This window comes from Thauera sedimentorum (assembly GCF_014489115.1).
Lineage (GTDB): Bacteria > Pseudomonadota > Gammaproteobacteria > Burkholderiales > Rhodocyclaceae > Pseudothauera > Pseudothauera sedimentorum.
The window spans coordinates 1,383,248-1,601,128 of record NZ_JACTAH010000002.1 but is presented as its reverse complement, the minus strand read 5'-3'; the positions used below and the strand labels follow the sequence as shown (position 1 = coordinate 1,601,128).

Annotated in this window: 202 protein-coding genes and 1 tRNA gene (1 of these 203 running past the window's edge); 87 read left to right on the top strand and 116 right to left on the bottom strand. The window is 68.5% G+C overall.

The annotated features are described in order from the left end of the window. Positions 1-270: hypothetical protein (locus tag IAI53_RS18490; protein WP_222948330.1), on the top strand; the 270-nt coding region annotated here is incomplete at its 5' end. Here IAI53_RS18490 and IAI53_RS17325 read toward each other — a convergent pair. After that, complete coding sequence (locus IAI53_RS17325) at positions 248-1,648, bottom strand: glycoside hydrolase family 18 protein (RefSeq protein WP_187719384.1); 1,401 nt, start codon at positions 1,646-1,648, stop codon at positions 248-250. The genes IAI53_RS18490 and IAI53_RS17325 overlap by 23 nt on opposite strands. Positions 1,649-1,804: 156 nt before the next feature. On the opposite strand from IAI53_RS17325, the gene IAI53_RS17320 reads away from it, so the two are divergent. Both IAI53_RS17320 and IAI53_RS17315 read left to right on the top strand, forming a co-directional pair. Continuing rightward, positions 1,805-2,599 carry a thymidylate synthase gene (locus IAI53_RS17320; protein ID WP_187719383.1) on the top strand — a complete coding sequence of 265 codons (795 nt, stop codon included), beginning with the start codon at positions 1,805-1,807 and terminating at the stop codon, positions 2,597-2,599. Beyond that, a complete protein-coding gene (locus IAI53_RS17315) occupies positions 2,596-3,099 on the top strand; it encodes a dihydrofolate reductase (RefSeq protein ID WP_187719382.1) in 504 nt (167 codons plus the stop codon). Before IAI53_RS17320 ends, IAI53_RS17315 begins: the two co-directional genes overlap by 4 nt. A gap of 57 nt (positions 3,100-3,156) precedes the next feature. On the opposite strand, the gene IAI53_RS17310 is transcribed toward IAI53_RS17315, so the two are convergent. The 3 genes from IAI53_RS17310 to apbC form a co-directional block, all read right to left on the bottom strand. Then, positions 3,157-5,409, bottom strand: a complete 2,253-nt coding sequence (locus tag IAI53_RS17310) for an arginine/lysine/ornithine decarboxylase (RefSeq protein ID WP_187719381.1) — start codon at positions 5,407-5,409, stop codon at positions 3,157-3,159. A gap of 150 nt (positions 5,410-5,559) precedes the next feature. Next, positions 5,560-6,126 (bottom strand): dCTP deaminase, encoded by a 567-nt coding sequence (dcd, locus tag IAI53_RS17305; protein ID WP_187719380.1) that lies wholly within the window; start codon positions 6,124-6,126, stop codon positions 5,560-5,562. Positions 6,127-6,259: 133 nt separating this feature from the next. After that, positions 6,260-7,351 (bottom strand): iron-sulfur cluster carrier protein ApbC, encoded by a 1,092-nt coding sequence (gene apbC, locus IAI53_RS17300; RefSeq protein ID WP_187719379.1) that lies wholly within the window; start codon positions 7,349-7,351, stop codon positions 6,260-6,262. A gap of 166 nt (positions 7,352-7,517) precedes the next feature. Between apbC and IAI53_RS17295 the strand changes: the two genes are divergently transcribed. From IAI53_RS17295 to IAI53_RS17245, 11 genes are all read left to right on the top strand, one after another. Continuing rightward, the gene (locus IAI53_RS17295) at positions 7,518-8,075 is read left to right on the top strand and encodes an OmpA family protein (protein ID WP_187719378.1); all 558 of its coding nucleotides are present in this window, start codon (positions 7,518-7,520) and stop codon (positions 8,073-8,075) included. A gap of 124 nt (positions 8,076-8,199) precedes the next feature. Continuing rightward, entirely contained in the window at positions 8,200-10,371 is a 2,172-nt protein-coding gene (gene metG, locus IAI53_RS17290) for a methionine--tRNA ligase (protein WP_187719377.1), read from the top strand. Between the two features lie 125 nt (positions 10,372-10,496). After that, complete coding sequence (locus tag IAI53_RS17285) at positions 10,497-12,188, top strand: SulP family inorganic anion transporter (protein ID WP_187719376.1); 1,692 nt, start codon at positions 10,497-10,499, stop codon at positions 12,186-12,188. Continuing rightward, complete coding sequence (locus tag IAI53_RS17280) at positions 12,181-12,480, top strand: acylphosphatase (RefSeq protein WP_187719375.1); 300 nt, start codon at positions 12,181-12,183, stop codon at positions 12,478-12,480. Before IAI53_RS17285 ends, IAI53_RS17280 begins: the two co-directional genes overlap by 8 nt. 96 nt (positions 12,481-12,576) lie before the next feature. After that, positions 12,577-13,002 (top strand): GtrA family protein, encoded by a 426-nt coding sequence (locus IAI53_RS17275; protein WP_187719374.1) that lies wholly within the window; start codon positions 12,577-12,579, stop codon positions 13,000-13,002. Beyond that, a complete protein-coding gene (locus IAI53_RS17270; RefSeq protein ID WP_187719373.1) occupies positions 12,971-13,996 on the top strand; it encodes a glycosyltransferase family 2 protein in 1,026 nt (341 codons plus the stop codon). Before IAI53_RS17275 ends, IAI53_RS17270 begins: the two co-directional genes overlap by 32 nt. Next, positions 13,989-15,497, top strand: coding sequence for an ArnT family glycosyltransferase (locus tag IAI53_RS17265; RefSeq protein ID WP_187719372.1), 1,509 nt, complete (start codon positions 13,989-13,991; stop codon positions 15,495-15,497). Before IAI53_RS17270 ends, IAI53_RS17265 begins: the two co-directional genes overlap by 8 nt. Before the next feature lie 51 nt (positions 15,498-15,548). Next, complete coding sequence (locus IAI53_RS17260) at positions 15,549-16,220, top strand: response regulator transcription factor (protein ID WP_187719371.1); 672 nt, start codon at positions 15,549-15,551, stop codon at positions 16,218-16,220. 95 nt (positions 16,221-16,315) lie between these two features. Continuing rightward, positions 16,316-17,008, top strand: coding sequence for a class I SAM-dependent methyltransferase (locus IAI53_RS17255; protein ID WP_187719370.1), 693 nt, complete (start codon positions 16,316-16,318; stop codon positions 17,006-17,008). Continuing rightward, complete coding sequence (locus IAI53_RS17250) at positions 16,989-17,687, top strand: lipopolysaccharide kinase InaA family protein (RefSeq protein ID WP_187719369.1); 699 nt, start codon at positions 16,989-16,991, stop codon at positions 17,685-17,687. Before IAI53_RS17255 ends, IAI53_RS17250 begins: the two co-directional genes overlap by 20 nt. An 18-nt stretch (positions 17,688-17,705) precedes the next feature. After that, positions 17,706-18,989, top strand: a complete 1,284-nt coding sequence (locus IAI53_RS17245; protein ID WP_187719368.1) for a HAMP domain-containing sensor histidine kinase — start codon at positions 17,706-17,708, stop codon at positions 18,987-18,989. Here the strand turns inward: IAI53_RS17245 and dnaE are convergent. From dnaE to IAI53_RS17215, 6 genes are all read right to left on the bottom strand, one after another. Next, positions 18,980-22,489, bottom strand: coding sequence for a DNA polymerase III subunit alpha (dnaE, locus tag IAI53_RS17240; RefSeq protein WP_187719367.1), 3,510 nt, complete (start codon positions 22,487-22,489; stop codon positions 18,980-18,982). The genes IAI53_RS17245 and dnaE overlap by 10 nt on opposite strands. Positions 22,490-22,532: 43 nt before the next feature. Then, a complete protein-coding gene (locus IAI53_RS17235) occupies positions 22,533-24,509 on the bottom strand; it encodes a two-component regulator propeller domain-containing protein (protein ID WP_187719366.1) in 1,977 nt (658 codons plus the stop codon). Positions 24,510-24,558: 49 nt separating this feature from the next. Continuing rightward, positions 24,559-26,034 carry a mechanosensitive ion channel gene (locus IAI53_RS17230; protein WP_187719365.1) on the bottom strand — a complete coding sequence of 492 codons (1,476 nt, stop codon included), beginning with the start codon at positions 26,032-26,034 and terminating at the stop codon, positions 24,559-24,561. A gap of 200 nt (positions 26,035-26,234) precedes the next feature. Beyond that, entirely contained in the window at positions 26,235-27,209 is a 975-nt protein-coding gene (locus tag IAI53_RS17225) for a quinone oxidoreductase family protein (RefSeq protein ID WP_187719364.1), read from the bottom strand. Between the two features lie 38 nt (positions 27,210-27,247). Continuing rightward, positions 27,248-28,468, bottom strand: coding sequence for a phospholipase A (locus IAI53_RS17220; protein WP_187719363.1), 1,221 nt, complete (start codon positions 28,466-28,468; stop codon positions 27,248-27,250). A gap of 100 nt (positions 28,469-28,568) precedes the next feature. After that, positions 28,569-30,866, bottom strand: coding sequence for an NADP-dependent malic enzyme (locus IAI53_RS17215; RefSeq protein ID WP_187719362.1), 2,298 nt, complete (start codon positions 30,864-30,866; stop codon positions 28,569-28,571). A 450-nt stretch (positions 30,867-31,316) separates the two neighbouring features. On the opposite strand from IAI53_RS17215, the gene IAI53_RS17210 reads away from it, so the two are divergent. From IAI53_RS17210 to IAI53_RS17130, 17 genes are all read left to right on the top strand, one after another. Further along, positions 31,317-32,246 (top strand): type IV pilus biogenesis protein PilM, encoded by a 930-nt coding sequence (locus IAI53_RS17210; RefSeq protein ID WP_187719361.1) that lies wholly within the window; start codon positions 31,317-31,319, stop codon positions 32,244-32,246. Beyond that, the gene (locus IAI53_RS17205; RefSeq protein ID WP_187719360.1) at positions 32,243-32,896 is read left to right on the top strand and encodes a hypothetical protein; all 654 of its coding nucleotides are present in this window, start codon (positions 32,243-32,245) and stop codon (positions 32,894-32,896) included. Before IAI53_RS17210 ends, IAI53_RS17205 begins: the two co-directional genes overlap by 4 nt. After that, positions 32,893-33,585, top strand: a complete 693-nt coding sequence (locus tag IAI53_RS17200) for a type II secretion system protein M (RefSeq protein ID WP_187719359.1) — start codon at positions 32,893-32,895, stop codon at positions 33,583-33,585. Before IAI53_RS17205 ends, IAI53_RS17200 begins: the two co-directional genes overlap by 4 nt. Further along, complete coding sequence (locus tag IAI53_RS17195; protein ID WP_187719358.1) at positions 33,578-33,955, top strand: MSHA biogenesis protein MshK; 378 nt, start codon at positions 33,578-33,580, stop codon at positions 33,953-33,955. The genes IAI53_RS17200 and IAI53_RS17195 overlap by 8 nt, the downstream gene beginning before the upstream one ends. Beyond that, positions 33,952-35,670 (top strand): pilus (MSHA type) biogenesis protein MshL, encoded by a 1,719-nt coding sequence (mshL, locus tag IAI53_RS17190; protein WP_187719357.1) that lies wholly within the window; start codon positions 33,952-33,954, stop codon positions 35,668-35,670. The genes IAI53_RS17195 and mshL overlap by 4 nt, the downstream gene beginning before the upstream one ends. Before the next feature lie 5 nt (positions 35,671-35,675). Then, positions 35,676-36,563: an ExeA family protein gene (locus IAI53_RS17185; protein WP_187719356.1), complete on the top strand. Its 888-nt coding sequence runs from the start codon at positions 35,676-35,678 to the stop codon at positions 36,561-36,563. Beyond that, positions 36,560-37,942, top strand: coding sequence for an SH3 domain-containing protein (locus IAI53_RS17180; RefSeq protein ID WP_187719355.1), 1,383 nt, complete (start codon positions 36,560-36,562; stop codon positions 37,940-37,942). The genes IAI53_RS17185 and IAI53_RS17180 overlap by 4 nt, the downstream gene beginning before the upstream one ends. A gap of 1 nt (position 37,943) precedes the next feature. Then, positions 37,944-39,710 carry a GspE/PulE family protein gene (locus IAI53_RS17175; protein WP_187719354.1) on the top strand — a complete coding sequence of 589 codons (1,767 nt, stop codon included), beginning with the start codon at positions 37,944-37,946 and terminating at the stop codon, positions 39,708-39,710. Between the two features lie 38 nt (positions 39,711-39,748). Continuing rightward, positions 39,749-40,972, top strand: a complete 1,224-nt coding sequence (locus IAI53_RS17170; RefSeq protein WP_187719353.1) for a type II secretion system F family protein — start codon at positions 39,749-39,751, stop codon at positions 40,970-40,972. A 101-nt stretch (positions 40,973-41,073) separates the two neighbouring features. After that, positions 41,074-41,562 carry a prepilin-type N-terminal cleavage/methylation domain-containing protein gene (locus IAI53_RS18710; RefSeq protein ID WP_187719352.1) on the top strand — a complete coding sequence of 163 codons (489 nt, stop codon included), beginning with the start codon at positions 41,074-41,076 and terminating at the stop codon, positions 41,560-41,562. Between the two features lie 32 nt (positions 41,563-41,594). After that, positions 41,595-41,987 (top strand): prepilin-type N-terminal cleavage/methylation domain-containing protein, encoded by a 393-nt coding sequence (locus IAI53_RS17160; protein WP_187719351.1) that lies wholly within the window; start codon positions 41,595-41,597, stop codon positions 41,985-41,987. Next, positions 41,905-42,558 carry a type II secretion system protein gene (locus IAI53_RS17155; protein ID WP_349771941.1) on the top strand — a complete coding sequence of 218 codons (654 nt, stop codon included), beginning with the start codon at positions 41,905-41,907 and terminating at the stop codon, positions 42,556-42,558. Before IAI53_RS17160 ends, IAI53_RS17155 begins: the two co-directional genes overlap by 83 nt. Further along, a complete protein-coding gene (locus IAI53_RS17150; RefSeq protein ID WP_187719349.1) occupies positions 42,548-42,988 on the top strand; it encodes a type IV pilus modification PilV family protein in 441 nt (146 codons plus the stop codon). The genes IAI53_RS17155 and IAI53_RS17150 overlap by 11 nt, the downstream gene beginning before the upstream one ends. 13 nt (positions 42,989-43,001) lie before the next feature. Continuing rightward, positions 43,002-43,826, top strand: coding sequence for a prepilin-type N-terminal cleavage/methylation domain-containing protein (locus IAI53_RS17145; protein WP_187719348.1), 825 nt, complete (start codon positions 43,002-43,004; stop codon positions 43,824-43,826). Further along, positions 43,823-44,203 (top strand): hypothetical protein, encoded by a 381-nt coding sequence (locus IAI53_RS17140; RefSeq protein ID WP_187719347.1) that lies wholly within the window; start codon positions 43,823-43,825, stop codon positions 44,201-44,203. The genes IAI53_RS17145 and IAI53_RS17140 overlap by 4 nt, the downstream gene beginning before the upstream one ends. Then, positions 44,200-48,585 (top strand): DUF6701 domain-containing protein, encoded by a 4,386-nt coding sequence (locus IAI53_RS17135; protein WP_187719346.1) that lies wholly within the window; start codon positions 44,200-44,202, stop codon positions 48,583-48,585. The genes IAI53_RS17140 and IAI53_RS17135 overlap by 4 nt, the downstream gene beginning before the upstream one ends. A 93-nt stretch (positions 48,586-48,678) precedes the next feature. Beyond that, entirely contained in the window at positions 48,679-49,458 is a 780-nt protein-coding gene (locus IAI53_RS17130) for a ParA family protein (RefSeq protein ID WP_187719345.1), read from the top strand. 84 nt (positions 49,459-49,542) lie between these two features. On the opposite strand, the gene IAI53_RS17125 is transcribed toward IAI53_RS17130, so the two are convergent. Beyond that, the gene (locus IAI53_RS17125; protein WP_187719344.1) at positions 49,543-51,768 is read right to left on the bottom strand and encodes a UvrD-helicase domain-containing protein; all 2,226 of its coding nucleotides are present in this window, start codon (positions 51,766-51,768) and stop codon (positions 49,543-49,545) included. A 305-nt stretch (positions 51,769-52,073) separates the two neighbouring features. On the opposite strand from IAI53_RS17125, the gene IAI53_RS17120 reads away from it, so the two are divergent. From IAI53_RS17120 to IAI53_RS17080, 9 genes are all read left to right on the top strand, one after another. Next, positions 52,074-52,400 carry a hypothetical protein gene (locus tag IAI53_RS17120; protein WP_187719343.1) on the top strand — a complete coding sequence of 109 codons (327 nt, stop codon included), beginning with the start codon at positions 52,074-52,076 and terminating at the stop codon, positions 52,398-52,400. 211 nt (positions 52,401-52,611) lie between these two features. After that, the gene (gene leuS / locus IAI53_RS17115) at positions 52,612-55,233 is read left to right on the top strand and encodes a leucine--tRNA ligase (RefSeq protein ID WP_187719342.1); all 2,622 of its coding nucleotides are present in this window, start codon (positions 52,612-52,614) and stop codon (positions 55,231-55,233) included. A gap of 10 nt (positions 55,234-55,243) precedes the next feature. Beyond that, entirely contained in the window at positions 55,244-55,750 is a 507-nt protein-coding gene (locus IAI53_RS17110; protein WP_187719341.1) for an LPS-assembly lipoprotein LptE, read from the top strand. Then, positions 55,747-56,754, top strand: coding sequence for a DNA polymerase III subunit delta (holA, locus tag IAI53_RS17105; protein WP_187719340.1), 1,008 nt, complete (start codon positions 55,747-55,749; stop codon positions 56,752-56,754). Before IAI53_RS17110 ends, holA begins: the two co-directional genes overlap by 4 nt. 91 nt (positions 56,755-56,845) lie before the next feature. Further along, positions 56,846-58,123 (top strand): glutamate-5-semialdehyde dehydrogenase, encoded by a 1,278-nt coding sequence (locus tag IAI53_RS17100; protein WP_187719339.1) that lies wholly within the window; start codon positions 56,846-56,848, stop codon positions 58,121-58,123. Positions 58,124-58,255: 132 nt separating this feature from the next. Beyond that, entirely contained in the window at positions 58,256-58,837 is a 582-nt protein-coding gene (locus IAI53_RS17095) for a chalcone isomerase family protein (RefSeq protein WP_187719338.1), read from the top strand. 19 nt (positions 58,838-58,856) lie between these two features. Continuing rightward, complete coding sequence (gene xerD / locus IAI53_RS17090) at positions 58,857-59,795, top strand: site-specific tyrosine recombinase XerD (protein WP_187719337.1); 939 nt, start codon at positions 58,857-58,859, stop codon at positions 59,793-59,795. Between the two features lie 99 nt (positions 59,796-59,894). Then, positions 59,895-60,383 (top strand): Cys-tRNA(Pro) deacylase, encoded by a 489-nt coding sequence (gene ybaK / locus IAI53_RS17085; RefSeq protein ID WP_187719336.1) that lies wholly within the window; start codon positions 59,895-59,897, stop codon positions 60,381-60,383. A gap of 137 nt (positions 60,384-60,520) precedes the next feature. Next, entirely contained in the window at positions 60,521-60,889 is a 369-nt protein-coding gene (locus tag IAI53_RS17080) for an H-NS histone family protein (RefSeq protein WP_187719335.1), read from the top strand. Between the two features lie 86 nt (positions 60,890-60,975). Here IAI53_RS17080 and IAI53_RS17075 read toward each other — a convergent pair whose 3' ends face one another. Continuing rightward, positions 60,976-61,353, bottom strand: a complete 378-nt coding sequence (locus tag IAI53_RS17075; RefSeq protein ID WP_187719334.1) for a dihydroneopterin aldolase — start codon at positions 61,351-61,353, stop codon at positions 60,976-60,978. 88 nt (positions 61,354-61,441) lie between these two features. On the opposite strand from IAI53_RS17075, the gene plsY reads away from it, so the two are divergent. After that, positions 61,442-62,044: a glycerol-3-phosphate 1-O-acyltransferase PlsY gene (gene plsY / locus IAI53_RS17070; RefSeq protein ID WP_187719333.1), complete on the top strand. Its 603-nt coding sequence runs from the start codon at positions 61,442-61,444 to the stop codon at positions 62,042-62,044. A gap of 11 nt (positions 62,045-62,055) precedes the next feature. On the opposite strand, the gene tsaD is transcribed toward plsY, so the two are convergent. Continuing rightward, positions 62,056-63,078, bottom strand: coding sequence for a tRNA (adenosine(37)-N6)-threonylcarbamoyltransferase complex transferase subunit TsaD (tsaD, locus tag IAI53_RS17065; RefSeq protein ID WP_187719332.1), 1,023 nt, complete (start codon positions 63,076-63,078; stop codon positions 62,056-62,058). 146 nt (positions 63,079-63,224) lie between these two features. On the opposite strand from tsaD, the gene IAI53_RS17060 reads away from it, so the two are divergent. After that, the gene (locus IAI53_RS17060) at positions 63,225-64,262 is read left to right on the top strand and encodes an HD domain-containing phosphohydrolase (protein WP_187719331.1); all 1,038 of its coding nucleotides are present in this window, start codon (positions 63,225-63,227) and stop codon (positions 64,260-64,262) included. A gap of 21 nt (positions 64,263-64,283) precedes the next feature. Here the strand turns inward: IAI53_RS17060 and gloA are convergent, their stop codons facing one another. The 5 genes from gloA to ffh are packed head-to-tail and all read right to left on the bottom strand — an operon-like array spanning position 64,284 to position 68,367. Then, positions 64,284-64,667: a lactoylglutathione lyase gene (gloA, locus tag IAI53_RS17055; RefSeq protein ID WP_187719330.1), complete on the bottom strand. Its 384-nt coding sequence runs from the start codon at positions 64,665-64,667 to the stop codon at positions 64,284-64,286. 5 nt (positions 64,668-64,672) lie between these two features. Beyond that, complete coding sequence (locus IAI53_RS17050; RefSeq protein WP_432813929.1) at positions 64,673-65,479, bottom strand: M48 family metallopeptidase; 807 nt, start codon at positions 65,477-65,479, stop codon at positions 64,673-64,675. Beyond that, on the bottom strand, positions 65,461-66,210 hold the full coding sequence (locus tag IAI53_RS17045) for a competence/damage-inducible protein A (RefSeq protein ID WP_187719329.1): 750 nt from the start codon (positions 66,208-66,210) through the stop codon (positions 65,461-65,463). The genes IAI53_RS17050 and IAI53_RS17045 overlap by 19 nt, the downstream gene beginning before the upstream one ends. Then, complete coding sequence (locus tag IAI53_RS17040; RefSeq protein ID WP_187719328.1) at positions 66,210-66,983, bottom strand: EI24 domain-containing protein; 774 nt, start codon at positions 66,981-66,983, stop codon at positions 66,210-66,212. The genes IAI53_RS17045 and IAI53_RS17040 overlap by 1 nt, the downstream gene beginning before the upstream one ends. Positions 66,984-67,005: 22 nt before the next feature. Beyond that, positions 67,006-68,367, bottom strand: coding sequence for a signal recognition particle protein (gene ffh / locus IAI53_RS17035; protein ID WP_187719327.1), 1,362 nt, complete (start codon positions 68,365-68,367; stop codon positions 67,006-67,008). Between the two features lie 41 nt (positions 68,368-68,408). Between ffh and IAI53_RS17030 the strand changes: the two genes are divergently transcribed. The 11 genes from IAI53_RS17030 to IAI53_RS16980 all read left to right on the top strand — a co-directional run bounded on the left by IAI53_RS17030 (position 68,409) and on the right by IAI53_RS16980 (position 80,053). After that, positions 68,409-69,239: a cytochrome C assembly family protein gene (locus IAI53_RS17030; RefSeq protein WP_187719326.1), complete on the top strand. Its 831-nt coding sequence runs from the start codon at positions 68,409-68,411 to the stop codon at positions 69,237-69,239. Between the two features lie 78 nt (positions 69,240-69,317). Then, positions 69,318-70,622 carry an HlyC/CorC family transporter gene (locus IAI53_RS17025; RefSeq protein WP_187719325.1) on the top strand — a complete coding sequence of 435 codons (1,305 nt, stop codon included), beginning with the start codon at positions 69,318-69,320 and terminating at the stop codon, positions 70,620-70,622. 69 nt (positions 70,623-70,691) lie between these two features. Beyond that, positions 70,692-72,410: a type IV-A pilus assembly ATPase PilB gene (gene pilB / locus IAI53_RS17020; protein ID WP_187719324.1), complete on the top strand. Its 1,719-nt coding sequence runs from the start codon at positions 70,692-70,694 to the stop codon at positions 72,408-72,410. A gap of 12 nt (positions 72,411-72,422) precedes the next feature. Continuing rightward, complete coding sequence (locus IAI53_RS17015; RefSeq protein ID WP_187719323.1) at positions 72,423-73,658, top strand: type II secretion system F family protein; 1,236 nt, start codon at positions 72,423-72,425, stop codon at positions 73,656-73,658. A gap of 53 nt (positions 73,659-73,711) precedes the next feature. Continuing rightward, entirely contained in the window at positions 73,712-74,563 is an 852-nt protein-coding gene (locus tag IAI53_RS17010; protein ID WP_187719322.1) for a prepilin peptidase, read from the top strand. 127 nt (positions 74,564-74,690) lie between these two features. Continuing rightward, on the top strand, positions 74,691-74,954 hold the full coding sequence (locus IAI53_RS17005; protein WP_187719321.1) for an FmdB family zinc ribbon protein: 264 nt from the start codon (positions 74,691-74,693) through the stop codon (positions 74,952-74,954). A gap of 12 nt (positions 74,955-74,966) precedes the next feature. Next, on the top strand, positions 74,967-75,593 hold the full coding sequence (locus IAI53_RS17000) for a DUF502 domain-containing protein (protein WP_187719320.1): 627 nt from the start codon (positions 74,967-74,969) through the stop codon (positions 75,591-75,593). A gap of 62 nt (positions 75,594-75,655) precedes the next feature. After that, the gene (gene aspS / locus IAI53_RS16995) at positions 75,656-77,455 is read left to right on the top strand and encodes an aspartate--tRNA ligase (RefSeq protein ID WP_187719319.1); all 1,800 of its coding nucleotides are present in this window, start codon (positions 75,656-75,658) and stop codon (positions 77,453-77,455) included. A gap of 145 nt (positions 77,456-77,600) precedes the next feature. Further along, a complete protein-coding gene (locus IAI53_RS16990; RefSeq protein ID WP_187719318.1) occupies positions 77,601-79,250 on the top strand; it encodes a tetratricopeptide repeat-containing response regulator in 1,650 nt (549 codons plus the stop codon). Between the two features lie 12 nt (positions 79,251-79,262). Continuing rightward, the gene (locus IAI53_RS16985; protein ID WP_187719317.1) at positions 79,263-79,619 is read left to right on the top strand and encodes a guanyl-specific ribonuclease; all 357 of its coding nucleotides are present in this window, start codon (positions 79,263-79,265) and stop codon (positions 79,617-79,619) included. Beyond that, positions 79,616-80,053, top strand: coding sequence for a barstar family protein (locus tag IAI53_RS16980; RefSeq protein WP_187719316.1), 438 nt, complete (start codon positions 79,616-79,618; stop codon positions 80,051-80,053). Before IAI53_RS16985 ends, IAI53_RS16980 begins: the two co-directional genes overlap by 4 nt. On the opposite strand, the gene IAI53_RS16975 is transcribed toward IAI53_RS16980, so the two are convergent. Then, on the bottom strand, positions 79,998-80,243 hold the full coding sequence (locus tag IAI53_RS16975; protein ID WP_187719315.1) for a cysteine-rich CWC family protein: 246 nt from the start codon (positions 80,241-80,243) through the stop codon (positions 79,998-80,000). The two genes, IAI53_RS16980 and IAI53_RS16975, sit on opposite strands and share 56 nt — an antisense overlap. Before the next feature lie 132 nt (positions 80,244-80,375). Here IAI53_RS16975 and IAI53_RS16970 point away from each other — a divergent pair, with 132 nt between their 5' ends. The 3 genes from IAI53_RS16970 to IAI53_RS16960 all read left to right on the top strand — a co-directional run bounded on the left by IAI53_RS16970 (position 80,376) and on the right by IAI53_RS16960 (position 84,033). Further along, positions 80,376-80,792: an Hsp20/alpha crystallin family protein gene (locus IAI53_RS16970; RefSeq protein WP_187719314.1), complete on the top strand. Its 417-nt coding sequence runs from the start codon at positions 80,376-80,378 to the stop codon at positions 80,790-80,792. Between the two features lie 117 nt (positions 80,793-80,909). After that, positions 80,910-81,818, top strand: coding sequence for an acetylglutamate kinase (gene argB / locus IAI53_RS16965; protein ID WP_187719313.1), 909 nt, complete (start codon positions 80,910-80,912; stop codon positions 81,816-81,818). Between the two features lie 22 nt (positions 81,819-81,840). Next, complete coding sequence (locus IAI53_RS16960; protein ID WP_187719312.1) at positions 81,841-84,033, top strand: VanZ family protein; 2,193 nt, start codon at positions 81,841-81,843, stop codon at positions 84,031-84,033. On the opposite strand, the gene IAI53_RS16955 is transcribed toward IAI53_RS16960, so the two are convergent. From IAI53_RS16955 to IAI53_RS16940, 4 genes are read right to left on the bottom strand one after another with little or no spacing between them, the layout of a single operon-like run. Further along, on the bottom strand, positions 84,034-84,705 hold the full coding sequence (locus tag IAI53_RS16955; RefSeq protein WP_187719311.1) for a tetratricopeptide repeat protein: 672 nt from the start codon (positions 84,703-84,705) through the stop codon (positions 84,034-84,036). After that, positions 84,702-85,604, bottom strand: a complete 903-nt coding sequence (locus IAI53_RS16950) for a hydrolase 1, exosortase A system-associated (RefSeq protein WP_187719310.1) — start codon at positions 85,602-85,604, stop codon at positions 84,702-84,704. The genes IAI53_RS16955 and IAI53_RS16950 overlap by 4 nt, the downstream gene beginning before the upstream one ends. Then, a complete protein-coding gene (locus IAI53_RS16945) occupies positions 85,601-86,425 on the bottom strand; it encodes a hydrolase 2, exosortase A system-associated (protein WP_349771940.1) in 825 nt (274 codons plus the stop codon). Before IAI53_RS16945 ends, IAI53_RS16950 begins: the two co-directional genes overlap by 4 nt. Next, a complete protein-coding gene (locus tag IAI53_RS16940; RefSeq protein WP_187719309.1) occupies positions 86,422-86,679 on the bottom strand; it encodes an acyl carrier protein in 258 nt (85 codons plus the stop codon). Before IAI53_RS16940 ends, IAI53_RS16945 begins: the two co-directional genes overlap by 4 nt. A 255-nt stretch (positions 86,680-86,934) precedes the next feature. Between IAI53_RS16940 and IAI53_RS16935 the strand changes: the two genes are divergently transcribed. The 11 genes from IAI53_RS16935 to IAI53_RS16885 all read left to right on the top strand — a co-directional run bounded on the left by IAI53_RS16935 (position 86,935) and on the right by IAI53_RS16885 (position 102,428). After that, entirely contained in the window at positions 86,935-88,107 is a 1,173-nt protein-coding gene (locus IAI53_RS16935; protein ID WP_187719308.1) for a DegT/DnrJ/EryC1/StrS family aminotransferase, read from the top strand. After that, the gene (locus IAI53_RS16930; protein WP_187719307.1) at positions 88,104-90,317 is read left to right on the top strand and encodes a GNAT family N-acetyltransferase; all 2,214 of its coding nucleotides are present in this window, start codon (positions 88,104-88,106) and stop codon (positions 90,315-90,317) included. The genes IAI53_RS16935 and IAI53_RS16930 overlap by 4 nt, the downstream gene beginning before the upstream one ends. Before the next feature lie 44 nt (positions 90,318-90,361). Beyond that, positions 90,362-91,948: an acyl-CoA ligase (AMP-forming), exosortase A system-associated gene (locus IAI53_RS16925; RefSeq protein ID WP_187719306.1), complete on the top strand. Its 1,587-nt coding sequence runs from the start codon at positions 90,362-90,364 to the stop codon at positions 91,946-91,948. 16 nt (positions 91,949-91,964) lie between these two features. After that, positions 91,965-93,203: a pyridoxal-dependent decarboxylase, exosortase A system-associated gene (locus IAI53_RS16920; RefSeq protein ID WP_187719305.1), complete on the top strand. Its 1,239-nt coding sequence runs from the start codon at positions 91,965-91,967 to the stop codon at positions 93,201-93,203. A gap of 190 nt (positions 93,204-93,393) precedes the next feature. Beyond that, complete coding sequence (locus tag IAI53_RS16915; protein WP_187719304.1) at positions 93,394-95,199, top strand: asparagine synthetase B family protein; 1,806 nt, start codon at positions 93,394-93,396, stop codon at positions 95,197-95,199. Further along, positions 95,196-96,659, top strand: coding sequence for a lipopolysaccharide biosynthesis protein (locus IAI53_RS16910; RefSeq protein WP_187719303.1), 1,464 nt, complete (start codon positions 95,196-95,198; stop codon positions 96,657-96,659). The genes IAI53_RS16915 and IAI53_RS16910 overlap by 4 nt, the downstream gene beginning before the upstream one ends. A 130-nt stretch (positions 96,660-96,789) precedes the next feature. Continuing rightward, complete coding sequence (locus IAI53_RS16905; protein WP_187719302.1) at positions 96,790-98,007, top strand: glycosyltransferase family 2 protein; 1,218 nt, start codon at positions 96,790-96,792, stop codon at positions 98,005-98,007. 26 nt (positions 98,008-98,033) lie between these two features. Next, positions 98,034-98,630 carry a methyltransferase domain-containing protein gene (locus IAI53_RS16900; protein WP_187719301.1) on the top strand — a complete coding sequence of 199 codons (597 nt, stop codon included), beginning with the start codon at positions 98,034-98,036 and terminating at the stop codon, positions 98,628-98,630. A gap of 72 nt (positions 98,631-98,702) precedes the next feature. Then, on the top strand, positions 98,703-100,247 hold the full coding sequence (locus tag IAI53_RS16895; protein WP_187719300.1) for a lipopolysaccharide biosynthesis protein: 1,545 nt from the start codon (positions 98,703-98,705) through the stop codon (positions 100,245-100,247). A 55-nt stretch (positions 100,248-100,302) separates the two neighbouring features. Next, the gene (locus IAI53_RS16890) at positions 100,303-101,247 is read left to right on the top strand and encodes a polysaccharide pyruvyl transferase (RefSeq protein ID WP_187719299.1); all 945 of its coding nucleotides are present in this window, start codon (positions 100,303-100,305) and stop codon (positions 101,245-101,247) included. Further along, complete coding sequence (locus IAI53_RS16885) at positions 101,244-102,428, top strand: glycosyltransferase family 4 protein (RefSeq protein ID WP_187719298.1); 1,185 nt, start codon at positions 101,244-101,246, stop codon at positions 102,426-102,428. Before IAI53_RS16890 ends, IAI53_RS16885 begins: the two co-directional genes overlap by 4 nt. A gap of 196 nt (positions 102,429-102,624) precedes the next feature. Here IAI53_RS16885 and IAI53_RS16880 read toward each other — a convergent pair whose 3' ends face one another. The 20 genes from IAI53_RS16880 to IAI53_RS16785 form a co-directional block, all read right to left on the bottom strand. Next, positions 102,625-103,587, bottom strand: coding sequence for a glycosyltransferase family 2 protein (locus IAI53_RS16880; RefSeq protein WP_187719297.1), 963 nt, complete (start codon positions 103,585-103,587; stop codon positions 102,625-102,627). Further along, positions 103,584-104,552 (bottom strand): glycosyltransferase family 2 protein, encoded by a 969-nt coding sequence (locus tag IAI53_RS16875; protein ID WP_187719296.1) that lies wholly within the window; start codon positions 104,550-104,552, stop codon positions 103,584-103,586. Before IAI53_RS16875 ends, IAI53_RS16880 begins: the two co-directional genes overlap by 4 nt. A gap of 4 nt (positions 104,553-104,556) precedes the next feature. Then, the gene (locus IAI53_RS16870) at positions 104,557-105,519 is read right to left on the bottom strand and encodes a polysaccharide deacetylase family protein (protein WP_187719295.1); all 963 of its coding nucleotides are present in this window, start codon (positions 105,517-105,519) and stop codon (positions 104,557-104,559) included. Next, complete coding sequence (locus tag IAI53_RS16865) at positions 105,516-106,859, bottom strand: putative O-glycosylation ligase, exosortase A system-associated (RefSeq protein ID WP_187719294.1); 1,344 nt, start codon at positions 106,857-106,859, stop codon at positions 105,516-105,518. Before IAI53_RS16865 ends, IAI53_RS16870 begins: the two co-directional genes overlap by 4 nt. A 4-nt stretch (positions 106,860-106,863) precedes the next feature. Then, a complete protein-coding gene (locus IAI53_RS16860) occupies positions 106,864-108,252 on the bottom strand; it encodes a phenylacetate--CoA ligase family protein (RefSeq protein WP_187719293.1) in 1,389 nt (462 codons plus the stop codon). Positions 108,253-108,281: 29 nt separating this feature from the next. Continuing rightward, entirely contained in the window at positions 108,282-109,373 is a 1,092-nt protein-coding gene (locus tag IAI53_RS16855; RefSeq protein WP_187719292.1) for a glycosyltransferase family 4 protein, read from the bottom strand. Between the two features lie 236 nt (positions 109,374-109,609). Continuing rightward, entirely contained in the window at positions 109,610-110,815 is a 1,206-nt protein-coding gene (locus tag IAI53_RS16850) for a TIGR04063 family PEP-CTERM/XrtA system glycosyltransferase (protein WP_187719291.1), read from the bottom strand. A gap of 15 nt (positions 110,816-110,830) precedes the next feature. Continuing rightward, positions 110,831-111,781, bottom strand: coding sequence for a hypothetical protein (locus IAI53_RS16845; protein WP_187719290.1), 951 nt, complete (start codon positions 111,779-111,781; stop codon positions 110,831-110,833). Beyond that, the gene (locus tag IAI53_RS16840) at positions 111,774-113,714 is read right to left on the bottom strand and encodes an XrtA/PEP-CTERM system amidotransferase (protein WP_187719289.1); all 1,941 of its coding nucleotides are present in this window, start codon (positions 113,712-113,714) and stop codon (positions 111,774-111,776) included. Before IAI53_RS16840 ends, IAI53_RS16845 begins: the two co-directional genes overlap by 8 nt. 6 nt (positions 113,715-113,720) lie before the next feature. Beyond that, positions 113,721-114,887, bottom strand: a complete 1,167-nt coding sequence (locus IAI53_RS16835; RefSeq protein WP_187719288.1) for a TIGR03088 family PEP-CTERM/XrtA system glycosyltransferase — start codon at positions 114,885-114,887, stop codon at positions 113,721-113,723. Next, positions 114,884-116,467 (bottom strand): exosortase A, encoded by a 1,584-nt coding sequence (xrtA, locus tag IAI53_RS16830; protein ID WP_349771939.1) that lies wholly within the window; start codon positions 116,465-116,467, stop codon positions 114,884-114,886. Before xrtA ends, IAI53_RS16835 begins: the two co-directional genes overlap by 4 nt. Next, positions 116,464-117,714, bottom strand: coding sequence for a TIGR03087 family PEP-CTERM/XrtA system glycosyltransferase (locus tag IAI53_RS16825; protein ID WP_187719287.1), 1,251 nt, complete (start codon positions 117,712-117,714; stop codon positions 116,464-116,466). Before IAI53_RS16825 ends, xrtA begins: the two co-directional genes overlap by 4 nt. Before the next feature lie 317 nt (positions 117,715-118,031). Beyond that, positions 118,032-119,072 carry a FemAB family XrtA/PEP-CTERM system-associated protein gene (locus IAI53_RS16820; RefSeq protein WP_187719286.1) on the bottom strand — a complete coding sequence of 347 codons (1,041 nt, stop codon included), beginning with the start codon at positions 119,070-119,072 and terminating at the stop codon, positions 118,032-118,034. Between the two features lie 13 nt (positions 119,073-119,085). After that, entirely contained in the window at positions 119,086-119,925 is an 840-nt protein-coding gene (locus IAI53_RS16815; protein WP_187719484.1) for an XrtA system polysaccharide deacetylase, read from the bottom strand. A gap of 3 nt (positions 119,926-119,928) precedes the next feature. Further along, entirely contained in the window at positions 119,929-121,080 is a 1,152-nt protein-coding gene (gene wecB / locus IAI53_RS16810; protein WP_187719285.1) for a non-hydrolyzing UDP-N-acetylglucosamine 2-epimerase, read from the bottom strand. Further along, positions 121,070-122,161: an XrtA/PEP-CTERM system-associated ATPase gene (locus tag IAI53_RS16805; RefSeq protein ID WP_187719284.1), complete on the bottom strand. Its 1,092-nt coding sequence runs from the start codon at positions 122,159-122,161 to the stop codon at positions 121,070-121,072. The genes wecB and IAI53_RS16805 overlap by 11 nt, the downstream gene beginning before the upstream one ends. Before the next feature lie 90 nt (positions 122,162-122,251). Further along, complete coding sequence (locus tag IAI53_RS16800; protein ID WP_187719283.1) at positions 122,252-123,739, bottom strand: TIGR03016 family PEP-CTERM system-associated outer membrane protein; 1,488 nt, start codon at positions 123,737-123,739, stop codon at positions 122,252-122,254. 40 nt (positions 123,740-123,779) lie between these two features. Next, positions 123,780-124,733, bottom strand: coding sequence for an XrtA-associated tyrosine autokinase (locus tag IAI53_RS16795; protein WP_187719282.1), 954 nt, complete (start codon positions 124,731-124,733; stop codon positions 123,780-123,782). A gap of 12 nt (positions 124,734-124,745) precedes the next feature. Then, positions 124,746-126,293 (bottom strand): XrtA system polysaccharide chain length determinant, encoded by a 1,548-nt coding sequence (locus IAI53_RS16790; protein ID WP_187719281.1) that lies wholly within the window; start codon positions 126,291-126,293, stop codon positions 124,746-124,748. 52 nt (positions 126,294-126,345) lie between these two features. Further along, a complete protein-coding gene (locus tag IAI53_RS16785) occupies positions 126,346-126,975 on the bottom strand; it encodes an XrtA/PEP-CTERM system exopolysaccharide export protein (protein ID WP_187719280.1) in 630 nt (209 codons plus the stop codon). 173 nt (positions 126,976-127,148) lie between these two features. Here IAI53_RS16785 and IAI53_RS16780 point away from each other — a divergent pair, with 173 nt between their 5' ends. Further along, positions 127,149-127,910 carry an N-acyl amino acid synthase FeeM domain-containing protein gene (locus tag IAI53_RS16780; RefSeq protein WP_187719279.1) on the top strand — a complete coding sequence of 254 codons (762 nt, stop codon included), beginning with the start codon at positions 127,149-127,151 and terminating at the stop codon, positions 127,908-127,910. A 13-nt stretch (positions 127,911-127,923) separates the two neighbouring features. Here the strand turns inward: IAI53_RS16780 and IAI53_RS16775 are convergent, their stop codons facing one another. Beyond that, positions 127,924-129,231 carry a DUF1302 family protein gene (locus tag IAI53_RS16775; protein WP_225433337.1) on the bottom strand — a complete coding sequence of 436 codons (1,308 nt, stop codon included), beginning with the start codon at positions 129,229-129,231 and terminating at the stop codon, positions 127,924-127,926. Between the two features lie 15 nt (positions 129,232-129,246). Further along, positions 129,247-129,993 carry an ABC transporter ATP-binding protein gene (locus IAI53_RS16770; RefSeq protein ID WP_187719278.1) on the bottom strand — a complete coding sequence of 249 codons (747 nt, stop codon included), beginning with the start codon at positions 129,991-129,993 and terminating at the stop codon, positions 129,247-129,249. Between the two features lie 60 nt (positions 129,994-130,053). Between IAI53_RS16770 and IAI53_RS16765 the strand changes: the two genes are divergently transcribed. Continuing rightward, a complete protein-coding gene (locus tag IAI53_RS16765) occupies positions 130,054-130,818 on the top strand; it encodes an outer membrane lipoprotein-sorting protein (protein ID WP_187719277.1) in 765 nt (254 codons plus the stop codon). A 132-nt stretch (positions 130,819-130,950) separates the two neighbouring features. Here IAI53_RS16765 and IAI53_RS16760 read toward each other — a convergent pair whose 3' ends face one another. The 10 genes from IAI53_RS16760 to folE2 are packed head-to-tail and all read right to left on the bottom strand — an operon-like array spanning position 130,951 to position 139,794. Continuing rightward, positions 130,951-131,958, bottom strand: a complete 1,008-nt coding sequence (locus IAI53_RS16760; RefSeq protein WP_187719276.1) for an NAD-dependent epimerase — start codon at positions 131,956-131,958, stop codon at positions 130,951-130,953. Positions 131,959-132,016: 58 nt separating this feature from the next. Next, the gene (locus tag IAI53_RS16755; protein ID WP_222948329.1) at positions 132,017-132,475 is read right to left on the bottom strand and encodes a nuclear transport factor 2 family protein; all 459 of its coding nucleotides are present in this window, start codon (positions 132,473-132,475) and stop codon (positions 132,017-132,019) included. After that, positions 132,472-133,272 (bottom strand): SDR family NAD(P)-dependent oxidoreductase, encoded by an 801-nt coding sequence (locus tag IAI53_RS16750; protein WP_187719275.1) that lies wholly within the window; start codon positions 133,270-133,272, stop codon positions 132,472-132,474. The genes IAI53_RS16755 and IAI53_RS16750 overlap by 4 nt, the downstream gene beginning before the upstream one ends. After that, complete coding sequence (locus IAI53_RS16745) at positions 133,269-133,802, bottom strand: DUF3833 domain-containing protein (RefSeq protein ID WP_187719274.1); 534 nt, start codon at positions 133,800-133,802, stop codon at positions 133,269-133,271. The genes IAI53_RS16750 and IAI53_RS16745 overlap by 4 nt, the downstream gene beginning before the upstream one ends. Then, on the bottom strand, positions 133,799-135,085 hold the full coding sequence (locus tag IAI53_RS16740) for an MFS transporter (protein ID WP_349771938.1): 1,287 nt from the start codon (positions 135,083-135,085) through the stop codon (positions 133,799-133,801). The genes IAI53_RS16745 and IAI53_RS16740 overlap by 4 nt, the downstream gene beginning before the upstream one ends. Continuing rightward, complete coding sequence (locus IAI53_RS16735) at positions 135,082-135,618, bottom strand: chalcone isomerase family protein (protein ID WP_187719273.1); 537 nt, start codon at positions 135,616-135,618, stop codon at positions 135,082-135,084. The genes IAI53_RS16740 and IAI53_RS16735 overlap by 4 nt, the downstream gene beginning before the upstream one ends. Beyond that, positions 135,618-136,862, bottom strand: a complete 1,245-nt coding sequence (locus IAI53_RS16730) for an SAM-dependent methyltransferase (RefSeq protein ID WP_187719272.1) — start codon at positions 136,860-136,862, stop codon at positions 135,618-135,620. The genes IAI53_RS16735 and IAI53_RS16730 overlap by 1 nt, the downstream gene beginning before the upstream one ends. Further along, a complete protein-coding gene (locus IAI53_RS16725) occupies positions 136,859-137,647 on the bottom strand; it encodes a DUF1365 domain-containing protein (RefSeq protein ID WP_222948328.1) in 789 nt (262 codons plus the stop codon). The genes IAI53_RS16730 and IAI53_RS16725 overlap by 4 nt, the downstream gene beginning before the upstream one ends. Further along, positions 137,644-138,975 (bottom strand): NAD(P)/FAD-dependent oxidoreductase, encoded by a 1,332-nt coding sequence (locus tag IAI53_RS16720; RefSeq protein WP_187719271.1) that lies wholly within the window; start codon positions 138,973-138,975, stop codon positions 137,644-137,646. Before IAI53_RS16720 ends, IAI53_RS16725 begins: the two co-directional genes overlap by 4 nt. 18 nt (positions 138,976-138,993) lie before the next feature. After that, the gene (gene folE2 / locus IAI53_RS16715; protein ID WP_187719270.1) at positions 138,994-139,794 is read right to left on the bottom strand and encodes a GTP cyclohydrolase FolE2; all 801 of its coding nucleotides are present in this window, start codon (positions 139,792-139,794) and stop codon (positions 138,994-138,996) included. A gap of 252 nt (positions 139,795-140,046) precedes the next feature. On the opposite strand from folE2, the gene IAI53_RS16710 reads away from it, so the two are divergent. The 3 genes from IAI53_RS16710 (at position 140,047) to rfaE2 (ending at position 143,447) form a co-directional block, all read left to right on the top strand. After that, on the top strand, positions 140,047-140,979 hold the full coding sequence (locus IAI53_RS16710; RefSeq protein ID WP_187719269.1) for a MerR family transcriptional regulator: 933 nt from the start codon (positions 140,047-140,049) through the stop codon (positions 140,977-140,979). 226 nt (positions 140,980-141,205) lie between these two features. Next, entirely contained in the window at positions 141,206-142,912 is a 1,707-nt protein-coding gene (locus IAI53_RS16705) for a Na/Pi cotransporter family protein (RefSeq protein ID WP_187719268.1), read from the top strand. A 46-nt stretch (positions 142,913-142,958) separates the two neighbouring features. Further along, a complete protein-coding gene (gene rfaE2 / locus IAI53_RS16700) occupies positions 142,959-143,447 on the top strand; it encodes a D-glycero-beta-D-manno-heptose 1-phosphate adenylyltransferase (RefSeq protein ID WP_187719267.1) in 489 nt (162 codons plus the stop codon). On the opposite strand, the gene IAI53_RS16695 is transcribed toward rfaE2, so the two are convergent. Genes IAI53_RS16695 through IAI53_RS16680 form a run of 4 tightly spaced genes read right to left on the bottom strand, consistent with a single transcriptional unit; the run spans position 143,409 to position 149,789 of the window. Beyond that, positions 143,409-146,147 (bottom strand): PAS domain S-box protein, encoded by a 2,739-nt coding sequence (locus IAI53_RS16695; RefSeq protein WP_187719266.1) that lies wholly within the window; start codon positions 146,145-146,147, stop codon positions 143,409-143,411. The two genes, rfaE2 and IAI53_RS16695, sit on opposite strands and share 39 nt — an antisense overlap. After that, positions 146,144-147,283, bottom strand: coding sequence for an ABC transporter substrate-binding protein (locus IAI53_RS16690; RefSeq protein WP_187719265.1), 1,140 nt, complete (start codon positions 147,281-147,283; stop codon positions 146,144-146,146). Before IAI53_RS16690 ends, IAI53_RS16695 begins: the two co-directional genes overlap by 4 nt. Beyond that, positions 147,261-149,477: an EAL domain-containing response regulator gene (locus IAI53_RS16685; protein WP_187719264.1), complete on the bottom strand. Its 2,217-nt coding sequence runs from the start codon at positions 149,475-149,477 to the stop codon at positions 147,261-147,263. Before IAI53_RS16685 ends, IAI53_RS16690 begins: the two co-directional genes overlap by 23 nt. 42 nt (positions 149,478-149,519) lie before the next feature. After that, entirely contained in the window at positions 149,520-149,789 is a 270-nt protein-coding gene (locus IAI53_RS16680; protein ID WP_187719263.1) for a hypothetical protein, read from the bottom strand. Between the two features lie 153 nt (positions 149,790-149,942). On the opposite strand from IAI53_RS16680, the gene recQ reads away from it, so the two are divergent. Then, on the top strand, positions 149,943-151,769 hold the full coding sequence (recQ, locus tag IAI53_RS16675; protein ID WP_187719262.1) for a DNA helicase RecQ: 1,827 nt from the start codon (positions 149,943-149,945) through the stop codon (positions 151,767-151,769). 96 nt (positions 151,770-151,865) lie between these two features. Here the strand turns inward: recQ and IAI53_RS16670 are convergent, their stop codons facing one another. The 18 genes from IAI53_RS16670 to IAI53_RS16585 all read right to left on the bottom strand — a co-directional run bounded on the left by IAI53_RS16670 (position 151,866) and on the right by IAI53_RS16585 (position 172,608). Next, entirely contained in the window at positions 151,866-152,210 is a 345-nt protein-coding gene (locus tag IAI53_RS16670; RefSeq protein ID WP_187719261.1) for an FKBP-type peptidyl-prolyl cis-trans isomerase, read from the bottom strand. A gap of 95 nt (positions 152,211-152,305) precedes the next feature. Then, on the bottom strand, positions 152,306-152,866 hold the full coding sequence (gene msrA / locus IAI53_RS16665; RefSeq protein WP_187719260.1) for a peptide-methionine (S)-S-oxide reductase MsrA: 561 nt from the start codon (positions 152,864-152,866) through the stop codon (positions 152,306-152,308). Positions 152,867-152,938: 72 nt separating this feature from the next. Next, entirely contained in the window at positions 152,939-156,862 is a 3,924-nt protein-coding gene (locus IAI53_RS16660) for a translocation/assembly module TamB domain-containing protein (RefSeq protein WP_187719259.1), read from the bottom strand. Between the two features lie 6 nt (positions 156,863-156,868). Beyond that, entirely contained in the window at positions 156,869-157,657 is a 789-nt protein-coding gene (gene trpC / locus IAI53_RS16655) for an indole-3-glycerol phosphate synthase TrpC (RefSeq protein ID WP_187719258.1), read from the bottom strand. After that, the gene (gene trpD / locus IAI53_RS16650) at positions 157,654-158,694 is read right to left on the bottom strand and encodes an anthranilate phosphoribosyltransferase (RefSeq protein WP_187719257.1); all 1,041 of its coding nucleotides are present in this window, start codon (positions 158,692-158,694) and stop codon (positions 157,654-157,656) included. Before trpD ends, trpC begins: the two co-directional genes overlap by 4 nt. Further along, positions 158,691-159,272 carry an aminodeoxychorismate/anthranilate synthase component II gene (locus tag IAI53_RS16645; protein WP_187719256.1) on the bottom strand — a complete coding sequence of 194 codons (582 nt, stop codon included), beginning with the start codon at positions 159,270-159,272 and terminating at the stop codon, positions 158,691-158,693. The genes trpD and IAI53_RS16645 overlap by 4 nt, the downstream gene beginning before the upstream one ends. A gap of 16 nt (positions 159,273-159,288) precedes the next feature. Continuing rightward, a complete protein-coding gene (locus IAI53_RS16640) occupies positions 159,289-160,113 on the bottom strand; it encodes a beta-keto acid cleavage family enzyme (RefSeq protein ID WP_187719255.1) in 825 nt (274 codons plus the stop codon). Beyond that, positions 160,110-161,474: an aspartate aminotransferase family protein gene (locus IAI53_RS16635; RefSeq protein WP_187719254.1), complete on the bottom strand. Its 1,365-nt coding sequence runs from the start codon at positions 161,472-161,474 to the stop codon at positions 160,110-160,112. Before IAI53_RS16635 ends, IAI53_RS16640 begins: the two co-directional genes overlap by 4 nt. Before the next feature lie 47 nt (positions 161,475-161,521). Further along, positions 161,522-162,997 (bottom strand): anthranilate synthase component I, encoded by a 1,476-nt coding sequence (gene trpE / locus IAI53_RS16630; protein WP_187719253.1) that lies wholly within the window; start codon positions 162,995-162,997, stop codon positions 161,522-161,524. 246 nt (positions 162,998-163,243) lie between these two features. Continuing rightward, entirely contained in the window at positions 163,244-163,921 is a 678-nt protein-coding gene (locus IAI53_RS16625; protein WP_187719252.1) for a phosphoglycolate phosphatase, read from the bottom strand. Then, positions 163,918-164,613, bottom strand: a complete 696-nt coding sequence (gene rpe / locus IAI53_RS16620) for a ribulose-phosphate 3-epimerase (RefSeq protein ID WP_187719251.1) — start codon at positions 164,611-164,613, stop codon at positions 163,918-163,920. The genes IAI53_RS16625 and rpe overlap by 4 nt, the downstream gene beginning before the upstream one ends. Positions 164,614-164,685: 72 nt before the next feature. Then, positions 164,686-167,037: a GspE/PulE family protein gene (locus IAI53_RS16615; RefSeq protein ID WP_432813928.1), complete on the bottom strand. Its 2,352-nt coding sequence runs from the start codon at positions 167,035-167,037 to the stop codon at positions 164,686-164,688. 83 nt (positions 167,038-167,120) lie between these two features. Further along, entirely contained in the window at positions 167,121-167,888 is a 768-nt protein-coding gene (locus IAI53_RS16610) for a 3',5'-cyclic-nucleotide phosphodiesterase (protein ID WP_187719249.1), read from the bottom strand. Between the two features lie 130 nt (positions 167,889-168,018). Further along, positions 168,019-168,738: an FHA domain-containing protein gene (locus IAI53_RS16605; protein WP_187719248.1), complete on the bottom strand. Its 720-nt coding sequence runs from the start codon at positions 168,736-168,738 to the stop codon at positions 168,019-168,021. 26 nt (positions 168,739-168,764) lie between these two features. Next, positions 168,765-169,538 (bottom strand): Stp1/IreP family PP2C-type Ser/Thr phosphatase, encoded by a 774-nt coding sequence (locus IAI53_RS16600; RefSeq protein ID WP_187719247.1) that lies wholly within the window; start codon positions 169,536-169,538, stop codon positions 168,765-168,767. A 179-nt stretch (positions 169,539-169,717) separates the two neighbouring features. Beyond that, positions 169,718-170,611 (bottom strand): succinate--CoA ligase subunit alpha, encoded by an 894-nt coding sequence (sucD, locus tag IAI53_RS16595; protein ID WP_187719246.1) that lies wholly within the window; start codon positions 170,609-170,611, stop codon positions 169,718-169,720. Between the two features lie 12 nt (positions 170,612-170,623). Then, complete coding sequence (sucC, locus tag IAI53_RS16590; RefSeq protein ID WP_107493120.1) at positions 170,624-171,784, bottom strand: ADP-forming succinate--CoA ligase subunit beta; 1,161 nt, start codon at positions 171,782-171,784, stop codon at positions 170,624-170,626. 269 nt (positions 171,785-172,053) lie between these two features. Further along, a complete protein-coding gene (locus IAI53_RS16585; RefSeq protein WP_187719245.1) occupies positions 172,054-172,608 on the bottom strand; it encodes a DUF2889 domain-containing protein in 555 nt (184 codons plus the stop codon). Between the two features lie 213 nt (positions 172,609-172,821). Here IAI53_RS16585 and IAI53_RS16580 point away from each other — a divergent pair, with 213 nt between their 5' ends. Further along, positions 172,822-174,717: a type IV pilus assembly protein FimV gene (locus tag IAI53_RS16580; RefSeq protein ID WP_187719244.1), complete on the top strand. Its 1,896-nt coding sequence runs from the start codon at positions 172,822-172,824 to the stop codon at positions 174,715-174,717. Between the two features lie 30 nt (positions 174,718-174,747). Here the strand turns inward: IAI53_RS16580 and IAI53_RS16575 are convergent, their stop codons facing one another. Further along, entirely contained in the window at positions 174,748-175,494 is a 747-nt protein-coding gene (locus IAI53_RS16575; protein WP_187719243.1) for a Nif3-like dinuclear metal center hexameric protein, read from the bottom strand. 70 nt (positions 175,495-175,564) lie between these two features. On the opposite strand from IAI53_RS16575, the gene IAI53_RS16570 reads away from it, so the two are divergent. Then, a complete protein-coding gene (locus IAI53_RS16570; RefSeq protein ID WP_187719242.1) occupies positions 175,565-176,737 on the top strand; it encodes a Do family serine endopeptidase in 1,173 nt (390 codons plus the stop codon). 235 nt (positions 176,738-176,972) lie between these two features. On the opposite strand, the gene tatC is transcribed toward IAI53_RS16570, so the two are convergent. From tatC to hisB, 10 genes are all read right to left on the bottom strand, one after another. Then, a complete protein-coding gene (gene tatC, locus IAI53_RS16565; RefSeq protein WP_187719241.1) occupies positions 176,973-177,782 on the bottom strand; it encodes a twin-arginine translocase subunit TatC in 810 nt (269 codons plus the stop codon). Further along, complete coding sequence (gene tatB, locus IAI53_RS16560) at positions 177,779-178,282, bottom strand: Sec-independent protein translocase protein TatB (protein ID WP_187719240.1); 504 nt, start codon at positions 178,280-178,282, stop codon at positions 177,779-177,781. The genes tatC and tatB overlap by 4 nt, the downstream gene beginning before the upstream one ends. 100 nt (positions 178,283-178,382) lie before the next feature. Then, positions 178,383-178,619: a Sec-independent protein translocase subunit TatA gene (gene tatA / locus IAI53_RS16555; protein ID WP_187719239.1), complete on the bottom strand. Its 237-nt coding sequence runs from the start codon at positions 178,617-178,619 to the stop codon at positions 178,383-178,385. Between the two features lie 10 nt (positions 178,620-178,629). Next, on the bottom strand, positions 178,630-178,977 hold the full coding sequence (locus tag IAI53_RS16550) for a histidine triad nucleotide-binding protein (RefSeq protein ID WP_187719238.1): 348 nt from the start codon (positions 178,975-178,977) through the stop codon (positions 178,630-178,632). Between the two features lie 10 nt (positions 178,978-178,987). Continuing rightward, the gene (locus IAI53_RS16545) at positions 178,988-179,314 is read right to left on the bottom strand and encodes a phosphoribosyl-ATP diphosphatase (RefSeq protein WP_187719237.1); all 327 of its coding nucleotides are present in this window, start codon (positions 179,312-179,314) and stop codon (positions 178,988-178,990) included. After that, positions 179,311-179,709, bottom strand: a complete 399-nt coding sequence (gene hisI / locus IAI53_RS16540) for a phosphoribosyl-AMP cyclohydrolase (RefSeq protein WP_187719236.1) — start codon at positions 179,707-179,709, stop codon at positions 179,311-179,313. Before hisI ends, IAI53_RS16545 begins: the two co-directional genes overlap by 4 nt. Next, the gene (gene hisF, locus IAI53_RS16535) at positions 179,706-180,464 is read right to left on the bottom strand and encodes an imidazole glycerol phosphate synthase subunit HisF (RefSeq protein WP_187719235.1); all 759 of its coding nucleotides are present in this window, start codon (positions 180,462-180,464) and stop codon (positions 179,706-179,708) included. Before hisF ends, hisI begins: the two co-directional genes overlap by 4 nt. Continuing rightward, positions 180,464-181,213: a 1-(5-phosphoribosyl)-5-[(5-phosphoribosylamino)methylideneamino]imidazole-4-carboxamide isomerase gene (hisA, locus tag IAI53_RS16530; protein ID WP_187719234.1), complete on the bottom strand. Its 750-nt coding sequence runs from the start codon at positions 181,211-181,213 to the stop codon at positions 180,464-180,466. Before hisA ends, hisF begins: the two co-directional genes overlap by 1 nt. A 60-nt stretch (positions 181,214-181,273) precedes the next feature. Next, complete coding sequence (hisH, locus tag IAI53_RS16525; protein WP_187719233.1) at positions 181,274-181,912, bottom strand: imidazole glycerol phosphate synthase subunit HisH; 639 nt, start codon at positions 181,910-181,912, stop codon at positions 181,274-181,276. Between the two features lie 37 nt (positions 181,913-181,949). Next, positions 181,950-182,537 (bottom strand): imidazoleglycerol-phosphate dehydratase HisB, encoded by a 588-nt coding sequence (gene hisB / locus IAI53_RS16520; protein WP_187719232.1) that lies wholly within the window; start codon positions 182,535-182,537, stop codon positions 181,950-181,952. A gap of 108 nt (positions 182,538-182,645) precedes the next feature. On the opposite strand from hisB, the gene hisC reads away from it, so the two are divergent. Further along, entirely contained in the window at positions 182,646-183,716 is a 1,071-nt protein-coding gene (hisC, locus tag IAI53_RS16515; protein WP_187719231.1) for a histidinol-phosphate transaminase, read from the top strand. 88 nt (positions 183,717-183,804) lie between these two features. On the opposite strand, the gene hisD is transcribed toward hisC, so the two are convergent. After that, positions 183,805-185,112 carry a histidinol dehydrogenase gene (hisD, locus tag IAI53_RS16510; RefSeq protein ID WP_187719230.1) on the bottom strand — a complete coding sequence of 436 codons (1,308 nt, stop codon included), beginning with the start codon at positions 185,110-185,112 and terminating at the stop codon, positions 183,805-183,807. Then, positions 185,109-185,750 carry an ATP phosphoribosyltransferase gene (gene hisG, locus IAI53_RS16505; RefSeq protein ID WP_187719229.1) on the bottom strand — a complete coding sequence of 214 codons (642 nt, stop codon included), beginning with the start codon at positions 185,748-185,750 and terminating at the stop codon, positions 185,109-185,111. The genes hisD and hisG overlap by 4 nt, the downstream gene beginning before the upstream one ends. Before the next feature lie 154 nt (positions 185,751-185,904). Here hisG and rnk point away from each other — a divergent pair, with 154 nt between their 5' ends. Next, positions 185,905-186,297, top strand: coding sequence for a nucleoside diphosphate kinase regulator (gene rnk / locus IAI53_RS16500; protein ID WP_187719228.1), 393 nt, complete (start codon positions 185,905-185,907; stop codon positions 186,295-186,297). A 6-nt stretch (positions 186,298-186,303) separates the two neighbouring features. Here the strand turns inward: rnk and IAI53_RS16495 are convergent, their stop codons facing one another. From IAI53_RS16495 to IAI53_RS16445, 11 genes are read right to left on the bottom strand one after another with little or no spacing between them, the layout of a single operon-like run. Continuing rightward, on the bottom strand, positions 186,304-187,554 hold the full coding sequence (locus IAI53_RS16495; RefSeq protein ID WP_187719227.1) for a TIGR03862 family flavoprotein: 1,251 nt from the start codon (positions 187,552-187,554) through the stop codon (positions 186,304-186,306). Between the two features lie 8 nt (positions 187,555-187,562). Then, the gene (murA, locus tag IAI53_RS16490; protein ID WP_187719226.1) at positions 187,563-188,819 is read right to left on the bottom strand and encodes a UDP-N-acetylglucosamine 1-carboxyvinyltransferase; all 1,257 of its coding nucleotides are present in this window, start codon (positions 188,817-188,819) and stop codon (positions 187,563-187,565) included. Beyond that, on the bottom strand, positions 188,819-189,076 hold the full coding sequence (locus IAI53_RS16485; RefSeq protein WP_187719225.1) for a BolA family protein: 258 nt from the start codon (positions 189,074-189,076) through the stop codon (positions 188,819-188,821). Before IAI53_RS16485 ends, murA begins: the two co-directional genes overlap by 1 nt. A gap of 19 nt (positions 189,077-189,095) precedes the next feature. Further along, positions 189,096-189,866: an ABC transporter permease gene (locus IAI53_RS16480; RefSeq protein ID WP_187719224.1), complete on the bottom strand. Its 771-nt coding sequence runs from the start codon at positions 189,864-189,866 to the stop codon at positions 189,096-189,098. Continuing rightward, positions 189,859-190,755: an ABC transporter ATP-binding protein gene (locus IAI53_RS16475; protein WP_187719223.1), complete on the bottom strand. Its 897-nt coding sequence runs from the start codon at positions 190,753-190,755 to the stop codon at positions 189,859-189,861. Before IAI53_RS16475 ends, IAI53_RS16480 begins: the two co-directional genes overlap by 8 nt. 12 nt (positions 190,756-190,767) lie before the next feature. Further along, positions 190,768-191,052 carry an STAS domain-containing protein gene (locus tag IAI53_RS16470; protein ID WP_187719222.1) on the bottom strand — a complete coding sequence of 95 codons (285 nt, stop codon included), beginning with the start codon at positions 191,050-191,052 and terminating at the stop codon, positions 190,768-190,770. Continuing rightward, on the bottom strand, positions 191,052-191,669 hold the full coding sequence (locus IAI53_RS16465) for an MlaC/ttg2D family ABC transporter substrate-binding protein (RefSeq protein ID WP_187719221.1): 618 nt from the start codon (positions 191,667-191,669) through the stop codon (positions 191,052-191,054). Before IAI53_RS16465 ends, IAI53_RS16470 begins: the two co-directional genes overlap by 1 nt. Before the next feature lie 7 nt (positions 191,670-191,676). Beyond that, a complete protein-coding gene (locus IAI53_RS16460) occupies positions 191,677-192,528 on the bottom strand; it encodes an MlaA family lipoprotein (protein WP_187719220.1) in 852 nt (283 codons plus the stop codon). 27 nt (positions 192,529-192,555) lie between these two features. After that, complete coding sequence (gene mlaD, locus IAI53_RS16455) at positions 192,556-193,023, bottom strand: outer membrane lipid asymmetry maintenance protein MlaD (protein WP_187719219.1); 468 nt, start codon at positions 193,021-193,023, stop codon at positions 192,556-192,558. Next, positions 193,020-193,814, bottom strand: coding sequence for a lipid asymmetry maintenance ABC transporter permease subunit MlaE (mlaE, locus tag IAI53_RS16450; protein ID WP_187719218.1), 795 nt, complete (start codon positions 193,812-193,814; stop codon positions 193,020-193,022). The genes mlaD and mlaE overlap by 4 nt, the downstream gene beginning before the upstream one ends. Beyond that, the gene (locus IAI53_RS16445) at positions 193,811-194,629 is read right to left on the bottom strand and encodes an ABC transporter ATP-binding protein (RefSeq protein ID WP_187719217.1); all 819 of its coding nucleotides are present in this window, start codon (positions 194,627-194,629) and stop codon (positions 193,811-193,813) included. Before IAI53_RS16445 ends, mlaE begins: the two co-directional genes overlap by 4 nt. 205 nt (positions 194,630-194,834) lie before the next feature. On the opposite strand from IAI53_RS16445, the gene IAI53_RS16440 reads away from it, so the two are divergent. From IAI53_RS16440 to IAI53_RS16415, 6 genes are all read left to right on the top strand, one after another. Next, positions 194,835-195,830: a KpsF/GutQ family sugar-phosphate isomerase gene (locus IAI53_RS16440; RefSeq protein WP_187719216.1), complete on the top strand. Its 996-nt coding sequence runs from the start codon at positions 194,835-194,837 to the stop codon at positions 195,828-195,830. Beyond that, positions 195,830-196,351, top strand: coding sequence for a KdsC family phosphatase (locus IAI53_RS16435; protein ID WP_187719215.1), 522 nt, complete (start codon positions 195,830-195,832; stop codon positions 196,349-196,351). Before IAI53_RS16440 ends, IAI53_RS16435 begins: the two co-directional genes overlap by 1 nt. 3 nt (positions 196,352-196,354) lie before the next feature. Then, positions 196,355-196,936 (top strand): LPS export ABC transporter periplasmic protein LptC, encoded by a 582-nt coding sequence (gene lptC / locus IAI53_RS16430; protein ID WP_187719214.1) that lies wholly within the window; start codon positions 196,355-196,357, stop codon positions 196,934-196,936. Continuing rightward, positions 196,933-197,484: a lipopolysaccharide transport periplasmic protein LptA gene (gene lptA / locus IAI53_RS16425; protein ID WP_187719213.1), complete on the top strand. Its 552-nt coding sequence runs from the start codon at positions 196,933-196,935 to the stop codon at positions 197,482-197,484. The genes lptC and lptA overlap by 4 nt, the downstream gene beginning before the upstream one ends. 51 nt (positions 197,485-197,535) lie before the next feature. Beyond that, positions 197,536-198,312 (top strand): enoyl-CoA hydratase, encoded by a 777-nt coding sequence (locus tag IAI53_RS16420; protein ID WP_187719212.1) that lies wholly within the window; start codon positions 197,536-197,538, stop codon positions 198,310-198,312. Between the two features lie 335 nt (positions 198,313-198,647). After that, entirely contained in the window at positions 198,648-199,208 is a 561-nt protein-coding gene (locus IAI53_RS16415; RefSeq protein ID WP_187719211.1) for a phasin family protein, read from the top strand. Between the two features lie 70 nt (positions 199,209-199,278). Here the strand turns inward: IAI53_RS16415 and IAI53_RS16410 are convergent, their stop codons facing one another. From IAI53_RS16410 to miaB, 9 genes are all read right to left on the bottom strand, one after another. Further along, the gene (locus tag IAI53_RS16410) at positions 199,279-200,082 is read right to left on the bottom strand and encodes a lysophospholipid acyltransferase family protein (RefSeq protein WP_187719210.1); all 804 of its coding nucleotides are present in this window, start codon (positions 200,080-200,082) and stop codon (positions 199,279-199,281) included. Positions 200,083-200,130: 48 nt separating this feature from the next. Then, on the bottom strand, positions 200,131-200,664 hold the full coding sequence (gene gmhB, locus IAI53_RS16405) for a D-glycero-beta-D-manno-heptose 1,7-bisphosphate 7-phosphatase (protein WP_187719209.1): 534 nt from the start codon (positions 200,662-200,664) through the stop codon (positions 200,131-200,133). Positions 200,665-200,674: 10 nt separating this feature from the next. Beyond that, a complete protein-coding gene (gene glyS / locus IAI53_RS16400; protein ID WP_187719208.1) occupies positions 200,675-202,774 on the bottom strand; it encodes a glycine--tRNA ligase subunit beta in 2,100 nt (699 codons plus the stop codon). Further along, the gene (gene glyQ / locus IAI53_RS16395) at positions 202,774-203,685 is read right to left on the bottom strand and encodes a glycine--tRNA ligase subunit alpha (protein WP_187719207.1); all 912 of its coding nucleotides are present in this window, start codon (positions 203,683-203,685) and stop codon (positions 202,774-202,776) included. The genes glyS and glyQ overlap by 1 nt, the downstream gene beginning before the upstream one ends. A 46-nt stretch (positions 203,686-203,731) precedes the next feature. Further along, positions 203,732-205,222 (bottom strand): apolipoprotein N-acyltransferase, encoded by a 1,491-nt coding sequence (lnt, locus tag IAI53_RS16390; protein WP_187719206.1) that lies wholly within the window; start codon positions 205,220-205,222, stop codon positions 203,732-203,734. Beyond that, positions 205,222-206,067, bottom strand: coding sequence for a CorC family transporter (locus IAI53_RS16385; protein WP_187719205.1), 846 nt, complete (start codon positions 206,065-206,067; stop codon positions 205,222-205,224). The genes lnt and IAI53_RS16385 overlap by 1 nt, the downstream gene beginning before the upstream one ends. Before the next feature lie 96 nt (positions 206,068-206,163). Then, the gene (gene ybeY / locus IAI53_RS16380) at positions 206,164-206,916 is read right to left on the bottom strand and encodes an rRNA maturation RNase YbeY (protein ID WP_187719204.1); all 753 of its coding nucleotides are present in this window, start codon (positions 206,914-206,916) and stop codon (positions 206,164-206,166) included. After that, complete coding sequence (locus IAI53_RS16375; protein WP_187719203.1) at positions 206,876-207,916, bottom strand: PhoH family protein; 1,041 nt, start codon at positions 207,914-207,916, stop codon at positions 206,876-206,878. The genes ybeY and IAI53_RS16375 overlap by 41 nt, the downstream gene beginning before the upstream one ends. Beyond that, entirely contained in the window at positions 207,917-209,269 is a 1,353-nt protein-coding gene (gene miaB, locus IAI53_RS16370) for a tRNA (N6-isopentenyl adenosine(37)-C2)-methylthiotransferase MiaB (RefSeq protein ID WP_187719202.1), read from the bottom strand. 56 nt (positions 209,270-209,325) lie between these two features. Between miaB and IAI53_RS16365 the strand changes: the two genes are divergently transcribed. The 3 genes from IAI53_RS16365 (at position 209,326) to IAI53_RS16355 (ending at position 210,640) form a co-directional block, all read left to right on the top strand. Beyond that, positions 209,326-209,402: transfer RNA gene (locus IAI53_RS16365), tRNA-Met, on the top strand. A 160-nt stretch (positions 209,403-209,562) separates the two neighbouring features. Then, positions 209,563-210,141, top strand: coding sequence for a DJ-1/PfpI family protein (locus IAI53_RS16360; RefSeq protein WP_187719201.1), 579 nt, complete (start codon positions 209,563-209,565; stop codon positions 210,139-210,141). A 94-nt stretch (positions 210,142-210,235) separates the two neighbouring features. Next, positions 210,236-210,640 (top strand): ribbon-helix-helix domain-containing protein, encoded by a 405-nt coding sequence (locus tag IAI53_RS16355; RefSeq protein WP_187719200.1) that lies wholly within the window; start codon positions 210,236-210,238, stop codon positions 210,638-210,640. A gap of 81 nt (positions 210,641-210,721) precedes the next feature. Here the strand turns inward: IAI53_RS16355 and IAI53_RS16350 are convergent, their stop codons facing one another. From IAI53_RS16350 to ftsY, 6 genes are all read right to left on the bottom strand, one after another. Then, positions 210,722-212,593, bottom strand: coding sequence for an ABC transporter ATP-binding protein (locus tag IAI53_RS16350; protein ID WP_349771937.1), 1,872 nt, complete (start codon positions 212,591-212,593; stop codon positions 210,722-210,724). A 110-nt stretch (positions 212,594-212,703) separates the two neighbouring features. Next, complete coding sequence (gene ahpF, locus IAI53_RS16345) at positions 212,704-214,263, bottom strand: alkyl hydroperoxide reductase subunit F (protein ID WP_187719199.1); 1,560 nt, start codon at positions 214,261-214,263, stop codon at positions 212,704-212,706. Between the two features lie 127 nt (positions 214,264-214,390). After that, a complete protein-coding gene (ahpC, locus tag IAI53_RS16340; RefSeq protein ID WP_187719198.1) occupies positions 214,391-214,954 on the bottom strand; it encodes an alkyl hydroperoxide reductase subunit C in 564 nt (187 codons plus the stop codon). Between the two features lie 173 nt (positions 214,955-215,127). Beyond that, positions 215,128-216,024: a permease-like cell division protein FtsX gene (gene ftsX / locus IAI53_RS16335; RefSeq protein WP_187719197.1), complete on the bottom strand. Its 897-nt coding sequence runs from the start codon at positions 216,022-216,024 to the stop codon at positions 215,128-215,130. Then, a complete protein-coding gene (locus tag IAI53_RS16330; RefSeq protein WP_187719196.1) occupies positions 216,021-216,683 on the bottom strand; it encodes a cell division ATP-binding protein FtsE in 663 nt (220 codons plus the stop codon). Before IAI53_RS16330 ends, ftsX begins: the two co-directional genes overlap by 4 nt. Then, a complete protein-coding gene (ftsY, locus tag IAI53_RS16325) occupies positions 216,680-217,717 on the bottom strand; it encodes a signal recognition particle-docking protein FtsY (protein ID WP_187719195.1) in 1,038 nt (345 codons plus the stop codon). The genes IAI53_RS16330 and ftsY overlap by 4 nt, the downstream gene beginning before the upstream one ends. Positions 217,718-217,858: 141 nt before the next feature. Here ftsY and IAI53_RS16320 point away from each other — a divergent pair, with 141 nt between their 5' ends. Then, on the top strand, positions 217,859-217,881 hold the beginning of the coding sequence (locus tag IAI53_RS16320) for a M16 family metallopeptidase (RefSeq protein WP_225433336.1). It continues 1,354 nt past the right edge of the window; only the first 23 of its 1,377 coding nucleotides appear in the window; the start codon lies at positions 217,859-217,861; its stop codon lies beyond the right edge, outside the window.

The window sequence follows — 217,881 nt, the reverse complement described above, 5'->3', positions numbered from 1 at the left end:
AAACCGCTGAAGAACCGCTTAAACACTGACTTTCGCAGCACCCCGGCTCAACACCGGTGCGCCGTGCAGCGCGAAAGAGGTGCGCATTATAGACACCATGAAAAGACTGTCAACGCCCTGAACGAAGAATTTCAACAAGCGACCGATAACACCGCACCGCACCGTACCGAAAGAGCCAGCGAATCAAGGACAAAGGGCGCCGACCTCGCGGACGGCGCCCTTTTCCCATCACTTCAATGCGCGCAAATCAAAGAACCTGATAGACCCTGAGCTCGAAATCACTACCTGATGCACTCGCCTCGAGCGGCTTGAGCTTGTGGATGGAGCCCTGACGATTGATGAACAACGCGCCCGCGCCCGAGAGCGCCCCCGGTGCGGTGAGGATGCGCACGGCCTCGCCCTTGAGCAGCGGGTCGCACAGCAGGACTTCGGACGCGGCGCGCCCGTCGTCGGCAGAGACCAGTTCCGGGCTCTGCGAGATCGTTTCGACGCCGACGAATGGGCCGCTTCCGGTCTGGCGCTTGCGCCGCACGAGGCCGAGATGCCATGCGTCACCCTCCTGTGCCCGCAGACCGACGAGGTCTCCCGTACCGATGCTCGCGTGATCGCCCTGCGGGACGAGGGCGCCTATCCCGCCCCGGCTCGCGTCCTGCATCTGCCAGGCGCCGCCGTCGGAGTCCTGCTGGCCCGCGAGGAGCGCACGGACGGGCTCGAAGCCGCGCACCGCACGCAGTTGTCCGGTAAGCAGGTGACGACGATAGCGCCTTGCAGGCGGGGCGTCTGACCATTGACGCAAGAGAACCTGAAGCGCCACCGAGAGATGGGCGGCGTCGACACCGCCGCCCCCCAGACCCGCCGGCACCACGCCGTGCGACACCTGACCGGACAGGCCGGCAAGGATGGCGTAGGCCCCTTCGGTCAGCAGCGCGAGCGCGCCCTCGGACGGCTGCTCCCCGCGCACGAATCGGCGCGGAGGCACACCAGCCCCCGGGAGAAAGACATACCGGCCCGCCGCCTCTGCGCTCGGCGCAAGCGCCAGATAGGGAACGGCGAGGCCGATCAGGCTATCGACCGCCTCGAGCGCAGCGGGCGGCAACTGGTCGAGCCCTGCACTGAAGTATGCGAAGGTACGCAGGCACTCGAGGGCGGGGGCGCCCGCACCTTCGCTACGAAGCCAAACCGCGCCGACCCTGCGCCACAGGTCAGGGTGCTCGGGTCCGCAGGACTGCAGTTCCCAGCGCAGCCGCTGAGCCGCGGCCCCTGCCAGTCGTACATCGACTTCGGCCCGCAGTTCGGCGGGCAACCCGTCCAGGTCGCTCAATGCACCATAGGTCTCCAGCAAGGCACCGAAGACCCTGCAGGCCTCGTCCGCGAACCTGGGCCAGCCGGCCAGGCCGTGCGCGGGCAGGCGCTCGGTATCGATCATGACGCTCGCTATGCCATTGCGGGCGTCATCTTCAAGCTGGGCGATCAGCGCCAGGCGCGCTGCCGCCGGCAGGCGGTCGGGAGAGCGCAATCCATCCAGGGAGGCGGTCGTCGCCTGAAGGCCGGCGATCGCATGACTCACACCCGGTACGGAGCCGGTGGCGCGCAGCGCCGGTTGAACACCCTCGGTTCCGCCGCCTGCGCTAAGGCCCGATGACAGCATGCACTTCTCCATCCGCAGAAGATTGGCGCGACAGCGCCGTGCACGGCGACCCTGGCGGATTCGCTGACGCGGCAGATACCGTCACGCTGTCGATGCGGCAGATTAGCACAGGCAGTCCGAGCTAGAATCGGTGCTTCTCCGCACAGGACACGATTCATGCGCCAGTACCTCGAACTCATGCAGCATGTGCTGCAGCACGGTCACCGCAAGACCGACCGCACCGGCACCGGCACGCTGTCGGTGTTCGGCTGGCAGATGCGCTTCAACCTGGCCGACGGCTTCCCCTTGCTGACCACCAAGAAACTGCACACCCGCTCCATCATCCACGAACTGCTGTGGTTCCTGCAGGGCGACACCAACATTCGCTACCTCAAGGACAACGGGGTGTCGATCTGGGACGACTGGGCGGACGAGAACGGTGATCTCGGCCCGGTGTATGGCAAGCAGTGGCGCCGCTGGGAAACCGCGGACGGACGCACCGTGGACCAGATCGCACAGCTGGTGGATGGTCTCAAGAACAACCCCGATTCGCGCCGCCACCTGGTGTCGGCCTGGAACCCCGGGGAGGTGAACAACATGGCGCTGCCGCCCTGCCACGCGTTGTTCCAGTTCTACGTGGCCGACGGCCGGCTGTCCTGCCAGCTCTACCAGCGCAGCGCGGACATCTTCCTCGGCGTGCCGTTCAACATCGCCTCCTATGCATTGTTGACGATGATGATGGCGCAGGTGTGCGGCTACGAGCCGGGCGACTTCGTGTGGACCGGCGGCGACTGCCATCTGTATTCGAACCACCTGGAGCAGGCCCGCCTGCAGCTCGGCCGCGAACCGCGCCCGCTGCCGACCATGCGGCTGAACCCGGCGGTCCAGGACATCTTCGCCTTCCGCTTCGAGGACTTCACCCTGGAAGGCTACGATCCGCACCCGCACATCAAGGCCGAGGTGGCGGTATGAGCCACCGGCCGGAAGTTATCCTGATCGCGGCAGTCGCCCGCAACGGCGTCATCGGGCGCGAGAACGCCCTGCCCTGGCGGCTGAAGGCCGACCTCGCGCACTTCAAGGCCGCCACCCTCGGCCATCCCATCCTGATGGGGCGCAAGACCTGGGAGTCGCTCGGACGCCCGCTGCCGGGGCGCCGCAATCTCGTGGTGAGCCGCGACCCCGCCTGGCAGGCAGCCGGTGCGGAAGCCTTCACCAGCCCGGCTGCCGCGCTGGCGGCGGCAGATGGTGCCGAGAAGCTGTTCATCATCGGAGGCGCGGAACTCTACCGCCAGATGATCGAGGACGCCGACACGATCATGCTCACCGAGGTGTGGGCGGACGTGGACGGGGACGCCCGTTTCCCGGACTACGATCGCAAACGCTTCGAAGAGGTGGCCCGCGAGCCCCACCAGGCCGACGCGGACAACGAGTTCGATTTCGACTTCGTCACCTATCGCCGTCTGCGTCCCTGAATGGCAAGAGGCCGCCCACAGGCGGCCTCTCCGTTCCAGCACAGGCAAGCACCCTGCTCAGTCCTGGCGCACGCAATCCACGTAGTACTTCACCGCACCGTCGCGTTCCTCGCGCACCAGGCCGTGGATGTCGGTCTCGAAGCCCGGGAACGCGGCGTTGAAATCGCGCGCGAACTGCAGGTAGCGGCAGATGGTCGCGTTGAAGCGCTCGCCCGGGATCAAGAGCGGGATGCCCGGCGGATAGGGGGTGACCAGCATCGCGGTGACCCGCCCTTCCAGTTCGTCGATCGCCACACGCTCGATCTCGCGATGCGCCATCTTGGCGAAGGCGTCGGTCGGCTTCATCGCCGGCACCATGTCCGACAGGTACATCTCGGTGGTCAGGCGCGCCACGTCGTGCGCCTTGTAGAAGCTGTGGATCTGCGCGCACAGGTCCTTCAGGCCGACCTTCTCGTAGCGCGGATGCTTGGCGATGAACTCCGGCATCACGCGCCACAGCGGCTGGTTGCGGTCGTAGTCGTCCTTGAACTGCTGCAGCTCGGTGACCAGCGTGTTCCAGCGGCCCTTGGTGATGCCGATGGTGAACATGATGAAGAAGGAGTACAGCCCGGTCTTCTCGACGATGATGCCGTGCTCGGCAAGATAACGGGTGAGGATGCCCGCCGGAATGCCCCACTCGGCAAAGTCGCCATCCACGTCCAGGCCCGGGGTGATCACCGTGGCCTTGATCGGATCGAGCATGTTGAAGCCTTCGGCGAGATCGCCGAAGCCGTGCCAGCGTTCGCCGGCCTTGAGCATCCAGTCCTCGCGCGTGCCCATGCCTTCCTCGGCGAGGTACTCCGGCCCCCAGACCTTGAACCACCAGTCGTCCGAACCGAAGTCGGCGTCGACCTTGCGCATCGCGCGGCGGAATTCGACCGCCTCGGCGAGCGACTCCTCGACCAGCGCGGGGCCGCCCGGCGGCTCCATCATCGCCGCGGCGACGTCGCACGAGGCGATGATCGCGTACTGCGGGCTGGTGGAGGTGTGCATCAGGTAGGCTTCGTTGAAGATGTCGCGGTCCAGCTTGCGGGTCTCGGAGTCCTGCACGAGGATCTGCGAGGCCTGGCTGAGGCCGGCCAGCAGCTTGTGGGTGGACTGGGTGGAGAACACCATGGACTCGCGGCAACGCGGACGGTCCGCGCCGATGGCGTGGTAGTCGCCGTAGAAGTCGTGGAAGGCCGCGTGCGGCAGCCAGGCCTCGTCGAAATGCAGGGTGTCGATCTGGCCGTCGAGCAGGTCCTTGATCGCCTCGACGTTGTACAGCACGCCGTCGTAGGTGGACTGGGTGATGGTCAGGATGCGCGGCTTCTTGCCGCTGGCGCCGTTGGCGAACGGGTTGGCCTCGATCTTCTTGCGGATGTTCTCCATCGAGAACTCGGCCAGCGGGATCGGCCCGATGATGCCGTAGTGGTTGCGCGTGGGCGTCAGGAACACCGGCACCGCCCCGGTCATGATGATGGAGTGGAGGATGGACTTGTGGCAGTTGCGGTCCACCACCACGATGTCGCCCGGCGCCACGGTGGTGTGCCAGACCATCTTGTTGGAGGTCGAGGTGCCGTTGGTGACGAAGTACAGGTGGTCGCAGTTGAAGATGCGCGCGGCGTTGCGCTCGGAGGCCGCCACCGGGCCGGTATGGTCGAGCAGCTGACCGAGCTCTTCAACCGCGTTGCACACGTCGGCGCGCAGCATGTTCTCGCCGAAGAACTGGTGGAACATCTGCCCCACCGGGCTCTTCAGGAAGGCCACCCCGCCCGAGTGCCCCGGGCAGTGCCAGGAGTAGGAGCCGTCGGCGGCGTAATGGGTGAGCGCGCGGAAGAAGGGCGGCGCCAGCGAATCGAGGTAGTTCTTGGCCTCGCGCACCACGTAGCGCGCGATGAACTCCGGGGTGTCCTCGAACATGTGGATGAAGCCGTGCATCTCGCGCAGCACGTCGTTCGGAATGTGGCGGCTGGTGCGCGTCTCGCCGTACAGGAAGATCGGGATGTCGGCGTTGCGGAAACGGATTTCCTCGACGAAGGCGCGCAGGCCTGCGATGGCCTTGTCGGCGGCTTCGGACGAGGAGAACTCCTCGTCGTCGATCGACAGGATGAAGGCCGAACCACGACTCTGCTGCTGCGCGAACGAGGTCAGGTCGCCATAGCTCGTCACGCCGAGCACCTCGATGCCTTCCTCCTCGATGGCCTTGGCCAGCGCACGGATGCCCAGGCCCGAAGCGTTCTCGGAACGGAAGTCCTCATCGATGATGATGACCGGAAAATGGAAACGCATCCCTTTCTCTCCAGCGTTCAGTCCGGCCCGGGGCCGGGAAATGGGCATGATACCCGTGTGGTGGTTGCCGCCGCGTGACGGCCGCCTGCTGCCGAAAAGCACAGAGGGCCGGCAAGCGGCCCTCGTAGAATCACCCGTTCCGTGGCTGCCTCAGATCTTGGGCAGGGTCACGCCGGTCTGGCCGAAATACTTGCCGCCACGATCCTTGTAGGAGGTCTCGCACACTTCGTCCGACTCGAAGAACAGCATCTGCGCCACGCCTTCGTTGGCGTAGATCTTGGCCGGCAGCGGTGTGGTGTTGGAGAACTCCAGGGTCACGTGGCCTTCCCACTCGGGCTCCAGCGGGGTGACATTAACGATGATGCCGCAGCGTGCGTAGGTGCTCTTGCCCAGGCACACGGTGAGCACGCTGCGCGGAATGCGGAAATACTCGACGGTGCGCGCCAGCGCGAAGGAGTTCGGCGGGATGATGCACACGTCGCCGGTGAAATCGACGAAGTTGCCCGAGTCGAAATCCTTGGGGTCGACGATGGTCGAGTTGATGTTGGTGAAGATCTTGAATTCGTTGGCGCAGCGCACGTCGTAGCCGTAGCTCGAGGTGCCGTAGGAGACGATCTTGCCGTGCTCGTTGTTGCGCACCAGCTCCGGTGCAAACGGCTCGATCATGCCGTGCTGTTCCGCCATGCGGCGGATCCACTTGTCGGACTTGATGGACATCGGGCGCGGTTCCTTGGCTGCCTGTCCGGCACCTGGGCCGGCGGTGAAAAATCCGCGTAGTGTAGGACAAGCGCCGCCGATTCGAAAGGGACAGTGCGGGGCGCCGCGCAGGCCGCGCCCCGCCGGGCTGCGCTCAGGTGTTCTGCACCACGATGCTGGGGAACTTGTGGGTCATGTCCTTGGCCTTCTCGGCCACCCGCACCGCCACCTTGCGCGCGATCTCGCGGTAGATCGCGGCGATGCGGCCGTCCGGGTCGGCGGCCACCGTGGGCGTGCCGCCGTCGGCCTCCTGGCGGATCTGCAGGTCCAGCGGCAGGGCGCCGAGGAAGGGGATGTCGTAGTCGGCGCACAGCTTCTGCCCGCCGCCAGTGCCGAAGATGTGCTCCTCGTGGCCGCACTTGGAACAGATGTGGATGCTCATATTCTCCACCACGCCGACCACCGGCACGCCGACCTTCTCGAACATCTTGATGCCCTTGCGCGCGTCGAGCAGCGCGATGTCCTGCGGCGTGGTGACGATCACCGCGCCGGTCACCGGCACCTGCTGCGACAGGGTCAGCTGGATGTCGCCGGTGCCCGGCGGCATGTCGATGACCAGGTAGTCGAGGTCCTTCCAGTTGGTGTCCTTGAGCAACTGGTTGAGCGCCTGGGTAGCCATCGGCCCGCGCCACACCATCGGCGTCTCCTGGTCCACCAGGAAGCCGATCGACATCGCCTGGATGCCGTGCGCCTCCAGCGGCTCCATGCTCTTGCCGTCCAGCGATTGCGGGCGCTCGTTGCCGATGCCCAGCATCTGCGGCTGCGACGGCCCGTAGATGTCGGCATCCAGGATGCCCACCCGCGCGCCCTCGGCGGCCAATGCCAGCGCCAGGTTCACCGAGGTGGTGCTCTTGCCCACGCCGCCCTTGCCGGAAGCCACGGCGATGATGTTCTTCACCCCGGAGAGCAACTTCACGCCATGCTGCACCGCATGCGCGACGATCTTGCAGTACACGTCCGCCTCGACCGCGGTCACGCCCGGCAACGCGGCCACCGCGTCGGTGACCAGCTTGCGGACCAGTTCGGTCTGGCTCCGCGCCGGATAGCCGAGCTCCACGCCGAAGCGGACCGTGCCGCCATCGACCGACAGGTTGCGGATACAGCGGCCGGTGACGAAGTCCTTGCCGGTATTCGGATCGAGCACCGATTTCAGTGCCTCGTTGACGTTCTCGACGCTCACGCTCATTTTGTTCTGTCCTCTGTGTCGGGGGAGCCCCGCCTGCGGCAGGCTCGCTGCGCAAAATGATACCGGAGCGCCACGGTGCACTCACCCTCTTGGTTCGCAGGGTTTTTTCTCCCCGCCGCGAAGCGGGTAAGATCGCCGCCCACCAGCCAATTGCAGCCCGCACACCATGCACAACGCCCGCCTGCTGACCTCCGCCCTCGTCTGCGCCGTCCTGCTCGCCGGCTGTGCCACGCAAGGCAGCGCCCCCGCGGGGGCGGGCAGCCGCGAAGCCGCCCAGGCGCGGCCCGCGATCGACTGGCCGGCCGTGCGCGCCGCGCTCGAAGCGGACATCGGCAAGCTGCCGGGCACCGCCGTGCAGACGCGCCCGGACGGCAGCCTGCTGGTGCGCATACCGGCGGCCGACGGCTTCGCCCCGAACCAGACCGAGCCCCGCCCGGCACTCGCCGCCACGCTGCAGAAGCTGGTCCCCGCGCTGCAGGCGCAGGCGCTGGCGGCCGTGGATGTGGTCGGCCACACCGACAGCATGGGCAGCGAACTGCACAACCTGCGCCTGTCGATCGCCCGCGCGGAAGCCGTCGTCGAGTTCCTGCGCAGCCGTGGCATCGCCCTGCTCAGGCTGTCGGCAGACGGCCGCGGCGAGAGCGAACCGATCGCCGACAACGGTACCCCGGCCGGGCAGGCGGCCAACCGCCGGGTCGAACTGATCCTGCGCCCGCTTTATTAGGCACAGGACCGGTCCCGCAGGAAACCGCCGCTCCATCGCGGCGGCTGCCGCTCCTACGCCACAATCGTCGGTGTAAGGGCGTCGGCGTTTGCTAAAATTTCGTTTTTCGCCCGGCCCCTACATCATGTCCCGCAAGATCCTCGTCACCAACGCCCTGCCCTACGCCAACGGCGACATCCACCTCGGCCACCTGGTGGGCTACATCCAGGCCGACATCTGGGTGCGATACCAGCGCATGCGCGGCAACACGGTGCACTACGTGTGCGCGGACGACACCCACGGCACGCCGGTGATGCTGCGCGCCGAGAAGGAAGGCATCACCCCCGAGCAGCTCATCGCCCGCGTGCATGGCGAGCACCTGCGCGACTTCACCGCCTTCGGCGTGGCCTTCGACCATTACCACTCCACCCACAGCCCGGAGAACCGCGCCTACGCGGAAGACATCTACGGCAAGCTGAAGTCTGCCGAACTGATCGACACCCGCGCCATCGAGCAGTACTACGACCCGGTCAAGAACATGTTCCTGCCGGACCGCTTCATCAAGGGCGAATGCCCCAAGTGCGGGGCTACCGACCAGTACGGCGACAACTGCGAGGTGTGCGGCGCGGCCTACGCCCCCACCGAGCTTAAGAACCCCTATTCCGCGGTGTCCGGCGCCAAGCCCGAGCTGCGCACCTCCGAGCACTACTTCTTCCGCCTCTCCGACGAGCGCGCGGTGGCCTTCCTGCGCGAGTGGACGCGCGGCAGCAACGCCGCCGGGCAGCGCCGCCTGCAGGCGGAAGCGGCCAACAAGATGAAGGAATGGCTGGGCGAGGAAGGCGAGAACAAGCTCTCCGACTGGGACATCTCGCGCGACGCGCCCTATTTCGGCTTCGAGATCCCCGGCGCGCCGGGCAAGTACTTCTACGTCTGGCTGGATGCGCCGATCGGCTACCTCGCCAGCTTCCGCCATCATGCCGAGAAGCGCGGCGACATCACGGTGGAGGACTACACCGACGCCGCGCGCGCCGAGGCCGCCGGTACCGAAATGGTGCACTTCATCGGCAAGGACATCCTCTACTTCCACGCCCTGTTCTGGCCGGCGATGCTGAAGTTCGCCGGCTATCGCACGCCCAGCCAGCTGTGCGTGAACGGTTTCCTGACCGTGGACGGCGCCAAGATGAGCAAGAGCCGCGGCACCTTCATCACCGCGCACTCCTACGTCGAGCAGAAGCTCAACCCCGAGTGGCTGCGCTACTACTTTGCCGCCAAATCCAACGGCACCATGGAGGACGTCGACCTCAACCTCGACGACCTGATCGCCAAGGTCAATTCCGACCTGGTCGGCAAGTACGTGAACATCGCCAGCCGCTGCGCGGGGTTCATCGCCAAGCGCTTCGACGGCAAGCTGGGCGCCAGCGACCCGCGCGCCACCGGCGAGTTCGAGACCGCCTTCGAGGCGGCGATCATCGCCCGCGCCTACGAGGAACGCGACTACGGCCGCGCGCTGCGCGAGATCATGCGTCTCGCCGACATGGCCAACCAGTACGTGAACGACCACAAGCCCTGGGAACTGGCCAAGCAGGAAGGCCAGGAGGCGCAGCTGCACACGGTGTGCAGCACCGCGCTGACCCTGTTCCGCGACCTCACCCTGTATCTCAAGCCGGTGCTGCCGGCGCTCGCCGAACAGGTTGAAGCCTTCCTCGCCATCGAGCCACTGACCTGGAACGCCGGCTGGCATCCGCTGCCCGCGGGCCACACCATCAAGGCCTACCAGCACCTGATGACCCGGGTGGAACGCAAGCAGATCGACGCGTTGCTGGAAGCCAACCGCGAATCGCTCGCCCCGGCTGCCGCGGCAGCCACCTCGAAGCCGGCGGAAACCGCCAAGGCCGCGAGCTCGCAACAGCGCCATGCGGAAAAGCAGCAGCACGCCGCGCAGACGGCCGAAACGGCGAAGGAACACATCTCCATCGACGACTTCACCAAGGTCGACCTGCGTATCGCGAAGATCGTCGATGCCCAGCATGTCGAGGGCGCCGACAAGCTGATCCGCCTGTCCCTCGACATCGGCGAGACCGACGAGGCCGGCAACCCGAAGCCGCGCCAAGTGTTCGCCGGCATCAAGTCGGCCTACGACCCGGCCGCGCTGGTCGGCCGCCTCACCGTGATGGTGGCCAACCTCGCGCCGCGCAAGATGAAGTTCGGCCTGAGCGAAGGCATGGTGCTGGCCGCCTCCGACCCGGACGGCAAGACCGGCGGCCTCTACATCCTGTCGCCGGACGTGGGCGCCGCGCCCGGCATGCGGGTCAAGTAAGCCGCCCATGCCCCTGACCATTTCCAAGCGCTGGATCGCGCATCAACGCAACGGCTTCGGACGACTCGTCGTCCGCCCCGCCGTCGTGTGCATGCGCATCCCGCTGGAAACGTTCAGGAGGCACCATGGTTTCGTTCCGCCCCAAACTGCTTGACACCCTGCCCGGCTACGACCGGGCAGGGTTTGCCGCCGACCTGTCGGCCGGCATCACCGTCGGCGTGCTCGCCCTGCCGCTGGCCATGGCCTTCGCCATCGCCTCGGGCATGAGCCCGGCCGCCGGCATCTGGACCGCCATCGTCGCCGGTCTGCTGATTTCGCTGCTCGGTGGCTCGCGGGTGCAGATCGGCGGCCCCACCGGCGCCTTCATCCCCATCATCTACGCCATCGTCGTCGACTACGGGGTGGCCAACCTGCTGGTCGCCACCATGATGTCCGGCGTGATGCTGCTGGCCATGGGCGCCTTCCGGCTCGGCAACATGATCCGCTTCATCCCGCTGTCGGTGGTGATCGGCTTCACCAACGGCATCGCGGTGGTGATCTTCATCTCGCAGATCAAGGACTTCCTTGGTCTGCAGATCGAGCAGTTGCCGGGCGAGTTCTTCGCCAAGATGCAGACGCTGGCCGCCCATCTGCACACCATCCAGCTGCCCACCGTGCTGCTTGCAGTGGCCTCGCTCGCGGTGCTGCTCGGCTGGAACCGCCTGGCCGCCACGCACTTCGCATGGATGCGCCGCCTGCCCGGCCCGCTGGCGGTGCTGATCATCGCCACCGCGCTGAATGCGCTCCTGGCCCTGCCGGTGGACACCATCGGCAGCCGCTTCGGCGGCATTCCGCAAAGCCTGCCGGACTTCGGCCTGCCGGATCTCTCGCTCGGCACCCTGGGCAAGCTGATCGCCCCGGCGCTCACCATCGCGCTGCTGGGCGCCATCGAATCGCTGCTCTCGGCGCGCGTCGCCGACAGCCAGATCGACGACCGCCACGACCCCAACCAGGAGCTGATGGCCCAGGGTGTGGCCAACATCGCCGCGCCGCTGTTCGGCGGCTTCGCCGCCACCGGCGCGATCGCCCGCACCGCAACCAACATCCGCACCGGCGGGCGCACCCCGGTGGCCGGCATGATCCACGCCGGCGTGCTGCTCGCGGTGGTGCTGGCGCTCGCGCCGCTGGCCAGCCACATCCCGCTGGCCACCCTGTCGGCCATCGTCGTGGTGGTGTCGATCAACATGGGCGAATGGCATGCCTTCGCGCCCCGGGAGCTGGCGCGCTTCTCGGTGCAGTACCGCACCATCCTGCTCGGCACCTTCCTGATCACCGTACTCTTCGACCTCACCCTGGCGGTGGAGATCGGCCTGGCGCTGGCCAGCCTGTTCTTCATCTACCGCATGTCCGACCTCACCCGCATCGAGCGCATCCCGCTGGAAGACCACTACGGCGTGCAGGCGCTGTCACGCGCCGACGGCGGTCCGCGCATCCTCGCCTACCGGATGTACGGCAGCCTGTTCTTCGGCGCCGCCAACAAGCTGGAAAACCTGCTGCTGATGCAACACGGCCACCCGGACGTGGTCATTCTCGACATGGGCAAGGTGATCAGCATCGACACCACCGGGCTGGACATCCTGCAGACCCTGCAGCGCAACCTCGACAAGCGCGGCGCGGAACTGATCCTCTGCGACCTCAACTCGCAGCCCGGCTCGCTGGTGTTCCGCTCGGGCTTCCTCGACACGCTGGGCGAGCACAACGTCGCGGCCAATCTCACCGAAGCGCTGATCCGCGCCCAGCAACTCGACGGCCACGACCCGGAGATCTCCTATGTCTGACACCTCATCCACCGCCGGCATCAGCCGCCGCCTGCTCATCGTCGGCCGCGTCCAGGGCGTGTGGTACCGCGCCAGCGCCAAGGCGGAGGCCGACCGCCTCGCCCTGCACGGCTGGGCCCGCAACCTGCGCGACGGCAGCGTCGAAGCCTTGGTGGCTGGCCCCGAGGAAGCCATCGAACGCTTCATCGACTGGGCCTACCAGGGTCCGCCCAACGCCCAGGTCGAGCGCATCGAGATCAGCGCCGCCGACGGCCCGCAGGACACCGGTTTTCACATCCTGCCCGACGTCTGAGCCCCGCTGCGGCACGGCAGCGCAGAACCCTGCCTTCACGTTTTCTTAACGCCTCGCCGACATTTCGCCGACACCGGCAGCCCTAGAGTGCGGGCCATGGCCCACACCTACGCACCCAGCGTCTTCGCCCGCGCGGCTCGCGCCGCGCGCTTCGCTGCCGCCGGTATCGCCGCCACGCTGCTCCACTGGGCCTGCATGGCCGCTTTGATCGCCGTCGGCAGCGATGCCCGGCTGGCCACCGCGCTGGGCGCGCTGGCCGGGGCCGCGCTCAACTACCCCCTGCAGCACAGGCACACCTTCTCCAGCACCCGCGCCCATGGCAGCGCGCTGCCGCGCTACCTGGCCGCCTGCGCCGTCGGCTGGCTGGCCAATCTGCTGCTCTTCGCCCTGCTGCACGGCCCGGTCGCCCTGGCTGCGCCCACCGCGCAGGCGCTCACCACGGTGGCCGTGGCCGCACTCAATTACCTGCTCTACGCGAGGATGGTCTTCCATGAACCTGCACCCGCTCAAGCGGCCGGCTGAACGCCCGCGCGCGCCCGACCTGAGCATCGTCGTTCCCTTCTACAACGAGCGCGAAGTCCTGCCCGCCTGCCTGCAGCGGCTGGAAGCGCTTGCCGCGCGGCTGGCGCTGAGCACCGAACTGGTGTTCGTCGACGACGGCAGCAGCGATGGTTCCGCGGAGCTTCTCGCCGCTGCCCGGCCGCAGCACTGCGAACTACGCCTGCTGCGCCTGAGCCGCAACTTCGGCAAGGAGGCGGCGATGAGCGCCGGCCTGGCCGCCACACGCGGGGCCGCGGTCGTCGTGCTGGACGCCGACCTGCAGGACCCGCCGGAGCTGATTCCGCAGATGCTCGAACACTGGCAGGCCGGCGCCGACGTGGTGCAGATGCAGCGCCGCAGCCGTGCCGGGGAGAGCTGGCTGAAACGCGCCAGCGCCCACGCCTTCTACCGCCTGCTGGCGCGCCTGAGCCCCAGCCCGGTGGCGGTGGATACCGGCGACTTCCGCCTGATGAGCCGGCGCGCGGTCGACGCCCTGCTGCAGTTGCCCGAGCGCAACCGTTACATGAAAGGCCTCTACGCCTGGGTCGGCCTGCCCACGGTGGTGCTGCAGTACGACCGCGCCGCGCGCCATGCGGGGCGCAGCAAGTGGGGCTGGCCAGCGCTCTTCGGCCTTGCGCTGGAAGGCATCACCTCCTTCTCGGTCGCCCCGCTGCGCCTCGCCACCCTTGCGGGCCTGTTCACCGCACTGGCCGGAGCGGCCTTCTGCGCCTGGATCGTCGTCAAGGCCTTGCTGCTGGGCGACCCGGTGGCCGGCTACCCCTCCCTGGTGGCGCTGATCGCCTTCCTCGGCGGGGTGCAGTTGCTGGGCATCGGCATCGTTGGCGAGTACGTCGGCAAGACCTACATCGAAGCCAAGCGGCGCCCGCTCTACCTGCTGCAGGACGAACGCCGCATCCTCCCGGTGGCCTGCGAGCAGACCGCCGCGCAGCCCTGGAACGCCCGTCGCCATGCCTGAGGCCGCCCTGTCCCCGGAGCGCTCGCTGCAGGCGCCTGCCGCCAGCCATGGCACACGCATCGCCGGCAGCCTGCTCTGGCTGGCAGGGCTGGTCATGGCCCTGCGCCTGCTCACCATGGCGCTCCTGCCGATGAGCGACACCACCGAGCCGCGCTACGCGGAAACCGCCCGCCTGATGGCCGAAAGCGGCGACTGGATCACCCCCTGGTTCGAACCCGGCGTGCCCTTCTGGGGCAAACCGCCGCTGTCCTTCTGGGCGCAGGCAGGCGCGATCGACCTGTTCGGCCTGCACGACTTCACGGTCCGCCTGCCGAGTTGGCTGGCCATGCTCGGCATCCTCTGGCTCAGCTGGCAACTGGCCCGTCGCCAGGGCGGGGAGCGGCTCGGGCAGCTCACCGTCCTCATCCTGGCCAGCATGGCCCTGCCCTTCGTCAGCGCCGGCGCGGTGCTCACCGACCCCTTCCTGACCCTGGGCACCACGCTCAGCCTGGTCGCCCTGGCGCTGTCGATGGAGCCCGGCGCGCCCGCCGGATGGCGCTGGGCCTTCTTCGCCGGCCTGGCCATCGGCCTGCTCGCCAAGGGGCCGCTGGCCGTGGTGCTGGTCGGTCTGCCGGTCCTCGCCTGGGGGCTGTGGCAACGCCACTGGCGGGATCTGTGGCGGGCACTGCCGTGGTGGCGGGGCAGCCTGCTCACCGCGCTCATCGTCGTGCCCTGGTATGTTGCCGCCGAACTGAAGACCCCCGGCTTCCTCGACTACTTCCTGGTGGGCGAGCACCTGCGCCGCTTCATCGATCCCGGCTGGGCCGGCGATCTCTACGGCAGCGCGCACGACGAACCGCGCGGCACCATCTGGCTCTTCCTGCTGTGGGCCAGCCTGCCCTGGGGGCCGGTCGGCGCCGTGCTGCTCGGGCGCAGCCTGCTGACGCCGTCCCGGCGCGCCGCCCTGCGCCGCAGCCTCGGCGACTCCGCCCTGCGCCTGCTGATCCCCGCAGCCTTCGCCCCGGCCCTGTTCTTCAGCCTGTCCGGCAACATCCTGTGGACCTACGTACTGCCCGGCCTGCCCTTCCTCGCCATCCTTGTCGCACGCGGCCTGCTGCCCGCGTTGGCGCATCCTCCGAAGCCGTGGACGTTGCCGGGGGCCGCAATGGCGGTGCCTCTGACGGTCACCTTGATCGGGCTGCACTTCGTGGCGCATCCGGAGCAGCTCAGGTCTGCGGCTCCGCTGGTCGATGCGCTGGAGGCGCTGCCGGACGGTGACGCTGCTTCCTTGTATTGGTTGGGCGATTTGCCGTTCTCGGCACGCTATTATTCCCGTGGAGGCGCGCGGAGCATTGCGAGCGACGAGCTGGCAGCTCTGACAGACGGAGACCATGCCATCTTCCTGGCGCTACGCGAGCGCGACCTTGAAGGCCTGCAGACGCGATATGGCCCGCGACTGGAACAACACTACCGCGACGCCCGCCACGTTCTGATACGGCTGGCACCCACGGCAAACAACTGATCCGCGCGGCCGGGTGCAGCGCCCACCGCAAGCTTTCTTCACGATCCTCCCATGCGCCTACTGGTCATCGAAGACAACCGCGACATCCTGGCCAATCTCGCCGATTATCTGAGCCTGAAGGGTTACACCGTCGATTGCGCCGCCGACGGCCTAACCGGCCTGCATCTTGCGGCAACCCAGCATTACGACCTGATCGTGCTCGACATCATGCTGCCGGGCATCGACGGCTTCACCCTCTGCGAACGCCTGCGCGAGGGCGAGCGCAAGGCCGTGCCGGTGATCATGCTCACCGCCCGCGATGCACTGGACGACCGCCTGCAGGGTTTCCGCACCGGTGCAGACGACTACCTCACCAAGCCGTTCGCCCTCCCCGAACTGGCCGCACGCATCCAGGCGGTACTCAAACGCAGCACGGGCGGTCTGCAGCACACCCTTCAGGTAGGCGATCTTTGCTACAACCTCGACACGCTCGAAGTCACACGCGCCGGGACGTCGGTACACCCCGGCCCGATCGGTCTCAGATTGCTCGCTGCGTTGATGCAGAGAAGCCCGGCCGTGGTCCGGCGCGAGGTGCTGGAGGAGGCGGTATGGGGTGACGACCCGCCTGACAGTGATGCCTTGCGCAGCCACGTTCACGCCCTGCGCCAACAGATCGACAAACCATTCGGAAGCCCCCTTCTGCACACGGTGCATGGTATCGGCTACCGCCTCGCTGAGCACTGACAGGCTCCGCCCAACGATTTCTTCACATCTGCCCGACCTTTCCTTCACCTGCACCCGAATAGCCTTGGCGGCTCTAGCACCACTCGGAACCCGCCATGCCCGCGACCGACAGCAACAACCGGATCGAACTTCCGTTCTCCGCCAAGTACGACCCGCAACATTCACAGTCGTACTTCGATAAGCATCGTGGCAGCCTGCGGAGACGCCTCACCAATCTGCGCGACCAACAACTGGCCCGCCGCGCACTGGCACTGGCCGGCCAGCCGCAACAGGTGCTGGACCTGCCCTGCGGCGCCGGCCGCTTCTGGAACACTCTGGCGGAGCACCCGGAACGCCTGATCATCGCTGCCGACAACTCCGCTGCAATGCTCGACGTCGCGGTACGCAATGCAGCCCCCCGCCTGCTGGAGCGCATCCGCCCGCTGCAGACCTCGGCCTTTGCGATCGGCCTGCCGGACCGGGCGGTCGACAGCATCTTCTGCATGCGCCTGCTGCACCACATCGGCCAGCCGGAGCACCGGCTCGCGATGCTGCGCGAATTCCATCGCGTGACCCGCGACACCGTCATCGTGTCCCTATGGGTGGATGGCAACTACATGGCCTGGCGCCGCAAACGTCAGGAAGCGCGGCGCCGGGCGCGTGGCAAGAGCGGATACCAGAATCGCTACGTGATTCCCCGCACTACCGCCGAGGCCGAGTTCGCCTTCGCGGGCTTCGAGATCGTCGCACGGCTGGATTTCCTCCCCGGACAATCAATGTGGCGCGTATATGTACTACGCCGCGCCTGAGCGTCACTACACACACGCCCACACAGCTCGCGATCGCCAGCGGGAATTTCATCCCTTCGATTATTGGTGGTCATTGCCCGGCGACTGGGTGGAAGCACCCAACCAGCGGCGCAACGGATGGAGCGGCGTGGTACGTGCCATCGTCGACGGCGAAGAGGTCTACATCAAGCGACAGTGCAACCACCTGTACCGCAGCCTCCGCCATCCGCTGGGCAGTCCGACGGCGAGTCGAGAGTGGCATTGTCTTCAACGCCTTGCCGGGTTGGGCATCCCCGCACCGAAGCCGCTCTTTCATGGCACCCGCCGCACGGCCGAAGGCATGCAGGCGGTGCTCGTCACCTCCGCGCTGAGCGGCTACCACGCGCTGGATGCCTTGCCCGCCGGCTCGGCGAGCGAACGTCGGGCGGTCGCCAGCGCCATCGGCCATGCGCTAGGTCACCTGCATCGTGCCCGCCTGCAGCACAGCTGCCTGTACGGCAAGCACGTTATGATCCGCTTCGACAGCACCGACTTGCCGCAGGTTGCCCTGCTCGATCTGGAGAAAATGCGCATGCGATTCACCCGAAGGCAGGCCGCCCGGCATGATCTGGAGCAACTTCAACGACACCAGCGCTTCCTGTCCCCCGACGACTGGCAGCTCCTGCTAGACGCACACGCGCGCGCACTCGTGGCACTCTGACTCCGTGATCCGGCCCCGATGAAGGCTTCGCTCTCCCGCCGGCTGTTCCGCACCATCCTCGTCATTGGCCTGATCAACGTGCTGGTGACGCTGGTGGCGGTGGACTATGTGTACGAGGACGTGGAGGACACCATCCTGCTTCGCGAACTGGCGCTGGAGCGCGACTTCCTCCAAGCGGCGATCACCGGGCCGCAGCCGCAGAGCTGGCAGACTGCGGTGCTCACCGCCACCTACCTGCCCGCGGGCGCCAGCCCGGACGCACTGCCCGCGCTTTTTCTCCACCGCAGCGTCCCGTTCTCAGCGGAGGTGCAAGTCGGCGAACGCACCTACCTGCTCTCCATCGAGCGCACCGCTACCCCGCCGGGCGTGCTCTACCTGGCACAGGACATCACTCTGATGGAAAGCCGCGAGACGGTGCTGCAGGTCGGCCTGGCAGCCTTCGCCATCGCGGCCCTGGCGCTGGCGCTGCTGCTCGCGCGCCTCGGCACGCGTCGTATCGTCGCGCCCCTGCAAGAGCTTACCCGACACATTGCGCGCATCCGCCCCGGTACGCCGTTCGCCCGCCTCGAGACCCACTATCGGGAGGCGGAACTCGCCGACATCGCCGACATGCTGAACCGCCTGCTCGCCGAGTTGGACGCCTACGTGCAGAGAGAGAAATCGCTGGTCAGCCTGGCCAGCCACGAACTGCGCACGCCGGTGGCGGTGATCTCGGGCGCCCTTGATGTGCTCGAGCAGCGCGACTCCCTCGGTGCGGCGGACCGCGACACCGTCGCGCGCATCCGTCGCGCGGCGGACGAGATGCGCGCCGACGTAGAAGCCCTTCTCAAGCTCGCACGCCGCGCGGACAAAGACGAACAGCTCGAGCAGGTGGACCTGGCGGCTGCCCTGAAGGGGCTGGTGGAACAACAGAACTGCGGCACCCCGGCACAGCGCTCCAGGGTGCATCTGCGGACGGCACAGCCGGGGCCGGTGGTGGCGGCCGACCCCGCACTGGTGCGGATGCTGCTGCGCAACCTGCTGCAGAACGCATTGCGCCACACCCGCGGGGCTGTACGCATCGATCTGGGCGCGCACAGCCTGAGCATTGCCGACGAAGGCGAAGGTCTGCCGGACCGGGTACGGAAGCGCCTCGCTAGCCCCGGCGACCGCCATGTGCCCGACGACGGCCTGGGGCTGTTCATCGTCCGGCTGATCTGCGAGCGCCTGGGCTGGCTGCTACAGATCCGTCGCAGCGACGCCGGCGGTACAGTGCTGGATCTGCTCTTCCTGCCGGACGCCACTCGCAGTATTCAGGAATAGAGCACTTCAACCGCCTCCGGCGGCAGCCATTCGCGCAGGCTCTCCAGCAGCGCGTCCTCCGGACGCACCCGCCAGCCCTCGCCGAACGGCAGGTCGGCCTCGGCCTCGGCGTTGCGGTAGCGCACCCGCACCGGGCAGCCGCCGTCGCGGAAAGGTGACAGCAGCCCCTGCAGGCGCTCGGCCGCGGCCACCGCGCCGCCGGCGGCCGGCACCTCGCCATTGATGCAGACCTGCAGCGCGCGGGCATGGCGCGCGCGCGCCTCGCCCAGGGTGTACAGGCGGTCGGCGATGATGCGCAGGCCGCCCTCGCCGTTGAAGTCGTCCTTGCTGACCTTGCCCTCGACCACCAGCACCTCGTCGGTGACGATCTTGCCGCGGTTGGCGTCCAGCACCTCGGAGTACACCGCCACCTCGCGCGGCTGGCTGCCGTCGTCGAGCTGGATGAAGGCCATCTTGCCGCGGCTGCCCATCTTGGTGCGCACTTCCATCACCACCCCGGCCATGCTCACCGGCTCGCGCGAGGGTTCGAGCTGCGACAGCGGGCGGCGCACGAAGCGCCGCACTTCGCTCTTGAAGGCGTTGAACGGGTGGCCGGAGAGGAAGAAACCGATCGCGGTCTTCTCTTCCTTGAGGCGGTCGCGCTCGGACCACAGGCGCACCTTGGCGAACTCGGGCGCGGCGCCGGCCGCTTCCGGGATCATGTCGAACAGCCCGCCTTGCAGCGCGTTGGCCGCGGCCTGCTCGGCCGCCTCCATCGCCAGGCCGACGGTGGCCACCAACTGCGCGCGGTCGATGCCCTGGTGGCCGGGGAGCGTGTCCATCGCCCCGGCGCGGATCAGCGCCTCGATGACCCGGCGGTTGACCATGCGGCGGTCGACGCGCTCGCAGAAATCGAACAGGTCGCGGAAGGCGCCACCCTTTTCACGTGCGCCGAGGATGGCGCGCACCGCCGGCTCGCCGCAGCCCTTTACCGCACCCAGTCCATAACGGATGGTCTTGCGGTCGACCGGCACGAAGCGGTAGTCGGATTCGTTCACGTCCGGCGGCAGCACCTTGATGCGGTTGGCCAGCGTGTCCTCGTAGAAGATCTTGATGGTGTCGGTGTTGTCCAGGTCGGACGACATCGTCGCCGCCATGAAGGCCGCACAGTGGTGGGCCTTGAGCCAGGCGGTGTGGTAGGTGACCACGGCGTAGGCCGCGGTGTGCGACTTGTTGAAGCCGTACTCCGCAAACTTGGTCATCAGGTCGAAGAGCTGTTCGGCCAGTGCCGGGTCGTAGCCCTTCTTTTGCGCGCCTTCCGCGATGGTGGCGCGGTGCTTGGCCATCTCGTCGGCTTTCTTCTTGCCCATCGCGCGCCGCAGCATGTCCGCGCCGCCCAGGGTGTAGCCGCCGATGATCTGGCTGATCTGCATCACCTGTTCCTGGTACACGATGACGCCGTAGGTCGGCTCCAGGCAGGCTTTCAGGTCCGGGTGGAAGTAGTCGATCTCCTGCTGGCCTTTCTTGCGCAGGATGAAGTCGTCCACCATGCCGGAGCCGAGCGGCCCCGGGCGGTAGAGCGCGAGCACCGCGATGATGTCTTCGAAGCGGTCGGGGGCGAGCTTCTTGAGGAGCTTCTTCATGCCGTCCGATTCGACCTGGAAGATCGCCGTGGTGTTGGCGTCCTTGAGGATCTGATAGGCGGCAGGGTCCTCGAAGCCCAGGCTCATCAGGTCGATGCGGCTCCCTTCCAGGCGCTGCACGTAATCGAGCGCGAGCTCGATAATCGTTAGGTTGCGCAGGCCGAGGAAGTCGAACTTCACCAGGCCGACCGCTTCCACGTCGTCCTTGTCGAACTGCGACACCGGCGTGGCGTCGTCGCCGTCGGCGATGTAGAGCGGGCAGAAGTCGGTGAGCTTGCCCGGCGCGATCAGCACGCCGCCGGCGTGCATGCCGACGCCGCGGGTGAGGCCTTCGAGCGGCTCGGCCAGGCCCCACAGGGTCTGGATGGCCTCGCCGTCGTTGCCGTCCTTCATCATCTCGCCGATCTGCGGCTCCATCTCGTAGGCCTTGGCGAGCGAGACCGGCTTGGCGCCTTCGATCGGGATCAGCTTGGAGAGACGGTCGCACAGGCCGTAGGGCAGGTCGAGCACGCGGCCGACGTCGCGCACCACCGCCTTGGAGGCCATGGTGCCGAAGGTGGCGATCTGGCTCACCGCCTCCTTGCCGTAGCGCTCGCGCACGTATTCGATGACGCGGTAGCGGTTGTCCTGGCAGAAGTCGATGTCGAAGTCGGGCATGGACACCCGCTCCGGGTTGAGGAAGCGCTCGAACAGCAGGGCGTACTCCAACGGATCGAGGTCGGTGATCTTCAGAGAATAGGCCACCAGCGAACCGGCGCCCGAGCCGCGCCCCGGCCCCACCGGCACGCCGTTGTTCTTGGCCCACTGGATGAAGTCCGCCACGATCAGGAAGTAGCCCGGGAAGCCCATCTGGATGATGGTGTCGGTCTCGAACTTGAGGCGTTCCTCGTAGCGCGGGCGCTGGCGCTCGCGCTCCCCGGCTTCCGGGTAGAGCTGGGCGAGACGCTCTTCCAGGCCGCGCTTGGCCTCCAGCACCAGGAAATCGTCCAGGCTCATGCCGTCCGGGGTCGGGAACAGCGGCAGGAAGTTCTTGCCCAACTGCACGGTCAGCGAGCAGCGCCGGGCGATCTCCACCGCGTTCTCCAGCGCCTCGGGCAGGTCGGCGAACAGCTCGCACATCTGCGCCTGGCTCTTGAAGTATTGCTCCTCGGTGAAGTTCTTCGGCCGCCGCTTGTCGGCCAGCACGTAGCCTTCGGCGATGCACACCCGCGCCTCGTGGGCGCGGAAGTCGTCCGGCTTCAGGAACCGCACCGGATGGGTGGCCACCACCGGCAGGCCCAGCTTGCCGGCGATCTGCACCGCCTGGCGGATGTAGCGCTCGGTGCCGGGGTGGCCGGCGCGCTGCAGCTCTATGTAGAAGGCGCCCGGGAACAGGCGCGCCCACTCCGCCGCGAGCTCCTCCGCCTGCGCGGCATTGCCGTTGGCCAGCGCCACCCCAATGTCGCCGTGCATCGCACCGGACAGGCAGATCAGCCCGCTCGCCGCGCCGCCCTCGAACCAGTCGCGGCGCAGTTCCGCGCGCCCGCGGTACTTGTTGTCCAGGAAGGCGCGGGTGAGCAGCTCGCACAGCTGGCCGTAGCCTTCGCGGTTCTTGCAGATCAGCAGCACGCGCGTGGGCTTGTCGCGCTCGGCGTCGTTGGTGATCCACGCGTCCACGCCGACGATGGGCTTGATGCCCCGCCCGCGCGCGCCCTTGTAGAACTTGACCATGCCGAACAGGTTGGCCAGGTCGGAAATCCCGAGCGCCGGCATGCCGTCATCGGCAGCGGCCTTCAGGACCTGATCGATCTGCACGATGCCGTCCACCACCGAGAACTCGGTGTGCATGCGCAGGTGGACGAAACGGGGTTCGGAGGGATTTGGAAGCTGGGCGGTCATGGGGCGGAATTCTACCCGAGCCGCCGACGCCGTCGCGCCGACGTCACTCCTTGACGCTGAGAAGCACCGACATCTCGGCGCGCTGCAGACCCGCACCATAGGTGGCAATCCACAGCCTGCCACGACCATCGGCAGCAAGTGCGTTGACGTCCGGATCGGGCAAGCCGTCCGCTCGCTCGAACTGGCGGCTGCGCGCACCATCGACGCGCAGCAGGCCTCGTCGCCATGCGCCAAGCCAGTATCCGCCATCGGCCACGACGACCGAGGTGAGATGCTCGCCCGACAGCAGGTGCTCGACCTCCCGCCCGTCGGCATCGAGCAGGAAGAGCCCGCCTCGCGTGGCCACCAGCAGGCGGCCGGCCTCGGCGCGCAGCGCGGTCACTTCGGCCGCTCCATCGGCTCCCGCCCACAACGGCCGCCAGGTCTCGCCGGTCAGCTGCCACACCTCGGCCCCCAGCGCGGCATACAGCACACCGTCCGCCGTCGCTTCGAGCGCTTGGGCGGCACCCGCCGGCAGGCCCGTCACCGGGCGCAGCTCGCCGTCGCCGTCCATCTGCCACAGACCATCGCCGCCGGCCACGAGGAGCGTGCCGCGATGCACGGCCAGCGCATGAACGCGGCGTGCGAGCGGTGCGCCGCGCGCGGCGGCCATCCGCCATTTGCCGGCGCGATAGTGCAACAATTCGCCGTACCACGAGCCGACCCAGGCCTCGTCCGCGCCGACCACCTGGAGCGCGGACAGCGCATCGACGCGACGCCCGAAACGCGCCCGGTAGCTGGCTGCGTCGAGCAGCAGTTCCGGCTCGTCGCCCTGGTAACGCGCCAGCGTGTACTTCCCCAGCGCCCACATGCGCCCGTCCGGCCCGCTGAGCACCGCCATGCCGGCCTTGTCGATGCCGGTCATCGCCTCGATCGCGTGGGCGGTGCGCACTCGCTCGATCAACTGCGCAGCCCCATTCAGGACGCGCTGGGCGGGCTCGGGCGCCAGCAGCCAGAAGGCCGCCAGCGCGACACACAGGAGCACGGGCACGCCGAGCTCGAAGGCGTAGGGCCGAAGAAAGCGTGCTCCGGCCAGCGGCGCGCGGCGCAGCGGCTTGCCGACCTGCCACGCTTCGCAGGCATAGACCGGCAGCGGATACGCCGCGTGGAAGTCGATGCCCGGTTGCGCGGCGCTCACCTGCAGCTCCCAGTAGCGCACCCGCGGGTCGGCCTGCAGACGGGTCAGAAGCTCCGGTTCATCCGGCAGATCGAAGGCGATCGCCGCCTCGCGCGCGCCGGCCGGCGGCGACAGCGTCCATTCGCGCCGGAAAAGCTCGCGGGCGCGGTGGTGGATGGTGCGGTGTTTGCCCTGCCCGCTGGCCTCGTACCACTCCTCGACGAAGCGCAGCACGAGATCCAGGCGCGCGAAGCGGTTGGGGGAGAAGCCAAGCTCGACCCGGCCACCGGGGCGGAATGGGAAGGCGCCGAAGGACAGCCGGCTGGTGCCGTACTTGAGGTACTGGACGAACCGGTAGGCAGCCACCACCGCGCCGAGCAGCCAGGCGATGTCGAAAAAACCGACCAGCGCGCGCACCACGAAGCGGCCGTCGTCGCTGAGGAAGGCCCACCAGTTCAAGGGCACCAGCAATGCACCAAACAGCACCACGCCAAGCAGCGTCTGTCCCCAGCGTGCCGCGCCGCCGTCGGTGACACCGCACGGGTCCCAGGGGTAGTCGAGCAGCCATGGGCGGTCGGCGTGGCGACTGCGCTGCATCCTGATACGGCGGGCTGCGAGCAGGCCGCGCAGGCCGTGGCCGCACAGTACCGCCCCGGCGAGCGCGAAGGCCACGCCAACGGCGCCGATCACCCACAGCGGCGCATGCGCCCGCCCGGGCAACGGCAGCACGCCGAAGCCGGCCAGTGCGAAATAGGTGCCGACAACGATGAACGGAAGCGCGACCAGCACCGCCAGCCCGCCGTAGGCGGTGCGTGCGATGCGCGTTTCGGTGGCCACGCCCCGGCGTGGCGAGTTGCCCTTCATGTTGTCCCCGGCTGCGAAGGCGGGCCGCCCAGGGCCCGCCGCCAGGGCATTATCCGTCCTTGCGCTCGTCCTTGCGCAGGCGCGCCAGCCAGTACTCCATCTGCCGTCCGGCCGCTTCGCGCCCGCCGAGGCCGAAGGACAGCGCCACCGCCACCGCCACCGCGCCCAAGGTGAGGCCGAAGGCGAGATTGACGATGTCGTCGGCGATGCCCATGGCGCGCAGGCCCATGGCGATCACCAGGCCGAGGATGGCGGCGCGCGCCACCTGGGCCAGGCCGACGCTCTTCTCGCCGCTCGCGCTGGCGATCGCGGCGTGGGCGAGGTTGGCGAGCCAGAAGCCGATTACCAGGATCACGCCGCCGAGCAGGATGTCGCCGCCGAACTGGATGAACATCGCGACGATGTCGCTCACCTGGCCGAAGCCCAGGCGGTTGGCGGCCTCCACGGTAGCGAACAGCATGGCGAAGAACAGCACCAGGCGCCCGACCAGGGCCGAGGCGCTGAGTTCGCCCTTGAAGGCATGCGCAAAGCCCAGGCGGGCCGGCAGTTGGTCGAAGCCCACGCCGGCGAGCAGCTTGCCGATCAGCCCGGCGGCGAAGCGGGCGACGAACCAGGTGACGGTCAGGATCACCGCTGCGGCCAGGATGTGCGGCACCGCGTCGAAGAACTGCTGCAGCATGCCGATGGCCGGCCCCGAGACCGCCTCGATCTGCAGGGCGTCGAGCGCGGCGATCAGGCTGGGCACGAAGACCAGGATGAACACCACGATGCCGGCCAGGCGGGACAGCCGCAGGTCCTCGCCCAGGCCCAGCGTACCGCCGAGCTTGTCCGCGCCCGCGGCCGCCAGCAGGTTGCCCACCAGCCCGCGCAGCACGCTGGCCACCACCCAGCCGACCAGGCCGATGACCGCGGCGGCGAAGATGTTGGGCACCATTGCCAGGGCCTTGTCGAGCATGTCCTGCACCGGTTCGAGCAGGCCGTGCAGGCCCAGCACGCCGAGCACCGCCGGCAGGAACAGCAGCAGCACCAGCCAGAACAGCACGTTCGCCAGATTGCGGCTCATCGGCTCCATGCCGGCCTCGGCCGACAGCTTGTCGTCCAGCGTGGTCGCGGAGAGCGCCTTCTCGGTGAGCGCGCGCAGCAGCGTTGCGGCCAGCCAGGCCACCAGGGCCAGCACGGCGCCGGCGATGAGTTGCGGCACATAGCTGGTGATGCGTTCGAGCAGGGCGGCGAAGGGCGCGGACACGTTCTCCAGGTTGAGCGTGTTGAGCACCGCGATCAGGGTGACCAGCAAGACCAGCCAGAACACCCCGAGGGTCAGTGCGCGCTCGGCGTCCATCTCCTGCCCCACGGCATCCTTCAGCCGCCGGTTCAGCCCGCTCATCGCCAGCAGGCGGCGCAGCGCCGCCCGCAGGCTGACCGCAACGAACCAGCCCACCACCAGGATCGCCAGCGCACCGAACACGGTGGGCAGGCTGCCGCCGAGGCTAGCCCCCAGCGCGCCCCACATCGTTTCCTGTTCCATTCGGAAACCTCCATCGATGAATATGTCCGCAGGACCGCAGCGTAGCGCGGCACCGCTGCCGTCGTCATACGCCAAAGGGGCATGACGACGGCAGTTCATCATTCATGATAGATCGCAGGAGGCGAAGGCAAGTGTGGCAATTCGATAAATTTGCGGTGCCGCAGCAAACCGCATGCACATGCCGCGCAAGCGCGCCCGCGTCAGGGCAGCAGGATGGTCGAGCCCGTGGTGCGCCGGGCCTCCAGGTCGCGATGGGCCTGGGCGGCATCGGCCAGCGGATAGCGCTGGTTGACCTCGATCTTCACCTTGCCGGAGATCACCGCGTCGAACAGTTCGCCGGCCATCGCCAGCAGATCTTCGCGCCGCGCGGTGTAGGTGAACAGGGTCGGGCGGGTGAGGAAGAGCGAGCCCATCTTGGCCAGCAGGCCGATGTCGAAGGGCGGCACCGGGCCGGAGGCGGCGCCGAACAGCACCATGGTGCCGAGCGGGCGCAGGCAGGAGAGCGAATCCATGAAGGTGTCCGCGCCGATCGAGTCATACACCACCGGCACGCCCGCGCCGCCGGTGATCTCGCGCACGCGCTCGGCGAATTTCTCGCGGGTGTAGACGATGGGGTGGTCGCAGCCGTGTGCGCGCGCCAGCGCGGCCTTCTCGTCCGATCCCACGGTGCCGATCACCGTGGCGCCCAGCGCCTTTGCCCACTGGCAGACGATCAGCCCCACGCCGCCGGCGGCCGCGTGGATCAGGATGGTGTCGCCGGGCTGCACCCGGTAGGTGCGGCGCAGCAGGTACTGCGCGGTGAGCCCCTGCAGCATCATCGCCGCGCCCTGCTCGAAGGACAGCGCCTCCGGCAGCTTGACCAGGCGGTCGGCCGGCATGTTGCGCAGCTGTGCGTAGGCACCCAGGGGCCCGCCGGCGTAGGCCACGCGATCGCCCGGGGCGAGATCGCTCACGCCCTCGCCCACCGCCTCGACCACGCCCGCGCCCTCGAGGCCGATGCCGGAAGGCAGGGGCACCGGGTACAGGCCGGTGCGGTGGTAGGTGTCGATGTAGTTCAGGCCGACCGCGTGGTGGCGCACCTGCGCCTCGCCGGCCGCGGGTGGCGGCACTTCGATCGATTCCCACTGCAACACTTCGGGGCCGCCGGTCTGATGGAAGCGGATGGCTTGGGGCATGTGCGTCTCCTTTGTTCTGGGCCGCAGGTGGCGGCGGCTTATCTGACGATGGAAAGGCCGATTCTAAACCGCGACCCGCGACGTTCGTCGTAGTCCAGCAGGGTCTCGCCGTAGCCCTTGAAATACTGCAGGTGCAGGAAGGCGCCCACGCCGGAGAAGATGCTGCGCCGGACCGGATAGGACAGGTCGAGCTGGACGCTTTCCTTGCCCGCGGTGCCGCGGCGCAGCAGCCCGGTCAGCATGAGGCCGTCGTCGCGCCCCGCGCGCAGGCCGAGTTCCGCATAGCCGCGGTAGCGCGCGATGTCCGGATTGTCCTCCTTGTCGAGGTAGAACCAGAACTTGGGCGCAGCGCCCAGGTAGGTGCGCCCGTCGGCCAGGTAGTAGCGTGCGTCGGCACGCAGGAACAGGGTGTCGATGCTGCGCGAATCCTCGCCGTCGCGCCCGTTCGATTCGTGCTCGTAGCCACCGGCAAAGGCCAGCGAACCGCCGCTTTCCGGGTCGCTGGCACGCCACTGGTAGAACAGCGAAGGGCGGAAGCTGCTGTCGCGGAAGGGCTTGGAGTCCGAGGACAGGTCCCACAGCGAGGTCTGGGTGAAGCCGAAGTAGAGCCCGCGGACCACCGGAAAGGCCTCGCCCACCAGGCCATGGTCGTCGAACAGGCGGTAGCGGAAACTGAACTGGAAGCGCGCGGCACGCTTGTCGTGCCCGCCGACCAGGAAATAGATGGGTTCGTGGAAACCGAGCGCAGCCGGGGCGACTGTCTCGTCCGTCCGCAGCGCTTCTCCGTCCAGGGATGAAGACAGCGCGGCGGGCCTCGCCTCGGCGGATGCAGGCTCGAGCGCCGCAACGCCTGCCGGGCGCTCGCCGCTGGCTTCGACCAGCAGCCGGGCCGCCGGCATGTCGCGCAGGGCCAGGGTTGCAACGCCCAGCAGTTCTGCCGGCCAGCGCCCCAGGTAGCGCCGCTGGGTCGCTGTCTGCGGCGCATCGCTGCCGCCTTCCGCCGCTGCAAGCTCGATGGCGATACGGGCGCCGCCGGGGGCCTCGACCTGCGCCGGTAAGCTGTCGGGCCAGTGCTGCGGTGGTGTCGACGCCACCACGACGACCTCGAAGCTTTCCCCCGGCACCACGCGCGGATCGGGCGACGCGAGCAGCCAGGACGAGGCGGCGGCCGGGCCGGTCAGCACGCACCACAGGGCAAGCGCCGCAGCCCGCCACGGTCGCCATGCGCGATGCGCCGCAGCGCCGAACCGGACGATCATCGCCAGTCCTCCCTGCCGTTGGGCACGGCCCGCCGGGCGCCGCGCGTCCTTGTCCGCCACCCGCAGCCCGAAGGCATGCGGGCGGCGCCTGTCCGCCCGCTCAGCGTGCGGAGGCCTCGCGCTGACCCTGCGCATCGACCACCGAGACGGCCGTGATGTTCACCAGCCGGCGCACCGTGGCCGAGGGCGTCAGGATATGCACCGGCAGCGCAGCACCGAGCAGCATGGGTCCGACCGAGACGCCGTCGCCGTTGGCGATCTTCATCAGGTTGAAGGAGATGTTGGCCGCGTCCAGATTGGGCATGACCAGCAGGTTGGCCTCGCCCTGCAGCGTCGATTCGGGATTGACCTTGCTGCGGATCTCGGCGCTCAGCGCGGCGTCGCCGTGCATTTCGCCGTCGCAGATCAGGTCCGGATCCGAGGCGCGCAGGATGTCGCTGGCCGCCCGCATCTTGCGGGCGGAAGCCGACGAGGAACTGCCGAAGTTGGAATGCGACAGCAGCGCCACGCGCGGCTCGATGCCGAAGCGGCGCAGCTCATCGGCGGCCATGCGGGCGATTTCCGCCACTTCCTCGGCATTCGGGCTCTCGTTCACATAGGTGTCGGTGACCGCCAGCATGCGCTTGGGCAACAGCAGGATGTTCATCGCCGCAAACTGCTTGCAGCCCGGCTTGAGACCGATCACGTCCTGCACCTGCTTGAGGTGGTAGTCGTAGGTGCCGAAGGTGCCGCACACCAGCGCATCCGCATCCCCGGTGCGCAGCAGCATGCAGCCGATCAGCGTGGTGTCGCGGCGCATCTTGGCCTTGGCGATGTCCGGCGTCACGCCGTCGCGGCTCATCAGGCGGAAGTACTCGTTCCACAGGTCGCGGTAGCGCGGATCGGACTCCGGATTGACGATGTCGAAGTCGCGCTCCGGCACCAGGTTGAGGCCGATCTTCTTGATGCGCATCTCGATCACGCCCGGACGGCCGATCAGGATGGGGCGCGCCAGGCCCTCATCGACCACCACGCGCACCGCGTGCAGCACGCGCGGGTCCTCGCCCTCGGCGTACACCACGCGCTTCTGCTCCATCGGCACGCGCTTGGCGGCCGAGAACACCGGCTTCATGAGCACGCCGGACTGGTAGACGAAGTCGCTCAGGCTGGCCACATAGGCCGCCATGTCCTCCAGCGGCTTGGTCGCCACGCCGGAGTCCATCGCCGCCTTGGCCACCGCCGGGGCGATCTTGACGATCAGGCGCGGGTCGAAGGGCTTGGGGATGATGTACTCGGGGCCGAAGGACAGCTCCGCGCCGCCGTAGGCCGAGGCGACGATGTCGCTTTGCTCGGCCTGGGCCAGCTCGGCGATCGCCTTCACGCAGGCCAGCTTCATCTCCTCGTTGATCGTGCTGGCGCCCACGTCGAGCGCGCCGCGGAAGATGAAGGGGAAGCACAGCACGTTGTTCACCTGGTTCGGGTAGTCCGAACGGCCGGTGGCGATGATGCAGTCCGGGCGAACGCGCTTGGCGTCTTCCGGCAGGATCTCGGGGTTGGGGTTGGCGAGCGCGAAGATCAGCGGCTTGTCGGCCATCTTCTGCACCATCTCGGGCTTGAGCACGCCCGCGGTGGACAGGCCGAGGAACACATCGGCGCCAACGATGGCGTCAGCCAGGGTACGCGCGTCGGTGACTTGGGCGTAGCGCGCCTTGTTGGCCTCCATCTTCTCGTCGCGGCCCTGGTAGATGACGCCCTTGGAGTCGCACACGAAGACGTTCTCGCGCTTCAGGCCCAGGCCCACCATCAGGTCCAGGCAGGCGATGGCCGCCGCGCCGGCGCCGGAGCACACCAGCTTGACCTGGCCGATGTCCTTGCCGATCAGCTTGAGGCCGTTGATCAGACCGGCCGAGGAGATGATCGCGGTGCCGTGCTGGTCGTCGTGGAAGACCGGGATCTTCATGCGCTCGCGCAGCTTCTGCTCGATGTAGAAGCACTCGGGCGCCTTGATGTCCTCCAGATTCACCCCGCCCAGGGTGGGCTCAAGCGCGGCGATGATGTCGATCAGCTTGTCGGGGTCGTTCTCCGCCAGTTCGATGTCGAACACGTCGATGTTGGCGAACTTCTTGAACAGGCAGCCCTTGCCTTCCATCACCGGCTTGGACGCCAGCGGGCCGATGTTGCCCAGGCCCAGCACCGCGGTGCCGTTGGTGATCACCGCCACCAGGTTGCCGCGGCTGGTCAGTTCGCGCGCCTCCGCAGGGTCGGCGACGATGGCGTCGCAGGCGGCGGCGACGCCGGGGGAATAGGCCAGCGCCAGATCGCGCTGGTTGGTGAGGCCCTTGGTCGGAACGACCGAAATCTTGCCCCGCGTCGGTGCACGGTGATAGTCCAGCGCCGCGGCGATGAAGTCCTGATCCATTGTTCTCCCTCTCGGAATGCTGTGGTTGTCTGCGTCAGGCGCAATGGTGGCCGCATGGCGCGGCCTCGCCTATTGCGAACATCCGCAGCGTATTCGGATTATGTGTGCGCCTCGAAACGGGCGCCCGCTGCAGACCGGGCCACTCCGGCCCGCATGACGCCGGCTTCGGGGAGTGGGCCGGAACGTGCATGACTGACGAAGTCGCAGTTTAGCTCAGCGCCGCCGACTTTGGCAGGGGCGCCCAGGAGGGGAAGATATCGTCGAAAGTGTGACATTTTTCCTCCTTCGATCAACTTTGCCCTGCGCTTTTCGCGCATCCGGCGCCCCCGCCCGGCGGCAACGACTCCCCTCCCCGGATTGGGTGGCATAATCCCTCCCGGTCGCAGGGGAAACCCTTGCGCATCACGTCGTCCGTCATAGTATTCAGGGGGAGTCCGCGGATTGTTCGGCATGCGTTTCGGTAAGCGGGGCAAAGCGTCGACCGACGGCCAGGTCGGCCTCGTCGTCTCGGACGAAAGTGTTACCGCCGTGCACATCCGCCGCGGCGACGGCGAACCGCCGCGACTGCTCGCCCGCTTCGACGGACCGAAGGACGGCGGCAGCGGGACGCTGGCGGCCTGGGTGGCGGAGCACCGCCTGCAGGGCGTGCCGGCCGCGCTCACGCTGGACCACGGCGACTACGTCATCCACCAGCTGGACAGACCCGAGGTGCCCGCCGAGGAGCTGCGCCAGGCGCTGCGCTGGCGGCTCAAGGACCTGATCGACTACTCCCCGGCCGACGCGGTGATCGACGTGTTCGAAGCCCCGCCCGCGCGCCAGAAGCGCATCGAGCCGGTGCAGGTGGTGGCCGCACGGGCCAGCCGCCTCAAGCCCATGGTCGCCACGATCAACGCCACCGGGCTGGACCTGCAGCGCATCGACATTGCCGAATTCGCGCTGCGCAACCTGCTCAGCCGGGCGCTCGGCAGCCTGGAGACCACCGCCGTCCTGCACCTGCGTCCGCAACGCGGCACGCTGCAGATCTGCCGCGACGACAAGTTCTATTTCGCCCGCGCGCTCGACCAGGGCCTCGACGCCCTGAGCTACACCGCGGGCGGCGGCACCTTCGGCGGACTCGCCGACGTGGACGACCGCATCGCCCTGGAAGCGCAGCGCACCATGGACTACTACGACAGCCACTTCGGCCACGGGCCGGTGAAGAAGCTGCTGGTCCTCGGCCGCGGCGCCGAACTGCAGCGCCTGGTCGACTACATCACCAGCGCGCTCGGCCTGGCCACCCGCCTGGTCGGCGCGGCCGACCTGGTCAGCGGCCTGGACGAGAACGACACGGTGGCCGAAGCGATGCCGCTCGCCCTCGGCGGCGCCCTGGGGGTCGCATGAACACCACCGTCCGCCAGGAGGTCAACCTCCTCGACGAGTCGCTGGTCGACCGCAAGCCGGTGTTGCCGGCCATCCAGGTGGTCCTGGCAATCGTCGCGGCGGCGGTCTGCATGGCGGCGCTCGCCGGCTGGATGACCCTGCGCCTGAACGCCCCGCGTGCCGAGCTGGCGCAGCTGGCGCAGCACACCCGCAGTCTCGAAACCAGCGTCGCCGAACTCGCCGCCCGTCTGGACGCACGCAAGCCGGACCCCGGCCTGGCGCTCGAGGCCCGTCGCCTCGAGGTGCAGCTCATGCACCTGCGCCGGCTCGCCGACAGCGCCGCAGCCGGTGGCCAGGCCACTCCGCTGACCGCCTTCGTCGAAGGCCTGGGACGCCAGCGCCCGGAAGGCCTGTGGCTGACCCGCATCCTGGTCGCCAACAGCGGGCGCGACCTGGCGCTTGTCGGCAGCGCCCTGGAGCCCGGCCTGCTGCCGACCTACATCGAGTCGCTCGGCCAGGAGACGGCCTTTGCAGGGCTGGCCTTCGGCGAGCTCAGCCTCGCCCGTGCGCCCGACGACACCCGCCGGATCGACTTCCGCGTCGCCGCCGGCTGCCTGGGTGCCCCCGCGGCATCGGCCGCCTGCGTCGGCCTGGAGGACGCCCGCCAATGAAGAAGGCCTGGACCCGGCTGCTCGCGGCCATCGACCGGCGCTCGCTGCGCGAGCGGGCCCTGCTGCTCGCCGCCGCGCTCGCGGTCATCGTGCTGCTGGCCGACGCGCTGTTCATCGAACCCGCCCGGCAGGCCTACAAGACCGACCAGGCGCGCCTGACCGAAGCCCGCAGCCGCGTGGCCGGCCTGGAGGCCAGCGCGGCGGGCCTGCAGGCCGAACTTGCCGCCGACCCGGATGCGGAAGCCAAGGCGCGCATCGCCGCCCTGCAGGGAGCGATCGCCCAGGCCGACGGCCGGCTGGCGGAGGCCGTCTCCCGTTTCATCCCGGCCGACCGCATGCACGAGGTGCTGCGCGCCCTGGTCACGCAGACCGGCGGGCTGCACCTCCAGGCGCTGCGCAGCCTGCCGCCTGCCGCCCTGGACGGCGGCCCCGCGGACGAGACCGCGGCGCAGGCCGACGCCGACACCGACGCCCCGCCCCAGCCCGCGGCGCGCGTGTGGAAACGCGGCGTGGAACTGCAACTGCGCGGCAGCTACGCGGCGCTGAACGCCTACCTGCACACGGTCGAGCAGCAGCCCTGGCTGCTCAACTGGGACCTGCTGTCGATCGACGGCACGGATTACCCCGAAGCGGCGTTCACCCTGCGCCTGCACACCCTGAGCCTGGACAAGGAGTGGATCGGTGTCTGACCTGCACATGCTTGCCCGCCTCGCCCTGCTGTTCGCCTGCTCGGGCGCGGCCACCGCAGCCAGCGGCGCAGCCGGGATTCCCGACCCACTGGCCCCTCCCGGCCAGATCGCGGCGCCGTCCGCGGCTGACGGTGCCGCACCGCTTGCGGCCGCCAGGCTGCAGGCCACGCGCGTGGGGCCGGACGACGGCTTCGCGGTGATCGACGGCACCACGGTGCGCCGTGGAGAGCGCGTCGGCGATGCGGTGGTGGTGCGCATCGAGGCCGCCTCGGTCACGCTGCGCGGCGACGACAACACCGAACGGGTCCTGCGCTTCGACGCCCCGGGAATGAGCAAACGGCCAGCGGGCCGCAACGGAACACAGCCATGAAGTCCTGCATCGCACGTCCGGCGCTCGCCGCCCTCGCCCTTGCCCTGGCCGCTTGCGCCAGCCCCCGCCCGGGACAGGGCCCCGATTCGCCCTACGCGCAACTGCGCAGCGAGATCGCCGCCCAGGCCCCGGCCGCCCAGGACGCCGCGTTGCCGCCCGAGGTGGCCGCCGCCCTGCTGCCGCCAGTGGCGATCGACATCCCCAAGGCGCCGGAGCGCCGCTTCGACATCGACGTGCGGGACGTGGATGCCCGCACCTTCTTCATGTCGCTGCTGCACGACAGCGCCGAGAACATCGTCGTCCATCCGGCGGTCGACGGCACGCTCACACTCAGCCTGCGCAATGTCAGCGTGCCCGAGGTGCTCACCGCGGTGCGCGACGTCTATGGCTACGACGTGCGCCGCAGCAGCGCCGGCTGGCAGGTGTTCCCGGCCGCCCTGCAGTCGCGCATGTTCAACGTGAACTACATCAACCTGAAGCGCGACGGCCGCACCGAGACCCGGGTCAGCTCCGGCCAGTTGCGCGGCGGCGACGACGACACCGGCAGCGGCAGCAACGGCAGCGCGGGGCGCGAGTCGTCCAATCCGGCCAGCAGCCAGATCGAGACCACCTCGAGCAGCCGCTTCTGGACCGAGCTCGAACAGTCGCTGCGCCTGATCGTCGGCGTCGAAGGCGGTGGCGAAGGCTCCGCCGGGCGTGCGGTGGTGGTCAATCCGCACACCGGCCTGGTGCTGGTACGCGGCATGCCGGCCGAACTGCGCGAAGTGGAGTTCTTCCTGCAATCGCTGCAGGACAGTGTCACCCGCCAGGTGCTGCTGGAAGCGAAGATCCTCGAAGTCGAGCTCTCCGACGGCTTTCAGACCGGCATCAACTGGGCCGGTCTGAAAGCCGGCAAGGACGGCAGCATCCTGGTGGGGCAAGGGCCTGGCTACAGCGGAACGAGCCAGCCGAGCAACAACACCTTGCTCGGCATGCTCGACGAAACTGGAGCGTTCTCGCCATTCACGCAGGGTAACGGGCTCGACGCCAATGCCTTTGGCGGAATCTTCTCCGTCGCCCTGCAACTGCGTGATTTCGGCGCCTTCATAGAGTTGCTCAAGACTCAGGGAGATGTTCAGGTGCTGTCCAGTCCGCGCATCGCCACCATGAACAACCAGAAGGCGGTGATCAAGGTGGGTTCGGACGAGTTCTTCGTTACCCGCATCTCCAGCAACAACACCACCACCGGCACCACCACCACCACCTCGCCGGAGATCGAGCTCACCCCCTTCTTCTCCGGCATCGCGCTCGACGTCACCCCGCAGATCGACGCCAGTGGTGACATCATCCTGCATGTGCGCCCGGCGGTCAGCGAAGTGGTCGACCAGACCAAGACGCTCACTGTGTTCGGCCAGCAACAGACCCTGCCTTTGGCTTTCAGCACCATGCGCGAATCCGACAGCATCGTGCGCGCGAAAAACGGCCAGATCATCGTCATCGGCGGGCTGATGCAGGACTCCCAGCGCGACGGCCAGGCCGGTCTGCCGGTGCTGGGCGACCTGCCGGTGGTCGGCCACCTGTTCCGCCATACCCAGAAGACCCGGCGCAAGACCGAACTGGTGATCCTGCTCAAGCCCATCGTGGTGGACGACAACCGCTCCTGGCAGGACGATCTCGCCGGCGCCACCGGGCGCATCGACGGCCTGCTTTCGCCGGGTGGCATCCCGCCGCGCTGAGCCCCATGTACGAGCAACACTTCGGCCTGCGCGAAGCGCCCTTCCGGCTCACTCCCGACACCGGCTACTTCTACGCCTGGCGGGCACACCAGGAAGCGCTCAACGTGTTGCGCGTGGCGCTCGGCGCGGGCGAGGGCTTCATCAAGATCACCGGCGAAGTGGGCACCGGCAAGACCCTGTTGTGCCGCAAGCTGCTGGCCGCGGGTGGCGACCGCCTGGTCACCGCCTGGCTGCCCAACGCCCAGCTCGAGCCCGACGCGCTGCGCGAGGCGCTCGCCGCCGAGCTCGGCATCTCGGCGCCGCGCGAACTCGGCCAGTACGGCCAGCTCAAGATCATTCACGACCGCCTGATCGGCATCGCCGCGCGCGGCGGCCGGGTGGTGGTGTGCCTGGACGAAGCCCAGGCCATGCCCGACCACACGCTCGAGGCCCTGCGCCTGCTGAGCAACCTGGAAACCGAGAAACACAAGCTGATGACCGTGATCCTGTTCGGCCAGCCGGAGCTCGACCAGCGCCTGGCCGGCGACGGCCTGCGCCAGCTGCGCAGCCGCATCGGCTTCTCCTACCGCCTGCAGCCCCTCGACCTGGATGGCGTGCGTAACTACGTCGCCCACCGCCTGCACGTGGCCGGCAGCCCCCGCGCCGCCACCCTGTTCCGCCCCGCCGCACTGCGTGCGCTGCATCGCGGCAGCCGCGGCATCGCCCGGCTGGTGAACGTCCTCGCGCACAAGGCCCTGCTCGCCGCCTACGGTGAAGGCGCCGCCACGGTCGATACCCGCCATGTGCGCCGCGCGGTGGCCGACACCGAGGACGCCACGCCCCTGCCCCGCTTCGGCTTCTTCCACCTCGGCGGCGCGCTCGCGGCCGTCATCCTCGCAGTGGGGCTGGCATGAGCCTGATCAACGACATGCTGCGCGACATCGACCGCCGCAGCATCGGCCACGAGCTCAAGCCGACGGCACTCGACGACACCGTCACCGTGCCGCCGCTACGCGCCCGCCGCTGGCCGCCCAGCTGGGTGCTGCTGCTCTCGGTGACGGCGGTGCTGGCCACGCTCGCCGCTTTCCTGCTGTACGGCCAGGCGGGACAGCCGGCGCGGCCGGTGCCGGAACCGGCGCAGATGGCCCAGCCCGCCGCCCGCGCCCCCGCAACGCCGGCACCCCCTGCAGCCGCGGCGGAGAGGGCGGCCACCGGCCAGGCTGCCCAGGACACACCGGCTGTCGAACCGCCGGCACCGCCAGCGCGGGTTGAGAACCTCGCTGCAGCCGCAAGCACCTTGCCGCCCGCCAGCGCCCAGCCCGCAGCCGAACCGGCCGCGCCGCAGGAAGCCCCGCCACCCGCAGCCGAGGCCCCGGCGCCTGCCCCGCAGAGCGTGGAGGTGCTGCCCGGCAAGCGCGTCAACCTGCGCAGCGGCCCCGGCACCGAACATCCCGTGCTGCATGTGCTGAGCGCACGCAGCACGCTGCAGCTGCTCGGCGAGTCGCGCGGCTACCTGCAGGTGCGCACCGTCGACGGCACCACGGGCTGGATCAGCGCGGAGTTCACCACCGCCGGCGCGCCCGCCGGTAGCTCCCCTGCGGCCGAAGCCACGCCGGCCGCAGCGACCGTCGCGACAGCCATCGCACCGGCCGAGCCCCCCGCCGAACCACAGGCCGCGCCCGCCCCCGCCGCCCGGCCGCAGATCAGCGCGCCGGCGGCGGAAAGCGCCGGCGATCATCTCAGCCAGGCCCTGCGGGCGCTGGACCGCGGGCAGACGGATCTGGCCGAGCGCGGCCTGCGACGCGCGCTCGAGCTCGACCCCGGCCACGCCCAGTCGGTCAATGTGCTTGCGGCACTGCTGCTGCGGCAGGAGCGGCGTGCCGAACTCGAAGCCCTGCTGCGCAAGCTCGTTGCCGGCGCCGCGGGCGAGCCGGCCCCGGCCGTCCTGCTGGCCCGCCTGCACGCCCAGGGCGGAGACACCGCCGGCGCCCTGCAGCTGATCGAAGCCCTGCCCGCCGAGCGCCTGTCCGCCGAGCAGCTGGCCGTGCTGGCCACCCTGCAGCAGCGCGCCGGCCGCCATGCCGACGCCGTCGCCAACTACCGGCGCGCGCTGGCCGGCGGCCAGCAGCGCGGTACCACCTGGGCCGGTCTGGCGGTATCGCTGGAAGCCCTCGCACAACCCGCCGAAGCCCGCGCCGCCTGGGAAGCCGCGCTGGCCGCAGGCCCGCTCGATGCGCCGCTCGCGCAGCATGCCCGCAAGCGGCTCGCCGCCCTCGGCGGCCACGGAGAATGAGATGAACGACGCCCCCGCCGCCGGCCGCAAACGCATCCGCCTGGGCGACCTGCTGGTCGAGAACGGCATGATCAGCCAGCAGCAGCTGGAAACCGCCCTGGCCGAACAGAAGAAAACCGGCCAGCGCCTCGGCCGCAGCCTGGTCGACCTCGGCTACATCGACGACCAGGCCCTGCTCGACTTCCTCTCCCGCCAGCTGCAGATGCCCTACGTGGATCTGCGCCAGTTCCAGTTCCGCCCGGAGCTGGTGCGTCGCCTGCCGGAGACCCTGTCGCGGCGCTTCCGCGCCATCGTGCTCGACGACAAGGGCGGCGGCTTCCTGGTCGGCCAGGCCGACCCCACCGACATCTTCGCGCAGGACGAGATCGCCCGTATCCTGCAGCGCCCGATCCAGGTCGCGGTGGTACGCGAGTCCGACCTGCTGGCCGCCTTCGACACCGTGTTCCGCCGCACCGACGAGATCAGCTCGATCGCCGAGCAGCTCGGCGAAGAGCTGGCCGACACCGACATCGACCTCGCCCGCCTCGCGCAGGGCGCCGACGTCGCCGACGCGCCGGTGGTGCGCCTGCTGCAGACCCTGTTCGAGGACGCGGTGCAGGTCGGCGCCTCGGACATCCACATCGAACCGGACGAGACCGTGCTGCGCATCCGCCAGCGCATCGACGGCGTGCTGCAGGAGCAGGTCATGAAGGAGCGCCGCATCGCCGGCGCCCTGGTCTCGCGCCTCAAGCTGATGGCCGGCCTCAACATCTCCGAGCGCCGCCTGCCGCAGGACGGCCGCTTCAACATCCGCGTGCGCGAGCGCAGCATCGACGTGCGCCTGTCCACCATGCCCACCATCCACGGCGAATCGGTGGTGATGCGCCTGCTCGACCAGTCGCAGGGCATCCTCGGCCTGGAGCGCATCGGCATGCCGGCGGACATGGTGCGGCGCTTTCGCCGCGCCATCCACAAGCCGCACGGCATGGTGCTGGTCACCGGTCCCACCGGCAGCGGCAAGACCTCCACGCTGTACTCGGCGCTGTCCGAACTCAACGAACCGGGCAAGAAGATCATCACCATCGAAGACCCGGTGGAGTACCGCCTGCCGCGCATCAACCAGGTGCAGGTCAACTTCAAGATCAACCTGACCTTTGCCGGCGTACTGCGCACCGCGCTGCGCCAGGACCCGGACGTGATCCTGATCGGCGAGATGCGCGACCAGGAAACCGCCGAGATCGGCCTGCGCGCCGCCATGACCGGCCACCTGGTGCTGTCCACCCTGCACACCAACGACGCGGTCAGCACCGCCAACCGCCTGATCGACATGGGCGCCCCCGGCTACCTGGTGGCCACTTCGCTCGACGCCGTGCTCGCCCAGCGCCTGGTGCGCCGCATCTGCCCCAACTGCGCCGAACCGCACGCGCCGGATGCCCACGAACGCGCCTGGCTGCGCAGCATGCCCGAGCTCGACCTGCCGGAAGGCAGCAACGGCTTCCGCCGCGGCGCCGGCTGCATGCAGTGCAACAACACCGGCTACAAGGGTCGCATGGGCGTGTTCGAACTGCTGGAAATCGACGACAACCTGGCCGACGCGCTGCGCCGCTCCGACGCCAGCGCCTTCCACCGCGAAGCACTCGCCAAGCCCGGCTTCCGCACCCTGGCGCAGAACGCGCTGGAGCTCGCCGCCCGCGGCCTGACCACGCTGGAAGAAGTGGTGCGCATCGGCGGCGAGATCGATCCCGACGACATCGAGCCGCTCCCCGCCGCCGCCGAAGCCACCGAGTGATCCCGCATGCCGCGACCTGACCCCACGCCCCGTCCGCGATGAACACCTACCGCTACCGCGTCCGCGATGCCGACGGCCAGTTGCGCGAGGGCCGGCTGCAAGCCGACTCCGAGCAGGCCGCCGCCGCCCAGTTGCTGGACAGCGGCGCGAGCCCGCTGGAGATCGCCGAGGAACGCAGTGGCGGCGGCGAACGCAAGTCGCTGGCCGCGCTGTTCGAGCCCAAGATCCGGCTCGACGACCTGATCCTCTTCAGCCGCCAGATGTACAGCATCACCAAGGCCGGCGTGCCCATCATCCAGGGCCTCGCCCGCCTGGCCGAATCCACCCCCAACCCGCGCTTCGCCGAGGTGCTGCGCGAGATCTCGCGCGACCTCGAGGGCGGGCGCGAGATCTCCGCCGCCTTCGCCCGCCACGCCGACATCTTCGGCACCCTGTACGTCAGCATCCTGCGGGTGGGCGAGATGACCGGCCAGATCGAGACCGCCTTCCACAGCATGTACGACTACCTGCAGCGCGACAAGGTGGTGATCGACCGCGTGAAGGCCGCGATGCGCTACCCGATGTTCGTGATCATCGCCATCGGCGTGGCCATCGGCGTGCTCACCGTGCTGGTCATTCCCACCTTCGCCGACGTGTTCGCCAGCGTGAACATGCAGCTGCCGCTGGCCACCCGCATCATCCTCGCGGTCTCCCAGTTCGCGCGCGACTACTGGCCGCTGGTGCTCGCCGCCATCGCCGCCGCGGTGGTCGCCTTCCGCCGCTGGACCGCCACCGAAACCGGGCGGCTGACCTGGGATCGCACCCTGCTGCGCATCCCCAAGCTCGGCGACGTGCTGCTGCGCGCCACGCTGGCGCGCTTCACCCGCGCCATGGGTGTGGCGATGACCGCCGGCGTGCCCATCACCCAGGCGCTGGCCGGCGTGGCCCGCGCCAGCGGCAACATGTACGTGGCCGAAAAGATCCTCTCCATGCGCAACGGTGTGGAGCGCGGCGACACCCTGCTGCGCACCGCAGCCTCCGCACGGGTGTTCACCCCGGTGGTGCTGCAGATGATCGCCGTGGGCGAGGAAACCGGCCAGCTCGATACCATGATGCTGGAGGTGGCCGACTTCTACGACCGCGAAGTCGAGTACGACATCGCCAACCTCAGCAGCATCATCGAGCCGGTACTCACCGTGGTGGTCGGCATCATGGTGCTGGTGCTCGCGCTCGGCATCTTCCTGCCGATGTGGGACCTCACCCAGCTCGCGAGCCGCCGATGAAACGGCAAACAGGTCACGACCGTGACATATTTCACGCCCGACCAGCCCGACCGGCTGGGCTATACTCGGCCAATATCAATACTGCAAAAGGGGTATTCAGCATGCCGCACCAGGCCCGCCAATCCGGCTTCACGCTCATCGAACTGGTCATCGTCATCGTCATCCTCGGCATCCTCGCCGCCGTGGCGATCCCCAAGTTCATCTCGCTGCAGCGCGAGGCGCGCATCGCGGTGGTGGATTCCTACTATTCCACCGTGCGCTCGGGCGCCAACCTGGTGTTCGCCAAGATGGCCGCCGCCGGCCTGCACACCGACAACGCCGCCTGCGTGAACCTCGCCTCCGGTGCCACCAACGCCGCCCAGAACAACGCTGTCTGCGACGTTGGCGGGGAAGGCGTCAATACCGTGTACGGTTACCCCGCCGCTGCCGAGAACAGCCTGCGTCCGCTGTTCGACGACCTGCCCAGCCGCTGGACCTTTGCCGGCGGCACCGCCCAGCTCGACGGCATCGCCACCTGCAGCGTCGCCTACGCCGCCCCGGCCGGCGCCGGCGGACGCCCGACCATCACCCGCGACACCAGCGGCTGCTGAACCCTTCCACCATCCATACCGGAGCATCCAGCATGAAACAGCAACAAGGCTTCACCCTGATCGAACTCGTGGTCGTCATCGTCATTCTCGGCATTCTGGCTGCAGTGGCGGTGCCGAAGTTCGTAGATCTGTCCGACGAGGCGGAGGCTGCCGCCCTACAAGGTGTAGTGGGAGCAATGAACTCCGCCATGAGCATCAACTACGCGGGTTGCGCCGTTAAGGGCCACACCCCTGAAGCGAACAAGTGCGTGGCAGTGGATAACTGCGACGATGTCGGCAGTGTCATGCAGGGAGGGGTGCCGTCTGGTTATACGCTTACGGCGGGCGCTATCGGCGCCAACAATGGCGATACTGCGAACTGCACGGTTACTCAGACCAGCACCACGAATACCGCAACGTTCCAGGGTATTCGCGCAGGTACTTGACCAGACGATGCGTAGCCCGGATGAATGGCGTCGCAATCCGGGCTCGGCCTCTGGACTACCAGAGCCGTGCCCCGGATTCCGCTGCGCTTCATCCGGACCAGGACTGCATCCGCCGCGGGGAGACATCCGCCTCTCCCGCGGCTTCACCCTCATCGAACTCGTCATCGTCATCCTGCTGCTTGGCATCCTCGCCGTGGTGGCGGTCCCGCGCCTGAACACCGGCGACTTCGACGAGTACGGCTACGCCGAGGAAGCCGCCGCGGCGCTGCGCTACGCGCGCCAAGTCGCGGTAGCGCGCAATGCCGCGGTGACCGCGGTGTTCGGCGGCGGCGCCTACCGCATCTGCACTGCCGCAGCCTGCCCGGCGAGCGGCGGCACCTACCTGCTCAATCCCGGCAGCGGCCGTCCCTGGGACGGTTCCGGCAGGGGGCGGGGGCAGGCGCCGGCGGGTGTCACCGTGGGCAGCGCCACGCTGTCCTTCGACGGCCTCGGCCGCCCGGGCGCCGGCGCGCTCATCGCCATCGGTTCGCGCACCATCACCGTGGAAGCGGAGACCGGCCATGTGCGCTGAACGCTCCCCTTCCCGCGGCTTCACGCTGATCGAACTCATCGTCGTCATCGTCGTATTGTCGGCCGGGCTGGTCGGCATCCTCGCCGCCTTCAACAACACCGTGTCCAGGAGCGCCGACCCGATGCTGCAGCAGCAGGCCATCGCGCTCGCCGAAGGCTACCTGGAAGAGATCATGGGCATGCGCTGTCCGGGCGCGAGCCCCGGCGGCACGGTGCGCGGCGAATGGGCTTTCGTCGCCGACTACGACGGCGTGGACGACCAGCCGCCCGTCGACGTGTCGGGGAACCCGCTCGCCGGCCTCGGCGGCTACCGCGTACAGGTGACGGTGGCCAGCGACTCCCTCGCCGGCGTGCCGGGCTGTCGCATCACCGTGGTCGCCAGCGGCGAAGGCGCGCGCAGTGAACTTGCCGGCTTCCGTGCCGAGGACTGACGGAGCCGCCGCTGTGACCCGCCACCACCCCGCACCGACCGCCACCCAGCGCGGCTTCACGCTGGTCGAGCTGGTGGTGGTGATCATCATCCTCGGTATCCTCGGCGGGCTCACCGCCGGCATCCTGCTGCAACCCTTCCGCGCCTTCGAAGACCAGGCGCGCCGCGCCGGACTGGTGGCCGAGGCCGACCTGGCGCTCACCCGCATGGTGCGCGAGCTGCGCATGGCGCTGCCCAACAGCGTGCGCATCGCCGGCGGGGGCAGCTACCTGGAATTCATCCCCACCAGCGATGGCGGCCGCTACCGCGCGCTGCCCGACCCGGCCGACCCCGCCTCCGATCCGCTGGATTTCGCCACCGCCGACAGCAGCTTCGACGTACTCGGCGGGCTCGCCGCAGGCGCGGCGGCCGGCGACCAGTTGGTGATCTACAACGCCACCGCCACAGGGCCGGCCGCCAACGCCTACATCGGCGACAACCGCGCGACCATCGCCGCTTTCGCCGGCGGAACGATGACGCTGAGCGCCGCCACGCTGTTCGCCTTTCCCTCGCTCGACGCCCAGCGCTTCGACGTGGTGCCGGCCAGCGGCCCGGTGAGCTATTTCTGCGCCGGCGGCCAGCTGCGCCGCCACACCGGCTACGGCTACGGCGCCGCGCAATCCACCGCCTTCGGCACCGCCCACGGCGCCCTGCTGGCCGAAGGCGCAACGCTGTGCCAGTTCAGCTACCAGCCCGGCGACCATGTGCGCAACGGCCTGGTCACCCTGCGCCTGGGCCTCACCGCCGACGGCGAAACCGTCAACCTGCTATACCAGGCCCAGGTGGTGAACGCCCCATGAGACGGCAGCGCGGTTTCTCCATCATCGCGGTAGTCTTCATCCTGGTCGTGCTGGCCGGCCTGGGTGCGGTGATCGTGCAACTGGGCGCCACCCAGCACCTGGGCACGCTGATGGCACAGGAGGGCCGCCAGGCCTGGTACGCCGCGCGGGCCGGACTGGAGTGGGGTCGGCACCGGGCGACGAACGGCCAGCCCTGTACCGGCACGCTCAGCTTCGCCGGTTTCGACGTCAACGTGACCTGCAGCAGCAGCCTGGTGACCGAGGGCGACGACCAACTGAACGTGTTCCGCATCGCCAGCGTGGCCACCGCAGCGAGCGCCTCGCCTGCCGGCGCGGCCACCCGGGAAGCGACCATGACCCTGTGGATCACACCATGACCGAGCGCTCCTTGAACCTGCCCGCATCCAGCCGGCGCCTCGGGCGCAGCGCCATTCGGGCACTGCTGCTGGCCTTGTGCGTCGCACTTCCGGCGCATGCCGCCAACTACGTCCTGAACGGCAACCCCGGCAACCCCGGCAACTACCCCACCTGCAACGGCGGCAGCTGGTCCGCCTCGGGCAGCACCCGGACCTGCAGCGGCAGCATCACCCTCGGCGCCGGGGACAGCATCTCGCCGAATTCGGATCTCACCCTGATCGTCCATGGCGGCATCACGCTTCAGGGCAGCAATACCCTGGGCAGCGCAGGCGACAGGCTCGATGTGCAGACCCAGTGGGGGGCGATCCAGGTCGACGGCAGCGACAACACCTTGTATGGCGACCTGCGCTCCACAGGCTGGGGCGCGATCAACCTGAACGGCACGACCCTGGACGGCACGGTCACCACCAACGGCCCGTCCAGCCTGGTCAACTCCTCGGTGAGCGGTGCGGTGAGCGCCAGCAACGGCGTCAGCACGACCAACGCCACCGTCGGCGGCAACATCACCGCGAACACCGGCAGCATCACCCTCAACGGCGGGACGGTAAGCGGCAACGTACACTCGAACTGCTGCACGGTCAGCGCCACCGGCACCGACATCACCGGCAACATCAGCAGCAACAGCAACTCGATCTCGATCTCGGGCGGGACGATCCAGGGCGACATCACCGCCAGCAGCAACACGATCACGCTCACGACCAGCACCTCGGTGGTCGGCAACGTCACCGCCGGTGGCTGGGCCGGCAGCCTGACGATCGACAACAGCAGTGGGGTCGTCGGCATCTGCATCCCTGACCATCCCCGCTGCAACGCGTCGGCCCTGCCCGCCCCGGTCGCCGCCTATGCCATGGACGAACCGGCATGGAGCGGCGCGGTAGGCGAGGTGGCCGACAGCAGCGGCAACGCCCGCCACGGCAGCGCGATCAACGGCGCCGGGACCACCGAGCCGGGCGCGATCTGCCGCGCGGGGCACTTCGACGGCAGCAGCCACGTCCAGGTGAGCAATCTCTCTTCCGTGCTGTCCGGCACCGCCAGCCTGAGCTTCTGGATCCGGACCACGCAAACCGGCAACAACACCAACTGGGCCGCCCCCGGCGTCGCAGGGGTAGAGCAAAGCGGCGGCACCAACGACATCTTCTGGGGCTGGCTGGACGCCTCCGGGCGGATCGGCATCTCGAAAGGCAACGACAACAACGCCAGGTCGACAGTGGCGATCAACAATGGCCAGTGGCGCCACGTCGTGCTCACCCGCAGCGCCTCGTCGGGCGCCTACACCATCTACATCGACGGCAGCCTGGATCGCAGCGGCACCACCGGTTCCGGGCAGGTCAACACGCCGTTTTCGAGCATAGGGCGGATCGAGAACACCAACGCCAGCGAGTCCGCCGCCCATCTGGTTGGCGATCTCGACGAAGTGCTGGTCTTCGACCGCGTCCTCGATGCGGGCCAGGTCGCCGACATCCACGCCAAGCAGGCCGCCGGCAAGAACCTCGACGGCTCGGAGCGCGAGTGTCCGCAGGCCCTCCAATGCGTCTCCGACGGTTTCGGCCGCAGCGAGCTCGGCGACGACTGGTCGGTCACCAACCGCAGCGGCAGCTTTGGCAACCCGCGCATCGTCAATGGCCGTCTGCGCCTGACCAACACCAGCGGCAATGTCGCCACCGCGGCGACCTTCCAGCGGCTCTTCCCCTCCGGGAGCAATCGGGTGACCCTCGAGTTCGACTACTACGCCTACGGCGGCAGCGGGGCCGACGGCATTGCGGTGGTGCTCTCCGATGCCTCGACCACGCCATCGCCCGGCGCCTACGGCGGCTCGCTGGGCTATGCCAACGGCCACGGCATCGACGGCTTCTCCGGCGGCTGGCTGGGCATGGGACTGGACAGCTACGGCAACTACTCGAACCCCACCGAAGGGCGCAGCGGCGGCCCCGGGCGCCGCACCAACTCCATCGCTCTGCGCGGTTCAGGCAGCGGTCCGAACGGATACGCCTATCTTTCCGGCACGACCACCCTCTCGCCCACCGTTCGCAACAACGTCGGCCACCGCTACCGCGTCACGGTGGACAGCCAGGTCGCGGGACAGTCCTGGGTGACCATCGAACGCGACAGTGGCAGCGGCTTCCAGACCCTGATCGGCCCGGTCGACGTGCTGAGCAGCGCCGGCCAGGCCGCGGTGCCGGAGAACCTGCTGCTCACCCTGACCGGTTCGACCGGCGGCAGCAACGACAATCACGAGATCGACAACCTCGAGGTCTGCGCGCTGCGCATGGAACCGCTGGAACCGCAGGTTCACCATTTCCGCATCCTGCACGACGGCGCGGGGCTGACCTGCGCGCCGGAAACGGTGACCATCCAGGCCTGCGCGAACAACGACTGCAGCACGCCCTACACCGGCAGCGTGGACCTCAGCCTGCAGCCGGCGAACAGCGGCGGGCAGTACTGGCTGGGCGGCAGCAACGCCAAGTCCTTCAGCGGCGGCAGCGCCGACTTCCAGCTACGCCGCAACAGCACCGGCACGGCCACGCTCGGCATCGCCTCCGCCACCCCCGCGGCGGCCAACGTCACCCGCTGCTTCCGCAACGGCGTGGAGGGCAACTGCAGCCTTAGCTTCGCCGCCAGCGGGCTGGTGTTCGACGTGCCGACGCTGATCGCCGGCAAGCCGGCCGACGTGGTGATCAGCGCCCGCCGGACCGACCCCGCCAACCCGGACAGCTGCGCGCCGGGGATGACCGGCACCCGCACCGTGGGCTTCCGCAGCACCTACGACGACCCTGGCAGCGGCAGCGCGCGGGTGCATGTGGACGGCAACGCGGTGAGCAACGGATCGGGCTGGACCAACCTGCCGCTCGAATTCGATGGCAACGCCGATGCGACCATTAGCGTACGCTACGACGACGCCGGCCTGATGAGCCTGTACGCCCGCTACCAGGGAACGGCGGCCAATGAGGACGCGGGCCTGACGCTGAACGGCAGCGACGGCTTCGTGGTCAAGCCGGCCGGCCTGTGCGTGGAAAGCCCGGCCCCCGCGGCGGCTTGCGCGGCGGCCGACCACACTTGCAGCGCCTTCGTCGCAGCCGGCACCGACTTCGACCTGGAGGTCCGCGCCGTGGCCTGGCAGTCGGACGCCGACGCCGACCTGTGCACCGGCAATCCGACCACGCCCAACTACCGCCAGAGCGGCCTCGCCCTCGACGCCACGCTCATCGCCCCGGCCGCAGGCAGCCCTGGCAGCGTCGGGACCGCCACGATGGCCTTGGGTGCCGCGGACGCGGGCGAACGTACGTTGGCGCAGTCGATCTCCGAGGTCGGCGTGTTCCGCTTCACCGCCACACCGCCCGCCGGGGCCTATTTCGGCGAAACCGTGGCGGGCGGCGAATCGGCGCCACTCGGCCGCTTCATCCCGGCGCGACTGGCCGTCGCCGGGAACACCCCGCTGTTCGACCACGCCTGCGCGGCCGGCGGCTTCAGCTACCTGGGCCAGCCCTTCGGTTTCCTGGTCGATCCGCAGGTCACCGTCACCGGCCTGAACGCAGCCGGCGGCGTGACCAGCAACTACGGCGGCCCCTTCTGGCGGCTGGCTTCCAGCCTTGCCGGCCGCAGCCACGAGAACGCGGCCGCCGGCACGGCCGCCACCCTGGGCGTGGACGCGGCAGGCACGGTGGGCTGGGCCGGCACCGGCGACTATGACGGCGCCGGACAGGCCACCCTCACCGGCGTACAGCTCAACTACGGCAAGCCGCTCGGCCCCGAGGCGCCCTTCGACGCCCGCGTCCATCTGGACCTCGCCGCCGCCGACCTGACCGACGGCGACGGCGCCTGCCACGACCCCGACGCCGACGGAAGCTGCGAAGGCTTCAGGCTGGCGGACATCGGCGGCACCCAGTTGCGCTGGGGCCGGCTGGCGGTCGAACGCCGCCACCAGCACCTTGAAACCGAGGGCGTGACGCTGCCGCTGCGCGCCGAGCAGTTCGACGGCAGCCGTTTCGTGCTCAATGCGGACGACAGCTGCACGGCGTTCGGGGCGGTTTCGCTGCTGCGCCTGGACAACAACCTGCAGGCCGGCCAGACCGACGGCGACATCGCCATCGGCGGCGGCAGCACCACCCTGAGCGGGACAGGCACGTTCGGCGCCGGCCTGCTCCAGCTCGGCCTGTCCGCGCCGGGCGCCGGCAATGCCGGCTTTGCGGACCTCAGCGCGCTGCTCGGCGCCGCCGGCCTGCCCTGGCTGCGCTACGACTGGAACGGCGACGGCGCGCACGACGACGACCCGCGCGGACGCGCCTCCTGGGGTCTGTATCGCGGCAACCCGGCGGTGATCCGCACCCGCGAAATCTGGCGCTGAACAAGGCCGCCGCGCATGCTGCAACGCGCAAAACGCCCGCACAGACCCCGTCCTTTATGGGCATAATCACGCCAGCCATACGGGAGGAAGACGATGCGACGCGTGGTATTCAATCAGAAGGGCGGCGTGGGCAAGTCCACCATCACCTGCAACCTGGCGGCCATCGGCGCGCACAAGGGTCTGCGCACGCTGGTGGTTGACCTCGACCCGCAGGGCAACTCGACCCAGTACCTGTTGGGCAGCGACGGCACCGAGCTCGACACCACGCTGGCGGATTTCTTCGACCAGACGCTGAACTTCAAGCTCAACCCCAAGGGCACCGAGGAGTTCATCGTCGCCTCGCCCTTCGAAGGCCTGCACGTGATGCCCTCGCATCCGCAGCTCGAGGAACTACAGGGCAAGCTGGAGTCGCGCTACAAGATCTACAAGCTGCGCGACGCACTCGACGAGCTGGCCGAAGACTACGACTGCGTGTGGATCGACACCCCGCCGGCGCTCAACTTCTACACCCGATCGGCGCTGATCGCCGCCAATGCCTGCCTGATTCCCTTCGACTGCGACGACTTCTCGCGCCGCGCACTGTATTCGCTGCTGGAGAACGTGGAGGAGATCAAGGCCGACCACAACCGCGAGCTGAACGTGGAAGGCATCGTGGTGAACCAGTTCCAGCCGCGCGCCAGCCTGCCGCGCAAGGTGGTCGATGAGTTGGTGGCCGAGGGCCTGCCGGTGCTCGACCCCTACCTGTCGGCCTCGGTGAAGATCAAGGAATCGCACGAGCAGGCGCGGCCGATGATCCACCTCGACCCGCGCCACAAGCTGTCGCAGGAATTCCTCGACCTGCACGACAAGCTGGCGCGCAAGTACGGCGCCTGACCCGTGTAGGAGCGGCCTTGGCCGCGATGCGGGCAGGGCGATAACGGACACCGCATCGCGGCCAAGGCCGCTCCTACAGCCTCGTCAGTTGCAGGGTTCCAGCTTGGCCACGCCGAGCAACAGCCACTTGATGCCGGCATCTCCGAAGTTGATCTGTACCCGCGCATCCGCGCCGCTGCCTTCGGCGGCGATGATGACGCCCTTGCCGAAGCGCGCGTGACTGACCAACTGGCCCACCTGCAGGCCGCCGGTATTCTTGCGCGGCGGCACCGGCGCGGGGGGCGCGGCAGGACGCGACGAGAAAGCGCCGCGCGGCGGCTCGTAGTAGCCGCCGAAGCCGGTCGCTGCGCTGCCGCGCGGTTTGGGCGGGGTGATCCAGCGGGTGAGCGGCTCGGGGATCTCCTCCAGGAAGCGCGAGCGCAGGTTGTAGCGCGTCTGCCCATGCAGCATGCGGCTCTGCGCGAAGGAGAGATACAGGCGCTGGCGCGCGCGGGTCACCGCCACGTACATCAACCGGCGCTCCTCCTCCAGCCCCTCGGCCTCGAGGATGGCGTTCTCGTGCGGGAAGAGGCCCTCTTCCAGACCGGAGAGGAAAACCGCGTCGAACTCCAGGCCCTTGGCCGCATGCACGGTCATCAGCTGCACCGCGTCCATGCCCTGGTCGGCCTGATGCTCGCCCGCCTCCAGCGAGGCGTGCGCGAGGAAGTCCGCCAGCAGCGCATGATCGGCGCCCAGCGCCCCGGCGTCGGCCTGCGATTCGGCGACGAAGTTGGCCGCAGCGGCGATCAACTCGTCCAGGTTCTCCAGGCGCTCGCGGCCCTCCTTCTCGGCCTTGTAGTGCGCGCGCAGGCCGGAGCTGTCGAGCACGTGGTCGACCAGCTCCGGCAAAGGCAGGCGGGCGGTGTCGCGGCGCAGGTCCTCGATGAGCCGCACGAACTGCGCGAGCACCGTGCCCGGCTTGCCGGCCAGGTGCGGCACCGTGGCATAGAGGCTGGTGTTGTACGTGCGGGCGGCCTCCTGCAGCGCCTCCAGCGAGCGCGCGCCGATGCCGCGGGTGGGGAAGTTCACCACCCGCGCGAAGGCAGTGTCGTCGTCGGCGTTGGCGATCAGGCGCAGGTAGGCGAGCGCGTGCTTGATCTCCTGGCGCTCGAAGAAGCGCAAGCCCCCATACACCCGGTAGGGGATGCCGGCGGAGAACAGCGCATGCTCCAGCACCCGCGACTGGGCGTTGGAGCGGTACAGCAGGGCGATGTCCGAGCGCAATGCGCCCTCGCGCACCAGTTGCTGCACTTCCTCGACGATCCAGCGCGCCTCGTCGCTGTCGCCGAAGGCCTCGAACACCCGGATCGGCTCGCCAGCGCCCTGCTCGGTCCACAGGTTCTTGCCCAGGCGCCCGCTGTTGTGGCGGATGATCGCGTTGGCCGCGTCCAGGATGTTGCCATGCGAGCGGTAGTTCTGCTCCAGGCGGATCACGTTGGCAACCTGGAATTCGCGCTCGAAGTCGCGCATGTTGCCCACTTCCGCGCCGCGGAAGCGGTAGATGGACTGGTCGTCGTCGCCCACGCAGAACAGGCACGCGCCCGGCGTGCCGCTGGCCGCATCGCCCGCTGCGAGCAGCTTCAGCCAGCGGTACTGCAGGCGGTTGGTGTCCTGGAACTCATCGACCAGGATGTGGCGGAAGCGGCGCTGGTAGTGGCGGCGCACCGGCTCGTTGCGCTCCAGCAACTCGTAGGTGCGCAGCAGCAACTCCGCAAAATCCACAACTGACTCGCGCTGGCACTGTGTCTCATACTCGCGGTAAAGCTCCACCCGGCGCCGGGTGTAGTCGTCCCAGGCCTCGACCGCGTCGGGCCGCAGGCCGGCTTCCTTCTGGGCGTTGATGAAGTGCTGCAGCTCGCGGGGCGGGAACTTCTCGTCGTCGACGTTGAACGTCTTCAGCAGGCGCTTGATGGCGGCGAGCTGGTCGGCCGAGTCGAGGATCTGGAACAGCTGCGGCAGGCCGGCGTCGCGGTGATGGGCGCGCAGCAGGCGGTTGCACAGGCCGTGAAAGGTGCCGATCCACATGCCGCGGGTGCTGATCGGCAGCATCGCCGACAAGCGGGCGAGCATCTCCTTGGCGGCCTTGTTGGTGAAGGTCACCGCGAGGATGCCGGCCGGGTCGCACTGCCCCGAGCTGATCAGCCAGGCGATGCGGGTGGTCAGCACGCGGGTCTTGCCCGAGCCGGCGCCGGCGAGGATCAGCGCGTGCTGCGGCGGCAGGGTGACGGCTTGGTGTTGTTCGGTGTTGAGATTGGCGAGCAGGTCGGACATCGAGGGCTTCCTTGTGTGCCGCAATTCTAACCGCCAGCTCCGCCGCAGCGCCGCCAAGGCTGCGGACGGAGGAATTGTTGCATTGCAACAACAAACCGCTTGCAGCAATCCGCCGACTGCACTATTTTGCAGTTGTGCGTAGCAGCATTTTTTGAGTTCGGAAGCACTTGTAATCGTCGTAATCGACCATAAATCAGTAACCTGAAAGAGCGCTGCAGCGCACACATGAGCAGTTCGCGCCGGTCTCGGCCCACAAGGCCCGGCAGGTGCAGGAGGCCGCCATCCGGCCCAAGGAGAATCTCGACATGAAGACACCGAAACTACTTCCCTGGTACGCACGCAAGGCAGGCGTATCCGACGAGCGCGCCGAAGTGCTGTGGCGCCGGGCCGTGCGCGAAGCCACCGCCGAGACCGGCTGGGTGGGCAACCCCGAGTACTGGGGCGCGGCAATGACCCACTTCCAGCATCTCCTCGCCGAAGAGCAGGCCACCTTCTGCGCGCCGCGCGTCACCCCGCTGGTACGCAGCCAGAACCGCATGTGGCGCCTGCCCTTGATCGCCATGGAAGACGTGTTCTCCGCCATCGCAGCCAACTGGCAGCGCAATCTGGACATCTTCCGCAAGGCGGCCTGACCGCCCTGCGACGCCGGGCAGACTGCCCGGCCCACCGTCTCCCTCCTCTCCTTCAACAGGAGTTCGGCATCCGGCGCAAGCCGGGTGCCGCTTTTTTTTGCACATCACGGCTGCCGGCCGCCAGGCCGCAGGCGGCCCGCCGCGGCTACGTGGCACCCCGCCTTCGCGCTATACTTGCGCGTTATTTTCGCGCCGAACCTCAGAGCCCCTCATGCAGGACAAATACCAGCCCGCCGCGGTCGAAGCCGCCGCCCAGCAGCACTGGGACAGCACCCAGGCCTTCCAGGTCACCGAGGACGCCAGCCGCCCCAAGTACTACTGCCTGTCGATGTTCCCCTACCCGTCGGGCAAGCTGCACATGGGCCACGTGCGCAACTACACCATCGGCGACGTGCTGGCCCGCTATCACCGCATGAAGGGCTACAACGTGCTGCAGCCCATGGGTTGGGACGCCTTCGGCATGCCGGCGGAAAACGCCGCGATCCAGAACAACGTGCCGCCGGCGCAATGGACCTACGCCAACATCGACTACATGAAGGGGCAGCTCAAGCGCCTGGGCTTCGCCATCGACTGGTCGCGCGAGCTGGCCACCTGCACCCCGGAGTACTACCGCTGGGAGCAGTGGCTGTTCACCCGCCTGTATGAGAAGGGCCTGATCTACAAGAAGCTCGGCACGGTGAACTGGGACCCGGTGGACGAGACCGTGCTCGCCAACGAGCAGGTCATCGACGGGCGCGGCTGGCGCTCCGGCGCGCTGGTGGAAAAGCGCGAGATCCCCATGTACTACATGAAGATCACCGCCTACGCCGACGAGTTGCTCGAAGCGCTGGACAGCCTCCCGGGCTGGCCAGAGCAGGTCAAGCTGATGCAGAAGAACTGGATCGGCCGCTCCGAGGGCGTGGAGGTGCACTTCCCCTACGATCTGTCCACCATTGGCGAGTCCGGCGTGCTCAAGGTGTTCACCACCCGCGCCGACACGCTGATGGGCGCCACCTACGTGGCGGTGGCCGCTGAACACCCGCTGGCCACCAAGGCCGCGGCGAACAATCCGGAACTGGCCGCCTTCATCGAAGAATGCAAGCACGGCGGCGTGGCCGAGGCCGACCTCGCCACCATGGAAAAGAAGGGCATGCCCACCGGCCTGCGCGTGGTGCATCCGCTCACCGGCGAGTACATGGCAGTGTGGGTCGCCAACTACGTGCTGATGGGCTACGGCGAGGGCGCGGTGATGGCAGTGCCGGCGCACGACGAGCGCGACTTTGCCTTCGCCACCAAGTACAAGCTGCCGATCAAGATGGTCGTGCGTTCCACGCATGACGCCTACGAGAACACCGTGGCGCCGTGGAGCGACGCCTACGCCGAACACGGCAAGCTGGTGAACTCGGGCAAGTACGACGGCCTGCACTTCCAGGACGCGGTCGACGCGATCGCCGCCGACCTCGCCGCCAAGAACCTCGGTGCCAAGCGCACCCAGTACCGCCTGCGCGACTGGGGCATCTCGCGCCAGCGCTACTGGGGCTGCCCGATCCCGATGATCCACTGCGAGTCCTGCGGCGACGTGCCTGTGCCGGACGACCAGCTGCCGGTGGTGCTGCCGGAGAACGTCGAGATCACCGGCCGCGGCTCCCCGCTCGCCAAGATGGCCTCGTTCTACGAATGCACTTGCCCCAAGTGCGGCAAGCCGGCGCGGCGCGAGACCGACACCATGGACACCTTCGTGGAGTCGTCCTGGTACTTCCTGCGCTATGCCTGCGCCGACAACGCCAGCGCGATGGTCGACAACCGGGTCAATTACTGGGCGCCGGTCGACCAGTACATCGGCGGCATCGAGCACGCCATCCTGCACCTGCTGTACTCGCGCTTCTTCACTCGCGCGATGCGCGACGAAGGCCTGGTGGATGTCTCCGAACCCTTCACCAACCTGCTCACCCAGGGCATGGTGGTGGCCGAGACCTATTACCGCGACGCCGAAGGCGGCAAGAAGCTGTGGATCAACCCGGCCGACGTCCAGATCGAACGTGACGACAAGGGCCGTATTGTCGCGGCCAAGCTCGCGGCCGACGGCCAGCCGGTGGTCATCGGCGGCACCGAGAAGATGTCCAAGTCGAAGAACAACGGCGTGGACCCGCAGGCCCTGGTGGACCAGTACGGCGCCGACACCGCGCGCCTGTTCATCATCTTCGCCTCACCGCCCGACCAGCAACTGGAATGGTCCGACTCCGGCGTCGAAGGCGCCTCGCGCTTCCTGCGCCGGGTGTGGAACTTCGGCCACGCCTTCGCCGGCGAGATGCGCGCCGCGCTGCCCGCGACCCGCGCGCTGCCCGCCGGCAAGCTGCCGGCTCAGCTTGCCGACGTGCGCCGCGAGATCCACACCCATCTCAAGCAGGCCAACTACGACTTCGGCAAGCACCAGTTCAACACCGTGGTCTCGGCGGCGATGAAGATCCTCAACGCGCTGGAGAAGGCTCCGCGTGAAGACGCACCCGCCCACGCCGAAATGGCCGAGGAAGGCCTCGCCATCCTGCTGCGCCTGCTGTCGCCGATCACCCCGCACATCTGCCACGCGCTGTGGCAGGACTGCGGCTTCGGTGCCGACATCCTCGCCGCACCCTGGCCGGAGCCGCTGGAAGCCGCCCTGCAGCAGGACGAGATCGAACTGGTCGTGCAGGTCAACGGCAAGCTGCGCGGCAGCATCAAGGTGGCCGCCGACGCGCCCAAGGGCGACATCGAGGCGGCCGCGCTGGCCTGCGAGGCCGCGCAGAAGTTCATGGAAGGCAAGCCGCCGAAGAAGGTCGTCGTAGTACCCGGCCGCCTGGTCAATATCGTGGTCTGAGGCCGAAGCGATGACACAACTTTCCCGCCGCCACCTGCTCACTGCCGCTGGCGCCCTGGCCGCCAGCCACTTGCTCGCCGGCTGCGGCTTCCGCCTGCGCGGCCCGCAGCCGCTGGCGTTCGCCACCATCTACCTGGGCACCAGCGAGAACACCGGCCTGGGCGCCCAGCTCGCCCGCCAGGTCCGCACCTCCGGCTCCACCGAGGTGGTCGGCGATCCGGCCCAGGCCGACGTGCGCCTGCAGATCCTGCGCGACACCTTCGCACGCGAGATTCTCAGCCTCACCGGCGCAGGCAAGGTGCGCGAATACCAGCTCACCCGCGAGTTTGCCTTCCAGCTGGTCGACCGTGACGGTGCGGTGCTGATCCCGCCCACCCTGCTCACCGCCCAGCGCGACTACACCTTCCAGGACGAGCGCATCCTCGCCAAGGAGCAGGAGGAGGGCCTGCTGCTCGCCGACATGCAAAACGAGATCGTGCGCCAGCTGATGCGCCGGCTGGCCGCCGTGCGCAAGTGAACCTCCGTCCGGACCAGCTCGCCGGCCAGCTTTCCCGCCCGCTTGCGCCGCTGTGGCTGCTGCACGGCAACGAGCCGCTGCTGGTCCTCGAAGCCGCCGACGCCATCCGCAGCGCCGCCCGCCAGCAGGGCTTCGACGAGCGCGAAACCCTGGTGGTCGGCCAGGGCTTCCGCTGGGAGGCGCTGGCCCTGGCCGCGGGCAATCTGTCGCTGTTCGGCGGCAACAAGCTGATCGACCTGCGCATTCCCACCGGCAAGCCCGGGCGTGACGGCGGCGACGCCCTGCAGCGCTATGCACGCGCCCTGCCCGAAGGCACGCTGACGCTGATCACCCTTCCTGAACTCGACTGGCAGACGCGCAAGACCGCCTGGTTCACCGCACTTGCCGGCGCCGGCAACACGCTGGAGTTCAACGCCCCGGAGCGCGAGCGCCTGCCCGACTGGATTGCCGGGCGGCTCGCCGCCCAGGGGCAGTCGGCCGAGCGCGATGCGCTGGTGTTCATCGCCGAGCATGTCGAAGGCAACCTGCTCGCCGCCCACCAGGAGATCCGCAAGCTCGGCCTGCTGCACGGCGAGGCGCGGCTGACACTGGACCAGGTGCAGGACGCGGTGCTGAACGTCGCCCGCTACGACATCGACAAGCTGCGCCAGGCCGCGCTGGAAGGCGACCCGGCGCGCTGCGTGCGCCTGATCGAAGGCCTCGCCGGCGAAGGCGCCGCACCGCCGCTGGTGCTGTGGGCGCTGGCCAACGAGATCCGTACGCTGGCCAGCCTCAAGGCCGGGCACGACGCCGGCCAGCCCCTGCCTGCGCTGTTCAAGGCCGAACGGGTGTTCGACGAGCGTCGCAAGCAGGCGCTCGGGCGCGCCCTGCCGAGGCTGTCCACCGGCACGCTGCGCGCCGCGCTGATGCATGCCGCGCGCATCGACCGCATGATCAAGGGCCTGGTCTCCGGCGACCTCTGGGACGAATTCCTCCAGCTCACCCTGCGCCTCGCCCGCCGCTGACACCCGTCCGGGCCGCGCCCACGCCGATGCCCACAAAGGCGGTGTTCGATGCTCTAATGCGTGTTTGATCCTTGCCACACGCATTCCGAAGATGGACGTCCAGCACTACATGCACACCCTCGGCCGCCAGGCCCGCGCCGCCTCGCGCCTGGTTGCCGCCGCCTCCACCGACGCCAAGAACGCCGCGCTCGCGGCAATGGCCGCCGAGATCCGCGCCCGCCGCGCCGAGTTGCTCGCCGCCAACGCGCGCGACCTCGAGGAGGCCCGCGCCGCCGGCCTGGAGCCCGCACTGATCGACCGCCTCACGCTCTCCGAAAAGGGCGTCGAGGCCATGGCCGCCGGCCTTGAGCAGGTCGCCGCGCTGCCCGACCCGGTGGGCGAGATCACCGACGTCAAGCGCCGCCCCTCGGGCATCCAGGTGGGCAAGATGCGCGTGCCGCTGGGGGTGATCGGCATCATCTACGAAGCGCGCCCCAACGTCACCGCGGACGCCGCGGCGCTGTGCCTGAAGTCCGGCAACGCCGCCATCCTGCGCGGCGGCAAGGAGGCGCTGCACAGCAACCAGGCGATCGCCGCCTGCGTGCGCACCGGGCTCACCGCCGCTGGCTTGCCCGAGCACGCGGTGCAGGTGGTCGACACCACCGACCGCGCCGCGGTGGGCGAGCTGATCGCCATGCCCGAATTCGTCGACGTCATCGTGCCGCGCGGCGGCAAGGGGCTGATCGAGCGTATTTCCAAGGACGCCCGGGTGCCGGTGATCAAGCACCTGGACGGCAATTGCCACGTCTATATCGACGACGAGGCCGACCCCGCCAAGGTGGTGCCGATCGTCGAGAACGCCAAGACCCAGCGCTACGGCACCTGCAACACCGCCGAGTCGCTGCTGGTGGCGCGCACCGTGGCCGACCTCTACCTGCCCGCGATCGGCCGCATGCTGGCCGGCAAGGGCGTGGAGATGCGCTGCTGCGCCGAGTCGCTCGCCCTGCTGCGCGAGGCCGGCGTCGCCGCCGAGAACCTGTGCGAAGCCGCCGAGAGCGACTGGCGCGAGGAATATCTCGCGCCGATCATCGCGGTGAAGGTGGTCGACGGCCTGGACGAGGCGATCGCCCACATCAACACCTACAGTTCCGGGCACACCGAAGCCATCGTCAGCGAAAACTACACCAGCGCGATGCGCTTCCTGCGCGAGGTGGATTCCGCCTCGGTGATGGTGAACGCCTCGACCCGCTTCGCCGACGGCTTCGAGTACGGCCTGGGCGCCGAGATCGGCATCTCCACCGACAAGATCCACGCGCGCGGCCCGGTCGGCCTGGAAGGCCTGACCAGCCAGAAGTGGATCGTGTTCGGCAACGGCGAGGTGCGCCGCTGAAGCACAGCCACCGCTTTACCGCTTTCGCCGGCCTGCCGTGAGGGGCCGGATCACCCGACAGGGCCGCACGCGGTCCTGTCGTGCTTTGCAGCATGGCAACACCACAACCAAAAAAACTTGAGGAGACAGACCATGAAGCATCTCATCCGCACAGCACTGACGACCTTGGCCCTGTGCGCAACCACGGTCCATGCCGCCGTGGAGGTCGCCGGCGTGCGCTTCGACGAGCGGGTCACCGTGGCCGCGCAGCCGGCGGAGCTCAACGGCGCCGGCCTGCGCACCCGCTTCACCTTCAAGGTGTATGCGATGGGCCTCTATCTGCCGGCGCGCAGCCAGTCCGCCGAGGCCATCCACACCACCCCCGGCGAGAAGCGCATCCGCATCGTGCTGCTGCGCGACGTAGACGCCGACACCTTCGCTGACGCGCTGGTCGACGGCTTGAAGAAGAACCACACGGCCGAACAGTTCGCAGCGCTGCAAGCGTCGGTCGATCAACTGCGCACCGCCCTGCTGGAACTGGGTGAGGCGCGCGAAGGCACGGTGGTCGAACTCGACGCCCTGGCCAACGGCAGCACCCGCCTGAGCGTGGATGGACAGCAGCGCGGTGCCGACATCGCCGCGCCGGCGTTCTACCCGGCGCTGCTGCGCATCTGGCTGGGTGAGCGCCCGGTCGACGACGACCTCAAGCGCGCCCTGCTCGGCCAGGCCGACTGAGCGAACTCCCTCGCCCCCGATGCCGCGCCCGCCCCGCAACGCCCGTCCGGTCGAACAGGCCCTGCCTGCAGCGGCCCGCGCAGCGCTCGACGAATTCTGCGATGCGCTGTGGCTAGAACACGGACTGGCACGCAACACCTTGGCGGGCTACCGCAGCGACCTCGCCCAGTTCGCGGGCTGGATGGACCGCCGGGGCGGCACGCTGGACACCGCCTCGGCCGCCGACCTCGCGGCCTATCTGGCCGAGTTCAGCCGGCGTGCCAAACCGGCCAGCCAGCGCCGCCTGCTCTCCGCCTGGCGGCGCTATTACCGCCAGCAGGTGGCGCGCGGCCGCCTGTCCGCCGACCCCACCGCGCTGCTCGACTCCCCCCTGCCCGGCCAGCGTTTCCCCAAGACCCTGTCCGAGACGCAGGTCGAAGCCCTGCTCAACGCCCCCGACATCGGCACGCCCCAGGGGCTGCGCGACCGCTGCATGCTGGAGGTGCTCTACGCCACCGGCCTGCGCGTGTCCGAACTGGTCGGCCTGCAGGCCTTCTCGGTCGGTTTGGCCGAAGGCGTGCTCAAGGTGATGGGCAAGGGCAGCAAGGAGCGCCTGGTTCCGCTGGGCGAAGAGGCCGTCGACTGGATTGCGCGCTACCTGCGGGAGGCGCGCCCTGCCCTGCTCGCCGGGAGAACCAGCGACGACCTTTTCGTCAGCCGTTTCGGCAAGGGGATGAGCCGGCAGATGTTCTGGCGCCTGATCAAGCACTATGCGGCGAATGCCGGCATCGAGCCGGCACGCATCTCGCCACATACGCTCCGTCATGCGTTCGCCACCCATCTGCTCAATCATGGCGCCGACCTGCGCGTGGTGCAGATGCTGCTCGGCCATGCCGACATTTCCACCACCCAGGTCTACACGCACGTCGCCCGCGAACGCCTCAAGGCCCTGCATGCGGTTCACCACCCGCGCGGCTGAAGCGGACGAAAACCTGCATCGGCATTCGTGGTCGCATAATCACTGCCCTGCGACCGCCGTGCGGACGCCGTAAATTCGCTGCTTCGAGGTAGATCCATCATGAGCAAGAACAATCTGCATTCGCCCGAAACACCCGCGACCCGCTTCCTGCGCCAGCACGGCGTGGCCTATTCGAGCCATCCATACGAATACGAAGAGCACGGCGGCACCAAGGTTTCGGCCCGCGAACTGAATGTGCCCGAGCATTCGGTAGTAAAGACACTGATCATGGAGGACGAAAAGGCCGCGCCCCTGGTCGTCCTGATGCACGGCGATCTCACCGTTTCAACCAAGGAACTGGCGCGCCAGGCCGGGCGCAAGCACATCGAACCCTGCAAGCCGGAAGTGGCCAACCGCCACACCGGTTTTCTCATCGGAGGCACCTCGCCTTTCGGCACCAAGCGCCGGATGCCGGTATTCATGGAGAAAACCATACTCGATCTGCCTCTCGTCTATATAAATGGCGGGCGGAGGGGTTTTCTCGTCGGGGTTCACCCGCACGATATCCTCAAGATCCTGCAACCCCAGATCGTGAGCGTCGGGCAATAATTCTGTTTTCCTCGTGGATAACTTTGTTTCTCCGGGTTTTTGCTGGCAGAATAATCCGCATCACGCGAATGCATACTTCGGCATCCATTCCGTGTCGGCGTTAGCCAATACAACCCGATTCGAATAAAGGAGAAACCATGGATCTTTCGACGCTGTCGCTGACCGAATTGCGCCGCCTGCAAGGCAAAATTGACACCGAAATCCGTCGTCGCAGCGACACCGCCCGTCGCGATCTGCTGAAGAAGATGCAGAAGATGGCGGCAGAGGAAGGCCTCTCCCTGTCCGACGTGATTGCCGGCGCGACAAACGAAAAGAAACCCGCTGCCGCCAAGCCGCGGCGCGCAGCCAAAGGCAGCGCCAAGAAAACCGGCAAGGTGCCGCCGAAATATCGCCATCCCGAGGACGCTTCCCTGAACTGGAGCGGCCGGGGCCGCAAGCCGCTGTGGGTCGAAAGCTGGATTGCGGAAGGCAAGGCGCTCGACGCATTGCTGATCAAGGCGGCCTGACGCCGGCAACCGGGGGAACAAAACGGACGGGGCGGTGAATCATCACCGCCCCGTCCGTTCATTCACAGGCACTGGCCCGCCGCGAATCAGCCAGCGGTTTCGGGCAAGGTATTGCCTTCGCGACCGCGCTGGATGAATACGCCTACGCGGCGCACGCCTTTCATCACCCCGATCTTGGCAATGCGGATCTTCACCCAGGGCGCACCGAATTCATCGAACAACAGATTGACGACGAATTCGCCCAGGGTCTCGATCAGATTGAAATGGCGCGCCGCAAGCTCGGCGCGGATGCGTTCGATCACTACCGCGTAGTCGATGGTGTCGGCAATGTCGTCATGCTCGGCGGCCGCGTCCGGAACACCGAAGGTGAGATTCAGTTCCACCATCTGCGGTGCAGCCTTTTCGCGCGGATAGATGCCCACGCTGGCCTGCACGCGCAGCTCTTCGATAAAAATGAAATCCATGGCGCTTCCCGCTTAGAATCCCGCAATTGTAGCCCCCCGGCGGTCCTTGCCGGCATTCCCCGTCCCACCCGTTCTTCGTGGAATCCAGATGAATCTGTTCCTGCTTCTCGTCGCCGCCTATCTGCTCGGCTCGGTGCCCTTCGCGATCATCTCCAGCCGGGTGTTCGGCCTGGCCGACCCGCGCAAGTACGGCTCGGGCAATCCCGGGGCGACCAACGTCCTGCGCAGCGGCAACAAGGCTGCGGCGCTGCTCACCCTGGTAGGCGACTGCCTGAAGGGCGCGGTGGCGGTGTGGGCTGCACAGGCCCTGGGATTCTCCGCCGCCGAAGCCGCCCTCGCCGGCCTGGCCGCTTTCTTCGGCCACGTCTTCTCACTGTTCCTGCGTTTCAACGGCGGCAAGGGCGTGGCCACGGCGCTGGGCGTTCTGCTCGGCATCAGCCCCTGGCTGGCGCTCGTCTGCCTGGGTGTCTGGCTGGCCACGGCGCTGATCACCCGCTACTCCTCGGCCGCCGCGCTGGCAGCGGCCGTGAGCGCGCCGCTGGCGGGTCATTTCCTGGTCGGTTCGCCGGCGGTGGTCGCCATGCTCCTGGCCATGGCCGCGGTGCTCGTCTGGCGGCATGCGGCCAATATCCGCCGCCTGCTGGCCGGTACCGAGGGCCGCATCGGCGGCAAGTCCGGCAAGGCAGGCTGAACGCCTGCCGCTCAGGCCGGCTTCTGCAGTTCCGCCAGCGGCCAGCGCGGGCGGATACGGATCTCGCCCTCGGCCGAGCCGCGGTCGCCGGCCGCCAGGCGCAACGCGCCGGCAAAGGCGATCATCGCGCCGTTGTCGGTACACAGCTCGGGCTCGGGGTAGTACACCCGCCAGCCGCGCCGCTTCGCCGCCTCGTCGAGCTGCGCACGCAAGCTGCGGTTGGCACCGACCCCACCCGCCACAACCAAGCGCTTGAGCCCGGTACGCTTCAACGCGGCGAGCGCCTTCTTGACCAGAACCTCGACGACCGCTTGCTGGAAGTCCGCTGCCAGATCGGCGGCGTCTCCCGCGCGCCAATCTGGCGCGGAAACCACGTTGAGCACCGCGGTCTTGAGCCCGCTGAAGCTGAAATCGAGATCGCCGGACTTGAGCATCGGCCGCGGCAAGCGGAAGCGCCCGGCCTTGCCCTCTTCGGCCAGGCGGGCCAGCTGCGGGCCGCCGGGATAGCCGAGGCCGAGCAGCTTGGCAGTCTTGTCGAAGGCCTCGCCGGCGGCGTCGTCGAGCGACTCGCCGAGCAGTTCGTATTCGCCCACGCCGGTCACCCGCATCAACTGGGTATGGCCCCCGGAAACCAGCAAGGCGACGAAGGGGAACGCTGGCGGATCGACCGACAGCAGCGGCGACAACAGATGGCCTTCGAGGTGGTGAACCGGCAGGGCGCGAACGCCCAGCGCCATGGCCAGCGATTCCGCCACCCCCGCACCGACCAGCAGTGCGCCGGCCAGCCCGGGGCCGGCAGTGTAGGCCACCGCATCGATCTCGTCCTGCGCACAACCCGCGGCGGCCAGCGTTTCGCGCACCAGCAGCGGCAGGCGGCGAATGTGGTCGCGCGAGGCCAGTTCGGGCACCACGCCGCCATAGGCGGCATGCAGGTCGATCTGCGAATGCACGCGATGGCCCAGCAGGCCACGCTCGGTGTCGTAGAGCGCCACCCCTGTCTCGTCGCAGGACGATTCGATTCCCAGTACTTTCATGATCCTGGCCACATCTCCGGAGGCGGCATTCTACTGCAGCGCATCACGAGCCCCGCAGCACCTTGCCCACAACGTGTCGTAGTGACACCCGAATGCAAGGTGCTTCGACATACAATCCCAGGCGGGAAAGATGCCAGGCGGGCCGCATGAAAATCGCGATCATCGACGACACACCGCTCAACCTGGTGTTGATGGAGAAGCTGATCGGCCATCACCCGGGCTGGACGCCGGTGACCTTCGGCGTTCCCGGCACCGGCCTGCAGTGGTGCCTGGCCCACGAACCCGACCTCATCATCGTCGACTACATGATGCCGGGCCTCGACGGCCTGGAGTTCATTCGCCGGGTGCGCGCCGAGCATGCCCGCGACGACGTGCCCATCCTGATGGTGACCGCCAGCGACGAGCGCAAGGTGCGCTACGACGCGCTGGAGGCCGGCGCCAACGACTTCCTGATCAAACCGATCGACGCCCACGAGTTCAACCCGCGGGTGCGCAACATGCTGATGCTGCGCGAGGCGCATCTCGCCACCCGCACGCGCGCCGAGACCCTCGCCGCGGAGGTTCGACGGGCGACCGAAGAGATCCACGCACGAGAGCGCGAGACGGTCACCCGCCTGGCGCGGGCAGCCGAATTCCGCGACCCGGAGACCGGTGCGCACATCCAGCGCATGGCGCACTACTCCGCGCTGATCGCCCGCCGCCTCCAGCTGGATGCCGACTACGCCGATGCCATCCTGCAGGCCGCGCCCATGCACGACGTGGGCAAGCTCGGCATCCCGGACTACATCCTGCTCAAGGCCGGCCGGCTGACCGCGGAGGAAATGGCCATCATGCGCCGCCACCCGGTGATCGGCCACGACATCCTCAAGGATTCGAGCTCGGCGATCATCCAGCTGGGCGCGAGCATCGCGCTCTCCCACCACGAGAAGTTCGACGGCAGCGGCTACCCTAACGGCCTCGCAGGCGCGGACATCCCGATCGAGGGGCGGATCGTGGCGGTGGCGGACGTGTTCGATGCACTGACCTCGGAGCGCCCGTACAAACCCGCCTGGTCGCTGGAGCGGGCAGTCGCCTGGCTGGAGGACGGTCGCGGACGGCACTTCGACCCGGTGTGCGTGGACGCCCTGCTGTCGAACTGGAGCGAAGTCCTGCGCATCCGCGACCGCTTCGGCGCCGAGGTCTGAGCGAGCGCCGGCGGCTGCCGCTCAGCCGCGCTGGATCAGCTCGACCTTGTAACCGTCGGGGTCCTCGACGAAGGCGATCACCGTGCTGCCGTGCTTCATCGGCCCCGCCTCGCGCACCACCTTGCCGCCGCGCGCGCGGATGTCCTCGCAGGCCTTGTAGGCATCGGGCACCGCCAGGGCAATGTGGCCGAAGGCGTTGCCCAGTTCGTAGGACTTCGTGTCCCAGTTGTGGGTCAGCTCGATGACCGCACCCTCGGTTTCGTCCTGGTAACCGACGAAGGCCAGCGTGAAGCGGCCGTCCGGGTAGTCCTGGCGGCGCAGCAGGCGCATGCCGAGCACCTCGGTATAGAAAGCGATCGAGCGATCCAGGTCGCCGACCCGGAACATGGTATGCAGCAGGCGCATGGTGTTCAGTCCTCCTGGTTGATGGGATGGTCGTCGCCGGGCGCAATCGCCGGCAGGCACGCGGCCGCGGCACGGAGTTGCCGACGGGCCTCGCGCCAGTCCGGGTAGACCGACTCGACGACGGACCAGAAGCGCGGAGAGTGGTTCATTTCCACCAGGTGAGCCACCTCGTGCGCCACCACGTAGTCGGCCAGGGCCGGCTCAAGGTGGATCAGCCGCCAGTGCAGGCGAATGCCGGACACCCGGCTGCAGCTGCCCCAGCGCGTACGGGCGCTGCTCAGGCGCACAGGCGGCACCGCCAGGTCGAGGCGATGGCAGTACTCGGCCACCCGGCCGGCGAACCAGGCCAGTGCGCGCTGGCGCAGGGCGCGCACCAGCGCCACGGCAGGCTCGGCGGCCGAGGCCGGCAGCACGAGTTCCTCGAGACCGTCGCCCCCGGCCCGCCAGCGGGCGCTCCGCCCGGAGCCGTCCAGGCGCAGCCGGCAAGTCTGCCCAAGCAGCGGAAAGCAGGCGCCCTCGACGGCCGCGAAACGATTCGGCTGCGGCCGCGCAGCGATTGCGTCGAGCTTGGCCAGCAGCCAGCGTCCATGAGTGGCGACGAAGCCTTCCGCCTCGCCGGCCGTGCAATAGAGCGGCACAGCCACCCGCACGCCGCGGGCATCGACCTGCAAGGCCAGGGTGCGGCGCGCGGAGCGCCGCAGTCGGTAGGGGATCTCCCGCCCTTCCAGAGAGATCCGCCGCTGCTCCTCGGGCGGCAGCGCGGCTGTGCGGCGACGCTGCAGCAGGCCCGCGCTCAGGCGCGCTCCTCCCACGGATGGCCGCGCCGCGAGATGTCGGCCTTGATGCGCGCCATGGCCTCGGCGACACGCGCCGCCGTCCCCTTCATGCCGAGTTCCAGGCTGCGCCGCTCCCCGGCGCCGGCCAGGGTGGGCAGGCTGAACAGCGTGGCGTCAGGGAAATCGACGGTGATCTCGCGCATCAGGTCGATCAGCTGGCCCTCGTAGGCGTCCCATACGGTGATCGACTGCTCGACGTAGTCCTCGGCGTGGTGCAGGTGGGCATAGTGGGTGTCCAGCACCCATTCGACCATGGGCCAGGCCATCTGCGGGAAGCCGGGAACGAACCAGTGCTCGCGGATGGCGAAGCCCGGAATGCGGTTGTAGGGATTGGGGATGATCGTGCTGCCGACCGGAAAGGTGCCCATCTGCAGGCGCTCCGGGGTGACTTCCGCGCCGAAGCGCGCGCGGATTTCGGCTTCCGCCTCCGGGTGCAGGGCGATCTCCACGCCGAGCGCCGCCGCAGCAGACTGGCGGGTGTGGTCGTCGGGCGTGGCACCGATACCGCCGAAGCTGAACACCACGTCGCCAGTGGCGAAGCTCTGCTGCAGGGTTTCGGTCAGGTGCGCGCGGTCGTCACCGGCATAGCGCGCCCAGGCGAGCTTGAGCCCGCGCGCGCCGAGCAGCTCGATGAGCTTGGCCAGATGCTTGTCGCTGCGCCGGCCGGAAAGGATCTCGTCACCGATGATCAGGGCACCGAAGGCCATCACTTGCTCCCGCTGGTCGGCACCGGCGACGCATCCAGGATGGACACACCGCGCTCGGCCCGCTCGCGCCGCAGGGCTTCGAGCATGTAGTGGACGAAGGCCAGGCCGCAGAACGCGGGGGCCACGATATTGACGAAGGGCACGTAGGCGAGCAGCGCGCACAGCCCGCCCAGCAGCAGCATCTGCGCCCGCAGGTCGCGCCGCAGGGCGAGCATTTCGGCAGTGTCAGCATGCAGCATCAGCGCGTCGTAGCCGAAGGCCTTCTGGTTCAGCCAGGCGGTGAGGCCAACCGAAGCGACCAGGCCGAAGCCGGGAATCAGCCAGAACGGCAGCGACACCAACAGACCGACCAGGAACAGCACCGCCGCAAGCGCGGAGTTCCACGCGCTGCCGAGATTCGAGCCGCCGCGCCGCTGCTCGAGATCGGCGTACTCGCGCAGGGCCACCTTCTCCAGCATGATCGGCAGCGCGATCACCGCCACCAGCATCGCGGCGGTCACGTAGATCATCGGCACGAAGAGCAGGAACACCACGATCTTGGCCAGCACCAGCAACACGCCGCCGGCCACCTCGGATTCGCTGACCCACGGACCAACCCAGGTCCAGCCCTGGACCCAGCTCACCACGCCGTCGACCAGCGCCCCCCAGCTGAAGATTGCCACCACCAGCCACAGCAGGGCCGCAGCCAGTCCGGGCCAGATCAGCTGCCACAGGATGCCGCGCTGCCCGAGGCTGCGCAGCGCGCGGGTGAACGAGACGAAGATCTGCTGCATGGCGCGCGTAGAGGCTGCCTGATCAGCGCATCATGCCGCCGGGCAGCATGCCCTTGAGACCGCGCATCATCTTCTGCATGCCGCCCTTGGAGAACTGCTTCATCATCTTCTGGGTCTGCTCGAACTGGTTGAGCAGGCGATTGACCTCCTGCACCGTGACCCCGGCGCCGGCGGCGATGCGGCGCTTGCGGCTGGCCTTGAGGATCTCCGGCTTGGCGCGCTCCTGCGGGGTCATCGAGTTGATGATGCCCTCGATCCGGCCGACCGCCTTCTCTTCCGCGCCGCCCTGCAGCTTGCCGGCGGCCTGGGCGAACTGCGCGGGCAGCTTGTCGAGCATCGCGCCGATGCCGCCCATGCTGCGCATCTGGCCGATCTGCTCCTTGAAATCGTTGAGGTCGAAGCCCTTGCCGGTCTTGAGCTTCTGCGCGAAGGCGCGCGCCTTGTCCTCATCCACCCCGCGGCGCGCTTCCTCCACCAGGCCGAGGATGTCGCCCATGCCGAGGATGCGGCTGGCCATGCGCTCGGGGTGGAATTCCTCCAGCCCGGAGAGCTTCTCGCCCACGCCGGCGAACTTGAGCGGCTTGCCGGTGACGTGGCGCACCGACAACGCCGCACCGCCGCGCGCGTCACCGTCGAGCTTGGTCAGCACCACGCCGGTGAGCGGCAGCGCGTCGTTGAAGGCGCGCGCGGTATTGACCGCATCCTGGCCGAGCATGGAATCGACCACGAACAAGGTCTCGACCGGCTTGACCGCGGCGTGCAGGGCCTGGATCTCGGCCATCATCGCCTCGTCGATCGCCAGCCGACCGGCGGTATCGACCAGCAGCACGTCGAAGTAGTGGCGGCGGGCGTAATCGAGCGCGGCCAGCGCGATGTCCACCGGCTTCTGGTCCGGGGTCGAGGGAAAGAACTCGATGCCGGCCTGGCCGGCCACCGTCTTCAACTGCTCGATGGCCGCCGGGCGATAGACGTCGGCCGACACCGCCAGCACCTTCTTCTTCATGCGCTCGGTGAGCAGCTTGCCGAGCTTGCCGGTGGTGGTGGTCTTGCCCGCGCCCTGAAGGCCGGCCATCAGGATCACCGCCGGCGGCTGGGCGGCGAGATCGAGCCCGGTATGGGTGCCGCCCATCAGCGCCTTCAACTCGTCGTGCACCACGCCGACCAGCGCCTGGCCGGGAGAGAGCGAGCCGATGACTTCCTGGCCGACCGCCTTTTCCTTGACCCGCGCGATGAAGTCCTTGACCACCGGCAGGGCGACGTCGGCCTCCAGCAGGGCCATGCGCACCTCGCGCATCGCTTCCTGGATGTTGTCCTCGGTCAGGCGGGCCTGGCCGCGCAGGGATTTGACGACCTTGGACAGGCGCTGGGTGAGATTGTCGAGCATGTTGTCTGGCGCTTCCGGCGTTGGAGTAAACTGCGGGCTATATGGCCAAGATTCTACTTCATCTCGTTCCCGCCTCGCTGTACGGCGCCCTGGGCCTGTACTTCTGGCGCACCTGCTGGATCGGTAGCGGCAAGAGCACCGCGCGGCAATGCATGTCGACCCGAGAGCGCCTGCTGCTGCTGGCCGCGCTGGCGGTGCACGGCGCCGCCCTGCACGCCGCGCTGTTTCCGGGCGGGCAGATGCGCTTCGGCTTCGGCGTGGCGATATCGCTGATGATCTGGCTGGCGATCTGCTTCTACTGGGTGGAAACCCTGTATGCGCGCCTCGACGGCCTGCACGCGCTGGCGATGCCCGCGGGCGTGGTCGGCGCCTTGCTGCCGGCACTGTTTCCCGGAGAGCACGTTCTGACCAATGCCGGCTCGCCGGCCTTCCGTGCGCACTTCATCATTGCCATGCTGGCCTACAGCCTGTTCACGCTGGCCGCGCTGCACGCCATGCTGATGGCGGTGGCCGAGCGCCAGCTGCACAACGCGCGCTTCACCCGCGCGCTGGCCGGCCTGCCACCGCTGCTCACCATGGAAGCGCTGCTATTCCGCCTGATCGGCATCGCCTTCGTGCTGCTCACGCTGACCCTGGTGTCCGGCATCGCGTTCTCCGAGACGCTGTTCGGGCAGGCGTTCCGCGTGGACCACAAGACGGTGTTCGCCATCATCTCCTGGCTGCTGTTCGGCACCCTGCTGGCCGGTCGCCACCTGCGCGGCTGGCGCGGCCGGGTGGCGCTGCGCTGGACGCTGGCCGGATTCGTCGCGCTCATGCTGGCCTATGTCGGCAGCCGCTTCGTCGTCGAGGTCCTGCTCACCCGGGCAAACTGAGGCATCCGCGCCGGCTTGCCTTGACAGGCGCCACGGGCGGGCGGAATACTCGGCCTTCCTCCCTACCGACGCACCCGCGTGCCCGAATATTCCCTTTCGCTGCAGCTGACTTCGCTGGTCCTGCTGCTCGTGTTCTCGGGGGCCTTCTCCATGACCGAAACGGTCATGATGGCCGCCAACCGATACAAACTCCGCTCACGTGCCGCGGCGGGCCATACCGGCGCCCGCCTGGCCCTCGACCTGCTGGGCAAGACGGACCGCCTGCTGGGCGTCATCCTGCTGTTCAACAACCTGGTGAACATCGCAGCGGCCACCCTGTCGAGCGTGATCACCATCCACCTGTTCGGTGAGGAGCGCTGGGCGCTCGGCGCCGGCACCGTTCTGCTGACCTTCTTCATCCTGGTGTTCTCGGAGATCACCCCCAAGGTCATCGGGGCGCACCATGCGGACCGGCTCGCCCCGATCGTCAGCTATCCGCTCAGCTTCCTGCTGAAGGTGTCCTACTTCGCGGTGTGGTTCGTGAACCTCTTCGTCAGCGGACTGCTGCACGTATTGCGGCTCAAGCCTGTGCAGGAGGAAGGCCACGCCAGCCTGTCGATCGAAGAACTGCGCTCCATGGTGCTGGAGTCCGGCCAGTACATTCCTGCCAAGCACCGCAGCATCCTGGTGAACCTGTTCGATCTCGAGAACATCACCGTGGAAGATGTCATGACCGCCCGCGGCGCGATCGAGAGCATCGATCTGTCGGCGCCGGAAGACGAGATCCGCCAGCATCTGGCCACCAGCTATCACACCCGCCTGCCGGTGTTCGAGGACGACTCGGAACGGGTGATCGGCATCCTGCACCTGCGCCGCCTGCTCGGCCATGTGCTCGACAGCGAGTTCGGCCGCGAGGCAATCCGCGAACTTGTGAGCAAGCCGTATTTCGTGCCGGCCGACACGTCCATCTACACGCAGTTGCAGTTCTTCCAGGAGAACCATCAGCGCATGGCCCTGGTGGTGGACGAGTACGGTGAACTGCTCGGCCTGATCACGCTGGAAGACATCATCGAGGAGCTGATCGGCAAATTCACCACCAGCGTGCCGGACAGCGGCGACCGCGTGAGCTGGGGAGAAGACGGCAGCGTGCTGGTCGACGGCAGCCAGAACCTGCGCGAGCTCAACCGCAAGCTTGGCCTCAAGCTGCCGCTCGACGGTCCCAAGACGCTGAACGGCCTTATTCTCGAGCACCTGCAGGACATCCCCGAGGGCGGCCTGTCGATCAAGATTGCCGACACACCGATCGAGGTGGTACAGACGCAGGACCGCATGGTGCGGACCGTCCGCCTGTTCCGCCCGGCCGCGCCCGGCGCCGAAGCGCCGGCGACACCCGGCGAGGCGTAGACCTGACGGGCCTTTACAAGCCGGAGATCGGCGTGCAAGATCGAATGTCAGTTAGTTAACCACGTTCTCATGGCAGCCAATCCCCAGTCCGCCCTGAGCGGCCTCGCCCGCGCCCTGGTCCAGCACGGACGGCTTTCCGAGGCCGACGCGCTGAGTTGCGCTGCCGGAACGAGCAATGGCTCAACCAACGGCTTCCTGATCGAGCTGGCCCAGCGCGGACTGATCAGTACCCGCGAAGTGGCGCGTTTTGCCGCCGAAACCTTCGGCTACCCCCTGCTCGACGTCTCCACGTTCGAGAAGTCCTATATCCCCAAGGACGCGATCGACCGCAAGCTCACATCGAAGCACCAGGTCGTCGCCCTCGGCAAACGCCAGAACCGCCTGGTCGTGGCGATCGCCGATCCGTCCAACATGCGGGTGCTCGACGAGATCCGCTTCCAGACCGGCCTGCAGGTCGACCTCGTCGTAGCCGAAGCCGACAAACTCGCCCGACTTGCCGAATCGCTGTCCGAAACTGCCGAACAGAGCCTCAAGGACCTCACCGGCGAAGAGTTCGACATGGACCTCCTCGATCAGGAGGGTCCGGCCGAGACGACAGGTGAAGATGCCGCATCCGAGGTGGACGATGCGCCCGTAGTTCGCTTCATCCAGAAGGTGCTGATCGATGCGATCAACGAGGGCGCCTCGGACATCCACTTCGAACCCTACGAGAAGTACTACCGCATCCGCGTGCGCACCGACGGCGTGCTGCGCGAAGTCGCCCAGCCGCCACTCGTCCTGAAGGAGAAGATCGCCGCGCGCATCAAGGTCATCTCGCGGCTGGACATCTCCGAGAAGCGCATCCCGCAGGACGGGCGGATGAAGCTGGTGCTGTCCAAGAACAAGGCCATCGACTTCCGCGTATCCACACTGCCGACGCTGCACGGCGAGAAGATCGTGATGCGTATCCTGGACCCGTCCTCGGCGATGCTGGGCGTGGACGCGCTGGGCTACGAGCCGGATCAGAAGCAGGCCCTGCTGGAAGCAGTCGAGCGCCCTTACGGCATGATCCTGGTAACCGGCCCCACCGGCTCGGGCAAGACGGTGTCGCTGTACACCTGTCTCAACATCCTCAACAAGGCGGGGGTCAACATCTCCACCGCCGAGGACCCGGCGGAAATCAACCTGCCCGGCATCAACCAGGTTAACGTCAACGACAAGGCCGGACTCACCTTTGCCGCAGCGCTGCGTGCCTTCCTGCGTCAGGATCCGGACGTGATCATGGTGGGCGAAATCCGCGACCTGGAGACCGCCGAGATCTCGGTCAAGGCCGCTCAGACCGGCCACCTCGTGCTGTCGACGCTGCACACCAACGATGCGCCCACCACGCTCGAGCGCCTGAAGAACATGGGCGTGGCGCCGTTCAACATCGCCTCCTCGGTGATCATGATCACCGCCCAGCGCCTCGCTCGGCGTCTGTGCACCTGCAAGCAGCCGGTCGATATTCCGATCGAGGTGCTGCTCCAGGCCGGCTACTCGGAAGGCGACCTGGACGGCAGCTGGCAGCCGATGGGGCCGGTCGGCTGCGACCGCTGCAAGGGAAGCGGCTACAAGGGGCGGGTCGGTATCTACCAGGTGATGCCGATCAGCGAAGAGATCGCGCATATCATCATGACCAATGGCAACTCGATGGATATTGCCGAGCAGGCGCAGCGCGAAGGCGTGCGCGACCTGCGTCAGTCCGGTCTGCTGAAGGTGAAGCAGGGCGTCACGTCGCTGGAAGAAGTGCTGGCAACCACAAACGAGTAGAAGGACACCTAAATGGCGACTGCAACCCAAGCCGGCCGCGCAGCGAGAGGCGGCCCCAAGGAAGTGCTCTTCAACTGGGAAGGCAAGGACAAGTCCGGCAAGATCGTGCGCGGCGAAATGCGCGCCACAGCGGAGTCCGTGGTGCAGGCCACCTTGCGTCGGCAGGGCATCATGACCACCAAGGTGAAGAAGCAGCGGATGTCGCGCGGCGGCAAGATCACCGCGAAGGACATCGCCCTGTTCACCCGTCAGCTCGCCACGATGATGAAGTCCGGCGTTCCGCTGCTCCAGGCTTTCGACATCGGCATCAAGGGCTCCGGCAACCCCGCCCTGGCCCGGCTGCTCAACGAAGTACGCAACGACATCGAGACCGGTTCTAGCATGTCGCAGGCTTTCAGCAAGCATCCCATGTACTTCGACAAGCTGTTCTGCAACCTGGTGGCTGCCGGCGAGCAGGCCGGCATTCTCGACAGTCTCCTGGACCGCATCGCCACCTACCAGGAGAAGATCCTGGCGATCAAGGCCAAGATCAAGTCCGCCCTGTTCTACCCGATGGCGGTCATGGTCGTTGCCACCTTGGTGATCGCGGTGATGATGCTGTTCGTCATCCCCGAGTTCAAGAGCGTCTTCTCCAGCTTCGGTGCCGACCTGCCGATGCCGACGCAGATCGTCATCAACATGTCCGACTTCTTCGTCGAGTACTGGTATCTCATCTTCGGGGTGCTGATCGGTGCGGTATTCGCCATCGGGTTTGCCTACAAGCGGTCAACCGCGATGCAGATCGCGCTGGATCGCATGGTACTGAAGCTCCCGGTCGTAGGCGAAGTCATCCGCAAGGCCACCGTGGCGCGCTGGGCGCGCACGCTGTCCACCATGTTCGCCGCCGGCGTGCCCCTGGTGGAAGCGCTGGACTCGGTCGGTGGCGCCTCGGGCAATTACATTTACCTGACGGCCACCAGGCAGATCCAGAACGAGGTCAGCACCGGCACCAGCCTCACCGTCGCCATGCAGAACGCCGAGGTGTTCCCGACCATGGTGGTGCAGATGGTGTCGATCGGCGAGGAGTCCGGCCAGCTCGACTCCATGCTCGCCAAGGTCGCCGACTTCTTCGAGCAGGAGGTCGATGACGCGGTCGCCGGCCTGTCGCAACTGCTCGAGCCGATCATCATGGTCTTCCTCGGCACGGTCATCGGTGGTCTCGTGATTGCCATGTACCTGCCGATCTTCAAGCTCGGTTCCGTCATCTGACCTCATCTCCTGCCGCCCGGTAAACCAACCGGGCGGCCTGCCCCCGCCTCCTCATGATCGAATTCCTGCGCGAGCCGCTCGCCTTCACGACGCTGGCCGCACTGCTCGGCCTGTTCGTCGGCAGCTTCCTCAACGTGGTGATCCACCGCCTGCCGCGCATGCTGGAGCGCGACTGGCACGCCCAGGCCGCCGAGCTGCGCGGCGAGGAGCCACCTGCGGCCGAACGCTTCAATCTCGCCACGCCGCGCTCGCGCTGCCCGCATTGCGGCCACCTGATCACCGCGCTCGAGAACATCCCGGTGATCAGCTACCTGGTCCTGCGCGGACGCTGCCGGCACTGCAGCGCGCCGATCAGCGGCCGCTATCCGGTCGTGGAACTCCTGTCGGCAGCCCTGGCCGGCTACGCTGCCTGGCACTTCGGTTTCGGCCTAGCCGCCGCGGGGGCGATCGTCTTCCTGTGGGTGATGGTGGCGCTGGCCTTCATCGACCTGGACACCCAACTCCTGCCCGACGACCTGACCCTGCCGCTGCTGTGGCTGGGCCTGGCATTCAACCTTGTCGGCACTTACACCGATCTCTCCAGCGCGGTGGTGGGCGCGATGGCCGGCTATCTCTCGCTGTGGTCGGTCTACTGGCTGTTCAAGCTCGTCACGGGCAAGGAAGGCATGGGCTACGGCGACTTCAAGCTGCTCGCAGCCATCGGCGCCTGGCTGGGCTGGCAAGTGCTGCCGCTGACCATCCTGCTCTCCTCGTTGGTCGGCGCAGTGGTCGGCATCGGCCTCATCGTCTTCGCCCGCCACGGACGCAGCGTCCCCATCCCCTTCGGCCCCTATCTTGCCGCCGCCGGCGTGCTGGCGCTGTTCTGGGGCGAGGCCATCACACGGGCCTATCTCGGCGGATTCTGATCCGGCCGAACCGCTTGAAACGCTCGCCCAGCGCCCCCACATCCGGCGCAGGGCCGCACGCCCGTGCTTTCTTTTCCCTTATGCTGCGTTGCGTTAGACTTACGCGCTTGCCTTTCCGGAGGTCGTCATGCCCATTTACGAATATCGTTGCGAGAGCTGCGGGTTCCAGAAGGAACACATGCAGAAGATGAGCGATCCGCTGCTCGACACCTGCCCGTCCTGCGGCAAGGACACCTACGTCAAGATGCTCTCGGCGGCCGGTTTCCAGCTCAAGGGCAATGGCTGGTACGCCACCGACTTCAAGGGTGGGAGCTCATCCGCCCCGGCGAAGCCCGCCGAAACGCCGGCCGCCGCCGGCTGCGGCGGCAGCTGCGCCTGTCACCCGTCCTGAACCGGCAATCACGTGAAGAAGTACTTCGTCACCGGCCTGCTGATCTGGATTCCCCTGGTCATCACCTTCATGGTGCTGGCCTGGATCGTCGGCACCCTCGACCAACTCATCGAGTGGCTGCCCAATGGACTGCAGCCGAGGGCGATACTGGGCTTCAACATCCCCGGCATCGGGCTGGTGGCCAGTGTGCTGATCGTGCTGATCACCGGGCTGGTGGCGGCCAACGTGCTCGGGCAGCGCCTGGTCGCCTACTGGGAGGCGCTGCTCGCCCGCATCCCGGTGGTGAAGTCGCTCTACTACGGCGTCAAGCAGGTCTCCGACACCCTGTTCTCCAGCAGCGGCCAGGCCTTCCGCAAGGCCCTGCTGGTGCAATACCCGCGTCAGGGCTCATGGACCATCGCCTTTCTCACCGGCAAGCCGGGGGGCGATGCGGCCCGCCATCTGCATGGCGACTATGTCAGCGTCTATGTGCCGACGACCCCCAACCCGACCTCGGGCTTCTTCCTGATGATGCCCAGGGAAGACGTCATCGAGCTCGACATGAGCGTGGACGAGGCGCTCAAGTACATCATCTCCATGGGCGTGGTGGCACCGCCGGCACGCCCGCTGGCGCCACGCGCCGCCCTGCTCAACGAATGACCGGCGCCCGACACGGCGCCCCATCCACATCTCACCAAGTCTCTAGCCGGAACACCGATACCATGCGAACCCACTACTGCGGCCAGGTAACCGCCGCCGACCTCGACCAGACCGTCACCCTCTGCGGCTGGGTGCATCGCCGCCGCGACCACGGCGGGGTGATCTTCATCGACCTGCGCGACCGTGAAGGCCTGGTGCAGGTGGTCTGCGATCCGGACCGTCCGGAGATGTTCGCCATTGCCGAATCGGTGCGCAACGAGTTCGTGCTGAAGATGAGCGGCCGCGTGCGCCGCCGCCCGGCCGGCACCGAGAACGCCAACCTGACCTCGGGCGAGATCGAGGTGCTGTGCCAGGACATCGAAGTCCTCAACGCCGCAGCCACCCCGCCCTTCCAGCTCGACGACGACAACCTGTCGGAGAACGTACGCCTCACCCACCGCGTCATCGACCTGCGCCGCCCGCAGATGCAGAAGAACCTGATGCTGCGCTACAAGGTGGCGATGGCCTTCCGCCGCTTCCTCGACGCCCAGGGTTTCATCGACGTCGAAACCCCGATGCTGACCAAGAGCACCCCGGAAGGCGCACGCGACTACCTGGTGCCCTCGCGCGTGCATCCGGGCCAGTTCTTCGCCCTGCCGCAGTCGCCGCAGCTCTTCAAGCAGCTGCTGATGGTGGCCGGCTACGACCGCTACTACCAGATCACCAAGTGCTTCCGCGACGAGGACCTGCGCGCCGACCGTCAGCCCGAGTTCACCCAGGTCGACCTGGAAACCTCCTTCATGGACGAGCAGCAGATCACCGCGCTGGTCGAAGAGATGATCCGCTTCGTGTTCCGCGAGTCGCTCGCGGTCGAACTGCCCGCCCCCTTCCCGCGCATGACCTATGCCGAGGCGATGCGCCGCTACGGCTCCGACAAGCCCGACCTGCGCGTCACCCTGGAACTGGTCGACGTCACCGATGCGGTGGCCGACGTGGCCTTCAAGGTGTTCTCCGGCCCGGCCACCAGCGGCGGGCGCGTGGCGGCGATGCGCGTGCCCGGCGGCAACAGCCTGACCCGCGGCGAGATCGACGAATTCACCAAGTTCGTCGGCATCTACGGCGCCAAGGGCCTGGCCTACATCAAGGTCAATGACGCAACCAAGCCCAACGAGGAAGGCCTGCAGTCGCCGATCGTCAAGAACCTGCACGAGAAGGCGCTCACCACCATCCTGGAGCGTACCGGCGCGCAGTCCGGCGACCTGATCTTCTTCGGCGCCGACAAGACCAAGGTGGTCAACGACGCGCTGGGCGCGCTGCGCGTCAAGCTCGGCCACGAGAAGGGCTATGTCACCGGCGAGGCCTGGTGCCCGGTGTGGGTGGTGGACTTCCCGATGTTCGAGTACGACGAGGACGACAAGCGCTGGACCGCCTGCCACCACCCCTTCACCAGCCCGAAGGACGGCCACCTGGAACTGCTCAAGAGCAATCCGGGCGAGTGCCTGGCCAAGGCCTACGACCTCGCGCTCAACGGCTGGGAAATCGGCGGCGGCTCGGTGCGTATCCACCGCGCCGACGTTCAGGCCGAGGTCTTCGAGGCGCTCAACATCGGCCCCGAGGAGCAGCAGGCCAAGTTCGGCTTCCTGCTCGACGCGCTCAAGTACGGCGCGCCGCCGCACGGCGGCCTGGCCTTCGGCCTGGACCGCATCGTCACGCTGATGACCGGCGCAGAATCGATCCGCGACGTGATCGCCTTCCCCAAGACTCAGCGCGCCCAGTGCCTGCTCACCGACGCCCCCTCCGAGGTCGACGAGAAGCAGCTGCGCGAGCTGCACGTGCGCCTGCGTCAGAAGGTGGAGACCCAGGTCGAGGTCGCCCGCGGCTGATCCTGCCCGTGGCGCTTGTGGCAAGATGGGCGAACGGGCAACCGTTCGCCCATCGTTCGTTTACGGCGGGCGCTCAAGACACCCCCGTTTTCCGCCGATATATCCGGGACCGCCACCCTCTCGCCCACCGCACAGACTCCCGACCATGGCCGATTTCGCAAGCGTTTCCGTGCTGGTCATCGATGCCAACGCCGGCATGCGCGCGCAGTTGCGCACCATGCTGGGCAGCTTCGGCATCGGCACGGTGGAGCTCGCCCCCAGTGCGGCTGCCGCCATCCGCAAGCTGCGCGAAACGCGCTTCGACATCGTGCTCTGCGAGTTCAACCTGGGCGAGGGCCAGGACGGGCAGCACCTGCTCGAAGACCTGCGCACCAACGAGATCATCCCCCTCGCCACGCTCTTCGTGATGGTCACCGGCGAGCGCAACTACGAGCGCGTGGTGAGCACCGCCGAACTCGCACCCAACGACTACGTGCTCAAGCCGCTGGCCGCCCATGCGCTGCGCCAGCGCCTGCAGCGCGCCCTCGACAAGCGGGACATCTTCATGCCCGCCTACCGTCGCATCGAGATGGGCGATCCGCTCGGGGCGGTGGAACTGCTCAAGCAGGCAGAAACCGAGCATCCGCGCCACGCCACCGACCTGCTGCGCCTGCAGGCCGAACTGCATCTGTCGATCGGCCAGGTCGATCAGGCCGAAGCCGCCTACCGTCAGGCGCTGCGGGACAAGGATCTGCCCTGGGCGCGTCTCGGCCTGGCGCGCATCAAGATGCTGCGCAAGCACTACACGGACGCCGAGGAAGTCCTCACCGGCCTGGTCGCCGAGCACGACTATTACATCGACGCTTACGACCTACTGGCCCGTTGCCGCGAACAGGCCGGCCGCCAGAGCGAGGCGCGCGATGCGCTGGTCGCGGCCACCAAGCGCTCGCCGCATCGCGTCGGCCGCCTGCGCCATCTGGGCGAGATCGCGCTGGAAGTCGGCGATCTCGAGCGTGCCGAGCAGGCTCTGGCCGAAGTGGTGCGCAAGGGCAAGGTGTCGGACTTCCGCGACCCCGAGGATCATGTCCGCCTGGTGCAGGCGCAGCTCGGCCAGGGGCGCACTGAAGAAGCACGCGCCACCATCCGCGACCTCGAGCGCAGCATGGGCGGCCAGGCCAAGACACCGATCTGCGCCGCGCTCGCCCGGGCGCTCTACCACGCCGGCACCGGCGAACCCGACAAGGCCCGCGCCGTGCTGCATGAAGCCGTGGTCACCGGGGCGGACAGCGGCGAGCTGTCGACCGGCTTGAAGCAGGAACTGGTCAAGGCCTGCTTCGACAACGACCTCGAGGCCGAAGGCAGCGAACTGGTGCTCGACATCCTGCGCAACGCGGCCGACGAGCGCACGGTGGAAACCACCCGGGCGGCGCTGCGCGCACGCGGGCGCGAACTGCTTGCCGATGAGCTGGAAGAACGCACCCGCGACGAAGTGCGCAGCCTGATCTCGCGCGGCGCCGCCAAGGCCAAGGCAGGCGACTTCGACGGCGCAGTGAGCGAGATGATGAGCGCGGTGCGCAAGATGCCCGGCAACCCGCACGTGCTGTTCAACGCTGCGCTCGCCCTGCTGCGCCATGTGGAGCACCGCGGCTGGAACGAACGCTTCGCCAGCCAGGCCGGGGCGCTGATCGCCCGCGCCCGCCGCTACGACCCGGCCAGCCCGCGGCTGGCGGCGATCTCGGGCTTCATGCACAGCCTGTTCCAGAAGTACGCCATACAGCCGCGCGACACCGCGCGCGGTACGCGCGACGCCGCCTGACTCACCATTTCGATGCGCATCACCGGTTCCTGGCTGCTCGCCCTGCTGTTCGCGCTGGCCACCGCCCTAGCCGCGTGCGCGCCGCCTGCCGGGCCGGGCGACGGTCTGCCGCCCGAGGCACACGCCACGCTGGCGCTGATCCAGTCCGGCGGCCCTTTCCCGTACCGCAAGGACGGCAGCGTGTTCCACAATCGTGAACGCCTGCTGCCCGAGCGCCCGCGCGGCTACTACCGCGAATACACCGTCCCGACGCCCGGCGCCCGCGATCGCGGTGCGCGGCGCATCGTCACCGGCGGGCAGCCGCCCGAGGTGTTCTACTACACTGCCGATCACTACCGCAGCTTTCGCCGCATCGAACCCGCAAGATGAGCCCCGACACCCTGCCGGACCTACCGCCCCTGGACACGCCCGGCGTGCACCCGCTGCCGGCCGACGGTATCGCCGGACTGGTTTCCGCGGCGGGCGCCGCCGGCATCCGCCTGCACCGCATCGACCTGGCCGCCCGCCGCGGCAAGGCCGGCCTGCTGGCAGCGCTTGCCGAAGGCCTGTCCTTTCCAGCCTGGTTCGGTCATAACTGGGACGCGCTTTCCGACTGCCTGGCGGATCTCTCGTGGCTGCCCGAAACCTGCGTGGCGGTCGTTCTCGAGCACGCCGAGCACCTAGCGGAGAGCGACCCGGACGACTACCTCACCATGCTGGAGGTCTTCGCCGAAGCAGCGGAGAGCTGGGCCGCCGAAGGGCGCCGGCTCATTCTCTTCGCCCCTCGTCCGCCCCGGCGCTGCGATTCGCCGCAGCCTGACTGAGCAGTTCCTGCAGGCAGGTCGGGCAGTAGCACCCGGCCCCGGCGTCCGCCGCGGGTACCGCGAAGCCCGCCGGCATTGACGCGCACCAGCACTCGGGCAGTCCGGCCTCCATGCCACAGGTGAAGGCCGCGCCGCAGCGCGGGCAGGTGTTCGTGCTACCCGAATCGGGCAAGCGCCCTGTCGTCGTCATTCCCGCCTCCTGCGGCCGCTTCAAGGCGGTCGATCATACAACGCCCCCCGGCCGGGTTGAATTCGCCTCGGCCACGCCTATATTCGTAGCGATGGGATCCAATGACCCCACCGTCAGCGAGGAGAATGCATCATGGCCAACATCATCAGCCGCGACCCGTTCGAGGATCTGCTGCGCGGCTTCTTCGTCCGCCCGGTCGAGTTCGGCAAGCTGTCCGCCGAGGCGCCGCAGATGCGCGTCGATCTCAAGGAGGACGATACCGCCTACCAGGTCCACGCCGAGCTGCCCGGCGTGAACAAGGACGACATCCACGTCAACATCGATGGTGCGGTGCTGTCCATCAGCGCCGAGCGCAAGCAGGAAAAGGAAGTCAAGGAAGGTGAGAAGCTGCTGCGCACCGAACGTTATTTCGGCAAGGTGTCGCGCAGCTTCCAGCTCGGGCAGGAGGTGGACGAAGCGCGCGCCACCGCCAAGTTCAAGGACGGCGTGCTGGAGCTCAGCCTGCCCAAGAAGGCTGCCGCACCGGCCCGGCGTCTGACCATCGAGTAAGCGCGGCCCGCGGTACTGCGCATCGCCCGGCCGGCCGCGCGCCGCCCGGGCGCGATTTTTTCTACCTGCATCCGCGGTAGAATCGGCGGCAGCCTTCATTCCCGACGGACACCCGCCATGACCGATTCCTGCACCCCCGACACCAGCAGCGTCACCCCCGCGCGCAAGGCCGCGATCCTCGCCGAAGCCCTGCCCTACATCAAGCGCTTCTTCGACAAGACCATCGTCATCAAGTACGGCGGCAACGCGATGACCGACCCGCACCTCAAGGACTGCTTCGCGCGCGACGTTGTCCTGCTCAAGCTGGTCGGCCTCAACCCGGTGGTGGTGCACGGCGGCGGCCCGCAGATCGAGAACCTGCTGGCCCGCGTGGGCAAGAAGGGCGAATTCATCCAGGGCATGCGGGTGACCGACGCCGAGACCATGGAAGTGGTCGAGATGGTGCTCGGCGGCCAGGTGAACAAGGAAATCGTCAATCTCATCAACCAGCACGGCGGCAAGGCGGTGGGCCTGACCGGCAAGGATGCCGGCTTCATCCGCGCCAAGAAGCTGATGATGCAGAAGAAGGATGCCCCCCAGGGCGACCTGATCGACGTCGGCCAGGTGGGCGAGATCACCGGCATCGACCCCAGCCTGATCTCCTTCCTGGACCAGGGCGACTTCATCCCGGTGATCGCGCCGATCGGCGTGGGCGAACAGGGCGAGACCTACAACATCAACGCCGACGTGGTCGCCGGCAAGCTGGCCGAGATCCTCAAGGCCGAGAAGCTGATGCTGCTGACCAACACCCCGGGCGTGCTGGACAAGGCCGGCAACCTGCTCACCGGCCTCACCCCGCGGCAGATCGACGAGCTGGTCGAGGACGGCACCCTGTCCGGCGGCATGCTGCCCAAGATCGGCTCGGCCCTGGACGCCGCCCGCAACGGCGTGAAGTCGGTGCACATCATCGACGGCCGGGTCGAACACTGCCTGCTGCTCGAGATCCTCACCGACCACGGGGTGGGGACAATGATCAAGAGCAAGTAAGCGCACCCCGGCGCCAGCGCCCATGGGTCACGCAGCCACGGCAGGCCTGAACCGCTGGCACGTCCTGCTGGGCCTGCTGATCGCCTACGGCTCGCTCTACCCCTTCGACTTCACCCTGCCGGAAGCGTGGCTGGCCGCGCTCCGGCAACTGCTGGCAGATACCCGCGTGTGGTCCAGCCGGGGCGATGTGCTCGGCAACGTACTGCTCTTCCTGCCCTGGGGGATGGCCGCATCCTGGCAGCCCGGGGCACCAGCGCGCACCCGGCTGCCCGTCCTGCTCACCGGCCTCGCCCTGGCGACCGTCCTGCAAGTCATGCAGATCGCGCTGCCGAGCCGTGATGCGGCCCTGTCGGACATCGTCTGGAACGCCGTGGGCCTGCTGCTCGGGCAGTTCGCCCTGGCGCCCTGGGCTGCACGCATGCGGGGCCGCCCCGGCAGTGCCGCAGGCGGACGGGCGCTTGCCTGGGGCATCGCCGGCCTGTGGCTGGCAGGCGAAACCCTGCCCTTCATCCCCAGCCTGGACCTCGCGCACATCAAGGCCGGACTGAAGGCCTTCGCGGCGCCGGCCTCGCCTTCGCCGGCAGTCCTGCTCGGCGCCTTCGCCGGCGTGCTGGTGCTCGGGCACCTGGCCCTGACGCAACTGGCCAGGCGCCCGGCGCTGATCGCCCTGCTGGCGACCCTGCCGGTTGTGGCCGCCGGCCGCATACTGATCATCCACAACAATCCGCACTGGCTCGAACTGGCCGCTGGCGCCGCCGCCTGGCTTGCGCTGCTGCTGTTGCGCACTCCCGGGCGCATCGCAGCGTTCGCCTTCGTCGCACTGCTGGGTGCGGTGACGCTGGCCGGCCTGGAGCCCTACACGTGGAGTTCGCGCGCCGCCGCCTTCAACTGGCTGCCCTTCGCGGCCTACCTGAACGGCAACATGCTCGGCAACCTGCGCGAACTGCTGGACACCGTCTGGCACGCTGCCGCACTGCTCTGGCTGGCCCACGCCATGAGCGCACGGCTCGCTGGCGTGGGGGGCTTCCTGATGGTCTGGGTGCTGGCGCTGGAGACCATCCAGCTATGGATCCCCGGGCGCAGCGCCGACATCACGCCGGCGCTGACCACCTTGCTCGTCGCCGCGGCGATGGCCCGCCTGACGCGCCAGGCCGGACCGCTCAAGATGGCGCTTTCTGCCGCCTCACCCGCGCAGGCGCCTGCGGTCGCCGGTGATTACATGGCCGCACCTGCGACGGGCGTTCGACCACGGGCCATGTTGGGCTGGGCGCTTGCCGCCTGGCTGGCCGGTTCCGCCCTGCTTGCCTGGCTCATCGGCCAGCCGGGCGTGCCCTACAACCTGCGCGAGCTTTTCCTGGGTGACGGCCATCCGCTTGCGGTGGCGGTGTTCATCCTCGCGGTATTCTCACTCGGCGCCGGCCCCCGGCTGGCGCTCGATCTCGCACAAGCGGCAAGCCGGCCCGCCCTGCGGCTGGCCTTGCTGTTGTCTGCCGGCGGGCTGCTCACCCTGCTGCTGCTGACGGTCAGCGTCACCGGAGAGAGCCTGGACGACATCGCGGGCAGCAACAACCGCTACTGGTGGGTGACCGAACGCGAGGTCTGGGGCGCATGGGCTGCAGAGTTCTTCCGCAACTACCTCACGCCGGAAGTGGTGGCACCCGTGGAGCGCATCGTGCGCTTCCTGGCCCTCTACCTGCCGCCGGCCGCATTCCTCGCCGTCGCGCTGGCCGCCATCGAATTGCGCCTGCCCGCAAGGCGGATCGCCGCCATGGCCGCCGTGCTGTTCCCCCTGCTGTGGCTGTGCAAGGCGGTCGCCTTCGACTGGTCGTCGACCGACAACCTCAACGAACTGATCGCGCCGGACGGGCGCTACGGTCTGGGCGGAGGCGGGTATCTGTACCTGCTGCTGGCACTCGGCGCCGCCAACGTCGCCCTGCTCGTCCGCAACTCGCCGCAGCGGTGGCCCGCACTGGTTTTCACCGCAGCAGCCGTGCCGCTGTCGTGGTGGTTGCTGAAGATGGGCTTGGCCGAGGAAATCGACAAGTACGAACTGGTGTATTCCGGACCGCAGTTCCTGCTCGGCCCCGATCGGGTCAACCTGCTCGAGGAAAGCGCGCTTCAGGGGCGCTGGGCAGCGCTCTACCTCGCACTCGTCGCCACCGGCAGCGCCGGGGTTGCCCTCGCCCGTCGCTTGCGGCCGGCGGCTGCAGGCTGATCAGTTGACGCCCGAATGCGCCTCGGGCGCGGGGTCCTTCCACTTGCCGGCGCGGCGCAGCTTGTCGCGCAGACCGGGCAGAGGGAAACCCTGGGCGTACGCGGCGTGGGCGCTTTCCAGCGCCTTGTCGTACTGCTGCAGGTCGAAGTAACCCAGGCCCAGGTTGTAGTAGGCGTTGGCGTCCATCAATCCCAGCGCCCGGGCCTCGTCGAGCTTGTCACGCGCTTCGGCCGGCTTGCCGGTCTTGGTCAGGTAGAGGCCGTGGATGATCTTCACCATCGCGTCGTCCGGGGCGTAGCGCTCGCCACGGTCGAACCAGCACTCCATGCTCCACTTCGACTCGGTGGGCCGGTTGCGCTTCTCTCGCAGGGCCAGCTTCATCATCGACATCAGCGCGCGATGATGGTTGGGAAACACGTTCAACGTATAACTAAGGTCTCCACCCGGTCCCAGCGAAGTGTTGCCCTTGATCAGGTTTTCCACGGCGGGCGTGAAGTGGGCCCGTTCGACCAAGTTCAGATTCTCCGCGGACGAGCGCCGGTAATCGAAGGGACCGTAATGGTTATTGAACGATCCGCAGGCCATCGCGCCCAGCTGGGCGTGAACCAGCGCCGGCACGGCACTGAGCAGCAGGCCGGCCAGCGCACGGCGCAGTTGTCCCGAAAACCTCATCCTTCACCTCCTCCTGCCGCGACGCCCCTGCTCGACCGGCCCGGCACAAGCCCGTCGACCCAGCTCGCGGTCAACCCGGAGACATCGTCGCACAGTGCAAGATCCGAGAATGTGTGATCTGCCTCGGCCATGCGCACGACACGGGCATTCTCCATCAGGCGCTGCCATCGCGGATCGTTGGCGACCACCTGCTCGAACTCCCGGGCCACGTAGTCCCGCCCGCTGAGCACGACCAGCAGCGGCAACCCCGCACGCACCAGGGCGTGCACCATGCGTTGCGGCAGGCCGTCCGCGGGCGCCGGCACCGACGCCCCGGGCGATGCGGAGGGCTTGCCGCGCGCCTCGCGCAGCTTGTCCAGCACGCCCGCCAGCGCGCGCCCCGGCGACACCCCGCCACGCAGCAGCTTCGCCCAGAACGCGGCGTCGAACACACGCTTCAAATAGTAGTGCCTGAGATAGGTGCGCGCTGCACCCGCGGTGGTTCGGACCCAGGGGTTGAGCAGCACCAACCCCGCCACCCGGCGGTCCTGCGGGGCATACAGGCAGGCCGCGCTGGCGCCATCGCACAGCCCCCACAGCACGACACCGGAGAGCGCCGGCACCCGGGCCACGAAGGCATCCAGCGCCTCACGGATGTCGGCGCCGGTCGCCTCGAAATCGCGCTCGTCGCCGCTCGCATCGCCCATGCCGCGCACGTCAAAGCGCATGCAGGCGATGCCCGCCGCCGCCAGCCTGCGCGCCAGACGGACGAACTGCCGGTGGCTGCCAACCCGGTACTGCGGGCCGCCCACCACCACCAGCACCCCCAGCGATGCACGGGCCTGCACCGGCTCGCTCAGGATGGCGACCATCTCGTCGCCCTCGCAATCGATGAGGAAGGCCGATTCGCGGTAGTTCATGCGCGGAAACGTTCGAGCATGTCGGCGGAGCGCTCGATCAGTTCGGGCACGGTCTCGATCTCCTGGGTCGTCCAGAAGGCACTGCCGGGCACGACGGCGCTGTCCACCGCCACCCCGTCGTTGCGCCACGTTTCCTGCAGGCGCGCGATGGCCGGCGACAGGCCGGCATCGGTCGCAGCCGAGACTTCGAGCAAGGCAAGCGGCCCGGCGCAGCCCTGCGGCAGGCGCAAGCTCGCCGCCTCCAGGCCGGCGCACAGGGCGGGCGACAGCCGATAGCCGGCCACCTCCACCGTCCGCCCGGCCGCCAGTTCGCCGCGCAGCCGGTTGAGCACGCCGCGGGCGTCCTGTTCCCCCAGCATTTCGCCGGCCGCGGCCAGGCGCAGGAACTGGGTCAGGTGCTGCTTGCCGCCGACCACCGGCTGCCACATCAGCCAGGGCGTATGGATGCCGGCGGCCGCAAGCCAGTCGGCCGCCAGCAGGGCCCCGGCGCGCAGACTCCACAGACAGGGACGCCGACCGCTGCGCTCAGCCAGCCAGTGCCATGAAACGGAGACGTCATCGAGCCAGTGCTGCCAGGAGGCGTCGCCGAACTCGCCGTCGCTGTCGCCACAGCCGAAGCCGTCGACCTGCAACACCATCCAGCCCTGGGCAGCAAAACGCCGCGCGGCCAGGGCGGCCATGCGGCGCGACTTGTTCATCTCTTCGGCAAACGGCGCGAGATACAGCAGCGCGCCGGAAACCGTCCCTTGCGGGCGGGTCAATACCGCGAGACGTCCGCCGGCGGGCGTCTCCAGGCGGAAGACCTCCCGCGCGACGGTCACGACCCGCCGGCGAGCTTGCCTTCCACGAAGCCGACCAGCGAGCCCACCGTCGCAAAGGTGGCGCCGTCGATCTCGTCGTCCTCGACGATGAAGCCGAAACGCTCTTCCAGCATGTTGATCACCCCGACCACCGCCATCGAATCGAGCTCCGGCACTGCGCCGAGCAGCGGGGTGCCCAGATCGAAGGAACCGGCGCGTCCGCCCAGGCTCAGCACCTCGTCGATGATGTTCAGGACTTCCTTCTTGATATCCAAAAACTGTCTCCGGCCGTGTCAGTTGCGAAGTGACGGATTCAACAATGCCGCCAGTATCGGGTTGCTATTATAAGGATTCATTGCGCGGCGCCATCGTGACCGAGTTAGCGCCGGCGATCAACCGCAAGGGCCAGGCCTCACCGCACTCATGAAACGCGCGCCAAGCACATGCCATCGCCTGTTTCCGGCAGCCCTGGACGGCTCGCGGAGCCGATTCCCGTGCGGCATTGTGCACTGCATCGGAGCGCCGGTCGCATGACCGCGCTGCCGCGGCGCCCCATCCTGGACTGGCCCAGCTTCGTCGGTACCCGCAGCGCCGGCATGCCTTCGGTGGCCGACCTGCCCCACAAGCGCATGACCACCAGCGGCCGGGCGGCCATCTTCCAGGCGCTCCGCCTGGCCGGACTGGCGCCGGGCACCCCGGTGCTGGTGCCCACCTACCATTGCCCGACCATGGTCGCCCCGGCGGTGCTCGCTGGCCTGCGCCCGGTCTTCTATGCCCTGGACGGCAATGGCCTGCCCGTGCTGGACACCATTCCCGCCGGGCTGGCCCGTGAGGCCGGCGCCATCCTGGTGCCCCACCTGTTCGGCATCGTCCGCTCGCTCGCGGAAGTGCGCCAATGGTGCGATCGGACCGACACCCTGCTGATCGAGGACTGCGCCCATGCCTACTACGGCATGGCCGGCGAGCGCCCGGTCGGCCACTGGGGCGACTACGCCACCGCCAGCCTGTCCAAGTTCCTGCCGGTGCCGGAAGGCGGGCTGCTGGCCTCGGCACACCGCCCCGTGCCACCGCTCGGCCTCCATGCCCAATCCCCGGTGGCGCAGCTCAAGGGCCTGTTCGACGTGCTGCATTTCGCCACCGACCACGGCTGCTTGAAGGGGCTAAGGACACTGGTAGGTACAACCGTGCGTTGGCGCCGGCATGCCTCGGCCGCAGCATCGAGCACGCTGCCGCGCTCAGTGGGCCAGACCGGCACATCCACCTCCACGGAAGCCGATATGAGCCGTCATGCCGCAGCGCCGCTCGCAGTGACCCGCGCACTGCATGGTGTGCTGCCCCGGCGACAGATCGTCGACGCGCGTCGCGCCAATTATCTCGCCCTCGCGGCAGGTCTGGACTCGGGCGCATGCGCCCGGCCGCTTTTTCCATCTCTCGGCGCGGGCGCCGCCCCCTACGCCTTTCCTTACTGGGTCAGCGACGCAGATCGGGTATACGCCGAACTGCGCGATGCGGGAGCACCCGTATTCCGCTGGGACCGCATCTGGCCAGGCACGCCCGTGATACCCGGCGACTCTGCGCCCGATTGGCATGAGCACCTGATTCAGGTTCTTTGCCATCAGGCCCTGCGACCCGACGACATCACGTGGACCATCGCAACGATCAGGCGCATCGTAAATGCGTCCGCAGACGCGTGTCACTCATGAACGCACCACAAGACGCCTCTTGCGCCCGCGCCGCTGGCTCCGAACACCCGGAACAGCTGAGCAGAAAGCCCAACGCTGGAGGAACCTGGACCCTGCTGCCCGCGACGGCGTTTCATGAGCATGCGTGCATGTGGGATCTGCTCAATGACAGCGGCCCCCGGAGCCCGTTTCTCGTTTCCTCATTCATCCACACGCTGCTCACCCATTTTGGCCAACCGGATACACGACTGGCCCTCTGCAAGTGGAGCGATCAAGTAGTAGCCATGGCGCTCCTGCGCCCGACCGGACGGCTCGGGTGGACCTGCTTTCAGCCATCACAGCTGATACTCGCCCCCATAGTGCACGCCGGAGACGCTCCAATCGACGATCTGGCCAGGCACCTGCTCGCAGCCTTGCCACCGGCTACATTGTCGTTGTCGCTCACACAGCTCGATCCGCACATCACGCCTCGCCCGTCCGAAAGCGACCGTGTCGGCACGCTGGACTATATCGAGACCTGCGAGATCTCACTCACGCCGGGTGACTTCAAGCATTACGAAGCCAATCTATCGAAGAACGCACTTGCCAATCTGCGCAAACGCGCGAACAAGGCGAAGCGCGACTACGGCGACATCTCGCTTGACGTTCTCGACTCGAGCGCCGATGTCGAACCGTTTCTCCGCGAGTACGCACGCATCGAATCGGCAGGCTGGAAAGCCGCGGGAGGAACGGCTATCCGGGAAGAGAGCGCCCAATACGACTTTTACCTCGATCTGCTCAGTCGCAGTGCGGCGCGTAATCAGGTCCGAATGTTCCGACTGCGTTTCGGCCACAGGGTCGCCGCCATGGAAGCGGTGCTGATCACTCATGAAACCGCTCTGCTGCTCAAGACCACCCATGACGAGGCATTGCGCCAATACGCCCCGGGGCAACGCCTGTTCTACGAGATTCTGCGCTGGATTACGGACAACCTCCCGACGGTACGACGAGTCGAAACCTACGGCCCCCTCAACGAGAAGCAGCGCACCTTTGCTACGGCGACGAGACGGATGTACCACCTCAACGCCTATCGTCACCGGATCGTCGCAGCGGCCCATCGGTTGCGCATTGGCTTGCGCCAGACGGGCAGCGCGAGTGACGCGTCCCGCGAGGTCTCGACTACGGCAATCTATCCACACACTGCAGCCGCCGCATTCTTTGGCAGCTCGGAGTGGTTCGCACTTCTACGCGCAACGGTCAGGCTCCCGGGCTCCTACGTAGAAGCTCGAACCCCAGTTTCGCCGGCCACCGGGCGCTCACCCTTCATCCTTCCGCTGCAACTTGTCAGCTCGGCGCTCGGCAGGCAAGACCTGACCGCCTGCGCCAATTTCTATTCCGGTCTTTACGCCCCGATCGTGGAGGAGCGCATTCCAGGCGCCCACGCCGCGAGCGCCTTGCATGACCTGCTTCGAACCATCGACTGGGACACGCTCAAGCTGGCGCCCATGGACCGAGAATCGCCGCTATTCGACATCGTGCTCGGCGCACTGGGCGACGCTGGAATACCGCATGACACGTATTTCTGCTTCGGCAACTGGTACCTCCCGGTCGTCTCGCACGATTTTTCGCAGTACCTGGCCTCCCGTCCGTCCCGTCTGCAGAACACATTGAAGCGTGCCCGGCGGCGCTTCGAGCAGGACCCTACCGCACGTTACCAAGTACTGCGCGAGCCCGGACCGGCCCTGGAGGAGGCGATAGAGAGCTTTCGCATGCTCTACCTGAAACGGGGCCGCAAGGAGGAACCGTATCCCGAATTCATCCCGGAACTATGCAGGCATACCGCAGCGAAGGGGCAACTCCGCCTTGGCTTGATCACGCTCGGAGATCTCCCGGTCGCTGCCCAGATCTGGATTGTCTGTGCCGAGACTGCTCTGATATTCAAGCTGGCCTTCGATCCTTCGCGGCGCAACATGTCGGTCGGCACGCTGCTCACCGCACGGATGCTGCAGAGCGCCATCGAGGACGACCGCGTACAAGAGATCGACTATCTGATCGGTGACGATGCATACAAGAAGGACTGGATGACGCATCGACGCGAGCGATTCGGCATCGTCGCCTTCAATCCGCGATCGGCCAATGGACTGGCCGCCGCAGCCAGGCACTACGCGGGACGGCAGATAAGGCGTCTACAAGCGCGCTTTGCCGACCGGCTGATCCAGCGCGATACTGCGCCTGCCGGACGATCTCGATGACGCTCCGGTTTTTGTCTCATCACCATGATTGAAGGGTTCCATGCGTGAGCACTAGTTCGCTGCTTCATGATCTTGTTTTCACCACCGCAAACCATGCGGGAGATGCCCCTGCGCTCACCAGCAGTGGCCCGACGCTGTCTTACGGAGCGCTCGCGGACGAGATAAAGAGCGTCGCCGCCGGCCTGCTGCGCCTCGGCATGGCCCGCGGCGAACGGGTCGCCGTCTATCTCGACAAGCGCGTGGAAACCGTCAGCGCCTGCTTCGGCGCCACCGCCGCCGGCGGGGTCTTCGTGCCGGTCAATCCGGTACTCAAGCCCGAACAGGTGGGCTACATCCTGCGCGACTGCAATGTGCGCGTGCTGGTCACCAGCCCGGAGCGCTTCGCCGCGCTGCAGGACACCCTGGCCGGCTGTCACGACCTGCGCCAGGTCGTGCTCACCGGCGACGGGGCCGCCCTGCCGGCCCCGTCCGGCCTCGGCATGCTGCGCTGGGCCGACCTGCTCGACGCGCCGCCGGCCGCCTGCCACCGCGTCATCGACACCGACATGGCGGCCATACTGTACACCTCCGGCAGCACCGGGCGCCCCAAGGGCGTGGTGCTCTCCCACCGCAACATGGTGAGCGGCGCCAAGAGCGTGGCGCAGTACCTGGAAAACCACGCCGGCGACACCCTGCTCGCCGCCCTGCCGCTGTCCTTCGACGCCGGCTTCTCCCAGCTCACCACCGCCTTCCACGCCGGCGCGCGAGTGGTGCTGCTCAACTACCTGCTGCCGCGCGACGTGCTCAAGGCGGTCGCGCGCGAGCGCGTCACCGGGCTGACCGCGGTGCCGCCGCTGTGGATACAGCTCGCCCAGCTGGAATGGCCGGCGGAGGTCACCGACCACCTGCGCTACATCGCCAACACGGGCGGACGCATGCCGCTCGACACCCTGACCCGGCTGCGCACGCTGCTGCCGCGCACCCGCCCCTACCTGATGTACGGCCTCACCGAAGCTTTCCGCGCCACCTACCTGCCGCCGGAAGAGGTCGACCGCCGGCCGGACTCCATCGGCAAGGCCATCCCCAACGCCGAGGTGCTGGTGCTGCGCGAGGACGGCAGCGAATGCGCGCCCAACGAGCCGGGCGAACTGGTGCAGCGCGGCGCGCTGGTGGCGATGGGCTACTGGAACGACGCGGAGAAGACCGCCGAACGCTTTCGCCCGCTGCCCGCCCAGGCCCCGGGGCGCCAGCACGGGCTGACGCTGCCGGAAGTCGCGGTGTTCTCGGGCGACACCGTGCGCCGCGACGAGGACGGCTACCTGTACTTCATCGGCCGGCGCGACGAGATGATCAAGACCTCGGGCTACCGGGTCAGCCCCACCGAGGTGGAGGAGATCCTCTACGCCACCCAGCTGGTCGGCGAGTGCGCCGCCTTCGGCGTGGCCCACGACACCCTCGGCCAGAGCATCGTCGCGGTGGTCACCCCGCCACCCGGCGGCACACTGGACACCGCTGCCCTGCTCGCGGAATGCCGCGCGCGCATGCCGGCCTACATGGTGCCCGCCCGCTTCGAGCTGCGCGAGGGCGCACTGCCGCGCAATCCGAACGGCAAGATCGACCGCAAGGCGCTATCTTCCGCCTTTGTCTCCTGAACCCAGCCGAGCCCCGATGTCTTCCTCCACCAAGCCCGTCCACACCCCGCTCACCCAGTTCGCCACCGCCGACGGCCAGTTGCTGGTGGGTGGCCTGCCGCTCGCCAGGCTGGCCGAGCGCGTCGGCCAGACGCCCTTCTACGCCTACGACCGCGCCCTGCTTGCCGCCCGCGCCCAGGCCTTGCGCGCCACCCTGCCGCCGGGGCTGAAGATCCACTACGCCATGAAGGCCAACCCCATGCCGGCGCTGGTGGCGCACATGGCGGGCCTGGTTGACGGCATCGACGTGGCCTCGGCCGGCGAGCTCAAGGTGGCGCTCGACGCCGGCGCCAATCCGCAGGACATCAGCTTCGCCGGCCCCGGCAAGCGCGACGCGGAGCTGCACCAGGCGGTGGCCGCCGGCATCCTGGTCAACGTCGAGTCCTTCCGCGAGATCCCGGTGCTTGCCGCCGCCGCGCAGCGGCTCGGCCTGCCGGCGCGGGTCGCGGTGCGCGTGAACCCGGACTTCGAGCTCAAGGCCTCGGGCATGAAGATGGGCGGCGGCCCCAAGCAGTTCGGCGTGGACGCCGAACAGGTCCCGGCGCTGCTGGCGGAGATCGCCGGCGCCGGACTCTCCTTCGAGGGTTTCCACCTCTTTGCCGGCTCGCAGAACCTCAAGGCCGAGGCCATCGTCGAAGCGCAGCGCAAGAGCTTCGAACTGGCGCTACGCCTGGCCGAACATGCACCGGCGCCGGTGCGCTTCCTCAATCTCGGCGGCGGCTTCGGCATCCCCTACTTCCCGGGCGAACAGGCCCTGGACCTGGCGCCGATCGCCGACAACCTCGCGCAGATCTCCGCGCAGGCCGCCGCCCAGCTGCCCCAGGCCGAGCTGGTCATCGAACTCGGCCGCTACCTGGTCGGCGAAGCCGGCATCTACGTCTGCCGGGTGGTGGACCGCAAGGTCTCGCGCGGCCAGACCTACCTGGTCACCGACGGGGGCCTGCACCACCACCTGGCCGCCTCGGGCAACTTCGGCCAGGTCATCCGCAAGAACTACCCGGTCGCCGTCGGCAACCGCATGGATGCCGCGGCCGCCGGGGAGGCCTCGGTGGTCGGCCCGCTGTGCACCCCGCTCGACGTGCTCGCCGACCGCATGAGCCTGCCCGCCGCCGAGATCGGCGACCTGGTCGTGGTGTTCCAGTCCGGCGCCTACGGCTTCACCGCCAGCCCGGAGCGCTTCCTCGGCCATCCTGCGGCGGTCGAGGTGCTGGTGTAGCGCCACCCTTGGCCAGACTTGGCGCAGGTGGATGAACAATGTCACGGCCACGGCCACGTGGGCGCAACGGCATGACATTGCTTTGCTAACCTAGGGTCTGCACCCCCGCTCAACGCCATCGGCACAGGCAAGGGGCGCACACCACAGGCCGCAAACCATCCTCCGGGTCCAGACCCGCGCCGGAGTCCGAATGTCCGCTTCGATCATCGGCCGGCTGAGCGCCGACTCCGCCAGCGAACCGCCTTCCGCCCTCGCGTCCGGGCTTCCGCTCACCCGCCTGCCCGGCGGCTGCTGGTTCAGCCACGCCCGCGGGGTCGAGCACGCCAGCGAGGGGGCTTTGAGCTGCCTGGCGCTTGGCCGGGCAGAACTGCCGCAGGCCGGCAGCGCCGGCCAGGCAAAGGCCTGGCTGGCCGCCTATCGCAAGCACGGCAGCGCCGCCGCCGACGCCGCACGCGGACGCTTCGCCGTATTCGTCGTCGACGACGCGGCGCGCAGCGTGTGGCTGGCCACCGACCGTTTCGGCACCTGGCCGCTGTGCTACGCCGCAGACGAGGACGGGTTCGCTTTCGCCGACCGCGCCGACCGGGTGCCGGGCGGCACGCGCGAACTGGCGCCGCAGGCGGTGTTCGACTACTTCTTCTTCCACGCCATTCCTGCGCCGCACACCATCTTCAGCGGGGTGCACCGCCTGCCGGCGGCACACTGGGCCCACTGGCAGGCCGGCCGGCTGGAAGTCCGCCGCTGGTGGACGCCGCGCTTCGAGGAACCGGCACGCGAGGACTTCGATGCCCGCAAGGCGGAGTTCCTCGGCCTGGTGGAGGACGCGGTGGCGCGCGAGGCGGCCGGCTGCGAGCCCGGCGCCTTCCTCTCCGGCGGCACCGACAGCTCCACGGTCTCCGGCATGCTGTGCAAGGTGCTCGGCCGCCCGGCGCGCACCTGGTCGATCGGCTTCGACGCCGAGGGCTACGACGAGATGGCCTACGCGCGCATCGCGGCCACGCGCTTCGGCGCCGAGCATCATGAACACTACGTCACCCCGGACCAGCTGCTCGACGCCATTCCGCATGTGGCGGCGCACTACGACCAGCCCTTCGGCAACTCCTCCGCCGTCCCGGCGTGGATCTGCGCCGACCAGGCGCGCGCCAGGGGCGTCACCCGCATGCTCGCCGGCGACGGCGGCGACGAACTGTTCGGCGGCAATACGCGCTACGCCAAGCAGCGCATCTTCGATCTCTACGATCACCTGCCCGCCACCCTGCGCAACATGGTGCTGGAGCCGGCCCTCGCCGGTCCGGCCGGCCGCTTGCCCCTGGCCCGCAAGGGGGCGAGCTATGTGGAGCAGGCCCGTGTGCCGCTGCCGGACCGGCTGCAGATGTACAACCTGCTGATGCGCCTGGACCCCGCTCGGGTGTTCGAGACCGACTTCCTCGCGGCGGTCGACCCGCAGGCGCCCTACGGCATCCAGCGCGACGCCTGGACGCTGAGCGAGGGCGCGGCGCCGATCAACCGCCTGCTTGCCTTCGACTGGAAGTTCACCCTGGCCGACAACGACCTGCCCAAGGTGATCGGCACCACCCGGCTTGCCGGCCTGGAGGTCGGCTTCCCGCTGCTGTCCGACGACCTGGTGGACTTCTCGCTGCGCCTGCCGCCCGCCTGGAAGCTCAAGGGCCTGACCCTGCGCTGGTTCTTCAAGGAAGCGCTGCGTGGCTTCCTGCCCGACGAGATCATTGCCAAGAAGAAGCACGGCTTCGGCCTGCCCTTCGGCGTCTGGGCCTGCGAGCACATCGCCCTGCGCGGCCTGGCCACCGACGCGCTGCACGCGCTGGCCGGGCGCGGCATCGTCCGCCCGCGCTTCATCGACGAGCTGCTCAGCTCCCATCTGCCCGCCCACCCGGGCTACTACGGCGAGATGGTGTGGATCCTGATGATGCTGGAGTTGTGGCTCCAGGCGCACACCGAGTCCGCCGCCCAGCCGGAAGAGGCAGCCGTGTCATGACCTCGGTCCGCCGCGCGCTGGCGCTGTCCATGGCCGAGCGCTACGTGCTCATCGCCCTGAGCCTGCTCAGCAACATCCTCATCGCCCGCCTGCTCACGCCCGAAGAGATCGGCATCTTCTCGGTCACCCTCGCGCTGATCGGCATCGCCCACGTACTGCGCGACTTCGGCATCGGCAACTTCCTGATCCAGGAAAAGACGCTCAACGACGATCACGTGCGTACCGCCTTCGGCTTCTCGCTGGTCATCGGCGTCGGGCTGTTCGTGCTGATCTTCACCATCGCCCCGTGGGCAGGCGTGTTCTACAAGGACCCGCGCATCGTCGACACCATCCGCATCGGCGCGCTCAACTTCCTGGTGCTGCCCTTCTGCTCCATCTCGGTCGCCCTGCTGCGCCGCGAGATGCAGTTCGGCCGCCTGGCGGTGGTCACCCTGGGCGCCGCGGCGTTCGGTTTCGCGGTCACCATCACCCTGGCGCTGCAGGGCTTCGGCGCCAACGGCCTGGCCATCGGCGGCGTGGCCGGCAACCTGGCCACCGGCCTCGGCGCCTGGCTCGCGCGCACGCCCCGCCGCATCCTCATGCCCGGCTTTCGCGAGTGGCGCAAGGTGGTCGGTTTCGGGGCGCGCACCTCGGCGGCCAACATCGTCACCACCATCTCACTGGACATCAACGACCTCGCCGTCGGCCGCATCCTCGGCTTCGCCCCGGTGGCCATGATCAGCCGCGCGCAAGGGCTGATGAACCTCTTCCACCGCGACCTGATGACCGCGATCCGCAACGTGGCCTATCCGGCCTACGCGCGCTCGCACCGCGAGGGCGGCGACCTGGAAGCCCAGCACGTGTTCACCGTGGCCACCATCACCGTGCTGGCCTGGCCCTTCTATGCCTTCGCCGCGCTCTATGCGCTCGAACTGCTGCGCCTGCTGTTCGGCCCGCAGTGGGACGAGGCCGCGCCGCTGGTGCCATGGTTCTGCCTGGCCGGGGCGGCGGCGGCCACCTGCAACCTGATCCTGCCGCTGCTCACCGCGCGCGGCCGGGTAGACCTGGCCACGCGCGCCGACCTGGTGGTCCAGCCCATCCGCGCGGCAGTGCTGGTGGTCGGCGTGCTGCTGTTCCAGAACATGCTCAGCTTCGCCGTGCTGTTTGCGCTCATCTTCATCGCCGCGGTGCCCTACCTGTATCACATCAAGGCCCAGGAACAGCCGACGGACTTCCCCGAACTGTTCGCCAAGCTGCGCAAGAGCCTGGCCGTGACCGCGGCGTGCATGGCACCGCCGGTATGCATCGCCGCGCTGGCCCCGAGTGGCGGAACGCCCGGCGCGCTGGCGGCCATGGGACTGTCCGCGGCGCTGTGCGCCGTAACCTGGGTGGCCGCGGCCATCTTCTTCCGCCACCCGATCACCGACGACCCGCTGTTCCGCCGCCTCGTCGGCACAGTGGGGCTGCGGCCGGGTACCTGAAGGCCCGGTTTCTGCATGAGCTTGCGTCGTATGCCCTCGCAGCGGACATCCACTCGTCGTCTAATGCGTAAGACCAAGCCTTTGCGTTCGCCCTGGCTTGTTGCCGACGATGGCCGTTGAGGGAGTAGGCATGCACGACGGATACCGCGCTTCACCCACGCCGCAGCCCGGTTACCGCCCCGGTGTGACCGTGGTTGTCGCTACGTACAACCGGGCCCGTTTCCTGCCCGAAGCCCTGCAAAGCCTTCTGGCGCAGTCCCTGCCGCCAGCCCGCATCGTCGTCATCGACGACGGCAGCACAGACGGCACCGTCGACGCGCTCGCCCCTTTCGTCGACCGGGTCGAGTACCTCCGCCAGGAGAACGGCGGCAAGGCGCGCGCGCTGAACCGCGTTCTGCCGACGGTGGATACCGAGTTCGTGTGGTTTTTCGACGATGACGACGCGGCACACCCGCATGCCATCGAATCGCTCATCGCACCACTGGTCGAGCACCCCTCCGCAGCCTTCAGTTTCGGCACTTTCTCCGAGGTTCGCACCGACGGGAACCTGCTATCCAGCACCCGGCATGCGGTGCCCTATCCACATGCCGATCTATCCGAACACTTCCAGCGCCTCGCGCTTTTCAGAGCGTGCAACATCATGATGTCCGGTGCATTGTTGCGCACGGCGGCCGTATGCGAAGTTGGCGGTTTCGACGAAGACATGCTGCGCGGCCAGGACTACGACATGATGATCCGCCTCGCCTCCCGATATGGACATCGATTCTGCGGCAGGGAAGTGTTCGTCGTCCGCATCCACGACGCACCTCGCGGTCCCTCACGCGAGCTTCACGCAAACGCGGAGCGCGAGCGCATCTGGGCCAAGTACAACGCTCGCATCGGCAACCGGATGATGAGAGAGCTTCCGCTTTCCGCCTTCGCGCCCGATGGTCTCGTTCCCGAATCGCCCGCGGCGCTGCGCGCTGCCCTGCTGACCCGCGCGTGGGCATTGGCGACCAAGCTAGGCACCTCCGTGTCTGTCTCCGACATCCTGAACGCCTTCAAGGCCGACAGCCGCTCACCTCTGACCGCGTCCGAACGACAAGTCCTTGTCGAGGCATTCAACCATATGTTCTTCGCGGAGCAGACCCACCGCGCCGCCATCCGCCTACTTCACCTGCTCCACGCGCCAGCCGCGCGCAACGCCCTGACCCTGCTCGGCAAGGGACTATATTGGGGAGCGCTGAACCACGCGAGCAACTGGCGTAGCAAGTACGCTTCGGGGCTGCTGGGCTGGATCCTTTGCGGCGCCGCCTATGTCGCAAGCCGCGGCGACCAGCAGCGTCCGGCATCGAGCGACGCGTACTGACCGTCAATCAACTGCCCGAGGCGCACATGAACCTGAGCCCATCGCAAACCGCATTCGCCAAGCGCATCCTGAGCACCGTCGGCTACGACTGGGGGCACTGGACGCGCACCGTGATGTACCGCGAATGCAAGGCGCTGATCCGGGAACTCGGACCCGAGCGGCTCGACGCCATGGAGATCTCGGCAGGCGACAAGTTCCAGCAGCTGCCCTTCCGCTCGTTCACCGAGATGAACTACCCGGAGTACGACATCTGCAAGGATCGACTGCCCGGCGAGTTCGACCTCATCATCGCCGACCAGGTCTGGGAACACCTGCTGTGGCCCTACCGCGCCACGCGCAACGTGCACGCCATGCTGCGACCCGGGGGCTACTTCCTGGTCACGACGCCCTTCCTGATCCGCCGCCACGAGATTCCCTACGACTGCACCCGGTGGACCGAGATGGGCATGAAGCACTTCCTGGCCGAATGCGGTTTCGACATCGAGCGCATCCGCACCTGGTCCTGGGGCAACCGCGCCTGCATCAAGGCCAATTTCAGCCGCTGGGCGCGACGCGGCTGGTTCGGTTCATTGCGCAACGAACCGGACTTCCCGGTCACCGTCTGGGCGCTCGCGCAGAACTAACCCGTCCAAGTCCGGTCACGACCCAGGCTGATCCGGCAGGTCGGCATGGGCGTCCCGACCGGGCCCGAGAACATGGCCGACAAGCCCCTTCCCCTGTCAAGACGGCACGACCAGCGTCACGCGCTCATCCGCCGCGCCTTCGTGCTGCCCTCGCGCGACCTGGGGCAACGCGTGGTCAGTGGTGCGAGTTTCACCCTGCTCGGTATCGCCGCGCGGACGCTGCTGACGATCGGCTCTATGGCCATCCTCGCGCGCCTGCTCACCCCGGCTGACTTCGGTTACATCGCGATGGCCGCCGTGGTCACCGAGTTCGCAAGCCTCCTGGCCAGCTTCGGCCTCGGCAACATCCTCATCCAGAAGCGGGTCGTGAGCCGCCTGCAGCTCGATACGGTGTTCTGGGCTGGCACCGCAACCGGGTGCGCGATCGCCGCGCTGGTCTTCCTGGTGTCGTTCGCCACCGAGCTGCTGTTCGCGGAGCCCACCGTCGGCGGCCTCCTGCGAGCGCTGAGCATCACCTTTGTATTGGCCGGCCTGACGACGGTACACGAAGCCGTGCTCGCCCGCCTGATGCAGTTCCATACCGAGTTCTACATCCGCATCGGCGCACTGGGCGTCCGCGCGCTCACCTCCATCGTCTTCGCCTGGCTCGGATTCGGGGTCTGGAGCCTGGTTGCAGGGCCAATCGCCGGCGCCCTGGCGCAGCTCGTGCTGATGTTCATCGCCGTACCCTTCCTCCCGCGCCTGCGCTTTTACGCCGCCTATCTGTTCGCAAACCTGCGGACAGGGGGCAGCTACATGGGTAACACCTTCCTCTACTATCTGATGATGAACGTCGACCTGCTGCTGATCGGCAGGCAACTCGGCGCCAGCATGCTTGGCTACTACCAGAACGCGCGCTCGCTGACCGATGAGATCCGCGGGCGGATCGCCATGCCGCTGCAGCGCGTGCTGTTCCCAGCCTTCTCGGCCATGCAGGCTGATCGGGACCGCCTGCGGCAGTCGGTCTTGAAGAGTTCACGGATACTGGCCGCCATCATCTGCCCGATCGGCTTCGGACTGTCCGCGGTAGCGGAGGAACTCGTGCCCATGCTCTACGGCGACCAGTGGCTACCCATGATCCCGGTGCTGACGATGCTCGGCATCGGTGCGGCCCTGCGCGGTTCGACCTCGATCGCCTCATCGCTCTTCAATGCACAGAACCGCGTTGCGCTATCGCTGCGCTACAACGTGGTCGGGGCGATCATCCTGATCGGCTCCGTCCTCGCCGTCGTCTCCCACGGCCTGGAGGCCGTCACCGCGGCGATCGCGCTCAACGCGATGTACTCGATCGTCGTTCTGCGGGCTAGTTTCGGCCTGATCGGGCTCGACTTCCGCGACTTGCTGCATGTGCTCGCGCGCCCCGTCTTGGCGGCGATCGCGATGTGGATATGCATTGCCGTGCTCCGCACAGCCCTGGCTCCGATGCAATTCTCGACATTCGTCGCGCTGCTGTTGCACGTTTCTACCGGTGTCGTGACCTACTCACTGGCCCTGCACCTGCTATCACGACAGTATTTGACCGACTTCACCGACTTGGTGACGCGAATTCGTGGAAGGCAGCACCGGCGCGCAGACTGAGCGACTCAAAGCCATCCGCAAACGCAGACGTCCCTCGCCACTCGGAGCAGGAAGCATGCACCTCCACTATTTCAGGGATCCGAACGGAAACTTCGGCGACGATCTGAACCCATGGCTGTGGAATCGTCTCCTTCCCGGATTTTTTGACGACGACGCCTCGGAGCTTTTCGTCGGCATCGGCACGCTGCTGAACCACCGCCTCCCCGCGGAACCACGCAAGCACGTCTTCGGCAGCGGGGTCGGCTATGGCGACCTGCCGGTGCAGGACGACCGGCTGGTTATCCATGCGGTGAGAGGACCGATGAGCGCCGCCGCGCTCGGCGTACCGGCCAGTTGCGCAATCACCGATGCCGCCGTGCTCATCAGGCTTGCCGGCACACCCGCACCAAATCCGACAGCGCGCTGCGGCCTGATCGCTACCGGACACAGCATGCTGCAGTTCGACTGGGAGTCAGTCTGCCGTGACGCAGACATCCGCTTCATCAGCTGCCATTGGAGTGTCGACCGCGTGCTTGCCGAGATGAACGCCTGCGAGATCTTGCTGTGCGAGGCCATGCACGGGGCCATCGTCGCGGATGCGCTACGGATTCCCTGGGTGCCGATTTCGCTTTACGGCCGCCTGCTCGAGTTCAAATGGCGGGATTGGCTGGCAAGCGTGAAGATGGAATACGTCCCCCAGCACATCACCCCGCTCTATAACGCAACCGACTTGCCGGTCGCCCAACGCATCAAGAACGCCGCCAAGCGCCAGCTGGCCCGCTGGGGCGCTCTGCCGGCGAAGGCAGCTCCCACCGCACCGCCGAAGCGGAGCTCACAGCGCGACTACGATCGCGCGGTAGGCGACCTCGAGCGCTGTGCCCGCCTGTCCGGATCACTGAGCGCCGAAGAGCAACTGGACGGACACATCGACCGCTATCTTCAGCTCTTTCAAGCGACACTCGGAACCCAACTCCAAGTATCTCGATCCCCGTCGCCGCATCCGAGTACCACACCACAATGAAGATCGCCCTGCTCTGCTCCGGCCTAGGCCACGTCAACCGCGGACACGAAGTCTTCGCCCGCGGCCTCTTCGACCTGTTGCGCGACCATCTCGACATCACCCTCTTCAAGGGCGGCGGCAAGCCGGCCGAGCGCGAGCGGGTGATCGACAACCTGCCGCGCCGCGCGGCCTGCCTGGAGCACATCCACGCGACCGGCTCGCCGAACTGGGCCGAGGCGATCCGCGAGCACGAGCGCTGCCGGATCGAGGCCGTCACCTTCGCCTACGCGGCGCTCAAGCCGCTGCTCGAAGGCGGGTTCGACCTCATCCACTGCCTGGAGCGCGAGGTCTGCGAGGTGATCCACCAGCACCGTCACCTGTTCCGCGTGGTGCCGCGCATCGTGTTCTCCAACGGCGGCGCGATCCCCGCGCGCGACCTGCCGCCGTGCGACGCGGTGCAGGAACATTCGGCCTGGAACCTGCAGCGCAGCGCGCGGGACAAGGCCTTCATGATTCCGCACGGGGTGGACCTCGACCGCTTCCACCCCGGAGTGAGCAGCGACCTGCGCGAACGCCTGGGCATTCCGGCCGAGGCCACGCTGGCCATCAGCGTAGGCACCATCTGCTACTGGCACAAGCGCATGGACTACGTGATCCGCGAGCTCGCACCGCTGGAGCAGGTGCATCTGCTGGTCGTCGGCCAGGAGAACGCCGACAGTGCGGCGATCAAGGCGCAGGGGCAGGCGCTGATGGGCGGACGCATCCACTTCGCCACCCTGCCGCACGACGAACTGCCCCGCGCCTACGCGGCGGCCGACCTCTTCGTGCTCGGCTCGCTGGCGGAGACCTTCGGCATCGTCTACATCGAGGCGCTGGCCATGGGGCTGCCGGTGTTCTGCACCCGCCACCCCAACCAGCGCGCCATCGTGCAGGAAGGCGTGTTCGTCGACATGTCGCAAGACGGCGCACTCACCGCCGCACTGCGCGACACACCCCCGGCGCGGCTGGCCGAACTGCGCCGTCTCGGCCCGGAGATCGCCCGGCGCGACTACGACCTGCGCGTGCTGCGACAGCGCTATCTCGACGAGTACCGGCGGATCGCCGCCACGCCGGGCCAGCTGCCCGCCTGGACCCTGCGCCGCCGCCTGGGCGCCAACCTGCGCAACCTGGCGCGGCGCGCGGGGCGCGTGCTGGACACCTGAGCACCGCAATCGCGGCCAAGTTGCCGCGGGGCAAGCGACACGCCACAACAGCGCTGTATTCCCCTCGCCGCATCGCCCACCCCCGTAGGAGCGGCCTTGGCCGCGATTGCGGCGGTGGTTTTGTCGACGGGCGGATCGCGGCCAAGGCCGCTCCTACGGGGCGCAAGAGACAGCTCGTTCGTCCGGCAAGCCGTTGTCAGCCGGGCAGCATCGCCTTCAGCCGCGCCGCCACCAGGTAGGCCATGGCCCGCCAGCGCCGCGGGTCGTGCCGCAGGGCGGTGAGGTAGGCGCGCCAGGCCACATCGGGGGAGCCCCGATGGTAGTGGCCGTAGCCGAAATCCATCGCCAGCTTGGCCAGTCGCGCCTGCACCCGCGCCGCCGGCACGCTGCTGCCGTCCGGCGCGGTGGCGCCCCATCGGTCGAACGCGGCGGAGATCACCCGGTACTCGTAATCCACCGCCTTGGGCCGGTTGGTCAGGCTGCCCGGCACCGCGCGGTAGTAGGAATAGGTGGCCGCCAGCTTGTCGATACGGCACAGGCGCGAGGTGCGCAGCCAGTAGTCGTAGTCCTCCCCGGCGACCAGCGCGGTATCGAAGAAACCGACTGCCTCGGCGATCTCGCGGCGGATCATCACCGTGGAGGTATGCACGATGCAGTCGAACAGCAGCTTGGTGTAGATCCACCCGGACAGCGCCGGAACGATCTCGCCCGGCTGCGCCGGCGCGGCCATCGCCGGCAGGCGGTAGCGGCCGTCCGCGTCCGCCTCCCAGACCAGCCAGTGGTGATAGACCAGGCCGGTGTCCGGGTGGCGCTGCAGGTAGTCCACCTGGGCGGCGAGCTTGCCGGGAAACCAGCCGTCGTCGGCGTCGAGAAAGCAGATGTAGTCGCCACGCGCCTCGCGCAGGCCGGTGTTGCGCGCCGCGGCCACGCCGGCATTGGGCTGGCTGACGATGCGCACCTCGGGCGCGGCGGCACGCACCAGCTCGACGGTACGGTCGCGCGAGCCGTCATCCACCAGCACGATGTCCAGCGGGGCATAGCCTTGCGCCTGCACGCTGCGGATCGCGTCCAGCACGAAGGCTTCGGCGTTGTAGGCGGGGATGACCACCGACACCAGCGGCGCAGTGCTCCCGGAATCCGTGGCGTTCGCCGGGCTCATGCCTGCTCCGGAGTTCTGCCGGGCCACAGCGCGAACAGCGGGAGCTTGGCCAGCGCCAGCAGGTTGGCCCGGCGCTTGCCGAAGCGCAGCGACTGCAGGTGGCGGCGTGCGGCCTCGCCCAGCTGCCGGTGCAGACGGCAACGATAGCCCCAGTTGAACAGCACGTCGGCCATGTTGTCGTGAATGCGCGCCACGTCCGCCGCGGCAAGGCCCGGATAGGCCAGCATGTGCTGGTAGGCCCGCAGCAGCATCGGTGCGTTCTCGGCGGCCTCCGGTGCGCTCTCGAAGGAGACGTTGCCGCCGTGCAGACAGTAGCGGATCTGCGCGGCCTTGAGGCAGCCGAAGGTCCGGCTGCGCGCCAGGCGCACCCAGAACTCGTAGTCCTCGGCGATGCGCAGTTCCTCGCACATCAGTTCGCGGGCGGCGTCGCGGCGCATCACCACGGTGGACAGGTTGAAGTAGCAGCCGTACTCAAGCAGATGGCTGAAGTAGTCCGCGCCGAACACCAGCAGGCCTTCGTCCTCGAAGCCGACCGGCGCCCGGGCGAGCTTGCGCTCGAAGTTGGGCCCCATGTAGTCGACCGGACGGCCTTCGCATTCGTACTGCGCGCGACCGAACAGCACGCCGAGCTGCGGATGCGCGGCGAAGGCCGCTGCAGCCGCGGCCAGGTGGCCGGGCAGGTAGGCGTCGTCCGAATCGAGCAGCGCCACCAGATCGCCCTGCGCGGCCAGCAGGCCGGTATTGCGCGCACCGGCCGGCCCCTTGCCGCGGGTGTTGCGCAGCACCCGCAGCGGACGGCCGGCGTAGTTCGCCGCCAGCCACGCCACGGTGTCGTCGGTGGAGCCGTCGTCCACCACCAGCACTTCGAGCTCCAGCCCCGGGCCGGCCTGGGCGAGCACGGAATCGACCGCCGCACCGATCAATGCGCGGCGGTTCCAGGTGGGGATGACGACCGAGATCTTCATCGGCTCACACCACCTCCGGGCGGCGCTTGCGCAGATTGCCCAGCATGCGCAGGCCGAAACGCCAGCGCGTGCGGTCCCAGGGGGTGAAGCGGGCGAGCTGGTAGAGGTCGGCGTCGGCGTCGTTCACCCCCCAGTTGGTGCTCAGCGCGGCATCGAAGCCCAGCTCGCGCACCATGTCGACATGTTCGCGGCGGTAGTCGCTGGCGGCCTTGCCGTTGGGATAGGCGAAGAGCGCGACACGCTCGCCGGTCAGTGCTTCGAGCTGCGCGCGCCCCTCGGCGATCTCGCGCCGCGCCTGCGCCGGGGCGCTGCGCGCGAGGATGGGGTGGCTCACCGTGTGCGCACCTATGCCCATGCCGGCCTCGTGCAGTGCGCGCACCTGTGCCGAACCGAGCATGAGGTCGTCCGGCAGCGGGGCGGCGCAGCGTTCGGCCAGCTGCGCCACCGCGTCGGCGCGGGCGGCGGGCTCCATGTGCTTGATCGCCGGGATCAGGTGGTCCAGCGCCGCACGGCGCTCGGCGATGCTGCCCAGCGGCAGCGGCGGCACGCCCGCGAGTCCGCTGTCCAGGCGCTCGAGGCGGGTGTTGCGGACCGCCTCGATCACCGTGTCGTTCCACATCCGCCCGCCGTCGAGGAAGCCGCTGGCGATGAAGAAGGTGGCGTGCATGCCACGGCGCTGCAGCAGCGGTACCGCGTGGAGCAGGTTGTCGGCGTAGCCGTCGTCGAAGGTGATCGCCGCGGCCCGGGCCGGCAGCGAGCGCCGGCGCAGGCGCTCCAGCGCCTCGGCGAGCGGCAGCACCTTGAACCAGTCGCCTATCCAGCCGAGCAGCGCGTCGAAGCGAGCCACGTCGGGTTCGTCCGGAAACAGCGGATCGCGTTGCGGCAGCACGCGATGGAAGATGAGGATGCTCAGGGCGCCGGAGGCTCCCGGCGGCGAGGCCAGCCGCATGGCGAGACGCAGGCTCATGAGTGCTGCCGCCTCGCCACGCTGGTCGCCGCGGCGGCGCCGGGCTGCGGGCGCTTGCGACGCAGCAGGCCGGCGTACTCGAGCAGGCTGCCCGGCGGGTCGCGCTCCCAGCCGCGGGTTTCCACCCAACGCCGGGCGAGCACCACCATGACCATCATGTTGTAGGGCAGGTCGAAGTAGGACAGGCTCAGGAAGGCGCCGCCGGCGGCGAAGCCAACCAGCCCCACCTGCACCATGGCGCCGAGATCGGCCGTCCACCGCGCCTGCGGAATCCCCTTGGCGTGCACCCGCAGCCAACCGGCGGTGCGGTAGGTGGCGATCCACATCGCCAGATAGAGGAAGAGGCCGCCGAAGCCGTGGTTGCCGAGCACCTGGAAGTAGATGCTGTGCGCGGCGATCACGTGGTCGTTGTAGTAGCCGTAGAGATCGAAGAAGTGCTGGTGCTGGTAGCTCATGCCGGCGCCGAAGAGGTGATGCTTGGCCACCTCCCAGGCGACGATCCAGCCGTTGAGCCGGCCGACCGCGGACTGATCCTGCTCGTACTCGGTGATGGTCGCCATGCGCTCCCACCACTCGACCGGCATCATCGGCAGGATGACCAGCGCCATCAGCGCGATCAATGCGGTCATCATCCCCTTCTGCTCGCTGCGCCACCAGAACATGGCCGCCATGGCGATCAGCGCCAGGAAGGCGCCGCGCGAGTGCGAGCCGGCGGCGGCGATCGCGCACATCAGCATGGTGAAGGTGAGCGCGTGGCGCGCCCACTTGTGCTGCACCTGCAGGTACAGAAAGTGCACCATCGGCACCACGATGATCAGCGCCAGGGCGAAGGCGTTGTTGTCCTCGATGAAGGAGCCGCCCGGCCCCCACACCCGGTAGTTGCCGCCATGCAGCGCGGTGAAGATGCCGCCCTTGAGCCCCAGCAGCGCCAGCGAACCCACCGTGACCCAGACGAAGGCCATGATGTGGTGGCGGTTGTTCAGCAGGATCAGCGCGACGAAGGTCATCAGGTAGATCTTCATCACCTTGTCCCACTGCGCGTAGTCGCCGGCGGGATCGACACCGAACAGCCAGGACAGGGTGATCCACACCGAGAACGCGAGGAACAGCCAGATCGGCGCACCCTTGAAGGGCGATTCGCGCTCGCGGGTGAACAGCATGCCGATCAGCGTGACCAGCGCCGCCACCATGGCCACCGGCGCGGTGGTGGCAAAGCCCCAGGCGTAGCGGTGCGGGTTCATGATGCTGATCCAGGTCCACAGCATCACGCCTATCCACGGCCGGCGCAGCGCCATCAAGGCGAACAGCGCGACCAGCGAGATGACCAGGATGTCGCGCATCGGCTCAGGCCTCCACGGCCGCGGGTGCGGCAGCGCCCGCCGTGGCGGGTACATGGCTGACGATGTAGCGGAACTTGCCCGAGCGCTCGGCGGGGATCTCGGCCACCTGCTCCACCTGCACGGTGACGCCCTCGCCCAGGCGGCGGCGGAAGCCCTGCTCGATGGCGGCCACCGCAGCGGGGTCGAAACCTTCGCCGGTGACCAGGTACACCCGGGTCAGCGCCAGCGACTCCTGCACCACCTTGAAGGCCCGCACCCCGGGCAGGTCGCGCACCACGTAGATCAGCGACAGGCCGTGCATCACGGTGCCGTCCGCGGCCACCACGAAGTCGGTGCTGCGCCCCTGGATCTCCTTGAGCAGCGGCAGGCCGCGCCCGCAGGCGCAGGGGGCGTCGTCCAGCACGCCGACGTCGCCGGTGCGGTAGCGGATGAAGGAATAGTCGCGGGTGGCCAGGTGGGTCACCACGATCTCGCCGGCCTGCCCCGGCGGCAGCACGCGGCCTTCGGCGTCGACGATCTCCACCACGATGTCCTCGGCGGTGATGTGCATGCCGCCGGCCGGGCACTGGTGGGCGATGAAGCCGGCGTCGCGCCCGCCGTAGCCGTTGGCCACCGGGCAGCCGAACAGGCGCGAGATGATCTCGCGCTGGTGGTCGTAGAGCCGCTCGGAGGTGACGAACACCACCTTCACCCCGAGGTCGTCCAGGCGCACGCCGCGGCGCTCGGCATGCAGGGCGATGTGGCTGATCGCCGAGGGATAGCCGAACAGCATGGCCGGGCGGCGCTCGCGGATGCGCGCGACGAAGGCATCCACGCGCTCGTCCGACATCTCGAAGGCGGGCAGCAGCTCGGTGCGCATCAGCGCGTCGCGCAGCCCGCGCAGGCGGTCCTGGGCGCCGAGTTCGATCGGCGAGCCCCACACCACGATCTCGCGGTCGCCGATGTCCACGTCCCACCAGCGCGTGGCGCGCCACTTGGCGGCGACGTCGTGGGTGACGCGCTCGGCGCCGATGTAGAAGATCAGCGGCTCGCCGCTGGAGCCGCCGGTATTGAAGCGCGCCAGCGCGCCGGCATCGCCGGCACGCAGGGCGTCGCTGTGCGCGCGGATCAGCGGCTTGGTCAGGAAGGGCAGCGCCTGCAGGTCCGCCACGCCGCGCAGCGCGCGCGGATCGAAGCCCTGGCGGGCGAACAGATCACGGTAGTAAGGCACGTGGGCGCCGACGTCGGCCAGCAGGCGGCGCAGGCGGTCGAGCTGCAGCGCCTCGATGCGTTCGCGCGGCCACCACTGGGACGCCTCCATGGCACGGCGCACGCGCACCGTGTCGTGGCGCTTCAGGCGCTCCTGCAGCGGAAACAGCACCCCGGCGACCAGCCGGGTGTAGAGGTCCGACATCCTTGCTCCTTGCCGCTTGCGCCCGGCACTCAGCCGACCGGGTGCAAGGCGTCGCGATAGGCCGCGGCCAATTCGCCGCGCACGGCCTCCCAACGGTAGCGCGCCACCTCCTCCAGGCCGGCACCGACCAGCCTGTCGCGCAGCGCCGGATCGTCCAGCACGCGCAGCGCCGCGTCGGCCAGCGCTTTGTCCTCTCCCGCCGGCACCAGCAGGGCGGTTCGCCCGTGCTCGACCATGTAGGGCACGCCGCCCACCCGGGTGCTGACCACCGGCACCCCGCTGGCGAGCGCTTCGAGTACCGCGTTGGGCATGTTATCCACAATGCTGGCGTTGAGCATGAGGTCTGCGTCACGATACAGCGCAGCAATCCCGTCGGGATCGAGGCGACCCGTGAAACACACCGCGGCGGCGATGCCGAGCCGGTCCGCCAACGCGCGCAGCGCCGCTTCCTGCGGTCCGCTGCCGGCCACCGACAGGCGTGCGCCGGGGTAACGCGCGCGCACCCGCGCGAAGGCCTGCAGCACCGTGTCGATGCCGTAGATCGGCTCCAGGTTGCGGGTCACCACCAGATGCGGCGCCTGCCCGCCCGCCGCACGCTCAGGGTCGGGGTGGAAACGGGCGAGGTTGACGATGTTGGGCACGATGCGCCCGGCCATGCCGTGGCGCGCGAACACCTCCAGCAGGAAGCCGGAAGGCAGCACCAGCGCCGCCGCCCGGCGCATGGTCGGGCGCACCCGCGCCGCCGCCCGGGCAAGAAAGCTGCCCGCGTCGCCACCGCGGTAATTCACCACCACCGGCACGCCGCGCAGCGCGCCGATCCACACCGCGGGCGCGGCGAACAGATGCCAGGACCAGCCCGAGTTGGCCATCACGTGCACCAGCTGCGCACGTCCGCAGGCCCGCCACAGCGCGGCGACATAGGGCAGCAGGCGGAACAGCGCGCGCAGGCCGCGCAGCCCCGCCACCCATGCGGGACGGTAGGGCGCGTTCACCTGCACCACCTCCACCTCGGCGCCCTCGCCGCGCAACAGCTCGGCGAGCTGGCGGGTCTGGTTGGCCATGCCGCCGGCCGGCGGCGGCAGCGGGCCGACCAGCGCGATGCGCAGGCCTTGCCAGTTCATCCTAGAAACCTCAGTTGGACGCGCCCGAGTGTGCGTCTGGCGGGCCGTCTGGCAAGGCGCGACGAAGCCGCATGGTCATTCCCTGCAATGAGAAGCAACGCGGCCAGGCGGCCCGCCAGGCGTGCAATCGGGTGCGTAGCGCGCTCACCGCATCGGTGAGGCTTGGTGAAGGCAGGCAACACAGTGTTCATCTGGCTTTCTGGACATCTACAAACGGTCAACTGCGGTTTCTAGGATCACGCCGGCGGACGCCCGAGCACGCCGGCATAGGCCGGCTGGTAGTTCGCGACGCTGCGCTTCCAGTTGCGCACCTGCTCGACGAACTGCCGCCCGGCGACGCGGATCGTCGGCCAGTCGGCGCGCCGTTCGAGCATCTCGCCCACCGCGGCGACCAGCGCGGGCACGTTGCCGGCGGCGAACAGCCGGCCGGTCTCGCCGTCGCGCACCAGCTCCTTGTGGCCGCCCACGTCCGAGGCAATGAAGATGCGCCCCTGGGCCATGGCCTCCAGCGGCTTGAGCGGGGTGACCAGCTCGGTCAGGCGCATCGAGTGGCGGGGATAGGCCAGCAGGTCGATCAGGTCGTAGTAGCGGCTCACCTCGGCATGCGGCACCCGGCCGGTGAACACCACCTTGTCGGCGATGCCCAGCGCCGCCGCCTGCGCCCGCAAGGCGGCATCCTGCGGCCCGCCGCCCACCAGCAGCACGCGCAGGGCGGGATGGGCGGCGAGCAGGCGGGGCATGGCCTCGAGCAGCAGGTCCAGCCCCTCGTAGGCATAGAAGGAGCCGACGAAGCCGAGCACGGTGGCGCCGTCCAGGCCGAGGCGCGTGCGCAGCACCGGGTCCGGTTCGCCGGAGAGCTGGAAGCCTTCGATATCGACCGCGTTGGGGATCACCGTGACCCGCGCGGCGTCTATTCCGCGCCCGACGATGTCGCGCCGCAGGCCTTCGCAGATGGTGAACACGTGATCGACCCGGCGCAGCGCCCAGCTTTCCAGCGCGCGGGTGGCGCGGTAGCGCAGGCTGCCTTCGCGGGTGGTGCCGTGGTCGACCGCCGCATCCTCCCAGAACGCGCGGATCTCATACACCACCGGGATACCCAGCCGGCGGCCCACGCGGATGGCCGGCACCGCGTTGAGCACCGGTGAGTGCGCGTGCAGGATGTCCGGGCGCAGCGCACGGGCGAGTTCCTCAAGGCGGGACTCCAGCGCGCGCATCAGGCGCAGTTCGTTGAGCCCGGCGGCCGCCGGCGCAGGCACCGGACAGCGGTGGAACAGCAGGCCGTCCACATCCTCCGCAGAGGCCGCGCATTCGCCCTGCTTGGGCGAGGTCAGATGATGGGTTTCCCAGCCGAGCGCGCGCTGTTCGCGCAGGATGGCCGCGGTGCGGAAGGTGTAGCCGCTGTGCAGCGGAATCGAATGATCGAGGACATGAAGGATGCGCATCGTACGCCCCGGGGTTCAGGTTCGCGGTTGCAGGGGGCGCGGCGCCGCCCCGGACGGGGGCCGGGAGGGCTGCGCGCGCAGGCGGGCGAGCGCGAACCGGCACAGCGGATCGCGTGCCAGCACGCGGGAACAGGCTGCAGGCTGGGCTTGGGCCCAGTCGCCCACCAGTTGCTCGACCGTGCCGGGCAGCTGGGCGGGCGGACGCTGCTCGACCGCCAGGAACTGGTGGATGGCGGCATTCTCCAGCCGCCCCTGGGCCTGGCGCAGCCGGCGGCGCCACATCACCGCCAGCTCGCGCGGATGCCAGCGCGGACCCGCATGCGCGACATCCCAGCTTGCGCCATCGACCACGTGGATGCGTCCGCTCTGCCACGGGTGCCGGGCGGGGTCGAGCGCGAAGCACAGCAGCGCGCCGACCACGCCATCGACACGGTAGAGGCCCAGCGGCAGGCGGATGCCGGCATCGCGCAAGCGCCCGAGGACCGCACCGCGCAGGGCGTGGAAGTTGCCGTGCAGCCCGCCATGCTGCAGCATCGCGGCGCGCAGGCCGGGCGCGGACCGCCCGGCCGTGGGCACGCCGGCCGCGGCCCAGGCGGAGTCGTCACCGGCGAGCGCAGCCTCCAGGCCTGCGAGCGCATCCGTGTGCAGCAAGGCATAGCCGTCGACGAAATGCTGGTAGCGCGCTTCGCCGCTCACCTCGTGCACGTAGCCGTTCCAGGCCGCGGCCTTGTCGGCCAGCGGCAGGCTCCAGGCGCGCACCTGGACGCCGTCGCCCGGCAAAGGCAAAGACGAAGAGTCGACGACGGCCGCGAGGGCGGCGCCGAGCGCCGGGTTGCCGTTGATCAGCAGATGGATCGTGCTCTGCCCGCCCGCATGCGCGCAGGCTGCACGCAGCGCATCGATGGCGCGCAAGGCCACTTCGGCCGGCTCGCGGCACAGGAAGAGCGCGATCTCGCGCTCAGGCATGGCACACCGCCTCCGCGCCGCGCCCGGCCGGTGCCGCCGCGCCCGCCCCGGCGTTGCGCAGGAAGGCTTCGAACATCAGCAGCGTCCACAGCGGCGCGCTGTAGTCGCGCAGGCCGGACTGGTGGGCGTCCACCAGATGGGTGAGCGTGCCGCGGTCGAAGTAGCCGGTGGCGGCCAGGGTGTCGCCGAGTACGGCCTCGCGCACCCGCTCGCGCAGGGGGCCGCGGAACCAGCGCGCCAGCGGCACCGCGAAGCCCATCTTGGGACGGTAGAGCACGTCGTCCGGCAGCATGGGCTCCAGCGCCTTCTTGAACACGAACTTACCCTCGTTGCCGCGCACCTTGAGCGAGGACGGCAGCGTGGCCAGCCATTCGACCAGCGGATGGTCCATCAGCGGTTCGCGCACTTCCAGCGAATGGGCCATGCTGGCGCGGTCGACCTTGGTGTTGATGTCGCCCACCAGATAGGTCTTGAGGTCCAGGTACTGGACCAGCGCCAGCGGATCGTCGGTGTCGGCGCGCGCCGCGTGGAGGCGGAACACCTCCAGCGCCTCGTAGCCGCCGAGCTGGGCACGCAGCGCGGGCGAGAACAGGCGGTGGCGCTGCTCGTCGCGCAGGATGGACACCGAATGGAAATAGGCCTGCACCGAGTCGCGCGCCAGGGCCTGGAAGGTGGTCTTGGCGCGCAGCACGCGCGGCGCCCAGTCGGCCTTGGGATAGAGCCGGCCGAGCAGGCCGAACAGCGGCCGCCGGCAGCCCAGCGGCATGGCGCCGCGCAGGCGCTCTTCCATGAGGTGCAGGCGGTAGCGCCGATAACCGCCGAAGCTCTCGTCGCCGCCGTCGCCCGACAGGGCCACGGTGACGTGGCGGCGGGCGAGCTGGCACACCCGCCAGGTGGGGATGGCCGAGCTGTCGGCGTAGGGCTCGTCGTAGAGCGCGGCGAGGCGGTCGATGAGCTCGAAGTCGTCGGACTCCACCGTCTCCACGCGGTGGTTGGTGCGGTAGCGCTCGGCCACCATGCGGGCGAACTCGGCTTCGTTGAAGGCCGGGTCGGCGAAGGCGATCGAGCAGGTGTTGACCGGGCCGTCGGAGAGCCCCGCCATCGCCGCCACCACCGCGCTGGAATCCACCCCGCCGGACAGGAAGGCGCCCAGCGGCACTTCCGAGATCATGCGCAGGCGCACCGATTCGCGCAGGCGCTCGACCAGCTCGGCGCAGGCGTCCTCCTGGGTGATCGGGTTGTCCAGGGTGAAGTGTACGTCCCAGTATGCGTGCGGGCGCGGCAGCGCCTCGCCGCGGCGCACGCACAGGGTCTCGCCCGGGCCGAGCTTGCGGGCGCCGGCGAAGATACAGCGCGGTTCGGCCACGTAGCCGAGGGCGAAGTACTCCTCCACCGCCAGCGGGTCGATGCGCCGGTCCAGCGCCGGGTGCTGCATCAGCACCTTCAGTTCCGAGCCGAAGGCGAGCGTGCCGTCGGGCAGTTCGGCGTAGTACAGCGGCTTCACGCCGAGGCGGTCGCGGGCGAGGAACAGCGTCTGCTGCCCGCGGTCGTAGAGCGCGAAGGCGAACATGCCGCGAAAGCGCGTCACGCAGGAGGCGCCCCAGGCCTCCCAGGCGTGCACGATCACTTCGGTGTCGCTGCGGGTGTGGAAGCGGTGGCCGAGGGCTTCGAGTTCGGGGACCAGCTCGGCGTAGTTGTAGATCTCGCCGTTGAACACCACCGCCACCGATCCGTCCTCGTTGAACAGCGGCTGCTGCCCGGTGGCCAGGTCGATGATGGACAGCCGGCGGTGGGCCAGCGCCACGCCCGGCTCGAACAGGAAGCCGCCCTCGTCCGGGCCGCGGTGGAACTGGACGTCATTCATCCGCTGCACCAGCTCGCGGGGAAAGTCCCGCTTGCCGCGCAGGTCGAACAATCCGGCAATGCCGCACATCTGCGCCTACCCCCGTGTAGCGTGGCCAGCCGCGGCCAGCAGTTCGTCGTAGAGCGCGACATAGCGCGCCACCATACCGTCCAGGCTGAAGGTCTGCTCCGCCCGCGCCCGTCCGGCCAGGCCCTGGCCGAGTGCGGCCACCGGGTCGCGCAGCCAGTCGGCGATGGCCTCGGCCATCGCCACCTCGTCGCCGGGCGGCACCAGCGTACCGGTGCGCCCGGGCTGCACCAGCTCGCCGTTGCCGCCCACGTCGGTGGCGATCACCGGCAACCCGCTGGCCATTGCCTCCAGAATGGTGTTGGAGATGCCCTCGGCGCGCGAGGGCAGGACGAAACCGTCCAGGGCGCGCATCACCTCCGGGGTGTCGCTGCGCTCGCCGGCCAGCCACACGCGCTCCGCCACGCCGGCATCGGCCAGCACGCGCTCGATCTCGCCGCGCAAGGGGCCTTCGCCGACGATCACCAGGCGCAGCGGCTCGGCCAGCGCCGGTTCGCTGCGCAACAGGTGCACGAAGGCGCGGGCGAGCAGCACCTGGTCCTTGACCGCCTGCAGGCGGCCGACCGTGCCGATCACCCTGAGTCGGGAGTCGTTGAAGGGCGAGCCGGCCAAGGGCTCGCGGCCGTGGATAGGCATGTGGAAGCGGCGGGTGTCCACCCCGTTGCAGATGCGTTCGATGCGCTGCGCGGGCACGCCGACGCGCTCGCGCAGGTAGTCGGCGAGGTGGCCGGAGAGCGCCACGTAGCGGGTGACGAAGGGCCGGTAGGCGCGCCGCACCCACTGGTAGCGGCGGCGCAGGCCCTGCGGGTCGCGCGTGTCCCAGCCATGCTCGCCGTGGATGCGTACCGGCACCCCCGCCATGCGCGCAGGCAGCTGCGCTTCCAGCGCGGCCAGGTTGCGGGTATGCACCACCGCCGGGCGCAGCGAGCGGAACAGCGCGGCGATCTGCCGGTAGAGCCGGAAGCCGTGTCCGGGCGGCTTGGCGAGGTCGATGAAGCTCACGTCCTCGCGCTGCACCCGCGCGCGGAAATCCGGGCAGCTGTCGGTGAGCGCCACGATGGCGTGGCGGTAGCGCGCCGCGGGCTGGCTGTTCACCAGGTTCACCAGGCCGTTTTCCAGCCCGCCGACGCGAAAGCCATACACCACGTGCGCGATCAGGGGCCGCGGGTCGTTCATCGCGCCACCTCCGTTGCTTGGCGCAGCATGGTCTGCAGGGCCGGCCCCGCCGCGCGGGCGAAGTCCTCCGCGCTGGCCCGCGCGCGCGCCTCGTCGTAGCCCAGCGGCACCAGCAGGGCCACATGGGCCGCGTCATCGGCGCGCCCGGCCAGGCGGTCCAGGGCCTTCAGCGCCTTGGCGCGGATGTCGCTGGTCACCACGCGCTCGTCCATCCAGTACCAGGACCAGGCCGCCAGCCTGCGGTAGCCGTCCTGGCTGCCGACTACGGCGCGGCGCACGGTGACGGGGCTGCCGTCGGCGGCCACCGGCAGTTCGTCCCGCTGCTCTTCGAGCAAGGCCCAGCCCGGGCGCTCGCCCCCCACCAGGCGGTTGCCCCACATGACCAGTTCGCGCCCGGGGTGCTGCGCCGCGTAGTAGTGCACCTGCAGGGTCACGACCTCGTCGCCGCGCCGCCAGCTACGGCGGAACTCGCCGCGCGCGCCGAGGAAATGCGGGCGGAAGCCCGGGTCGGCGCTGTCGTCCGGCGTCCACCCCGGCACCTCGGCGCGCATCGCCAGCGCGACCTCGAAGGCCGCCACCGGTGCGTCGAAACGCGCCAGCAGCACGGGCCAGGCCGCGGTGACCGCCGCCAGCGCCAGCACCGGCCACCAGCGCACGGCCGCCGTCCCCGCCGGCGCGACCGCTGCCGGTTGTGCGGGCTCGGGTTCGCCGTCCTCGCGCCAGCGCGCGCCGATGGCGAACATCAGCAGGATGACCACGCCGAAGAACAGCCAGCCGTAGACCAGATGATCGACGCCCGCAGCAACGCGGTTGTCGGTAAGGTAGCCGAGCATCACGATCAGGTAGGCGCGCACCCAGTTGGCGACGATGGGCACCACCGCCGCCACCGCGACGAAGAGCAGGCGGCGGTGCAGGCTGCGGTAGTTGAGGTAGGCGTAGAGCGTGCCGACCATCAGCGAGGCGATCAGGTAGCGGATGCCGCTGCAGGCCTCCACCACCGACCAGCGCCCGTTGGGCACGATGAAGTGCAGGCCTTCCTGGAACACCGGCACGCCGGACAGGCGCAGCGCGCCCACGGTGAAGGTGGCGGTGTGCTGCATCAGCGCCGGCATCAGGAACTCGCCGACCGGCGCGCCGAAGAACAGGAACAGCAGCGGAAAGGCCAGCACGCGCGACAGCCGCCAGCCCAGCATGCCGGCCAGGGCGCCCACCAGCATCGCCACGAAGGCCAGGTGTTCCAGCGCATTGACCGACACCATGCGGGCGAGCAGCCAGGCCAGGCCGGCGAGCGCCACCGGCAAGGCCGCCCAGGCGGTGGGCTGCGGACGCGCCAGGCGGTCGCGGCGGCGCCACACCAGCCAGGCGCAGATCGGCAGCACCACCAGGCCGTGGGCAAAGGTCTCCGAGCGCCACCAGATCGCCGCGATGCCCTGCGCGGTGGGCCAGTACCAGGCCAGCAGCCAGGCAAAGGCGCCGGCCAGCGCCAGCGCGACCGCTGCCCCGCCCTGCCCTGTCGCCTGCCCGCCCTCAGGCGCTTGCGGCACGGCTGCAGCCAGGGGCGGCGGCACGTCGCGCTTCACGCTGGCGCCCCGGCGGCGAGCGGTGCCTGCGCGGCGCGCGCGAGCGGCGTGCCGAGCAGCGCGTCGAGCACGCCAAGGTGTGCGGCCCAGCTGTAATGGCTTTCCACCGTCCGCCGCGCTGCTGCGCCGATCTCCGCGCGCAGCGCAGGATCGGCCAGCAGGCGGTCCACCGCGGCGGCGAATTCGGCGGCCGTGCCGGCGGTGACGTAGGACTGCCCCGGTTCGCCCGCCAGGCCGACCGCGGAATCCGCGGACACCACCACCGGACGGGCCATGGCCATGGCCTCGAGCACCTTGTTCTGGATGCCGCGCGCCACCCGCAGGGGCGCGACGACCACGTCGGCGTGGGCCAGGTAGGGACGCACGTCCGGCACGGTGCCGGTGACCACCACGTCCGGTCCGGCCAGCTCGCGCACGGCCGCGGCCGGGTTCATGCCCACCACGTAGAAGCGCAGCCCCGGGTGGCGGGCGCACAGGACCGGCAGCACCTCTTCGGCGAACCAGCTCACCGCGTCCACGTTGGGCCAGTAGTCCATCGCCCCGGTGAAGGTCAGCACCGGCCCGCCCGCCGACCACGGAGCCGGCTCCTCGTGGGACGGCGAGAAGAACTCGGCATTTACGCCGTTCTGCATCACCCACACCTGGCCGGCCGCCTCGGGGGCCGCGCGGCGGAAGATCTGCGCCTCGGCCTCGGTGACGAAGAGCGCGGCGGTCGCCCGCTGCGCCGCCCGGCGTTCGAAAGCGAGCAGTCGCTCGCCCTCGCGCCGGTACAGCCAGGCCATCGGCCCGCTGCGCCGGGCGGCATACTGGGTCCACTTGGCGGAATCGACGTCGCAGAAATCCACCACCACGCTGTCCAGTTCCGGGATATCCGCGTACTGCGCCATCGGCCCGGAAAACACCACCGCCTGGGCGATGCCTTCGCGTCGCACTGTGTTCTCCACCCAACGCCGCAGGCGGGCGCTGCGATAGTAGGGCAGGCTGAGCGCCTCACCGCTGAGCAGGCCGCGCAGGCTGGCCAGGCGCGCCGTCAGCGGATCGAGGCGTTCGGCGTGCACGCCGGCGCACCATTCGTCCAGGCGGGCGACGTGCTGCCGGTCCTCGGGCTGGTCGACGAAGCAGGCGAGGAAGACCCGGTAGTGCCGCGCCAGATGGCGCAGGATGTTGAAGGAGCGCACCTTGTCGCCCTTGTTCGGCGGCCACGGGATGCGGTGGGCGAGGAAGAGGATGGGCGGGCGCGTGTCCATGGCCGGGTTCATCCTAAAAACCGCAGTTGGACGCGCCCGGGTGTGCGTCGGGCGAGTTGTCTGGCAAGGCGCGACGAAGCGGCATGGTCTTCCACGGCCGGATTTGCACATCCGGCCGGCTTCGGCGGCGCGGCGCATGCGCCGCGAAACCCCGCCTCCGCCCCTGCAATGAGGAGCAACGCGGCCAGGCGACTCGCCCGGCGTGCAATCGGGCGCGTAGCGCTCTCACCTAATGGGTGAGGCTGGGCGAAGGCAGGGAACGTTGTATTCATCGGGTTTTCTGGACACCAACAAGCGGTCAACTGCGGTTTTTAGGATCATCCCAGGTTGCGCACGATGTAGGGCCCGAGCGCATTGGCCACCGGCAGCGGCAGGCGGCGCCACAGCGCGATGAAGGCCCGGTACTTGGGGTTCAGCGGATTGTTCTGCGGCACGCTGTCGCGCTTGTACAGGCGGTATTCGTAGGCCAGCGGCTGCGGCTCGAAGCCCCAGTTCTTCTTGAACGCATAGGGGCCGGTGCCGAACTTGCTGCGCCCGTAGTCGAACAGCGTGTCGCCGCGCTCGCAGGCCCGGCGCATCAGCTCCCAGTACTTGAAGTCGTTGGCGGCCAGCTCCCTCGCGGCCGCATGGTCGCCGGCGTAGTAAGGCAGCACCTCGCCGCGGAAGCGGAAACCCAGTACCGAGGACAGCGCCCGGCCCGCGCCATCGGTGACCGTGAGCACCTCGCAGTCGCGGCCGAAGGTGCCGAGCAGGCGTTCGAAGAAGCGCCGGGGCAGTGCGGGCGTGCCGTGGCGCAGCACGTTGTCGGCATAGAGGGCGAAGAAGCGCCCGGCGTCTACGTCGAACTGGCTCACCAGCCCGTTCTTGATGCCCTTGCGCACCATCGCCCGCTGCTTGCGCGGGATGGCCAGCAGGTTGGCCTCGACCTCGGGCAGGATGGGCTTGCGGAAGGTGGCGTAGACGTCCTGGCGCGGCCAATCCGGGTGGCGCGGCGCCATGTTGCGGTATTCGAGGTGCTGCACCCCGAGGCGCAGCGCGAGCGCCTCGGCCTCGGCCTCCAGGCGGGCGACCGCCTCGGCATCGTCGCCGGCGATGCCGCCATAGACGCAGAAAGGCTGCGAGACCAGCGCATGGCCGAACAGCCGGCTCCTGACCTCGGCCAGCGGCAGCACCGCGACGACCGCGCCCGCGCGCCGCGCATACAGGTAGTAGCTGCGGTGGCCGAAGACCTCCTCGATCAGCGCGCGCCAGGCCGACAGATGGAAGAAGCTCGCCTGCGGGCAGGCGTGGACGAAGGCGTCCCACTCGTGGCGCTCGTCGTCCGCCAGGGTGTGGATGGTGAGCGTGGCAGGCTGCATGGGCGCCGGCTCCTCACGCGGCATCGCGGAACACCGCGTCCGCCCGCCCCCAGCGGAAGTCGCTCAGCAGGCGCTGCAGGCGGGCTTCGGTGTGTTGCAGGTTGAGGTAGTGCCGGAAGCGGGTTCTGGCGCTGGCCTCGGTGACCCGCGGCTGCTCCGGGTCCACCTCCCAGGGATGGAAGTAGAAGATCGCCGGGCGCCCGTCCTCGCGGTTCACCCGGGCGATCTGCCAGCGCGAGACCGCGTAGGGCAGCAGGCGGAAATACCCCCCGCCGCCGGCCGGCCAGTTGCGCCCCAGCCAGCGGTTGGTGGTGACCGGGATCTCGACCAGGCCGTTGTCCAGCCGCCAGGGGAAGCGCGGCGCGTCCGGCATGCCGTAGTGGTCGTGCTGCACCGGATAGACGCTGGAGCTGTAGCGGTAACCGGCTTCGGCGATGCAGTCGTGCGCCCACAGGTTGTCGCGCCCGATGGAGAAGCTGGGCGCGCGGTAGCCGGCGACGTCCTGCCCGGTGATGTCTTCCAGCACCGCCTTCGCCAGCCGGATGTCGGCCAGGAAGGTGTCCGGCTTCTGCGCGCTGGCGCGCTCGTGGCCATAGCCGTGGCTGGCGATCTCGTGCCCGCCGACGGCGATGCGGCGGACCAGCTGGGGGTAGCGCTCGGCGATCCATCCCAGGGTGAAGAAGGTGGCGCGCGTGTCGTGCCGCTCGAGCAGTTCGAGGATGCGCTCGACGTTGGCCTCCACCCGGCAGGGCACCGTATCCCATTGCGTCCGCGGAAAGTGCGGGGCCAGCGCGGAGACCTGGAAGTAGTCCTCGACGTCTATGGTCAGCGCATTGGTGATCGGTGCGGGCATCATTCAGCGTGGTCGCTCGTGTTGGTCCAGCCAGCCGGCCAGATGGGCGGCAATCCGCCCCGCCGCGCGGCCGTCCCACAGTTCGGGTGCCCGGCCGCGCTTGCCGCCGTGGCGGAGGATGTCATCCACCCCGGCCATCAGGGCCTGGGGGTCGATGCCGACAAGGGTGTTGGTGCCCTGCTCCACGGTGATCGGCCGCTCGGTGTTCTCGCGGATGGTCAGGCAGGGCACGCCCAGAGCCGTAGTCTCTTCCTGTATGCCGCCCGAGTCAGTGAGAACCATCACGGCACGCGACATCAGGCCGAGCATCTCGAGATAGCCCTGGGGCGGCAGCACGATCATGCCGGGCGCATCGAGACGGCCGAGCAGGCCGAAGCGTTCCAGGTTGTTGCGGGTGCGCGGGTGCAGGGCCAGCACCAGCGGCAGGCGGCGGGCGATCTCGCGCAGCGCCTCGACCAACGGGCCGACCACCTCGGCGCGGTCCACATTGGACGGCCGGTGCAGGGTGACCACGCCGTAGCCGCCGGCGAGCACCTGCGGATCAAGGCCGGCGCCACGCAGCAGCGCTTCGGCAGGCACGGCACGCGGCAGGCTGGCGAACAGGCTGTCGATCATGACGTTGCCGACGAACACCGCACGCGCCGGGTCTATGCCCTCTCGCGCCAGGTTGTCGTGGGCGCTGCGCTCGGTGGTGTACAGCAGGTCGGCAAGCTGGTCGGTGAGCACGCGGTTGATCTCTTCGGGCATGCGCCGGTCGTAGCTGCGCAGTCCGGCCTCGACGTGGATCACCGGAATGTTGCGCTTGGCGGCCACCAGCGCGCAGGCCAGCGTGGAGTTCACGTCGCCGACCACCAGCACCGCGCGCGCGCCATGCTCGTCGATCACCGGCTCGAAGCGGCGCATCACCTCGGCGGTCTGCACCGCGTGGCTGGCCGAGCCGACGCCCAGGTTCACATCGGGCGCGGGCAGATCGAGGTCGGCGAACAGGCGGTCGTTCATCGCGCTGTCGTAGTGCTGCCCGGTATGCACCAGCAGGCAGCGCAGCGCCGGATCGTGAGCGGCGAAGGCGCGGATGATGGGCGCCATCTTCATGTAGTTGGGCCGGGCGCCGACCACGCACAGGATGGGCGCCTGCCCTGCGGCTTCAGTGTTCATGCTTGCGTCCCTCCGCGGGCGCGTCGCGGCGGACGGCCTGCAGCAACTGGTTGAGCACGCCCAGCGTGGCCGAGACCGACTGTTCCAGCCGGGTCAGGCGCGCCTCGATGCGCTGGATGTCAGTGCCCGCGGCCAGCGCCTCCACCTGGCGCGCCAGCTCGGCACCGACCTGCAGGCGGGCCGGGTCGAGGCTGCCGGCATCGAAGCCGAAGGCCTGCGGGTGGGTCTGGCCGTTGCCGTTGACCCGTGCGGCGCCGTCCGGCGCCGGGTTCATCTCCTGCAGCATCTCGTCGACCACTTCGCGCACGTCGGCCTCGCCGACCGTGTGCCGTTCGCCGAGAAAGGCCGCCAGCATCAGGCGGTCGCACAGGGTGTTGATCTGCCGCGGGATGCCGCCGGTGGCGGCGTAGATGGCGCGGAAGGCGTCCGGGGAGAACTGCGGGTCGCCCTGCCAGCCCACGTGCAGCAGGCGGTGTTCGATGTAGGCGCGGGTTTCGCCGGCGTCCAGCGGGCCGAGGTGGTAGGAGGCGATCACCCGCTGGCGCAGCTGCTGCATGCGCGGGCTCTGCATGATGTCGCGGAACTCGGGCTGGCCGATCAGGAAGCTCTGCAGCAGGGCATGGTCGTCCAGCTGGAAATTGGACAGCATGCGCAACTCCTCCACCGCCGCGGGCGTGAGGTTCTGCGCCTCGTCCACCACCAGCAGCGCGCGCTTGCCGGCTGCGGTGGTGGCCACCAGGAAGGTCTCCAGGGCCAGCAGCAGGTCGGCCTTGTCCAGATGGCGGGAGGGCACGCCGAAGGCGGTGGCCACCATGCGCAGCATGTCGGCCGCGTCGATCTGCGTGCTCACCAGGTTGGCGGCCACCACCTTCTCGGGGTCGAGCCGCTCGAGCAGGTTGCGCACCAGGGTGGTCTTGCCGGCGCCGATCTCGCCGGTGATGACGATGAAGCCCTCGCTCTGGTGCAGGCCGTAGTCGAGATAGGCCATCGCCCGGCGGTGGCCCCGGCTGCCGAAGAAGAAGGCGGGGTCGGGATTGAGCTGAAAGGGCTTGCCTCTGAGGCGGTAATAGGATTCGTACATCGGCGTTCCGTTGGAGGCCTGACCGGGCAGAACCCGGTCCGTCGCCAGTGGCGCGCGGCGCGGCTGCGCGCCGGCAGCCGGGCTGCCGGATCAGAAGCGCATGGCGACGTTGGCGATGATGGCGTTCTCGGTGAAGTCGTCGCTGCCCGACGACTTCTGGTAGCGATAGCTGAGGCCGGCGGTGGTCCGCGGGCCGAGCCTGGTGGTGAGTCCGAGGCTGAGCAGCGTGCGACGGATCTCGGCTGCCGAACTGCCTTCACCACGGGCGTCGGAACGGATCAATGTAGCCGTAACTGCGCTCGCACCCGAAAGCCGATGGGACAGACTCATCAGCGCACTCTTCTCTCTTATCCGCTCGTAGATCGAGAAGTCGTCCTGCAAGGTGACAAAGCCGGTTTCACCCAATCTCTCCCGGTCTGAGCGGTATAGCGAAACGCTGAGTACGTTACGAACTCCGATCAGGGAGAATCCAGCACGGAAGCGGCGATCAACGAAGTAGCTGTTAGACACCACGGTTTCGTTGAGGTCGGCACTTGTCACCCCGAGCGCTCGCAGTTCGCGCTCCAGTTGCTCGCGAATGACCGGATCGAGCTCCCCGGACAGCAGGCCCTCATAGCGTGACCTCAATCCTGGAAGATCCAAGAGGCTGTCAAAGGTCTGGAGAGACGAGGAAATGTCGCGCGACCAGCCAAGCTCCCAGGACGAACGGGCACGCCGGTGCTTGAACTGAAATTCATAGCCACGCCCAAAGATGCGTTTCTCGCTGACACCGGAAATGATAGTGCGCTCGTTGGGCCGCCAGTCGAAGCCCGCACCGGTGATGCTGCCGCTCTCACCCTTGCGCACCGCGTAGTCGTTGGACTCGTAACCGCCAACCAAGGCAAGGCGTAACTGCGTCGAAACGTTGATGTAGAGGATGCCGCGCGCTTCTTCCTGGCTGACATCGGTGGTACCGCTGCTGCCATAATCGGTGTCGGTGCGACCGTAGTTCGCCCCCCAGCCGAAGAAGCCGAAGCCCGTGGCATTGTCCGCATTGGCCAGCCACCGGCCGACCCGCTGGCTGCCCAGTTCGCCGCCGCTGTCCAGCCAGCGCGCGCGATAGGCGAGCGTGGCGGCGGTGTCGCCGAAGCGCAGCTCCAGCCTCGGCGCGATGCCGAAGGTGCGGATCTCGTCGTCGCTGTCGGTGTTCAGCGTGTCGCCACGGATGCGCCCGCCGAACAGCGAGGTATTGTCGCGCGAGATCGAAGCATCGACGTCGATGAAGAACAGGTCGTCCACCGCCTCGACCCCGCCCCGCCCCAGCAACGAGAGGAAGGTGGAATCGCCCTTGTCGCCGCTGAGGGTGACCTGGTTGCGCAGACTGGCGTCCAGCCGTCCCTGGATGCGCCCGCCATCGCGTGCGATGCTGACCCCCGGAGCGATGTCCGCAACCAGGCCGCTGCCGCCACCGCTCGAGGCGGCGTCGAGGTTGTCGGTCCAGGTCAGGCTGCCAGACACGTAGGGTTCGATGCGCACCTGCTGGGCGCTGACCGGCAGAGCGGCGCAGCTTGCCAGGGCGAGCGCCAGGCACTGCAGCATCCGCGCCGGGCGCGGAAGCGGGCTGTTCCGAAGGAGCGGTTCAGGCCGCATCCGCACGGGCCTCGTTGCCATAGCCATAGCCGTATCCGTAGCCGTAGTAGCCGCCGGGACCGCGGTCGCCGGACTTGTTGAGCACCAGCAGCTTGATCGGGCAGTTCTCGATGGCGGCAAGCGCCTGCTTGACCGTGCCGTGGGTGGTCCGGTTGGCCTCCACCACCAGCACCACCTGCCCCATGTGGGTCGCCAGTTCGCGCGCCTCGGTGGTCACCAGCAGCGGCGGCGAGTCGAACACGATCACCCTCTCCGCATAGCGTGTGGCCATCTCCTCGAGCATGCGGTTCATCGCATCCGAGGCCAGCAGTTCGGTGGCGCGCGGGTGGGGCATGCCGGCCGGCAGCAGGGAGAGCTTCTCCACATTGGTCCGCAGCAGCACGTCGCCCAGTTCGGCACGCCCGGTCAGCACGTCCATCAGCCCCTTCTCGGGCTCCAGGCCGAGACGGTTCAGGATGGCCGGACGCGAGACGTCGGCATCGACCAGCAGTACGGTATGGTCGAGCTCCATGGCGATGCTGATCGCCAGGTTGATCGCGGTGAAGGACTTGCCCTCGCCGGGCAGGGCGCTGGACACCATGATCAGGTTGCCGTTGTCGACCGCCGTCGCCCCCTTGCCCTGCAGGTTGCGCAGCAAGGGGCGCTTGATGACGCGATATTCCTCGGCAATCTGGCTGCGCGGCTGGTCCGGCGTGACCATGCCGGCCCGCGCCAGCGCCACGAGGTCGATGTCGACCTGCCGCCCGCTGTGCTTCACCGGCGCTGCGTCCGGCTGCGCAGCCGCGCTCGTCACTGGCGGTGGGGGCGCGGCCCTATCGCCGCCGGCCCCGGCGGACGGCCGGACGGCCGGAGCGGCAGCGGGCTGCGGCGCGGTTGCGGCGGGCAAGGCCCCCGCTTCCTTGAGTTTTTCCAGCCGCTCGGCAGCCTTCTCGATCAAGCTCATCTGATTCTCCGCCTAGCCCTGCAGCATGTTCAGCGCGACGGTCACCACCGCCACCGCACTTGCGTAGCCGGCCAGCCCGCCGGCAAAGGCGTAGCGGCCGCGGCGCTCACTGGTTTCGCGCTGCCGGTCGTGCAGCATGCTGACCGCGCCCAGCACCGGAACGCCGGTGACCTCGCGCAGCGTGCGCCCGTCGGCAAAGGTCGGGCGAAGCTGGCTGATCAGGAACGTCAGCGCTGCGCCGGCACCCAGAGCCGCGAGGCTGGCAAACAGCATCAGCAGGGTGCGGTTGGGCGCCGCGGGTTTGGTCGGCAGGCTGGGGGGGTCGATCACGCGAAACTCGCCGATGCCCGACTGGGCGTCCATCTCGACCGAGATGTTGGCCGACTCGCGACGCTGCACCAGGGTCTCGTAGTTGCGCTTGTGCACCTCGTAGTCGCGGTTGAGCTGGGCCATCTCCGCCTCGATCTTGGGCAACAGTTCGACCGAGGCGCGCAGGTCCGCGAGACGCCCTTCGTACTCGCTCACCCGCGCCTGCAGCGAGGCCACGCGCGCTTCGGTCTCCGACAGCACCAGCCTGAGCTGCTGGTAGACCGGATTGGCATTGAGCGAACCGAACTGGCCGCCACCGGACTGGCGGCGCAGTTCGATCTCCTTGACCTTCTGCGCCTCCAGGTCCTCGATCACGCGTCGCGTACCGATGACATCAGGATGCTCCTCGGTATAGCGCTGCAGCAGCGAGTCGAGCGTCTTGCGCATCGCGTCGATCCGCCCGTCGATCTCCGGAATGGATACGCCGGAGCCATTGGGGGTCTGCGGCAGGAGCACCGGCTCCTCGCCCTGAAGCTGTCGCTGCAGCGAATCGCGCGAATTGATCGCCTCACGCAGTTCCAGGCGCGCCTGTTCGAGTTGCGCGTGGACGCCACCCAACTGGCTCACGTAGTCCCCGCCCCCGCCCGCGCCGAGCAGGCCCATGTTGCGCAGGCGGAAATCCTTGAGGCGGTTTTCCGCGGCGGAAAGCTTCTCCTCGTAGCTGCGGATCTGCTCCTCGATAAAGCGCCGCGCCGCATCGGTATCCTGCCGCTTGCTGATCAGGCCCGATTCCACGAACAGCGACATCAGCGCCTGCACCACGCGCTGGGCGCGTTGAGGGTCGCCATCCTGGTAGGCAAGGGTGAACAGGTTGTCGCGCCCGGTCCCGCCTATGCGCAACCCATCCATGAGATCTGCGATCAATCGTTCGCGCTGGGCCGGTGTGTTCACCTCGAGGTTGAGGTCCGCCATGTTGATCAGCTTCTCGACGTTCGGCCGGGTGATCAGGGTGCGGCCGAGGATGGCGATCTGCTGGTCGAGGTTGGGCTGCACGGCAAGACCCGACATCAACGGACGCAGCACCGACTGGGTGTCGACGTAGACCCGCGCGGTGGATTCGTAACGGTCCGGCATGGTGTAGATCACCACCGCGGCCAGCGCCCCGGCCACCCAGGTCAGCGCCAGCCCCCACCAGCGGAAGCGCCACATGCCCCGCAGAATGCCGACACCCTGTCTGACGAGATCTTCCATTGCTCAGCTCACAGGCAGTTGGAACGGGAACCGCGGCACGGCCTGGTCACGGTCAGAACCAGCTCTGCGGGATGATCAGCACGTCGCCCGGGCGCATCTCCACGTTGGCCGAGACGTCGCCGTCCTCGATCAGGTCGCCGATGCGGACGCTGTACTGCTTGTTGCCCTCGGAGGTACGCAGGATGGAAGCGCGGTTGCCGTCGGCGAACTCGGTCACCCCGCCCACCGCGATCATCACGTCGAGCAGCGTCATCTTCTGCACGTAGGGCAGGATCTGCGGCTTGGCAGCCTCGCCGACCACGCGGATCTGCTCGCTGTAGGGACCGACGAAGGCGGTCACGATGACGGTGACCACCGGTTCGCGTATGTACTTGGCCAGGGCCTGCTCGATATCGCGCGCCAGCGTGGTGGCGTCCTTGCCGATGGCCGGCAGGTCCTCGACCAGGGGCGTGGTGATGCGCCCGTCGGGACGCACCGGCACGCTCATCGACAACTCGGGGTTGCGCCACACGACGATATTGACGGTGTCGCCCGGACCGATGACGTAGTTGTACTCCGAATCGGCCGCACTCACCGGCGCCGGCGGATAGCTGGATGCACAGCCTGCCAGCAACGCGCCCGCTACCACCGCCAGCCACACCCGGCGCAGCAGCGCCACGAAGTTGGATGTATTCACGCTCATGGTCCGCTCCCTTTTCGCGCAGGGCGAGATGTTGCGCCCCGCATATTATGGCCATGCTAAAGGCCGAAAACACCCCTCCCAAGGAACAAATACACAACCGGTTACAGCCCCCGGGAGATGCGCCGACTAAAGTGCAGAGCATTCGTACAATAACTTTCGTCAGGGAGGCGACAGTGAACTCGGACCATGCCCCGCTTCGGCCCGGATCAGGCTCGCTGTCTGCCTTCGCCCCCCTTCCCCTCGACGCCCGAGCGCCCGCCCGGCCTAGAACTTTCGGCCAGCATTTCAGCCTCGACTGCAACGGCTACCAGATCCGCCTGGCCGATCATTCGGACACCTTTCGCACACGCATCAGCCTGCTGATCGAGAAGCTCTACGCGTACCGAGGCCTGCACGCCACGCATGCCGACCTGCCGGTCCGCGGCGGCCAGACCACGCTGGTGGCCTGCCGCGACGAGGACCACGTGTTCGGCACCGTCACCCTCGGCCTCGATTCGCCCGACGGGCTGCTTGCGGACGCACTCTACCGGCCGCAGATCGACCAGGTGCGCAGCGCGGGCGGCAGGGTGTGCGAGGTCACCCGCCTGGCGGTCGACCCGGAATTCGGCTCCAGCCTGCTGATGGCCCAGTTCTTTCACCTGGTGTTCATCCTCGCGCGTCTGGTTCATGGCATGACCGACCTGTTCGCCGAAGTGCATCCCCGCCACAGCAGCTATTACCAGCGCATGCTGGGCTACCGCGTGGCCGGGCCGGAACGCGTCTGCCCGCGGGTGGGCGCGCCGGCGGTGCTGCTGCACATCCCGCTGGCCGAAGCCGAGCGGCTGATCCGCGAAGGCGGCAGCCAGCGCAGCCTGTATCGCAGCTTCTTCTCCATCGACGAGCAGTGGCGGCTGTTCGAGCAACTGCGCGCGCCGGTGAGCGAGACCGTGTCCTGAGCATCCGGCCGCGTCAGAACCAGCGGCGAAACTCCACATACACCCGGTCGCGGTCGTCGTAGCGGCCGAATATGCCGTCCCGACGCCCCCCGAAGACATCGGCGCCGACCACGCCGCGCCATTCGGGCGTGATCTGGTAGGAAAGCTTGGGCCGCAGCATGTAGTCGCTGCGATTCAGGCTGGACACGTAGAGCAGCTCGGCCTCCAGCTTGTCGCCGAACTTGCGGCTGACCAGGAAGGTCATGCCGCCCTCGTGGCGCTCGTTGCCCATCTGCCGGTCGTGGTCGTAGAACACCCGCGCGTAGTACTGCAGGTTGAAGCGCCACACGTCGCGCACCGGGATGTCCACCCCGATCACGTAGTCGAGGGTGTCCGATGCGTGCAGGCCGTAGCGTGCGGCCGGGTCCGCAGTCAGGAAGCTGCGCCCATGGGTATGGACCGCCTCGCCCTTGAGCACGAAGCTGCCGAGATCCTTGGACATGGTCAGGCCGGTCTGGCGGATGCGGTCGTGGCGCAGTTCCAGCGCGCCGCCCACCCGGTACAGCGTGGGCGACACGTCGCGGCTCTGGTAGTGGAAGGCGGACAGGTCCCATCCGGCGATCAGGCGCGAGACGCGCAGGCCCCAGTTGGTGTTCGACAACCCGGAGGAGGGTTTGCGGTCCTTCACCCGGGTGCCGGCCGGCAGCGCGAACGGATAGAAATCAGCGCCCGGCTCGCCGATTTCGTCGTAGCTCGGCGCCGGAATCCACAACAGCTCGAAATGCGTGTCGCTGCCGAAGTGCTCGGCCCGCACCGCCCACTGCGGCGTGCGCAGGGCCTCGAACTCGGGCAGGAAGAATTCGCGCAGGTCGCGCGCCGAGACCACGTCGGCGAAGAACAGGCCGACCATCTCGCCCCACACCACGTGCTGACGCCCGAGGCGGAACTCCCAGTCGCCCGCGCCGAAGTCGGCGTAGGCCTCGCGGATCATGAAGTCCGTGCGCTGGTCGCGCCGCACCCGGCGGTGGTAGTAGTCGTCCTCCAGCCAGTAGGCGCCATCCACGTCGGCCCGCGCGGAGAGCTTGTAGCGGCTGCGCTCGCCCAGGCGTCCGCTGAGGCCGAGCTCCAGCCGCGCGCGCAGCTTGGACCAGTGGGATTCGTCCGGCCAGGTGTAGGCCGCGCCGAAATCCGCGTAGCCCCCCAGCCGCAAGCCGCCGGCCGCGTCGGCCGGCGCGGCGGGGTCGGCATCCAGGTCGAACAGGTCGTCGAGCTCGTCGGCGGCCGCGGCCGCGGTGCTCAGGCCCAGGGCAAGCAGGAAGGGCAGCAGGCGCTTGGATCGCATGAGGGAATCGCTCCGTCAGATTTCCGGGTCTTCGCCGGCAGGGCGACGGTCCTGGACGAACCGCCACCTGTCGCCCGCGCGCATGCCCAGGGCGGTGATCTGCCCATCCTCGATGCGCACCAGACGGTCGGCCATGTTCATCACCCGCCGGTCGTGGGTGGAAAAGATGAAGGTGGTGCCGGACTTGCGGTTGATCTCCTTCATCAGCCGCAGGATGCCCTCGCCGGTCTTGCGGTCGAGGTTGGCGGTGGGCTCGTCGGCCAGCACCACCTTGGAATGGGTGGCCAGCGCGCGGGCGATCGCCACCCGCTGGCGCTGCCCGCCCGAGAGCTGGTTGGGACGGTGGGTGGCGTACTTCGACAGGCCGACCATCGCCAGGTAGTGCTGCACCCGCTCGGCGCGCTCGGCGCGCGACAGCTCGCGCAGTTGCAGCAGCGGGTATTCGACGTTCTCCTCGGCGGAGAGCACCGGCAGCAGGTTGAAGGACTGGAAGATGAAGCCGATGGTGCGCGCCCGCAGCTCGGCGAGCTGGTCCGGGGTCTGCCCGGAGACGTCGCGCCCGTCGATCAGCACGCGGCCGGAAGACGGCGTGTCGATGCACCCGATGATGTTGAGCAGGGTAGACTTGCCACTACCCGACGGGCCGGCGATCGCAAGGAACACCCCGGGCTCCACCGCCAGATTGATATCGGTGAGCGCCTGCACCTCCTGCTCGCCCAGAAGGTAGCTCTTTCCGACGTTTTCCACCTGTACGATCGCCATTTCGCCAGCCAGACTGGTGATGAGACTGCCATAAGCATAGCAGCCGGGAGGACAGTACCCATGACGAAAAGCTCACGAAACCGGCGCCACTTCCTGTCGCTGGTCGCCCTGGGGCTCGCCGCCCCGCGGCTGGCCTGGTCGGCGGAGGAATCCGGCCTTGCCCGCGAACTGGTGGCCCGCGCCGACGCGATCCGCTTTCCGCAGGAGAGCTTCCAGACCGACATCACGGTGCGCAACTTCAGCAACGGCGAGGCCGGCGACATGCGCAAGTACCGCGTGCTGTCGCGCGGCAACGAGAACACCATCGTACTCACCATGGAGCCGGCCTCCGAGCGCGGCCAGGCGTTGCTGATGCGCGGCCGCGACCTGTGGATCTTCATGCCCTCGGTGTCGCAGCCGGTACGCCTGTCGCTCGCCCAGCGGCTCACCGGCCAGGTGGCCAACGGCGACCTGGCGCGGGCCAATTTTGCCGGCGACTACACCCCCGCCCTGCTCGGCAGCGAGTCGGTCGACGGCGCCCCCTGCCACGTGCTCGACCTGGTCGCCGCCGACCGCGGCGTCACCTACGCGCGGGTGAAGTACTGGGTGCGGGAGGACAATGCCTGGCCGGTGAAGGCCGAGTTCTACGCGCTCTCCGGCCGGCTGCTGAAAACCTGCCGCTACCTGGACTTCCAGGAAATGGCCGGGCAGCTGCGCCCCACCCGGCTGGTCATGGAAGACGCGCTGAAGGCCGGCGAAACCTCGGAGATGAGCTACGAGGCCATGAACCTGCGCGACCTGCCGGAGCGCATGTTCACCCGCGAGTATTTGCGCCGCCTGGGCTGACACCCGGCAGCCGCCATTCGGCACCGCTCCGGAGAAACCGCATGTAGGAGCGGCCTTGGCCGCGATGCGGCCTGCAAGGACACGGCCGCCGCATCGCGGCCAAGGCCGCTCCTACAGCCGCGGAGGCGTGGGTCAGACCTTGTAGTACTCGCGGTACCACTGTACGAAGCGCGCCACACCCTCGGGCACCGGGGTGGCCGGCGCGAAGCCGGTCCACGCATTGAGCTCCGCGGTGTCGGCGTAGGTGGCGGGCACGTCGCCGTCCTGCAGCGGCAGGAAGTTCTTTTCCGCCTTGCGGCCGAGCGCATCCTCGATGGCCTCGATGAAGGCCATCAGCTCCACCGGGTTGTGGTTGCCGATGTTGAACACGCGGTAGGGCGCGTCGCTGCGGCCCGGGTCCGGACGGTCGGCATCGAAGCCGGGGTCGGCTTCCGCGACATGGTCCAGCGTGCGCAGCACGCCTTCGACGATGTCGTCGATGAAGGTGAAGTCGCGCCGCATGCGGCCGTGGTTGAACACGTCGATAGGGCGGCCTTCGAGCATGGCCTTGGTAAACAGGAACAGCGCCATGTCCGGGCGGCCCCAGGGGCCGTACACCGTGAAGAAGCGCAGGCCGGTGGTGGGCAGGCCGTAGAGGTGGCTGTAGGTGTGCGCCATCAGCTCGTTGGCCTTCTTGGTCGCGGCGTACAGGCTCACCGGGTGGTCTACGCTGTCGTGCTCGGAGAACGGCATCTTGGTGTTGCCGCCATACACGCTGGAGCTGCTGGCATACACCAGGTGGCCCACCTTGCCGTGGCGGCAGCCTTCCAGGATGTTCATGAAGCCGACCAGGTTGCTGTCCACGTAGGCGTGCGGGTTCTGCAGCGAATAGCGCACGCCGGCCTGTGCGGCCAGGTGGATCACGCGGTCGAAGCCCTCCTCGGCGAACAGGCGCTCCATGCCGGCGCGGTCGGCCACGTCCAGCTTGACGAAGCGGAAATTGGCGTGGGGCGTGAGCCGCGCCAAGCGCGCCTCCTTCAGCGTGGGGTCGTAGTAATCGTTGAGGTTGTCCAGGCCGACCACCTCGTCGCCGCGGGCGAGCAGGCGTTCGGAGGTGTGCATGCCGATGAAGCCGGCGGCGCCGGTGACGAGGATCTTCATGAGAGCGAACCGATGCGGATGGACTGGGCGCGGATTATCGCACGTCGCGGCGACCGGCTCATGACTGCGGTGCGGCCAGGCGGCGGCGCAGCCAGCGCATCAGCGCGCCGATCAGCGGCAGCTTGGCGTACAGCTCCTCGGCGGCATCCCAGTAGTCGCGGTGCTCCACCACCCTGCCCCGCTCGTCCAGGTGCAGATGGCTGACCCCGCGCACGACGATGCGCCGCGCCGGCGGACCGAAGGCGAAGGTCCAGCCCAGCATCGCCTGGCGGCCGTCGCGCAGGCGCGTGGTGACGCTAAATTGCGGCGCCTCGACCTGCCCGAACATGTGACGGAAGATACGTTCGATGGCCGCAAGGCCTGCGACCTCGTTGAACGGGTCCTTGAAGCGCGCATCCGGCGCATACACGGCCGCAAGCTCCGCGAGCGAGGCTGGCGTCAGCGTCTCGTAGAAGGCGACCAGGCGGTCCAGGCCCGCGTCGAGCGCCTTGTCGACCGGATCGGGCGCCATGCTCATGCGCCGGTGGCCCGGCGCACCAGGCCGAAGTAGAGCCGGTAGGGCAGCAGGCGCAGGGCCTTCAGCACCAGCGAGAAACGCCGCGGGAAGTGGATCTCGAAACGCCCCGCGGAGAAACCGCGCAGCATGGCCTCGACGGCCTGGCGCGGGGTCTGCAGCGCCGGCATGTGGAAGTCGTTCTGCGCGGTCAGCGGGGTGGCGACGAAGCCGGGGCTGACCAGGAACACCGACACGCCGCGCGGCGCGAGGTCGAGGTAGAGCGACTCGGCCAGGTTGATCAGCGCCGCCTTGGACGGCCCGTAGGCCGCGGCGCGCGGCAGCCCGCCATAGCCCGCCACGCTGCCGACGATGGCCAGCGCCGCCGGCTGACCTTGTTCGGCCTGCGCCAGCAGCGCCGGCACCAGCGCCGCTGCGCCGTCCATGACGCCGAGCAGGTTCACGGACAATGTCTCGCGCACCGTCTCGGGCGACAGCTCCCAGGCGCGCAGCGGCCGGTAGGTGCCGGCGTTGAGCACCGCCAGGTCGATGCCGCCCCAGGCGGCCAGCAGGCGGTCGCGCACCTGCGCCAGGTCGCCGCTGTGGGTCACGTCGGCCGGCTCCACCCGGACGTCCGCGGCGCCGGCACGCAGGCAATCTTCTGCCACCGCGCGCAGGCCTTCCGCATTGCGCGCGCTCAACGCCAGGCGCGCGCCACGGCCGGCGAGCTGGCGGGCGAGCTCGGCGCCGATGCCCGAGGACGCCCCCACCAGCCACACCCGCCGGCCCTGCCAGTCGGTGATCGGCGTGTTCAGGCTCATCGTTCCGGCCGTTTGTAGAAGGACAGCGTAACCTCGCCCAGGCGGAAGCCCCACTTGCTCATCACCGAACGGTTGAGCATGACGCGCTCGTCCATCAGGAACATCCAGTCGTCGAAATCGACGTGATACACCTTGCCGTCCACCGGCAGGGCCAGCACGTAACGCCAGCGCAGCGCATTGCCGGCGAGCTCGCCCACCGCCTCGCCGACCACGTCGTCGGCGCGCCCGAGGTAGCTGCCGTCGGGCTGGCGGGTGAGGGTCCACACCCGGCGCTGGGTGCTGCCGTCCGAATAGGTGAAGTGTTCGTCCAGGGTGCCGGTGTCGCCCTCCCAGCGCGCCTCGATCAGCACATGGAAGCGCTTCACCACCCGGCCCTTGCGGTCCTGGAAGATGCCATGGGCGTCCAGGGTGCCGTTGAAATACTCGCGCAGATCGAGCGTCGGCTTCTCCATTGCGTACTCTCCCACCTCCACCGTCGCGCAGCCGCTCAGGGCGGCCAGCAGCGCGAACATCGCCAGCAGTCGTCTCATCGCATTTCTCCCTCGGATTCCAGTTCACCGCGCCAGGCGAGCAGCAGGGCCAGCGCGCCGCCCTTGAGCACCACCGGCAGCAGGGCATACACCGCCGCCAGCGCGCCCAGCGCGGCGGCGTCGCGCGCGCCGGGTTCATAGCCCAGCCAGCCGAGCAGCGGCAGCGCCAGCCCGGCGGCGAGCGCCAGGTTGGCCTTGGTGACCAGGTTCCACCAGCCGAACCACGCCCCCGCGGGCGAAGCGCCGCGCCCGGCATAGCGCGCCAGCTGGTCGGCCAGCATGGCCGGCGGCAGGGCGAGGTCCGCACCGAGTGCCGCGCCGGACAACAGGCAGATCAGCGCGAAGGCGACGGTCTGCCCGCCCTCCAGGGTCCAGGCCCAGACGAACACCGCCATCGCCAGCACCATGGCCGCGCCCCAGGCGCGCCGCTTGCCGACACGCGCGGCGAGCGCCACCCACGCGGGCAGGCTGGCCGCGCCGGCGGCGAAGTAGATCACCAGGAACAGGCCGGCAGAGGACTCCGCCTGCAGCACGTCGGCGACGAAGAACAGCACGCACACCGAGGGGATCGCCGCGGCGATGCCATTGGCCGCGAACACCGTGAGCAGGCGACGGAACGGCCGGTGCGCGAGCGCGGCCGCCAGCCCGGCCCACAGCGCCTGGCGCGCAGGCTGGCGGGGTGCGCGCGGCGCGCGCAGCAGGGTCCAGCCGGCAAACAGGGCGAGCAGCAGCGGAAACAGCCAGGCCAGGCGCGCCAGGCCCGCCACTTCGTCGGCCGCCAGCATGGACGGCAGGGCCGCGGCGAGCATCACCCCGGCCAGCGCAAAGCCTTCGCGCACCGCGGTGATCCGGGTGCGCTCGTGCGTACTGGCCTGCAGCTCCGCGCCCCAGGCGTGATAGGCGATGCTGGCCGCCGACCAGGCCAGGGTGACCGCCACCAGGGCGAGCGCCAACCAGGCCAGGCCGGCGCCGGCCGGCGGGGCGAGCAAGGCCATCAGCCCCAGCGCCAGCGCCGGCAGCGCGCCGATCACCCACTGCGGCCGGCTCGCCCAGCGGTCGCTCGCCCAGCCGAGCAGCGGATCGGTGAGGCCATCGACCACGCGCACCGCGAGCAGCACCGCACCGACCGCGGCCAACGGCAGGCCGAGGCCGTCGGCATAGAGCTTGGGCACATGCACGTAGATCGGCAGCGCGGCGAAGGCCAGCGGCAGGCCGAGCGCGCCGTAGGCCAGCAGGCCGCCGCGGGTGGGCGCGTCCAGGGCCAGGGCGAGGCGGCCGCTCACGGCGCGGCCTCACCGAGCAGGCGGGCGCGCAGCGCGGGCTCGCGGGTGCGCTCGTCCAGCCAGATGGCGAAGAAGTGGCGCGCCAGTTCGGCGTCGTCGATCTCGGCGGTCAGCCGCCCCTGGTGCCAGAAAACCGCCCCGCGGCCCGGCAGGTGCAGACCGACGATGCGCTCGTCCGGCTGCACCGAGGGGAAGGCGCGCGCCAGTTCTTCCCGCCAGCGCGCCAGGCGCGTCTCGTCGCCGGCGCCGAGGCGGCGCATCTCGTCGATGCTGGTGTCGACCAGGCGCCCGGCGTCGATCGCGCGCTGGTAGCGCAGGGCGAGCGCGTGGGGGCGCTGCGGCGCGTAGCCCTCGCCGCTCACCCACAGCTCGGCGTCGTACAGGCGCAGGCCGAACCAGCGCATCGGCCCGGCGCCCAGGGGACGCATCTGCGGCGCATAGGCGAGCGTCTCCGCCGGCAGGCCTTGCGAGGCGCCGGCCGCCGGCACGAACAGCAGCGCGCAGACCAGCAGGATGCTGCGGGCGCGGCGCATCACCCGGCACTCCGCGCGTGGCGCAGCTCGACATGGCGCACGTCGATGTCGCCGCACAGGAAGCCCGCCTCGCAGTAGGACAGGTAGAAGCGCCACATGCGCACGAAGCGCTCGGAATAGCCTTGCGCGCGCACCTCGCCGATACGTGCGACGAAGGCCTCGTGCCAGTGCCGCAGGGTGCGCGCGTAATCGCCGCCGAAGGCGAAGTCGTCCGCCACCGCGAGTCCCGCGCCCGCGGCCTGGCGCTCGATGGCCTGCGGCGAGGGCAGCATGCCGCCGGGGAAGATGTACTGCTGGATGAAGTCGGTGCCGCGCCGGTAGCGCGCGAACAGCTCGTCGGCGATGGTGATGGCCTGGACCACGCAGCCCCCGCCGGGGCGCAGCAGGCCGGCGAGGCGCTCGAAATACACCGGCCAGAAGCGCTCGCCGACCGCCTCGATCATCTCGATGGAGACGATGTGGTCGTACTGGCCGCGCACGTCGCGGTAGTCGCACAGCTCGAAGTTCGCCATGGCCTGCCAGCCGCCGCGTTCGGCGCGCGCACGCGCCCATTCGAGCTGCGCCGGCGACAGGGTCAGGCCGAGCACCTTGCAGCCGAACTCGGTGGCCGCCACCTCGGCAAAGCCGCCCCAGCCGCAGCCGACCTCCAGGATGGTCTGCCCGGGGCGCGCACCCAGGCGTTGCAGCACGCGGCGGTACTTGCGGCGCTGGGCATCCTCCAGCGCTTCGTCCGGCGTGGCGAAGAGCGCGGCCGAATAGCTCATGGTCGGGTCCAGCCACAGGGCGTAGAAGTCGTTGCCCAGGTCGTAGTGCGCCTCGATGTTGCGCCGCGCGCCGCTACGGGTGTTGGCGCGCAGCAGGTGGCCGAGCCGGTGGGTGAGCAGGCGCCAGCGCCGGCCGTACACCGCCTGGCCGAGCTGCGCGCGGTTGGCGGCCAGTAGGCCGAGCAGGCCGGTGAGCTGGTCGGTGTCCCACCCGCCTTCCATCCAGGTCTCGCCCAGGCCGATGTCGCCGCGCGCCAGCACGGCGTCGAACACCGCGTGCTCACGCACCCGCCAGTGGGCCGCGAGCGGGCCATGACCGAGGCGCAGCGTGGCGCCGTCCGGCAGTTCCAGCGCCAGCGCGCCGCCATCCAGGCGGTGCAGCATCTCCAGCGCCAGGCGGGTGGCGCGCGGCTGGCGCGCGAGCAGGTGCAGATCGGGGCGCGGCAGTTCGCGCGCCAGGGTGGTGTCCAGGGCATTCATCGCGTGGTTTCCTCGAGCGGTGGCAGGGGCTTGCGGAAAAAGGCGGCGCGCTTGCGCCACAGCCGCAGCGCCTGCCAGTGGATGCGGGCGGTCACGCCCAGCGTCATCAGGGGGAACTGGGCCAGCCAGCGCGTCATGGACGTGCCCGACAGCGGCTGCGCACGTCCACCGACCCGGGTGGCCAGGCGGCATTCGCCACCGTCCCAGTAGTCGATCCGTACCGAATGCACCTCGCCCGCCGAGGCGAAGCGGAAGCGGTATTCGCCGCGCACCGGGAAGAAGGGCGAGACGTGGAAGACCTTGCGCGCGGAGAGCTCGTCGCCGAACTCGATCGGGCGCAGATCGTGGTGATGCACCAGGTAGTTGTGGCGTTCGCCGAAGGTGTTGCTGACCTCGGCCAGCACCACCCGCAGGCGGCCGTCGCGATCGTGGCAGAACCAGAAGCTGACCGGATTGAACACGTAGCCGAACAGGCGCGGCATGGTCTGCAGCACCACCTCGCCGTCGCAGGTGGCCGCCAGCCCGTGGGCGGCGAGCAGTTCGCGTATCCACGGCAGCAACGGGCTGCCGTCGCGCGCGCCATGATCGGCGGCGCGCAGGCTGAAGATGCCCGGCCGGTCCACCGCGAGCAGCGGCACCTTGAGCGCGTCCCAGCCGGACAGGGGCACGCGCAGGAAGGCCAGGCGATAGACGAAGCGGTTGCGGGCCTCGCCCGCGCGTTCATGCATCACCGCACCGAAGCACACCGCGGGGTCAAGCGACGGACGGTAGCGGGCCACGTTCATGACGCCACCTTCTCGCGCTCTTCCGCCCGCCAGGGAATGCCGGCGCCAAGTGCGCCGGCCACCGCCAGCGCGGACCTGAGGCCGTCCTCGTGGAAGCCGTAGCCGGTCCATGCGCCGGCAAACCAGGTGCGCCGCACGCCCTGGATCTCATGCAGCCGGGCCTGCGCGGCGATGGCCGCACTGTCGAACACCGGGTGGGCGTAGTCGATGGTGCGCAGCACCTTGTCCGCGGCAGGCTCGTCGAAGGGATTGAGCGAGACCACCACCGGGGTGTCCACGCCCAGCGGCTGCAGGCGGTTGAGCAGGTAGCTCACCGACACCGGCCGTTCTGCCGCCTCGCCCCGCCCGGCCAGGTAGTTCCAGGCCGACCACACCTTGGGCCGACGCGGCAGCAACGCGGGGTCGGTATGCAGCACCGCGCGGTTGTCCTGGTAGCGCACCGCACCCAGGATCGCGCGCTCCTCGGCGCTCGCGGCCTCACCGAGGATGCGCAGCGCCTGGTCGCTGTGACAGGCGAACACCACCTCGTCGTACAACTCACCGCCGCCACGCGTGTGCAGGCGTACGCCGTCGGCGCCACGTTCCACGCCCAGCACCGGGGTGGCGGTGCGCACGTCGTCGAGCTGGGCGGCTATGCGGCGCACGTACTCGCGCGCGCCACCACGCACCGTCATCCACTGCGGGCGGTCGAATATCTGCAGCAGGCCGTGGTTGTGGCAGAAGCGCGCAAAGGTGGCGAAGGGGTAGTCGAGCATGGTGCGCGTGGGGCAGGACCAGATCGCAGCCGCCATCGGCAGCAGATACCAGTGACGGAAGGCGGCGCCGTAGCGATGGCGGTCGAGGTAATCGCCCAAGGCCATGTCGGGCACCGCTTCGGTGCCGGCAGCGGCCCGGGTGGCCGCGGCGTTGAAGCGCATGATGTCCTTCAGCATGCCGAGGAAGGCCGGGCGCAGCAGGTTGCGCGGCTGCGCGAACAGGGTGCCGAGATCGGAACCCGCCCACTCCAGTTCCGGCTCCGCAAGGCTCACCGAGAAGGACATCTCGCTCTCCACCGCCTCCACCCCGAGCATGGCGAACAGCGCGCACAGCTCAGGGTAGGTTCGCCGGTTGAACACCAGGAAGCCGGTATCGACCGCCAGCCGGCGCCCTTCGACCTCGATGTCCACGGTGTTGCTGTGCCCGCCCAGGCGCCCGTCGGCCTCGTACAGGGTGACGCGCTCGCGACGCGAGAGCAGCAGCGCGCTGGCCAGGCCGGCGATGCCCGAGCCGACCACCGCGATCCGCCGGCGGCCGCCGGTGACGATTCCGTCCAGTTCGCCCATCTTCATGCTTGCCCCCACTGGTGATCAGTCGTTCGCGCCGGACACGGTGGCCCAGGCGGAATGGTTGTGGATGGACTCGAAGTTCTCGGAGGCCACCTGCCAGGCGGCGATGCGCGGCTCCGCGCGCAGGCGCAGGGCGATGTCGCGCACCAGGTCTTCGACGAACTTCGGGTTGTCATAGGCGCGCTCGGTCACCCACTTCTCGTCCGGGCGCTTGAGCAGGCCGAACAGTTCGCAGGAAGCTTCCTCCTCGGCGATGCGCACCAGCTCCTCGAAGCTCATGTCCTCGCGCAGCGTCACCTCCAGGGTGATCTTCGAGCGCTGGTTGTGCGCCCCGTAGGCGGAGATCTCCTTGGAGCACGGACACAGGCTGGTCACCGGCACCACCACCCGCAGCGTGGTCTGCGGCCGGCCGCCGGCGCATTGCTCCACGCGCAGCGCGGCGTCGATGTCGAGCAGGCTCTCCACGCCGGACACCGGAGCGCGCTTGCGGATGAACCAGGGGAAGGCGGCCTCGAGCCGTCCCGCGTCGGCATCGAGGCGGGCGAGCATCTCGGAAAACATCGCCCGCAGGCCCGACAGGTCCAGCGCGCCGCGGTCTGCTTCCATCAGTTCGACGAAGCGCGACATGTGCGTGCCCTTCTGATCGGCCGGCAGGCCCACGGTCAGCGCCAGGGTGGCGACCGTGCCCGCCGCCTCGCCGTCCGCGCGGCGCAGTACCAGCGGATAGCGCAGCCCGCGGATGCCGACCTGCTGGATCGCCAGCGCACGGTGGTCGCGGGTGGCCTGGATGTCGGGAAGGAAAATGGACTCTGGCGCGTTCATGACATCTCCGGTTATTTGTCCTGGACAATCCAGGGGCAGGTACAGGCTTTGCACTCTTTGTCCACGCCCTCGAAATGGAACCGGGCGCCGCAGGAATGCACGGGAACTGGCAGGGACTAACGGGTCGGATGCTGCGCAGATGCGGAAAACCTGGCCGCCCTCGACAGAATCCGACACTGTCCTAGACAAATCACGCTGACGAACCTAAGATAGTTTCAACGAAATCCGTTGTCAACGTTTTGTCCAGGACAAATGCCAAACTCCGCTCTTGACACAAACTCCGCCGCACAGGCCCTGGGGATCGCCGCGGTCGAACGCGACACCGGCATCGCCAAGGACACCCTGCGGGTCTGGGAACGCCGCTACGGGTTTCCCGCGCCCTTGCGCGACGCCCACGGCGAGCGCCTCTATCCGTCTGCACAGGTGGAGAAGCTGCGCCTGATGCGCCGGCTGATGGACCAGGGCAGGCGGCCATCGACCATCGTGCGGCTGAGTACCGACGAGCTGGCGACCCTGCTCGACGCCGCCGGCCCGGGCGAGGTCGATCCGCAGCGCAGCGAACGCGAGGCCGCCCTGCTGCAACTGGTGCGCCTGCATCGCAGCAACGAACTGCGCGCCGCGCTCTACCAACTCCTGCTCAAGCAGGGCCTGCAGCGCTTCGTTGCCGACACCGTGGCCCCGCTCAACGACTGCATCGGCCATGCCTGGCTGCGCGGCGAGATCGACGTGCCTGAGGAGCACCTGTACACCGAGCAGGTGCAGAACGTGCTGCGCAGCGCGATCGGCTCGCAGGCGGTGGCGGGGGGCCGGCCGCGCATCCTGCTCACCACCTTCCCGGACGAGCAGCACGCCCTCGGCCTGCTGATGGCCGAGGCCACCCTGGTGCCCGAAGGCGCCGCCTGCGTCTCCCTCGGCACCCAGACGCCGATGAGCGACATCCGCAGCGCGGCCGAAGCCGGCACCTTCGACGTGGTGGCCCTGTCCTTCAGCGCCGCCTATCCGCAGCGCCAGGCGGTGGACGGGCTGAACGCGCTGCGCGAACTGCTGCCGCCCGGCATCGCGCTGTGGGCGGGCGGGGCGGCGGTGCAGGGCAAGAACCGGCGGCTGAACGGCGTGCGGGTGATCACCGACCTGGACGACGCGCTCACCGCCCTGGCGCAGTGGCGGGCAGAACACCACAACTGAGAATGTGTGGATGAATCTACTGCGCGGGCCGATGGCGGCGTTGCGCGGTGCCCGCTTCCTCGCCTATCCATCTGATATGTCTCGGCCGCTGTGCGCCGCGCGCCTTGCCACAGCCCCGTTCGCTACGATTTCTTCACACCTTCTGAGCGGCACACCGCGCTTTTCGCTGCCCCCGTTGCGTATTACTCTTTCGGCAAGCAGGCCCGCCCGCGCGCCGCGCGCCTGAATGTCTCTTGCCGAGGAGTTGCCCCTGGACACCGTCGCGCCCTCCCTGTTCTCCATCCTCGCCGGCGCCTTCGGCGGCGTGGGCCTGTTCCTGCTCGGCATGCACCTGCTCACCGACGGCCTGAAGCTGGCGGCGGGCCGCGCGCTGGAGGAGTTGCTGCAGCGCTCCACCTCGACCCCGCTCAAGGGGCTGGCCGCCGGCATGCTGATCACCACCCTGGTCCAGTCCTCGTCGGCGGTCACGGTGGCCAGCATCGGCTTCGTCAACACCGGCCTGCTGTCGCTCGGCAACGCACTGTGGGTGATCTTCGGCTCCAACGTCGGCACCACGATGAACGCCTGGCTGGTGGCCTGGCTGGGCTTCAGCTTCAAGATCGACGCCTTCGCCCTGCCCTTCGTCGGCATCGGCGCCGCCACCATGCTCATCGCCCGCGGCCAGCGCCCGCGCTCGCTGGGCCAGGCGCTGGCCGGCTTCGGCGTGCTCTTCCTCGGCATCGACGTGCTCAAGGACACCTTCTCGTCCTTCGGCGCCGAGATGGACATCGGTCAGTACGTCGGCCAGGACCTGCTCGGTTACCTGCTGCTGGTCGGCATCGGCACCCTGATGACCGTGCTGATGCAGGCCTCGGGCGCGGTGATCGCCATCGTCATCACCGCCGCATCCGGCGGGCTGATGAGCATCGAGGCGGCCTGCGCGATGGTGATCGGCACCAACATCGGCACCACCTTCACCGCCATCCTGTCGGCGGTGGGCGCCACCTCCAACGCCCGCCGGCTGGCTGCCTCGCACGTATTCTTCAACCTGATCACCGGCGCGGTGGCGCTCGCCCTGCTGCCGCTGCTGATCGGCTTCCTCGGCGTGCTGCGCGACTGGCTCGACCAGCCGGCCAGCCCGGCGGTGACCATCGCCATGTTCCACACGGTGTTCAACGTGCTCGGCGTGCTGCTCATGGTGCCCGCCAGCGGCTGGCTGCTGCGCACGCTGTCGCGCCGCTTCACCAGCCGAGAGGAAGAACGCGCCCGCCCGCGCTACCTGGACGCCAACGCCGCGACCGTGCCGGATCTGGCCCTGCGTGCGCTGCGCATGGAGCTGGGCCGCACCCAGGCGCTGGCGGCCGCCTGCCTGCAGGCCGCCTCGACCCGGCCGGCCGGCGAGGACGCCATCCGCGAACAGCGCGAAGTGCTCGAAGCCCTGTCGCACAGCATCGCCGAGTACGCGGGCCGGCTCAACGCGGCCATCCTGCCGCCCACGCTGGTCGAGGAACTGGCCCGCAGCCTGCGCGTGCTGCAGTACCAGGAGAACGCGGTCGACGGCAGCCTGCAGGCCGCCACCCTGGCCCCGGGCCTGGCCACCGTGGCCGCTCACCTGACCGCGGCCGAATCCGCCTTCTCACAGGCGCTCGCCGCGCTCTCCGCCGCCGCAGACCCGGCCGCCCCGGCCTACGCCGAAGAGCGGGTGGAAGCCGCCCTGCACACCGCCGAGGACGCCTACGCCCGCCTCAAGGAAGCCCTGCTGGTGGCCGGCGCCCACGCCCAGCTGAGCATTCCGGACATGCAGCAACTGCTGCGCCACGCCAGCCTGCTGCGCCGCGCGGCCGAACAGACCGCCAAGGCCGCCCGCCACCTGTCGGCCCTGGATGCTGGCATCGCGCCGCCCAGGGACGAGAAGCCCGACGGGGAACCCGCCGAAGGCGCCGAGCCGGCCTGAGGCGCTGCTACAATCCCCGCCTTCCGACGCCGCCCGCTCCCCGACCATGGACTACCCCCACCCCGCCTTCGAAGACAAGATCTGTCCGCCCGAGGCGCTTGCCGAGCGCGTGGCCACGCTGCCCCGCCCGCTGGTGTTCACCAACGGCTGCTTCGACATCCTGCACCGCGGCCATGTGACCTATCTGGCGCAGGCCCGCGCGCTGGGCGCGGCCATGGTGGTGGCGCTCAACACCGACGCCTCGGTGCGCCGACTGGGCAAGGGTGAGGACCGCCCGGTGAATCCGCTGGAAGACCGCCTGGCGGTGATGGCCGCGCTGGACTGCGTGGACTTGGTCACCTGGTTCGACGAGGACACCCCGCTGGCACGCATCCTCGCCTGCCGGCCGGACGTGCTGGTCAAGGGCGGCGACTGGGCGCCCGAACGCATCGTCGGCGCCGCCGAGGTACGCGGCTGGGGCGGCAGCGTGCATTCCATCCCCTTCCGCCACGAGCGCTCAACCACCGCGCTGATCGGCCGTATCCGCAGTCTCTGAGTCCTGGTTTTCGGGTGCGCGGCGCGGAATCCGCACCCGCATGCGCGTCCCCTCGCCGGGACGGCTGTCCACCTCCACCGTGCCGCCCAGCAGGTTGCTCACCAGGCTGTGCACGATGTGCAGGCCCAGCCCGCTGCCGCCCTGCCCCAGCCGGGTGGTGAAGAAGGGATCGAAGATGCGCCGGCGGTGCTCGGCGCTGATCCCGCGGCCGTCATCGCACACCTCGATCAGCACCGCGTCCTCGCCGTCGGCCCGCCCGCGCACGGTCACCGTGCCGCTGTCTCGCCCGGCAAAACCGTGCACGATGGCGTTGTTGACCAGGTTGGTGAGCACCTGGCCGAGCGGCCCCGGATAGCTGTCGAGCAGCAGGCCGGGCTCCACGTCGGTTTCCAGCTTCCAGGGCTGGCGCTTGAAGGAGGGGCGCAGGGTCAGCGCCAGTTCGTCCACCACCTCGCCGAGGGCGAACTGGCGGCGCTGCGAGCTGGCCTGGTCCACCGCCACCTGGCGGAAACTGGCCACCAGTTCGGCGGCGCGCTGCAGATTGCGCTCGATGATGGCCGTGCCGGCCTCGGTATCGCCCAGGTACTGCTCCAGCGAGGAGCGCTTGAGCCCGCCTTCGAGCTCGCGCCTGAGCGCGCGGGTGTGGTCGGCCACGGTGTTGGCCGCCATCAGGCCGTTGCCCAGCGGGGTGGACAGCTCGTGGGCGACGCCGGCCACCAGCGCGCCGAGCGCGGCCAGCTTCTCGGCGCGCAGCAGCTCGTCCTGGGTCATGCGCAGGTGGTCCAGGGCCGCCGCCAGTTCGCTGTTGGAGCGCTCGAGCGCAGCGGTACGTTCGGCCACCCGCAGCTCCAGGGTCTCGTTGAGCTCGCGCAGGCGTTCGCCCGCCTCGCGCCGTTCGCTGATGTCGATGTCCATGCACACGAAGTAGCGTCCGCCCTCGCGCGCCGGAATGGAGAACGCGGTCATCAGGATATGCCGCGTCTCGCCGGCCCTGTTGCGCACCGGCAGCTCGACCGGGGCTTCGGTGCCGCCGTCCACGTCCAGCCGTGCCAGCATGTCGCGGAAGGCCCGCATGCGATCGGCCGGCAGCACCCCCAGCGCCTCCAGCGTACGCCCCAGCGCCTCTTCCGCCCCGTAACCGTAGAGCAGTGCCGAACCGGGGTTCCAGTACAGCACCCGCCCGGCCGCGTCGTACCACTGGATGGCCACCGTGGTCGCCGAATCCAGCGTGGCGCGCAGCCGCGCCTCGCTGCGCGCCAGCGCCTCGCCCGCCTGCCAGCGGTCGGTGATGTCGCGCCCGATGGCGCCATAACGGCGCACGCCGCCTTCGTCGTGGGCCACCACCAGGGTCCACGCCACATGATGGGTCTTGCCCGCGGCGTCGACCATCGGGCACTCGAACGCAACGCTCTCGGCGCCGGCCGACAGGCGGCCGAACAGCTCGTGCTGCCAGCGCTCGTCGTCGAAGCACAGCCAGCGCCCCATGGGCTGGCCGATCATCTCCGCCTCGCTCACGCCCAGCAACCGGCAGGCCGCCGGGTTGGCGTAGGTCACGTTCCAGCCGGCGTCCAGCCTGACCACCAGCTCGGTGGTGCTCTCCACCATCTCGCGGTAGGCCGCGCGGCTGGCCGCCAGCGCCGCCTCGCGACCCTGCACGGTCTCGCCCATGCGCTCGACCGCCACCGCCAGGTCGTTGATCTCGCTGACCCGCGCCGGGGTCCACGCCAGCCCGTAACGGCCTTCGCCGACCTCGCCCGCAAAGGCCGACAGGCGCGCGAACTGCCGGCCGAAATAGCGCGCCTGGACCGCTGCGCCGAGCAGGCCGATGCCCACCGCCGCGGCAAGCCCGCCGAGCAGGATCAGGCTGGCGGTGCGCGCCGGACGGTAGGCGCTGGCTTCGGAACGCATCACCAGCACCCGCCAGCCGAGATCCGGCACCCGCGCCACGGTGCCCAGCATCGCCTCGCCTTCGAAGCCGAAACGCACCACCTGGTCGGCAAAGCTCTGCGGCGAGCGCACGAAGTCGTGGTTGCCGAAGTCCTGCAGGCGCGCACGCAGTTCGTCGTGCGAGTCGGCCAGTGCCCGTCCGCGCCGGTCGAGCAGCAGGGTGCGCAGGTCGCCGTCGGCGGACACCGCTTTCAGGCGGCCGACGAGCGGGTCGAAGGCCAGCTCGCCGATCAGGGTGAAGGCGCCGGCCCGCCGCGCCGCGGCGACGGTGAAGCCGCCGTCCACGGTGGACAGGAAGGTGTCCGTCCAGTGGGTTTCGGTGGATTCGCGCGCGGTACGCCACAAGGGGTGGGCGGACAGGTCCAGCCCCAGCAGGTCTGCGCGCAGGCCGCGGCGTGCCGGCGGCAGGCCCACGGCAACCACCCGCCCGGAGCGGTCGACCAGATAGAGCGAGGAGAAACTGCCCGGCTGCTCGAGGAAGCCGTCGAGCAGCGCATAGACATACTGCGGCGCCAGCCCGCGCTCGGCCACCAGCGCGCGGGAGATGCCTTCCAGCGCGAAGGCGGGGCCGGCGAGGTGGGCCTGGACCTGGCCGACGATGGCGTTGCCGAGCTGGATCTGGCGCTGCTCGATCTCGCGGGTCGCCTGCGGCATCAGCCAGTAGATGACCATCGGATAGACCACCGCAAAGGTCGCGGTGGCCACCAGCAGGGAACGGAGGAAAAGCAGGCGCGCCAGGGGCTGCGGTCTCACCGGCCGCCTCCCCCACTGGCCGGCATGAAGCGGCCCTCACGCACCACGGTCAGGTGAATCGGGCGGGAGGAGTCGCCGTAGCGGTCGAAGACAATGGACCGCTGCACGCCCTCGAAGCGCCCCTGCGCCAGCAGACGGGCCTTCACGCTGGCGCCCGAGCGTCCGGCCACCGCCGCGAGCGCGACATTGGCGGCATCGTAGCCGGCCACGCTGGCAAAGCCGGGCGAGGCGCCGAAGCGTTCCTCGTAGGCGGCGCGGAAGGCGCGGAAGCGCTCGGCCTGGTCCTCGCGGTCGAAATACTGCGGGGCGAACACGCCCTCGGCCGCCGCGCCGCCGAGCTCGACGAAACGCTCGGTCGCCGCCCAGTCGGCGATCAGCAGATCGAGCTGGGCGGCGCGCTGGCGCAACAGCTGCACGATGCGCGCGGCATCCACCGCGCCGGCCACCACCACCAGGGCATCGGGCCGCGCTTCGAGCATGCGCGCCACCTGCGGCAGCAGGCTCGCTTCCTCGCCCGAGCTGAAGCGCTCCACCCGCAGCACCGCGCCGCCGCCCTCGGCGAAGGCGGCGCCGAACTGCTCGGCCCAGTCGGCGGTGTAGGCGAGATTGCCCTGGTCGATGATCAGCGCCGCGCGCCGTGCCCCGCGTTCGCCCGCCAGGAAGCCTGCCGCGGCGCGGGCGTACTCGGTGGTGGCGGAGATCACCCGGAAGAAGTGGTCGTCGCGCCCGGAGAAGCGGGAGCTGGTCACCGTGGGCGAGATCAGCGTCACCCCGGCTTCGTCGGCCAGCGGGATCACCACCTCGGCCATCGCGCTGGTCATCGGCCCGACGATCACCTCGACACCGGCATCGATCAGCTCGCGCATCGCCCGCCGCGCCGTCTCCGCGTCCTGGGCATCGTCGCGCACCAGCAGTTCGATGCGCCGTCCGGCCAGGCCGTCGGCCGCATTGGCCTGCTCGATCGCAAGCTGGGCGCCGTCCTTGCCTTCGCTGCCCAGGTCGGCCACCCGGCCGGACAGGCCGCCGACGAAGCCGATGCGCACCGGCTCGGGCGGCGCGCAGGCCAGCAGCGCCCACGCGGCGAGCAGCGGAAGCAGTGCAAGGGAGAAGCGCTCAGCGGCCCGCCGCGTCGCCATGTGCATCCAGCCAGGCATGCCATTCGGCCGCCGGCATCGGCCGGGCAAACAGGTAGCCCTGGCCGAGCTGGCACCCCATCTCGTGCAGATGCGCCTGCTGTGCCGCCTCCTCGATGCCCTCGGCGATCAGTTCGATGCCGAGGCGGCCGCCGAGGCCGCAGACCAGCGCGGCGATCTCGCTGCCGCGCGCCTCCTGCCCGAGCGCCTGCACGAAGGCACGGTCGATCTTCAGCCGGTCAACATTCATGCGCTGCAACTGGCTGAGCGAGGAGTAGCCGGTACCGAAATCGTCGATCGCCAGTTCCAGCCCCATCTCACGGATGCGGCCGAACAGCTCGACGATGCGGGCGCCCTCGCCCATGGCCACCGACTCGGTGATCTCCAGCTCGATCTGCGCCGGCGAAGCGCCGGTTTCGGCCAGCACGGCGCGCAGGCGGTCGATGAAGCGCGGATCGCGGAACTGGGTGAGCGAGACGTTGACCGCGATGCGCAGGTCGCCGCGGCCGCGCGCGGCGAGCGCCACCGCCTCGCGGCAGGCCTGGCGCATCACCCATTCGCCCAGCGCGACGATCAGCCCGGACTGCTCGGCGAGCGGGATGAAGCGGTCGGGCGGGATCATCTCGCCCTCGGCGGTGCGCCAGCGCAGCAGGGCCTCGGCCCCCACGCAGCGCCCGCTGGCCAGGTCGACCTGCGGCTGGAAGGCGAGGAACAGTTGCTCGGTGGCAAAGGCCTCGCGCAGGCGGTTGAGCAGATGTACGCGGTCGCGGATGGCGTCGCCCATCTGCGCGCTGTAGGCGGCCAGGCTGCCGCGCATGCCCTGCTTGGCGTGCTTGAGCGCCAGGAAAGCCGCCTCCAGCGCCTCGTTGCCGTCCCCCGCCACATCGGCCAGCGCCACGGTGCCGCCGGTCACCGACACGGTGATGGGTTCGCCGTCGACGGTCAGCGCCTCGTCGAACAGGTAGCGCAGGCCGTCCGCCGGCGGCGGGGCCTCGCGCCACAGCACCGCGAAGATGTCGCTGCCCACCCGCGCCACCAGCGCGTCCGGGCAGCCCCCGACCAGGCGCAGGGCCGCGGCGTTCAGCAGGCGGTCGCCGTAGCGGTGGCCGAAGGCGCCGTTGATCTCGCCGAAGTGGTCGATGTCCAGCACCGCCAACAGGCCGCGCCTGCCCGCGCCACGCGCCAGGCAGGCGTCGAGCTGCTCGACCAGATGACGCCGGTTCGGCAGGTGGAGCAGCTGGTCGTAATAGGAGTAGGCGCTCAAGCGCTCGACCAGGCCGGCGTTGTCCAGGCACATCGCCACATTGGTGCAGAACACCTCGAGCAGGCCGGGGTCCAGGCTGTTCTCGTCGGCGCACCCGGCATCCACCCATGCCGCCAGGCTGCGCCCGCCCTGCCCGCCGAAGTACAGCGCCATGCCGCGCCCCTCGCCGCTCACCGCGGCGCGTTCGCGCAAGGCACGCTCGAGCATTACGCGCACCGACGCCTCCTGCAGCGTGTCCAGCGCCCGGCCAATCGCCGGCTGGAAGCGGCCTGCGGCGGCCACCACCACCGCTCCGTCATCCCCGTCGCTGCGGGCGCACACCAGGCCCTCGGGCTGCAAACCGAGCAGGCCGGCGATCTGGGTGATCACCCCGGCGGCAAACTCGGCCAGCCCCTCGGTGCGCAACAGGGCCGCGCTGCCGTGAACGATCTTGGCCAGACCGGCGCGGCCGGCATTGATGATGTGCAGCTGCTGGTAGGTGCGTATCGCGGCGGTGAGCGCGGCGAACAGCCGGCCGCGGGAGAGTTCGGACTTGTTCTTGTAGTCGTTGATGTCGTAGTCGCGGATGGCTTCGAGCTCGGGCGCATAGCCCGGCTGGCCGGTACGCAGGATGATGCGCGCCTCGTGCAGCCCGTAGCGGTTGCGCACCTCGTCGACCAGGGCCAGGCCGGCGTCCTGGGTTTCCATCACCACGTCGAGCAGGATCACCGCGAGGTCGGTTTCGTGCGCGAAACACTCGCGCGCCTCGGCGGCGGAATAGGCGTGCAGGAACTGCAGCGGGCGCCCGACCACCTCGACGCCGGCAAGGCCGAGTTCCGTGCTGCGGTGCACGTCCTCGTCGTCGTCGACGATCAGCACCTTCCAGCCCTGCCGGACACGTGCCGGCGCATCCGCCGGCGCTTCGGCGGAAAACTCGATCAGCTCGTCACTCATCGAAGCAACCTGCGGTCACGCGGCAGCATGTGCGCTGCCAGGTCAGTCCTGAACGCCCTTGCGGCCCTGGTCCCGCTCCCACCAGCTCGTCGTCGCACTCTCGTCGAAGTCCGGGAACTCGCGGTCGTGCTCGAGCAGCAACATCATGATGGTCGAGGCGTGTTCGGGCGGAAAACCGCTCCGCCCGCCACTGCGGGTGTCGTTCATCAAGCCGTTTATCAACTTGCGGCATTCCCGGGAGCCCCATTTTTCGCCGATCTCCGCCAGATGCGGATAGGCGGCGAACAGTCTGCTGGTGTCGGTCTTCGGCATCACGTTCCTCCTCCTGCATGTGCTCGTGCAGCCGATACAACGTGAATATCGGCGCCCCCGCCGCCGCGGTCAAGTGCCGCACTCGCCATGCCGGCGACCGGCCCCGGCCGGTCCGCGCAGCGAGCCCGGCGGCGGCCAAGTAGAATAGCGCCGATGAACGCCCCCCAGCCCACTCCCCGCTCCGCCCACCACGTCCTCGAACACGTCTTCGGCTACACCGCCTTCCGCGGCGAGCAGCAAGCCATCGTCGAACACGTGGCGGCCGGCGGCGATGCGCTGGTGCTGATGCCCACCGGCGGCGGCAAGTCGCTGTGCTACCAGATCCCCGCGCTGCTGCGCGAGGGCACCGCCATCGTCGTCTCGCCGCTGATCGCGCTGATGCAGGACCAGGTCAGCGCGCTGGTCGAAGCCGGGGTGGCCGCGGCCTGCCTGAACTCCAGCCTGTCGCTGGACGAGGCGCGCGCGGTCGAGCGCGAGCTCTTCGCCGGCCGCCTGGACCTGCTCTACGTCGCCCCCGAGCGCCTGCTCACCCCGCGCTTCCTCGACACCCTGGACGAGTTGCGCGACACCCGGCGGCTGGCGCTCTTTGCCATCGACGAGGCCCACTGCGTGTCGCAATGGGGGCACGACTTCCGCCCCGAGTACCTGCAGCTCTCCATCCTGCCGGAGCGCTATCCGGCCATCCCGCGCATCGCGCTGACCGCCACCGCCGACCGCCAGACCCGCGAGGAGATCGCCCGCAACCTGCGCCTGGCCGACGCGCGCCGCTTCGTCTCCAGCTTCGACCGCCCCAACATCCGCTACCGCATGGTGGACAAGGCCGACCCGCGCCGCCAGCTGCTCGCCTTCATCCGCGAGGACCACCAGGACGAGGCGGGCATCGTGTATTGCCTGTCGCGCCGCAAGGTGGAGGAAACCGCCGCCTGGCTGGCCGAACACGGCGTTGACGCCCTGCCCTACCATGCCGGCATGCCCAGCGAGGAGCGCGCCGCCAACCAGGTGCGCTTCCTGCGCGAGGACGGCATCGTCATGGTGGCCACCATCGCCTTCGGCATGGGCATCGACAAGCCGGACGTGCGCTTCGTCGCCCACCTCGACCTGCCGCGCTCGGTGGAGGGCTATTACCAGGAGACCGGGCGTGCCGGGCGCGACGGCCTGCCGGCCGAGGCCTGGATGGCCTGGGGCGCGGCCGACGTGGTGCAGCAGCGCCGCATGATCGACGAATCCGAAGGCGGCGAGGACTTCAAGCGCCTGGCGCGCGCCCGCCTGGACGCCCTGGTCGGCCTGGTGGAGAGCACCGGCTGCCGCCGCCAGCATCTGCTGGAATACTTCGGCGAGGCGAGCGGCCCCTGCGGCAACTGCGACAACTGCCTGGAGCCGCCGCAGACCTGGGACGCCACCGACGCCGCGCGCAAGGCGCTGTCCTGCGTGTTCCGTACCGGCCAGCGCTACGGCGCCGGCCACCTGATCGACGTGCTGCGCGGCGAGCGCAGCGAGAAGGTGCTCGAACGCGGTCACGAGGCGGTGAGCACCTTCGGCATCGGCGCCGATGTGGACGACAAGACCTGGCGCACCCTCTTCCGCCAGCTGGTGGCCCGCGGCCTGCTGGCGGTGGACCACGAGCGCTACGGCGCGCTCGCACTCACCGACGAGGCGCGCCCGCTGCTGCGCGGCGAGGCCGGGTTCATGCTGCGCCTGGTGCCCGAGAAGCAGCGCCGCACCAAGCGCCGCAGCACCAGCCTGGAGATCCCGGCGGGCATCCCCACCACCCTGTTCGACCGCCTGCGCGCCTGGCGCGCGGAGACCGCCAAGGAGCGCAACGTGCCGGCCTACGTGATCTTCCACGACGCCACGCTGCGCGAAATCGCGCTCGCCCGCCCGCACAGCCTGGCCGAGCTGGCCGGCATCAGCGGCATCGGCGACCGCAAGCTGGAGGCCTACGGCGAGGCCATCATCACCGTGGTGGCAAGTACCACGTAGGAGCGGCCTTGGCCGCAATGCGGTCGCCGTTTCCCCGAAGGCCGCATCGCGGCCAAGGCCGCTCCTACATGCCGACCTGGCGTCGGCCTGTTTCGCTCAGCGCACGCCGAGCAGTTCCACCTCGAACACCAGGGTGGCATTCGGCGGGATCACGCCGCCGGCGCCGCGTGCGCCGTAGCCCAGTTCCGGCGGGATGGTCAGCTTGCGCTTGCCGCCCACCAGCATGCCCTGCACGCCCTCGTCCCAGCCACGGATCACGTAGCCGGCGCCGAGCGGGAATTCGAAGGGGTCGTTGCGATCCTTGCTGGAATCGAACTTCTTGCCGTCGGTCAGCCAGCCCGTGTAATGCACGGTGACGGTGTGGCCCTTGGCGGCGGCTTCGCCGCTGCCGACTTCCAGCTCTTCGATCACGAGGCCGCTGGCGGTGGTGGTCTGGGACATGGATGCTCCTGCTCTGCTGTCGGTGATTGGAAGGCGCGATTCTACCGGATACGGCGCCGGCGTCTCCCGCCCGCCCCGCCGCATGCTGCCGGGCTTCAGTCCTTGCGCCGGCGCACGCCGAACCGCTCGCGGAACTTGGCCACCTTGGGCGCCACCACGTACTGGCAGTAGGGCAGGTCGGAGTGCCGCGCAAAGTAGTCGTGATGCTCCGCCTCGGCAGGCCAGAACGTCCCGGCGCGTTCCACCCGGGTGACGATCGCCGAGGGGAAGACGCGCGCCTCGCCCATCTCCTCGATCACCGCCAGCGCCTCGTGCACCTGTGCTTCCGAGGTGGCGAGGATGATGGAGCGGTACTGCGGGCCGATGTCGTTGCCCTGGCGGTCCACCGTGGTCGGGTCGTGGATGGTGAAATAGATCGCCAGCAGGTCGCGAAAGCCGATCACCGCCGGGTCGTACTCGATGCGCACCACCTCGGCGTGGCCGGTGCCGCCTTCGCAGACCTGGCGATAGCTCGGCGCCTCGACGTGGCCGCCGGCATAGCCCGAAGTGACCTTGCGCACGCCCTCGACTTCGCGGAATACCGCTTCCAGGCACCAGAAGCAGCCGCCGCCGAGGATGGCGACGTCGCAGCCTGGGGTTGTCAGTCTCTCGTTCATGGCCGGTCCTCCTCTGTCGGGTATGTTATGTCTTGCGTCCGTGTGACCGCGGCACTGCCCAAGCATTCCGCCCTAGCGGAATGAAAATGTGTAATAGGCGTCGATCGCGTTGTCGGTACCGCCGCGTGCCACCAGCGACACCCGGCGGCTGAGCTGATAGGTCAGCTTGACCAGGCTCTCCGCCCCGCCCAGGCTCTGCTCGAAGGACAGGTAGAGGTCGCTGGACAGGCGCTTGCCCACGGTCAGCACCTGCCCGCCCAGCGTGCTGTCGCCCTCCACCGCGGTACCGCTGCCGACCACCCGGCTGGTGGCGCGGCGCGACGCGCCGCCGACCTCGCCCTGGCCAATGCTGAACTCGTCGAAGCCCAGGCTGCGCGAGAGCTGCTCGGTCATGCCGCCGCCCGGGCCGCCGAGCAGGGCTTGCGCGGCCGGCAGCAGCAGGCCGAGATCCGCGCCGGCCCCGGCATCCGGCGCGCGGCCCAGCACGATCCACGACAGCTTCTCCGGGTCCGGCACCGGCGGGTCGGACACCAGCCGCACCTGCGGCCGGCGCGCGCTGCCGCCGATCGCCACCCCGGCCTCCACCGCAAGCCCCTTGCGCAGCGCGACCACGTTCAGCCCCGGGTTGTCGAGCGCGCCCTGAAAGTTGATCAGCCCGCGCTCGATGCTCAGTTGCTGGCCGTAGCCGCGGAAGCTGCCGCCCGCGGTGGCGATGGTGCCGGTGGCCGACAGCGGCCGCCCTGCACTGCGGCGCAGGCGTAGTTCGCCAGTGAGCCGTGTATCGAGGCCGAGCGCCGACAGATAGAGTTGCTCGCCGAGCGACACGCGGATGTCGGCATCCACCCCCAGTCCGCCGCCGGCAGGCGCTTCGCGGCCGAGCACCACCACGTCGTCCGACAGGCTGGGCGGCGGCGTGTCGGCCAGTTCCACGTAGCCGGCATCGGCGCGCAGGTCTGCCTTGAGCGCGAGCGTGCTCCATGTCGAACGCGCCTCGCCCTCGCCCGAGAGGATGAGCCAGCGGTCGGGGCGCTGCAGCAGCGGCAGGCGCTCGGCACGGAAATCGAAACGCCCTACGCCGCTGTCGAGCGCGATCTCGCCTTGCGCACCGAGCGTGCCCGGGGTGGCGGTGAGCGCGTCCACCGGCGGGCGCGGGTCGCGCGGGCGCACGCGGTTGGGCGACACGAAGTCCAGACGGGTGAGGCGCAGGCGGTCGCGGTCGAACTCGGCCAGCAGTTCGCCGCCGGACAGGTGCAGGCCCTGGTCGACCAGGGCGAGCACGATCTCGCTGCCGCTCACCCGCCCGCTGGCCAAGGGGTCGGCCGGCGTGCCCGACACCGTGAAGTCCGCGGCGAGGCGTCCGGCGGTCTCGACGTTTTCCTGCAGCAGGCGGCCCATCCAGGCGATCGACGGCATCGCCAGATGCGCGGAACCCAGCAGGGCGCCGTCCGGCACCAGGCGCCAGCCGCCCTCCGGCGTACGTTCGGCCAGAGCAGTCAAAGAACCGGTGAGCGTGCCCAGTTCGCTGCCCCGCGCATCGACCGCCAGCGCCAGGCGGTTGTCGCGCGCGGTCAGCCAGGCTTCCAGATGCTCCAGGCCGAGGCGGGTGCGGATCTCGCCGCTCACCTGCAGGTCGCCGGCCTCGCGGAACACGCGCAGCTCGCCCTCCGCGGTATCGGCCAGGCGGACATCCCATTCGGCCCCCAGCACCAGCGGGCCGGGCCCGCGCCGCGGGCGGCCGTCCGCGCGGGTATGCAGGCCGAAGGCCAGGCCCGACAGCGACCCGCGAAACTCCGCGCGCTGAGGCGTCCACAGGGTGTGCGCCAGACGGATGCTGCCCTGCTCGCCGGCGTCGATGCGCGCCGGGGCCAGTTCCACCCGCCCCGGCCCTGCCTGCAGCGCGACCGCCTCGACCAGCCGTGCTGGGAAGCGCCCGGCGGTCTGCAACTGCATGAGCCGCCCCTGCCAATGCAGCGCGTCGCCAGCGAAGCCACCGGCCAGGCCGGCCTGCAGGCTGTCCTCGCCGGCTTGCGCGGAGAGCTCGATGCGGTGCGCGGCACGGCTACCCTCCACCACAAGCTGTCCGGCGTCCACCCACGCCGCGCCGTCCGCGGCCTCGGCGCCGCCCACGCCCGACAGCCCCAGGGCCAGCCGGAACGGTCCGTCCAGCCCGGCCTCCAGCCGCCCCTGACCGTTCGCTCCGGCCAGGCGAAGGCCGCCCGGCAGCAGCAGGTTTTCGGCGAACACCGTGAATGCGCCGGCCGGCTCGGCGAGGCTCCCGGAGAGCTCCACTTCCCCGCCCGCACGACCACCCAGCCCGAGTCCCAGCTCGGCCAGCTGCGGCGCGTCTAGCACGAGGCGCAGGCGGTCGCCCGCCTGCCCCCAGGCACCGGCGAGAAGGATGCGGTTGCCGCCGACCTCGAATCCGAGATCCACGTCATGCACGCGCTCACCGGCCAGCGCCAGCCGGCCGCCTCCGCCCAGCGCCTTGCCGGCCAGCCGGCTGTCGGCCAGGCGCAGGGTGAGCGCAGCCTGTGGCGCGTCGGACCATCTGCCTTGCGCGCCCAGGTCCATGCCCAGCACCCCCTCCGGCGCATCGGTCGAGAGGCGGCGCCAGGGCAGGCCGCGCAGCGCGGCCTGCAGCTCGAAGGCCGGCGCGGAAGGCTCGGCGCGATCGAGGCGGAGGTCCGCGTTCAGCGTCGCGCCGTCCGCGTCGAGTTCGGCATTCGCAGTTTGCAAGCTGCCCGCCGACTCGGCCTCGATGCGGCCGGAGAGCCGCAGCGCCGGCCAGCTCTCGTTCAGCAAGGCCGGGTCGATGGCGGAAAGCAACAGCGCGGCCTGCACGCGGCCCGGCAGCAGCGCCGCAGCCGCTTCGGCGCCCGGCACCTCATCTGCCTGCCAGGCCAGGGAACCACTCAGACGTCCCTCGCCCGGCAGCGCAACCGCCAGATCGTCGACCCGCGCCCCCCTCGCCTGCCAGCCCAGCGTTCCGGCGATGCGGGTGAAGGGCAGGCGCCCTTCGTCGATGCGCCCCGGTTGGGCGTTGTCGATCTGCAGCGGCCCGCCCAGCGTCCACTCCCCGCCGGATTCCGCGGAAGCCTCGCCGCGCAACTCGGCGCTGAGCCGCAAGGCCGCCCGGGGGGCACCATCGACGAAGGCCGCCGGGTCCAGCTCGCCGAGCGCCAGTTGCAGGCGGCGCAGCGGCACCGCATCGAAGGGCGCAGCCAGCGCCTCGGCGTGGCCGCTCAGCCCCTCGCCCTCGGCATCGAGCCGCAGCAGCGGAGCGAGCAGGTCGCCGGCGAGCGTGAAGCGGGCAGTGAAGGCGCGCCCCTGGATGGCCCCCTCCAGCCCGCCTTCGCCGCCCAGAGCAAAGGGCGCGTCGGCGGCCAGGGTGAGCCGCTCCACGCCTACCTTCGACTCGGGCAGGGACAGCTCCAGGTGGTCGATACGGTGCAGGCGGCCGTCGCTGTGCGCCGCAGCACGAAGCTGGCGCAGCTCGAACGGCGCCCGCCCGTCATCCGCCGCGGTCCACGGTTCGACGGCCAGCAGCTCGACCTGCAGTTTGGGCAGCGCGACCGCGAGCGGCAGACGCAAGCTATCCGGCGGTGATGCGGGGCTCGCCGCTTGCGGGTCGCCGGGTGCGGTGGCGACGCGCAGGGCGGCCATGGCGAGCCGGTCGACCTGCAGGCGGCCGGCGAGCAGCTCGCGCGGCTGCCAGTCGAGTTCAAGCCGCTCCGCGGCGACGCGCAGACCCGCGTCTTCCAGGCCGAGCGTGCCGATGGAGAGCGGGCCGATCAAGCGCCCCTCGGGCGCGCTGACCGTCAGCCGCCCGCCGCTCGCCCAGGCAGCCAGGCCCAGCGCGGCGCGCAAACCGGACTGGGTGGCCAGCAGCCACAGCAGCGCCGCGAGGAAGAACAGGAGCAGCCCGGCAAGGACCTTCGGCGCGACGCGCCGAATGCGGCGCGCGGCGGTCGGGGTGGCCGTCGGCTGCCCGGCCATGCGCCCTTAGCCGAACAGGGCGCGCAGGCCCTCGCCCGGATCGTCGGCGCGCATGAAGGCCTCGCCGACCAAGAAGGCGTTGACGCCGTTGGCGCGCATCAGCGCGACGTCGCCAGCGCGCAGGATGCCGGACTCGGTCACCACGATGCGCGACGGCGGGATGCGCGCGAGCAGGTCCAGCGTGGTCTCCAGCGAGACCTCGAAAGTGCGCAGGTTGCGGTTGTTGATGCCGAGCAGCGGGGTGCGCAGCTGCAGCGCGAGGTCGAGCTCGGCGCCGTCATGCACCTCGACCAGCACGCCCATGCCGAGCTCATGGGCGATGCGCTCCATCTCCTGCATCTCTTCCAGGCTCAGCGAGGCGGCGATCAGCAGGATGGCGTCGGCGCCCATCGCGCGGGCCTCGAACACCTGCCAGGGATCGATCAGGAAGTCCTTGCGCAGCACCGGCAACGCGCAGGCGGCACGGGCGGCCTGCAGGTAGTCCGGCGAGCCCTGGAAGAACTGGCGGTCGGTGAGCACCGACAGGCAGGCCGCGCCGGCGGCCTCGTACGAGGCGGCGATCTCGGCGGGGCGGAAGTCCTCGCGCAGCACGCCCTTGGAGGGGCTGGCCTTCTTGACCTCGGCGATCACAGCGGGACGGCCGGCGGCGATCTTGGCGCGCAGGGCGCCGACGAAATCGCGCGCCGCGGGCTGGGCGCGCGCGGCGCGTTCGACCTCGGCCTGCGGCATCGCCGCCCTGCCCGCTTCGACCTCTTCGCGCTTGACCGCGTTGATGCGATTGAGGATGTCGCTCACGAGGCACTCCCGAACTGCTGGGTGAAGCGCACGAATTCGTCCAGCTTGGCGCGCGCCGCGCCGCTGGCCACCGCCTCGCGCGCGCGCAGGATGCCGCTGCCGATGGAGTCCGCCAGATTGGCGGTGTACAAGGCCACCCCGGCGTTGAAGATGACGATCTCGCGCGCCGGACCGGGTTTGTTCTCCAGCGCGCCGATCAGCACCTGGCGCGACTCGTCGGCGTCCTCCACCCGCAGGTTGCGGGTGCCGGCCATGGCCAGATCGTAGTCCTCGGGGTGGATCTGGTACTCGCGCACTTCGCCGTCCTTGAGCTCGCCCACCATGGTGGCCGCACCCAGGCTGACCTCGTCCATGCCGTCCAGGCCGTGCACCACCAGCACATGGTTGGCGCCCAGGCGCTGCATCACGCGCGCCTGGATGCCGACCAGGTCGGAGTGGAACACGCCCATCAGGGTGTTGGGCGCGCCGGCCGGGTTGGTCAGCGGCCCCAGGATGTTGAAGATGGTGCGCACGCCCATCTCGCGGCGCACCGGGGCGACGTTCTTCATCGCGCTGTGGTGGTTGGGGGCGAACATGAAGCCCACGCCGGTCTCTTCCACGCAGGCGGCGATCTGCTCGGGCGAGAGATTCAGATTGACCCCGAGCGACTCGAGCACGTCGGCCGCGCCCGACTTGGACGACACGCTGCGCCCGCCGTGCTTGGCCACCCGCGCGCCGGCGGCGGCGGCCACGAAGATGGTGGCGGTGGAGATGTTGAAGGTGTGCGAGCCGTCGCCGCCGGTGCCGACCACGTCGAGGAAATGATCGTGCGGCGGCGCCACATGCACCTTGACCGAGAGCTCGCGCATCACCGTCGCCGCGGCGGTGATCTCGCCGATGGTCTCCTTCTTGACCCGCAGGCCGGTGAGGATGGCGGCGGTCATCAGCGGAGAGATCTCGCCGGCCATGATCTGGCGCATCAGCGAGAGCATCTCGTCGTAGAAGATCTCGCGATGGTCGATGGTGCGCTGCAGGGCCTGTTGGGCGGTGATCGTCATTGCACGGTCTCCCGGGTCTGTTCGAGGAAGTTCTTCAGCAGGTCGTGGCCGTGTTCGGTGAGGATGGACTCGGGGTGAAACTGCACGCCCTCGACCGCCAGCGTCTTGTGGCGCACGCCCATGATCTCGCCGTCCTCGGTCCACGCGGTGACCTCCAGGCACTCCGGCAGGCTGGCGCGCTCGATGGCCAGCGAGTGGTAGCGCGTGCAGGTCAGCGGATTGGGCAGGCCGCGGAACACGCCGACATCATTGTGATGCACCGGCGAGGTCTTGCCGTGCATCAGGCGCTGGGCATGGACGATCTTGCCGCCGAAGGCCGCGCCGATGCTCTGGTGGCCGAGGCACACGCCGAGGATGGGGATCTTGCCGGCGAACTCGCGGATCGCCGCCACCGAGATGCCGGCTTCGGCCGGCGAGCACGGCCCCGGGGAGATCACCAGGTGGTCGGGCTTCATCAGGCCGATCTGCTCCACGGTGATCTCGTCGTTGCGGAACACCTTGACCTTCTCGCCGAGTTCGCCGAAGTACTGCACCAGGTTGTAGGTGAAGCTGTCGTAGTTGTCGATCATCAGCAGCATGATTGCTTCCTTGCGTTCATCGCCCGCGGGCGATGCCGAATGTCTGTCGTACCGCGGCCGGGTCGGCCACGGCGAAGCCGAGTTGGCCGAGGATGCCGGCCAGGCGGCCGACCTGCTCGGCGTTGCCGGCCAGCGGCGTGCCGTCGACGGCGGTGAGGTTGTTCTCGAAACCCACCCGGCAGTGTCCGCCGGCCAGCGCGGCCTGCACCACGCAGGCCAGTTCCTCGCGCCCGAAGGCGCACACGCCCCATCGCCATCGCTCGGGCAGGAAGGGCAGGTAGCTGAGGATGTCCGCCGGGCGGCTGACGCTGTCCGCGTAACGGCCCAGCACCACCAGCACGTAGGGTTCGGCCTGCGGCAGCCAGCCGTCTTCCCACCAGCGGCGCAGCACGGCCAGTTGCTCGGGGCTGTACACGATGTACTGCGGCACCGTGCCGGCCGCCGCGGTCTCGGCGAGAAAGTCGCGCACCGCGGCCACCTGCTCCGGGCCGTCGGGCTCGAGCAGTTCCTGCAGGTTGAAGGTGATCATCTCCGGCGCCAGCGCGCGCTGCACGCGCATCATGTCGGCCGGGGCGAAGATGCCGACCCGCTCGGTGGTCGGCTGCAGCACGATGTCGCAGGCCTCGCGCACCGCGGCCATGGTCTCGCGGTAGCGCCCCGCGTCCAGGCTATGGCGGCCGTCGGCTTCGCGTACATGCAGGTGCAGGATGGACGCTCCCGCGGCGCGGCAGGCACACGCCTCGGCAACGATCTCGGCCAGGGTGAGCGGAATCGCCGCATGGTCGCCCTTCCCGCGGCGGGCGCCGTTGGGCGCGACGGTGATGGCGACCGGCGCACTCATGGCAGCGCGGCGGCGGCGATGCGGTCGCGCAGCCGGTCCACGGTGGCGTCGATCGACTTCACCAGCAGTTCCACCAGGCGGCCGATCTGCGCCTTGGTGATGACGAAGGGCGGTGCGATCAGCACGTGGTCGCCGCGCCGCCCGTCCAGCGTGCCGCCCATCGGATAGATGATCAGGCCGTTGGCGAAGGCGGTCTCGCCGAGGATGCGATGGAAGCCGAGCTCGGGCTCGAACGGCGTCTTGCTTGCGCGGTCGAGCACGAACTCGATGCCGCAGAACAGCCCGCGCCCGCGGATGTCGCCCACGTGCGGGTGGTCGTGCAGGGCTTCGCGCAGGCGGCTCATCAGCTCATCGCCCATCTTCTTGCTGCGCTCGACCAGCTTGTGCTGCTGCATGTACTTGATCACCGCCACCCCGGCCGCTGCGGCCAGCGGATGGCCCATGTAGGTATGGCCGTGCTGGAAGACGTTGCGGCGGTTGTGGAAGGTGTCGACGATGTGGTTGTGCACCAGGGTGGCGCCAATCGGCACATAACCGGCGGCCAGGCCCTTGGCCAGACAGATCATGTCCGGCACCACGCCGAACTGCTTGATCGCGAACCAGGTGCCGCAGCGGCCCAGGCCGGTCATCACCTCGTCGGCGATCAGCAGCACGTCGTAGCGGTCGCAGATCTCGCGGATGCGGCGGAAGTAGTTCTCGTGCGGCACCAGGGCGCCGGCGGTGGCGCCGACGATGGGTTCGGCGATGAAGGCGGAGACCTTCTCCGGGCCGACTTCGAGGATGGCGCGTTCGAGGTCGTCGGCGCACTCCAGCGCGCAGTGCGCCGGGTCCTTGTCGAAGGGACAGCGGTAGCAGTAACAGGGCGACACGCGCGGACGCTGGTAGAGCATGGGCTCGTACAGCGCACGGCGCCAGCGGTTGCCGCCGGCGGCCAGCGCGCCCAGGGTGTTGCCGTGATAGCTCTGCTCGCGGCCGATCACCATCCACTTTTCCGGCCGCCCCATCTGCACCCAGTAGGCGCGCGCCATCTTGATGGCGGACTCCACCGCCTCCGAACCGCCGGAAACGAAATAGGCATGGTTGAGCCCGCCCGGCGACAGGTCGGCCAGCAACTCGGCCAGTTCCTCCTGCGGGGTGTTGGTGAACTGGCTGGTATGGGCGAACTCGACGCTGTCCAGCTGCGCCTTGAGGGCCTCGACCACCTTGGGCACGCCGTGGCCGAGGGCGGAGACCACCGCGCCGCCACAGGCGTCCATGTAACGCTTGCCCTTCTTGTCGAACAGGTAGGCGCCCTCGCCGCGCGCGATCACCGGGTAGACGGTGAAGGGGTTGCGGTAGAAGACGTGCGTTTCCTCGTTCATGCCGTTCTCCGTTGCGGGGCGTGGCCGCACCCCGGCTGGGCCACTGTTCAGTCGATGCGGGTGTCGAGGCCGGCTTCGGCCATCTCGGCTGCGCGCAGCATCGCGCGCGCCTTGTTGCGGGTTTCCTGCCATTCGGATTCGGGGTCGGAGTCGGCAACGATGCCGGCACCGGCCTGCACGTGGATCTGCCCGTCCTTGACCACCGCGGTGCGGATGGCGATGGCGAGATCCATGTCGCCGTGGAAGCCGATGTAGCCGGCGGCACCGGCATAGATGCCGCGCTTGACCGGTTCGAGTTCGTCGATGATCTCCATCGCGCGCACCTTGGGCGCCCCGGACACGGTGCCCGCCGGGAAGCTGGCGCGCAGTACGGCCAGCGCGTTGAGCCCTTCCTTGAGCTTGGCTTCGACGTTGGACACGATGTGCATCACGTGCGAGTAACGCTCGATGGCGAACTGGTCGGTCACCCGCACGCTGCCGATCTCGGCCACCCGGCCGGCGTCGTTGCGCCCGAGGTCGAGCAGCTGCAGGTGCTCGGCACGCTCCTTCTCGTCGGCCAGCAGGTCGCGCTCCAGCGCCAGGTCCTCTTCCGGGGTGGCGCCGCGCTTGCGGGTGCCGGCGATCGGCCGCACGGTGACGTTGTTGTCCTCCAGGCGCACCAGGATCTCGGGCGAGGCCCCGACGACATGGAAGTCGTCGAAGTTGAAATAGAACATGTAGGGCGAGGGGTTGAGCGTGCGGATCGCCCGGTAGAGCGCCAGCGGGCTGGCGCCGAAGGGCTTGCTCATGCGCTGGGCGAGCACCACCTGCATGATGTCGCCATCGACGATGTATTGCTTGGCACGGTTCACCGCCTCCTTGAAGGCCTGCTCACCGAAGCTGGACACTTCCGGCTGCGATTCGCAGCGCGTCTCGGCGGGAATCTCCGCCGGCGCGCGCAGGCGGGCGAGCAGTTCCTTGAGGCGCTTCTGCGCGCGCTTGTAGGCGCCCGGCACCTCGGGCTCGGCGTACACCACCAGGGTGAGCTTGCCGGAGAGGTTGTCGACGATGGCGATCTCTTCCGAGAGCAGCAGCACGATGTCGGGCGTACCCAGCGGGTCATCCTTCTCGGTGCGCCCCAGGCGCGGCTCGATGTAGCGCACCGTGTCGTAGCCGAAGCAGCCCACCAGGCCGCCGGCGAAGCGCGGCAGGTGCTCGCGCGGCGGCACCTTGATGCGCTCCATGAACTCGGCGACGAAGTTGAGCGGGTCGCCGTAGTCGCGGCGCTCGACCAGGCGGTTGCCGGTGAGCAGCAGCGCGGAGCGGCCATAGACCTCGATGCGGGTCGGCGACGAGAGGCCGATGAAGGAATAGCGCCCGAAACGCTCGCCGCCCTGCACCGATTCGAGCAGGTAGGTCCACGGCTCGTTGGCCAGCTTCAGGTAGATCGACAGCGGGGTATCGAGATCGGCAAAGGTCTCGAGGGTAACCGGAATGCGGTTGTAGCCCTGTTCGGCCAGGGCGTTGAATTCTTGTTCGCGCATGGAGACTCCACGGAATACGGTGCGGTACGGACAGGCGTTGGTTGCGGGTGCGGCACCGGGTCGGCCCCGGTCACCCGCTGCGGGTGGGTGCGATTATCGGCCCGCAGGCCACCAGCGCCAGCACCGCCGGCCCTGGCAGGCGGCGTGGTCGGGAACCCTGATGCTGTCCGAAGCCCGGTCTGTGTGAGTCACGATTCGATCTGGCGGGTGTGAGGAGGATGTGCGAAACGGGCCGGAAGCCTTGTGCTACAAGGCTTGCAGACGGTCCAGCGCCTCGCGTGCGTTCGATAGTAGCCCATCGCAATCGATGCTGTCCACGGGCATACCCTCGCTGTATCCGTAGGTCACCAGCAGCACCGGCATGCCCGCGCCGCGCGCGGCCAGCGCGTCGTTGGCCGAGTCGCCGATCATCACCGTCCGCCCGGCATCCACGCCGAGCAGCCGGCAGGCGTGGAACAGCACCGCCGGGTCGGGCTTCTTGACCGGCAGGGTATCTCCGCTGACCACCGCGTCGAAGTGGCCGGCAATCCCCATGCGTTCGAGCAGCGGCAGGGTGAAGGCCTCGGCCTTGTTGGTGACCACCGCCAGGCGCCGGCCCTGTTCGCGCAAGGCCGCCAGCGTTTCGAGGACGCCGGGGTAGATGCGCGTTGCCCGGCCGTTCACCTCGGCATAGTGGCGGCGGAAGACCGGCAGCGCGGCGTCGATCTCGGCCTCGGTGGCCTGGGTATTCTCGGTGAGGCAGCGGCGCACCAGGTTGGGGATGCCCTTGCCGACGAAGCTGTGCACCTCGTCCAGCGTGCGCAGCGGGCGGCCGAGTTCGGCCAGCATGCGGTTGGCCCCTTCGGCCAGGTCGGCGATGGTGTCGAGCAGGGTGCCGTCCAGATCGAACAGCACCGCCTCGGCCGGGTAGCGCACGCCGCTCATCGGCCCGTGTCCGCCAGCTTGGCGCGCAGCGCGGCGATCACCGAGTCGTAGCGGTTCGGGTCCTCGGCGCGGCCGGCGCCGAACACCGCCGAACCGGCGACGAAGGTATCCGCCCCGGCGGCGGCGATCTCGGCGATGTTGTCCACCTTCACCCCGCCGTCGATCTCCAGCAGGATGCGTCGCCCGCTCCTGGCCTCGTAGGCGTCGATCTTGTCGCGCGCCGCGCGCAGCTTGGCGAGCGTGCCGGGGATGAATTTCTGCCCGCCGAAACCCGGGTTCACGCTCATCAGCAGCACCACGTCGAGCTGGTCCATGACGTGGTCCATCCAGGTCAGCGGGGTGGCCGGATTGAACACCAGCCCGGCCTGACAGCCGGACTCGCGGATCAGGCCCAGCGTGCGGTCGACATGCTCGGAGGCTTCCGGGTGGAAGGTGATCACGTTGGCACCGGCCTTGGCGAAGTCAGGGATGATGCGATCGACCGGCTTGACCATCAGGTGCACGTCGATCGGCGCGCTGGTGTGCGGACGGATCGCCTCGCAGACCAGCGGACCGACGGTGAGGTTGGGCACGTAGTGGTTGTCCATCACGTCGAAGTGGATCCAGTCGGCACCGGCGGCGACGACATTGCGCACTTCCTCGCCCAGGCGGGCAAAGTCGGCGGACAGCAGGCTGGGGGCGATACGGAACATGGCGGGAACACTCCAGTGGATCTTCAGCCGGGGATTCTAGCCTGAAGCTCGGTTCAGGCCGGCAAGCGGCGCTCAGCGCGCACAGACCTTGCGCACCTGGACCATGTCGAGGATGCCGGCGAGGACCTTCTCGATACCGTCCTGGCGCAGCGTACGCATGCCCTCGACCAGGGCCTCGGCGCGCAGCGCCGCGACCCTGCTGCGCTCCTGTATCAGGCGGCGGATCTCATCCGAGGCGATCATCAGCTCATGCAGCCCGACACGGCCGCGGTAGCCCTTGTTGCACTCCTGGCAGCCCACCGCACGGTACAGGGTGAAGCGTCCCTGCGCGTCGGCCCAATTGGCCTTCCACTCGGCGAGCAAGGCTGCGCGCGCGGCGGCCGGGTCGGCGCGGAAGGCGGGGACGAGGTCCATGTCCGCACAGTACTCGTCGAGCAGATGGTCGATCTCGGTCTCGTCCGGGTGGTAGGCCTGGCGACAGCTGGTGCACAGCCGGCGGGCGAGGCGCTGGGCCAGCACGCCGAGCAGCGCGTCGGCGAAGTTGAAGGGGTCCATGCCCATGTCGAGCAGGCGGACGATGGACTCCGGCGCGCTGTTGGTGTGCAGCGTGGACAGGACGAGGTGGCCGGTGAGCGAAGCCTCGATGCCGACCGAGGCAGTCTCCTCGTCGCGCATCTCGCCGACCATGATGACGTCCGGATCGGCACGCAGGAAGGCGCGCATCAGCGTGGCGAAATCCAGCCCGGCCTTGCGGTTCACCTGAACCTGGCGCAGCCCCTTCTGGGTGATCTCCACCGGGTCCTCCGCCGTCCAGATCTTGGTTTCCGGCGTGTTGATGTGGCCGAGCACCGAATGCAGCGTGGTGGTCTTGCCCGAACCGGTCGGCCCGCAGACGAAGAAGATGCCGTGCGGACTGGCGATCACCTCGCGCAGGCGCGCCAGGTTGCGCGCCGACAGGCCGAGCCGGTCGAGCGGAATCGGTTCGCTGTTGCCGAGGATGCGCATCACCACGTCTTCGATGCCGCCCGCGGTGGGTAGTGTCGCCACCCGCAGCTCGATGTCGAGCGGGGCGTACTTGCGGAACTTGATCTTGCCGTCCTGCGGACGGCGGCGCTCGGAGATGTCCAGGTCGCACATGATCTTGATGCGCGTGACCAGCGGATTGCGGTAGCTCGCCGGCACCTCGATGTAGGGCAGCAGCACGCCGTCGCGGCGGAAGCGCACCAGGGTCTTCTCCTTGCCCGGCCGCGGCTCGATGTGGATGTCGGAAGCCCCCTGGCGGTGGGCATCGATGATGATCTTGTTGACCAGCTTGACCAGCTCGTTGTCGGCAGCCGCATTGACGTCGTCGTGAACCGAGCTCTCGTACTCCTCCTCGGACAGGTCGGACAGCAGGTCGTCCACCGAGCCCATGTCGAGCGAAGGTTCGAAGAACTGGTTGACCGTGCGTTCGAACTCATCGCGCGTGGTGACCCGGAATGCCAGCCGCGCGCGCGGGAACACGTTATGGACGACGCGCGAGGAGCGGACCTGCTCCGGGTCGACGGTCATCACCACGACGCCCTCGGTGGTTTCCTCCAAAGGCAGCCAGTGGCTCTGCTGGACGTATTCGCGCTTGATGTTGCGCAACAGGTCCATCGGCTTGACGCGGTCGGCGCGGAAGGGCTCGTAAGGCACGCCGTAGAAGCGGGCCGCCGCCTCACCCAGCTCCGCATGCGAGAGACCGAGCGCATCGATCAGCACCCGCTCGGTGCTGGCGCCCTGCTCACGCGCGAGCCGGGTGGATTCGCCGAGTTCCTCGGCGGTGATGCGGCCATCCGCCACCAGCGCATCGAAACGCGAGCGCAGGGCCGCGGGCGCGCTGCGGTGCTTGGCGAAGGCCACGCCCAGGGTCTGCGCCAGGCCCAGCAGGCCCTCCTCCGCCACGGCGGAAAAGCGCCCGCCGGCAGCGTTGATCAGCTGGATCACGCCTTCGAGCTGGCCGCTCTCCGGTTCGATGACCGGCGCCGCCAGCATCTGCCGCGTGCGGAAGCCACTGCGCTCGTCGACCTCCTTGCGGAAGCTCAGGCTGGGCGACAGCGCACGTAGCTCGGCCTCGTCATAGACGTCGGCGATATTGACCAGCACGCGGCGCAAGGCCACATAGCCGGCGATGCTGGTTTCGTCTATCGGCAGCTTGATGCGCTGTATGGCCCGCAGGCCGGTCTTCACCTTGGTGACGATGGCATTGCCACCCTCATCCAGCGTGTAGATGGTCAGGCGTTCGGCATCGAACAGCGCACAGATGTCGTCAGCGAGTTCAAAGACGATCTGGTCCGCATCGAGGGTCGAATGAATACGGTTGGTGACCGCCTGCAAGCCCTTGAAGAAGGCCAGCCGGCCGGCCACGTCGCTGGCAGCGGGTTTTCCGGGTGAAGCGTTCATGCGCATGCCCGCCTTGGAAGAATCGACATACGCTGGATTCTAGGGCCTGGCGCATGTCGCTGCACGGGCTACACGGATTCGCCTCAGAACTCGAGGATCTCTCCGTGGACCAGCGCCCGGGGACGAAGGCGCCCGGCGTAACAGGCGATCTGCGCCATGATGCGCTCGCCGACACCCGGCTTGAGATGGCTGATGTACACCTGGGGCGACACCTCGAGTTCGTCGAGCATGGCGCCCAGCAGGCTGGGCGACAGATGGCGGGATGCCAGCGCCAGCCCGTGCTGCTCGTCCGGGAAGGCCGTCTCGACGATCAGGTGACGCAGGTTGCGCGTCTGGTTGAGCGCGGCGATCAGCGGTTTGCAGTAGGTCGTGTCGCCGGTATAGACCAGCTTGCCGGCCCCGCTGTCCAGGCAGTAGCCGAGCGCGGGCACGGTGTGATGGGCCGGCAGCGCGGTAATCGCACGCTCGCCCAGGCGCACGCACTCGCCCACCTTGACCGGCTGCAAGCGCAGGAAAGGCCGGTGACGGTTGGGAATGGCGGTGAAGTCCGGCCAGATCAGCCAGTTGAAAATGTGCGAGCGCAGGATGCGCAAGGTTTCCGGCGATCCGTATACGGTGAGCGGAAAACGCCGCGACTCGCCCACCGAATCGATCAGCAGGGGGATGGAGGCGATGTGATCAAGATGGGCGTGGGTGACGAAGACGTGGTCGACAGCCCGCAGCGCATCGAGCTCCAGATCGCCGACACCGGTACCGCAGTCGAGCAGGATGTCGTCGTCGACCAGGAAACTGGTCGTCCGCGACCTCGCACCACCGATGCCGCCACTGCAGCCTAGTACCGTTAACTTCATTCAGGGAATTCCACCAGCCGGCTCTCGGCCGGTCGAAAGGCTGTACGCCACACCTGCGCGAAGCCTAACACCCGCAGTGCCTGGACGGGTTGCACAAAGTCACGCCTGCGGGCATCTGCGCCCGCAAAGCTCAAGCGCGCAGGAAGAACTCCATCTTGATGCCGGCGATCTCGATGATGTCGTGATCCTCGAGCCGGTGCGCCTGGGCGTCCAGGGTCTGTCCATTGACCATGGGAAAGCTCGCCCCTTCGACATGGGTGATGTAGTAGCCATGCGGCCGCCGGGTGATCACCGCCACCTGGTTGCCCGGCTTGCCCAGCGTCGTCAGGGACTTGGTCAGCGCCAGCTCCCGCCCCGCATTGGCACCGCTGAGCACCTGCAAGGCCCCCTCGGGGAGTGCAGAAGGGGTCTCCATGGCGTCGAGCGACTCAGGCGGGAAATGCTGGGTACGGGTCTGCGAACGCTCCGGCGAGGAGGCCGCAAGCGCTTCGACCTCGGGCGCCCCCGCCGCGCGCAGCGCGCCGGTATCCACCAGGTCGACCGCTCCCGCACCGGACGGTGCGGCATCGACCAGGAACTTCAGGCGGTACTTGCCCAGCTCGATCACGTCGTGATTCTTCAGCACATGCTTCTTGATCTGCTGGCTGTTCACGTAAGTGCCGTTGGTGCTGTTCAGATCCTCGAGGAAGGCGTCGTTGAGGATGCAGACGATGACCGCGTGATGGCCGCTGATGGCGAGGTTGTCGATCTGGATGTCGTTGTCCGCCTTGCGCCCGATGGTCGTCCGCTCCTTCTTGAGGATCACCTCCTTGAGCACCAGACCGTCCATACTGAGGATCAACTTCGGCATTGCCTCTCACCCATTCGTTCGTTCCGCTAGCCGCCCACGTCGGCTACCGCTTCGTCATCCGCCACGGCGGCCAGCACGACAGTGATATTGTCGCGCCCTCCTCCCGCGTTCGCATAGGCCACCAGCGCTGCGGCGCGATCGTCGACATCGCCCCCGGCCGCCAGCATGACGGCAATCTCGTCATCGTCGACCATGTCGGTCAGGCCGTCCGAGCACATCAGCAGCATGTCGCCCGGCCGGAGGTCCGTCTGTCGCACGTCGACCAGCACCTCGGGCTCCACCCCGAGCGCCCGCGTGAGCATGCCACGAAACGGCGTCCGCAGGGCCTGCTCCGGGCTAATCATGCCGCCGTCGACAAGCTCCTGCAACATGGTGTGGTCATGCGTGAGCTGCTCGAGCCGGCCTTCGCGGTAGCGGTACAGCCGCGAGTCGCCCACGTTGGCGAATACCAGACCGTCGGCACACAGGCTTGCAGCCACCACGGTCGCGCCCATGCCGGTCAAGCCCCGGTCCTCGGCTGCCGCGGCAAGCACCGCGTCGTTGGCGGCGAGCACCGCCGCCCTCAGGGCCGATGCGGACGCCTCGGCACCACTGCCCACCGGACGCCGGCACAGCTCATCCCGTACGGTATCGATGACGATGCGCGCCGCAACATCTCCACCCCGATGCCCACCCATCCCGTCGGACAAGACCGCGTACGAGCGCTCGGGCACGACGAGGAAGGCATCCTCGTTGCGTGCTCGCTGCAGACCGATGTCACTGAGCGCAGCCCAGCGCACGGCAAGGGACGAAGCTTGCATCCGGCACTCCCGGCAACCCGGCTCCTCTCGCAAGACCCCTGCAGCACCGGCCGCTGCGGGGATCGGAGCATTCTAGCAGCGTGCCGCAGGCGCTGTCCCTTGGGAGAAACGGCATTGCCTGCGAAAAAGAAAAAGCGCCGGACCAGCCGGCGCTTTTCGTGCGGATCGCTCTCGACCGATCAGAGCATGGCCTTGAGCAGCTTGCCCATCTCGGACGGGTTGCGGGTCACCTTGAAACCGCACTCTTCCATGATGGCGAGCTTGGCATCGGCGGTGTCCGCGCCACCGGAGATCAGCGCACCGGCGTGGCCCATGCGCTTGCCGGCCGGAGCGGTGACACCGGCGATGAAGCCGACCACCGGCTTCTTCATGTTGTCCTTGCACCACAGCGCGGCTTCGGCTTCGTCCGGACCGCCGATCTCGCCGATCATGATCACCGCGTCGGTGTCCGGATCGTCGTTGAACATGCGCATCACGTCGATGTGCTTCAGACCGTTGATCGGGTCGCCGCCGATACCGACCGCGGAAGACTGGCCCAGGCCGATCTCGGTCAGCTGCGCCACGGCTTCATAGGTCAGGGTGCCGGAACGCGACACCACGCCGATGCGGCCCTTCTTGTGGATGTGGCCGGGCATGATGCCGATCTTGATCTCGTCGGGCGTGATCAGGCCGGGGCAGTTGGGGCCCAGCAGCAAGGTTTCCTTGCCGCCCTTGGCAACCTTCTGCTTCATCTTGTTGCGCACTTCCAGCATGTCGCGCACCGGAATGCCTTCGGTGATGCAGATCGCCAGGTCGAGGTCGGCCTCGCAGGCTTCCCAGATCGCCGCAGCGGCGCCGGCGGGCGGCACGTAGATCACCGACACGGTGGCGCCGGTTTCCGCAGCCGCTTCCTTGACGGAGGCGTAGATGGGGATGTTGAAGATGCTCTCACCGGCCTTCTTGGGGTTCACGCCGGCAACGAAGCAGTTCTTGCCGTTGGCGTACTCCTGGCACTTCTCGGTGTGGAACTGGCCGGTCTTCCCGGTGATGCCCTGGGTGATGACCTTGGTGTCTTTGTTGATCAGGATGGACATTCGCAACTCTCCTTACTGAACAGCGGCGACGATCTTGGTCGCGGCTTCCGCCATGGTGTCGGCGGAGATGATCGGCAGGCCCGACTCGGCGAGGATTTTCTTGCCGAGGTCTTCGTTGGTGCCCTTCATGCGCACCACGAGCGGGACGGAGAGATGCACTTCGCGCGCGGCCGCGACCACGCCGGTGGCGATGGTGTCGCAGCGCATGATGCCGCCGAAGATGTTCACCAGGATGCCCTTGACCTTGGGGTTCTTGAGCATGATCTTGAAGGCTTCGGTGACCTTCTCGGTGGTCGCACCGCCGCCCACGTCCAGGAAGTTGGCCGGCTCGGCGCCGAACAGCTTGATGGTGTCCATGGTGGCCATGGCCAGGCCGGCACCGTTCACCAGGCAGCCGATGTTGCCGTCCAGGCTGATGTAGGCCAGGTCGAACTTGGAGGCTTCGATCTCGTCGGCATCCTCTTCGTCCAGGTCGCGGTACTCGACGATTTCCGGGTGACGGTAGAGGGCGTTGGAGTCGAAGTTGAACTTGGCGTCCAGCGCCTTGATGTTGCCGTTGCCTTCGAGGATCAGTGGGTTGATCTCGGCCAGCGAGGCATCGGTTTCCATGTAGCAGGTGTACAGCTTCTTCAGCGTGTCGACCGCCTGGGCCATGGAGCCTTCGGGAACGCCGATGCCCTGGGCCAGCTCGGTGGCCTGCGCGTCGGTGAGGCCGACCAGCGGATCGACGAACACCTTGATGATCTTCTCGGGGGTGTTGTGCGCGACTTCCTCGATGTCCATGCCGCCCTCGGAGGAGGCCATCATCGCCACCTTCTGGGTCGCACGGTCGGTCAGCGCCGCAACGTAGTATTCCTTCTTGATGTCGGCGCCTTCCTCGATCAGCAGACGACGCACCTTCTGGCCCTCGGGGCCGGTCTGGTGGGTCACCAGCTGCATGCCGAGGATCTCGCCGGCCAGCTGACGCACTTCGTCCATGGAGCGGGCGAGCTTCACGCCGCCGCCCTTGCCACGCCCACCGGCGTGAATCTGGGCCTTCACCACCCAGATCTTGCCGCCCAGCTCTTCGGCTGCTGCGACTGCTTCATCGACGCTGAAACACGCCTTGCCGCGCGGCGTCACCACGCCGTACTTCCTCAGCAGTTCTTTTGCCTGATACTCATGAATCTTCATGATTGCCCTTCGATCGAAGTCGCGAAGCGAACACGCCCGCGAACAGGTTGATGGGTCGTTTCGGAGCGAGGCTCCACGATGCGCGCCAGCCTCCCTCGCCCGGCGCAGACACCGCTTGCGGAGCGACCGCCGATGGCCGGCCCCGGCCCCTCCGCGCACGCCAAAAAACATCCGGACGCACGGCAGGACCGCAGGATTATAACCGGATTTGCGCAGTGCAACCGGACCTTGCCCGCAGTGCAGCACAGAGACGGACGAGGCCCCTGCCGTCAGCCCCCGCCCCCCGGCGTGCGGTACCACTTCGGATAGTAGCGGCGCACCGTTTCGCTGCCGGTGTCCAGCGCGTGGCAGCGGTCGAGCTGAAAAGGCTTCTCGCCGTTGTCCTCGTTGTCGCGACGAAAGGTGGCGAAGGTCTGGATCGCCGCGGTGGGCAGGCTCAGCAAGAGCTCGGTGACATGCGAGCAGCCCCGCACATCGGCGAACATCTCGCCCACGGTCCGGCGAAAGCCACGCACGAGGTTCAGGCCGATCAGTTGCCGGTAGGCCGGCCCGATGGTGTCGCACCCGCCCGGGTACGGCACCCAGTCGGAGCACGCCTCGGCATCGAGAATGTTGAAGGCGGCATCGATGGTGATCCGCACGCGCATCTCGTGCACCGGATCGCCGGCCCGACGGACGCCCGAGGCGATCGGATAGTCGAGATCCTTCACGTCGCGCAGACAGGCCTCGAGCTCCAGCAAGCCGTCGTCGCGGCGGAAACCCTCGACCTCGATACGCCGTGTATGGACCCGCTGCCGCGGGGATTTGGGGGCAGAAAGCGGCATGCTTCACGTACGGTAACGTATGGTGCCGACGATCTTACCGCGATTTCGGCGCGCGTGACGGATGGCCGTCCGGTCCGAGAGGCGGGCGGAGGATGCGAAAGCAGTGAAATTATGCACACGCCCGGATGCGAAGCCCCGCGACAGCCACTAGAATGGCCGACAATATCGGCATCGCCACCGCCCGGTGCCGCTCAGCAACCCGCGATGCGGACAATGACCAAGACCAAGAACAAGCTGACGCCAATCCTCCTTCCGCTCGCCGCGGCATTCACGCTGCTCCCGGCGTCGCCCACGGTACACGCGGTCGCGCTCGGAGAGGTGCTGTCGCTGTCGGCGCTTGGCGAACCGCTGCGGGTCGATCTGCAGCTCGGCGCGGGCAGACTCGAAGAAGCGGGCGAATGCCTGCGCATCGCCCCCGGTGCGGCGGACGCAGGACCATGGGTCACCCGCGCACGGATCTCCACATCCTCGCGCGGCGACAAGATCATCACCATAAGCGCCCCGACCCCGGTCAACGAGCCGGTTCTGCGTCTCGGGATAGACAACGTCTGCGCCTCGCGGCTGCGCCGCGAATACACCCTGCTGCTCCCTTTTCCGGTGGCGCTCCCGACACTGCAGGCGGATGCGGCGGCGGCCCCGTCGCCCGCGGCTGCGAAAGCCCAGCCCTCCCGCACCCCCTCTCCGGCACCGCAGCCCGCTCAGGCGGCGCGCCACCAGACCTGGACGACGGCACCCGGCGAATCCCTCGAAAGCCTCGCGGCGGCGCTCTATCCGCATGAGCCGGCGATTCGAGAGCGCTTCGTCGCCGACGCCGCCCGCGCCAACCCCACACTGTTCCCCGACCGCGATTCACGCGCCCGAGCGCTCCCCCCGGGCACCGAGCTGCTGGTGCCCGATCCGGCCCGCGTGAGCGCCCCCGCGACGGCAGGCTCAGGCAGCCCCGCGCGCACCGCGGAACGGAAGCCCGCCCAGATGACGCCTGCTGCGCCACGCCGCCCCGCCGCGACGCCACCGCCCAGTGCGCCGCGGGAGGACCGGCTGGTCGTCGATGTTGCGGAGGACGCGACAGCGGACGCGCCTGCCGGCCCGCGCTACGATGCCAGCGCCGACTCCGGCGCCCGCGAGCGCCAGCTGGTTGCGGCCATCGACCGCAGCATCCAGGCTCAGGTCGATCTGCTCGAACGCATCCGCGAGCTCGAACGCATCCAGGCCGAACTCATCGACCGCGCAAACCGTCTCGACGCGGCAATGCCGGCCCAAGCCACGCCCGCTCCGCCGGCACAGCAGCCCGCGGCCCCGGCGATCGAGGCCAATGTACCGGCAAGCACTGCGCCAAGGAGCGACTGGCCGCTCTATCTCGCCCTGTTCGCCGGCATCGTCGCCGCCATCCTGGGACTTCAGGCGCTGGATCGCCGGCGTCGCGATGCGGCCGCAGCGCGCGCGGCCTCGCTATCGACAACAACCCAGCCCGCCGCGGGCGTGTGGCCCGAGGAGGCCCGCGCGGCCAGCGGCCTGGAGCCCTCGCGCGGCGCGATTCAGCTCGACCGCCCGCCCACGGAAGAAGCGCCACCGACACCGTCCTACGAGTGGGCGGCCCCGTCGGTCGCACCGATCGCCGTCGAGGACGAGAACATCGAGGAACATGAATCCGCAGTGGAACTGGCCGAGATCATGATGAGCTTCGGCCGCGTCCAGGGCGCCGCCGAGACCCTCGCCGAGTTCATCCGCGGCAATCCGCAACAGGCGGTACAGCCCTGGCTGAAGCTGCTGGACGTCTACCGTGCTGCCGGCATGCGCGCCGAGTTCGACGGGCTGTCGCGCCAGCTCAACAAGACCTTCAACGTCAAGACGGTCACCTGGGACAACTACGACGAGGCGCGCCTGGCCACCCATCACGTCGAGGACATGCCCCACGTGGTCGACACGCTGGTCCGCACCTGGCGCACCGTCGAATGCCAGGCCTACCTGGAGAAGCTGCTGCGTGACAACCGCGAAGGCACCCGCCAGGGATTCCCGCTGAGCGTGGTCGATGAACTTCTGATGCTGGCCTCGGTGCTGGAGGTCCAGCTCGGGCGCTACCGCGCGCCCGGCGCCGACGCCGCCGGCTGATCACGCCAGGTCCGCGCGTGGCGGGCAGGCTCAGACAGGATTGTCGATATCGACGAATTCGGCCTCCAGGCCAAGCGTGTCGACGAGGTAGCGCGCCAGCGCGCGGGCGCCGTAGCGTTCGGTCGCGTGATGGCCGGCGGCCAGGTAAGGCACACCGGATTCGCGCGCAAGATGCACGGTCTGCTCGGAGATCTCGCCCGAGACATAGAGGTCGGCCCCGGCCAGGATCGCCTGCTCGAAATAGCCCTGGGCGCCGCCGGTGCACCATGCCACGCGACGCACCATGCGCTCGCCGTCGCCCACCAGCAGGGGGTCGCGTCCGAGGCGCGCAGCGATCGACCGTGCGATCCGGGAAGCCGGTTCGGGCTGCGGCAAGACCCCCAGCCAACCGAGATCCTGGTCGGCGAAGCGCCCATCCGCACGCCACCCCATCAGCCGGCCGAGTTGGGCGTTGTTGCCGAGTTCGGGATGGACGTCCAGCGGAAGATGGTAGGCCAGCAGGCTGATGTCATGGGTCAGAAGGGTCGCCAGGCGCTGGCGGCGGATACCTGTCACGCGGCCATCCTCACCCTTCCAGAAATAGCCGTGATGCACCAGGATCGCGTCGAACGCGCCGGCCACCGCCCGGTCGAGAAGTGCCTGGCTGGCGGTCACGCCGCACAGCACCCGCCTCACCTCGGGGCGTCCTTCCACTTGCAGGCCGTTTGGGCAATAATCCCGTAAGCGCGAGACTTCAAGCAATTCGTCAAGGTGTGTTCGCAGCGCACTGAGTTGCATCCTGCCTCCGTCCATCGTTTCGTTCCACCCCTTCGGCGGCCGCTCCGGCCAACCGTCGCAAAAGCACATTATGCGCCGCCTCTGGCTCATCTTCTCGCAGGCCGTGACGATCAGCGTCGCCGTCCTGTTCGTGGTCAGCACCCTCAAGCCAGAGTGGCTGCGCGGCGCCACGCCGTCGTCTGTGGTGGCGATTTTCGAAGCGCCGGGGGGCAGCGGGGACAATGGCGACCCGCTACCCGCCAACGCGCCGGGCTCGTACGCGCAGGCTGCCCAGCGCTCGATGCCGGCGGTGGTCCACATTTTCACCAGCAAGGAAGTGCGCACCCAGCGCCACCCGCTGTTCGACGACCCCGTCTTCCGTCATTTCTTCGGCGAGCGCCCGGATTCCTCCCCGCGTCAGCGCGCTGCGGGCCTGGGTTCGGGGGTCATCGTCAGCCCGGACGGATTCGTGCTGACCAACAACCACGTGATCGAGGCCGCCGACGAGATCGAGGTGGCGCTCAACGACGGGCGCAAGTTCCCCGCACGCCTCGTGGGCCGGGACCCGGAAACCGATCTTGCGGTACTCAAGTTGCAGACCGATGCGCAGTTCCCGGTGATCACCTTCGCACAGGCCGATTCGCTGAACGTTGGCGATGTCGTGCTGGCGATCGGCAACCCCTTCGGCGTCGGCCAGACCGTGACCATGGGCATCATCTCGGCGCTCGGCCGTACCCACCTGGGCATCAACACCTTCGAAAACTACATCCAGACCGACGCGGCGATCAACCCGGGCAACTCGGGCGGCGCCCTGGTCGACAGCGCCGGCAATCTCGTCGGCATCAATACCGCGATCTACTCACGGTCCGGCGGATCCCTCGGGATCGGTTTCGCCATCCCGGTGTCTCTCGCCCGAAACGTGCTCGAGCAGATCGTCACCTCCGGGCAGGTCACGCGCGGCTGGGTCGGCGTCGAGATCCAGGAGATCACCCCGGAGCTGGCGGAATCCTTCGGGCTCACCGATCCGTCCGGCGCCCTGATCGCCGGCGTGCTGCGCGGCAGCCCCGCCGAACGCGCGGGCATCCGTCCGGGCGACGTGCTGATCGGCGTCGATGGACGCAACGTGCGGGACACCAAGAGCATGCTCGAGATGGTCGCCGCGCTGCCGCCCGGCAACGTCGCCCGCTTCCGCGTACGGCGGGCGAACAGCGAACTGGACCTCGACGTGGAAGTGGGCCGCCGCCCGACCCCGGCTCGCAACTGAGCATCCGTGATGTAGTCACGACGCACGCGCGCCATGACCAAGGTGCGCTGCGCAGGGCGGCGACGACGTTTCAAGCTTGAATGGACAGGGCTGCGGGCGCCGCCGGCCAGCCGGCTGCCCGACGGATCTTCTCGCCTGCCCTCAGGCAAGGACTGGCTGAGCCTTCATCGATGAAGCCGCGATGCGCCCGGAGGCCCACAGCGCGCTCCGCGCGGAGCGCACCGCCGTGCAAGCCTCACTTGCCGTCGCTGCGCTCCGAAGCCTCGATGCGGTCGAGTTCGCGGTCCATCTCATCTTCGCTCGGCGGCTCGTAGACCGCGGGCACCGCGGGTTTGCGGACCATCTTCGCCAGCATGATGCCGAACTCGTAGAGCAGGCACATCGGTATCGCCAGCAGCAGTTGCGAAATGACGTCGGGCGGGGTGACGATCGCGGCGATCACGAAGGCGCCGACGATCACGTACGGGCGCGCCTCCCTGAGTTTCTCGATGCTGACGATCCCGGCCCGTGCCAGCACCACGACCACCACCGGCACCTCGAAGGTCAGGCCGAAGGCGAGGAACAGCGTCATCACGAAGGACAGGTACTGCTCGATGTCCGGCGCAGGCACGATGCTCTTCGGCGCGAACTCGGCAATGAACGAGAACACCATGCCGAACACGAAGAAGTAGCAGAACGCCATGCCGATGAGGAACAGCAGCGTGGTGCCGAGCACCAGCGGAATGGCCATGCGCCGCTCGTGCGCATAGAGACCCGGCGCGATGAAGGACCAGGCTTGGTAGAGCACGATCGGCAGGGCGATGACGAAGGACACCATCAGGGTGACCTTGACCGGCACGAAGAAGGGCGTCACCACCCCGGTGGCGATCATGTTGGTCCCTTCCGGCAGGGTATTCATCATCGGCAGCGCCAGCAGGTCGTAGATGTCGCCGGCCCAGGGCATCAGGCAGACGAACACGACGATCACCGCAACGACCGCCCGCAGCAGGCGGTCGCGCAACTCGACCAGATGGGAGATGAAGGTTTCCTGGGTTGCCGTGCTCATGCCTTCTCCGCGGGCTGACGGGAGGCCGAGGCCGCCGGGTCGAGTCCGAGTTCGAGTTGCGGGCTGGGTGTCGCGTCTTCCTGCGGCGCGTCAGCCTCGCCTTCCTGCTGCTTTCGTTCAGGCACCGCATCGGCCGCGAGCAGGGCGCTGCCGCTGGCCGGCGGAGCGGGCTCGTCGGCCGCGGACGGTTTCGCGCTCACCGCAACGGCCTCTGAGACTTCTGCCGCCGTCTTGTTGAGATCCGCCTCCACGTTGTTCATCTGGCCGCGAATCGAGCCCTCGAGATCCCGGGCCTGCTGCTCCACCTGCTGCTGGAGCTTCTTCAGATCCTCGAGCTGCATCTCGCGCTGGATGTCGGACTTCACGTCGCCCACATAGCGCTGCAGGCGCCCGAGCAGGTGCCCGGCGGTGCGGGCCACCTTCGGCAAACGCTCCGGACCTACCACGATCAGCGCGACCACGGCGATCAGCAGCAACTCGGAAAAACCAAAATCGAACATGTGCTAGAGCCTGTTGTCAGCCATCAGGCGGGTTCCCCGAACCCAAAAGGAAGGGGCGCACTGGCGCGGCGCCCCTTGTCGATCGCGCGGATTGCGGACTTCAGGAACCCGCTTTCTCGACCTTTTCCTTGGCCTCGGCGTCGATCACCTGGCCTTCGGCGATTTTCTGCTGCGGCTTGCCCTCTTCGGCGGAGCCCTCGGCTTCCTTCATGCCGTCCTTGAAGCCCTTCACCGCGCCCCCCAGATCCTGGCCGATGTTACGCAGCTTCTTGGTGCCGAATACCAGCAGGACAATGACCAGCACGATGAGCCAGTGCCAGATGCTGAATGAACCCATACCGCTCTCCTTAACGCTTCAACATTGCCGGAAGGACTTCCGGCCCACCGAGGATGTGAACGTGCAGATGATACACCTCCTGCCTGCCCACCCTGCCGGTGTTGATAATAGTTCTGAACCCGTCGGTCGCGCCTTGTTCCCGCGCAAGTCGGCCGGCGACGGTCATCACCCGCCCCATCACCGCCTCGTGCTCGTCGGTGAGCTCGGCCATCGACGCCACATGCACCTTCGGAATCACCAGGAAATGCACCGGCGCGATCGGATTGATGTCATGGAAGGCGACCACGAGGTCGTCCTCGTAGATCTTCTTCGCCGGAATCTCGCCGCTGACGATGCGGCAGAAAATGCAGTCGCTCATCGCCCGGCCCTCAGACCGCGGTGCGGGACTTCTTCTCGTCGATGCCCGACACGCCTTCGCGGCGGCGGAATTCGGCGAGCACGTCATCCACCGACAGGCCGTGGTGCGCCAGCAGCACCATGGAGTGGAACCACAGGTCGGTCACCTCCCACACCAGGTGGAGCATGTCCTTGTCCTTGGCGGCCATGATGGTTTCCGCCGCCTCCTCGGCCACCTTCTTGCAGATCGCGTCGGTGCCCTTGGTGTACAGACTGGAGACGTAGGAAGAGTCCGGGTCGGCCTTCTTGCGTTCGGCCAGGGTGGCCGCCACGCGATGCAGCACTTCGATGTCGATCACTTGTAGATCTCCTGCGGGTCCTTGACGACGGGTTCGACGACTTCCCAGCGCCCCTCGGCGAGATACTTCTGGAAGAAACAGCTGTGACGCCCGGTGTGACAGGCGATGCCGCCCTGCTGCTCCACCTTCAGCAGCACGACGTCATTGTCGCAGTCGACGCGGATCTCGACCACCTTCTGTACATGGCCGGATTCCTCGCCCTTGTGCCAGAGCTTGCGGCGCGAGCGCGACCAGTAGACGGCCTCACCGGTCTCCGCGGTGCGCTGCAAGGCTTCGCGATTCATCCAGGCGAACATCAGCACGTCGCCGCTGCCCGCCTCCTGGGCGATCACCGGCACCAGGCCGTGCTCGTCCCATTGCACCTCGTTGAGCCACCGTGCGTTGGCTGCGCTCACAGTCGTACCTCGATGCCCCGGCTGCGCATCAGCTCCTTGGCTTCGCGCACCGTGTGTTGTCCGAAATGGAAGATGCTGGCGGCCAGCACCGCGTCCGCACGCCCCTCGGTGACCCCGTCGACCAGGTGTTCGAGCGAGCCGACGCCGCCACTGGCGATCACCGGAACGCGCACCGCGTCCGACACCGCACGGGTCAGACCGAGGTCGAAACCGATCTTGGTGCCGTCGCGATCCATGCTGGTCAGCAGGATCTCGCCGGCGCCCAGCGACTCCACCTTCTTGGCCCATTCGATGGCGTCCAGGCCTGTATTGTTGCGCCCGCCGTGGGTGAACACCTCCCACTTGCCCGGCGCGGTCTGCTTGGCGTCGATCGCCACCACGATGCACTGGCTGCCGACCTTGCCGCTGGCGTCGGCGACGATCTGCGGGTTGTTCACCGCCGCGGTGTTGATGCTGACCTTGTCGGCACCGGCATTGAGCAGGCGGCGCACATCATCGACGGTACGCACGCCACCACCGACGGTGAGCGGAATGAAGACCTGCTCGGCCACCTGCTCGACCACGTGCAGGATGATGTCGCGCGCGTCGGAGCTGGCGGTGATGTCCAGGAAGGTGATCTCGTCCGCGCCCTGCTCGTCGTAGCGTCGCGCAATTTCCACCGGATCGCCGGCATCGCGCAGCTCGACGAAATTCACGCCCTTGACCACGCGCCCGGCATTGACGTCCAGGCAGGGGATGATGCGCTTGGCGAGCATCAGGCAGCGCCGCCGTTCAGCGTGTCGGCCCGCGCCTGGGCGGCGGCAAAGTCCAGCGTGCCTTCGTAGATCGCCCGGCCGGTGATTGCCCCGGCCACTCCTTCGGACTCCACCGCGCACAGGGCGTCGATGTCCACCAGGCTGGCGATGCCGCCGCTGGCGATCACCGGAATGCGCAGGGCCTGCGCCAGGCGCACGGTGGCTTCGATATTGACGCCGGACAGCATGCCGTCGCGGCCGATATCGGTGTAGATCACCGCCTCGACGCCGTAGTCCTCGTACTTCTTGGCCAGGTCGACCACGTCGTGGCCGGTCATCTTGGACCATCCATCGACCGCCACCTTGCCGTCCTTGGCATCGAGGCCGACGATGATGTGGCCGGGGAAGGCGCCACAGGCGTCGTGCAGGAAACCGGGGTTCTTCACCGCGGCAGTGCCGATGATCACATAGGAGATGCCGTTGTCGAGATAACGCTCGATGGTGTCGAGGTCGCGGATACCGCCGCCGAGCTGCACCGGAATGTCGTCGCCGACTTCGTCGCAGATCGCGCGGATGGCCGCTTCGTTCTTGGGTTTGCCGGCAAACGCGCCATTGAGGTCAACCAGGTGCAGGCGACGCGCGCCCTGGTCGATCCAGTGGCGGGCCATCGCGGCCGGTTGTTCGGAAAACACCGTGGCGTCGTCCATTTCGCCCTGCTTGAGGCGTACGCAATGGCCGTCCTTGAGGTCGATGGCGGGAATGAGCAGCATACCGGGATAGGAATTCGTCGTAGTGGCAGGAAGGAGCGCAGCGGGCGGAAGCCTCGGCGTTCAGGGCGCCCAGCGGATGAAATTGGACAACAACTGCAAGCCCGACGCGGCACTCTTTTCCGGATGGAACTGGACCGCGAAGATATTAGCCCGCGCCACCGCACTGGTAAAGCGCAGGCCATAGTCGGTTTCGGCCGCGACCAGGGCGCGGTCGGCCGGGGCGACGTAATAGCTGTGCACGAAGTAGAAGCGCTCGCCGTCCGGGATACCTTCCCACAAGGCATGCGGCGCGGACTGCCAGACCTCGTTCCAGCCCATGTGCGGCACCTTCAGGCGGACCCCGTCGGCGCCGACCATCCGCGCCTCGTCGAAGCGCACGACCTCGCCGGGCAGGATGCCCAGGCCGGGCACGTCGCCCTCCTCGCTGTGGGCGAAGAGCATCTGCTGACCGATACAGATACCGAGGAAAGGCTTGGTCTCGGCCGCCTCCAGCACCGCCGCACGCAGGCCGCGGCGCTCGAGTTCGCGCATGCAGTCGGGCATCGCCCCCTGCCCCGGGAACACCACCCGGTCGGCTCGCCGCACCACGTCCGGATCGCAGGTCACGGCAACGGATTCGCCGCCGGCCACGTGCTCGACCGCCTTGGCAACCGAACGCAGGTTGCCCATGCCGTAGTCGATGATGGCCACTTTGGTCATCACAGGATTCTCGCTTGCTGGTGAATTCGGACTGGCGTCAGAGCGCGCCCTTGGTGGAGGGAATGGCACCGGCCGCCCGCTCGTCGCGCTCGGCGGCCATGCGCAGCGCGCGGCCGAAGGCCTTGAAGATGGTCTCGCACTGGTGGTGGGCGTTGTCACCACGCAGGTTGTCGATGTGCAGGGTCACGCCGGCGTGATTGACGAAACCCTGGAAGAACTCACGCGCCAGATCCACATCGAAGCTGCCGATCCGTGCGCGGGTGTAATCGACGAAGTAATGCAGCCCCGGACGGCCGGAGAAGTCCACCACCACGCGCGACAGCGCCTCGTCCAGCGGCACGTAGGCGTGGCCGTAGCGGCGGATGCCCTTCTTGTCGCCCAGCGCGCTGGCAAAGGCCTGCCCCAGGGTGATACCGACGTCTTCCACCGTGTGGTGGTCGTCGATATGCGTATCACCCTCCGCCTTCACCGTCAGGTCGATCGCTCCGTGGCGGGCGATCTGGTCGAGCATGTGATCGAGGAAGGGCACGCCGGTGGCCAGTTCGGCCTTGCCGGTACCGTCCAGGTCGATGCTGACCGCGATGCGGGTTTCGAGGGTGTTGCGGGTGACGTCGGCTTGCCGCATGGCGCAGTGCTTGGCACAAGGGAAATGAGGAGCGGCCATGATACCATCGCCGCACAATCCTGCTGCAACAGGCAGGGCAGACAGTCCCCAACGAGCTGTACCCTAGAGATGAGCCGCTACTGGAGCGCCGTGGTTCACGGCCTGACCCCCTACGTGCCGGGCGAACAGCCCAAGATCGACAACCTGGTCAAGCTCAACACCAACGAGCATCCCTACGGCCCCTCGCCCAAGGCGCTGCAGGCCATCCGCATGGAGGTGACCGACAGCCTGCGCCTGTACCCGGACCCCAATGCCGACCGCCTGAAGGCCGCACTGGCCGCACGCTTCTCGCTGGAGCCGCAGCAGGTCTTCGTCGGCAACGGCTCGGACGAAGTGCTGGCACACGCCTTCCACGCCCTGCTGCGCCATGAACGCCCGCTGTGGTTCGCCGACATCACCTACAGCTTCTACCCGGTGTATTGCGGGCTGTACGGCATCGCGCACCGCCTGATTCCGCTGGACGATCACTACGCGATCCGGGCGGACGACTACCTGCCGCAGGGCGACGAGCGCGCTGGCGGCATCATCATCGCCAATCCCAACGCGCCGACCGGCCGGCCGCTGCCGCTCGCCGAGATCGAGCGCATCGTCGCCGGCAATCCGGAAGCGGTCGTCGTGGTCGACGAGGCCTACGTGGATTTCGGCGGAGAGAGCGCGATCGCGCTGATCAACCGCTACCCCAACCTGCTGGTGGTGCAGACCTTCTCCAAGAGCCGCTCGCTGGCCGGCCTGCGCGTGGGCTATGCGCTTGGCCACCCGGACCTGATCGCCGGCCTCGAGCGGGTCAAGAACAGCTTCAACTCCTATCCGCTGGACCGCATGGCGATTGCCGGGGCGGTGGCCTCGGTGGAGGACGAACCGCATTTCCGCGAGAGCTGTCGCCGGGTGATCGCCACCCGCGAGCAATTGAGCGCGGACCTTGCCGGGCTGGGCTTCGAAGTGCTGCCGTCGGCGGCCAACTTCGTCTTTGCCCGCCATCCGCAGCACGACGCCGGCGAACTCGCCCTGGCGCTGCGCAACCGCGCGGTGCTGGTACGCCACTTCAAGGCGCCGCGCATCGACCAGTTCCTGCGCATCACGGTGGGTACCGACGCGCAGTGCGGCCAGTTGGTGCGGGTACTGGGCGAATTGCTGGGCTAAACGCCGAGTTGACCGCGGGCAAGCCCGCTCCTACATGCGGCCGGTGACCGTTTCACTGTAGGAGCGGCCTTGGCCGCGATCCGGACATTCAAGAGCTCTTGAGGCGCATCTCCGCGGAGCGCGCGTGGGCCTGCAGCCCTTCGCCATGCGCGAGGATGGAAGCCACCTTGCCCAGCGTCTGCGCGCCGGCTTCCGAGATATGCACGATGCTGGTGCGCTTCTGGAAGTCGTACACCCCCAACGGCGAGGAGAAGCGCGCGCTGCGCATGGTCGGCAGCACGTGGTTGGGGCCGGCGCAGTAGTCGCCCAGCGCCTCGACCGAGTGGTGGCCGACGAAGATCGCGCCGGCGTGGCGGATCTTCGCCACCCACGGCTCGGGCTCGGCGAGCGACAGTTCGAGGTGTTCGGGCGCGATGCGGTTGGCGATCGCGCAGGCCTGGTCGAGGTTGTCCACCCGGATCAGCGCACCGCGATTGGCCAGCGACTTGGCGATGATCTCGTGCCGCGGCATGGTCGGCAGCAGGCGATCGATGGAAGCGGCCACCGCGTCGATGAAGGCCGCGTCGGTGCACAGCAGGATGGACTGGGCCAGCTCGTCGTGCTCGGCCTGGGCGAAGAGATCCATCGCCACCCAATCCGGATTGCCGCTGCCGTCGGAGATGATCAGCACCTCGGAGGGGCCGGCCACCATGTCGATGCCCACCGTGCCGAAGACCCGGCGCTTGGCCTCGGCCACGTAGGCGTTGCCCGGGCCGACGATCTTGTCCACCTGGGGAATGGTCTGGGTGCCGTAGGCCAGCGCGGCCACCGCCTGCGCGCCGCCGATGGTAAACACCCGGTCCACCCCGGCGATCGCCGCCGCGGCCAGTACCAGGGAATTCCTTTCGCCGCGCGGGGTGGGCACCACCATGATCAGTTCGCCCACCCCGGCCACCTTGGCCGGAATGGCATTCATCAGCACCGAGCTGGGATAGGAGGCGCGCCCGCCCGGCACGTAGAGGCCCACACGGTCGAGCGCGGTGACCTGCTGGCCGAGCCGGCTGCCGTCGGCCTCCTGGTAGGACCAGGAGTCGATTTTCTGGCGCTCGTGGTACTGGCGCACGCGGTCGGCGGCGATGCGCAGGGCCTCGCGCTGCTCGACGGTGAGCCCGTCGAGCGCGGCCTTGAGCTCGGCGTGCGGCAGTTCCAGTTCGGCCATCGAGCCGACATCCAGGTGGTCGAAGCGGCGGGTGTACTCGATCACCGCCGCGTCGCCGGTGCCACGCACCGCGCGCAGGATCTCGGTGACCGCCGCATCGATGCGCTCGTCGGCCTCGGACTCGAAGGCCAGCAAGGCGTCGAGCGTGCTCAGGAATTCGGGTTCGCGGGCGTCCAGCCTGCGGATGGCGTCGCTCATTTGACCGCTCCGGCAAAGGCATCCAGCACCGGCTGGATGAGTTCGCGCTTGAGCTTCAGGGAGGCCTGGTTGCAGACCAGGCGCGAGCTGATCGGCATGATGTCCTCGACCTCCTCCAGGTTGTTGGCGCGCAGCGTGCCGCCGGTGGACACCAGGTCCACGATGGCGTCCGCCAGCCCGACCAGCGGCGCCAGCTCCATGGAGCCGTAGAGCTTGATCAGGTCCACATGCATGCCCTTGGCGGCGAAGTGGGCCTTGGCGCTGTTGATGTACTTGGTCGCCACGCGGATGCGCCCGCCCGGCTTGCTGGCCGCGGCGTAGTCGAAGCCCTTGGGCACCGCCACGCACAGCCGGCAGCGCGCGATGTTGAGGTCCAGCGGCTGGTACAGCCCCGCGCCGCCATGCTCCAGCAGCACATCCTTGCCGGCGATGCCCAGGTCGGCCGCGCCGTACTGCACATAGGTCGGCACGTCGGTCGCGCGTACGATCACCAGGCGCACATCCGGGCGGTTGGTGCCGATGATGAGCTTGCGCGAGCTTTCCGGGTTGTCGGTCGGCTCGATACCGGCCGCGGCGAGCAGCGGCAGGGTCTCCTCGAAGATGCGGCCCTTGGACAGGGCGAGGGTGATGCTGGACACGAAAGCGCCTCGGCGATGCGAAAAGGCGCTCATTGTAACCCGGCACGGCTTCTGTTAGCCTTGACGCCTCGGCTGAACCGCGCGCGGCGGTTCGGCCGTTTTTTCTTTTTCCAGCCCTGCGCCCGACCCGATGGAGCCCTAGCGAGACCCTGCCATGAAGCCCGAAATCATCGTTTCCTCGACCGACCTCGACCGCCTGGAAGGCCTGCTGCACGCTGCCAACGCGCGCAGCCGCAGCGACCTGGACGGCCTGCGCGACGAACTGGCACGTGCCGACGTACGCGACGCGGAGGATCTGCCCGGCGATGTCATCACCATGGGCAGCCGGGTGCGTTTCTGCGAGGAATTGAGTGGCAAGGACTACGCGTTGACCCTGGTGTATCCGCACGAGGCCAGCCAGGAAGGCGGCAAGGTGTCGGTATTCTCCCCCGCCGGCAGCGCGCTGCTTGGCCTGTCGCGCGGGCAGTGCATCGACTGGATGACCCCGGACGGCAAGGCCATCCGCATCCGCGTGATGGAGGTCGAACAGCCGGCCGCCGAGGCCTGAGGTCTTTCAGGCGGCGCGCCGGGCCAGCCAGGCCAGCGCGCCCCGGCCCGCCACCCCCCCCTGCGCAAAGCAGGCGGTGAGCAGATAGCCGCCGGTGGGCGCTTCCCAGTCCAGCATTTCGCCGGCGCAGAAATGGCCCGGCTGAGCCTTCAGCATCAGCGTCGCATCGAGAGCGTCGAACGCCACCCCGCCCGCGGTGCTGATCGCCTCGTCGATCGGCCGGGTGGCGGCAAGCGTGAGCGGCAGCGCCTTGATCGCCGCGGCCAGTTCGCCGGCAGAGGCCGGCAACTGGCGACCCAGCACCTCGTGCAGCAGCGCCGCCTTGAGGCCACCCAACCCCAGCTTGCCCTGCAGATGCGAGCCCATCGAGCGGCTGCCGCGCGGCCGGGCGAGCTGCGCCTCGATCCAGGCGGGTTCGCGCGCCGGCAGCAGGTCGAGGCGGATCTCGAGCGCACCGCGGGCGGCGAGCGCGTCGCGCAGCGGCGCCGACAGCGCATAGATCAGGCTGCCTTCCAGGCCGCTGCGGGTCAGCAGGCACTCGCCGGTGCGGCTACGGGTTTCGCCCTGTGCATCGACGAAGGACAGCGCGATGTTCTTGAGCGGCTGCCCGGCATGGCGCTCGAGCAGATGCGCCGACCAGCCGCCGGCGACATCGAAGCCGCAGTTGGCCGGACGCAGCGGCGCCACCGGCACGCCACGCGCGGTGAAGGGTGCGATCCAGCGCGCATCCGCACCGAAGCGCGCCCAGCTCCCGCCGCCCAGCGCATACACCACCGCACTGGCGAGCTCCGCATGACGCCCGCCCGGGCCGTCGAATAGCAGCGCACCGTGCTCGTCCCAGCCCTGCCAGCGCTCGCGCACATGGATGCGCACCCCGGCCTCGCGCAGCCGGTGCAGCCAGGCGCGCAGCAAGGGCGCGGCCTTCATGCCCACCGGAAAGACCCGCCCGCTGGAGCCGACGAAGGTGTCCACGCCCAGGCCCTGCGCCCAGTCGCGCAAGCCCTGTGGGCCGAAGGCGGCGAGCAGCGGTTCGATCTGCGCGCGGCGTTCGCCGTAGCGTGCGAGAAAATCCGCCGGCGCCTCGGAATGGGTGAGATTGAGCCCGCCGCGCCCGGCGAGCAGGAACTTGCGCCCCACCGTCGGCATGGCTTCATACAAGTCGACCGCCACGCCGCCGGCCGCCAGCACCTCGGCGGCCATCAAGCCCGCTGGGCCGCCGCCGACGACGATCGCGCGCGGCGTGGCGGCTGCGGGCATATCAGCGCTCAAGCGAGCCGGCGCACCCGCGCGCCCAGCGCGGCGAGCTTGTCTTCCAGACGCTCGTAGCCGCGGTCGAGGTGGTAGATGCGCTCGATGACGGTCTCGCCCTCGGCGACCAGTCCGGCGATCACCAGGCTGGCCGAGGCGCGCAGGTCGGTGGCCATCACCGTGGCGCCTTCCAGGCGGGCGACACCCTGCACCACCGCGGTGTTGCCGTCGATGCGGATGTCAGCGCCCAGGCGCTGCAGCTCGACCGCGTGCATGAAGCGGTTCTCGAAGATGGTCTCGCGGATCATCGCCGCGCCGTCCGCCACGCAGTTGATCGCCATGAACTGCGCCTGCATGTCGGTCGGAAAGGCCGGGTACGGGGCGGTGCGGATGCTCACCGCGGTGAGGCGCTCCGGCGCCTTGAGATGGATTGCGTCGCGTTCCGAGGATATCTCGCAGCCGGCATCCATCAGCTTGTCGATCACCGCGTCGAGGTAGCAGGACGAGGTGTTGGTCAGGCGGATCTCGCCGCCGGTGGCGGCGGCCGCGCACAGGTAGGTGCCGGTCTCGATGCGGTCCGGCATGATGCGGTGGGTGGTGCCGGACAGGCGTTCGACGCCGCGGATGCGGATCACGTCGGTGCCCGCGCCGGTGATGCGCGCACCCATGGCGATCAGGCAGTTGGCCAGGTCGAGCACCTCGGGCTCGCGCGCGGCGTTCTCGATCACCGTCTCGCCGTCGGCCAGGCAGGCGGCCATCATCAGGTTCTCGGTGCCGGTCACGGTGACCATGTCGGTGAACAGCCTGGCCCCTTTCAGGCGCGGCACCGTGGCATGCACGTAGCCGTGCTCCACCCGCACGTCGGCCCCCATCGCCTGCAGACCCTTGATGTGCTGATCCACCGGGCGGGCGCCGATCGCGCAGCCGCCGGGCAGGCTCACCCGCGCCTCGCCGCAACGCGCCACCAGCGGCCCGAGCACCAGGATGGAGGCGCGCATGGTCTTGACCAGCTCGTAGGGCGCCACCGGGTTGTCGAGCGCGCCGGCGTCCAGCGTCACCGTGCCGGCGGCGGCGTCGCGCTCCACCTTCACACCCATCTGCGCGATCAGCCGGAGCAGCGTACCGATGTCATTGAGCTGCGGCACGTTGGTGAAGGTCACCGGCTCGGCGGTGAGCAGCGCGGCGCACAGCAGCGGCAGCGCGGCGTTCTTGGCGCCGGAGATGGCGACTTCACCGCTGAGGCGGGTGCCGCCTTCGATCAACAGCTTGTCCATCAGAGATCGAGATCCTTGCGCACCTCGGCCCACTTGGCCGGCGTGTAGGTCTGCAGCTGCAGGGCGTGGATCTCGTTGCCCATCAACTTGCCGAGGGTGGCGTACACCGCCTGGTGCTGGCGCACCCGCGGCAGGCCTTCGAAGGCTGCGCTGACGACGATGCCGGTGAAGTGCACGCCGTCGTCGCCCTGGATGTTCACATAGTCGCAGGCCATGCCTGCTTCGATCAGACGCTCGATTTCTTCTGCTGGAAACATGGTGATTCTCTGTATGGGATCAGGCCCGCAGCTTGTAGCCCCGGGCGAGCATCGCCAGGGTCAGGGCCGCGAGAAGGAGCAAGGATACGCCCACCACCGCCAGGCTCAACCATGGCGAGACGTCCGACTGGCCGAAGAAGCCGTAGCGGAAACCGTCGATCATGAAGAAGAACGGGTTGACGTGGGAGATGTCCTGCCACAGCTGCGGCAGGGAGTGCAGCGAATAGAACACGCCGGAGAGCATGGTCAGCGGCAGGATGAGGAAGTTCTGGAAGGCGGCGAGCTGGTCGAACTTGTCCGCCCAGATGCCGGCGATCATGCCCAGCGAACCGAGGATGGCCCCGCCCATCAGCGCGAAGGCGAGGATCCACAGCGGGTGGGCGAAGGGCAGATCGACGAAGGGCAGCGACACCAGCAGCACGCCGACGCCGACGAACAGTCCGCGCGCCACCGAGGCGATCACGTAGGCGGCGTAGAACTCTCGGTAAGAGAGCGGCGGCAGCAGCACGAAGATGATGTTGCCGGTGATCTTGCTCTGGATCAGCGAGGACGAGCTGTTGGCGAAGGCGTTCTGCAGCAGCGACATCATGATCAGGCCCGGCACCAGGAAGGTGGTGTAGGCGATGTCGCCATAGACCGTGACATGGCGGTCGAGCACGTGCGAGAAGATCAGCAGGAAGAGCACCGCGTTGAGCACCGGCGCGGCCACGGTCTGGAAGCTCACCTTCCAGAAGCGCAGCACCTCCTTGTACAGCAGGGTACGGAATCCGACCAGGCGCGCCTCACGCACGGTGCATGACCTCCACGAACACGCGCTCCAGGTCGGGTTCGCCGAGCTGCATCTCCTGCATGCCGGCACCGGCCTCGCGCAGGCGCGCGAGCAGCGGCTCGACGTCGCCGTAGCTGTCGAAGACGAAATCCACCCAGCCATCCTCGGCCAGCGTACCGCCCAGCGCTACGCCGGCCTGCGGTTGCGCAAGCTTGGCGCGCAGCGAGTGGGTGGCGAAGCGGTCGAGCAGGTTGGCGGTGGTGTCCAGCGCCACCACACGGCCGGCCTTGAGCATGGCGATGCGCCCGCAGAGCGTCTCCGCCTCTTCCAGATAGTGGGTGGTGAGCACGATAGTGTGCCCGTCGCGGTTGAGCTTGCGCACGAAAGCCCACAGCCCCTGGCGCAATTCGACGTCCACCCCGGCGGTGGGCTCGTCGAGCACGATCACCGGCGGACGATGCACCAGCGCCTGGGCGACCAGCACCCGGCGCTTCATGCCGCCCGAGAGCGCGCGCATGTTCACGTTGGCCTTGGCGGTGAGATCCAGGCTGGCGAGGATCTCGTCGATCCAGTCGTCGTTGCCGCGGATGCCGAAGTAGCCCGACTGGATGCGAAGCAACTCGCGCACGCTGAAGAAGGGGTCGAAGACCAGTTCCTGCGGCACTACGCCGAGCGCGCGGCGGGCGTTGCGGTAGTCGCTGACCACGTCGTGACCCATGACTTCCAGCGTGCCGCCGTCGGGTCGCACCAGCCCGGCGAGCGAGGAGATCAGCGTGGTCTTGCCGGCGCCGTTGGGGCCGAGCAGGCCGAAGAATTCGCCCTGGTGGACTTCGAGGTCGACGCCGGCAAGCGCCTGCAGCGCGCCGTAGCGCTTGGTGACCCCGGCGACTCGGATGGCGGGCAGGGACATGCGGGGCCGGACTCAGACTTCCAGCGGCAGCAGCGCTTCGGCGCCGTACAGCGCTGCCAGGCTGCGCAGCCCTTCAGGCAGGCCGCGGACCGTCAGCCGACGGCCGTTCGCCCGCGCGGTGCGCAGCCAGTCGAACAGCAGCGCCAGGGCCGCAGAGTCGGCCGTGCTGACCGCACTAAGGTCGATCACCCGGTCGGCTGCGGCAACCTGCCGGCGGCCGGCATCGAGCAAGGCGCCCGCGGTAGCCATGGTCAAGGGCCCCTCGAGGCGCAGCAGATCGCCCTCCACCTTCATCATCAGCGCGCCGCGCTTCCAGCCAGTTCGCCGTTGCGGCGTTCGAGGGCGTCGATCAGGCCGTCGATCCCGCTGCTGCGGATCTCCTGGGAGAAAGTGCCGCGGTAGTTGGTCACCAGGCTGACGCCGGCGACGATGACGTCGAACACCTTCCAGCCGGCATCGGTGCGCTCGAGGACGTAGTCGATGGCGATGGGCTGCGCCCCGGACTGACGCACCTCGGTGCGAACCTGCACCGTCGTGTCGGACGGCGCGGCGCGCAGCGGGCGGAAGTCGATGGTCTGGTCGCGGTATTGTGTCAGGGCGTTCGAGTAGGTGCGCACCAGCAGAGTACGGAAAGAATCGACCAGGCGCGCCTGTTGTTCCGGGGTGGCCTGACGCCAGTCGCGCCCCACCGCCAACATGGTCATGCGGCGGAAGTTGAAGTGCGGCAACACCTTCTCCTCGACCAGGGCGATCGCCCTGTCGGCATTGCCGCGCTGGATGTCCTGATCCTGGCGGACGATTTCCAGGACATCGTCGGTCACGGTGCGCACCAGCTGGTCGGGCGGCGTCAGCGCGGCGTGGGCCGGCAGCAGCGCACCCAACAGCAGACAGAAACCAAGGAAAAGCTTCTTCATCGTCGATTCACTCGTGGTTGGGCACGGGCGCCGTTTCGACGGCGCCGACGGCCATGGGATCTACCAGCTCCAGCCGCGCGATCGCGGCAACGGCGGCCATATCGACCAGGCGAGGGGACTGCCCAGGAAGCGAGGCGCCGTTGAAATCCTCGTACTCGACCGGCGGGTTCCCGTCATGCACCTTGTAACGACGCTGCTGCAGGTAGAAGTCGCGCAGGTAAGCGTACTTGTCGAAGGTACTCTCTTCCAGCGTGCGGTCGGCACCTAGCAAGGTGGCGCGGGCATGGGTGATGTCCAGCACCCTGATGGCATTACGGGTCGGCACATGGCCGGCGCGCCAGACCTTGTCGCCGACAAGGTCAACTGGCAGCACCGCGGCGTCGCGCACCGTGCGCGGCCCGAAGAACGGCACCACGAAGTACGGTCCCTCGCCCACGCCCCATACCGCCAGGGTCTGGCCAAAGTCCTCGTCATGCTTGGGCAAGCGCGCTTCGCTGGCAATGTCGAGCAAACCGAAGATGCCGAACACCGAGTTCACCATGAAGCGCATCCAGTCGGAGAAGGCCTCCGCCGGCTTGCCCTGCAGCATGTTGTTCAGCCCGATCCACGGATCGGCTAGGTTGCCGAAGAAGTTGCCCACACCCGTCTGCACGGGCTTGGGCGTCACGTAGTCATAGGCCTGCGCGACCGGCTTGACCAAGGCCTTGTCCAGGTTCTCGTTGAAGGCGAACATCGCCCGGTTATAGCCCTCCAGCGGATCGTCCGGGTTGCGCGGCGTGCTCGCACAGCCGCTTGCCAGGATCACCCCGCAGGCCAGTGCGGCGATACGGAACGAAGAGCCGGGTTTGCGCGTCGTCATTGTTGGTCTCCGAAGCCGGCAGGGCGCTCAGTTGGCCGGCGTTTCGGCTGCACGGTTGTAGAGGAACTGGCCGATCAGCTTCTCGAGCACGACGGCCGACTGGGTGATCTGGACGGCGTCGCCATCGGCCAGCATCTCGATGTCACCGCCCGGCTCCAGTCCGACGTACTGCTCGCCGAGCAGGCCGGAGGTGAGGATGGTGGCGATGGTGTCGCGCGGGAAGGGGTAGCGCGTCTCGACGCGCAAGCTTACCACCGCACGGTAGCGCTCCGGATCGAAGCGGATGTCGGCCACCCTGCCGACCACCACCCCGGCGCTCTTGACCGGCGCGCGCACCTTGAGCCCGCCGATGTTGTCGAAGGGCGCTTCGATCACGTAGGTGGGCAGGTTGTTGAAGCCGGCGAAATTGCCCACCTTCATCGCCAGGAAGAGCAGCGCGGCGAAGCCGATCGCCACGAAGAAGCCGACCCACAGGTCGAGCACGGTACGGCTCATGATTGACCCCGGAACATGAAAGAAGTCAGTACGAAATCGAGCGCCAGGATGGCCAGCGCGGAACTCACCACGGTGCGCGTGATGGCGCGCGACACGCCCTCGGCGGTGGGCGTGCAGTCGTAGCCCTCGAACACCGCGATCAGCGACACCGCGATGCCGAACACCACGCTCTTGATGACGCCGTTCATGATGTCGTAGCGGAAATCCACCGCCGCCTGCATCTGCGACCAGAAGGCACCGCCATCGACGCCGATGAACATCACCCCGATCAGCCAGCCGCCGAAGATGCCCATGGCGGAGAACAGCGCGGCGAGCAAGGGCATGGAGATCACCCCGCCCCAGAAGCGCGGCGCCACCACGCGCGCCAGCGGGCTGACCGCCATCATGTCCATGGCCTTGAGCTGTTCGGTGGTCTTCATCAGGCCGATCTCGGCGGTCACCGCGGAGCCGGCGCGGCTGGCGAACAGCAGGCCGGCCACCACCGGGCCGAGCTCGCGGGTAAGCGACAGCGCCACCAGCACGCCGAGCGCCTCGCTCGAACCATAGCGCTGCAAGGTCTCGTAGCCCTGCAGGCCGAGCACCAGGCCGACGAACAGCCCGGACACCAGGATGATCAGCAGCGACAGCACGCCGGAGAAGTAGATCTCGCGTATGGTCAGGTGCAGCCGGCGGAAGGACTGCCCGGAGTACAGCAGCACCAGCATGAAGAAGCGCGCCGCGAAACCCAGCCGCCAGACGCCGTCGATCACGCGCGCGCCCATGCGGCGCAGCAGGTCGAGCACCCGGGTCATCCAGCCACCCCGCCCAGCAGGCTGGCTTCCAGCGGGTCCGCCGGATAGTGGAAAGGCACCGGCCCGTCGGCCTCGGCATGCACGAACTGGTGCACGAAGGGGTCGCTGGAGGCGCGGATCTCGTCGGGCGTGCCCTGGGCGACGATGCGCCCGTCGGAGACGAAGTACACGTAGTCGACGATCTCGAGCGACTCGTGGATGTCGTGGGTGACCATGATCGAACTCGCGCCCAGCGCGTCGTTGAGGCGGCGGATCAGCTGGCCGATCACCCCGAGCGAGATCGGGTCCAGCCCGGCGAAGGGCTCGTCATACATGATCAGCATCGGATCGAGCGCAATCGCGCGCGCCAGCGCCACCCGGCGCGCCATGCCGCCGGAGAGCTCCGCCGGACTGAGCGCCTCGGCACCGCGCAGTCCCACCGCGTTGAGCTTGAGGCGCACCAGGTCGCGCACCAGTTCCGGCGGCAGGTCGGTGTGCTCGCGCAGCGGGAAGGCGACGTTGTCGAACACCGACATGTCGGTGAACAGCGCACCGAACTGGAACAGCATGCCCATGCGGCGGCGCAGCGCGTAGAGCTCGTCGCGCGACAGCTGCGCCAGATCCTGCCCATCGACCTCTATGCTGCCGGCGGAAGCCCGCAGCTGACCGCCGATCAGACGCAGCAAGGTGGTCTTGCCGCAACCGCTGCCGCCCATGATCGCCACCACCTGCCCGCGATGCACGGACAGGTCGATGCCGCGCAGGATCTCGCGCTCGCCATAGGCGAAACGCACATTGCGCAGGCATACAAGTGAACGATTGGAGGCGTCAGACACGGTGGTCGGTTTCGGGGCTGGTTTGGGAAACGGACGAGTTTACCAGAGGAGGTGTAACGCCCTTGTAACTGGTGTTGCATTGCACACAACGACACAATTTCGGCTCACGGTGGAACACCGGGGCCGGGGAAAGCGCTCTGATATAATTCGTCGCTTGCGCCGTCCGCTGCGGGAGCGCGCCTCCCGCCCACTCGAACACCCTGCCATGCCCGAAACCTCCAACCCTCAACCCGCCACCCGAGGCGCCGCCGCCCTGGCCAGGCGCGTGCTGCGCATCGAGGCCAGCGCCGTCGCCGCTTTGGCCGATCGCGTGGGTGAGGAATTCGAGCGCGCGGTCGCGATGATCCTGCAACGCACCGGGCGGGTGATCGTCACAGGCATCGGCAAATCGGGCCACATCGCCCGCAAGCTGGCCGCCACGCTGGCGAGCACCGGCACCCCGGCCTATTTCGTGCACGCCGCCGAAGCCGCTCACGGCGATCTCGGCATGATCACCGCCGAGGACGTGGTGATCGCGCTGTCCTACTCCGGGTCCAGCGAGGAACTGCTCACCATCGTCCCGCTGGTGAAGCGCCAGGGCGCACGCCTGATCAGCATGACCGGCAATCCCGCCTCGCCGCTGGCGCGCGAGGCTGACGTCCATCTCGACACCGCGGTGGCCGAAGAGGCCTGCCCGCTCAACCTGGCCCCCACCGCCAGCACCACCGCGGCGCTGGCGCTGGGCGACGCGCTCGCCGTGGCCCTGCTCGATGCACGCGGCTTCGGCGCCGAGGACTTCGCCCGCTCGCACCCGGGCGGCGCGCTCGGCCGGCGGCTGCTGACCCATGTGCGCGACGTGATGCGCGCGGCCGGCAGCGTACCGGCGGTGGCCAGCGACGCCAGCCTGAGCGATGCGCTGCTGCAGGTCACCCGCGGCGGCATGGGGATGACCGCGGTGGTCGATGTCGACGGCCGTCCCCTCGGCATCTTCACCGACGGCGATCTGCGCCGCGCGCTGGAGAAGGGCTGCGACGTGCGCACCGCGCGCCTGGCCGAACTGATGACCCGCAACCCGCACACCATCTCGCCCGACGCCCTGGCGGTCGAAGCGGCGGAGATGATGGAGCGCCTGCGCATCAGCCAGCTGATCGCGGTCGATGCCGACGGACGGCTCGCCGGTGCGCTCACCACCCACGATCTGATGCAGGCCAAGGTCATCTGATGCAGGCTCCTCGCTCCCCCGCCAACATCCGCCTGATGGGCTTCGACGTCGATGGCGTGCTCACCGACGGCAGCCTCTACTTCACCCCCAACGGCGACGAGATCAAGGCCTTCTCCAGCCTGGACGGCCACGGCCTGAAGATGCTGCAGGCCGCCGGCATCGAGGTGGCGATCATCAGCGGACGCAGTTCGCGTGCGCTGGAGCTGCGCGCCGCCAACCTCGGCATCGCCGAGCTGCACATGGGCGTCGAGGACAAGCGCGCCTGCCTCGACACCCTGCTCGCCCGCCGCGGCCTTGCGCGCGAGCAGGCCGGCTACATGGGCGACGACGTCGTCGACCTGCCCATCCTGCGCGCCTGCGGCTTCGCCGCAACCCCGGCCGACGGCCACAGCTTCGTGCGCCGCCATGTCGACTACGTCGCCCGGCGCGGCGGTGGCCGTGGCGCGGTGCGCGAGGTCTGCGACCACATCCTCGCCAGCCAGGGCCGGCTGGACGCCATGCTGGCCGCTTACCTTGCCTGAGCGATGAACATCCCCGCTCATCGCCTCTATCCCATCGTCGCACTGACGCTGCTCGCCGGCGCCACGCTGTGGCTGGCTCGGATCAGTGCACCGGAGGAGGAGCGCGTGCCGCTGATCGAACGCGGCAAGCCCGATTTCGTCGCCGTGAACAGCCGACTGCTCAGCTTCGACGCAAGCGGTCGGCAACGATACGAACTGCTTGCAGACCGCATTACCCGCTATCCCGGCACCGACGTGACCGTGTTCGACAACCCGCGCCTTCATCAGGAGTCGAATGGTCGCCGACTCCAGTTGACGGCGGACACCGCCGAAGCCTTCCGGGAAGGGGAAGAGCTACTGCTACGCGGCAACGTACGCGGGCGCCGCAGCGGACTAGCCGGCGAGCCTGACGCCACCTTCGTATCCGAGACGCTCAGGGTATGGCCGAACGACGAACGCGCGCGCAGCCGCAGCCCGGTCGTCCTCACCCGCGGCAACACCGTCATCCACGCCAACGGATTGAAGGCAGACAGTATTTTCGGGACGCTGCTGCTCGACGGCAGGGTCAATGCCACCATGCCGCGCCGCGGCCGGAACACGCCATGAAACGCATCCTCGCCACCACCCTGCTCAGCCTCGCTGCCGCGACCTCGCCGGCTCTGGCCGAACGCGCCGATCGTGAGCAGCCGGTCAACATCGAAGCCGACCACGTCACCGTCGACGACCGCAACAAGACCCATGTGTTCGAAGGCAAGGTGGTCCTCAGTCAGGGTACGCTGCAGATCCGCGGCGACAGGCTGGTGGTCACCCAGGGCGCCGACGGTTTCCAGACCGGCGTCGCCACCGGCACCGATGGACGCCTCGCCACCTTCCGCCAGCGCCGCGAGGGCACCAACGACTATGTCGAGGGCGAAGCCGAGCGCATCGAGTACGACAGCCGCACCGAGCGCGCCAAGCTGTTCGTCCGCGCCTACGTCAAGAGCGGCGGCGACGAAGTGCGTGGCAACTACATCGAATACGACGCGCTGAGCGAGAACTACGTGGTCACCACCGCGCCGGGCAGCGGCGGACAAGCCAGCGGCGGACGCGTGCGCGCAGTGATCCAGCCCAAAGGCTCCGCGGCGCCGGCCGAAGCTCCGGCAGCCGGTCGATAACAACCCACAACAGCCACAACAACCGTAACAGGCGCAACACAAGGAGACTGCATGAACTACGAGAACATCCTGGTCGAAACCCGCGGCCGCGTCGGCCTGATCACCCTCAACCGCCCCAAGGCGCTGAACGCGCTCAACGACACCCTGGTCGATGAGATCGGTCACGCGCTCGACGGCTTCGAGGCCGACGAAGGCATCGGCGCGATCGTCATCACCGGCTCGGAGAAGGCCTTCGCCGCCGGTGCCGACATCGGCGCCATGGCGAACTTCTCCTACATGGACGCCTACAAGGGCGACTACATCACCCGCAACTGGGAACGGGTGAAGACCTGCCGCAAACCGGTGATCGCCGCGGTGGCCGGCTTCGCCCTGGGCGGCGGCTGCGAACTGGCGATGATGTGCGACATGATCATCGCCGCCGATACCGCCAAGTTCGGCCAGCCGGAGATCAAGCTGGGCATCCTGCCGGGCGCCGGCGGCACCCAGCGCCTGCCGCGCGCAGTCGGCAAGGCCAAGGCCATGGACCTGTGCCTCACCGCCCGCTTCATGGACGCCACCGAAGCCGAACGCGCCGGCCTGGTGGCCCGCGTGGTGCCCGCCGACAAAATGCTCGACGAAGCCCTGTCTGCCGCCGAGACCATTGCCGGCTACTCCCTGCCGGTGGTCATGATGATCAAGGAATCGGTGAACCGCGCCTTCGAGGGCAGCCTCAACGAAGGCCTGCTGTTCGAACGCCGCGTGTTCCACTCCGCCTTCGCGCTGGACGACCAGAAGGAAGGCATGGCCGCCTTCGTCGAGAAGCGCAAGCCCGAGTTCAAGCACCGCTAACTGCGGACCTGCTCCCGATCACGGCCGGCCCTGCGCCGGCCGTTGTCATTTCAGCGCAACACCGCCGCTCCATGCTATCCACGCGGCCGCGGCACCGAAGACCCAGGATGGGTAGTCCCGGCAATGACGAACGCTCTCCGAGGGGCGCAACACGGGGAATAGTCAGATTCGTGTAAGCAATTGAATCTGATAATTGAAACCAGATGCTGCGATGCACAACATCGAGCTTGACTTGATGTACTCGGCTTCTATAATCCGACGCATGATGCACCGCAACAAATCATCCGATCCGTTGCCGCATTCACGATAGTCCGTATCCAACGAAGGAGAATCACATGTTTGCTACCCCCGAGCAGTTCGCCGCCACCAACAAGGCCAACATCGAAACCCTGCTGACCCTGGCCAACACCGCCTTCGCCAGCGCCGAGCGCCTGGCCGCGCTGAACCTGAACACCGCCCGCTCGCTGCTGGAAGACGGCGTGAGCAACGCCAAGGCCCTGCTGGCCGTCAAGGACGCCCAGGAGCTGGTGAGCCTGCAGACCTCCCTGGCCCAGCCGCTGGTCGAGAAGGCCGTCGCCTACGCGCGCAACGTCTATGAGATCACCTCCCAGAGCCAGGAAGAAGTCTCCAAGCTGCTGGAAGGCCAGGTTGCCGAACTGAACAAGGGCGTCGCCTCCGCGCTGGACAAGGCTGCCAAGTCCGCCCCGGCCGGCTCCGACGTCGCCGTGGCCGCGGTCAAGTCCGCGATCGCCGCCGCCAACAGCGCCTACGACAGCATGAGCAAGGCCGCCAAGCAGGTCGCCGAGATCGCCGAAGCCAACGTGGCCGCCGCGACCAACGCCACCGTCAAGGCCGTGAGCACCACCTCCAAGGCTGCCGCCAAGAAGGCTGCCTGATCACCGGCACCGCTTGAAAAGAAACGGCCCCGCCTCGGCGGGGCCGTTTTTCTTTGCGCTGCCGGCCGGCTCAGGCGCCGCCCGTTCCCTGCTCGGCCGAAGAGGCCCGGCCGCCTTTGTCCCGCTCGCTCAGGACGACGGCCTGGCCGCCGTTCCCGGCGTAATGGTGAGGAAACAGGCGGAGCATCTCGTTCTCGATCCAGGTCTCGGCTTCGGTATTGATCGCCTCGACCTTCCGCCCCTTGACCTCGATCGCCGGCCCGATGCTGACGACGATCTCGCCGGGGCGCTTCAGGAAGGCATTGCGTCGCCAGAACTCGCCGGCGTTGTGCGCCACCGGCACCACCGGAACCCCGGCGCGGCGCGCGAGGAAGGCCCCGCCCATCTTGTAGCGGCGCGTCGTGCCAGGCGCCACACGGGTGCCCTCGGGGAAGACCACCACCCAGTAGCCTTCCTTCAGGCGCTGCTTGCCCTGCTCGACCACCTGCGCCAGCGCGTCCTTGCCGGCCGAACGGTCGATCGCGATGCCCGGCACCTGTGCCAGCCCCCAGCCGAAGAAGGGCACGCGCAGCAGCTCGCGCTTGAGCACGAAGCACAGCGCCGGGAAGATCACCTGCAGGGCCATGGTCTCCCAGGCCGACTGGTGCTTGGAGAGGATCACCGCCGGTCCGGGCGGGATGTTCTCGCGGCCGATCACCCGGTAGCGGATGCCCAGCAGGTGCCAGACGAACCACAGCACCAGCGGCGCCCACGAGGTGATGATGCGGTGGCGCATGCGCGGCGGCAGTGGAAAGGTGAGGAAGCCGAACAGTGCGTACGGCGGAGTGACCACCGCCAGCACGAGGGCGAACAGGATGGAGCGAAGGACGATCACGGAATCACGCAACTCTGAAACGGGCGGACGGAAACGGCCGGTGGCGGATCATGCGGTGAGGTCCGCCACCACGGTCGCGAGGTCGGGATAGATCTGCGTCTCGGGCGGCAGGGCCGGATCGTCCCGCGTCTTCTGCCCCTTGCCGGTCAGCACCAGATAGGGCTTGCCACCCACCTCCAACCCGGCCTGCAGGTCGCGCAGGCTGTCACCCACCACCGGCACGCCGTCGAGCGGGATGTTGAAACGCTCGGACACCTGCTGAAGCATGCCCGGCTTCGGCTTGCGGCAATCGCAGGTGGAGTCGGCCGCATGCGGACAGAAGAAGATCGCGTCGATGCGTCCGCCGACCTGGGCGAGGCTCTTGACCATCTTCTCGTGGATCGCGTTCAGCGTGTCCATGCCGAACAAGCCGCGGCCCACCCCCGACTGGTTGGTCGCCACCACCACCCGCCAGCCCCACTGGTTGAGCTTGGCGATCGCCTCCAGCGAACCCGGTATCGGCCGCCATTCATCCGGTGACTTGATGAACTGGTCGGAGTCGTAGTTGATGACGCCGTCACGGTCGAGGATGATCAGCTTCATCGCGCCCGCCTCAGGCCGACAGGCGGGAGATGTCCGCCACGCGGTTCATCAGCCCGGCCAGCTGGTTGAGCAGCGCCAGGCGGTTGGCGCGGGTCAGCGGCTCCTCGGCCATCACCATGACGCCGTCGAAGAAGCGGTCTACCGCGTCGCGCAGGCCGGCCAGCGCGCACAGCGCGTCGGTGTAGTCCTCGTTGTCCACATGCGAGCGCACCAGCGGGGCGACCTCGACGACCTGGTGGAACAGCGCCTTCTCGGCCTCTTCCTGCAGCAGGGCGATGTCCGGCTCACCAGGCGTGCCTTCGGCCTTCTTCAGGATATTGACGATGCGCTTGTTGGCCGCGGCCAGCGCCTCGGCCTCGGGCAGCGCGCGAAAGGCTTCCACCGCGGCGAGCTTGGCCGGCACCAGGTCGATGCGCGCGGGCCTGAGCGCCAGCACCGCGTCGATCACCGCCCCATCGCGCCCGCCCTCGCGCAGCAGGTGCCTCAGGCGTTCGAGCATGAAGTCCTGCAACTGCGCAGCAAAGCCCTCGGCGTTCAGCAGGCCGGGCTTGAAGCCGGCCGCGGCGGCCGCGATCAGCGCCGGCAGTTCCAGCGGCAAGGGGGTTTCCATCAGGATGCGCAGCACGCCGAGCGCGGCGCGGCGCAGCGCGAAGGGGTCCTTGTCGCCGGTGGGCACCATGCCGATGCCGAAGAAGCCGACCAGCGCGTCGAGCTTGTCGGCCAGCGCCACCGCCGCGGCCACGTTGCCGGCCGGCAGCGCGTCGCCGGCGAAGCGCGGCTGGTAGTGGGCCTGAATGGCGTCGGCCACCACCTCGCCCTCGCCGTCGGCCAGCGCGTAGTAGCGCCCCATGATGCCCTGCAGTTCGGGGAACTCGCCCACCATGTCGGTGACCAGGTCCGCCTTGGCCAGGCGCGCGGCGCGCTTGGCCGCACCGACATCGGCGTTCAGGCGGGCGGCAATCTCGCCGGCCAGCGCCTCGAGGCGCTCGACACGCTCAAGCTGGCTGCCCAGCTTGTTGTGGTAGACCACCGGCGCCAGGCGCGGCAGGCGGGCCTCGAGCTTCTGCTTCTTGTCCTGCTCGAAGAAGAAGCGCGCGTCCGACAGGCGCGGGCGTACCACGCGGGCGTTGCCGGCGACGATGTTCACCGGGTTGGCCACGTTCATGTTGGAGACGATCAGGAAGCGGTTCTGCAGCCGCCCCTGCGCGTCGAACAGCGGAAAATACTTCTGGTTGGCGCGCATCGTCAGGATCAGGCATTCCTGCGGCACGGCGAGGAACTCGGCCTCGAACTCGCCCACGTACACGGTGGGATGCTCGACCAGGGCGGTGACTTCATCCAGCAGATCGGCGTACTCGCCCAGCTGCGCGCCCTGGCGGGCAGCTTCGGCCACCAGTTGCGCCTCGATGTTGGCGCGTCGCTCGGTGAAGCAGGGAATCACCTTGCCTTCGGCGAGCAGGGTGGGCTCGTAGGCCTCGGCGGTGGCGATATCGATCTCGCCGCGGCTCATGAAGCGGTGCCCGCGGGTGGTGCGGCCGGAGTCCAGGTCGAGCACACGACCCGGCACCACCTCGGCGCCGTGCAGCAGGGTGAGCTTGTGCACCGGGCGCACGAAGGTGGCATCGCCGTCGCCCCAGCGCATGACCTTGGGAATCGGCAGGGCCTTCACCGCGTCCTGCACGATGCCGGCCAGCACCTCGGCAAGCTTCGCCCCCGGCACCAGCGCGGTGTGGAACAGGGCTTCGGCCTTGCCGTCGATGCGGCGCTCGAAACCGGCCACTGCATCGGCCGGGATGCCCTTGGCCTCCATCTTCTTGAGGAGCGCAGGCGTGGGTTTGCCGTCGGCATCCAGCGCCACCGAAACCGGCATCAGCTTCTCGGTGACCTCCTTCGCTGCCGCTTCGGCCGCCACGTCGGCCACGGTCACCGCCAGGCGGCGCGGGCTGGCGAAGCTGCGCCCGGCCACATCGGCCGCGGCCAGGCCCTTGGCCTTCAGGCCTTCGACGACCTTCGTGGCGAAGGTCTCGCCCAGGCGCGGCAAGGCCTTGGGCGGCAGTTCCTCGGTGAGCAGTTCGACCAGCAGGGTCGCGCGATGGGTGGTGGCGCTCATCACACGGCCTCCTTGTTGTTCAGCATCGGGAAGCCGAGCGCTTCACGGGATTCGAAATAGGCCTGCGCCACCGCACGCGACAGGTTGCGGATGCGGCCGATGTAGGCGGCGCGCTCGGTCACCGAGATGGCGCCACGGGCGTCCAGCATGTTGAAGGTGTGCGCGGCCTTGAGCACCATCTCGTAGGCCGGCAGGGCCAGGCCCGCTTCCATCAGGCGCTTGGCCTCGGACTCGTAGTTGCCGAACAGCGAGAAGAGGAAATCGACGTTGGAATGCTCGAAGTTGTACTTCGACTGCTCGACCTCGTTCTGGTGGTACACGTCGCCGTAGGTGACTTTCGAGCCGTCCGGGTACACCGCCCAGGTCAGGTCGTAGACGTTCTCCACGCCCTGCAGGTACATGGCCAGGCGCTCCAGACCGTAGGTGATCTCGCCCAGCACCGGCTTGCAGTCCAGCCCGCCGACCTGCTGGAAGTAGGTGAACTGGGTCACTTCCATGCCGTCCAGCCACACTTCCCAGCCCAGACCCCAGGCGCCCAGCGTGGGGTTCTCCCAGTCGTCCTCGACGAAGCGGATGTCGTGCACATTGGGGTCGATGCCCAGCGCGCGCAGGCTGTCCAGGTAGAGTTCCTGGATGTTGAGCGGCGAGGGCTTCAGGACCACCTGATACTGGTAGTAGTGCTGCAGGCGGTTGGGGTTCTCGCCGTAGCGGCCGTCCTTGGGACGGCGCGAAGGCTGTACGTATGCGGCGTTCCACGGCTCGGGGCCGATCGCGCGCAGGAAGGTGGCGGTGTGGGAGGTACCCGCACCCACTTCGAGGTCGTAGGGCTGGAGCAGCACGCACCCACGGTCGCCCCAGAACTGCTGGAGCGTCAGGATGACTTGCTGGAAGGTCGGATTCTGGAGGGACATGGTCTCGGGCGGCAGGCGCCGCGCTGCGAACGCAAAGAGGTGGATTTTACTGGCATTTGGCAGCGCGCGGGCGGCACGTCATGCACCCGGCGACGAGCATCCCGTACAGCCCCGCCAGCAGGACTACCGGAGCGTCTCCCCACCGGGCATACGGCGTGAGGCCGTGATGAGCACGGACTTCGGCGTGCAGGATGCCGCGCGTCATCGCCGGCAGCACACTCTGAATGCCCCCATCGGGGCGAATCACGGCAGTCGCGCCAGTATTGGTCGCCCGCAGCATCGGCCGGCCGGCTTCCAGAGCACGCATACGGGCTACCTGGAGATGTTGAGGCAAGGCCAACGAGTCGCCGAACCAGGCGAGATTGGACATATTGAGCATCAGGCCCGCTTCGGGCAACGCTGCGCGCAGCTCGTCGCCGAACAAGTCCTCGAAACAGATATTCACCGCCACTTTCTGCCCACCCAGCAGCATCGGTGGTTGCGCGGTCGCTCCGCGCACCTGATCCGACATGGGTATATTCACCAAGCGATACACCCAGCCAAACAGTGGCGGTGAGAACTCCCCGAATGGCACCAGATGGTGCTTGGCGTAATGCTGGCCGGGCGAAGCTCCGAGACTGATCGCCGAGTTGAGCACCCCGCCGGCGCCATCCGTCGTGAAGGTGCCGAGAATCAGATTCGCCCCCGGCTCACGCAGCGACTCGGCAAGCAGATCAAGATAGCCTTCCGGCAGGTGGTGTATGAGCAGCGGCGCGGCGCCTTCGGGCAAGACCACCAAGTCAGCCTGGCTCGCAGCAACCATTTCGACATTGACGCGCAACCATTCCCGAAGATGATCGGGCCGCCACTTCAGGTCTTGCTCGATGTTGGTCTGAAGCAGCGCCACCCTCACGAACTCCCCAGTCGGGGCGGTCCACGCAACCCGTGTCAGCAACACCCCCCCAGAAAGCACCAACCCAAGGGTCAGAACGGCGGGCAAGGCCGTGCGTAAACGGCGCCATGGCGAGAACGCCAGCAACCCACTCAGGAGCGCCAGCAGGCCGCCGACGCCGTAAACGCCAAGCAGAGGGGCAAAGCCAGCCAGCGGACTGGGCGGCGTCTGCGTATAACCCACGGACAACCAGGGGAAGCCGGTGAAGACCCAGCCGCGCGCCCATTCCATCAACAACCACAACGCGCCAAACAGGACGGACTGAGCCATTACTCCAGCCGGTCGCAGGCGGACAAAGAGCGCGCCGGCGATCGCCGGAAAGATCGCCAGAAGTGAGCAAAACAGCAGGATGGCAAGCGCGGCCAGGGGAACGGGCATGCCGCCATAACGCTGGAGCGCGATGAAAAGCCAAGAAACGCCGACCAGAAAAGCGCCCAACCCCCAAGCGAAGCCCAGCACGAAACCACGACGCCCTCCTCGCGCCTGCCCCAGAAGGAAGGCAAGCGCGGCAAGTGAAACGAGGGCGAGGGGGAAAATGCCGAAAGGCGCATGGGCCAGTACCGAGGCGGCACCAGCCACAAAAGCCAAAAGGACGCGGGTTCGCATCAGCCGCCGACGATCTCCGCCGGTGAGCTGTTGCGCTCGACCAGCAGGGTATGCACCCGCCGGCTGTCGGCGCGCAGCACCTGTATCTTCAGGTTCTCCACGGCGATGGCTTCGCCGCGCTTGGGCAGGCGTCCGAGTTGGCGGATCACCATGCCGCCGACGGTATCGTATTCCTCATCGGACAGATGGGTGTCGAAAGCCGCATTGAAATCGACGATCTCGGTGGTGGCCTTGACGCGGTAGCGCCCCTGGCTGTCGAGGCGGATGTTGTCGCCGATCTCGTCGAAGTCGTACTCGTCCTCGATGTCGCCGACGATCTGCTCAAGCACGTCCTCGATGGTGACCAGTCCGGCCACGCCGCCATATTCGTCCACGACGATGGCCATATGGTTGCGGCTCACGCGGAACTCGCGCAGTAGCACGTTGAGGCGCTTGGATTCGGGTACGAAGACCGCCGGACGCAGCATGTCGCGCAGGTCGAACTCGCGGCCGGCGAAGTAGCGCAGCAGGTCCTTGGCGAGCAGGATGCCGGCCACGTCGTCCTTGCCCTCGCCCACCGCGGGGAAGCGGGAGTGCGCGGTATCGATGACGAAGGCGGCGATGGTTTCAATGGGGTCGTCCAGGTGGATCACATCCATCTGGGCGCGGGGGATCATCACGTCGCGCACCTGCATGTCGGACATCTGCAGGGCGCCCTCGATGATCGAAAGGGCATCGGCATCGAGCAGGTTGCGCTCGAAAGCCGAGTGGAGCAGCGCGAGAAGTTGTTCGCGATCTTCCGGTTCGCGCGTCAGGAGGGCCGAAAGTCGCTCGAGTAATGAGGGTTTACTAGGGGAACTGTCCATGTTGGGTGGCAGGTAAGGAGTCAGGGGTGCACAGCGGCAAGCACGAACCGTGCTGCCCTGCCCCACGCCTGACGCCTCACGGGCGCCTCATGACCATCAGGCATACGGGTTCGGGTAGCCGAGCCCGGCGAGAATCTCCGTTTCGAGTGCTTCCATCACCGCCGCATCGGCCTCGGTTTCGTGGTCGAAACCCTGCAAATGCAGCATACCATGCACCACCAGATGGGCGTAGTGCGCGGCCAGATCCTTGCCCTGGGCCGCCGCCTCGCGCACCACCACGGGGACGCACAGCACCAGGTCGCCCGCCAACGGAGCATCGTCCCGCTCGTCCGGCATCGGCATCCCTTCACCATAGACGAAGGTCAGCACGTTGGTGGCGTAGTCCTTGCCACGGAAGTCGCGGTTGAGCACGCGGCCTTCCTCTTCGCCGACCAGCCTGACGGTGAGCTCGGCATCGCGCCGCAAGGCGGCCCGCGCCCAACTGCGGATGCGGTGCTTCTTGGGTGCCTGCGCGCGCTCGTCGTCGTCCAGCGCCTTCTGCACGGTCAGCGTCAGGCTTGGCGTTGGGGCCGCCGCCGGCAGTTCGCCGAGCTCGACCGGCACCATCTCGTGATGCACGTCCACCCGCAGGGTAAGCAGGTTGCACGCGCCGGGTTGCACGCTGATGACAGGCGTGCCCTCGTCCGATTCGGCCTCGATATCCACGTCGCCCCAGGCCATGTGCGGAAAATCGAGCACCATGCGGCGCCCGCGGCCGAAGTCGATCTCAAGGCGCTCGGCGCGGACGCGACTGCGTGCGCCGTCGGCGTCAATCGCGACGATCTTCGGGGCTGCCGGCTTCTTCGCCATGCGAATGATCCTCTTCACGTTGTGGGGCTTGTTGCGCCGCCCGCGCCGCGCGCGCGGCCTGCTGATCGTAGGCTTCAACAATGCGCATCACCAGCGGGTGGCGCACCACGTCTTCCTTCTGGAACTCGGTGAATTCGATGCCGCGCACCTTGGCCAGCACCTCGCGCGCCTCCAGCAGGCCGCTGCGCGCACCGCGCGGCAGGTCGATCTGGGTCAGGTCTCCGGTCACCACCGCCTTGGCACCGAAGCCGATGCGGGTCAGGAACATCTTCATCTGCTCGGGCGTGGTGTTCTGCGCCTCGTCCAGGATGATGAAGGCGTGGTTGAGCGTGCGCCCGCGCATGAAGGCGAGCGGGGCGATCTCGATGGCGCCGCGCTCGAACAGCTTGGAGGCGCGCTCCAGGCCCATCAGGTCGTAGAGCGCGTCGTACAGCGGGCGCAGGTAGGGATCGATCTTCTGCGCGAGGTCCCCCGGCAGGAAGCCCAGGCGCTCGCCGGCCTCCACCGCCGGACGGGTGAGGATGATGCGCTCGACCTTCTCGCGCTCGAAGGCATCGACCGCACAGGCCACCGCGAGATAGGTCTTGCCGGTACCGGCCGGGCCGATGCCGAAGGTGATGTCATGCTCGAGGATGTTGCGCAGGTACTCGACCTGGCGCGGCGTGCGCCCGTGCAGCTCGCTCTTGCGGGTGAGCAGCACCGGCGCAGCGTCAGGCACCGCCGCGCTCGGCTGGCTGCGCGCGCTGATCTCGATCAGTTCGAGTTGCAGGTCGTCGAGCGAGAGATGGCTGTCGGCCCTGCCGTAGAAACGCTTGAGCGCTTCGGCCGCGCGCTCGGTGGCAGACGGATTGCCCTTGATGGTGAAGCGTTCGCCACGGCGGGCGATCGCCACATCAAGGGCGGTTTCGATCTGGCGCAGGTTCTGGTCGAGCGCGCCGCACAGATTGGCCAGCCGCTCGTTGTCAACCGGCTCCAGCACCACTTCGGTGGATCGTGCCATTCAGGATTCCCGCAGGAGGATCTCGCCACGCAGGCTGTGAGGCAGCGCGGCGGTGATGGTGACATCGACGAACTGTCCGATCAGGCGGTCGCGGTTGGGCGAGGTGGCAGGGAAATTCACCACCCGGTTGTTCTCGGTGCGCCCGGAGAACTCGTCCGCGCTCTTCTTGGATGGGCCTTCGACCAGGATGCGCTGCACGCTGCCGACCATGGCCTGGCTGATCGCCTGAGCCTGAGACTCCAGCTGCTTCTGCAGGCGCGCCAGCCAGCGCAGCTTGGTTTCCTGCGGCACCGGGTCTTCCAGGTCGGCCGCCGGGGTGCCGGGACGCGCGCTGTACACAAAACTGAACGAGGTGTCGAAATTGAGCTCCTCGACCAACTTCAGCGTCTTCTCGAAGTCCTCCTCGGTCTCGCCGGGGAAGCCGACGATGAAGTCCGACGAGAGCGACAGGTCGGGGCGCGCCGCACGCAGCTTGCGCACCACGGATTTGAATTCCAGCACTGTGTAGCCACGCTTCATCGCCGCCAGCACGCGGTCCGAGCCCGACTGCACCGGCAGATGCAGGTGGGAGACCAGCTTGGGGATCTTCTCGTAGGCCTCGAACACCCGCGGGGTCATCTCGCGCGGATGGGATGTGGTGTAGCGCAGGCGTTCGATGCCAGGGATCTCGGCAACGCATTCGAGCAGGAAGGCGAAATCGCCGGTTTCCTCACCACCGTCGCGCGACAGCGCGCCACGCCAGGCGTTCACGTTCTGCCCGAGCAGGGTGATCTCCTTGACGCCCTGTTCCGCCAACCCCGCCACCTCGGTAAGGATGTCATCCAGCGGACGCGAGACCTCTTCGCCGCGGGTGTAGGGCACCACGCAGAAGGTGCAGTACTTGGAACAGCCTTCCATGATGGAGACGAAGGCGCTCGCCCCTTCCACCCGCGCCGGCGGCATGGCGTCGAACTTCTCGATCTCGGGGAAGGAGATGTCGACCTGCGAGCGCCCGGTGGCGCGCCGCGCGTCGATCAGCTTGGGCAGCCGGTGCAGGGTCTGCGGACCGAACACCACGTCCACGTAGGGGGCGCGCGCGACGATGGCCTCGCCCTCCTGGCTGGCCACGCAGCCGCCGACTCCGATGATCAGCCCGGGCTTGGCCTGCTTGAGGTGCTTGACGCGCCCGAGGTCGTGGAACACCTTTTCCTGCGCCTTCTCGCGCACCGAACAGGTGTTGAAGAGGATCACGTCCGCCTCTTCCGGGTTGTCGGTCTTCTCCAGCCCTTCGGCCACCCCGAGCACGTCCGCCATCTTGTCGGAGTCGTACTCGTTCATCTGGCACCCGAAGGTGCGGATGTAAAGCTTCTTCATCTGCACTCGCACTGTTGACGCAGTAAAACCTGAGCCGTTATATTAGCAGGCTTGTTGGTGATGTAGCTCAGACGGTTAGAGCGATGGATTCATAACCCATAGGTCGGCGGTTCGATTCCGCCCATCACCACCATAGAACACCAGACGCCGCTGTCTTCGGACAGCGGCGTTTTCATTTTGTCCCGCCGCTGCGGTACTCCGTTACCACCCGCCATCCGGATCATGCGCGCACACTGCCCTGCAGCGGCGGCGCGCGTCCATTGCGTCGCCCACACCACAACGAGGAGACGACGATGGGCAAGAAGATCCTGATGATCTGCGGCGATTTCTGCGAAGACTACGAAACCATGGTGCCCTTCCAGGCGCTGCTGGCGTTGGGCCATACGGTGCATGCGGTGTGCCCGGGCAAGAAGGCCGGCGAGACGATCGCCACGGCGATTCACGATTTCGAGGGCGACCAGACCTACAGCGAGAAGCGCGGGCACAACTTCAGCCTCAACGCGAGCTTTGCCGACATCGACCCGGCCGCCTACGACGCCCTGGTGATCCCGGGCGGGCGCGGGCCGGAATACCTGCGCATGAACGACGAGGTGGTCAGCATGGTGCGCCACTTCTTCACTGCCGACAAACCGGTGGCGGCGATCTGTCATGGTGCCCAGCTGCTGGCCGGCGCGCGCGTGCTGGAAGGCAAGCGCTGCTCGGCCTACCCGGCCTGCCGTGCCGAGGTGGAGCTGGCCGGCGGCAGCTATGCCGACATCCCCATCGACCAGGCGGTGACCGACGGCAAGCTGGTCACCGCGCCGGCCTGGCCGGCGCACCCAGCATGGATCGCGCAGTTCCTCGCGGTGCTGGGCACGCGCATCAGCCACTGAGCACCACCGCCCCGCCTGCCCGCCGCACACGGATCGCGGCAGGCAGGCGACGGGCTGTCTACAATCGGATGGTCGCCACCTGCCGGACCCCGCCATGTGCCAGATCTTCACTTCCGCCGACCCGGAACTCTACGCCTCGCGCGCGCGCTCGATCCGCCTGCACGGCGTGGCCACCAGCCTGCGCCTGGAAAACGTGTATTGGCAGGCGCTGGAGGAGATCGGCCAGCGCGACGGCCTCAGCGTGCCGCAACTGGTCGCCCGCCTGCACGACGAGCTCGACGCGGCCGGCGCCCTGGGCGACCGCGGCAACTTCACCTCCTTCCTGCGGGTGACCTGCACCCGCTACCTGCAGCTGCAGCTGGCGGGGCTGATCCCTGCGGATGCCGAGGTGCCGATCCGCTCGCTGGATGCGCACGCGGTGCTGGCCGGCGAGCGCAGGCAAGCGGCTCCAGCAAGGCGCGCCCGGCACCCGAGCGCACTACAGGAGCGCCACCTGTAGGAGCGGCCTAGGCCGCGATGCGCTCATCGAGCGTAACGACGCTGCAATCGCGGCCAAGGCCGCTCCTACAAGAGGCTGTGCTCAGGCGAGCGCAGCCTCTTCATCCTCGTCCAGTTCATCGCCCAGGAAGCCACCGCTCTGGTGCGCCCACAGGCGCGCGTACAGCCCGCCGCGGGCAAGCAGGCCGCGATGGTCGCCCTCCTCGACGATACGCCCGCCGTCCATGACGATGAGCCGGTCCATCGCGGCGATGGTGGACAGCCGGTGGGCGATCGCCACCACCGTCTTGCCTTCCATCAACCGGTACAGGCTGGCCTGGATGGCGGCCTCCACTTCCGAGTCGAGCGCGCTGGTGGCCTCGTCCAGCAGCAGGATGGGAGCATCCTTGAGCATCACCCTGGCGATGGCGATGCGCTGGCGCTGACCGCCCGAGAGTTTCACCCCGCGCTCACCCACGTGGGCATCGTAGCCCTGCCGGCCCTTGGGGTCGGTGAGGTCGAGGATGAAGTCATGCGCCTCGGCGCGACGGGCGGCGACGATCATCTGCTCGTCGGTGGCATCCGGGCGGCCGTAGAGGATGTTGTCGCGTACCGAACGATGCAGCAGCGAGGTGTCCTGGGTGACCATGCCGATGGCTGCGCGCAGGCTTTCCTGGGTCACGTCGGCAATGTCCTGGCCGTCGATCAGGATGCGCCCGCGCTCCACGTCATGGAAGCGCAGCAGCAGGTTCACCAGCGTGGACTTGCCGGCACCGGAACGCCCCACGAGGCCGATCTTCTCGCCCGGACGGATGGTCAGCGAGAAGTCGTCGATGACCCGCCGGGCGTCCTCGCCACGGGCGCCGTAGGCGAAGTCCACATGCTCGAAGCGGATCTCGCCGCGCGGCACGGCAAGCGGCTGCGCGTCGGGGCGGTCCACCACGGTATGCGGCCGCGACAGCGTGTTGATGCCGTCCTGCACGGTGCCGACGTTCTCGAACAGCGCCGCGGTCTCCCACATCACCCAGTGCGACATGCCGTTCAGACGCAGCGCCATCGCGGTGGCGGCGGCCACCGCGCCGACACCGACCTCGCCGGCCGACCACAGCCACAGGGTCACCCCCGCAGTGGCGAGAATGAGCAGCATGGAGAGGGTGTGGTTGACGATCTCGATGCCGCTCACCAGGCGCATCTGGCCGTGCACCGTGTGCATGAACTCCTTCATCGCGGAGCGCGCGTAGCCGGCCTCGCGCCCGGCGTGGGAGAACAGCTTCACGGTGGCGATGTTGGTGTACGCGTCGGTGATGCGCCCGGTCATCAGCGCGCGCGCATCGGCCTGCGCGCGCGAGACCCTGGACAGGCGCGGCACGAACCAGCGCAGCGCCAGGATGTAGAGCGCCAGCCAGCCGAGGAAGGGCAGCAGCAGCCACAGGTCGAAGCCGGCGACCACCACCACCATGGTGACGAAGTAGATCACCACGAAGACCAGGATGTCGGTCATGATCAGGCAGGTGTCGCGCACCGCCAGCGCGGTCTGCATGACCTTGGCGGACACCCGCCCGGCGAACTCGTCCTGGAAGAAGCTCATGCTCTGGCCGAGCAGCAGACGGTGGTAGTTCCAGCGCAGGCGCATTGGGAAGTTGCCCGCCAGCGACTGATGCTTGAGCATGGTCTGCAGGGCGACCAGAAAAATGCTGCCCAGGATGATGCCGGCCAGCAGCAACAGCCGGCTGCCCTCCTCGGCCCAGAGCCGTGCCGGCTCCACCGCCGCGAGCCAGTCCACCACCCGGCCGAGCATGGCGAACAGCAGCGCCTCGAACACGCCGATGGTGGCGGTGAGCAGCATCATGCCGAGGATGAAAGGCCGCATGCCCTCGGTGCCGGCCCACAGGAAAGCGAAGAAACCCCGCGGGGCGGGACTTGGCGCCGCCTCGGGATAAGGGTCGACACGGCGCTCGAACCAGCTGAACAGCACGGTTAATCTCCAGAAACGATGCAGGCTGTGACCGGCCGGGCGGTCGCAAGTGTCCGCAAAATGCAAAAGCCCCGCGCGCGGCGGGGCGTGTCGCAGGCGGCGGACCGGGCTCAGGCGACCGGTGCGCTGCTGCGGATCAGGTGGTCGAAGGCCGACAGCGAGGCCTTGGCCCCTTCGCCCATGGCGATGATGATCTGCTTGTAGGGCACCGTGGTGCAATCGCCGGCCGCGAACACCCCAGGCACACTGGTCTGCCCCTTGGCATCGACGACGATCTCGCCGAAGCGCGACAGTTCCACCGTGCCCTTGAGGAAATCGGTGTTCGGCAGCAGGCCGATCTGCACGAAGATGCCTTCCAGCTCGATGCGCTGCATCTCGCCCGAAACACGATCCTTATACACTAGGCCGTTGACCTTGTCGGTGCCGGTGACTTCGGTGGTCTGGGCGCTCTTGATCACCGTGACGTTGGGCAGGCTGTAGAGCTTCTTCTGCAGCACCGCGTCGGCACGCAGGGTATCGGCGAACTCCAGCAGGGTCACATGCGCGACCACGCCGGCCAGGTCGATCGCGGCCTCCACGCCCGAGTTGCCGCCACCGACCACCGCCACGCGCTTGCCCTTGAACAGCGGACCGTCGCAATGCGGGCAGTAGGCCACGCCCTTGCCGCGGAACTCCTTCTCGCCGGGCACGTTCATCTCGCGCCAGCGCGCGCCGGTGGCGACGATCACGGTCTTGGCCTTGAGCGCGGCGCCGTTCTCCAGTCGCACTTCGTGCAGGTTCTCGCCCGGCACCAGCGCGGAGACGCGCTGCAGGTTCATCACGTCGACCTCATATTCCTTGACGTGCTCTTCCAGGCTGGCGACCAGCTTCGGGCCCTCGGTGTACTTCACCGAGATGAAGTTCTCGATCGCCATGGTATCCATCACCTGGCCGCCGAAACGCTCGGCCACCACGCCGGTGCGGATGCCCTTGCGCGCCGCATAGATCGCCGCCGCCGCACCGGCCGGACCGCCGCCGACCACCAGCACGTCGAAGGCGGACTTCTCCGACAGCTTCTTGGCGTCGCGGGCCGCAGCGCCGGTGTCGACCTTGGCGAGGATCTCGCCCAGCTCCATGCGCCCCTGGCCGAACTCCTGGCCGTTGAGATACACCGTGGGCACCGCCATGATCTGGCGCTCTTCCACTTCCTGCTGGAACAGCGCGCCGTCGACCATGGTGTGACGGACCTTGGGGTTGAGGATGGCCATCAGGTTCAGCGCCTGCACCACGTCCGGGCAGTTGTGGCAGGACAGCGAGATGTAGGTCTCGAAGTTGAACTCGCCTTCGAGGTTCTTGATCTGCTCGATCACCTCCGGCTCGACCTTGGGCGGATAGCCGGCAGACTGCAGCAGCGCGAGGATCAGCGAGGTGAATTCATGCCCCATCGGCAGGCCGGCGAAGCGCACACGGCCCTCTTCGCCGCGCGGACCGACCGTGAACGAGGGCTTGCGCTCGTCGTCGTCGCGGCGTTCGATGAGGGTGATCAGCTTGGACTGCTCCACCACGTCATGCAGCAGTTCCAGCATTTCTTGCGACTTGGGGCTGTCGTCGAGCGACGCCACGATCTCGATCGGCTGCGTCACCCGCTCCAGGTAGGCTTTCAGTTGAGTCTTGATGTTGGCGTCGAGCATGACGATTCGTTTCCTTGAATAGATGGGCGCCGCCGCTTGCGGTCGCCCTGATACGACACAGCCGGCACGAGGCCGGCTGCGGGACTTGCGCCCCGGGCCGCGCGGCCCGGGCAGATGCAGCCAGACCTCAGATCTTGCCGACCAGGTCGATCGACGGGGCCAGGGTCTTCTCGCCTTCCTTCCACTTGGCCGGGCAGACTTCGTTCGGGTGGGAGGCCACGTACTGGGCGGCCTTCAGCTTGCGAACGGTCTCGGTTACGTCGCGGGCGATGGCGTTGTCGTGCACTTCCATGGTCTTGATCACGCCGTCCGGATTGACGATGAAGGTGCCGCGCAGGGCCAGGCCTTCTTCATCGATATGCACGTCGAAGGCGCGGGTCAGCTGGTGGGTCGGGTCGCCGACCAGCGCGAACTGGGCCTTGCCGACCGCGGAGGAAGTCTCGTGCCACACCTTGTGCGAGAAGTGGGTGTCGGTGGTGACGATGTACACCTCGGCGCCGGCCTTCTGGAACTCGGCGTAGTGCTCGGCGGCGTCCTCGATCTCGGTCGGGCAGTTGAAGGTGAAGGCGGCCGGCATGAAGATCAGCACGGACCACTTGCCCTTCAGGTCGGCGTCGGTCACTTCGATGAACTTGCCATTCTTGAAAGCCTGGGCCTTGAACGGTTGAACCTGGGTGTTGATCAGGGACATCTGCAATCCTCCGGTAAGTTGATCAGGTGCTGCGGTTAAAAACTTGATGGGACGAATTCTATGCAGCAATGACGAATCGCTCTAATTGATTGTTGAGATCGTCATTATTGACGCAACCTATCAGGCAGCAATAGGTGCATCGACGCAATCAACTGGGGGCGATCTACCGGATTTCAATCCCCGGCCAGATGGCGCCGTACCGAGATGGCACTGCCGAGCCAGCCGAGAAAGACCGCAAAACCGAGAATGGCCAGGCTTTCGACCCGCCCGGGGCCGGACAGCTGGAAGATGGCGCCATAGGTCTGCGCCAGCCCGGCGACCGGCGCGCGCAGCGCCAGCACCACCGCCCACACCGCGCCGAGCGCCACCAGTCCGCCCAGCAGGCCCTGCAGCCCGCCGAACCAGTAGAACGGACGCCTGATGAAGGGGTCGGTCGCGCCCAGAAGGCGGCTCACGCCGATCTCCGCGCGCTGGGTGAGGATCTGCAGGCGGATGGTGTTGAAGGTGACGATGACCAGCGCCACGCCGAGCAGCGCCGCCAGCACCAGCACCGCGGACTTGCCCAGGCCCAGCAGCGCATGCAGCCGCTTGACCCACTCGGAATCGAGCTGCACGTGCGCGACCTCGGGCCAGGTGCGCAGGTCCTCGGCCAGGGCATCGAACAGCGCGGGGTCCTCGCTGGCCGGCACCAGCACGAAGGCGTGCGGCAGCGGATTGGCCTCCAGGCCGCCCAGCACGTCGCCCAGCCCGCTCTCGGCCAGTTGCGCCAGGGCCTCGTCGCGCGCCACAAAGCGGTAGCGCGCAAGGCGGTTGTCGGCCTTCAGCCGCCGGTCGATCTCGTCCACGGCCGGCTTGCCGGCTTCCGGCGCCATGAACACGCTGATCTCCGGCGCCCCCGAGACCCCGCGGGCCAGGCCGGCCACGTTGTCCAGCACCAGGTAGCCGCCGGCCGGCAGCGACAGGGCGATGCCCACCACCAGCGCGGAGAGCAGCGTGCCCAGCGGCTGCGCGGCCAGGCGCCCGCAGGCCTGGGCGAAGGCGCGCCAGTGCAGGTAGAGCCAGTTGATCATTCCGCGCCCTCCACCAGCAGGCCCTTGTGCAGCACCAGCCGGCGCGGGCGACTGGCGGCGAACAGCGTGGCGTCGTGGGTGGACACCACCACGGTGACCCCGGCGCTGTTGAAGGAGCGGAACAGCTCGGCGATCTCGTGCGCGTAATCCGGGTCGAGGTGGGCGGTGGGTTCGTCGGCGATCAGGATCGACGGGCGGTTCACGATGGCGCGCGCAATCGCCACGCGCTGCTGCTCACCGCCCGACAGCCCTGCCGGCATCTCGCGCTCGCGCCCGGCCAGCCCCACGCGCTCCAGCGCCGCCGCCACCCGCTTGGCCGCGTCGCGCGGCGGGTGGCCGGTGATCACCAGCGGCAGCATGACGTTGTCGAACACGCTGCGGTCGTACAGCAGGCGGGACTCCTGCAGCACCAGGCCGAGGTTGCGGCGCAGGTAGGGAATGGCGCGCGCCGGCATGCGCGAGACGTCCTGCCCGTTGATGCGCACCGTGCCGGCGGTGGGCCGCTCGATCACCGGGATGAGCTTGAGCAGGGTGCTCTTGCCCGCGCCCGAATGGCCGGAGAGCACGATCAGTTCTCCGTGGCGGATCTCGAAGCTCACCCCCGCGAGCGCGGTGTAGCCGCCCGCGTAGCGCTTGGAGACTTGCTCGAAGACGATCATGCGTCGGCGTCGTCCCGCGCACCGGGGACCGGCGCGAACAGCGCATCGACGAACTCGCGGGCGCGGAAGGGCTGCAGGTCGTCGATGCCCTCGCCCACGCCGATGAAACGCAGCGGCTTGGGACACTGGCGGGCGATGGCCGCGACCACGCCACCCTTGGCGGTGCCGTCGAGCTTGGTGAGCACCAGGCCGGTGACGCCGATCGCGCCGTCGAAGGCCTTGACCTGGGCGAGCGCGTTCTGGCCGATGTTGGCGTCCAGCACCAGCAGCACCTCGTGCGGACCGGAGGGGTCGGCCTTGGCGATCACCCGGCGCACCTTGGCGATCTCTTCCATCAGGTGCAACTGGGTGGGCAGGCGGCCGGCGGTGTCGGCCAGCACCACGTCGATCTTGCGCGCGCGCGCGGCGTTGATCGCATCGAAGATCACCGCTGCGGCGTCGCCGCCGTCCTGCGCGATCACGGTGACATTGTTGCGCTCGCCCCAGGTCACCAGCTGCTCGCGTGCCGCGGCGCGGAAGGTGTCGCCTGCGGCCAGCAGCACGCTCTTGCCCTGGGCCTGGAAATACTTGGCCAGCTTGCCGATCGAAGTGGTCTTGCCGGCGCCATTGACGCCCGCAATCATGATGATGAAGGGGCTGTGCCCCTCGACCTGCAGCGGCGCCTCGAGCGGGGCGACGATCTCCTGCAGGGCTTCGGCCAGCGCCTGCTGCAGCTGGTCGGCGGTTTCCAGCTTGTCGCGCTTCCAGCGCCGGCGCAGCTCGTCGAGCAGGTGGGTGGTGGCATCCACGCCGCAGTCGGCCATCAGCAAGGTCGTTTCCAGCTCTTCGAGCAGGTCTTCGTCGATCTTGCGGCGGCCGAACAGGCTGGACAGGCCGCCACCCAGTTGCTGGCGGGTACGCGACAGGCCGGCCTTGAGGCGCTCGGCCCACGACGGGCGCGACGCTGCGGGTGCAGCCGCTTCGACCGGCGCCTGCGTGTCGGCCGGCGCGTCGCCGGCCTCGGGCTTGCCGGACTTCTTCAGGAAACCAAACATGGGCTCTCGGGTCAGATGGGCGTTCGTGGCCCCGCTCACGCATGCGCCCGGATGAGGCTATCATGCGGCGCCAGGCCGAATCCGGCACCCCGCAAGGGCAGCCGAAACCGTCGCGAATTCTATCAGATGCAGGACATCCCCATGCTTCGCAAGCCTCTCTCCAT

Excerpts from the sequence above, each read along its gene's own strand:
- IAI53_RS17325 (WP_187719384.1), bottom strand. The coding sequence starts at position 1,648 with ATGCTGTCATCGGGCCTTAGCGCAGGCGGCGGAACCGAGGGTGTTCAA.
- IAI53_RS17320 (WP_187719383.1), top strand. The coding sequence starts at position 1,805 with ATGCGCCAGTACCTCGAACTCATGCAGCATGTGCTGCAGCACGGTCAC.
- IAI53_RS17315 (WP_187719382.1), top strand. The coding sequence starts at position 2,596 with ATGAGCCACCGGCCGGAAGTTATCCTGATCGCGGCAGTCGCCCGCAAC.
- IAI53_RS17310 (WP_187719381.1), bottom strand. The coding sequence starts at position 5,409 with ATGCGTTTCCATTTTCCGGTCATCATCATCGATGAGGACTTCCGTTCC.
- dcd (WP_187719380.1), bottom strand. The coding sequence starts at position 6,126 with ATGTCCATCAAGTCCGACAAGTGGATCCGCCGCATGGCGGAACAGCAC.
- apbC (WP_187719379.1), bottom strand. The coding sequence starts at position 7,351 with ATGAGCGTGAGCGTCGAGAACGTCAACGAGGCACTGAAATCGGTGCTC.
- IAI53_RS17295 (WP_187719378.1), top strand. The coding sequence starts at position 7,518 with ATGCACAACGCCCGCCTGCTGACCTCCGCCCTCGTCTGCGCCGTCCTG.
- metG (WP_187719377.1), top strand. The coding sequence starts at position 8,200 with ATGTCCCGCAAGATCCTCGTCACCAACGCCCTGCCCTACGCCAACGGC.
- IAI53_RS17285 (WP_187719376.1), top strand. The coding sequence starts at position 10,497 with ATGGTTTCGTTCCGCCCCAAACTGCTTGACACCCTGCCCGGCTACGAC.
- IAI53_RS17280 (WP_187719375.1), top strand. The coding sequence starts at position 12,181 with ATGTCTGACACCTCATCCACCGCCGGCATCAGCCGCCGCCTGCTCATC.
- IAI53_RS17275 (WP_187719374.1), top strand. The coding sequence starts at position 12,577 with ATGGCCCACACCTACGCACCCAGCGTCTTCGCCCGCGCGGCTCGCGCC.
- IAI53_RS17270 (WP_187719373.1), top strand. The coding sequence starts at position 12,971 with ATGAACCTGCACCCGCTCAAGCGGCCGGCTGAACGCCCGCGCGCGCCC.
- IAI53_RS17265 (WP_187719372.1), top strand. The coding sequence starts at position 13,989 with ATGCCTGAGGCCGCCCTGTCCCCGGAGCGCTCGCTGCAGGCGCCTGCC.
- IAI53_RS17260 (WP_187719371.1), top strand. The coding sequence starts at position 15,549 with ATGCGCCTACTGGTCATCGAAGACAACCGCGACATCCTGGCCAATCTC.
- IAI53_RS17255 (WP_187719370.1), top strand. The coding sequence starts at position 16,316 with ATGCCCGCGACCGACAGCAACAACCGGATCGAACTTCCGTTCTCCGCC.
- IAI53_RS17250 (WP_187719369.1), top strand. The coding sequence starts at position 16,989 with ATGTACTACGCCGCGCCTGAGCGTCACTACACACACGCCCACACAGCT.
- IAI53_RS17245 (WP_187719368.1), top strand. The coding sequence starts at position 17,706 with ATGAAGGCTTCGCTCTCCCGCCGGCTGTTCCGCACCATCCTCGTCATT.
- dnaE (WP_187719367.1), bottom strand. The coding sequence starts at position 22,489 with ATGACCGCCCAGCTTCCAAATCCCTCCGAACCCCGTTTCGTCCACCTG.
- IAI53_RS17235 (WP_187719366.1), bottom strand. The coding sequence starts at position 24,509 with ATGAAGGGCAACTCGCCACGCCGGGGCGTGGCCACCGAAACGCGCATC.
- IAI53_RS17230 (WP_187719365.1), bottom strand. The coding sequence starts at position 26,034 with ATGGAACAGGAAACGATGTGGGGCGCGCTGGGGGCTAGCCTCGGCGGC.
- IAI53_RS17225 (WP_187719364.1), bottom strand. The coding sequence starts at position 27,209 with ATGCCCCAAGCCATCCGCTTCCATCAGACCGGCGGCCCCGAAGTGTTG.
- IAI53_RS17220 (WP_187719363.1), bottom strand. The coding sequence starts at position 28,468 with ATGATCGTCCGGTTCGGCGCTGCGGCGCATCGCGCATGGCGACCGTGG.
- IAI53_RS17215 (WP_187719362.1), bottom strand. The coding sequence starts at position 30,866 with ATGGATCAGGACTTCATCGCCGCGGCGCTGGACTATCACCGTGCACCG.
- IAI53_RS17210 (WP_187719361.1), top strand. The coding sequence starts at position 31,317 with ATGCGTTTCGGTAAGCGGGGCAAAGCGTCGACCGACGGCCAGGTCGGC.
- IAI53_RS17205 (WP_187719360.1), top strand. The coding sequence starts at position 32,243 with ATGAACACCACCGTCCGCCAGGAGGTCAACCTCCTCGACGAGTCGCTG.
- IAI53_RS17200 (WP_187719359.1), top strand. The coding sequence starts at position 32,893 with ATGAAGAAGGCCTGGACCCGGCTGCTCGCGGCCATCGACCGGCGCTCG.
- mshL (WP_187719357.1), top strand. The coding sequence starts at position 33,952 with ATGAAGTCCTGCATCGCACGTCCGGCGCTCGCCGCCCTCGCCCTTGCC.
- IAI53_RS17185 (WP_187719356.1), top strand. The coding sequence starts at position 35,676 with ATGTACGAGCAACACTTCGGCCTGCGCGAAGCGCCCTTCCGGCTCACT.
- IAI53_RS17180 (WP_187719355.1), top strand. The coding sequence starts at position 36,560 with ATGAGCCTGATCAACGACATGCTGCGCGACATCGACCGCCGCAGCATC.
- IAI53_RS17175 (WP_187719354.1), top strand. The coding sequence starts at position 37,944 with ATGAACGACGCCCCCGCCGCCGGCCGCAAACGCATCCGCCTGGGCGAC.
- IAI53_RS17170 (WP_187719353.1), top strand. The coding sequence starts at position 39,749 with ATGAACACCTACCGCTACCGCGTCCGCGATGCCGACGGCCAGTTGCGC.
- IAI53_RS18710 (WP_187719352.1), top strand. The coding sequence starts at position 41,074 with ATGCCGCACCAGGCCCGCCAATCCGGCTTCACGCTCATCGAACTGGTC.
- IAI53_RS17160 (WP_187719351.1), top strand. The coding sequence starts at position 41,595 with ATGAAACAGCAACAAGGCTTCACCCTGATCGAACTCGTGGTCGTCATC.
- IAI53_RS17155 (WP_349771941.1), top strand. The coding sequence starts at position 41,905 with ATGGCGATACTGCGAACTGCACGGTTACTCAGACCAGCACCACGAATA.
- IAI53_RS17150 (WP_187719349.1), top strand. The coding sequence starts at position 42,548 with ATGTGCGCTGAACGCTCCCCTTCCCGCGGCTTCACGCTGATCGAACTC.
- IAI53_RS17140 (WP_187719347.1), top strand. The coding sequence starts at position 43,823 with ATGAGACGGCAGCGCGGTTTCTCCATCATCGCGGTAGTCTTCATCCTG.
- IAI53_RS17135 (WP_187719346.1), top strand. The coding sequence starts at position 44,200 with ATGACCGAGCGCTCCTTGAACCTGCCCGCATCCAGCCGGCGCCTCGGG.
- IAI53_RS17130 (WP_187719345.1), top strand. The coding sequence starts at position 48,679 with ATGCGACGCGTGGTATTCAATCAGAAGGGCGGCGTGGGCAAGTCCACC.
- IAI53_RS17125 (WP_187719344.1), bottom strand. The coding sequence starts at position 51,768 with ATGTCCGACCTGCTCGCCAATCTCAACACCGAACAACACCAAGCCGTC.
- IAI53_RS17120 (WP_187719343.1), top strand. The coding sequence starts at position 52,074 with ATGAAGACACCGAAACTACTTCCCTGGTACGCACGCAAGGCAGGCGTA.
- leuS (WP_187719342.1), top strand. The coding sequence starts at position 52,612 with ATGCAGGACAAATACCAGCCCGCCGCGGTCGAAGCCGCCGCCCAGCAG.
- IAI53_RS17110 (WP_187719341.1), top strand. The coding sequence starts at position 55,244 with ATGACACAACTTTCCCGCCGCCACCTGCTCACTGCCGCTGGCGCCCTG.
- IAI53_RS17100 (WP_187719339.1), top strand. The coding sequence starts at position 56,846 with ATGGACGTCCAGCACTACATGCACACCCTCGGCCGCCAGGCCCGCGCC.
- IAI53_RS17095 (WP_187719338.1), top strand. The coding sequence starts at position 58,256 with ATGAAGCATCTCATCCGCACAGCACTGACGACCTTGGCCCTGTGCGCA.
- xerD (WP_187719337.1), top strand. The coding sequence starts at position 58,857 with ATGCCGCGCCCGCCCCGCAACGCCCGTCCGGTCGAACAGGCCCTGCCT.
- ybaK (WP_187719336.1), top strand. The coding sequence starts at position 59,895 with ATGAGCAAGAACAATCTGCATTCGCCCGAAACACCCGCGACCCGCTTC.
- IAI53_RS17080 (WP_187719335.1), top strand. The coding sequence starts at position 60,521 with ATGGATCTTTCGACGCTGTCGCTGACCGAATTGCGCCGCCTGCAAGGC.
- IAI53_RS17075 (WP_187719334.1), bottom strand. The coding sequence starts at position 61,353 with ATGGATTTCATTTTTATCGAAGAGCTGCGCGTGCAGGCCAGCGTGGGC.
- plsY (WP_187719333.1), top strand. The coding sequence starts at position 61,442 with ATGAATCTGTTCCTGCTTCTCGTCGCCGCCTATCTGCTCGGCTCGGTG.
- tsaD (WP_187719332.1), bottom strand. The coding sequence starts at position 63,078 with ATGAAAGTACTGGGAATCGAATCGTCCTGCGACGAGACAGGGGTGGCG.
- IAI53_RS17060 (WP_187719331.1), top strand. The coding sequence starts at position 63,225 with ATGAAAATCGCGATCATCGACGACACACCGCTCAACCTGGTGTTGATG.
- gloA (WP_187719330.1), bottom strand. The coding sequence starts at position 64,667 with ATGCGCCTGCTGCATACCATGTTCCGGGTCGGCGACCTGGATCGCTCG.
- IAI53_RS17045 (WP_187719329.1), bottom strand. The coding sequence starts at position 66,210 with ATGGCCTTCGGTGCCCTGATCATCGGTGACGAGATCCTTTCCGGCCGG.
- IAI53_RS17040 (WP_187719328.1), bottom strand. The coding sequence starts at position 66,983 with ATGCAGCAGATCTTCGTCTCGTTCACCCGCGCGCTGCGCAGCCTCGGG.
- ffh (WP_187719327.1), bottom strand. The coding sequence starts at position 68,367 with ATGCTCGACAATCTCACCCAGCGCCTGTCCAAGGTCGTCAAATCCCTG.
- IAI53_RS17030 (WP_187719326.1), top strand. The coding sequence starts at position 68,409 with ATGGCCAAGATTCTACTTCATCTCGTTCCCGCCTCGCTGTACGGCGCC.
- pilB (WP_187719324.1), top strand. The coding sequence starts at position 70,692 with ATGGCAGCCAATCCCCAGTCCGCCCTGAGCGGCCTCGCCCGCGCCCTG.
- IAI53_RS17015 (WP_187719323.1), top strand. The coding sequence starts at position 72,423 with ATGGCGACTGCAACCCAAGCCGGCCGCGCAGCGAGAGGCGGCCCCAAG.
- IAI53_RS17010 (WP_187719322.1), top strand. The coding sequence starts at position 73,712 with ATGATCGAATTCCTGCGCGAGCCGCTCGCCTTCACGACGCTGGCCGCA.
- IAI53_RS17005 (WP_187719321.1), top strand. The coding sequence starts at position 74,691 with ATGCCCATTTACGAATATCGTTGCGAGAGCTGCGGGTTCCAGAAGGAA.
- aspS (WP_187719319.1), top strand. The coding sequence starts at position 75,656 with ATGCGAACCCACTACTGCGGCCAGGTAACCGCCGCCGACCTCGACCAG.
- IAI53_RS16990 (WP_187719318.1), top strand. The coding sequence starts at position 77,601 with ATGGCCGATTTCGCAAGCGTTTCCGTGCTGGTCATCGATGCCAACGCC.
- IAI53_RS16985 (WP_187719317.1), top strand. The coding sequence starts at position 79,263 with ATGCGCATCACCGGTTCCTGGCTGCTCGCCCTGCTGTTCGCGCTGGCC.
- IAI53_RS16980 (WP_187719316.1), top strand. The coding sequence starts at position 79,616 with ATGAGCCCCGACACCCTGCCGGACCTACCGCCCCTGGACACGCCCGGC.
- IAI53_RS16975 (WP_187719315.1), bottom strand. The coding sequence starts at position 80,243 with ATGACGACGACAGGGCGCTTGCCCGATTCGGGTAGCACGAACACCTGC.
- IAI53_RS16970 (WP_187719314.1), top strand. The coding sequence starts at position 80,376 with ATGGCCAACATCATCAGCCGCGACCCGTTCGAGGATCTGCTGCGCGGC.
- argB (WP_187719313.1), top strand. The coding sequence starts at position 80,910 with ATGACCGATTCCTGCACCCCCGACACCAGCAGCGTCACCCCCGCGCGC.
- IAI53_RS16960 (WP_187719312.1), top strand. The coding sequence starts at position 81,841 with ATGGGTCACGCAGCCACGGCAGGCCTGAACCGCTGGCACGTCCTGCTG.
- IAI53_RS16955 (WP_187719311.1), bottom strand. The coding sequence starts at position 84,705 with ATGAGGTTTTCGGGACAACTGCGCCGTGCGCTGGCCGGCCTGCTGCTC.
- IAI53_RS16950 (WP_187719310.1), bottom strand. The coding sequence starts at position 85,604 with ATGAACTACCGCGAATCGGCCTTCCTCATCGATTGCGAGGGCGACGAG.
- IAI53_RS16935 (WP_187719308.1), top strand. The coding sequence starts at position 86,935 with ATGACCGCGCTGCCGCGGCGCCCCATCCTGGACTGGCCCAGCTTCGTC.
- IAI53_RS16930 (WP_187719307.1), top strand. The coding sequence starts at position 88,104 with ATGAACGCACCACAAGACGCCTCTTGCGCCCGCGCCGCTGGCTCCGAA.
- IAI53_RS16920 (WP_187719305.1), top strand. The coding sequence starts at position 91,965 with ATGTCTTCCTCCACCAAGCCCGTCCACACCCCGCTCACCCAGTTCGCC.
- IAI53_RS16915 (WP_187719304.1), top strand. The coding sequence starts at position 93,394 with ATGTCCGCTTCGATCATCGGCCGGCTGAGCGCCGACTCCGCCAGCGAA.
- IAI53_RS16910 (WP_187719303.1), top strand. The coding sequence starts at position 95,196 with ATGACCTCGGTCCGCCGCGCGCTGGCGCTGTCCATGGCCGAGCGCTAC.
- IAI53_RS16905 (WP_187719302.1), top strand. The coding sequence starts at position 96,790 with ATGCACGACGGATACCGCGCTTCACCCACGCCGCAGCCCGGTTACCGC.
- IAI53_RS16900 (WP_187719301.1), top strand. The coding sequence starts at position 98,034 with ATGAACCTGAGCCCATCGCAAACCGCATTCGCCAAGCGCATCCTGAGC.
- IAI53_RS16895 (WP_187719300.1), top strand. The coding sequence starts at position 98,703 with ATGGCCGACAAGCCCCTTCCCCTGTCAAGACGGCACGACCAGCGTCAC.
- IAI53_RS16890 (WP_187719299.1), top strand. The coding sequence starts at position 100,303 with ATGCACCTCCACTATTTCAGGGATCCGAACGGAAACTTCGGCGACGAT.
- IAI53_RS16885 (WP_187719298.1), top strand. The coding sequence starts at position 101,244 with ATGAAGATCGCCCTGCTCTGCTCCGGCCTAGGCCACGTCAACCGCGGA.
- IAI53_RS16880 (WP_187719297.1), bottom strand. The coding sequence starts at position 103,587 with ATGAGCCCGGCGAACGCCACGGATTCCGGGAGCACTGCGCCGCTGGTG.
- IAI53_RS16875 (WP_187719296.1), bottom strand. The coding sequence starts at position 104,552 with ATGAAGATCTCGGTCGTCATCCCCACCTGGAACCGCCGCGCATTGATC.
- IAI53_RS16870 (WP_187719295.1), bottom strand. The coding sequence starts at position 105,519 with ATGAGCCTGCGTCTCGCCATGCGGCTGGCCTCGCCGCCGGGAGCCTCC.
- IAI53_RS16865 (WP_187719294.1), bottom strand. The coding sequence starts at position 106,859 with ATGCGCGACATCCTGGTCATCTCGCTGGTCGCGCTGTTCGCCTTGATG.
- IAI53_RS16860 (WP_187719293.1), bottom strand. The coding sequence starts at position 108,252 with ATGTCGGACCTCTACACCCGGCTGGTCGCCGGGGTGCTGTTTCCGCTG.
- IAI53_RS16855 (WP_187719292.1), bottom strand. The coding sequence starts at position 109,373 with ATGAACTGGCAAGGCCTGCGCATCGCGCTGGTCGGCCCGCTGCCGCCG.
- IAI53_RS16850 (WP_187719291.1), bottom strand. The coding sequence starts at position 110,815 with ATGCGCATCCTTCATGTCCTCGATCATTCGATTCCGCTGCACAGCGGC.
- IAI53_RS16845 (WP_187719290.1), bottom strand. The coding sequence starts at position 111,781 with ATGCCTGAGCGCGAGATCGCGCTCTTCCTGTGCCGCGAGCCGGCCGAA.
- IAI53_RS16840 (WP_187719289.1), bottom strand. The coding sequence starts at position 113,714 with ATGTGCGGCATTGCCGGATTGTTCGACCTGCGCGGCAAGCGGGACTTT.
- IAI53_RS16835 (WP_187719288.1), bottom strand. The coding sequence starts at position 114,887 with ATGAACGACCCGCGGCCCCTGATCGCGCACGTGGTGTATGGCTTTCGC.
- IAI53_RS16825 (WP_187719287.1), bottom strand. The coding sequence starts at position 117,714 with ATGGACACGCGCCCGCCCATCCTCTTCCTCGCCCACCGCATCCCGTGG.
- IAI53_RS16820 (WP_187719286.1), bottom strand. The coding sequence starts at position 119,072 with ATGCAGCCTGCCACGCTCACCATCCACACCCTGGCGGACGACGAGCGC.
- IAI53_RS16815 (WP_187719484.1), bottom strand. The coding sequence starts at position 119,925 with ATGCCCGCACCGATCACCAATGCGCTGACCATAGACGTCGAGGACTAC.
- wecB (WP_187719285.1), bottom strand. The coding sequence starts at position 121,080 with ATGAACACTGAAGCCGCAGGGCAGGCGCCCATCCTGTGCGTGGTCGGC.
- IAI53_RS16805 (WP_187719284.1), bottom strand. The coding sequence starts at position 122,161 with ATGTACGAATCCTATTACCGCCTCAGAGGCAAGCCCTTTCAGCTCAAT.
- IAI53_RS16800 (WP_187719283.1), bottom strand. The coding sequence starts at position 123,739 with ATGCTGCAGTGCCTGGCGCTCGCCCTGGCAAGCTGCGCCGCTCTGCCG.
- IAI53_RS16795 (WP_187719282.1), bottom strand. The coding sequence starts at position 124,733 with ATGAGCTTGATCGAGAAGGCTGCCGAGCGGCTGGAAAAACTCAAGGAA.
- IAI53_RS16790 (WP_187719281.1), bottom strand. The coding sequence starts at position 126,293 with ATGGAAGATCTCGTCAGACAGGGTGTCGGCATTCTGCGGGGCATGTGG.
- IAI53_RS16785 (WP_187719280.1), bottom strand. The coding sequence starts at position 126,975 with ATGAGCGTGAATACATCCAACTTCGTGGCGCTGCTGCGCCGGGTGTGG.
- IAI53_RS16775 (WP_225433337.1), bottom strand. The coding sequence starts at position 129,231 with ATGCGATCCAAGCGCCTGCTGCCCTTCCTGCTTGCCCTGGGCCTGAGC.
- IAI53_RS16770 (WP_187719278.1), bottom strand. The coding sequence starts at position 129,993 with ATGGCGATCGTACAGGTGGAAAACGTCGGAAAGAGCTACCTTCTGGGC.
- IAI53_RS16765 (WP_187719277.1), top strand. The coding sequence starts at position 130,054 with ATGACGAAAAGCTCACGAAACCGGCGCCACTTCCTGTCGCTGGTCGCC.
- IAI53_RS16760 (WP_187719276.1), bottom strand. The coding sequence starts at position 131,958 with ATGAAGATCCTCGTCACCGGCGCCGCCGGCTTCATCGGCATGCACACC.
- IAI53_RS16755 (WP_222948329.1), bottom strand. The coding sequence starts at position 132,475 with ATGAGCATGGCGCCCGATCCGGTCGACAAGGCGCTCGACGCGGGCCTG.
- IAI53_RS16750 (WP_187719275.1), bottom strand. The coding sequence starts at position 133,272 with ATGAGCCTGAACACGCCGATCACCGACTGGCAGGGCCGGCGGGTGTGG.
- IAI53_RS16745 (WP_187719274.1), bottom strand. The coding sequence starts at position 133,802 with ATGAGACGACTGCTGGCGATGTTCGCGCTGCTGGCCGCCCTGAGCGGC.
- IAI53_RS16735 (WP_187719273.1), bottom strand. The coding sequence starts at position 135,618 with ATGCGCCGCGCCCGCAGCATCCTGCTGGTCTGCGCGCTGCTGTTCGTG.
- IAI53_RS16730 (WP_187719272.1), bottom strand. The coding sequence starts at position 136,862 with ATGAATGCCCTGGACACCACCCTGGCGCGCGAACTGCCGCGCCCCGAT.
- IAI53_RS16725 (WP_222948328.1), bottom strand. The coding sequence starts at position 137,647 with ATGAACGTGGCCCGCTACCGTCCGTCGCTTGACCCCGCGGTGTGCTTC.
- IAI53_RS16720 (WP_187719271.1), bottom strand. The coding sequence starts at position 138,975 with ATGAAGATGGGCGAACTGGACGGAATCGTCACCGGCGGCCGCCGGCGG.
- folE2 (WP_187719270.1), bottom strand. The coding sequence starts at position 139,794 with ATGAACGCGCCAGAGTCCATTTTCCTTCCCGACATCCAGGCCACCCGC.
- IAI53_RS16710 (WP_187719269.1), top strand. The coding sequence starts at position 140,047 with ATGCCAAACTCCGCTCTTGACACAAACTCCGCCGCACAGGCCCTGGGG.
- IAI53_RS16705 (WP_187719268.1), top strand. The coding sequence starts at position 141,206 with ATGTCTCTTGCCGAGGAGTTGCCCCTGGACACCGTCGCGCCCTCCCTG.
- rfaE2 (WP_187719267.1), top strand. The coding sequence starts at position 142,959 with ATGGACTACCCCCACCCCGCCTTCGAAGACAAGATCTGTCCGCCCGAG.
- IAI53_RS16690 (WP_187719265.1), bottom strand. The coding sequence starts at position 147,283 with ATGGCGACGCGGCGGGCCGCTGAGCGCTTCTCCCTTGCACTGCTTCCG.
- IAI53_RS16685 (WP_187719264.1), bottom strand. The coding sequence starts at position 149,477 with ATGAGTGACGAGCTGATCGAGTTTTCCGCCGAAGCGCCGGCGGATGCG.
- IAI53_RS16680 (WP_187719263.1), bottom strand. The coding sequence starts at position 149,789 with ATGCCGAAGACCGACACCAGCAGACTGTTCGCCGCCTATCCGCATCTG.
- recQ (WP_187719262.1), top strand. The coding sequence starts at position 149,943 with ATGAACGCCCCCCAGCCCACTCCCCGCTCCGCCCACCACGTCCTCGAA.
- IAI53_RS16670 (WP_187719261.1), bottom strand. The coding sequence starts at position 152,210 with ATGTCCCAGACCACCACCGCCAGCGGCCTCGTGATCGAAGAGCTGGAA.
- msrA (WP_187719260.1), bottom strand. The coding sequence starts at position 152,866 with ATGAACGAGAGACTGACAACCCCAGGCTGCGACGTCGCCATCCTCGGC.
- IAI53_RS16660 (WP_187719259.1), bottom strand. The coding sequence starts at position 156,862 with ATGGCCGGGCAGCCGACGGCCACCCCGACCGCCGCGCGCCGCATTCGG.
- trpD (WP_187719257.1), bottom strand. The coding sequence starts at position 158,694 with ATGACGATCACCGCCCAACAGGCCCTGCAGCGCACCATCGACCATCGC.
- IAI53_RS16645 (WP_187719256.1), bottom strand. The coding sequence starts at position 159,272 with ATGCTGCTGATGATCGACAACTACGACAGCTTCACCTACAACCTGGTG.
- IAI53_RS16640 (WP_187719255.1), bottom strand. The coding sequence starts at position 160,113 with ATGAGTGCGCCGGTCGCCATCACCGTCGCGCCCAACGGCGCCCGCCGC.
- IAI53_RS16635 (WP_187719254.1), bottom strand. The coding sequence starts at position 161,474 with ATGAACGAGGAAACGCACGTCTTCTACCGCAACCCCTTCACCGTCTAC.
- trpE (WP_187719253.1), bottom strand. The coding sequence starts at position 162,997 with ATGCGCGAACAAGAATTCAACGCCCTGGCCGAACAGGGCTACAACCGC.
- IAI53_RS16625 (WP_187719252.1), bottom strand. The coding sequence starts at position 163,921 with ATGAGCGGCGTGCGCTACCCGGCCGAGGCGGTGCTGTTCGATCTGGAC.
- rpe (WP_187719251.1), bottom strand. The coding sequence starts at position 164,613 with ATGTTCCGTATCGCCCCCAGCCTGCTGTCCGCCGACTTTGCCCGCCTG.
- IAI53_RS16615 (WP_432813928.1), bottom strand. The coding sequence starts at position 167,037 with ATGAACGCTTCACCCGGAAAACCCGCTGCCAGCGACGTGGCCGGCCGG.
- IAI53_RS16610 (WP_187719249.1), bottom strand. The coding sequence starts at position 167,888 with ATGAAGTTAACGGTACTAGGCTGCAGTGGCGGCATCGGTGGTGCGAGG.
- IAI53_RS16605 (WP_187719248.1), bottom strand. The coding sequence starts at position 168,738 with ATGCCGAAGTTGATCCTCAGTATGGACGGTCTGGTGCTCAAGGAGGTG.
- IAI53_RS16600 (WP_187719247.1), bottom strand. The coding sequence starts at position 169,538 with ATGCAAGCTTCGTCCCTTGCCGTGCGCTGGGCTGCGCTCAGTGACATC.
- sucD (WP_187719246.1), bottom strand. The coding sequence starts at position 170,611 with ATGTCCATCCTGATCAACAAAGACACCAAGGTCATCACCCAGGGCATC.
- sucC (WP_107493120.1), bottom strand. The coding sequence starts at position 171,784 with ATGAAGATTCATGAGTATCAGGCAAAAGAACTGCTGAGGAAGTACGGC.
- IAI53_RS16585 (WP_187719245.1), bottom strand. The coding sequence starts at position 172,608 with ATGCCGCTTTCTGCCCCCAAATCCCCGCGGCAGCGGGTCCATACACGG.
- IAI53_RS16580 (WP_187719244.1), top strand. The coding sequence starts at position 172,822 with ATGACCAAGACCAAGAACAAGCTGACGCCAATCCTCCTTCCGCTCGCC.
- IAI53_RS16575 (WP_187719243.1), bottom strand. The coding sequence starts at position 175,494 with ATGCAACTCAGTGCGCTGCGAACACACCTTGACGAATTGCTTGAAGTC.
- IAI53_RS16570 (WP_187719242.1), top strand. The coding sequence starts at position 175,565 with ATGCGCCGCCTCTGGCTCATCTTCTCGCAGGCCGTGACGATCAGCGTC.
- tatC (WP_187719241.1), bottom strand. The coding sequence starts at position 177,782 with ATGAGCACGGCAACCCAGGAAACCTTCATCTCCCATCTGGTCGAGTTG.
- tatB (WP_187719240.1), bottom strand. The coding sequence starts at position 178,282 with ATGTTCGATTTTGGTTTTTCCGAGTTGCTGCTGATCGCCGTGGTCGCG.
- tatA (WP_187719239.1), bottom strand. The coding sequence starts at position 178,619 with ATGGGTTCATTCAGCATCTGGCACTGGCTCATCGTGCTGGTCATTGTC.
- IAI53_RS16550 (WP_187719238.1), bottom strand. The coding sequence starts at position 178,977 with ATGAGCGACTGCATTTTCTGCCGCATCGTCAGCGGCGAGATTCCGGCG.
- hisF (WP_187719235.1), bottom strand. The coding sequence starts at position 180,464 with ATGCTCGCCAAGCGCATCATCCCCTGCCTGGACGTCAATGCCGGGCGC.
- hisA (WP_187719234.1), bottom strand. The coding sequence starts at position 181,213 with ATGCTGCTCATTCCCGCCATCGACCTCAAGGACGGCCATTGCGTACGC.
- hisH (WP_187719233.1), bottom strand. The coding sequence starts at position 181,912 with ATGACCAAAGTGGCCATCATCGACTACGGCATGGGCAACCTGCGTTCG.
- hisB (WP_187719232.1), bottom strand. The coding sequence starts at position 182,537 with ATGCGGCAAGCCGACGTCACCCGCAACACCCTCGAAACCCGCATCGCG.
- hisC (WP_187719231.1), top strand. The coding sequence starts at position 182,646 with ATGAGCCGCTACTGGAGCGCCGTGGTTCACGGCCTGACCCCCTACGTG.
- hisD (WP_187719230.1), bottom strand. The coding sequence starts at position 185,112 with ATGAGCGACGCCATCCGCAGGCTGGACGCCCGCGAACCCGAATTCCTG.
- rnk (WP_187719228.1), top strand. The coding sequence starts at position 185,905 with ATGAAGCCCGAAATCATCGTTTCCTCGACCGACCTCGACCGCCTGGAA.
- IAI53_RS16495 (WP_187719227.1), bottom strand. The coding sequence starts at position 187,554 with ATGCCCGCAGCCGCCACGCCGCGCGCGATCGTCGTCGGCGGCGGCCCA.
- murA (WP_187719226.1), bottom strand. The coding sequence starts at position 188,819 with ATGGACAAGCTGTTGATCGAAGGCGGCACCCGCCTCAGCGGTGAAGTC.
- IAI53_RS16485 (WP_187719225.1), bottom strand. The coding sequence starts at position 189,076 with ATGTTTCCAGCAGAAGAAATCGAGCGTCTGATCGAAGCAGGCATGGCC.
- IAI53_RS16475 (WP_187719223.1), bottom strand. The coding sequence starts at position 190,755 with ATGTCCCTGCCCGCCATCCGAGTCGCCGGGGTCACCAAGCGCTACGGC.
- IAI53_RS16470 (WP_187719222.1), bottom strand. The coding sequence starts at position 191,052 with ATGATGAAGGTGGAGGGCGATCTGCTGCGCCTCGAGGGGCCCTTGACC.
- IAI53_RS16465 (WP_187719221.1), bottom strand. The coding sequence starts at position 191,669 with ATGAAGAAGCTTTTCCTTGGTTTCTGTCTGCTGTTGGGTGCGCTGCTG.
- IAI53_RS16460 (WP_187719220.1), bottom strand. The coding sequence starts at position 192,528 with ATGACGACGCGCAAACCCGGCTCTTCGTTCCGTATCGCCGCACTGGCC.
- mlaD (WP_187719219.1), bottom strand. The coding sequence starts at position 193,023 with ATGAGCCGTACCGTGCTCGACCTGTGGGTCGGCTTCTTCGTGGCGATC.
- mlaE (WP_187719218.1), bottom strand. The coding sequence starts at position 193,814 with ATGACCCGGGTGCTCGACCTGCTGCGCCGCATGGGCGCGCGCGTGATC.
- IAI53_RS16440 (WP_187719216.1), top strand. The coding sequence starts at position 194,835 with ATGCCCGAAACCTCCAACCCTCAACCCGCCACCCGAGGCGCCGCCGCC.
- IAI53_RS16435 (WP_187719215.1), top strand. The coding sequence starts at position 195,830 with ATGCAGGCTCCTCGCTCCCCCGCCAACATCCGCCTGATGGGCTTCGAC.
- lptC (WP_187719214.1), top strand. The coding sequence starts at position 196,355 with ATGAACATCCCCGCTCATCGCCTCTATCCCATCGTCGCACTGACGCTG.
- lptA (WP_187719213.1), top strand. The coding sequence starts at position 196,933 with ATGAAACGCATCCTCGCCACCACCCTGCTCAGCCTCGCTGCCGCGACC.
- IAI53_RS16420 (WP_187719212.1), top strand. The coding sequence starts at position 197,536 with ATGAACTACGAGAACATCCTGGTCGAAACCCGCGGCCGCGTCGGCCTG.
- IAI53_RS16415 (WP_187719211.1), top strand. The coding sequence starts at position 198,648 with ATGTTTGCTACCCCCGAGCAGTTCGCCGCCACCAACAAGGCCAACATC.
- gmhB (WP_187719209.1), bottom strand. The coding sequence starts at position 200,664 with ATGAAGCTGATCATCCTCGACCGTGACGGCGTCATCAACTACGACTCC.
- glyS (WP_187719208.1), bottom strand. The coding sequence starts at position 202,774 with ATGAGCGCCACCACCCATCGCGCGACCCTGCTGGTCGAACTGCTCACC.
- glyQ (WP_187719207.1), bottom strand. The coding sequence starts at position 203,685 with ATGTCCCTCCAGAATCCGACCTTCCAGCAAGTCATCCTGACGCTCCAG.
- lnt (WP_187719206.1), bottom strand. The coding sequence starts at position 205,222 with ATGCGAACCCGCGTCCTTTTGGCTTTTGTGGCTGGTGCCGCCTCGGTA.
- IAI53_RS16385 (WP_187719205.1), bottom strand. The coding sequence starts at position 206,067 with ATGGACAGTTCCCCTAGTAAACCCTCATTACTCGAGCGACTTTCGGCC.
- ybeY (WP_187719204.1), bottom strand. The coding sequence starts at position 206,916 with ATGGCGAAGAAGCCGGCAGCCCCGAAGATCGTCGCGATTGACGCCGAC.
- IAI53_RS16375 (WP_187719203.1), bottom strand. The coding sequence starts at position 207,916 with ATGGCACGATCCACCGAAGTGGTGCTGGAGCCGGTTGACAACGAGCGG.
- miaB (WP_187719202.1), bottom strand. The coding sequence starts at position 209,269 with ATGAAGAAGCTTTACATCCGCACCTTCGGGTGCCAGATGAACGAGTAC.
- IAI53_RS16360 (WP_187719201.1), top strand. The coding sequence starts at position 209,563 with ATGGGCAAGAAGATCCTGATGATCTGCGGCGATTTCTGCGAAGACTAC.
- IAI53_RS16355 (WP_187719200.1), top strand. The coding sequence starts at position 210,236 with ATGTGCCAGATCTTCACTTCCGCCGACCCGGAACTCTACGCCTCGCGC.
- ahpF (WP_187719199.1), bottom strand. The coding sequence starts at position 214,263 with ATGCTCGACGCCAACATCAAGACTCAACTGAAAGCCTACCTGGAGCGG.
- ahpC (WP_187719198.1), bottom strand. The coding sequence starts at position 214,954 with ATGTCCCTGATCAACACCCAGGTTCAACCGTTCAAGGCCCAGGCTTTC.
- ftsX (WP_187719197.1), bottom strand. The coding sequence starts at position 216,024 with ATGATCAACTGGCTCTACCTGCACTGGCGCGCCTTCGCCCAGGCCTGC.
- IAI53_RS16330 (WP_187719196.1), bottom strand. The coding sequence starts at position 216,683 with ATGATCGTCTTCGAGCAAGTCTCCAAGCGCTACGCGGGCGGCTACACC.
- ftsY (WP_187719195.1), bottom strand. The coding sequence starts at position 217,717 with ATGTTTGGTTTCCTGAAGAAGTCCGGCAAGCCCGAGGCCGGCGACGCG.